The sequence below is a fragment of the Arthrobacter sp. NPDC056886 genome, assembly GCF_042788715.1.
Taxonomy (GTDB): domain Bacteria; phylum Actinomycetota; class Actinomycetes; order Actinomycetales; family Micrococcaceae; genus Arthrobacter.
Window position 1 is genome coordinate 112,865 of the sequence record NZ_JBHUBT010000002.1, and the last position, 225,280, is coordinate 338,144.

A 225,280-nucleotide genomic window follows, 5' to 3' on the forward strand; every position below is an offset into this window, starting at 1 on the left:
GGGCATGATGGTGGTCCACGGCGCGCAGGCCGGCGGCTTCTCCCCCATCGCCGTCTATGGCGTGACCGTCAACAGCATCATTGCCAAGACGGAGCTGGACGCTAACCCGATGGCTATCTTCCTGGCCAGTTTCCTCTTCAACCTGGCCATCGCGCTGGTGCTGTTTGTCGTCCTCGGCGGCGGCAAACTGCTGTCCACCCCGGGCGGGCGATTCGTGGAACAGGCCGCCGAAAAGCGCATGTCCGTCAGCGTGGGTGCCCGCGCGGCCGGCGTCACGCTGCAGGGCTCCGGCTCCGACATCTCCGCCGCCGGCGTCTCGGCCAAAGGCACCTCAGGCGGCTCCGGTGCATCCCCGGCGGCCCTTCCAGCCGGGGCAGGCGCACCTCCGGCCGGCGGCGCCCGTGCTTCCATGCCCCAGCTCATCACCATCCTGGGCCTGATCGCCCTGGCCGTCATCTCGCTCGGATTCAAGGTGGACGTCGGCTTCGTTTCAATCACCATCGCAATCGTCCTCGCCCTCGTGTCCCCCGCAGCGCAGAAGGGCGCCGTCAACAAGATCAGCTGGTCCACCGTCCTTCTCATCTGCGGCATGCTCACGTTCGTTGGCGTCCTCGAAGAAGCCGGCACCATCGCCTTCGTGTCCGGCGGAGTGGCGGAACTTGGCATGCCCCTGCTCGCCGCCCTGCTGATCTGCTACATCGGCGCCATCGTGTCGGCCTTCGCGTCCTCCACCGCCATCCTCGCGGCCCTCATCCCACTGGCGGTGCCGTTCCTGGCCACCGGCGAGGTCGGCGCCGTCGGCGTGATCGCGGCCCTGGCCGTGGCCTCCACGATCGTGGACGTGTCCCCGTTCTCCACCAACGGCGCCCTGGTCCTGGCCAACGCGCCAGAGGACGTGGACAAGGACAGGTTCTACAAGCAGATCCTGGCGTACAGCGGCGTCGTCGTCGCCTTCGGGCCGGCCATCGCCTGGCTGGTCATGGTGGTGCCCCGCTGGATGTGACCGCTAAATGTAACCGCTGGAGGTAACCGGCACATCAACCAACCGCGCAGGCACACCGCACACGCCGCGCGCACCCGCAAAGACCGACCAGAGAAGGAACACGCCAATGAGCACCGAACCCACGCCCGACGCCGAAGGCCCCCTGACCGGCTATCTCGTGGTGGACCTGAGCCGTGCCCTGGCCGGCCCGCATGCCGGGATGATGCTGGCTGACCTCGGCGCCCGGGTGATCAAGGTGGAGAACCCCGGCACCGGAGATGACACCCGCGGCTGGGGCCCGCCGTTCGTGGGCCCGGAAGATGATCCGCAGGCCACGTACTTCCTGTCCTGCAACCGCAACAAGGAATCCATTGCCCTGGACTTGAAGAGCGACGACGGGCGGGCCGTGCTGCGTGAACTGCTGGAGCGTGCCGATGTGGTCATCGAGAACTTCCGCCCCGGCGTCCTGGACCGGCTCGGGTTCTCCGCGGCGCAGATGCATGCCCTGAATCCGGCGCTGGTGGTCCTCTCCATCACCGGGTTCGGACACGACGGCCCGGAATCCCGGCGCAGCGGATACGACCAGATCCTCCAGGGCGAGGCCGGGCTGATGTCCCTGACCGGCTCCGCTCCGGACGATCCGCAGCGCGTCGGCGTCCCCATCGCCGACCTCCTCTCCGGAATGTACGGGGCGTTCGGCACCCTCGCGGCGTTGCTGCAGCGTGAGCGCACAGGCCAGGGCCAGATCGTCCGCACGTCACTGCTCGCCGCGCTGATCGGGGTCCACGCCTTCCAGGGCACCAGGGCCTCGGTTGCGGGGGAAACCCCAAAGGCCCAGGGCAACCACCACCCCTCGATTGCCCCCTACGGCCTGTTCCACTGCCAGCAGGGCAGGGTGCAGATCAGTGTGGGAAGCGAGAAGCTCTGGACCACGTTCGCTACGACGTTCGGGATCGACGCCGCGCGGCCGGAGTTCGCCACAAACGCGGACCGCGTGCGCAACCGCGAGAAAGTCATCGAGGAAGTGGAGCGGGTGTTCGCCGATTTCGAGGCGGAGCCGCTGCTCACCAAACTCAACGACGCCGGCATCCCGGCCGGCAAGGTCAGAAGCCTGGACGAAGTCTACGAATGGGAACAGGTCCACTCGCAGGGCCTCGTGATCGACGTCGACCACAAAGTCCTCGGTACCGTGAGCCTGCCGGGCCCGCCGCTGCGATTCTTCAGCGCCGCCGACACCGCAGAAACCACGCTGAAGGCCCACACTGCGCCGCCGTTGCTGGACCAGGACGGGGACCAAATCCGCCGCTGGCTCGGGCTGACAGCCGCCAGCATCGCCACAGAATCCGGCCCGGCACAGGACGGGGACCGGGCATGCTGACCCAGCAGAAGGTCCGGCACCTGGGTGCCACCGAACTCATCGCCGCGGTACTCGATCCCGGGTCCTACCGGAGCTGGGATGCGCCCGTCACGGACCCTGATCCCGGCCCCGAGTACCGGCAGGAGCTGGCCGCTGCCCGGGCCAAGAGCGGCGTGGACGAATCAGTCCTCACCGGCGAAGGCCTGATCCGCGGCCGCCGGGTCGCCGTCATCATCAGCGAGTTCCGGTTCCTCGCCGGCTCCATCGGCCAGGCCGCGGCGGAACGGATCGTCAACGCCGTCGAACGCGCCACCGGCGAAGGCCTGCCCCTCCTCGCCGGACCTGCCTCAGGCGGCACCCGCATGCAGGAAGGAACCATCGCGTTCCTGTCCATGGTCAAGATCAGCGCCGCCGTCCGCACCCACCGGAAGGCCGGGCTGCCCTATCTGGTCTATCTGCGGCATCCCACCACGGGAGGGGTGATGGCCTCGTGGGGATCCCTCGGCCACATCACCGCCGCCGAGCCCGGAGCCCTGCTCGGCTTCCTCGGGCCCCGGGTTTACGAGGCGCTCCACGGCGTGCCGTTTCCGGAGAACGTCCAGAGCGCCGAGAACCTCTTCGACAAGGGGCTGATTGACGCGGTGGTCCCGCCCTGGCAACTGTCCGACGTCGTCGACCGTGCCCTGAGCATCCTGGTCACCGGCCCCCACGCCCCTGTCGCCGCACCCGAGACGCTGTCCGTGGAGCCGTCCGGCGCCGGCGCCTGGGAGTCGATCGGCATCTCCCGCAATTCCCGCCGGCCGGATATGCGGCAGTTGCTGGCGCACGGCGCCCGGGACGTGCTCCCGCTCAACGGCACCGGCCAGGGCGAAAAGGACCCCGGCCTCCAGCTGGCCCTGGCCCGTTTCGGCCAGCAATCCTGCGTGGTCATCGGCCACACGCGGCCCAGGCCGACGCGGCCGACGGGCATGGGACAGACGGAAGTGGCACAGTCGGCGATGGGACCGGCGTCCCTCAGGGAGGCCCGACGCGGCATGCGCCTCGCCGAGGAACTCGGGCTCCCGCTGCTCACCATCATCGACACCGCCGGCGCCGCCCTGTCCCAAGAGGCCGAGGAGGGCGGCCTGGCCGGCGAGATCGCCCGCTCCCTGCACGACCTCATCGGGCTCGACGCGCCCACGGTGTCCGTGCTGCTCGGACAGGGCGCCGGCGGCGGGGCACTGGCCCTCCTTCCCGCAGACCGGACCATCGCGGCCCAGCACGCCTGGCTGTCCCCGCTCCCGCCCGAAGGCGCCAGCGCCATCGTCCACCGGAGCACTGGTTTCGCCCCGGCCATGTCCGAGGCCCAAGGCGTCAACGTCGCATCCCTGCACGCCAACGGACTCGTGGACCACATCGTGGACGAGCGCCCCGACGCGGCCGAGGAGACACAGGCCTTCTGCCGGCGCCTGGGCCGGGCGATCGAATACGAACTCGCCACGCTCGCCTGCACCGGGGTGGACGAACTGCTCCCCCGGCGCCTGGCCAAATACCGCAATTTGGGCAGCATCCTTGCCGCCACTACTGGCGGAAAGCCGTCCGTTTAGAGGCCGCCCCCGGGGTCAGAGCAGGCTCGAGAACTCCGCGTAGCTGAGCGGGGCGTAGCGTCCGTAGGCGGCGATCACCGCAGCCTCAACAGCGTCGACGTCCAGGCCGGGCACGAGGTCGTCGGCCGCGCCCGCCGTCGCCGGATCCCACTCCAGGCCCAGGGCGGCGTAACTGGCCTCCAGGACCGCGCGGATCGGGGCGGAGTCCGCCACCACGATCACGGAGCTGAAGAGCCAGCCGCCGGCGACCACCCGCTGGGCGGTGCCGACAAGCTTGATCCGGCGCTCCGGGAACTCCGGGTCGCTGCCGTGCACGCTGAACTCGCCCGGGCAATACTCCCCGGGGATCTCACCGACGCCGGCATCCACGCCGGCGTCGCGCAGCGCCCCGGCCAGCAGGTCACCAAAGCGCGAAAACCGCCCCTTGGCCCCGGCAATCGCGTCCGTATCGGGCTCCAGATGATCGATGACGAGCGTCCGCTGGTGGTACGCCGCCGCCCGGCCCCCTGCCTTGCGGACCAGCGGCTCGAAGCCAAGCTGTCTGCACGCCGCGGCGGCGGCCTCGAACCCGGGCAGGTGCGTGTCGCGCTGCCCGAAAGCGACCGTGGGAACGGGCCGGTAAAGCCGCAGGGTGGGTCCCAACGCGCCTGTCTTGACCTTCTGGAGGAGCCCGAGCGCGAAGTCGAGGTCGGCGGCGGCACCGAGTGATTCCGGCTGCCGCACCACCGTCAGGGTCCGGGGCCCGGCTGGTGCCTGCGGCATGTTGTTATGCTCCCTTATGGTCATTCTGGAATTCCTCGTCGTCGCCGCCGCGTTCGCCATCATCGACGCCATCTGGCTCAAGACGATGAACCCGTTCTACCGCCGTCAGATTGGTGACCTGATGGCCGACAAGCCCAATCTAGGGTACGCGGTGGTGTTCTACGTGATCTACATTGCCGGGATCGTGTTCTTTGCCCTGCGGCCAGCGCTCGACGGCGGCACCTGGCTCAGCGCCGTCGGCTACGGTGCCGCCCTGGGCGCGTTTGCCTACGCCACGTACGACCTCACCAATGCCGCCACGCTCAAGACGTGGCCTTGGCGGCTGGTTGTTGTCGACATCCTCTGGGGCGCCGCCCTGACGGCACTGGCCACGCTGGCCGGCTGGCTCGTCTTCCACGCCAGCTAGGGACTTCCATACCGCCTGGGGCTTGCAGGGTCAGGATCTGCGGAGCGTCAGGATCTGTTCGGCGCGGCCGAACGGGCCCGTCAGGTCATGCAGCACCGTGGAGGTCAGTCCGATCCCGTCCGTGCCGAACGTTACCTCGTTGTCCAGCCCCAGCCACTCCCCCTCAGGCTGCCGGTACATATGGATTTGCAGGTCGAGGTTGGGGAAGGCATAGCTGCCTTTGCCCGGCGGGACCCGGGCGGCGATTCCATTGGCTGTATCCACCAGGCCGACCAGCCGGGCGAGGTCGCCGCTGTCTGCCTGGTCGGTCAGCGGGTAGTCGGTGCGGAGCCAGACGGTCCCCGAGCCTGCCCGGTGGCCCTCGGCGATCCGCATGTGCAGTGAGGCGATGTAGCCGCCGGGCCAAATGCGTGCGGCGTCGTAGGGTTCGCAGTCCTCTGGTGCGGGGATCCGGGGATCCTCGAAAGCCGCGATGGCGGACGTGTCCGAGGTGATCATCCGCCAGGCCGTGGCGCGGATGGCCGTGCGGCCTCCGGCAACGAGCTCGGCTTGGACCAACTCGATGGTCCGGCCGGGGCGGAGGGTGGAGGTCACCACTTCGAACTCACCGCCCGGGATCAGCCCGAGGATTTCGTAGCTGAGCCGCGCCATGCGCATGTCCTCGCGGGGCTCATGCCTGGCCAGGGCGTCGGCCATGATGCCGGACGCGGGGGCCATGTGCTGCTCGTGTTCGTTCCAGGCACCCTGGGCATGGATCGTGGAGCGGAACCGCCCGTCGCCCAACGTCGCATAGTAGAAATCGCCCTCGGCAAGTTCCGGTTGTGCAGCAGTCAACGTCCGCCCTTTCGCGTAGCTGGTGAGTCCAGAACACACTATCCTTTCGGGCTGGCGGCACCCTGCCACACCACCCCGCCCGCGGCCGTATCGGCCGCCGTGTTTGCGGCTCTGATCCGGACGCGCGCGGCGGTTATTCCCCCTCGATCCGCTCTGACTGGGTAGACTCGGGTCAGGTTTCAACCACTATCCACCGAAGAGGTGCTCCCCCTGCTTAGAGTCATCAGCTACAACCTCCGCAAGCATGCGGCCAGCGGCGAGCTGGTCGATTTGGCCCGCGATTTCGAGATTGATGCTTTGTGCCTCCAGGAGTGCGACACGGACGATCTGCCGGAAACCATCGGGGACCTGCACCTTGCCGACTCCACACGGGGCAACCGGCTGGGCCTGGCGATCTACTACCGCAAGGACCGCTTCACCGCCTACGAGACGCAGACGTTTGCCTTGAAGAAGTCCCTCCACGACCGGGTCCTGGCACCCGCGCATGAGCGGCTGATCGGCACGCGCGTGACCGACAACGAGACCGACCACGGCCTCGTCATCGCTTCGTTCCACGCGGCGCCGTTGACTGCGTCGAACTCCCTGCGCCGGAACCAGATCCATGCCGCCCATGCGGAGCTGCTCAGTATGGGCGGCGGCCTGATGTCGCTGATGGTGGGTGACTTCAACTATCCGTTCTTCACCAAGTCCCTGACAGCGCAGATGAAGGACGCCGGCTACGACCTCACAATGAGTGACCGCCGGACCTACACCCGCTACCGGGTCTTCAAGGGCCACTTCGACTTTGCCACCTCGCAGGGGCTCGAGATCGAAAGCGTGGAAACGCTGCCCCGTGGCGCCTCGGACCACCTTCCCATCCTGATCTCGGCCGAATACGGCCTGGACTCCAACGGCAACGGCAACGGCGCGGCCCCCGCAGCGAGCTAGAGGCCGCTCCTGCCGGTTCGGTTCGGGCCGCTAGGAGCCCGCATTGAAGACGTCGTTGCCGAAGCTGTTCAGACCCGGCGCCCCGGCGTACCCGAGGCGTGGCAGGGAGAACGCGTCTTCGATGCTCGCCAGGAGGCTGAAGTGGTTGTAGGCCCGGTCCGACGTCGTGCCGCCCTCAGTGAACGGCGAGAGGACCAGAGCGCCAATCCTGCCGCCGGCGGTCCCTCCGGGCAGCAGCCCTGACGGCCCAACCGTCTTGCCTTCGGACTCATCGAAGGTGATGACCAGCATCCCGTCCTGCCGGAAGGCCGGTGAGGCCAAGATTGCCGGGACCTGCTGGCTCAGCCAACTGTCGGCGGCCGTTAGTCCGCCCGCGCTGCCATCGACGCAGGGGTTGTCGTGGCCGTCATTGCAAAGATTGGGCGAGATGTAGGACAGGTTCGGCGTGGTGGACACGGACTGGAGGTCGCCGCGGAGTTCGCTAAAGTCCACCACGTTGCTCTGGCACTCCGGCGACGAGGTGATGGCCTGGAAGTACACGAACGGGTTGTGCCGCGTCGCGTACTGGTCGCCCACCTTGGCCCCCTGGCTGCTGTCCTTCCCGCCAAGTTCAGGATGACGGCACGGCGTGCCCATGTCCTCCATGTAGCCCTTCCAGATCTTGCCGGCGGCGCTGAGCTGCCCGGCCACGGTGGGGACCGACGCCGGATAGACGCAGCCGTTGCCCTCCGCCCGGCCCAGCGAGTCGGTCCCCGTCAGCTGGAAGGCGGCGTAGGTGGGGCAGTCGTCGCGTGTCATGGCGTTGGATGCCTGGCCGGAGATCTGGGCCAGGTAGTTCGGGTTCGAATTGTGGGCGATCCCGTAGTACTCGGAAAGCAGGACACCCTCGCTGCGAAGCGTCTGCGACAGATAGGGGGCCTCAGAGCCTGCGCCCCATACCTTGTTGTAGCCCTTGTTCTCGAGATTGATCACGAACACGTGCCCGGGCTTCGACCCCGCCCCCGCGGTGGCCGTGCTCTCAGAAGTAGGAATCGGTCCGCCGCCCGGCGGCGACGGTTCGCACGCCGCAGCCGACACCACCAGGACTGCTGCAACAAGCAGCCGCACGGCGATTCCTCGATGACTCTGCGTGGCATTCCGGCTCATGGATTCCGGCTTTCTGATTGACCGATCAGCGTGGCATTGGCGGCTCCAGCAGTCGCACTCTTTCACACCGCGGTCAACACAACCCGCGAGGACCCTGAATTGTGGCTGGGAGACAGGGGCCGGCGGTACTTTGCACTCCTGAGCGCACTATCGGATTCAATTCCGGACATGGACCTAAGCACCGCCCGGGCGGGTCCGGACCGCCGCGCAGCCCTGACAGCCCGAATCGGCCGTTCCCCGTGATTTGCGAGCCGTTACCGGGCTGTCCGGCGGAGTCCCTCCTCAGGCTTGTCGCTGTGCGACGGCGCCCGCGAGCGAGGCCAGGCCTTTTTCAAAGTCCGCGCCCACCATCTTGTCCATATTCATGAACAGCGCGAAGACCTTGCCGATGCCCTTGTTCTCCCCGGTCATGGTCCAGGTGACCTGGGTGCCGTTGCCTGAGGGCGTGAATGTGAATGACGTGGGGTTGACCGCCTTGAAGGGCTTGGTGAACTCCAGCCGGATCTTGATGTCGCGCGGCTCGGCGGTCTGGACAATCTCCATGGTGCCCGAGCCAGCCTTGCGGTTCCCGCTCCAGGCATACTTGGCGCCGACGCCGGATTCGCTGCCGGAGTAGCTCCGCTCCATGGCGGGATCTACGGCCTCCCAGGGGGACCACTTGGTCCATTCGTGGAAGCTGTTGACCAACGGAAAGATGTCCTGTGCCGGTGCTGGAATGACTGCGCTGCGGGTAACTTCATAGGTTGACATGCCGTAATCCTAGGCGGTGGCCCGGCCCAACGGGACACCTGACCTGCGGATTCATCCCTTCTCGACGCCGCTGGTGCCAGCCACTACGCTCGGAAAATGGGAATCACGCGCAAAGCCCTCGCTGCTCTGGTGGTGCTGCTAGCTGGCCTTCTCGGCGGAGCCTCCGTGGCGCTGGCCGTTACCCCCACCGCCGTCGTGGTTGAAGACCGCGCCGGGGTATTGGACCAAAGAACGCTGCTCCCGGCGGTTCGGTCAACCGACTTTTACGAGCCCACCAAGGTCGCTATCTACACGTACAACGGCACGGCCGCGGACAACCTGAACGCGGAAGTCCTGCGGTTCGCCCGCGCCGAACACCCCGAATGGATCAGCTCCGACGGGCAGAAGTGGGCGGACGGGCTGTTCATCTTCGCCCTCGATCCGGTGGGCCGGCATGTGGGGACGTACATGGGTGAGGACCGGAAGGTCTCGCCCGAACAGCGCGAGGACATCCAGAACGCCTCCAAGGAACTGCTCCGCGATGCGCAGTGGACCGACGGCACCATCGCTGGGATCCGCCGCGGCGCCGAACTCATCAATCAGCCGTGGTACCGTTCCACGGCTTTCCTCGTCACGGCCTGGACGGCAGTGGCCGCCGCGATCTGCGGGGCTGCAGCGTGGCTGATCGTGCGGTGGCGGACCCGGGTATCCAGCCGGAAGGAACTGGCCCGGGGCGACGCAAGCTACGCCAACGTCAGCATGGACCTGCAGGTCACCGAGCTCAACGCCAGCACCATTCCCGAGTCGTCCCGGTACGGAAGCACAGTCCTGGAGAAGCACCGCACATTCGTGAACCGGTACAACACAGCCACCGAACTTTCCAACCAGGTACATGCCTTCAGCGGCCGGGACCTGAGCCGCCGGCCCAACCTCAAACTGGTCCGGAGCTACGCCGACTCCGCGGCCGAACTCGACGCACTGGACGACGTGATCGCCGATACCAATGCCTTGCTCAACCGCGGCTCAGCGTGGCCCGCCGCCTGGGACCGCCAGCTCGAGCCGTTCCGCAGTGACCTGGACGACCTGGAAAACCTGCTCAGCCAGCGCCGCGGCGAGGGAGCCTCGGCGACGGCGGCGGCACTGCGGTCCTTCCGCGATGAAAGCCAGCGTGATGTGGAGCGCTGGTCGGCGGAACTGGCGGACGGCTCAATCACACCCGAGACGGCGTTGGACCGGCTTCGTGACGCCCGGACCCACCTCTCAGAGCTCCTGAAGAACCACGCCGACACCTTGATCGACGCCTATGCCCGCAATGACAAGGAAGCCGGACTCATGCGCCAGGAAATGGACAGTGCGCAGGCGGGGACCAAGGCCAAATACGGCCGCGCGTACGAGCCAAGCATTCTCGGAACGGTGTACCCGTCCTACTACTTCTTCTCGGTCCCGAGCTTCAACAGCGGCTTCACCAGCGGCGTCAGCAGCGTCGGCAGCGCGCGCGGCGGCGGCACTACCACCGGGTACGGGTCCAGCGGCGGCAGCTTCTCCGGGTCCGGGAGTTCGTCGAGTTTCTAGGGCCGAGTTTCCGGCACGGTGTTGCTAGGGCCCGCTCCCGGGCCGTTCGACGACGAAATCACCACCGGGAAACATGATCGTCTCGTGGCCGTCGTCGAACCTGACCAGGTACGGCGGCGCACCATCGGCCCCTCTCACCTCGAGGATCTGGCCGTGCCTGTCGGTGGACTCGACCGTGGTCCCCCGAATGATGATGCGGTCCCCTGCGACTGCTTTCATGGCGATCACCTGTATCTCTATTGACGCCTGTGTGCCCGAAGATCATTATTGCTCTTGACGGCTGGGGGGCGCTATGGCTTTAGGGTTGAGGAGCCGCGCCGTGAATGGAATATCGGCATTTCGCCACACAGGAAAAGCAGTCAGCACCGTTTGCCCAGAAACCGCTTCCGCGGCAGGGCCGCTGCACGGCCCGCCCACTCCCCAGGCCCTCCCCGGCGGCCCACGCTACCGACGACGCCGAAGTCATTTCCCGGGTCCCGGCACCCCTGCGCGGCATGCGGGGTAACGGCCATGATGAGCGCAATCGTGCGCTGGACTCTGCAGTTCAGGCTCTTGGTCCTGGCCGCTGCGGCAGGAATCCTTGCCCTCGGGCTCACCAACCTGCCCACCATGTCCGTGGACGCCTTTCCGGAGTTCGCCCCGCCGCAGGTTGAGATCCAGACTGAAGCCCTGGGACTCTCGGCCGCCGAGGTGGAGCAACTCATCACCTCCCCCATGGAGGCCGACCTGCTGAACGGGGTGGCGTGGGTTGAGGCAATCCGGTCCAAATCCGTGCCCGGCCTTTCGTCGATCCAGATGGTCTTCAAGCCGGGGACAGACCTCTTCCGTGCACGCCAGCTCGTCTCGGAACGGCTCACCCAGGCGCGCGCACTGCCCAATGTTTCGGCGGCTCCAGTGCTCATGCAGCCGCTGTCCTCGACCAGCCGGGTCATGATGGTCCGGCTGACCTCCCAAAAGATGTCCGCCATCGACATGTCCGTCCTGGCCCGCTGGACCATGAAGCCCGGGCTCTTGGCCGTGCCCGGGGTCGCGAACGTGGCCATCTGGGGCCAGCGCGACCAGCAACTGCAGGTCCTGGTGGACCCGGCACGGCTCGAGGCCAAGGGAGTCACCCTTGACGAGGTCATCAAGACGACCGGCAACTCCGTGTGGGTTTCGCCACTGAGCTACTTGGAAGCATCCACACCGGGCACCGGCGGTTTCTTCGAGACGGGCCATCAGCGGATCGGCGTCCAGCATGTCCTGCCGATCACCACCCCGGAAGACCTGGGCCAGGTTCCCCTCCAGGGTCCGGCCGGCAAGCTCCTGCTCAAGGACGTGGCCACGGTGGCAACCGACCACCAGCCCCTGATCGGCGACGCCCTGCTCAGCAACGAAGCCGAGCTATTGCTGGTCATCGAGAAGTTCCCGGAGACCAACACGATGGACGTGACCCGGGGCGTTGACGAGGTCCTCCGCGAGCTCCAACCCGGTTTGCCAGGAGTCACGATCGATACCAGCGTCTATCGGCAGGCCTCCTTTATCGACGAAGAGGTCGGGACGGTCGGCGTCGCTGCGCTGATCGCGTTGCTGCTGATCGTTGCCCTGTTCGGTGCCTTCTTCCGTTCCTGGCGCACGGCCCTGATCAGTCTGATCACGATTCCGGTGTCGCTGACCGCGGCAGCGCTAATGCTCGATCTGCGCGGCACCGGGATGAACACCATGGTCCTGGCCGGCCTGGTGCTTGCTTTGGCAGTCATCGTGGGAGATGTTGCGGAGGACCTGAACGGAATTGCACGGGCACGCAGCGCCGCCGCCAGGGCGCCCGCCGGGGCAGCCGCCGGGGCAGACTCAGCATCCGCCGACGCCGGACCCGGCACCGGCAAGGACCACGCCCCGGTTCAGGGCCCGGAACAGGGCCAGGACCGACGCGACTCGGTGATCCCGGGCGCCCTGCGGGCAGCCCGCACACCCATCCTCTATTCGCTGCTGATCATGGCCCTGGCGCTCACGCCTGCTTTCTTCATTTCCGGCGAGAACGGCGCCCTGTTCGGCCCCCTGGTGCAGAGCTATCTGCTCGCGCTGGTGGTCTCGATGATTGTCGCACTGACGGTCACGGCGGCCCTGGCATTCGTCCTGCCTGGCGGTTCCAAGACGCCGGAACGCCGTTCGCTAGCGCGGCTGCAAGGCGCGTACGGCCGCACGGTAACGCGCCTAACGCAAAAGACGCGGTGGGTATTCGCCGTCGCGGTGGTGGTGGCGGTGGCAGGACTGGCGCTCGCACCCCAGTTGGCCGGGACCCGTCCAGTGGTTCCGGTGCTGGCGGACAAGACCCTGGTGGTGCACTGGAGCGCGATAGCCGGCACCTCGGACCAGGAAATGAGCCGGATCACCGAAGCGGCTGCCGGAGAACTGCGCAAAGTGCAGGGAGTGGCCAACGTCGGAGGACACGTCGGGCGTGCGATCACCTCGGATCAGGTCGGCGACGTCAGCTCAGGCGAGCTGTGGGTGACCGTGGCCCCGGACGCGTCCTACCCCGACACGGCCGCCGCCGTCGACCGGGTGATCGCAGGCTATCCGGGCCTGACCAGCAAAGTCTCCACCTACCCGCAGGAACGCATCGACCAGATCCGGGAAGAAGCGGACAGCGGCTTTGCCGTCCGGGTCTTCGGACTGGACCCGACGATTCTGCGGCAGAAGGCGGCGGAGGTGCAAAAGATACTTGAGCACACGGCCGGCGTGGTCAATCCGCATGTCGATCTGCCCGCCGAACAGCCGATCGCCGAGGTTAAAGTGGACCTGGCCGCGGCCCAAAAGGCCGGCGTCGTCCCCGGTGATGTCCGGCGGGCGGCTGCCGCCCTGCTGCAAGGCATCGAAGTCGGCAACCTCTACGAACAGCAGAAGGTCTTCTCGGTCATTGTGAAGGGGAATGCGGCCACCCACAGCAGCCTTGACAGCGTCCGCAACCTGATTATCGACACACCCAACGGCGAGCACGCCCGCCTCGGCGATGTCGCGCAGGTGACCATGGTCGGGAACGAGTCCGTGATCCTGCACGACGACACCTCACGGCGCATCGACGTCAAGGCCGAGATCCAGGGCCGCCCGCTGGGCGACATCCAGCGGGACATCGACACGGGCCTGCAACAGATGCAGTTCCCGATTTCCTACCATGCCGAGATCCTCACCCAGTACGCCCAGCAACAAAACAATTACCAGTGGCTCTGGCTGCTCGCCGCCGTCGCCGCCGCGGGCATCCTGGTGCTGCTGCAGACGGCGACGGGAAGCTGGCGGCTCGCCGCCCCGCTGTTCCTTGGCCTGATCCTGGCGCTGTCCGGCGGGGTGCTGGCCGCCCAGGCCATAGGGGGCGTCAACTCGTTGGTGGCCCTTGTCGCCTTCGCCGCAGTGCTGGGAATAGCCGTCCGCGGCGCCCTCCTGCTGACAGGCCAGGTCCGGAGCCTGCGGGCAACAGACGCTTCGACGCCCTGGCCTGCGCTGGTGGTCCGCGGAACCAAGGAAAGGCTGGGGCCCGTCCTGATGTCCGCAGTGGTAACGGCCCTGGCGCTCTTGCCGCTGGTCCTCTTGGGTGGCGTCGTCGGAACGGAAATTATCCTGCCGCTTGCCGTGATCATCTGGGGCGGCCTGCTGACAACAACCTTCTTCACCCTGTTTGTTGTGCCCGCAATGCTGCTGCGATTCGAACCGAAGCCAGCACCCAGCGCCCGGCCCGGCCAGGGCACCGCTGCCCCAACTGAAAGCCAGGATGCGCCATGAACTCCCCACAGTCGCCGCGGGGCAACAAGGTGTCCACTTTCATCCTGGCGGTATTCGTAACGGTCTTAACAGCGGTCTCCGCTGCAGGATGCGCGCAGGCGCCGGAGGCCGCACCGTCCGAAGGCGAACCGGCGGAGATCGCCGAAGTCCCCGGCACGGACCTTCACCGGCTCACCCTCACCGAGCACGCCGTCGAACGGGTCGGGATCGAGACGGCAGTGATTGCCGTGGATCCCCAGACCAAAAAGCTCACCGTCCCCTACGGGGCCATACTGTACGACAGCTCGGGCAAGGCGTGGGTCTACGCCAACCCGGAGCCCCGGGTCTACGTGCGCCAATCCATCACGGTCCAGCGCATCAACGGCGACGTTGCGGTCCTGACGGACGGGCCGCCGGCAGGGACCGTGGTGGTCACGACAGGTGCGGAGGAACTTCTCGGCACCGAATTCGATACGGCCGAGTGACATGCGCTGGCTCATCGGGATCAGCCTCCGTTTCAAGACGGTTGTTGTTGCCCTCGCGTGCGCCGTGATGTTGCTCGGTTCCCTGCAGTTGGGTTCCGCATCAGTGGATGTCTTCCCGGAATTCGCCCCGCCACGCGTGGAAATCCAGACCGCGTGCCTCGGGTTGACCGCCCAGGAAGTCGAAGAGCTCGTCAGCGTGCCAATCGAGGCCGCCGTGAGCGGCATGCCGGGCCTGGACGAGATCCGGTCCAAGTCCGTACCCCAGCTGTCCTCGATCGTGCTGCTTTTCCACCAGGGCACCGACCTGCTCAACGCCCGTCAGCTCGTATCGGAACGGATGGCTTCGGTGACCGCGGCGCTGCCCACCTGGGCGGCACCGCCGGTGATGCTCCAGCCGCTGTCCGCGACCAGCCGCGTGATGAAGATCGGCATGACGTCCTCGGAACATTCGCTGATCGAAATGTCCATGCTGTCCTACTGGACCATCCGGGCCCGGCTGCTGCGGGTCCCCGGGGTGGCAAATGTGGCCATCTGGGGCGAGCGGCTCCAGATGCTTCAGGTCCAGGTGGAACCGGACAAGCTCAAGGCCCAGAACGTCTCCCTCAACCAGGTCATGGAAGTCACCGCGGGTGCCCTGGATGCCGGTCTGCTGAAGTACTCGCCCGGGCGGTTTATCGGAACGGGCGGATTCATTGACAGCCCGACCCAGAGAATGGGGATCCGCCACGTCCAGCCGATCCAGACTCCCGCTGATCTGGCCCAGGTGACCATCCGGGAAAAGAACGGTGTGGCCCTGCATCTGGGCGATGTTGCCAAGGTTGTTGAGGACCACCAGCCGCTGATTGGTGATGCGGTGATCAACAACGGGCACGGGCTCATGCTGATCGTCGAAAAGCTGCCGTGGGGCAACACACTGGACGTGACCAAAGGCGTGGAGGAGGCCCTCCACGAGCTGCAGCCGGGCCTGAGCGGCATCAGCTTCGACACGACGATCTTCCGGCCCGCCAGCTTCGTTGAGGAGGCGATCTCCAACCTTAGCGTCGCACTGCTGCTCGGCTGTCTCCTCGTTGTCATGATCCTCGTCGCGTTCCTGTTCCAGTGGCGCACGGCCCTGATCAGCATCGTCGCGATTCCGTTGTCCCTGCTCACCGCCGCACTGGTGCTCTACTTCACATCCAGTGCAATCAACACAATGGTGCTGGCGGGTCTGGTCATCGCCGTGGGAGTGGTGGTGGACGACGCGATCATCGACGTCGAGAACATCATGCGCCGGCTCCGGCAACGGCGCGCCGGAGCCGTTAGCGGCTCTGGCAGTGACGAATCTGCGGCATCGGTGGTTTTGAAGGCCTCTCTGGAGATGCGGAGCCCCATCGTCTACGCGACCCTGATCATTGTGGTCGCCGCCGTACCGATCTTCTTCCTGGACGGGCTGACCGGGGTCTTCTTCCGGCCGCTCGCCGTCTCCTACACCCTGGCTGTCCTTGCCTCCATGCTCGTGGCGCTGACGGTGACGCCGGCCCTTGCCCTGATTTTGCTGGGCAACGCCAAACTCGAAGAACGCGACGCGCCGCTGGTCCGGGTGCTCAAACGCGGCTACCACGCTGCCCTGTCCAAGACCATGAACCGGCCCCGGTTCGGCTACGCAGGCTTTGGCGTGCTGGCAGTGGTGGGCCTGGTCCTCGCTCCCCTGATGGGCTCCTCCCTATTCCCCACGTTCAAGGAACGCGACTTCCTGATGCACTGGATCTCGGAACCGGGAACCTCTGCCGCGGAGGAGTTCAGGATCTCCCAGCGCGGCTGCCAGGAATTTCTCAAAGTCCCCGGCGTGCTGAACTGCGGCACGCACATCGGGCAGGCGTTCGCCGCGGATGAGATCGTTGGTGTCAACGCCGGCGAACACTGGATCAGCATCGACCGCCACGCCGACTACGACAAGACGGTGGCCGCCGTGGAGGAAGTGGTCAACGGCTACCCGGGGCTGCACCGTGACGTCCAGACCTATCTGAAGGAACGGATTGAAGAGGTCATCACCGGCGCCAGCGAGCCCATCCTGGTCCGGGTCTACGGCGACGATCTCAATACGCTCCGGGAACAGGCGCAGCGGGTCAAGGCAATCATGGACTCGATCCAGGGCACCGATGACCCGCATGTCTCCCTGGAAGTGGAAGTCCCCCAGATCGCTGTCACGGTTAACCTGGCCGCTGCCCAGAGGTACGGCCTCAAACCGGGGGACGTCCGGCGCGCGGCTGCAACACTCGTGGCAGGCGAGGAAGTCGGCGACGTCTTCCGGGACGGCCGGGCCTACGACGTGCAGGTGTGGAGCACCCCGGCCACCCGCTCCAGTGTCACCAGCATCGAGGATCTCCCCATCGACACCCCAAGTGGAGCGCGGGTTCGCCTTGCCGACGTCGCCGATGTGAGCCTGCAGGCGACGCCGAACCAGATCGACCGCACTAACGGATCCCGCCGCGTAGAGGTGGGTTCCTTCCTGGCCCAGGGAGCGGAGCTGGGAAAGGTGGTCGGCGAACTGCAGTCGCGCCTGGCCAGCCTGGATCTCCCAACCGGCTACAGCGTTCAGTTGCTCGGCGAATACACCGAACGCGAGGCGGCAACGAACCGCCTGATGATCTACTCATTAGCGGCACTTGTCCTGATCCTCCTGCTGCTGCAGGCGTCCTTCCGGAGCTGGCGGCTGGCAGTCCTGTCGCTGCTCACGCTGCCGGTGGCCCTGGTGGGCGGGGTCATTGCCGCCTACATGACCGGCGGAGTCCTATCCCTGGGGTCCCTTGTTGGCTTCCTCACGGTGATGGGCATCGCTGCCCGCAACGGCATCCTGCTCATCAACCATTGCCAGCATCTGGAAACCTATGAAGGCCAGACCTTCGGCCGCGACCTGGTGCTGCGCGGGGCCGCCGAGCGGCTGTCGCCGATTCTCATGACCACCTTGGCCACCGGGCTGGCCCTGGTGCCCCTGGTTGTCATGGGCAACATCCCCGGCCATGAAATCGAACACCCCATGGCCGTCGTGATTCTGGGCGGCCTGATCACCTCCACCCTGCTCAATCTGTTCATCGTGCCCTCGCTCTACCTTCGGTTCGCCAAATCCAGGAAGGCACGCGACCGGGAACAGGCCGCCGCCGGGCCGGTCACCGTCTGACCGCCGTCAGAACGCCTGACCGCAACAGAGCGCCTGACCGATTCAGAACGCTTGACCGCTTCAGAACAGGGCGGCGGTCACGGTCCGGGTGAGTTGTTGAATGATCCGAGTCCGGGGACCCATGTCCGAATAGTTCAGCCCGCGGGTGTACACAACGAACACGAAGGCCCGGCCGTCCTTGACCAGGACACTGGCATCATGCAGGTTTCCAAACAGAAGCCCGTACTTGTGATAGACCCCGACGCCCGGCGGGACCGCGGGCGGGATCAGTGTCTCGAAGTTGGTGTTCTGCATGTAGGACAAAAGCTGGGCGGTGTTGCGCGGATTAAGCAGCTTCCCCGTGTAGAGCAGCTGGAGGGTCCGGGCCATTTCCGCGGTGGTCAGCAGGTTCACCGTTCGGTCGTACTTGACCCCGATCGAGGCGGCGTAGTCCGTAATGCCCCGCTGACCGACCGCCCCCAGGATCAGCGCCCAGGAATCGTTGTTGCTTTGCTGGACCATCTGGCGGATCTGGGCCCCGGCCGTCGAGGCTCCAAGCCGGGCTGTCAGCGAGGCGCGCCCGGTCTCCACTAGGTGGTAGTACGCGGACGCGGCGAGGATCTTGGCCGTACTGGCGGCGACAAACTTGTCCTGGGCTCCGTAGCTGTGGACCACGCCGTCGGAAAGATCGATCAGCGACACCCCTAGCGCGTAAGCGCTGTTGGCATCGATGATTGCGCTGATCTGGCCGTCCAGTTTGGGGCCGATGGCCCGGACCGGGGCAGCGGGCACGGCGGGGGCTTTAGCTGGCGGGGCAGGTGCGGGAGCTGTCCGGCTGGCGGCGGTGACCGGTGTGGGCGCGACGGCGGTTCCCGTCGAGGGAGCCACAGCGGTCGCCGCAGCCGCCGGCGAATCCGGTATCCCTGCCTGGACACCTGCGTACACACCCCCGGCGGTTACAAGTGCGAGTGCGACGGCGCCCGCGGTCAGATGCTGCGGCCGGACCCATCCCGCACGTCTGGTGGGGGGCCGGGATCCGTCGCCGGCCCGGTGCGCACCGGAGCGGTAGTGGCGCGGCGTCGGCTCAACCATCCAGACCGGCCCCGGGCCGTTGTTCGAAATCATTCGCAGTCATAGTTCTTCCCCCCAAGGTTACTGACCGCGGTGGGGCCACGGGCTCCCAGCATTCTCCCGGCTCCCGGCGCACCGCGCAAGGGCAGGGCCCGCGGGACCGGACCAGTCGGCAACGCAACGACGGGGCGTACTCTGGTGAAAATGCGCGGCGTACTCTGAAAAAGAGGAGCCGCGATGCGAAAAATCATCCTGTTCATGCAGGTGTCCCTCGACGGGTTCTTCGAGGGTCCGGACCGTGACATCAGCTGGCACATGGTCGACGACGAACTGCACCGCTACGTCAACGCGCGGCTCGCCACCATGAGTGCCTTCCTGGAGGGCAGGGTCTCATACGAGCTGATGGAAGGGTTTTGGCCGACGGCGGACCAGGACCCCGCGATCAGCGCCCCGATGGCCGAGTTCGCCCAAATTTGGCGCGACATGCCCAAAGTCGTCTACTCCCGGACGCTGAGGACGGCGGGACCGAACGCCACAGTGGTCCGGGACGTGGTGCCGGAAGAGGTTCTGGCCCTGAAATCCCAGCCGGGCGGGGACATGGCCGTTGGCGGGGCGGATCTCGCCGACACTTTCCGGCGTCTCGGGCTGATCGACGAGTACTGGGTGTACGTCCAGCCTGTACTGATCGGGCGGGGCAGGTCGCTGTTCAAATCTTCGGACAACAAAGCCCAGCTGCGGCTGCTGGAGACGCGAGTCTTTGGCAACGGGGTGGCGCTGCTCCGCTACGCCGCGTAGCCGGCGCCCGGCGCTCCCCTGCGGCACCTCCCGCCGACACGTCCGAGCTACATCCCCGGTGCAGTTCTTAAGCATTTCTTAAACGCCGGGCGGGAGAGTGGGAGGTGGTGCCTTTCCGGGCGCCCGTTGCCCCGAGCCGGAGGATCCCATGACTGGACCCGTCCCTGTTAAACGCGATGCAGGTAGCCGCGATGCAGCCTATAGCGAGGTAGCCCCAAGCCGCGATACAGCACAGCGCCGTCCCGGCACCAACCGCCCGGACGGCGGCCGTCCTGCCGCAGGGCCGCGTCTGTGGGCCCTCCCCCAAGTCCGCCACTGGTTGTTGGTGGGCATCCTGCTCTCGGCTGCCGTCGTGGCACTGGGACTCTCGGCACAGCTGACGCCGGGCTTTAGCGCCGCCGAGTTCGGCGTCGACCAGGACCTCAGCCAGCATCACGCCGCCGCCTTGACCGCCGTCGCGATGGCGCTCAATCTCGTGTTTGGACCGGTGGCGGGTCTCGCTCTGATCGGCGCCGCAGCGCTCTACATCTGGCTCTTCCGGGGCGGACTGGTCAAGGCCCTGGCCTTTGGCCTCGTGGCATCGTCCGGCTGGGTGGCGAGTGAAGTCTTCAAGATCATCGTGGCCCGCCAGCGGCCCAGCCCCGCACTGCTGTTCGATCCCCTGGCTCCGGAAACCGGTTCCAACAGCTTTCCCAGCGGCCACGTGTCGTTTGCGGTGGCACTCGGATTCGCGTTGTATTTCCTGGCCCGCGGAACCCGCTGGGCCAAGGTCACCGCCGTCGGGGCGGCGGCGATGGCGCTCGTCGTGGCCTGGTCGCGGCTGTATATCGGCGTCCACTACCCCACGGATGTCGCGGCGTCGTTCCTGGCCGCGAGCGCAGCGGTGGTCATGGTTGCAGGGTTGTGGAATGTGGCCGCGCCGCGGATCGCCGGCTGGTTTCGTGCCCCGTCCGCCATCCGTTCCCCGGCCCCTGAGAGGAAATGAGAATGCTCGCCCTGGACGTCTATTCCTTACTACCGGCCGCCGACGCCGCGGGTACACCGTCACTGCTGGATCCGGCAAGCCTGCTCGCCGGGCTGGGTCCGGCAGCTTTGGGTGTCATCGCGCTCATGGTCTTCATCGAATCGGGCGTGCTCTTTCCCTTCCTTCCCGGTGACTCGCTGCTGTTCACCGCAGGCCTTCTGCACCAGCAGCTGCAACTGACGCTGCCGGTGCTGATCGGCGTCGTCACTGCTGCTGCCGTCGCCGGGGACCAGGTCGGCTACATGCTGGGACGGAAATTTGGTCGTCGATGGTTCAAGGACGATGCCCGGATCCTGAAGACAGCGCACCTGACCACCACGGAGGACTTCTTCCGCCGCCACGGCGGGGCCGCCGTCGTGCTGGCCCGCTTCGTCCCCATGGTCAGGACGTTCGCCCCGCTTACCGCCGGGATCGCGCGCTATGACTACAAGTCCTTCACCCTCTGGAACATCGCCGGGGCTGCGGCATGGGCCGTCTCCGTAACGATGCTTGGCACCTGGTTGGGACACTTTGACCTCGTCGCCAAGAATATTGACGTCATTGCAGTGGCCATGGTCCTCATCTCCGTGGTGCCGTGGGTGGTGCAGCTCCTCAAGCGCCGCCGCAACAGCCGACGCTCCGACCACCCCACCGCAGGCACTACAGCAGGCGACACGGCCGGGGGAACCGAGGACGGACTGCGGACTGAGGAAATGGCCGCGGAAGAATAGCTGTCATGACTACCGCTGACCGCCCGTCCCTGCTGCTCGTGGAGGACGACGACGTCCTGGGACCGCTCATCGCCGAGCTCCTGGACCCGGATTACCGCGTCCAGTTGGTCACCAACGGCCGTGAGGGCCTCCACCGCGGGCTCACCGGGACCTGGGATGTCATGGTGATCGACCGCGGGCTGCCGGTAATGGACGGCATCGCCCTGATCGCGGCGCTGCGGTCGCAGGGCATTGCCACGCCCATCCTGATCCTGACCGCGCTGGGCGATGCCGACGAAAAGGTCAGGGGCCTGGACGCCGGCGCAAACGATTACGTGACCAAGCCGTTCGACGCCGGCGAACTGGCAGCACGCCTGCGCGCACTGACGCGCACCTTCACTTCTCCGGCCCCGGCACGGGTGATGATCGGGGACTGGGAACTGGATTCGACGCAGCGCACTGTCCGGTCCGTGTACGGGCAGACGGTGTCGCTGACGGCGAAAGAAGGCCAGCTGCTCGCCGCCCTGGCCGCGGAACCCGGCCGCGTCTTCACCCGGGACGAACTCCTCACTGCGTACTTCCACCCCTCGGATCAGCCCGGCGTGATCGATACGTATGTTCACCACCTGCGCCGGAAGATCTCCAAGGCCGTCATCCGCACGGTGCACGGCCTCGGCTACCAGATTGGCGATGCTCATGAGTAACGGCGGAAACGGCGGAAATCCGGACCACTCCATCCTGCGCAAGGCCTCGCTCAAGGTCGCGCTGCGGATCAGCGCCGCGTGCGCGGTCATGGTCATCGGGCTGCTTGCCGCCACGGCGCTTTACCTCCTAAATCAACTGGCCCATCCCGAAATGCCAGGCTCCGCGGCGGCCGGGACGGCCTACGCATACTTGGATTCCAGAGATGTCCTCGAAGCCATGGTCATCGCCGGGGTGGCGGGAATCTTGCTCGCAGGCATCGTCGGGTGGCTCAGTGCGCGCAGCGCCATCCGCCCCCTCGGTGATGCTCTGGCCAGGCAACGGCGCTTCGTCCAGGACGCGAGCCACGAATTGCGCACACCCTTGACCATCCTGGACACCAGGATCCAGCTTGCCCAGCGCAACACCGTGCCCGGCTCCAGGCAAGGCCAAGACCTTGCCAGTATCCGGGAGGACGCAGCAACGCTGACCGGGATTGTCAACGAACTGCTCCTCGCAGCAACCGCGGAAGCCCCGGACCGCTCCGCACCGCCTGCCGACCTTGCCGACGCTGCCGCCAGCGTCGCAGGCAGCCTCCAGCAGGTCGCGGACCAGCGTAAGGTGCGCCTGAATTTCGTGGCCGATGCCCGGCCGCTGGCCCGGATCGAGAAGAATGCACTGAGCCGTGCCGTACTTGCACTGGCGGACAACGCCCTTGCCCACACGCCTGAGGGCGGCCAGGTGTCCATCACGACGTCGATCGAGCAGAGCCGCGCCGTCATCACCGTGGCGGACACGGGGACCGGCATCACCGGCGTCGATCAGGCCCGAATCTTTGATCGCTTCGTGCGGACCGCCAGCACTGACGCTTTACAGGGACAGCGGAGCTTTGGGATCGGCCTGGCCTTGGTGCGGGAGATCGCCGTCGCTGCCGGGGGCACCGTCGAGGTGGCCGCGACGGGTGCCGAGGGCACGGTCATGAAATTCACGCTTCCGCTGGCCGGGCACGGAAACCCCTGAGAACCATATGCACAGAAAAGACCGGCGATCGATTGCCCCCAAGGGAATCGATCGCCGGTCTTTCCGGACTGTCTGGCCCTGGAAGGGGCAGTGCGGCTTAGGCGCGGACGAAGGTCACGCCGCCGGTCGCGGTGAGCCAGGACAGCGGGTGGACCATCGTCTGGTTCTTACCGTTCATGCCGCCACTGACCACCTGGCCGTTGCCGGCGTAGATGCCAACGTGACCGGACTGGACCACCATGTCGCCGGGCTTCGGGGCTGCAACGATGGTTCCGAGGCCAAGGAAGGCCCGGGGACCGATGTCACCGACAGGCTTGCCCGCGGCGCCAAGGGCCTTTTCCACCATGGCGGTGCAGTCCTGGGTGATGCCCACCTGGCTGTACGCGGCCGAGAGCATGATGGCGTTGCGTCCGGCGGCAGCGGGTGCCGCGGCAGGCGCTGCCGGAGCGGACTGCACCTTGATGGTTGCCTTGGGTGCAGCGGCCGGTGCTGCTGCAGGCGCAGCAGCACGGGCAACGGCGGGGGCCGCGGCGGGAGCCGGCGCCGCGGCAACGGGCTTTTCGATCACCGGTGCTGCGACCGTAGCTACCGCCGGGCGGTCAAAGCTGATCTTGACGCTTGAATCGGCGTTGACGGGAGCACTGACCAGTGCGTTGACGTCAACTTTGGACGCCGGAGCGGAGTCGCGCTGCGCAGGTGTTACGGCTGCGTTGGCTGCCATTCCGCTGGTGAGGACCAGGCCGGATGCGGCGGCGAGGACGGCGGCATGGCGCGCAAAAGTATTGATTGAAGACATGAGTGTAGCCTCTCCCAGTGCCTGCGAGGTGAGCTGTCGGATTCGGATGGGAGTCACCCGGCCGCACTCCCGGGCCCGTCGCTGCGGGCACTGTGCGGCTTCACCCCAAGACCTGCGTAATCAGCAGGCCAAATGTGGTTTCCCCGTCTCTGCCGGTAGTTGATGCGAGTTATCCCCGGGCCGCGGCAGAGTTAGGCAATCGGCTGGGGAGCGCCCGTATCGGAGACAACAGGCGCCTATCCACCGTAACGCGAACCGCATGCAAATGTCACATTCAGGTAACGGCGGCCACACTACGGTCCCTCATTGCCCATGGGGCGGCGCCGCATCCGAACGTAGGATGATGCCATCAGCACCACGCCGGAGCGGAGGCCCGAAATGAACAGCCACTGTGTCGCCATCTGCCAGCTGAGTAATCAGCCCCACGCGGATTTCGACGTCAACACCGAGCTGCTGATCCTGGACGGCCGGGACGTTCACGTGACCACGTGGGACGCGGAACCGCGCGACGGCGGCTTCGACGAGCACGTCCTCAATGATCGGGTGGACGCCCTCGGGTACATGGTTGTCAATGACTGGGCCTTCCTGGACGGGAAGGCCTACGCGGTGGTGGAGCGGCGGTCAGGCCCGGTACCGGCCCGCGGCGGCGAGCCGTGACATTCCTCTCCCTGGCGCTGATCGCCGTCGTCGCCCTGGCCGGCCCCCTGCTGGCGCTGCCGGTGCGCTGGCGGTTGCCAGTGGTTCTGGGCGAACTGCTGGCCGGCATCGCGATCGGACGCTCAGGGCTGGGCTTGGTGGACCCTGCGGACCCGACGTTTATTCTGCTGGCCAACATCGGGTTCGCGCTGATGATGTTTGTGGCCGGGACCCACGTTCCCGTGAGGGATCCCCAGATCCGCTCCGCCCTCGGCCACGGCTCTCGCCGGGCTATTGCGGCCGCAGCGGCAGCGGTGGCGGTCGGAACCGGCATCGGCCTGCTCTTCGGGACTGGACATGCTCCCCTCTACGCAGTGCTGCTGGCGTCATCGTCGGCCGCCTTGGTTCTTCCGATCATCGATTCGCTGCGGCTCGGCGGACCCCATGTCATCGCCATGACCGCGCAGGTGGCCATCGCGGACATAGCCTGCATTGTGGCGTTGCCGGTCCTCGTGGACCCGCCGCACGCAGGCCGCGCGGCGCTGGGCGTGCTCACGGTGACCGGCTGCGCGGTGGTGCTCTATTTCGTCCTGCGCTGGCTCGATCGAAGGGGAATCAACGGGCGCATGCACCGACTTTCGGAAAGCCGCAAGTTTGCCCTCGAGCTGCGGATCCAGCTGGTCGTCCTCTTCGCCCTGGCCGCAGTCGCGACGTGGAGCAACGTGTCCGTGATGTTGGCAGGCTTTTCCCTCGGCCTTGTGGTGGCTGCCGTCGGCGAACCGAGGCGGCTGGCCCGGCAACTGTTCGCCCTCAGCGACGGTTTCCTGGGGCCAGTGTTCTTCGTGTGGCTTGGTGCATCACTAACGCTCAAGGACTTGGCGGGGCATCCGGACATGATCGCCCTCGGACTGGCCCTCGGAGCCGGGACCCTGCTGACGCACGCCGGCCTGGCCTTCCTGGGGCTTCCGCTGCCCCTCGGGGTGTTGTCGGCGGCCCAACTCGGCATACCGGTGGCGGCGGCGAGCATCGGCACGCAGCTTCAGGTCCTGATCCCGGGCGAGGCTGCGGCCCTGCTGGTCGGCGCGCTGGTCACCATAGCCGCGAGCGCCGTCGCCGGCTCGCGGGCGGCGAGGACATTCGCGCTGCCCGCAAATGCCGGTGGCAGGTCCGGCGACGCCGGCAGCGCCGTCGGACCGGGAGATCCCGGCGGTCCGGGAGATCCGAAAATCTGAAAGTGCGGACGACGGGAAGCCCGAACGGCCGGCAGCCCGAACCAGGTCCGGGCCGGCGCCACCACCCGGGTCTTCACCCACCAGCGGAGGTGAATTGCAGCTCCGGCCTCCTCGTTGCCATCTCGGCCAAGACCCGGGAAACCGCGTCCCGGACCACAGCGCCGTCGCCGTCGTCGAACGGCCCTTGAGTCTCGCCGAGCACCGCATTGGCGTGACGGACAAATCTGTCCCAGTCCCCCGCACCCGCGCGCAGCGCCTGCAGCGGCGAGAGCAGCGCGGCCCGGCGCAGCCAGGCATCGGGCTCGCGCATCCATCGGTCCAGCACGCTATCAGCCCGCACCCTGGCCAGAACGTCGAGGCCGCCCACCAATGGGCCGACGACGTCGACGGCCAGCGGATCCACGAGGTCCCGCACCTGCGCCTCCCGGATGAAGCCCTCGAGCCGGGTGAGGTCGGAGTTGGTCAGCAGCTTCACATTGGCCTGGAGCAGGACCACCGCGGCCTGCCTGCGCTCGAAAACCGGCACCGTCCCCAGTTTCGAGCCCCACAGTTCAGAACTCAGCGCAGTGATTTCATCGTGTGACAGCCCTGGATAGCGGCGGCCGGCGTCCCGGACCGTCCCGCGCACGGCTCCCATAGAGGTGCCGTAGAACCGGAGGCCCTTGCCGCCTGGCTCCATCTCCAGCCGCGACGCCAGCCCGTCCGCACGGCGCCAGGAACTCTCCCGCTGCAGCGAGAGGTCGATGAATTCGCCAGCATCACTCACCCGTCCATTCTTTCGCGTGGGCGCCAGAAAATGCCGTGAACCCGACCCGAGAGGTTTGCAGGTCAAGGTAACGTTCCGGTAACGTAGGCCACTGGCCGCGAAGGCCTGGCCCGAATGCAGGGCCCCCGGACCGCCCCTTCTCAGGGCCCGGTTGCGCCGTTCGGCGTCTGCTCGCCCGTGCTCTGGCAGCAGGGGCCCGATGTTGCTTCCCGCACTCGCCACCGCCCTGGCAGCGACGGTTGTGTGCGCCCGTTACAAAGCCCGGAGGGGTCCGTTGTTCAAAGAAACACCGTCCAAACACGCACAGCCGACGCCACCACGCCTCAAGACACCACAGCTGCACAAAATAGCGATTGCGTTGAGCTTGGGCGCACTGTCCCTGACCGGGTGCAGCGCAGCTCCCACCGCCGGTGCCGTAGACCCCTCTCCTGCCACCCAGGCCTCGCGTCCTGCCGCGGACTCCACGTCAGCTGCGGCCACCAAGGCCTTGCGTCCTGCGGCGGCTTCCACATCCCCGGCGGCCGCAGCGCCTAAGACGGCGAAGCCGTCGGCCCCCAAACCCGTCGGCGGCACCGCCGCTGCAACGGCGGATCCGGGGGTCGAAGCGGCACCGGCAGCCGCCGTCGCTCCGGCCGTCCCCGCGGCACCGGCGGCCGCCGTCGCACCGGCCGCCGCACAAGCGGCAGTCACTACGGGCTCGACGCCGGCCGCCGCGCCCGGCGCGCCCGTTGCGGCCCAGGCCGCCGTCGCCGCGACCGGCGGCGGCTCGCAAGCCGCCACCGCCCGGGGCTGGGGTGCAGTTGTTGCAGGCGACGAATTCTCCAAGGCCGGCGCCCCCGACCCCACCAAGTGGAGCGTCTTCAAGGGAACCGGACATGCAGGCAAGGGCGTGCGGAGCCCGCAGGCCTGGTCGGTCGCCAATGGCGTGGCCACGGTCAGCGGCAACTCGGCCGGCACCACGGGCGGCATGTCGGCAAAATTCGCACAGCAGAAATACGGCAAATGGGAGACGCGCATGCGGACCAGCGCCCGGGACCCGAAGTACCACCCCGTGCTGATCCTGTGGCCCAACAACAACACCTCCCCCAACTGCGCCGAGATCGACTACGCCGAGGGCAGCACCAACACCACGCAGATCAAATTCTTCCTGCACTACGCCTGCGGCGGCTCGAACTTCCAGACCACTGCGGCCAAGACGATCGACACCACCCAGTGGCACAACTACGCCGTGGAATGGACTCCCACAGGCATCACGGGGTACATCGACGGCGTGAAGATCTTCTCCGACACGAACCGCGCGCACCTGCCGTCCGTGGGCATGCATCAGACGCTGCAGCTGGATTGGTTCCCTAACGGGTCCGCCACCAAGCCTTCGCAGATGCAGGTCGACTGGGTCCGCGTCTACAAGTAAGACCGGCTCAGCACCAGGCAGCCCCGCGCCCCATGAGGGTGCGGGGCTGTCTTGTCGTGGAATGATTTCGCGCCGCCACCGGCGGCGGAACTCAAACCTCCTGAAGTTCCCGGGCCACCACCGCAGAGACGAGCATGGAGCCGGCAGCCGTCACGGCGTCGATGACCGGGACCCCGAGCCGTCGACGGAGCACGTCGGCCATGCCGATGCTGCTCAGGCCCGTGCTGGCCTGGACGATCACGTCGGCGCCGGCATCAACCAGCATGTGGGCCGCGGCGAGGGCGTCGAAGATCCCGGCAGGCATGAGGAACGCGTCGGGCGTTTCGACCCGTCCCTCCCCATCAATGAGCAGCATGCGCTCCCCCAGCGCTTCCGAAATCGGACCCGGTACGTGGGCGCCGAGTCCCAGGACCCCAATCCGACCTCCAAAGGTCAGTGCGGCGGCCGCGGCAGCGGAGCCTGCCCCGATGACCGGGATGTCCACGGCGGCCCGGGCGGCGGCCAGCCCGGGGTCGGACGCGCAGCTGATAATCAGGGCGTCGGCGTCCAGCGCCATTTCCCGGGCCAACTCGACTACCTTGGGTGCCGCGGAATCGAGCGACGCCTGGTTGTAGACGCCGGACGGCTGGTCCGGAATACAGCGGGAGGCGACGGTAAAGCCGAATGCTTCCTGCAGAAGTTTCCCGTGGGCGTGGAGCAGGCGTCGGTCCGACGTCGTCATCACCCGGATCAGTCCAACACGCATGGCGTACTACCTTTCGAACGGATTCCTTGCTGCGAAGCTACACGGCCAGTATTTCCACGTCTTTTCGGGCAGGTGACCAACACAAGTACATGCCGTGGATTCATGCTCCGGCGCCGGCGGCCGTCCCCATTGTGGGGGCCGCGATACCGGAACTTGTGCATCACCTTGGCGAAAACTTCGCTCCAATTAACGTTGGCGGCCCGGCGCCGTTGTATGGTTTGTCACGGTGGCCCGCCTTCGGGTCCGGGTACCATGCCCGGGATGGGGGGAAGGCGGCAGGCCGGTTCCGGACTCAGCCGGGACGATGATCGAAGGAATAGCCATGTCGGTGGAGCCCTCGTCCACTTCAGAACGCCCCGAAGAAGGGGATCCCCATGACCTGGTATCCGGTGCGGAACAAGCCGCATCTGCCGATGCCATCCAGCATCAGGCCAGCAGAATCATTGACGCGGTCCTCGCCGACACCGCTCCGGACCACCGCCGGGCACGGGAGTTGCTCCGCCAGCAGATTGCTGCTCATCCCGGACACCCAGAACGTGCCCTGATGGAACACCTTCTGGCGTTAAAGGCGCTGAGCGGGCCCTATGACGGGACGCCGGACGCTGGCGGCCCGATTCAGCCAGAGTTTGCCTCGGGCGAATAAGCAGCCCCACGCTGGCTGGTAAGTGTTCCAGGCGGCCGCGCCACTCACACGTACTTGCCGAACCACGCGAGCGTATCGTTCCACGCGGCGGTGGCCTGCTCCTGGTTGTAGCGCGGCCCCGTGTCGTTGTGGAAGGCATGGTCAACGCCCGGATAGATCTTGAGCTCGTGCCGAACGTCGGTCTTGTCCAAGGCATCCCGGAGGGCCGGCATGGCTCCGGTGATCCGCTGGTCCTGTTCGGCGTAGACGCCAAAGACAGCCGCCTTGATGGCCGCGAGCTTGTCCAGATCAGGTGCTGGTCCATAAAACGCTGAGGTCGCCAACAGGTCCGGGATCGCCGTCGCCGACTGCCAGGTGATGCCGCCGCCGAAGCAGAAGCCGTTCATGGCGATCCGCCCCTTGTCAACGAATTCCTGGCTGTTCAGGTAGTCGAATCCTGCGGCGAAGTCGGAGACGTGACGCTGGGCCCCGGCCTGAGTCAGCGCTCCCGGGACCGCGTCGGGGTCCATACCCGCGGTACCGCCTTCCCTGCTCAGCAGATCCAGGGCCAGTGCCGCGTACCCGGCCTTGGCGTAACGGCGTGCCACATCCTGGATATGTGGCGTCAGCCCGCGGTTCTCGTGGCAGATCAGCACGGCCGGCCCGGCGGTCCCGTTGTCGGGCCGGGCGAGATAGCCACTGATATCGGTGCCGCCCGCAGCGAACTTCACCGTCGACGTCGTGAGTCCGGCCGCCCCTTCCGGGACGGACAGCGGGCTCTTGGCCCCCGGCACTGCGCCCGCGGACGCGCTCGCGGTTCCCGGCGGGGACGATGTCGGCGTCGGCATGGGGTCCGTGCTGCGGGGAACCTCTTCGGGCGTGCAGCCAACCAAGAGCATCGCTGCCGAGGCCGCAGCCATGCTGCCCATGATGAACGCCACCCGGCGCGTGAACGTCCGCTGGCTCATGGCGCCCGAGCGGTAATCGTCGAAGAATTCCTCAATAAGGTACTTCTCAAACTTGCCAAGCTGGGTCATGGCGGCCTCCTCCAGTGTGCCGATCATCCTCCTCCGAAGTCAGATTTCAGGCAAGGGTCCTGCAAGGTGACCGGCCCGGCGGCGCCAGCTCCGGAAGCAGACCAAACCGCGTCGGCGCGGGCGCAGCCTTCCTCCGGCCGCCTGAAGCCAACCAACTCAGTCCGCTGCGCCCGGTGACTGCTCCTGCCGGCGGCCCGTCAGTGTCTGGACGGCCTCGGAGATACCCACGTCCTGTCGTTCAAGCTCTTCCATGTATAGCGTTCCACTAGTTATGAGGCCGTCCTCCGTCTCGAAGATCGTCACGCCACGCATGTCAAAGGGCTGCCCGTCGCTGCGGGTGCCGGTCCAGGTCCATTCGCTCCACGTGGTGCTACCGTCATCCACGGAGCGGAGCATTTCTGCGCGAAAATCGGGAATGCCAGCGAATATCGCCGCCCAGTTCGCGTGCATCTGCGCCCGTCCTACAAATGCCCTGGCCGGGTGGGCCGGTTGCACGCTGTTGTACGACTCATGAAACAACGCGGCGGCTGCCTCAAGGTCGTGGTCATTGAACGCAGCAAGCAGGCGCTGGATAACTTGGCTCATCAGATCACTCCTCGGCGCGGCGGAGCTTGTGCGCGGTCTCATGCGTCAGCGCGAGGATGAACCTCGATGATGAACCGCAATATTGCCGGAAATCCGCCTGCCTCCATCTTCAGCCCTCGCCGCTCCCGCCCGCTACCAGGCCGTCCAAGCCCCACCAGCGACCAGGCCGACCACGCCCAGCCCGCGGCGAGGCCGATTAAGTCCAGACGCCAATAGGGTCCGGAAGCTCCGGACCCTATTGACGTCGGAAACCGCTATCCAGTGACCTGCCTTGTGCTCGAGCTCCAGGTCAGGCGGCCGCGCTGAAAGTCCGATGCCCGGCCGCCGGAAACCGAGTACTCGTCCCTAGTCGGATAGCCCAGTCGGCTTTTCTCCCAGCCAAGCGATGCCCACCTGGATCGGATCGCGCCGGCGATCCAGTGCGCCCCCGTCTTCGGCGACCAGTAGATCGAGTGCCCAACCGCACCGGAGAAGTGGTTGTACCGCCCCACCCCGTCCGGCGTGGCCATCTCGTCGGTAGTCGGATAGCCCAGTGGTCCGGTTTCCCAGCCCTGGGACCCCCAATCGGTGCGGATCGCACCGCTGATCCAGTGCGCCCCCGTCTTCGGTGACCAGTAGATGGAGTGCCCGACCGTACCCGAGAAATGGTTGAACTTCCCTATCTTGTCCGGCGAGGCCTTCTCGTCGGTGGTCGGATAGCCCAGCGGCCCGGTTTCCCAGCCCAGAGACCCCCACTTGGTCCGGATCGCACCGCTGATCCAGTGCGCCCCCGTCTTCGGCGACCAATAGATCGAGTGCCCAACCACACCCGAGAAATGGTTGTACTTCCCTATCTTGTCCGGCGAGCTCTTCGTGTCGGTGGTCGGATAGCCCAGCGGTCCTGCCTCCCAGCCTAGGGATGCCCATTTAGCGCGGATTTCGCCCTGGATATCGTGCGCCCCGGTGGTCGGGGTCCAATAAATTGAGGACCCACCCGAACCGGAGAAGTGGACGTACCGCCCCACCCCGTCCGGGGTAGCTTTCTCGTCGGTGGTCGGGAAGCCGAGCGCACCGGCGGCACCGCCGGCGGCCTTATAACGGCCGTAGATCCCACCCAGGAGCGCATGCGCCCCGGTCGAGGGAGACCAGCAGATCACACCTCGCACGTAGTCCTGGCACTTCCCGCCCGCCACGTCATACTCCAGGGCCAGCGACCGGCCAAGGTCCGACCTCGGGTCGCCGGCACCAACCTTCCACGCGTAGGCAGCTATCGGGTCGTCCGTGCCCTTCCCTGTGAGCATCGTCTTGAGCGCGCCCTGGCCGTCGTCCGCAGTGATCAGGTAGAAGGTGTCCAGAGTTCCGGCCTGACCCACTTTCGTCGGAGTAAACGTCACGGACTGATAAGCAGACTCACCTGCAGGAATCTTCAACCCCTCGGCGATGGGACTGTCTGTGGAGAAGACCCCCTGGGGCGCCTTCGCCTTTGTGATGGTCATGGGGACGTTGCCGGTGTTCGTGATCTGGAAAGCCCGGGTGACTGAGGTCCCGACGGGGACATCACCAAAGTCCAGCGCGCCCGGCATTTCCAGGTGCGCCGCGCCGGAGACGGCGGTCGCTGCCACCTTTACAGTCACGTTCCCGCGGTCACTGGCGACGACGAGGGCATCGGTCACCGGACCAGCCGACGTGGGACTGAACAAAATGGACACGGCAAGCGACGCGAGTGGCTGGACCGTCCGCCCCACGACCGGCACCGTGGCGGGATCGACGCTGAGCTGTGCGTTAGCCGGCAATGTAACTCCGGTGATCTTGGCGACGGTCGTGCCGGTGTTGACGATATTGACCGTCCCCCGGCTGACCGTTTTTGTTGGGACGTCCGTGAACTGCACCGTCGCCGGCGTCGCGCCCAGTCCGTCCTTGGTACCGACACCGTGGACGCCGAGAAGGTTGGTCTCGCCGTCGGCCGTTTTGACCGTGAGCGTGCCGTCTGCCTGGCCCGCAACCGCCGGCGAGAACGTCACGGGGACCGTCATGCTGCCGCCTTTCGCCAGCGTCCGAGGCAATGTCAGCGTTGATCCAAGACCGAACGGGGCATTGGCTGTGATGGTGTTGACCGTCACCGCCCGCGACGCCGTGATGGTCACGGTTCCCGTGCGAGTAGAGCCCACTGGGGCTGTGCCCAGGTCGGTGTTCGTCGCCCCTACCGCTGACGTTGTCGGGGCGCCGAAGCCTATGACCTGCCCGTCCCTGGTGCCGACGTATACCCGGCCCCGGTCGGTGGCCACCGAGGAGAACTTGGCTCCGGTACCCAAGGGGGCGCTAAACACCTCCTTGAGGTTCCCGGTGCTGTCCGGGAGTGCACGGTAGGCGCGGAGTTCCGCACCGGCCCCCGTACCTCCGCTGACGTAGACCACCCACACCAAGGCCGAGGACCCGTCCGTGCCGGAGGACGTCACCACCGGCGTACCCGAGCTGAATCCGAACGTGCCGGTGGACGTCCCAACGGCGGCGAGGCTGACCCCGCCCGCAGCACTCGGCACGAGCTTGAACGCGCGAAGGTACCCGTTGCTCTCGACGACGTAGACGTATCCACCAGTGCTGGTCCCGAGGAATGCCGGCTTTCCCCACACGCCGTTGTATGGACCGGCTTTGTCCAGGACGGCGTCGGTTCCGCCCGGCCCCTGCGCCATGCCGCCCAGGTTGTCCCGGTCCAGCAGGTACATGGTTCCGTCCTTGCCGATTTGGGCCAGCAGGTGCGGGTGCGCAGCGGTGCCGTAGCCGTCCGGGATTGCAAGGGGAGCACCCGCTCCCAGATCGGCGTCGTTGAGGTTCAGCTTCGCGTTGTTGGCTGGGCTGAAGAAGTCGGTGGGGGCCAGGTTGCCGTCACTGCCGACCCGGAGCCGGACCACCGCCTCTGCCAGAGTGGAGGGCGGTTTTGTTCCCGGACCTGGTTTGGGGGAAATGCCGTTCCCCGTGGTGAGCAGGATCTGACCGGGACCGTCGGACACCAGTCCTCCGCCGGATTGCCAGATACCTCCCTCCGCGTTGGCGTTGCCCGATTCGGTCGCCCACATCGTCGTCTGCCGGCCGGCGGTCGATACGCCGACCACATAGCCGACGAACGGCGCGTAGTCGCAGTGGCTGGCAAATCCCGCATACACGACCCCGTTCAAGAGCAGCAACCCGGGACGCTGCATCGCTGTCATCGGGTTGAACGGGCGGCTGGGGTCATTTGTCGGCGCGCCCTGGATGACGACGGGGAACCCGGGCTTCTCCGCACCGGTCACCACATCCAGGGCGTGCATGTACCAGTGCGGGAGCTTGGCATTTGCGCCGTCATTCGTCTTCGCGAGCAGGTAGACGCTCTTCGTCGCCGGGTCGTAGACGGGAGTGGACGTGACTCCGATATTGGGCGTGAGGTCACCGCAGCCCACCGTCGACGCCGGCCACGCTGGCCCGAGTTTGCGAGTCCACTTTGCAGCGCCCGTGGCGCTGTCCAGCCCGTAGACCGCATTGTTTTCCGTCGCCGCAATGACGGTACTGCCGACTACGAGCGGCTGGGCGTACACCTGCCCATCCACTTTGGCGGAGAATAGCCTGCCGAAGTTCGAGGAGGCGACCGCCGACGGCGAGAGCCCGGGCTCGTCCTTGTCCCAGCCAGACCGCAGTGAATCGTAGGCGATGGTCCCAACGTCCGCGACGGCGGGCCCAGTCAGTGACAGCCCGGCAAGTGCGAGCGATGCTGACAACAGGGACGCCCAGGCACCTCGGGACCACGGGCGTTGCCGGGCCCAAGTTGCGCGGATTGGGGCCGCTCGATGCTTCCGGCGATGCGGCGGCCCTCCCATCCGTCCACCGCGTTGACGGCCACTTAAATGGCCGGACGACACCCAAGTTTCTGTTTGATCACCCATGGTTGAGACCCGTTTCTGACCACTACATTGACTTTATTAACCCAGTACTTCGGAGCCTAAAAGCGGGGGTTTGGCGAGCGCGCGAGTGGTTGCTACTCGACTTCTCGGGAGCGATTCGCGTTTTCTTCCGGCGGCTACTTGGCGGCTACTTGGGCGCACGCAAGTGCCTACTTGCTTCGCCGGAAATGCCGGGCGAAGGCGGCCCCTCGTTCTGGCGCGGAGCGCATCATTTTCAGTCGCGAGGAAGGGCCGCACATGGCAGCTAAGGGAAGTGCGCAACTAGGCGATGCGCTCAGCCAGGGGAAGTGCCAGCCAACGGAAATGTGAGGGTCTGGGGAATGCGCGGGCATGGGGAATTGCCGGGCTGGCAGGGCCGTCCCCCATGGGGTTCAGGCGGGCGTGCGGGAGCGTCTCAGCGTCCCGGCCCGAGTTTTTTGAGCGACGGCGGCGCGCGCCTTTCGCTGGAGGGGTCTCCTCTACCGGTTCATCATTGCGTGCAGGATTGCCGCACCCAGCGGACTGGCCGTGGCCACCACCAAAAAGCCCGCGGCGGGAACGCCAAGCGCCCACGCAACCCGGCGCCGTCGTGCCTGATCAACCAGCCTCCGGAGGGCGGCGAAGTTCGATTTGAGCTCATCCGGTTTGCCTTGGAAAGCGGGCTTTGTGTGCCAGGTCCTGGCATTCACGGCAGCGGCAGTGACGCGTTGGACGTGTTCCGCGTCCAGCACAGGTTTGCGCCGCTGCAGAAAGCCCAGGAGCTGCCGATCGCTCAGCACAATCACCTGCGCTGGCTTCTCCCTGACCGTCAGCCGCTTGGGTTCCACGATCACCACCACCGCCGTGACGTCGACCGCGGCGCCCACTGCGGTGCTGAGCAGTTTCGAGGCCCGGGCGCCCTCGTGCGCGGAGTTGTAGAGGTGGCGGAGTTTCTTTCCTGAGACCATCAGGGTTTGCCCCGCTACCCAAATTGATTGACCCGCATGGTTCTTGGTGTTGAGGGTAAAGACGCCGGCGGGACCGACCAGCACATGATCGATGTCCGCCCAGCCCGAGCCCACGGGGACGGCATGCAGCACCAGCCATTCGGGCCCGAGCTTTGCCAGAACCCTGCCCACGGCGATCTCGCCCAGCGCACCCCGGTACCAGGGCCAGCTGGCGTCGCTCAGCGGACTGGCACCGAACACGCGCCTGAGCAGCGAACGCGGCGGAACGAGCTCCTGGACTGCGAGCAGCTCCTCGATCACGGACTGAGCCGCAAACCGCTCAGTCAACGGCGCCGACGCCGGATATCCGCTCATTGCGGCGACGCTCGTGTGGGACGCATGCGAGGCAGTTTAGGCGCACAAGCCAGGCCCGTTGGGAGGCGGTCGCGGCGCGCCGGAATCTTTGCTTCGTCGCGTTAGGCTCATCCCATGTCGCCCGATCGATACCTGGCCGAGCTCGCCGGCTTCCTGGACCATCTCGGCACGCTCGCCCGGCAGCCGGAGGACCGGCTAGCCCTCACCGTTCCGGCATGCCCTGGCTGGACGCTCGAGCAACTGTTCGGGCATCTCGGTTCGATCGAGCGCTGGGCCGCCGCCGTGGTTCGCGGGGGCGCCTTCGTCAAAGAACCGGCACCGCCGGCCGAGGGCGCCGCGGCCTGGTTCCTCGAGGGGACGGAATCCTTTCTCGAGACCATGACGGCACTTGACCCCGAGAAACCTTGTTGGGACTTCGGGCCGCCGCCGCACACCGCCGGGTTCTGGCTTCGGCGCCAGGCCCACGAACACTCCATCCACCTCAGCGACGCCTGCCAGGCGCTTGGCCAGCAGATCCCCGCCATGGGGGACGACTTCATGCTCGACGGCGTCGACGAGGTCCTGGCGATGTTCGCGCCGCGCCAGCTGCGACTGGGCCGGATGCCCCACCCGGACAAGGCCGTCACCTTCCAGGTGCCCGGGACCGCGGGCTGGACACTGGGCCCGGGTCCGGCCGTGGCATGGATCTCCGCCCCAGCGCGCGACATGTACCTGGGCCTCTGGGGCCGAACCAACCTGGAAGATGTCGCCCTCATTAAAGGTGATGCCGACGCTGCCCTGCGCGTGCTCCGGGGCCCGCTCACACCGTGAGCGACAGATTTCGGGCTTAGGATACGAACACGTCCTGGGAAGCTGCCGGCGCAACTAATGGAGCCCGACGCTTTCGTGACCACACCCCGAAGGGAACCCACCGCAATGTCAGACCACGCCACACCCGGTACCGCAGATCCCGCCCAGCCAGCTCCGAGGTGGGGCATTCTCGGCACAGGGTTCATCGCCGGGCTGCAGACGCCGGACCTGATCGGCAACGGCTCATTGGTCCAGGCCGTGGGCTCCCGAAACCTGGCGTCGGCTAGGGATTTCGCGGCCCGGTTTCAGATCCCCACGTCCCATGGAAGCTACGAGGACCTCGTGGCCGACCCGAAGGTGGATATTGTCTACATTTCGACGCCGCACCCGTTCCACCACGAAAATGCGCTGTTGGCCCTGAACGCCGGCAAACACGTGCTGGTTGAAAAGCCCTTCACCATGAACGCCTGGCAGGCGCGGGAAATTGTGGAGCTCGCCGAGTCGAAGGGACTGATCGCGCTGGAGGCCATGTGGACCCGCTATCTTCCGCACATGGTCCGAATCCGTGAAGTGATTCGATCCGGCGCGCTGGGCGACGTCCGGACAGTAATCGCGGACCACAACCAGAATCTACCCAAGGATCCGACGCACCGCCTCAATGACCCTGCACTGGGCGGCGGGGCGCTCCTGGACCTGGGCATTTACCCCGTGTCCTTCGTCTTCGATGTCTTCGGAGCGCCGGCCAGCATCCGGGCAGCAGCCAGCATGACGAAAACCGGTGTTGACCGGCAGACGGCCATGATTTTCGAGTACGGGGACGGGCAGCAGTCCGTGCTGCACTGCGCCCTGGACACAGCGGGTCCGAACCAGGCCTCGATTATCGGCACCGAAGGCCGAATCGAGATCTCGTCAGTCTGGTACGAGCGCACGGCCTTCACGCGGTACGACGCCGACGGCAACGTCGTCGAGCGCTTCGAAGAGCCCGTCACCGGCCGCGGAATGCAATACCAGGCGCGGGAAATGGAGCGGCTCATTGCGGCGGGCGCCACTGCCAACGACATCCTGCCGCCTCGGCAGAGTGTTCAGGTCATGGAGGCCTTGGACGAGGTCAGGCGCCAGATCGGCCTAACCTACAGCAGCGACAGGAACTAGGACAGGCGCGCCTCACAGCCCAGCCCCCTGAGAGGGATGTCGGGTGCCCGTTCAGCCGCGTCCGATCAACTGGGCCACGCGGTCGAGCTCTTCTTCCAGGTTGTAGAAGTGTACGGCCAGCCGAATCCTACCCTCGCGGACCGACGCCACCACGTTGGCCTGGCGGAACCGCGCCACCACCGCCTCGGTGTCTCTCACGGCGACGGAGACGATGGTCGAGCGGTGCTGCTCGGTGAAAGGCCGGAAGTCGCAGCCCTCCGCCGCCAGGGCGTCCTGCAGGCGAAGCGCGAGCCGGACGTTGCGTTCGAGCAAGGCGCTGATGCCGAACCGGCGGAAGATGCCGAGGGCCGCCCGCTCGGCCAGGGCGGGAAACCACGCCAACGAGGCATCGAGCTTCGAGGCCGTGGGTGAGAGGTCCATGGCCGGTCCGTAGAAGCTCCCGGCAGGGTTGCGGGCGGCCTTCCAGCCCGGGCCGACGGGCTGGAGGCGGTCCAGCAGCCCGCTGCGGACATAGAGGTAGCCCATGCCCCGGGAGCCGAGCAGGAACTTGTGGCTGGCGGCGGCCAGGAAATCCACGCCGTCGCGCACCACGTCCAGCGGCACCGCGCCCGCCGCCTGGCAGGCGTCGACGAAGAACCAGGCGCCGGAGCGGGCAGCGACCCGGCCGAGCGCGGCCAGGTCGGCCCGGTAACCGTTGGCCGAATGAACGGCGCTTACGGCGATCAGGCGCGTGCCGCCGTCGGCGGCCTGCCCAAACGCCTCGGCCGTCACGCCGTCGCCAGCCGGTGCCACGGCGCGGACTTCGTAGCCGCGCTCGCGGAGCAGGAGCCAGGGATAGTAGTTCGAGACGAATTCGTTCTCGGCGACCACCACGTTCTCGCCGTGCTTCGCGGGCGGCAGGTTGGCGGCCACGATCCCGGCGGCTGAGCTCACCGCCGGAACGATTGCGATCTCCCCGGCCGTGGCGCCGACGATCTCCGCGAACATGGAGCGGGCCTCCTCCCCTGCCCGCTCGGCTTCCAGCCAGTCGAACCGGCCGGCAGACCAGCGCTCGACCGCCAGTTCGTAGGCCTCCCGGGCGGGGGCGCAGCCGACATTCATGGTCGCGGTGTTGAGATAGATGGTGTCCTTGAGCCCGGGGAAGAGCTGGCGGATGTCGGCGGCGTGCATGGCTGGAACCGCCTAACCGTGCCCGTGCTCCGGGTTCAGGCCCCTCGCGTAGGCCGCCTGCCCGACGTGCTGGAGGCAATCGGCAATCGTGCTGACCAGCCGTACCCCGAGCGTGACGGGCGGGTCCCAGCGGGTATCGACGATGCGGTCGAGGTCGTCGTCGCCGAGGGTCGTCAGGAATTCCACGGTCTGCCGGTGAACAGCGTCGTAGTACTCGAGCAACAGCTCCGGCGGCGCTTGCACCGCGTCGACCTGTCCGCTCGTGTGGCCGTAGCCGGTGTCCCGCTTGGAAAGGGGCATGTCGAAGCGGGCGGCAAACCCCTGCGAGGTCCAGACCTGGTCAAGGCCGGCGGCCGAAGCCAGTTGCGCGTCCTCGACCCGGCCGAGGTGCCAGATGAGCCAGGCCATCGAGTTCCCAGTGCCCGCGGGGCGTCGGAGCAACGTGGCATCGTCAACCCCTGCCAGGGCGCCGGCCACCGTCTCGTGGATCCGGCCGAAGGCGTCCAGCAGCAGTTCATTGGATTTCATCGAGTCCCCTCGCTGTTCATCATTGGGTGCTGTTCATGATCGGTGAGCCCCATGCTTGCATGGCGGCCGCACCGGCGGATAGGGCCGAGCGTCGCGGCCCCGCCGCGCACGCGAAGTTAGAGCCTGCGGCAACCCGCCGGGCACAGTCCACGGGGTCTTGGCAGCGGCGACCCCCGCGCCTACCCTTACGAACTATGAGCAACTTGTTGCCAGTAGCGCAGCCGGAGCGACCGACAAGCAGTCGCTGGGAACGCCGGGACAAGTTCCATCTCGCGGGCATCACCGGCTTCGTCATCCTGCTCAATGTGGTCGGCTGGAGTGTGCTGACGCTGGCCGTGGCTCCGCAGAACTTCGCCCTGGGCCGCTCCGGTGTGTACGGGGTCGGGCTGGGCGTTACTGCCTTTCTGTTGGGAGTGCGGCACGCGTTCGACGCCGACCACATCGCCGTCATCGACAACACCACCCGCAAGCTGGTCGGCGAGGGAAAGACCGCGCTGGGGGTGGGCTTCTGGTTCTCGCTGGGCCACTCGACCGTCGTGTTCGGCGCGGCACTGCTCCTGGCCCTCGGCGTGAGATCGATGGCCGGCAGCGTGCAGAACGAGGACTCGGCCCTGATACAGACACTCGGGCTGGTGGGAAGCGTCGTCGCTGGAACATTCCTTATCCTGATCGGGCTGGTGAACCTCGTCTCGGTGATTGGCATCGTCCGGGTCTTCCGCGGGATGCGCACCGGCGAACTGAACGAGGCCGAGCTTGAGCATCAGCTCAGCAACCGGGGCTTCCTGGCTCGACTGCTTAGCGGAACAATCCGCCGGATCGCCAAGCCATGGCACGTCTATCCGGTCGGCCTGCTGATGGGTCTGGGATTCGACACCGCGTCCCAGATTGCCTTGCTCCTACTCGCAGCGGGTTCCGCGGCCTTCTCCTTGCCCTGGTACGCCATCCTGGTCCTCCCCGTGCTGTTCGCCGCCGGGATGAGCATCGTCGACACCGCCGACGGCGTGTTCATGTCCAGGGCGTACGGGTGGGCATTCCTCAAGCCGGTCCGCAAGGTGTTCTACAACCTCACAGTCACGGTGCTCTCGGTGGTAGTGGCCCTGGTGATCGGCGTCATCGTGCTGCTCGGGCTCGTGGCAGACAAGCTGGGAATCGATTCAGGGCCGGCGGCCACCATCGGCTCGCTGGAGCTGGAAAACGTCGGGTACATCATCGTCGGCCTCTTCGTGGTCATCTGGCTGATCGCGCTCGCCGTCTGGAAATTTGGCCGGATCGAGCAGCGCTGGAGCCAATCCGGCACCGGCTGAGGCCCCTGCGGCGCAGGGCGGCCAGCGCGGTGTGATGAATCTCTCAGTACGTGATGGGTGCCGGTGGAGTTCCCGATTCGCCGGGCACTTCCGGACCCGGCGGCTGCTTCCGAGGCGATCTTCCCGGATCGGATGAATTATCTTGGCGCAAGAGCATGTTTCTAGAGTGGAAATTCGGATTTTGTGCCGCCAGCGCCTTGTTGGCAAAATTTAAGGCATGGGTGCGGACGAAAGTCCGTACCCAATTTTGCGGAGCGCTTCCGTGACGATTCCAGCCACCACAGGGAGCAACATCCATGATTTCCGTCAGCCAGGTCTCGAAGAGCTACGGCTCCGGGCCGACTGCGGTCCGGGCCCTCGACGACGTCACGCTGTCCGTCGCCCGCGGCGAGATCTTCGGCGTCGTTGGCCAGAGCGGCGCCGGTAAGAGCACGCTGATCCGCACCATCAATTCCCTGGAGCTCCCGGATTCTGGGAGCGTCAAGGTCGATGGCCGCGAGATGACCACACTGTCCGGCGCAGCCCTGCGAGAAGCGCGCCACAACATTGGCATGATCTTCCAACATTTCAACCTGCTCAGCAGCAGGACCGTGCAGGCAAATGTGGAACTGTCGTTGGAGATCACTGGCGCCGGGCGCGCAGCCAGGCGCACCCGGGCTCTCGAGATCCTCGAACTCGTTGGCCTCCACGGCAAGGCCTCCGCCTACCCCGCACAGTTGTCCGGCGGACAGAAACAGCGCGTCGGCATTGCCCGTGCGCTGGCCTCCAACCCCTCAGTTCTGCTCAGCGACGAGGCAACCTCAGCACTGGATCCGGAGACCACCCGGCAGATTCTTGATCTCATTCGGAAACTGAGCAAGGACCTTGGGCTGACAGTGCTGCTCATCACGCACGAAATGGATGTCGTGAAGCGAATTTGCGACTCCGCCGCCGTCATGAGCGGGGGGCGGATCCTTGAGCAGGGGCCCGTGGAACAGCTGCTGACGACAGAAAAATCCCTGTTGGGCCGGGCACTGTTCCCCATGGGAGACATCCCGGAGACGCCCAGCGCCATCGTTGACATCACCTTCAGCGGAATCAGAACCGACCGGCCCGTGATCGCCCAACTGGCGCGCAAGCATGGCATCGACGTCGGAATCCTGGGTGCTGCAGTTGAAACCGTCCGCGGGCTCCAGACAGGCCGCACCCGGCTGGAGCTGCCCGGTGATGAACGGACCGTGGCCGCCGCCGTGGCCGATCTCCGTTCCCAAGGACTCTTCGTGGAGGTAGTGAAGTGATCGACCGCAACGACCCGTACTTTTGGTCGGACCTGCTGGACACGATCCTCAAGGGCGCGGGTGAGACGTTTTACACCGTGGGCCTGAGCCTGCTGTTCACGATTATTTTCGGCTTGGCCGCCGGCGTCCTGCTTGTGACCACCGAATCCGGCGGCCTGCTCGCGAAGCTCTTCGGCAGCCGGGCGCTCGGGTTCACTGTCAACCGCGTGCTCGACGTCGTGGTGAACATTGGGAGGTCCGTCCCCTTCATCATCCTCATGATCCTGCTCATTCCGTTTACCCGCCTGCTGGTTGGATCCTTTATCGGACCGACCGCGGCGATTGTCCCGTTGACCATCGCCGGCATTCCCTTTTTCGCCCGGCTGGTGGAGATCGGCATCCGCGAAGTGCCTGTGGGACTCGTCGAAGCCGCCCAGTCGCTGGGCGCCAGCCGGTGGACCATCCTGACCAAGGTCATGGTTGCCGAGGCAGTCCCGGCCCTGGCGCTCGGACTGTCCACCACGGTGGTCGGGCTCATCGGCTACTCGGCCATGGTGGGCGCAGTGGGCGGCGGCGGCCTCGGGGATGTCGCGTTCCGCTACGGCTACCAGCGTTACAGCCCGGAATACATGTTCGGAGTTGTCATCCTTCTGGTCCTGCTGGTGCAGGTCTTCCAGTCGCTGGGCAACTTCGCGGCGCGGCGCCTGTCCCACCGGTAGCCACCGCCCGCACCGCCCCCAGCCACAACCGCAACGCCCCGCCCCAAAACCCCATCCCATTCTGCGAAAGAGTTCCAATGTTCCGTGCACAAATCCTGAAGGCCGCCGCCACCGGCGCGGCCGCCATCCTCGCCCTCTCCGCCTGCGGCGCGAGTTCCGCCAGCCAAAACGGGGCAGCCGAGACGATCAAGGTCGGTGCCCTCGCCGTGCCCGCCGGCGACATGCTGAAGCAAGTCCAGCGGGAGCTCGCCCCCAAACAGGGCCTCACCGTGGAGTACAAGGAATTCAGCGACTACAACACGCCCAACGCGGCCGTGAGCGACGGCGACATCGACGCCAACCTGTTCCAGAACACCACCTTCATGGAGACGTACAACAAGGCTTCCGGCAAGAGCCTGGTCAGCGTGGGCAAGGTGTACCTGCCGCCGATGGCCCTGTACTCCAATGAGGTGGCCAACCTTGCGTCCCTTCCCGACGGCGCCTCGGTGGCCATCCCCAACGACCCCACCAACGAGGCCCGCGCCCTGAAGCTGCTGGCGTCCAAGGGACTGATCGACGTCAGTGAAAACCCGATCACGCTCAAGGACATCAAGGCCAACCCGAAGAAACTCCAGTTCACGGAGATCGAAAACGCCAGCCTGCCGCAGGCCCTCAATGACAAGGACGCGGCAATCGTGACACTGGCATTTGCCCTTCCCGCCGGCCTGAGCGCCGACAAGCAGCTGCTGGTCGAGGGCAAGGACAGCGCCTACTACAACGTTCTGGCCGTGAAGGCCGAGATGAAGGATGACCCGCGGGTGCAGAAGCTGTACAAGATCCTGACCTCGCAGGACATGAAGGATTTCATCCAGACCAAGTTCAAGGGCCTGGTGATCCCGGCCAGCTGACCCCTTGGTGCTTCCCCGGCGCCTCACCCGGACCATCCGGTTCGGGTGAGGCGCCGGCCCGCGAGGCGGCCGTATGGTCATGGCATGGGACTATTACGGCACCGGCGTGACGAACCCGCAGCTCAGCGGTTTCAGATGCGCGAGAAGCTGCTGTCGATTGGCGACGACTTCTGGATCGAAGACGACCAGGGCAGACGCGCCTACAAGGTCAATGGCAAGGCGGCCCGCATCCGGGACACGTTCGTCCTTGAGGACGCCTCGGGAAACCAGGTGGCGCACATCCAGGAGCGCAAACTCTCGATCCGGGACAAGGTCTCCGTCGAGCGCGGCGACGACACTGCCGCGACGATCCACAAGGCGCTGGTCGGGCTCCGCGACCGCTTCGCGATCGACGTGAAGGACGGCGCCGACATGAAGGCGCATGGCAACATCGTCGACCACGAATACGAGATTGAGCGCGACGGCCACACAGTCGCCACGATCTCCAAGAAGTGGTTCCGCGTGCGTGAGTCCTACGGCGTCGAAGTGGCGGAAGGCGAGGACGTCCCGCTCATCCTGGCGATCACCGTCGCCATCGACTCCTTAACGTAGCCTGTTCAGCGAACATGGCGCCGAGGAACCGACCCCGCTCCCTTTTAGCCCCTACCCTTTGGAGGCTATTCGGGTTCTTGACAGCAAGCGCCGTCTGCGGCGTGCTGGCCGCCAGCCTCTTGGTGCCCACCGTGGCCGCGACCGGCGTCGCCGTCAGCGATTCGATCAAATTGTTCAACGGCCTGCCATCGGAACTGACCGTTGATCCGCCGTCGGAATCGACCAGGGTGCTCAGCGCCGACGGGAAAACGATCGCCACCTTCTTCGCGGAAAACCGCGTAAAGGTCAGGCTCGACCAGATGTCCCCCTACGTCAAGGACGCTATCGTCGCGATCGAGGACCGCCGCTTCTACGAGCACGCCGGCATCGACCCCCAGGGGATTGTCCGGGCGCTGGTGTCCAACCTGACCAGCGGCGGAAGGCAGGGCGCTTCCACACTGACCCAGCAGTACGTCACCAACGTGCTCAATGAATCCCTCGTCTCCGCGGACAGGGGCGATCAGATTGTCCTCAACGGGCAAAAGAGCATGGCCGACAAGATTCGCGAGATGAAGCTCGCCGTCGAACTGGAGAAGAGGTTCACCAAGGACCAGATCCTTGAGGGGTACTTGAACATCGTGTTCTTCGCCCGGGATGCCTACGGCATTGAAGCCGCGGCCCGCTACTTCTTCAACACCACGGCCAAGGACCTCACGCTGCCGCAAGCTGCCCTGCTGGCCGGCCTCGTGAACAGCCCCAGCTTCTACAATCCTGCACTTCATCCGGAAAACGCCGTCCAGCGACGCAACCAGGTGCTCGGCAGAATGCTCAGCGACGGCGCTATCTCGAAGGCGCAGCATGATGCCGCCGTCCCCGCCCCGGTGGACCTTAAGATCACCCCCGGGATGCAGGGATGCGCCGGCGCCGAAATGGCACCGTACTTCTGCGACTACGTTTCCCACCTCATCCTCAACAACCCGGCCTACGGCGCAGATGTTTCCGAGCGCGAGAGGAAACTGTTCCGCGGCGGCCTGACCATCAGAACCACCCTGGACAGCCGGCTCCAATTGGCCGCGCAGGCGCAGGTCAATGCCACAGCCGGTGCCAACCCGGACAAATGGGGGGCCGCGCTGGTCTCGATCGCACCGGGAACCGGCAAGATCCTGGCCATGGCTCAAAACACCGTCTTTCTTCCGGCGCCCGGAAAATTCGATACCCAGCTGAACTTCAACGTCGATTCCAAGGACGCGAACGGCAACGACCTCAACGGTGCCGGCGGGTTCCAGCCAGGGTCCACCATGAAACCGTTCACCTTCGCCGAATGGCTCAACGAGGGCAAACCCCTGACCGCCATGGTGGACGCCTCCCGGCGGACCTATCCGCTGGGCTTCCCCTGGAAGTCCAGCTGTGGAAAGGTCCTCGGCGCCTACAGCACGGCGCAGAGAGCCCTCGGCGCCGCGGATGACCTGCAGAACAACGACCCCGGATACTACCGCCGCATGCCCGTGGACTACGGGCTGTATAACTCCATCAACACGGCAACTTTCGCCGAGGCCGCCCAGCTGGACTTCTGCGGCATCCAGAAGATGGTGGACGCCGCAGGGATCCACAGCGGCGTGGACAACGCCCCGGTGAACATGCACCAGCTGGGCAACCTGCTCGGTGCCATCGGCGTGGCGCCGCTCCATCTGGCCAACGCGTTTGCCACCTTCGCCAACGACGGCAAATACTGCTCACCCATTGCGATCACGGCAGTAACAGACGCAGCAGGACGGAAGCTGCCGGCCCAGACCATCGCCTGCCATGGTGCGATCAAGCCCGAGGTCGCCCGCGGTGTGAACTCCGTGCTGCAGGACGTGCTCAAGCACGGGTCCGGCGTGTACATCAAACCCAAAGTCCAGGACCGGTTTCCGACCGCGGCCAAGACGGGCACCTCCAATACCAACGGCGCCACCTGGGTGGCCGGCTACACCTCCGGCCTCGCCACCGCATCCTTCTTCGGCGACACCCTCCACGGCCAGAAGCGGCCCGGCCAGAACATCACCGTCAACGGCAAGTTCTACAAGGCCATTGACGGATACATGCTCGCCGGCCCGCAGTGGGCCAACTACATGCTGCAGGCCGCCGGATACTACCCCGCTGCCGCCTTCCCGAAGCCGCCGGAGTCCATGACCCGGAAGCAGTCCACGCCCCGTACCCCATGCTTCCCCCGGTTTCATCGGGCTCGGTGTCGTTGACCTTGGCCCGGGGTGCTGTGGCTCCCAATCGGTCTTCTACGCCATCGGGCTATACCATCGGGCCCGGAGCCTCTATCCTCTTGCCATGAGAGACGGGGGCAAATTCCGGCGAGGGGATTCGCGACACCGCACGCGAGTGGCTCGTGACTACCGATAGCGCCCAGCCGCAGGACAACTACGACGCTTTCCTGTCGCGGCTGGACGCCGCTACAACCAGCCTGAGCACCCGGGCCGGTTCGCTGGACAAGGCGATGGCAGCGGTCTCATTGCTGTTGGGGCCCTATGAATCCGCGGTCCGGAAATGGGAACGACGGCGGCATTACGTCAGTGAACAACTCGCCGCGCACTCCGGGTCCCCGCAGTCCTACACCGCTTTGTGCGAGCTCCACGTCGTGGCAGGAAAGATGGAATCGATGCTGCGCGGCCGTGTCGAGCGCGTCACCGAAAAGCTGGCCGTCATGCAAGGCCGGCGCGAGGCCATCGACAAGGCACTGCTGGAGCTTGAGCTTGGCAAAATCAAACTGTCGTCGTCCCGGATGCTCTCACAGGACCGCCAAGAGTTGAGCAGCATCTTTTCCGAACTCGCCGGCACCACCGTAGCCACGGGAGCCATTCCCGATACGGGGCTGCTCACCGATCTCAAGGAAGCACGCGAGGCAATCATCCTGGCCGAAGCGCTCATGGAAGTGAAGGGGTACTAATTATGGAAATTTCACGGCGCGATCAGCCCCGCAAGGACACCGTCGCCCTTGTCCGCTGGTCAAAGAAACCTGGCGAAAACCCCGTACTGAAGTTCATCCTGTCCAGCATTTTCGGATTGATCCTGTGCCTGTTCCTGATGATCTTCCTGCCCTTTCTCAGGAGTTTCGGCGCCATGGTTTTGTTTACCTTCCTCTTCGCCGCGCTCCTCACGGTGCGTACGGTCTCGGCCCAGAGGCGCTTCATGAAGGGGCTGACCAAGAGGGTGAATGACACCCTCGCCGAGGTCACGAGCAGCCGTGGCGACCAACTGTCGGTCAAGCAATTCCGGCACATGACCAAGAGCGGCGAGCATCTTCCGCTCCTTGTCGGCGGCTTGCCCGGATTGAACCTGCATGTGGCTCGGGCTTCAACGCTGGAGCGGAATGCGCCGGAGAAATGGGTGGCGGTCTTCACGGTGGTCCCTCCGGAGAACGGCACCGCCAGCTTCGACCGCTTGGTGGCAGCGGCCGTCAATGCCGGCCACGGCACCAACGCCGCCTAGTTAGTCGGCCGCCCCGCTGATCAGATCCAGCACGCGGTGCAGCGCCGGGTTACGGGCTTCCCGCCTCCAGATGGCATGCAGTTCGACCGGATCGGTCTCGAAACCACCCAGTTCAATGTATTCCACGCCCTCGATGCCGAGGGCCATTGAGGATTGTGGGACCAGGGCTATCCCTCGCCCGGCCGCAACCAGGAAGATCATGGTCAAAATCTGGCTGACCGTGTGGACAAACGTGGGGTGGGATGAGACCAGGCTGATCACCAGGTCATAGAAGTAGCGCGCCTGGGTGGGCGAATGCATGATCAGGTCTTCGCCGTGCAGGTCCTCGACGCTCACGAGCCGGTCCAGGCGGGTGAAACGGTGCCCCACAGGGACCGCCACCATGATCGGCTCCCGGTAGAGCAGTCGCGAATCGAAAAGATCCTCATCAAAGGGCGGGCGGGCAAGCCCGAGGTCAATTTCGCCGTTGATCAAGGCGGCAGTCTGATCCTTGGTCACCATCTCCCGCAAGTCGATATCGACGTCCGGAAGCGCCCCCGAGATTTCATTGAGCAGGGCCCCGAGCAGCCCGAACGTCGATGCCGCCGTAAAGCCGATACGGACGAAGCCGGCCGAGCCCTGAGAAATCCTCCTGGCCATGCTTGGCGCAGCTTCGGCGAGCTCCAGCAGCTTGACCGCATCCGTGAGGAAAGCCGAGCCGGCTGCAGTCAGCGCGACGCCCCGATTGTCACGCTCGAACAGCTGCACGCCGATTGACTTTTCGAGCTTTTGAATCTGCCGGCTCAGGGGTGGCTGGGTCATGTTGAGCCGCACGGCAGCGCGGCCAAAGTGGAGTTCCTCAGCGACGGCGACGAAGCCACGTAGTTGGTCCAGGGAATACATAATGCCGAAACAGTATCACGCTATGCCTTAATCGTCTTGGACACGCATCAATAGCCACCTCTAATGTTCAGGGGTAGCCGCCGACGTGACGGAACTCACCGAGACCGGCTTCCGTCCTCGCAGCGAACATTCAAAGGAGAATCTTCATGATCAAGTCCACCTTCAGCCGACGCTCTGTACTCGGCGCGGGAACCGGCCTCGCACTCGCCCTGGCCCTGACCGCCTGTGGCGGCAACGTCGCAAGCAACAGCGCGCCGTCAGATGGCAGCAAGTTCCCGTCTGGTCCGGTCACATTGACCATCGGGGCGGCCCCCGGAGGCAGCACGGACCTGATCGGCCGTGCCTTGGCCGAGAACGCCAGCTCGGGTCTGGGCGCACCGATCCCGGTGGTCAACAAGCCGGGCGCCAACGGCGCACTCGCCACCAAGGAAGTCGGCGGCGCCAAGGCGGATGGCCAGACCCTCGTCATCCTGAATGCCTCTCTCTTCGCCATCACCCCGCTGGCCGTGTCGGCCGATGAGGCTGTCAAGATCGAGGACTACGAGGTCATCACCGGGATTTCCCAGGACGACTACGTTCTGGTCACAAATGCCAGCTCCGGGATGAAGACGATGGAGCAGCTCACCAAGGCGGGCAAGAAGTTCAACTTTGCCACCACCGGCGTCGGGACGGGTAGCCAGCTCGCCCAGGCCCTGCTGTTCAAGCAGGCCGGAATCGAGGGCACCGATGTGCCGTTCGACGGCGGCGCTCCCGCCATGACTGCTCTCTTGGGCAACCAGGTCGATGTGGCGACCATCCAGCTGGCCGAAGCGATGCCGCAGATCAAGGCGGGCAAGCTCAACCCGGTGGTTGTCTTCTCGAAGGAACGGAACCAGTACCTGGCCGACACTCCGACGGCCATCGAAGCGGGCTACGACGTTCCGGTTTCGCAGTTCAGGGCCGTCGCGGCGCCGAAGGGCACCCCGGAGCCGGTGCTCGAGAAACTGCGGGCAGCCTTCAAGACCGCCTTCGCCTCCGAGGCATACAAGGCGTTCAACAAGCAGAACCTGTTCACAGCAGCGGAAAACGACGGAGCGCAGGTCGCCAAGGACTGGGCAGCGGATGCGGCGAAGTTCAAGGAACTTGCACAGAAGTACGACGTGAACCTGGGCGGCGGGAAGTGACGTCAAGCTCCCAGCAGGAGGCTCCCCTGGGCACCTCCACCCCGCACGCAGCATCCGGCACCGGGTACCCAGCAACGGAAGCCGATCCTGTCGAGCCGCTGACGGCCGAACAACTGGCCGCTGAATGGGACGAGGAACGCCCCCCGCCTGCCGGGCCCCTCGCCAATGTGGCGGCCGGTGTGGTGACGGCTTTGCTCGGCGCTGCCGGCGTAGCACTGTCGCTGTCCATGGGCGTCGGCACCCCGGAACGGCCGGAAGCGGGCATGTGGCCCCTCATCATCAGCCTGGTGATGGCGGTTCTGTCCGTGGCACTGCTGCTGTTCGGGCGCAAGACCCTGGATGCCGAGGCGTTTTCTTCTTCCAGCTGGCAGGTTGCTGCCGGTGTGGGGACCCTGATCGGGTTCGTCCTCGTCATCGGCCTGACCGGTTTTGAGATCCCCACGCTGCTCCTCACGTTCTTCTGGCTCAGGTTCCTTGGCAAGGAGACGTGGCGGATGTCGACCCTCCTGAGCGCAATCGTCACCGCCGCCTTCTACCTGATCTTCGTCGTGGCACTCAGCGTGCCCATCCCCCACCTTTTCTAGGGAAAATTATGGACATTTTCGGACCAGTCCTCAACGGATTCGGCGTCGTGCTGGAACCCACGAACCTGCTGTATTGCCTCATCGGCGTCGTCATCGGGATGCTCATCGGCGTTCTCCCTGGCCTCGGCCCGGCGGCCACCATCGCCATCCTCCTGCCCTTGACCTACGGCGTCGAACCCGTGACTGCGATCATCATGCTGTCCGGCATCTTTTACGGCGCACAGTATGGCGGCACCATCACTTCGGTCCTGCTCAGGCTGCCAGGCGAAGCGTCCTCTGTGGTCACCGTGTTTGACGGCTACGCGCTTGCCCGACAGGGCCGGGCGGGCACGGCGCTCGGGATAGCGGCCATCGGGTCCTTCTTCGGCGGCACCGTATCAATCATCGGATTGACGCTCCTGGCACCGATCGTCGCCGGCTTCGCCCTCAGCTTCGGGCCGCCGGAGTACACCGCCCTTGCCATGCTGGGCATCCTGCTGGTCGCCACGGTCAGCAACGGCAGCAAAATCAAATCGATCATCGCCGCTTCCCTCGGGCTGCTGCTGGCCACTGTGGGCCGGGACGGCTTCACAGGGGAATCGCGGTTCACCTTCGGCAGCCTCTCGCTCTCGGACGGCCTGGACTTCGTGCCGATCGCCATGGGCATCTTCGGGCTCGGCGAAATCCTGTACAACCTGGAGGAACGCCACAACAAGGTGCAGGCACCCGCCAAAGTGGCCAACGTTTGGCCCTCGCGAAAGGACCTCAAGGAATCGTCGGGAGCCATCGGCCGGGGCTCGCTGCTGGGATTCTTCCTGGGAATCCTGCCCGGCGGCGGTGCCACCATCGCCTCCCTGGCGGCCTACGCCATGGAGAAGAAACGCGCCAAGAACCCCGAGCGGTTCGGACGCGGGGCAGTGGAGGGGGTCGCGGCACCGGAAAGTGCAAACAACGCCGCGGCTACATCGTCCTTCATCCCACTCCTGACCCTGGGCATTCCCGCCAACGCCACCATGGCGATCATCTTTGGTGCGCTGCTGATCCAGGGCGTCACCCCCGGACCGCAGCTCGTGGCGGACAATCCGGAGCTGTTCTGGGGCGTCGTCAACTCGATGTACATCGGAAACATCCTGCTGCTGATCATGAGCATTCCGCTGGTCGGCGTCTTCGTGAAAATCCTCCGGATCCGGGCCGCAATCCTGGCACCGATCACGGTGCTCATCACCCTGATCGGTGTCTACACGATCAACAACAGCATTTTCGATATCTGGCTGGTCATCGCCTTCGGCGTCCTCGGCTACCTCATGAAGAAGTTCGGCTTTGAGCCGGGCCCGCTGGTGCTGGCCTTTGTTCTCGGATCCTTGCTCGAAGAGAACCTGCGGCGCTCCCTGCTCCTGTTCGGCGGCGATCCGGCAGGCTTCGTCACCCGCCCCATCTCGGGTGTTCTCCTGCTCCTGTTCCTGCTGGTGGTACTTCTGCCCCTGCTGCAGAAGGCAGTTAAGAAAGCACGGGCCAACCGGTCACAAACCACGGCACCGCACACGGAAAAGGAAAAGGAAACGGTATGACTATTCTGATCGGCTACGTGCCCACCCCGGAAGGCGAGGCAGCCCTCGATACGGGAATCGCCGAAGGCAAGCTGCGGAGCGAAAGCATCGTCATCCTCAATTCGCCGCGCAAGGGCGCGCCGGTAGACGCCACCCTCGCCTCCGCTGACCAGGTTGCCGCACTGCTGAAGCGGGCCCACGATGCCGGGGTAGCGGCGTCGATCCGTCAACCGGGCCACACAGACGACTTGACTGATGAGTTCATCGACATCGCCGACGAGATCGATGCTTCCCTGATCGTCATCGGACTCCGCCGGAGGTCGCAGGTGGGGAAGTTCATCCTCGGGAGCCACTCCCAGCGGATCCTCCTGCAGGCCGACCGGCCGGTGCTGGCCGTGAAAGCCGGCGAAAAGTCCTAAACCCCACCTCAGTCCCCCGTCCAGCAGCCCACGCCGGGCCCCGGACCACTAGGCCAGGAGTATCAGAGCCGTGAACCACCCAGTCAGCCCCGCCGGACCCCACCGGATCAAGGACATCACCATCACTCCGGTGGCATTCAAGGATCCTCCCCTTCTCAACGCAGTCGGCGTGCATGAGCCGTTTGCGCTGAGAGCCATCGTGGAAGTCACCACCGACACCGGAGTCTCGGGCCTCGGCGAAACCTACGGGGACGCCCCGCACCTGGAACGCCTGCGGCTGGCCGCGGGGGCCCTGGCCGGGGCGGACGTCTTCAACATCAACGACATGCGGCGCCGGGTCATCACGGCCTTGAGCGCCGATACCACGGTGGGCGGGCACGGGATGTCCGGCATGGTCACCGGCTCCAGCACGCCGGACCGGGTGCTTTCCCCGTTCGACGTGGCATCGCTGGACATCCAGGGAAAGATCCTCGGGCGTCCCGTGAGCGACCTGCTGGGCGGCGCGGTGCGCGCCGAAGTCCCCTTCAGCGGCTACCTTTTCTACAAATGGGCCGGGCACCCCGGCCATGAGGAAGATTCCTGGGGAGCGGCGCTGGATCCGGAAGGCATCGTCCGGCAGGCCCGCCGGATGGTGGACGACTACGGCTTCACAGCCCTCAAGCTCAAGGCGGGCGTATTTCCGCCGGAGGAAGAAGTGGCCGCCATCAAGGCGCTCCGGGACGCGTTCCCGGACCTCCCGCTGCGGATCGACCCTAATGCCGCCTGGACCGTCGAGACCTCCATCCGTGTGGGCAAGGACCTCGACGGGGTGCTCGAGTATCTTGAAGACCCCACACCGGGTCTCGACGGCATGGCTGAAGTGCGCCGCAACGTGTCCATGCCGCTCGCGACGAACATGTGTGTGGTCAGTTTTGGCGACGTGCCGGGGTCTGTCGACGTCGGGGCCGTGGATGTGATCCTTTCTGACCATCACTTCTGGGGCGGCCTCCGGCGCTCCCAGGCCCTGGCGGGCATCACGGAGACCTTCGGTTTGGGGCTGTCCATGCACTCCAACTCGCACCTGGGCATCAGCCTGGCCGCCATGGTCCACCTCGCGGCGGCCACCCCCAACCTTGACTATGCGTGCGACACGCACTGGCCGTGGAAGGAACCCGACGAGGACGTCATCGTGCCGGGACCCCTGGTGTTCCGCAACGGGGCCGTCGGTGTTCCCACCGCGCCGGGGCTCGGCGTCGAGCTGGACCGCGATGCCCTGGCACGGCTCCATGAGCAGTACCTGCAGTCCGGCATGCTCAACCGTGACGACACCGGCTACATGCAGAGCCTTCATCCCGGCTACGAACTGGAATCCCCGCGATGGTGAATGACCGCATTACTTCAGTCAAGGTTTCCCTGGTGATCCTGCCCCTGCAGAAGCCGGCCAGTGACGCCAAGGTGCTGACCGGGAAGCAGAAGCCGCTCGCCGAGGTGGCGTTCCTGTTCGCGGAGATTACGTCCGAGGAGGGCCACGAAGGCGTCGGCTACAGCTACGCCCTGCGGGCGGGCGCGCCGGCGCTGTATGCACACGCCCGGGAACTCGCTCCCGAACTGATCGGCGAGAACCCCAACGACATCCAAAGAATCTGGAGCAAGCTGGCTTGGTTGGGCCAGTCCGTGGGCCGCAGCGGGGTCACCGCGCAGGCTGTCGCCGCCTTCGATGTTGCCCTGTGGGATCTGAAGGCAAAGCGTGCGCGGCTTCCCCTGGCGCAACTCCTTGGCGCGCACCGGGACTCCGTTCCCTGTTACAACACCTCGGGCGGCTACCTTTCGACGCCCATCGATGAGTTGGTCACCAACGCCCAGGTGTCCCTCGCCGCCGGCATCGGTGGAATCAAGATCAAGGTCGGCCAGCCGGACCGGCGGCTGGACCTCAGCCGCGTTGCTGCCGTCCGGTCGGCGCTTGGAGAAGACGTCCCGCTGATGGTCGACGCCAACCAGCAGTGGAACCGCACCACGGCAATCCGCATGGGGCTCGCCCTTGAGGAACACGGACTGACCTGGATCGAGGAGCCCCTGGATGCCTACGATGCCGACGGCCACGCTGAACTCGCCCGCCAGCTCGCAACGCCCATAGCTACCGGCGAAATGCTCACGAGTACCTCTGACCACTACGAACTCATCCGGCGGGCCGCCGTGGACATCATCCAGCCCGACGCTCCACGGGTCGGAGGCATTACGCCGTTCCTGAAGATCATGGCCCTGGGAGAACAGGCGAAAATGGCCATGGCGCCGCATTTTGCCATGGAAATCCATATTCACCTGTCGGCCGCCTATGAGCTGGACGCCTGGGTGGAGCATTTCGACTGGCTGGAGCCGCTCTTCGACGAGCGGCTGGAGATCCGCGCCGGACACATGCATGTGCCTTCGCGCCCCGGCCTGGGGTTCAGCATCAGCGACCAGGCGCGGCGGTGGACGGTCACGACGGACACGTTTACGGAGACCCGCCGGCTGACCCCGCAGCACAGCAATGCATAAAGGGTATCAACCCATACACAAATAGGCTTAGACAGACATAGATCCACTGCCTAGGCTGAAAAGGAACCAACACCACCCGCCATCACGGCGCTCACCCGGAGGACCACATCGTGGCAAAGTACACACCCCAGGAACTGGCGAACGTCCTCAAGGACGGCCTGCTCTCTTTCCCCGTCACCTCGTTCGATGCCCAGCTGCAGTTCGATGAGGAAAACTACCGCAAGCACCTGGCCTGGCAGGCCAGCTTCCCGGTGGCCGGACTCTTCGCGGCAGGCGGAACCGGAGAAGGCTTTTCGCTGACCCCGGCCGAATCCGAGCGCGTGGTCCGTGCCGCCGTCGAGGAAGTCGGCGGCGTGGTCCCGGTCCTCGCCTCCGCCGGCGGATCGACCGCCCAGGCCGTCGAGAACGCCCGCGCCGCGGAAGCCGCCGGCGCCGAAGGCATCCTGCTGCTCCCGCCCTACCTGACCGAAGCGGACCAGGGTGGCCTGATCGAACACGTCAGCGCCATCTGCCGGTCCACCTCCCTCGGCGTCATCATCTACAACCGTGCGAACGCGATCTACAAGGACACCACCGTCGCCACGCTGGCCGAGCGCCACGAGAACCTGATCGGCTTCAAGGACGGCGTGGGCGACCTCGAGCACGATGCCCGCGTGTACGCCAAGCTCGGCGACCGCCTGTTCTACCTCGGCGGCCTCCCGACGGCGGAGACCTTCGCCCTCCCGCTGCTGCAGCTGGGCATGAGCACCTACTCCAGCGCCATGTACAACTTCGTGCCCCAGTTTGCCCTGGACTTCTACCAGGACGTCCGCAACCAGGACCGGATCGCCGTCAACAAGAAGCTCAACGACTTCGTGATCCCGTACCTGGACATCCGCGACCGGGTGAAGGGCTACTCCGTCTCGATCGTCAAGGGCGGTCTCGACGCGATCGGCCGCTCCGCCGGCGGAGTCCGTCCGCCGCTGCAGAACCTGGCGCCCCGGGACCTCGCAGACCTCAAGTCCCTCATCGCCACCGTTTCCTAGGAGGACGCACCGTGACACTCACCGGACGCTCACTCATCGCAGGCCAGGCCGTCGCCGGGGACGGCAAGAGGGCCCACGCCTTCAATCCCGCCACCAACGACCAGCTCGAGCCCGGCTATACGCTGCTCACCGAGGAGCAGCTGAAGGACGCCACCGCAGCGGCCGCGGCGGCCTACCCCTCCTTCAGCACGCTCGACCCGGAGACCCACGCCCGGTTCCTCGAGGCCATTGCCGTGAACATCGAGGCGATCGGTGAGGAACTCGTCATGCGCGCGGGCCAGGAGACCGGGCTGCCGGCCGCAAGGCTCCAGGGCGAGCGTGCCCGCACCACCGGCCAGCTCCGGCTCTTCGCCGGCGTCGTCCGCCAGGGCGACTTCCGCGGCGTCCGGATCGACCCGGCGCTGCCGGAGCGCGCTCCCCTGCCGCGCGCCGACATCCGCCAGCGCCAGATCCCCCTGGGCCCGGTGGCCGTCTTCGGTGCCAGCAACTTCCCGCTGGCGTTCTCGACGGCGGGCGGCGACACCGCCTCTGCCCTCGCCGCCGGCTGCCCCGTGGTCTTCAAGGCCCACAACGCCCACCCGGGAACGGGCGAACTCGTGGGACAGGCCATCGCCAAGGCGGTCAAGGACCTGGGCCTACACCCCGGCGTGTTCTCCCTGATCTACGGCCCCGGCGCCAGCATTGGCCAGGCCCTTGTGGCGGACCCCGCCATCAAGGCCGTGGGCTTCACCGGCTCGCAGTCCGCCGGCATCGCCCTGATGCGCACCGCCGCCGCCCGGCCGGAACCCATTCCGGTCTACGCGGAAATGTCCTCGCTCAACCCGGTCTTTGTCTTCCCCGGCGCCATCGCCGGCAACGCCGAAGAAATCAGCGCCCTGGCGCAGCAGTACGTCACCGCCGTCACCGGCAGCTCCGGCCAGCTGTGCACCTCCCCCGGCCTGCTGTTCGCCCCGGCCGGTGAGGCAGGCGACAAACTGGCTGCCGCCGTCGGCCGGGCCGTGTCCTCCTGCGCCGGGCAGACCATGCTAACCGCGGGCATCGCCGGGTCCTGGAACGCCGGGGCCGAGGCCCTGGGCTCCGCCGGGAACGTCAGCGTCGTCGGGCAGGGCGCCGAAGGGGCAACGAAGAACGCCCCTGCCCCGGCCATTTTCGGCACTTCCGTCGCCGAGTTCGTGTCCAACCCCGTGCTGCACCAGGAAATCTTCGGCGCCGCCAGCCTGGTGATCCGCTACTCCACCACTGAGGAACTCGTGGACGCCGCCAACCGGCTCGAAGGCCAGCTCACGGCCTCCCTGCAGCTGACCGAGTCGGACTACCGGGCGGCCGCACCGCTCATCCCGGTACTGGAACAGAAGGTCGGCCGGATTATTGTCAACGGCTGGCCCACCGGCGTCGAAGTGGGCCACGCCATGGTGCACGGCGGCCCGTTTCCCGCCACATCAGACACCCGGACCACCTCCGTGGGCACGTTGGCCATCAACCGCTTCCTGCGGCCCGTCGCCTACCAGAACCTGCCCCAGGAGCTGCTCCCGGCGCCGCTGCAGGACCCCAACCCCTGGCGGCTGAACCGCCGGATCGACGGCGTCGTCGAGGCCGCCGCAGCAGAAGAGGCAGCAACAGAGAAAGTGGAGGCCAACGCGTGAGCACGCAGCCCACCATCGCCCACGTTGAAGTGGTCCCGGTCGCCGGGCACGACAGCATGCTGATGAACCTCAGCGGCGCGCACGGCCCATTCTTTACCCGCAACATTGTGATCATCACCGATTCCGACGGCCGCACCGGCCTCGGCGAGGTGCCGGGTGGGGAGAAGATCCGCGCCACCATCGAGGAGGCCGGCGCCTTCCTGGCCGGCCAGCCGGTGGCCCGCTACCGCTCCCTGCTGCGGGACGTCACGGCGAAGTTTGCCGACCGCGACGCCGGCGGCCGCGGCCTGCAGACGTTTGACCTGCGCACCACCGTCCATGCGGTCACCGCCGTCGAATCCGCCCTCCTTGACCTGCACGGACAGTTCCTCGGAGTTCCTGTAGCGGAATTGCTCGGCGACGGCCAGCAGCGCAGCTCGGTGCCCATGCTCGGCTATCTGTTCTTCATCGGCGACCCCGGGCGGACGGATTTGCCGTACCTGGTGGAGGACGCGCCCGCGGACCGGTGGGAAAAGCTCCGCCGGCAGGAAGCCATGACGCCCGAGGCCGTGGTGGCCCTGGCCGAAGCTGCCCAGGAACGGTACGGCTTCAGCGACTTCAAGCTCAAGGGCGGCGTGCTCTCCGGCGACGCCGAGGTGGATGTGGTGACCGCCCTGGCCAAGCGCTTCCCGGAGGCCCGGATCACCCTTGATCCCAACGGCGCCTGGCTCCTGGAGGAGGCCGTCCGCCTGGGCAAACGCATGCAGGGCGTGGTGGCGTACGCCGAAGACCCCTGCGGCGCGGAAGGCCGCTTCTCCGGACGCGAGGTCATGGCCGAGTTCCGCCGTGCCACCGGGCTGAAGACCGCCACGAACATGATCGCCACGGACTGGCGCGAAATGTCCCACGCGATCCGTAGCAACGCCGTCGACATTCCCTTGGCGGACCCGCATTTCTGGACCATGCACGGATCCGTCCGGGTGGCGCAGATGTGCGCCGAATTCGGCCTGACCTGGGGATCGCACTCGAACAACCACTTCGACATCTCGCTCGCCATGTTCACCCACACCGGGGCGGCGGCCCCGGGCGAGATCACAGCGCTGGATACGCACTGGATCTGGCAGGACGGCCAGGGGCTCACCAAGGACCCGCTGCAGATCAAGGACGGGGCGATCAAGGTTCCGGACGCTCCCGGCCTCGGCATCGAGCTGGACCGCGACGCCCTGGACAAGGCACACCAGCTGTATCTGGAACATGGCCTGGACGCCCGCGATGACAGCATCGGCATGCAGTACTACGTCGACGGCTGGTCCTTTGACCCCAAGCGGCCCTGCCTCGTTCGGTAGAAAGCAACCATTCCTTTACACGGCCGGGCCTCCTCCACAGCACGAGGCCCGGCCGTGCAGAGCCACGCATAAACAGATCACAAGAAGGACCAAACCTTGGGCGGCGTTCTCACCGGCATACTGATTGTCGGCTCCGTCATCGCCGTCGGATATCTCGCGGCCCGGTTCCGGGTCCTCGGACCGGAGGTCCAGGGTGCCCTGACCCGCACCGCCTTTTACGTCACCAACCCGGCACTGCTGTTCACGGTGGTGGCCGGAAGCGATATTCGGGCCGCGCTGGGAACTGATGCCCCGCTGGCACTGCTCTCCGCAGCGGCAGTGGGGCTGCTCTATTCCCTGCTGAGTTTCCTGTTCTTCCGCAGGCCGGTGGCGGAGACAGCCGTCGGGGCGATGGCCAGCAGCTACGGTAATGCCAACAACATCGGGATCCCCGTCTCCCTCTACGCGGTGGGAACGGCCCAGCACGTGGCTCCCGTTCTGCTGGCGCAGATCCTGGTCCTGGCACCGATCTATTTGACCGTGCTGGGCCTCGCGTCGGGATCAAAGATCCCTTGGCAGAAACTTCTGTTCCAGCCGTTCGCCAACCCCATGATCATCGCATCCGGCCTGGGCGCAGCCGTCGCCCTGACCGGGTGGACCCTGCCAGAACTGCTGCTGAAACCGATCGACATGCTCGCCGGCGGCGCCGTCCCCATGGTGCTGCTGGCCTTCGGGCTGTCCCTGGCCGGCAAAGCGCCGCTGCAAAAGGGCGACGGGCGCACGGAATCGCTGGTCGCCACCTTCCTGAAGATCGCCGGCATGCCCGTGATCGTCTGGGCCCTGGGCCGCTTCGTCTTCGGTCTGGAGGGGCAGCATCTGCTGGCCATCGTGATCATGGGCGCGCTGCCCACAGCCCAGAATGTCTTCCTCTTCGCCTCCCCGTACCGCCGCGGTGTGATCGTGGCCCGGGACGTCATCCTGTGCACCACTCTGCTCTGTTCGGGCTCCTTGCTGGTCATCGCCTGGCTGCTGGGCTGATTGTGGCGAACCAGGATGCAGCACTTGTTATACAAGTAAGTAACTTGTAGCCTAAGTTGAGCGGGGCGGAGTTGCCCCGCAGGAACTTCAGGGAGAACCATGACCAGCGTTGATCTCATCCGCCACGTAAAACTGTCCACGGCCAGGCTTCCGCTCGCCGTTCCGATCAGCGACGCGAAAGTGTTCACCGGACGCCAGAAGCCGATGACCGAGGTTGTGTTCCTTTTCGCCGAAATCACCACCGAACAAGGACACAGCGGAATCGGCTTCAGCTACTCCAAGCGCGCCGGCGGGCCGGCCCAGTACTCGCACGCCAAAGAGGTTGCCGAGGGCATCATCGGTGAGGACCCTAACGACATCGGCAAGCTCTACACCAAGCTGCTGTGGGCCGGGGCCTCCGTCGGACGCTCCGGCGTGGCCACCCAGGCGTTGGCCGCAATCGACATCGCGCTCTATGACCTGAAAGCCAAGCGGGCCGGTCTGCCGCTGGCCAAGTTCCTGGGCTCCTACCGCGACTCCGTCCAGACCTACAACACCTCCGGCGGCTTCCTGAACGCCTCCCTGGATGAGGTCAAGGCCCGCGCCACCCTCCTCCTGGACGAAGGCATCGGCGGCATCAAGATCAAGGTCGGCCTTCCGGACACCGCCGAGGACTTGCGCCGCGTGGCCGGCATCCGCGAGCACATCGGCTGGGACGTTCCCCTGATGGTGGACGCCAACCAGCAGTGGGACCGCGCCACCGCCCTGCGGATGGGCCGCCGGCTGGAGGAATTCAACCTCGTCTGGATCGAGGAACCGCTCGACGCCTACGACTTCGAAGGCCATGCGGAGCTCGCCCGCGCCCTGGACACGCCCATCGCCACCGGCGAGATGCTGGCCTCGGTCGCGGAGCACAAGGGACTGATCAACGCCAACGGCTGTGACATCATCCAGCCCGACGCGCCGCGCGTCGGGGGCATTACCCAGTTCCTGCGCCTCGCCGCCTTGGCCGACGAGCGCGGACTCGGCCTCGCCCCGCACTTCGCCATGGAAATCCACCTCCACCTCGCCGCCGCCTACCCGCGCGAACCGTGGGTGGAGCACTTCGACTGGCTCGATCCGCTGTTCAACGAGCGCCTCGAAACCAAGAACGGCCGCATGCTGGTCCCGGACCGCCCCGGGCTCGGCATCTCCCTCAGCGAGCAGGCGCGCGCCTGGACAACAGAGTCCGTGGAAGTCGGCAAGTAACCTTGAAGCCATGAGCCGAAACCTGACTGCGGACCTCGCCAGCGATCTTCGCCGCCGCATCGTCGACGGCGTCATTGCGCCGGGCGCGAAGCTGCCCAGCGAGAATACCCTGATCAGCGAATTCGGCGTCAGCCGCACAGTGGTCCGCTCGGCCCTGACCAGGCTGCAGGCGGAGGGACTGGTGGAAACCGAACGTGGGCGGGGCAGCTTTGCGCTGACCCCGCCACCGGACGGCCCGCAGCAGTCCGCCGGGAGCCGCCCCGTGGCCACCCTGGAGGACCGCCTGTGGCAGCTGGAATTCCGCATCGCGGTGGAGTCCGAGGCCGCCGCCCTCGCCGCCAGGAATCACACAGACCGGCAGCTGGCCGCCGTGCGGAAGGCATTTGAAGACTTCACGGACAGCGCGGCGCACCCGGCACACGCCATGAAAGCTGACTACGAGTTCCACCGGGCCATTGCCGCGGCCTCGGGCAACCCCTTTTACTCCGACTGCCTTGGATCCCTGGGGCAGACCATGATCGCGATGCCCCGCGCCCGGCTGGTGGGCGGCGGAGAGCACGATGCCCGCGAGCACTTCGATCAGGTGGTGCAGGAGCACGAATCAATCGTCGCCGCCATCGCGGAGGGCGACGGACCCTCGTCGTCCGCGGCAATGCGGAGTCATTTGGCGAACTCTCGACGCCGGCTCCGCGCCGCTGCACCGGGCAACGCCTGAGGTCAGGGCGCCGGGAACGGGATTGATTCCCTGAAGGTATCTCGTAATGCAAATAATGTGTTGGACGGGCATTACCGCCGCCACATAAAGTGAAGCATCGCTGTGGCGAGGGCCACAATCAACCCCCTTGCCCCGGCCGACCAGCTTCGCCAATTAAAGGAAAATCTCCATGCAGTCTGTAGACAACGCTGTCACGGACGTGGCCTTTGCCACGAAAAAGTTCTTCAAGCGGGTACTGCCCATCATGCTCGTCATGTTGGTGTGCAACCAGCTCAACCGGTCCAACATCGGCTACGCCCAGGAGCATCTGCAGGCGGATGTCGGGATCGGCGCTGCTGCCTACGGATTCGGGGCCGGGCTGTTCTTCGTCGCCTACGCGATCTTCGAACTGCCCAGCAACGTGATGATGGAGAAGTACGGCGCCAAGGTCTGGCTGGCCCGGATCATGGTCAGCTGGGGCATCGTCTCCTTTCTGATGGTGTTCGTGCAGAACGAGACCATGTTCTACGCCCTGCGGTTCCTCCTCGGCGCCGCGGAAGCAGGATTCTTCCCCGCCGTCATCTTCTACTTCGCCCGCTGGGTGCCCGCCGGGCAGCGGGGCAAGGCAACGGCGATCTTCATCGCCGGGTCCTCGGTCGCCGCCGCGCTCTCCGGCCCGATCGCCGGAATGCTGCTCAGCCTCCACGACGTCCTGGGGCTCCGCGGCTGGCAGTGGCTCTTCGGCTTCGAAGGACTGCTCTCCGTGGTGGTCGGCATCGCCGTGTTCTTCGTCCTTGACGCCAAAATCCAGGATGCCAAATGGCTGACGGAGGGCGAAAAGCTTGCTCTTACCGCGGCGATCGCGGACGAGGACGCCCAGCACGCCACCTCAGGCGGGAATCCCAGCGGAAAGATCAACCGCTGGAAAATGCTCCTGAACCCGCAGATTCTCCTGCTCTGCGGCATCTACTTCTCCGTGCAGCTCTCCATCTACGCCAACACTTTCTGGCTGCCCAGCATCGTCAAGCAGATCCCCGGGACCACGGACCTGAGCGTCGGCTTCCTCTCCGCCATCCCCTGGGTCTGCGCCGTGGTCGCCATGTACTTCGCCGCCAAGTGGCAGGACAAAGCCAAATCCAAGCGGCCCCTGCTCGTGGCTGCGCTCCTGGTCGCCGCCGTCGGCACCCTCGCAGCCGCCGTCGCCACCCCCGTGCTGGCCCTCGTGTTCCTGGCCATCGCCGCCATGGGATTCAAGAGCGCGTCACCGCTGTTCTGGACCATCCCCCAGTCGGGCCTGCACCCCGTCATCCTGGCGCCGGCCATCGCCATCATCAACTCGCTGGGCAACCTCGGTGGCTTCGTGGCCCCGTTTGGATTCGGCATCATCAAGGAACAGACCGGCAGCGTCATACCGGGGCTCTTCGCCCTCGCCGCGGCATCAACAATCGCCGCAGCGCTGGTCTACTTCCTCAAGGAGCGCAAGACCGAAACCAAGGTGCCTGTGGCTACGCCCGAGGAGGCTTCGCCCTACGCCGTAGCCGCCAAATAGTTCCGGACGCAGATAGTTCCGGACGCGAAAAAAGGAAGGCAGGCGCCCTAAGGGCGCCTGCCTTTCGTCGCCCCATGCCGCCTTCAGTCTCTCTTGCGTGCTTCCAGCAGGTGCCGGTCGAGTTTTTCTTCAGCTTCGCGGCGCCGCTGACCGACAATGCGAAGCTGCTGAGTGATCGGACTTGCGTAGCCATCAACGTCGCGGTGATGCGTGCCCTTCAGACGCTCGGGGCCGGAGGGCAAGGTGACCCGCGGTTCAATATTTTCGCCCATATCGGGATGATCCCACAGTGCTCGCCGGCTGAAAAGGACTGCTTTCCCCGACAATTAATCCGTGCAGACCACTGCAGTTTCACCCCAGGCGCGTTCCCCGATGAAGGTCCGTGTCAAGGGCGTGGGCGCTGGCCAACCTGGCCAGCAGGCTGCCCAGTTGCTCAGACTGTTCGCTGGTGAGCGGGGCCAAGAGCTCGGCTTCGTGCCGTTCGGCGATCCCTCGCAGTCTGCCCAGCACCTTCGTGCCCTCGTCCGTCAACCGAAGCTCGTAATTCCGCCGGTCGGTGCTGCTGCGGACGCGGGCCACCAAGCCTCGCGCTTCCAGCGAATCGATGAGTGGCACAACGCGGCTCGGCACCGCTCCCAGGCGGTCGGCCAGGGACCGCTGGCTCAGCCCGGGCGTGCGGCCCAGCAGGCGGAGAACGCCGGCGTCGCTCGGGGTCAGCCCGAGCTCGCGTGTACGCTCTGCGAATCGAGCCGATGCCAGCGCCCCAAGCTGGGACAGCAGGAAAGCGGTTCGCTTCGACCGCGACAGGTCCGGTGAGTCCATGCCCCAATATTACGCCATTGACAGAATCATTCAACAGGTGAATCATTTTAGTTGTGACGTAATTATCGGAAAGGAGCGATCATGACTGACCTATCCGCCCACCACACCTTTCCAAGGACACGATCCGGAGGCCCCAATCCGGGCGTCCTGGCGGCAGTGAGCCTGGGACTCACGGTTGGCGGCCTGCTTAGCAGCGCGATCCTCACTGGCGGCCAGACGTTTGTCTCACCGTTCTCTACCGCCGACCAGGTCGCGGTCTATTTCCACGGGAACCCCGATGCCGTGCGGCTCGCCAGCTTGTTCCAATTCGGCTCAGCGGTGCCGCTGGGTATCTTCGCGGCCACCGTTTACGCCCGGCAGCTCCGGCTCGGCGTCCGCGTCCCCGGGCCCGCGATCGGATTCTTCGGCGGCATCACGGCTTCGGTCTTCCTTATGCTCTCGGCCGCCGTGGGCTGGGTCTTGAGCCGTCCGGAAATCACCACCGACGGAACGCTGACCCACGCGCTGGCGTTTCTCGCGTTCATCACCGGCGGCGTGGCTTACGTCGTTGGTCTCGGGCTCCTCGTCGCCGGGATCGCCGTCCCGGCCCTCATCCTGCGCTTCGTGCCGCGCTGGCTGGCCTGGGCCGGCCTTGTCATCGCCGCCTTGGCCGAGCTGAGCTTCCTGTCCATGGTGATCGAACCGCTCCAGTTCCTGCTGCCCATCGGGCGGTTCGGCGGCCTCCTCTGGCTTGTCGCGGTCGGATTCCTGTTGCCACGGAGCCGGGCCGCTGCGAATCGACAGGAGACCTAAGCGGCCGCCTGACCCATGGCTTGGCGTTCTGTAGTTCAGAAAAGCGCTATGCCCGTAAGTTCGGCGAGTTTGTCGGTGAGCCTGTCCTGGAAGGCCGTGTTGGCCACCTCCGGGGCAGGCTTCTGCGGCCGGCGGTGGTACCAGTAGTTGCCGGAGACCAGGGCGGCATGGTCGTTGCTGACGGCGAGCCAGCTCTGGGTGTCGTGGCCCATGGCGAGGTCGTCGGGAGCGCCGGGGCCACCCATCTTGGTGGGGACCCATCCTGGATCAACGGCATTGCTGAGCACGGTAGGCCAGTGCCGGGCGATGGAGGCGGAAAGCGCGGTCACGTGCAGCTTGCTCTCGGAGTAGGCGGCGCCGGCATTCCAGTGCCGTTCGGTCCAATCGATGTCCTGGAGACTGCCGCTGGCCGCGTGGTGCATGCCGCTGCTGACGTAGATCAGGCGGCCGGGCCGTTCGATCAGTGCAGTGAGCAGGTAAGGGGCGAGAACATTGACGGCCAGAGTGCGGGAATGTCCCTCCGAGGTCGAGACGCGGCCCGGCGAGAGGTAGACGCCGGCGTTATGGATAATGGCGTCCATCCGGCCATGCGCATTGACCTGTCCGGCAAGGTCCAGGGTTTCGGCGGCGCTGCTGAGGTCCCCAAGGACGACGCCGGCCGCTTGCGGACCGAGGTCATCGACGGCGGCCGCGCGCGCCCGGCTGCGGGCGTGCAGCAGGACCTCGTGGCCGTCGTTCAACAGCGTCCGGGCCGTGGCGAGGCCGAGTCCGTCAGTCGAGCCGGTAATGAAAATGCGAGCCATGGGGTTGGTCCCCTTCGTGGTCTGGGTGCGTCCCGGCCACTTTAAGCCCTTGGCTCCAGAAACGGATCACCGCACGGCGGAATCGTCACGCGCCATGTGATTCGTTGCGCCTAGCTTTTCGTTGCGCTTACGTTGCATCCCCGGACAAGCCGCCGACCCCGGCCCGATCCGGGAGGCCATAGTGCACCCGCTCAGTGGGACGATGATGCAAGAGGGGGCGGGTTGCAGGCCGGGGCCCGGACGGCCGCCCAGCGCCTGGCCTCGAGGGCTGCGCGGGCGTTTCGGCTTCCGCCGCTTGCCCATGGACGAGTGTCAGATCGGGCCGGCGGCCCCGGGAAGGTTCCTCCCGCAGAGCGATCAGGTGTGCCGCCAGCGCAACCTCAGGCCTGTCCGGGTTGGCCTGCAGCAGGCGATAAAGCTGGTCCCTTTCACGGACCTGGCCCGGCGCGGAATCGGACAGTACCGCGGCGATGATCTCGGCGGCCTGCAGGCGTATCCCCCGCACCCTGCTGTCCCCCGGTTCCCTCTTCCACGGATCCGCGGGCGGATTCTCCAGTGGGTGGTTCGGACGGGACGACAACTCAGTGGACTCAATGGACATTTGCCTAATCCTTTGTTTCCCGTTCCGGGAGGGCCCGGAACCGGCCACGATCCCTAAAGCCCTTGATACAACCGTGGCGCAATTGGGGCGGAAGACCGTGAAGCAACCTTACAACGGTAAAGACCGGTCTGTCTTGAATCGTGCGCGAATCCTTACCAAACCTTGCCGCTGCCCTCAGCGCGGCTGCTGGTGATTTCCTTCAGCCACGTGATTGCGGCGGTCCTCGAGGTGAAGAACTCGTGCGGGTATTTGGTCTCCCGGCTGGTGGCGGAAGCGATGACCCTGTCGACTGCACTGGATCCGAGGACCGCGATGGCCACCACGCCCGTGCTTTGTGCGAACTGGTATCGGGCCGCGGCGCTGAACACGACGTCGGTCATCTCAGAGAGCATGGGCATCGGGGTCCCGCCGCTGATGCGTTCCACAGCAAGCATGGCATCCTTGGCGTCGACGGCGTCGACAAGAGAACCGGGGCGCCAGACACTTTCGAGGATCCCTGCGTCAACGCTGAGAGCGTTCTTCCCGTCAGCGGCGTCGATTCGTCCCGGTATCATTTGGTTGATCCTAGGCCTGAACTGCGGCGATGACCTGCGCCACACTCATGGCGTGGCCCGCCAACGCCGTCCGGCGTCGATTCTGGCCACGGCTGCGGAACAACCGCGGGTTGCTGTACGTTGCAGTGAGCCTAGTCAACCCTCGAGAAATGAGAACACGCCACGTGGCAACCGACTACGACGAAGTCCGCTCAGACGTCAAGGAAACGCAGGAAAACTCCCTGGAAGCACTGCAGTCCGCCAACGCACCGGACGCCCGCAGCGTCGTCCAGGAACTCGACGAGGCCGACGGGCTGGACGGGGCCGGAGTCCCCGGCGGCGAGTTCATCGCCGAAGAGCTGACTGTTCAGGTCATCCCGCAGGCCACCGACGAATTCACCTGCTACTCCTGCTTCCTGGTCCGGCACCGCTCCCAGATCGCCCGGCAGACTGGCGCCGAGGTCTACTGCAAGGACTGCGAAGGCTGAACCTAGCGGCCTCCAAGGCAGGTTGTGGTCTCACTCGAATCGGGTGGCCGCGATAGTGGTGTTGGACCGGACGAGTCCGAAGGTTACTGTCACTGCGGCGAGTGCGAGCAGAAGACTGAAGGACAATGCGGTGTAGTACTCCGTGCTGGGCCAAGTGATAGATCTGCCGCCGCCGAATGACGAGATCATGAGCCAGGCGACGAGGAACCCGAGCCCGACGGACAGCAGCAGAACTGCCAGGAGCGGGACAGCGGCCTCCTGGACGATGACCTTGCGCAGGACGGACACGGGCATTCCCATCAGCCGCATCAGGCCGAGCACACGTTTGCGGTCCAGGACAGCGGCCGCAGTGGACACAGCCAGGGAGATTCCCGCGACTACTACGGCCACGAACACGCCTATGTAGGCAAGTGAGGCCAAGCCTTGGATCAATCGCGCGTTGCTCATGGTTGCGAGATCCGCAGGGGACGTTCCAGGCGTGGCAGTCACGCCGGATGCGTTCAGGGCCGTGCGTGCCCGGTCAATGGCGGCGGCCGTCCCGTCGGTCCTGACCACCATCACGACCGGGACCAGGGCATCCAAGCTTTCAACAGATGCGGCCGCGAGTGAGACCGGCGTGGAGGTCCAGGCATTCAGGAACGACGCGTCGAAGGACACTATCTTTTCCGACCCTGGATTCGCGAAGCCGAGCGATGGCGCGTCGGTAGCCGCAATGTAGATGTCCATGGTGTCCCCCTGTCCGAGCGGGGTCTTGGCGTAGCCGATGGTGGTGTCGCGAATTCCGGCAAGTTCCTTGGTGCTGCGGGCGACGGCGGCAACCTGGCCGGGGGTATAGGCCGGCGCCACTAACGCGTAGACGCTGGTGGGAAGGAGCAGTCCGGGTCGCGCCTCGGGTGTCTCCACCGTTCCTATGGCGCTGATGCCTCCGGCGAAAACGGAGACCATGAACACCGCTATGACCAGCCCGGAGACCGAGCGGAAGGTTGCGACGGGGGTGCTGCGGATTCGGCTGGCGGCGATGACCGTTGAGGCGCGGCGGGCGCTGTGCAACCCAATGGTGCTGGCCATGCGTGTCAGCCATGGACCAATGGTCACAATGCCGACCGAGGTCAGTGCGAATCCGCCGATCAGCAGCGGAGAAGTCCACGGGTTCCCATCGGTATCGATCTTGGTCAGTAGGGTTCCCGTGGCCATGCAGGCCAGTCCGACCAGCAATGGCACGGCCCGCCACACGGTGGGGGTTTTCTCGGGCATGGTCCGCGTGACTCCGAGCGGGCCAATCCCGGTCTTGGCCGTGCGCCTGGCGGCGACCAGCGAGCAGGCCGCCACCACGAGCACGACTGCGGTCACTGCGAAACCCGCGCCAAAGGTGAAATCGGCCAGGAACACCCTGGTGCCGTTGACGGGGACCTGGGCTGCGGCCGGCCTGAATGCGATCGCCATGACGACGCCGAGAAAGGCGCCGGCCAGGCTCGGTATGGCCGTCTCCACGGCTGCCATGCCCGCGACCAACTGGGGCGAAGCACCGATCAGGCGCAGGGTGGAAAAGCGTTCCCGGCGCTGGGCAGCGCCCAGCCCGGTCGCGATGCTGACCAGCAGCAGCACCGGGAAGAGCACCGCGATTCCGCCGACCAGCAGGGCCGTGCGGTACAGGCTTGCGCTCTCCCCGTAGGGATTGGCGGTGAACTCCGTGACGAGCATTGCCACCGGACCCTGGCGGAGCCGGGCCTCGGTGGCGCCGCTGATGACCACCAGGGCATCGGGCCCCGGCAGCGCGGAGTCGTCAATGACGCCCGCGAACGTTCCGTACCGGTCCCCCAGTTCCTCAGCCGGAGTCGTTTCGATCAGCCGCTGCAGGGCGGGCGAGGCGTAGTACTGTCCAGGGACCGGCGGCGCGCCGATGCCTGGAATTTTCACCGTGGCTCCGGGGAGCGCCGCGATGGCGCGGTGGCTGATGAGCTGGTCGCGGAAGACGTCCTGGAGCGATCCCAGCAGAATCGTTTCCGGTGTCAGCGGTATCGGTTCCAGAGGTCCGTTCCCGGGCTGCCCGGCGGCTGCGGATCCATCGGCTGTCTGCGGCACATAGACTGAGGTTTGACCCATCTCCCGCAGCCAGGCACCCCGCGCGTCGCGTTGGGCCAGACCGTTCGCTGCACTCCACAGCAGCAGCACCAGGCACACGCCGATTGCCACGCCGCCACCGATGCCGGCCATCCGCCCCCACGAGGACCGACTGCCAAGCAGCGCCATTTGCAGGACAGCCGGATTCATGCCGGAACCCGGTAGCCAGCAGAGATGGTCCCGTCACGCACGATCACTTCTCGGTCGGCATATGCGGCGGTCCGGGCGTCGTGAGTAATCATCACCACAGTCGTGCCCGCTTCCCGGACCAGGTCAAGCATCAGTGTCAGGACGTTCTCGGCCGCCAGGGAATCCAGGGAACCGGTGGGTTCATCGGCGAACAACACCGCAGGCGAGGTCACCAGGGCCCGGGCGATGGCCGCACGCTGGGCCTGGCCTCCTGAGAGCTCCCCCGGGAGCTTGGTGGTGAATCCGTCCAAACCCAGTCGTTCAAGCAATTCCTCGGAACGCTGGCGCGCCTCAGCCCGTTTGGTACCGCCAAGAAGCAAGGGAAGGCTCACGTTGTCCAGCGCCGTCAGTTCGGGCAACAGCTGGCCAAACTGGAAAACGAAGCTGAAGTCGGTCAGCCGCAGCCGGGACCGCTCAGCTTCACGCAGCCCGCTGATGTTGACGGGGTCAAGGCCTCGGGACGCATAGGCCACGGTGCCGCGGATCGGGGCAAGAATTCCGGCCAAGCAGTGCAGCAGGGTGGACTTGCCCGATCCCGACGGCCCCATCACGGCGAGCACTTCGCCGGCGTGGACGTCGACGTCGATACCGCGCAGCGCTTCGGTCTGCCCGAACGCGTGGTGGACGCCGCGGGCACTGAGGATGGGTGTAGTGGTGTCGATCAGGCTCATGAGCTCTGGAGTTCCTTCTTGAGTTGGGTCAGGCGGGCGCTGGTCAGCTCGATCCAGCGCAGGTCTGCCTCGATGTGGAAGAGTCCGTGGTCGCACATCAGCACCTGCAGCAGACCGGCGTCGCGCTTGAGGCGGGTCAGCTCGCGCATCCGGGCCATGTGCTCCGCGCGCTGCGCATCCAGCAACCGGTCGGCGTCGTCGTCGAGCAGCAAGGCGATCACGGTCTTGGCGAACAGCTCGCTCTGCAGGGTCTCGGAGGGCACATCGGGCGTGAAGAGCCACTGCCGCACTTTATCCCTCCCGGCATGGGTGATCTCATACTTCTTGCGGTCCGGACCGCCGCCGCTCTCCTCTCCCAACGCCACGATCAGGTCGTCGCGGAACATCCGGGCCAGCGTGGAATACACCTGCCCGAAGGCCAAGGGTTTCTGGACGCCGAAATAGCGGTCATAGGAATGCTTCAGGTCATAGCCATAGCTGGGCTCCCGGCCCAGCAACCCCAGAAGGGCAAGCGTGTTGTTCACACCTCATCTATACACTCAGTACCTAGCGGGAGTCCAGTTCCTCCACAAAGCGGCCGGCCGTGTCGCAATCTGCTGTTCACCAGCCCGCACCCTGGGTTCATCGCCGGGACGTAGCGTCGCGAGTGCTTGTTAGATCCAACCTTGTCTAGATCCAACCTTGCTTAGATCCAACCTTGTTCAGATCCAACCTTGTTCAGACCAAACCCTGAAAGGCTCCCCGAATGAGCACTGCTCGCACCCGAGGCATCCTCACCGCCGCCGCAGCAATCGTCCTGGCCGCATCCGCAATCAGCGCCACCGCGGCTGCCCAGGCCGCCGGTGACAACGCCGCTGCCGGCAACCACGGTGACAGGAACACGGCGCTGGCCCACGCCTTCAACGGCGTTGACCGGAACACGCACTGGCAGCAGACATCCAAGGTGAAGCTCAACTTCCCCACGTTCCACACCGAGGGAATCGCCTACAGCCAGGACCACATCTTCCTCTCGGCCGTTCAGATCATCGAACCGACCGTGAAGTTCCCGACGCCGCAGAACGGGTTCGACCGCACGCCCGGCAAGGGGGTCGGCCACCTGTTTGTCATGGACAAGGGCGGCAACCTGCAAAAGGACATCGTCCTGGGCGAGGGCGACATGTACCACCCGGGCGGCATCGACTTCGACGGCACCAACGTCTGGATCCCGGTGGCCCAGTACCGGCCCGACAGCAGCGCCATCATCTACCGCGTGGACGCGAACACCCTCGAAGTGCACAAGCAATTCGAGGTGAAGGACCACTTCGGCGGCATCGTGATGGACAAGCAGACCGGCCACCTGGTCGGCAACACCTGGGGTTCACGCCGCTTCGCGGAATGGGACCTGCAGGGCAAGCAGCTCTCGACCTGGGAGAACCCGAACTACTTCATCGACTATCAGGATTGCCAGTACGTGCCCAGCTCCAGGATGCTCTGCAGCGGGATCACCAACCTCCCGCAGACCGCGGCGGCCGGCGGCGCGGGTACCACCTACGAACTCGGCGGCATGGCGATGATCGACCTCAAGTCCCGCAACGTGATCCGCGACGTCCCGTTCCAGCAGTGGTCCACCGCAGGGCACGTGGCCACGCGCAACCCGTTCAAGATGACGGCCGACGGCGGACACCTCACCATGAAAGTGGCGCCCGACAACGGCGAGGAAGGCAACGGCACCGAAATCCTCACCTACGAGGCCACCGTCACCCCGGCGAAGTAGCGCAGGCCGGCGCGGGCGCCCGGGTCACTCCCCCAACGAGGGGCGGACGTCGCGCGATATCGACTCGAGCAGCCGCACGTTGAAGTCCACGCCAAGCTGATTGGGGACGGTGACCAGCAACGTGTCCGCCGCGGCCACGGCCGCGTCACGGGAGAGTTCCTCAATCAGGCCGTCGGGTTCACCGATGTAGCTGCGCCCGAACCGGGCCAGCCCGCCGTCGAGGTAGCCCACCTGGTCCCGGGCATCGGCCTGCGCGCGCAGCCCGAAGTACCGCCGTGATTCGTCATCGATCAGCGGGATAATGCTGCGCGATACGGACACCCGGGGCGTGCGCAGGTGGCCGGCCGCCGCCCAGGCCTCCCGGAATCCGGCGATCTGCCCGGCCTGCAGCTCATCGAAAGGGACCCCGGTGTCCTCCGTCAGCAGGGTCGAAGACATGAGGTTCATGCCCTGCGGTCCCGCCCACCGGGCGCTGGCTCGGTTTCCGGCACCCCACCAGATCCGCTCAGGGAGCGTCGGGGACAGGGGCTGTATTGGGACCGGCCCGCTGTGCCCGCTGACCTGCGGATTGCCCCTGGCCATGCCTGCCCCGGCGATGGCGGCCCGGAAGTGCTCCGTGTGCCGGCGGGCCATGTCGGCGCCGGACTCGCCCTCCGCCGGGTGGTGCCCGAAGGCTTCGTAGCCGGCAAGGACGGTCTCGGGGGAACCCCTGCTGACTCCGAGCTGCAAGCGGCCGCCGCTGATGAGGTCGACGGCGGCGGCCTCCTCTGCCATGTAGAGCGGGTTCTCGTACCGCATGTCGATGACTCCGGTGCCCATCTCGATCCGAGAGGTCCGTGCGGCAATCGCGGCGAGGAGCGGGAATGGCGAGGCCTGCTGCTCGGCAAAGTGATGGACCCGGAAGAACGCTCCATCGACGCCGGCTTCCTCCGCGGCCACGGCCAGCTCAATCGCCTGCAGGAGCGAGTCCTGGGCGGAACGCACGCGCGAACCCGGGACGTCGCCCCAGTGGCCGAAGGACAGAAAACCAATCCGTTTCATAAGTTTTCACACCTTCTCATGTGAAGTCGGACTTTCGGAAGCGAGGTGAGTGGCCCGAGGAGAGCTTCGGCTCACGACCTGCTCGATCGACAGTCTCTGCCCTTAGCGTCGGTGCTCTCAGCCATGCTGGTCCTGTGCTGACCCTTCCAATCACAAACGCCCGCGCAACCGACGCCGTTCCCAGGGGCCGGATCGGCTACGACCTCTCCGCAGAGCGGCTGTTGCTTCACACGATTCAGACCCAGGACGCGGTGGATGCCCTGCTGTCCGGCGGCGTGCTGGTGCCGGACTCTTCGCTCGCCGAGCCCTTGTACGCGGACGCCTACGCCTGGATGCTCCAATAGATGGCTACGAAGCTCTCCACCATAGGTGACGGGGCACTCTGGTTCTGGGCCAAGATTAGGCGCCAAGACCTGGTGGATCTCTGCAGGCAGTCTGCGGGAGAAGTTCTCTTGACCTGCATGGTGCCCCGGGACCGGGCGATGCTCTCGCACTTTGGAGACTGGCATTCGGTCCTGAACGAGAGTCCGCTCGCCCCGGAAATTCCCGGCGAAAGTGATGAAGAATTGGAGGCGCGTCTGAATCGTATGTTCGATGATTTCGAGGACCGGCTCAGGGCGGCAGGAGCACGAGATCTCGGCCGCCCCCATTGGCCGGAGGATCTGAGGGCCGAAGTCGAACAGGGTTGGGAGAGCATCCTGGAACCGGGCAATTACGGCCGTTTCGGATCCTGGCAGGCCACCAAGCACGAGCTGCGCGCCGACGATGTGGTGGGAGCAGTGAGGCTCGAACGCTGAGCAGTCGCTTAGAAGCAAAGCGTGCAGCCCAGCATGGCGGCGGGCCTGGTGAGCCGCGGGCTAGCCGTAAACGCGAACCCAGTCGACCTGCATCTGGCTTGGTAGGGTGGCGGTCCCGTCCGGGAACCAGTCCAGCTGGATTGTTTGGTGCATCCCGACCGTGGGCTGGTGCGCCGGGTCTGTGTCGGTGAACCATTGCACGCCGTCGATGTAGCCGGTGATTCCGGACGGGGTCCACTGGACCGCGTAATTGTGCCATTGAGTGGTATCGATCGGCTGCGCTGTCTGGGTCTGGAAGTTCGAGCCGCCGCACGCGTAGTGCAGGAAGAACTTAATCCTGGACGTGTCGGAAGTTCCTTCGGCGAAATCAATCTCAGCACAGTTGGGGGACGTGTTGTTGTTCGGCCAGAGGATCAGGACAGGGTGGTATTTCGGATCCCGGGCACTGGTTTTCATGCGGACTTCCCAGCGTCCGTATTGCTGCTGGGCAAACTTGGCTGACATGCCGCCAGTAGTGCCCGCCGAGTTGCCGCTGACGGTAACCACGTTGCCGTTTACAGACCACGCGTTCGGGCTCCGGATGCCGTTGCCTGCATGACCCGGACTGTTGTAGACGCCCCACTTCAACGGATTCGGCGCGCCCGTGTAGGAAAACTCGTCGCCGGTAATCACCGGACCCCACCCGAAGACGACGGCGGCCTGAGTCCCGTCGGGCGACGGGGCCGTGTTCACCGTGATCGTGCGGGAGGGCGTGACCGCGTCGGGGCTGACCCCGTTGGCCGCGGCGACCGTGAACGTCGCCGGCCCGGCCGTCGTCGGGGTCCCGGACAGGACCCCGGAGGTGGCGTTCAGGCTCAGCCCGGCCGGCAGGGCACCGGAGGCCACCCTGAAGGTTGGCCTCGGGTTTCCGGTTGCGGCGAAGGTGTAGGTGTAGGCGGTACCGACCGTGGCCGCCGCCGGAGGCGAGGACGCCGTGAACACCGGCGCCGCCGGGGCCGGCCGAATCTCGATCAAAGACATATTCCACCTGTCCGTAGTGGGAGCGGTGTCATTGATTCTGACGGTGGACGGCGCCGTCACTGTGCCGGGCACAGTTTGGCGTTGCGTCCAGAACGTGCCGCCGCTGCCGGCAAGGTACTCATCGACCTTGGTTTGACTGCTTCCCACGGTGCGTGCTGTGGACGCGCTCCAGTCATTTCCCACACCCCAGACCCAGGAGCCGGTGCGCGTGGTGCTAAGCGAAGCGGTGGGCGCACCCGCGGGCCCGCTGGCACCCCCGACCGCTCCATCGGTGGCCGTGTCCGCGCCCGTGAAGGTGGCGACCGTTATGGAACCCCGGTATGAACCGTTGTGCGTCGCGGTCACCCTTGCGTTCGTGAGGATGCCACTGGACACCGCCTGCCAGATTTCTGCGGTCCCGAACTGAAAGTTGGTCCGCTTCCGCAGGCGCCAGGTGAGCCCGCCACCGGTGACTGCGGTGAACTGCTGGGCACCGGTTTCGGCACGTCCATCAGTGGCCACAAACGCAACCAGGAGTTCCTTGGTTTGGCTGGTTGTAAAGGCTGGCGAAACGACGGTGCGGGAAAGCGTGGTCTGGTGCGCACTGACCACTTTGTCCGTCGCCACTCCCCCAGCTGCCTTGGCGGGCAGGGGCACCAAACTGAGGCACACAATTGTGGCGATAAGGACTAGGCGTGGAAATATCGGTCGCCGCATGAATTCCTCACAAAGTCATCATTGAAGTGAAATAAGCCGTCACCACCATGGCAGCGACGGCTCTGCGCCGAGGGATCTGAGGGCGGCGGCCATTCGTCGTGAACATCCGGGACAAAAGCCCTGACTGCGGCGTGAATGAGCGGTGCCGCCGAATTCATCCGGCCGGATTCACCGGCCCGGGAGACCCCATCGTAACGAGTCCCGAGCCGCGACAACCCCGGTGGCGGCTACCCGTTAAAGAACGGTTCATACTCGTTAAAGCCTTAGCTTTACTCGCAGTCGGCGTCGGGAACCGTTCGTTTCACCGGGTGATTCGTGACGAGACGCCGGAGCATAGGGGCAGGGGGCTCCGATCTCACGGGTGCGCCTGCGTCGGCAAAGTGAGGATCTCAGCTCCGTCGTCGGTGATAGCGATCGTGTGCTCACTATGGGCTGTCCGGCAGCCGGTCGCACTTCGGAGTGTCCACCCGTCGGCGTCGGTGATGAGGTCAGCGGTGTCGGCCATGACCCAGGGCTCCAATGCGAGCAGCAGCCCGGGGCGCAGTTTGTATCCACGGCCCGGCCGTCCGGTGTTCGCAATGTGCGGGTCCTGGTGCATCGTCGATCCGATGCCATGACCGCCGAACTCGGTATTGATCGGGTACCCTGCCTCGCTGAGGACCGTGCCGATGGCATGGGAGATGTCGCCGATGCGAGCCCCGGGTCCGGCCGCGGCTATCCCTGCGGTCAATGCACGCTCGGTCGCGCTGATCATTGCGACGCTCTCCGGGGGCTTGGAGCCGCCCACGATAAAGCTGATGGCGGAGTCTGCAGCCACTCCTCCTTTGGAGACGGCGAGGTCGAGGGTCAGCAGGTCGCCGTCGGCAAGCGAGTAGTTGTGGGGCAGTCCGTGGAGCACGGCGTCGTTGACGGCCGTGCAGATGTAGTGTCCGAACCGCCCGCGTCCGAAGGATGGCTCGTAGTCGACGTAACAGGACAGCGCTCCAGCCTCGACAATCATGGTCCGGGCCCACCGGTCAATGTCCAGGAGGTTCGTGCCGACCTTGCTACGGACCTTCAGCGTCTGCAGGATGTCAGCGACGAGGGTGCCGGTCTCTTTTGCTCGGGCCAATTCGGTGGGGTTCAGGATCTCGATCATGCGGCGCCTTTCTCACGTTCCAATAACTATCCCGGCCATATTATCCCGGTACTATAATCGGAGCCATGGTTAGATTGCCACTCACCCCCGCAGAGGTCGAGCGCGGACAGCGCCTCGGTGCCCTCTTGCGTCGCGCCCGGGCAGAGCGTTCGATGCTCGAAATCGCGCTGGATGCGCGCGTCTCACCGGAAACCCTCCGGAAGATCGAGACGGGCCGCGTAGCGACTCCCGCCTTCCCGACCATCGCTGCGATCGCCGACGTCCTCGGGCTCTCCCTCGATGATGTGTGGGCAGAGATCACCCAGCCCAAGTATGGCGTTGAACCGGGCAGTTCTGATCACAACGCACGTGAGCGGTTGGCCTCGTAAAGCTTCGGCGGCGGTAAGGCTCAATCCCGCATGTCGCAGCCCAGCGGCAGCTGCATGGGCGACTACTCGAGGTCACCCGGCGGCATGTCCGAATTGCCGCTACTCGCCTCTAGGCGTTCGCCGGGATTCAGGCCCGTGGAGTCAATAAGCTCTAGCAGCCTCCGCACCGCCGGATTGGCGGTTTGCTCATTCCATGCGAGTTCCAGGTCCACACGGTTGAGCTCGCGGATTCCATGGCTGCTGCTGATCTCGTGGAACTCCACACCCGGGGGCGACGACGCCATAGCCGAGGCCGGCACCAGCGTCACGCCCAGGCCGGCTTGAACAAAGGCCAGGAGGGCCGGGACCTGGCTCGCGTACTGAGTGATGTTCGCGTGGGCACCTGCGCTGGCAAAAAGCCGCAGGACGAGGTCATGAAAGTAGCGCGCTTCCTTGGTTGAATACATCAGCAGCGGCAATCGATCCAGGCAGGCCAGCGGAAGCGGCGCATCCATATTCGGCAGGTTGCCCAGAATGTCACTGCCGGAGGGGATCGCAATGACGAGACGGTCCGTCATGATGGGCCTTGAAACGATGCCCGGCCGGGCCACAATCGGCCGGAGCAGCCCGATGTCCACGCTGCCCTTCACCAGCCCGTCCATCTGATCCGTGGAGACCAGTTCGCGCAAGACAAACGAGACTCCCGGCATGATGTCGGCGGCACGCCTCAGCAGCTGGGGTAACGCGCTCTGACCCGCGATGGCGGTGTACGCGACGGTTATCGCGCCGGCGTCGCCGGATGAGACCCGGCGGACATCCAAATCGGTCTTGATGCACATGTCCAGTATTTGCCGTGCCCTGGGCAGCAGCATCAAGCCGGCCGCCGTCAGCTCAACCCTTCTGCTGGTGCGGCCAAACAGCTGGGTACCCAGCTGTTTCTCAAGCATCTGGATCTGCCGACTCAACGGTGGTTGTGTCATGTTCAGCCGTGCTGCGGCCGCACCGAAGTGCAGTTCCTCGGCAACAGCGACAAATGATTCAAGCTGCGGCAGGGAGAACATCAATACCTTTCATGGATGCATGAGTGCTCATTATGGCTTGGACTTGGATCGTTTGCACCCATTATGTTCAGTTCAGCAGCAGATGCGGAAACCGGCAGCCATTGCAGAGTGTCATCGGCCGGTCCCCCTGACCCACGCCTAAGGAGCACACCGGAGTGAAGCAGGAAAGCCAGCACGCAGAGCACCTCCACCAAGTACGGATCACCGGCGTCACGATCACGCCGGTGGCGTTCAAGGACCCGCCGCTGCTGAACACCGTCGGCGTCCACGAGCCCTTTGCGCTCCGGGCGATAGTGGAAGTCCATACCGACGCCGGCGTCAGTGGACTGGGTGAGACATACGGTGATGCCGGCCATTTGGCCCGTCTTCACCTCGCGGCCGAGGCCGTTTCCGGCACCGACGTGTTCAACATCAACGAACTCCGCAGCTGCGTTGCGGCCGCCCTGCAAAAGGACACGATCCGGGGTGGCCACGGAATGAGCGGAATGGTTACCGGGTCAAGCACCACGGACCGCGTCCTCTCGCCGTTTGACGTTGCTGCCCTGGATATCCAAGGGAAGCTCCTTGGCCGCCCCGTGAGCGATCTGCTGGGCGGAGCGGTCCGCAGCGCCGTCCCTTTCAGCGGGTACCTGTTTTACAAGTGGGCCGGGCATCCCGGCCAAGCAGACGATGCTTGGGGCGCAGCCTTGGATCCCGTCGGGATTGTCAGCCAGGCGCGGAAAATGGTGGAAGAGTATGGTTTCTCAGCCCTCAAGCTGAAAGCAGGCGTATTCCCTCCGGAGGAGGAAGTCGCCGCGATCAAGGCCCTCCGTGCGGAGTTTCCGGCCATGCCGCTGCGGATAGATCCCAACGGCGCATGGACGATTGAAACCTCCATCCGCGTCGGCAAGGAACTGGACGGCATTTTGGAGTATCTGGAGGACCCCACGCCGGGCATCGAAGGAATGGCCGCAGTCCGCCGCGAGGTCGGCATGCCGCTGGCCACGAACATGTGCGTCGTCAGCTTCGCTGACATTGCGCCGGCAGTGACCGCCGGGGCCGTTGATGTGATCCTCTCTGATCATCATTTTTGGGGAGGCCTCCGCCGCTCGCAGTCGCTGGCAGACATCACCGAAACCTTCGGCCTGGGGCTCTCGATGCACTCGAACTCCCATCTGGGGATCAGCCTTGCCGCAACGGTCCACCTCGCCGCGGCGACGCCGAAACTCGACTATGCGTGCGACACCCACTGGCCGTGGAAGGACCCGGAAGAGGACGTCGTCGCGGCGGGCACGTTCTTGCTTGAGAACGGAGCCGTCAGCGTCCCCGCCGGACCCGGGCTGGGGATCGAACTGGACCGCGACGCCTTGGAACGCCTCCACCGCCAGTACCTGGAGTGCGGGCTCAGGAGCCGGGATGACACGGGCTACATGCAGCGGCTGCACCCTTCCTACGAGCTGCAGAGCCCTCGCTGGTGAGTGTTTTGGAGCCTTCACAAAAGGGCCTGTCGATCGTGGTCACCGATCCCATCATCAGCCGCTTTGAGGATCAGTTAAGGCACGACGGCGGCGCTCACCACTGGACCATGGCGGCGGCTTGGTCTCCTGAACGCCAGCTTGAAGCACTGGCCACTGCCGACGTCGTGGTCTGTTCCTCGCTGGGTCCCGAGCAGGTGGCCGCCGCGAGCAGACTGAAGCTGGTCCACGTCACCGGCGCCGGGTATGACAAGATCTTCGTTCCGGGCCTGCTGCCGGCAACCTTCGTTGCCAACACGTTCCATCACGCGCGGCCCATTGCGGAACACATCCTGATGGTCACGCTGATGCTGTCCCGCAATGTCATCGCCGCCGACCGCGCGGTGCGTGAAGGCCGATGGCGGACCATTGCCACTGACCCCGAGGTGCCATTCCATCCGACCCTGAGCGGAATGACGATGGGACTCGTCGGGATGGGCTCCATCGGAGCGGAAACGGCCCGCATGGCCGGCCTGCTGGGCATGGATGTTCGCGCCGTCCGCAAGAACCCGGCCGCCGGCGCCCCGGACGGGGTCACTCTGACTTGGATCGGCGGCAACCACCAGCTTCCGGAGCTGCTGGCAGCGTCCGACGTCGTAGTTGTCACCGCGCCCCTGGACTCGTCGACACGAGGGATGATCGGGGCGGCGGAGTTCGCGGCCATGAGGCCGTCCGCGCTCCTGATAAACGTTGCTCGGGGTCCCGTGGTGGACCAGCAGGCGCTGTTCGATGCCCTCCAGTCCCGGCGTATCGCGGGAGCCGGTATTGATGTGTGGTGGGGATCCCCCGCCGACGGCGTGCTGCCGCCCGCCGAACTGCCGTTCGGATCGCTGGACAATACCGTCCTCACGCCGCACCACTCCGGGCACGCGCGGATCACGTTCGAACGCCGGGCGGCGGACATCGCGGCAAATATTGGCCGGCTGGCGGACGGACGGGAACTGATCAACCTCGTACCGAGGGTTTGGGGCAGGTAAGTCACCCGGCCGCAGGGACTCCGTGCGGCAGCCGCAGAGGTCAGGGCTGCATGGCAGCCAGGGCGAGTTGTCCCATCAACAGCAGGCTCCCCAGCGCGGACGAGCCCAGCGCCAGCATCCTCAGCCGGGCGGTGTTCAGGAAGCGGTTCACGAACCGGGAGGCCACGTACCCTCCAAGCACCGCCGGCACCAGCCACAGCGCGAGCGTCAATATTTGGCCCGTCACGGCGCCTGCGACCCCCAGCGCCATCAGGGAAATTGCCGAGCCCACCATAAAGAACGCGCTCATCGTGCCCCGCAGCCGTGATCCCTGGTGGCCCTGCCAGACCAGGGCCATGGGTGGGCCGCCGATGGACGTGGCAGTGCCCATGATGCCCGAGGCGGCACCGGCCGCGATCAGGTTTACCCGGACCGGCTCCGGCGCCCACCCCCGGATTGCCAGGACCAGGCCGGTGACCACCACGATGACCACCACCCAGGCCAGGCCCTCCTTGGACAGAAGGGCCACCAGCCATGCCCCCAGGAAGCTTCCGGGGACCCGGCCCACCAGAGCCCAGCCCGTGCCGCGGAGATCGAGGTGCTGCCGTTCACGGACGGTCACGAGGACTGTCACAAGGAGTGCCAGGAGAATGAGCGTGGCCGGCAGCAGGGCCGGATCCACCATGGCCACCACCGGCGCGCCAAGCATCCCCATGCCGAAACCTGTTGAGGCCTGCAGGCAGGCGGCGAGGAAAACCACGCCGGCAATGAGCGCATACTCCGAGGCCGTCACCCGGCGGCGGTTGCGGTGGCGCCTGTGAGACCTTTGACGGTTTCAAGTGGAAAGTGGCATTCGGTCAGGCGCAGCCCTCCATCGGGGCTGGCCGTCACCCGCGGCTCGGGCGCCACCTCGGCGCAGACGTCCTGCGCTTTCCAGCACCTGGTGCGGAAACGGCAGCCCGACGGCGGATCCAGCGGCGAGGGCAGCTCGCCCTGGAGGACGATTCGGTCCCGCTTCGCCCCGGTGACGTCGAGCTTCGGCGAGGCGGACATCAATGCCGCCGTGTAGGGGTGCCGTGGATGGTCGAAAACTTCCTCCGTGGCGCCGGTCTCGATGATCCTGCCCAGGTACATCACGGCGACCCGGTCGGCCACATGCCGGACAACGGTCAGATCATGGGAGATGAAAATATAGGAGACTCCGAGGTCCTGCTGGAGGTCATTGAGCAGGTTGAGGATTTGCGCCTGGACGGACAGGTCCAGCGCTGAAACCGGCTCATCGAGGATGATGACGTCGGGGTTCAGAGCCAGGGCACGGGCAATGCCGAGCCGTTGCCGCTGGCCGCCGGAGAACTCCTGCGGTGATTTGCGCGCGTCCGATGGGCGCAGCCCGACCATGTGCAGCAGCTCCCGCACGCGGGCTTCACGCTCCCGCGAGGACGGGTAAAGGCTCCGGTGGGTCGCCCAGGGCTCGGAGACAATGTCGCCGGCGTTCATCCGCGCGTTCAGCGAGGCAAACGGATCCTGGAACACCATTTGGACCCGGCGCCGCCAGCTCAGCAACTCCTTTCCGCGGAGCCCGAACGGGTTCGTACCTTCAAAGGTCACCGTCCCTTCGTCCGGTGTCTCCAGCATCATGAGGGTCCGGGCCAGGGTGGATTTTCCGCAGCCCGATTCCCCCACCAAGCCCAGGGTTTCGCCTCGCCCGACCGTGAGGTTAATGCCATCCAGGGCCTTGAGGCGGGTGTTGCCGCGGGCGCTTTTGGCGACGTGGAAGGTTTTGCGCAAGCCATCAACCTGCAAAAGCGGCTCAGACATTGTTTATCTCCTTGCTGAAGTGGCAGGCCGCAACCCGGCCGGGCCTGGACAGCGGGGCGCCAGCGTAAGTGTCGGCGTCGTCCTGCAGGTCGACGGGGCTTTCGTTCAAGGGGCGATCGGTCACGGGCCGCAGCTGCGGGCGCTCGGACCGGCAGATGTCCTGCACCAACGGGCAGCGTGACTGGTACACGCAGCCCGCGGGAATGTCATGAAGCTCCGGAGGGCTCCCGGCGATGGACTTTAGGTGGGCGCCGCGGCCAACATGGACGGGCATCGACTCGAGTAGCCCCTTGGTGTAGGGGTGCCGTGGATCGCTGAAGACCTCGGACACCGGCCCGCTCTCCACCACGTTGCCCGCGTACATCACCGCCACCGAGTCGGCCTCCTCGGCAACAACCGCCAGATCGTGGGTAATCAGCACCACGGCCATCTGGCCCTCTTCCCGGAGCTTGCGCAGCAGCTGCATGATCTGGGCCTGGACCGTGACGTCCAGGGCAGTGGTGGGTTCGTCTGCTATCAGCAGGCGCGGGTTCAGGGCCACAGCCATGGCGATAAGGATGCGCTGGCGCATGCCGCCGGAGAACTGGTGCGGATACGAATTCACCCGGGACTCGGGCTCGGGAATCCCCACCCGCTCCATCAACTCAATTGCCTGGACCTTGGCTTCCTTGGCACTCAGTCCACGATGGATCCGGAAAGCCTCACCGAGCTGTGTTCCCACGGTGTAGACAGGGTTGAGGGCGGTCAGCGCGTCCTGGAAGACAATGCCGAGCTCGGGACCGGCAAATTTCAGTCGTTCCTTGGGTGTCAGGGCCGCCAGGTCTGTTCCGTTGAGGGCCACTTCCCCGCCGGCGAGGTCGCAGACGGGGTCCATGATTCCGGCGAGCGCCTTGGCCGTCATGGATTTCCCGCACCCGGATTCTCCGAGCAGTGCGAGGGTTTCCCCCGCACGGGCCTCGAAACTTACGTCATTGACGGCCCGGACGGTTCCGCGATGCGTGCGGATGTCCACGGCCAGGCCTCTGACACTAAGAACAACTTCATGCGCCCGGGACTGGCCGGGGAGCATGCTTTGGGCAGCAGTTTTCACGGCTTTGCCTCCTTGACTGGGATGCGGGCAATCAGCCGCTTGCGGGGAAGTGCGAGGCGCCAGCGCTGGGCGGGGTCTGTGGCGATTCGGAGCCAGGCCGCCAGGACGTTCGCGGCGATGGTGGTGACCACAATCGCGACGCCGGGAAAGATGGAAAGCCACCAGGCGGTCTGCAGGTACTGTCTGCCCTGCGAGACCATGAGCCCCCAGCTAACGTCCGGCGGCTGGATGCCAATGCCAAGGAAGCTCAGGGAAGACTCGGCCAGCATCACATAGCAGAATTCGAGCGTGGCCAGCGTCAGGAGCGTCGGCAGGACCACGGGGATGACATGGCGCCCAATGATGGCGTTTGGCCTGGCCCCAAAGGTCCGGGCCGCGTCCACAAACGTACGGCTTTGAAGCTCCGCAGACTCGGCTCGTGCCGTGCGCAGGTAGATCGGGATCCGCGTCAGTGCGAGGATCAGCACGATGTTCCCGGCGCTGGGGCTGAACACGTAAAGCACCACGACGGCGAGCAGCAGGGACGGGAAGCTCATGATGACGTCGGCAATCCGCATCGACACGTTTTCACGCCAACCCCGGTGGTATCCGGCCCAGACACCCCACAGCGAGCCAACCACGAGGGCCACAGCCACCGCCGGTACCGCGACCGAGAACGTGGTGCGGCTGGCCACCACGAGGCGGGCGAGCATGCTTCTTCCCAGGGAGTCGCTGCCCAGAACGTATTCCCAGCCGTAGACCAGCGAAAACGGCGCCTTGTTGGCGAAGAGGAGGTTCTGCTTGGTGGCCAGGTCGCCCATCAAGGCAGGGCCGATCACGGCTGTCAGGCCGATGAGGACCAAAAGCAGGGCGGACACCGTGGCGAAGCGGTCCTTCAGCAGGAGCCGGAACAGGATGGGGTTCCCATCCTGGTTTCCGTTCCCCTTCCCGGCTTTCACCTTCCCGGGGGGCCGTTGCCCGGTCCCCGGCAGCTGATCCTGCGCGGCCGGCTCAGTCAATGAACTCGTCATGGTTTACTCCTAAGCTCTCGCCGTCACGGGCCGGACGCGTGCATCCAGCAACGCGTAGCCCATGTCGATCAGGATGTTCAACGCGAAGATGGCCACGGCGGTCAGCAGCACGGCTGCCTGCAGGACAGCGAAGTCGCGTTGCAGGATGGAATCGATCATGAGCTTGCCGATCCCGGGCCACCCGAAGATGGTTTCCACCACCACTGCTCCGTTGACCAAGCCCACTGTCAGGTCGCCAGCCACGGTCAAAGCCGGAGCCGCGGCGTTGCGCAGTGCGTGATGGGTAACCACCCGCAGTTCGCCTGCGCCGCGGCTTCGGGCCAGCTTGATGTAGGGCTCGGACAGCGCGGAGACCATGGAACCCCGGACGATCTGGACCAGGACCCCGAACGGCCGGAGCAGGAGGGTGGCGATGGGCAGAACCCAGGCGCCGGCCCCCGACACACCGGATGTCGGGAGCCAGCCCAGGGTGATGGCGAATACCCAGATGCCGACGATTGCGAGCCAGAAGTCGGGTATCGAGGCAGCGGCCATGGAGACAAAACTTGAGATGCGGTCGGCGACGCCGTTCGGCTTCAGCGCCGCCCAGCAACCCACCACCAGCGCCAGAAGGACAGCCAGCACCATAGTGGTGGCCGCCAACTGCAAGGTGGCCGGGAAAGCACGCAGCGCCATGGCGGCGGCATCTTGGCCCGTCCTGAGCGATTGCCCGAAGTCGAGCCTCAGCACTCCGCCGAAGTAGTCCGCCATCTGCACCAACAGCGGCTGGTCAAGGCCGTTGCGTGCAGTGAACTCGTCCCGCATCTGTTGCGTGGCGTTCAGCGGAAGGTACAGGGCGGCCGGGTTGCCGGTCATCCTGGCGAGCGCGAAAACACCGACGATTACCACCACCAGCGGAAGCGCGCTGGAAACGATCCGCTTTCTCAAGTAGATCAGCATGGGCTGTCCTCTTTCCTTGACGTCCGGACTAGCTCGCCGGGGTCATTTCCGAGACGCGGAGTTCGTCACCGCTGGACGAGTTGGGCGTGTAGTTCACAGATTTTGACTTGCCCAAAATGCCGGTCTGGTGCGAGATGTGCGCGAACTGGACCACTTTGTCGTTCTGGTACGCAAAGATCTCTTCGAATGCCTTTTGGCGTGCGTCCCCCGACGCCGCGTCGGCGGCCTTGATCTTTCCATCAAATTCCGGAGTGCCGAAGTAGCTCTGCGCACCCGTGGAGAGCATGTACTGGTCAACGGTGAAGGCGGCGTCACCGGCCTGGTTGCCGTGCTGGACCAGCACCGCGACGGCGCCCTCGTCGTCGGCGAACGGGCGGACCTGGTAGGTCAGCTGCTGGCTGGTTTCAAGCATTTTCAGCTTCACGTTCAGGCCGGCCTGGCTCAACTGCTCCTGCAGGACCTGCGCAAGTTCGGTGACCTTCGGGAACTGTGCGTTACGGACCACGAGGGAGATCTGAGCCGAGGTGTCCACGCCATCGGCTTTCGCTGCGGCCACCAGCGCCTTGGCCTTGTCCAGGTCGAACGGCCAGGGCTCAAGGGCCGAGTTGTGTCCCACCACGCCCTCGGGCACCAGCTGCGCCGCCACCTTGTGCTTTCCCTGGTACAGGGAACCCACGATTCCTTCCTTGTCGATGGCAAAGTTCACGGCCTGTCGGACACGGATGTCGGTCAGGGGCGCTTGGGTGGCTTCCAGCCGGAGCGCCACGGTTTCGTTGTTGGGGTAGTCGACGGCCAGGTCTCCGACGTTGTCATCCGGGCTGAGGCCCAGAGCCACGTCAGCTTCGCCGCTGGTGACCATGGCGGCCCGCACTGAGCTCTCCGAGCGCCACTGGTATTCGGCTTTGGCGTACGCGGGCTTCTTGCCCCAGTACCCGTCCCAGCTGCTGAGCGTAATCTTCTGGCCCGCGTCCCACTTTTCGATCTTGTACGGCCCGGTCCCAACGGGCTCCCGGACCTTCGCGGTGGTGCTCGTCGTCGTCGGCACTATTTCCAGGAACGAAAGGCGGAGCGGCAGAATCGGGTCAGGCTTGGGCGAGGTCACCGTCAGCGTCGTAGCGTCCACGGCCTTGACCTTCAAGTCGGCATCACCAAAAACGTAGCCCTCGACGTTGCAGCCCAGCTTGGAGTTGACGGCCCGGTCGATCGTGAACGCGGCAGCTTCAGCATTGAAGGGCGTGCCGTCCTGGAATTTCACGCCCTCCCGAAGCTTGAACGTCCATTCGGTGTCAGAGGTGGCTTTCCACTCCGTTGCCAGCAGTGGCTCCAGCGCGCCCGTGGTGGGATTTCGCTCAATCAACGGTTCTGTGACGTTCGAGCGCACCACCACGCCGGTGGAGGTGAGGTTGGATTCGCAGGCCTCCAGTGTCGGGGGCTCCTGCGCCAGCACCACCCGGAGATTGCCGCCCGCCGTAGCCGGGCCGGAAGCAGAGTTCGCAACCGAGCACCCGCTCAGCAGGAGCAGAGCGCCAGCGGCGAGGGCCGGCCATTTCAAGACCGCGGCCTGGGAAAGTACACGAGAAGAAGACGTCATTGGATTCCTCGGAATTCGGGGGTGGGCGGCCTCAGGCCATCAATGCAGGTCGACTTTGCGGGCTGAGGTCCGGGGTCGAACTCAAAGTAGTGGCGGCGGAAGAGGCCGACAATAGACGGCGGACCTGCACCTGTTTGCGTCGGGAGCCAATGGACTCAACATTCGCCCTGTGACGAGCGCCACGGGGACGCGTGATCCGCGTCATTGCTGGGAAGAGTCTGCATCAATGCACGCGGCGCATTGATCGATGCAACTTCCAAGTTGGACGCGTATTGATTGCGAAACCTAGGGTGCAGGTATGAACAACGTAGCTGTCCTTCAGGTAGGACCCTTGATGCCCTCTGTACAGGACGCCGTGGTTCTTGACTACGGCGCCGTCCGGCTTCCGGATGACCCGGCAGAGCGAGCGGAATTCCTGCAACGTCGAGGTGGCGACTTCGATGTAGCCGTCACCTCGGGCAAGGTCGGCGTGGGCCCGGAACTGATGCGCGCGCTCCCGGCCCTGCGGGCCGTCGTGAACTTCGGGGTGGGCTACGACGCCACCGACATCAGCCAAGCCAGGGAACGGGGCATCGCCGTCAGCAACACCCCGGAGGTCCTCAACGACTGCGTGGCCGACACCGCCTTGGCGTTGTACTTGGATGTGTTGCGGCGGATCAGCGCGGCGGACAGGTACGTTCGCGCCGGCCAGTGGGCCACTGCGGGGAACTTTCCCCTGGCCACGAAGGCCAGCGGCAAACGTGTCGGCATCCTCGGATTGGGTCGCATCGGCAAGGTGATAGCCCGCAGGCTTGAAGGCTTCGATTGCACCGTCAGCTATCACAACCGTCGGCCGGTGGCGGAGGTGCCGTACGAGTACTGCACATCACCGGTGGATCTGGCCCGGCAGTCCGATGTCCTGATCATCGCGGCGGCGGGCGGGCCCGATTCAGTCAAGCTGGTCGGCCAGGAAGTGATTGAAGCACTCGGCCCTTCCGGCTACCTCATCAACGTGGCGCGGGGTTCCGTCGTGGACGAAGAGGCTCTGGTGGCGGCGCTTCTGACCGGTCAGCTTGCCGGTGCGGGACTCGACGTCTTCGGCGACGAACCCAAGGTGCCCCACGACCTGCTGGCCCTGGACAACGTCGTCCTTCTCCCCCACTTGGGCAGCGGAACACATGAGACCCGGGCAGCGATGGCCGAGCTGACACTGGCGAACCTGTTGCAGTATGTGACCACCGGGAAGCTGGTGACGCCGGTATGTTGAGCGCCCGGCCGGACGCGCCGCTTGCGTCACCAAATTATGGTCGTCGCCACATCCAGAGGAAGCCCCTACGAAGCTGGGAGGACGGGCAATGAGCGTAGCGGTTGGGTACCTCTCAACGAAGGAGGGCATTGCGGCACTCCACGCGGCCATCGCGGAAGCAGCACGCCGGCGGACCAGCCTGGACATACTGTGGCCCGCGGCCGGCGCCCAGAGCGATATCTCCCCGGCTGAGGCATCAGCGGCCCTGGCCCTGGCTTCCGTGGACGGCGTATCAGCGCGAATCCGGCCATCAGGTAACGACGACGATCCCGCCGACGTCCTCATCGACGCTTCGTTCGAGGACGACGTCGAACTCGTCGTCATCGGCGTCCGGCGTCGTTCCCCGGTGGGCAAACTGTTCCTGGGCAGCACAGCCCAGAGGGTCATCCTCGAAGCGGGCTGCCCCGTTACTGCCGTGAAGCCCCCGGTGGGGTCGCGCTCTTAACCTCTTGACGAGCCCGCCGACGCCTGACCCGAGACCCTAGGCAGGCACCCCCTTCCGGTGCGCCGACCACCTTCAGCTGGTCCTCCGGCAGGGAGTGTTGCCATGTCCCGCCACTTTCGCTGAGAAGCCGCACACCACCAGGGCAATACACGCGACCACCGCACTCACGGTTTGCGGAGACTTCGTGGCCTGACCTGCTGCTAAAGGTTTTCGCAAGGTAGGGAACTTACGGTGGGGGGCCGCCGCATCACTAGATTGCCTAATCGGCTTCTGATTGGGGCAAGAACCAAACCGCAAGGAGCTCAAATGAAGCACAGGCTGATTCCCACGTTACTCGTCGCCGGACTGGTTGCAACGGCGACTGCCGCTCCCGTGGCAGCTGCCAACGGAACGCCACCCGGCGACGCCAGCGGCAGCGGCACGCTGACAAACTACTGTAACTTCGGCGTCGGATTCACGCTGACCGGAAAGTCGAAGCTGATCACAAAGCCTAACGGGGAAAGAATCATCACTTCCCCAGGCCAGCGCATTACGCTCACCGCCAACGGCAAGACACTCAGCTATGTCATCACGGGCACACGCTTCGAACGTGACGTGCGGGTTAATGGCGAAACCATCACCGAGGTGAAAGTGACAGGACGCAACATCCTGACCAATCCGATCGGTATATCCGAGCGGCCTGGACTATTTCTTGTAGTGGGCAACTTCAATTACGCTCTCGACGCCGCCGGCGAAGAGGTGCGGGTGTTCAACGCCAACGGTCCGGGCAAAGTAACGGATGTCTGCCGGGCACTCACGTAACTGCGCCATCTCCACGCAGCATCTGACTGCTCTTAATAGAATGCAACGTGACGGTCCATCGTGAACGGTGGGCCGTCACGTTTTTTCAGGGATCCGAGAACGATCCAGTTGGAAGAACTTCCAACACTTATTGAGCCGAATCCCCGGGGCGCTTTTCCGCAGAATTACTTTATGGCGGCACGCTCAATGGAAGGTCACCAATCCGTTGCCCCAAGAGCCTCCGGCCACCCGTCATCCCTCCGAAACGTCACGATTCAGGTCACCCGCCCGCCGCCCGTAAACCCTGTCCGTCACACACGCGCAGGGACTACGATTTTGCCTGGTGACCAAGCACCGAGACCAGGTGGGGGCAGACGCAGAGTGAGGAAAACGCTGTGACCGGAGGGACGAGGCTGGGCGGACCGCACTGGCGGCGAGTGGTGGCAGCACTCGCCAACAACGACGCGCGGACCGCCTACGCGCAGATCGTGCTGGGCGCCAAGCTCCCCGACGTGGTTGCTGAGCTGAATGACCAACGACGCAACCGGGCCATCACTGCCCTGCTTGAGTCAGGGCTCGTTGAACGGAATGCTGCCGACGAGCTGGAGGCACCTGAGGCGATCTTCCGCGACCTGCTCACGCAGCAACCCCGGCGACAGGCGCAGACCGGGTTGGCTCGCTTCATGCGCCTGGGCAGGATCGACAGGTATCCAGCCAACATGACGGAACGGCGGGAGCTTCTGGCCTGGATTGCCAGCGAAGCCATCGAGCCGGGCGAACACCTAACGGAAAAGCAGGTAAATGAACGGCTCCTCAGTTATAGCGATGACGTCGTGATGCTGCGCCGCTACATGATCGACTTCGGGCTATTGGATCGAACGCCCTCCGGCTCCTCGTACTCGCGGCACGACGAAACCTAGGCTTGGAACTCGTTCTCAAAGCGTCAAAACCTGTCCGAGCGCCAACCGAGCGCAGTCGGGGCGCGCTCGTTTGCGGTGCCACCGCGAGTACAGATGTCAGCGCCAGTCGTCGATGACGTAGGCGTCGGGGTGGCTGTAGCCGGGCTCGTTGGGCCGGTGCATGGTCACGCCCTGCAGCCCGGTACGGAAACCGCGGGCAACCATGCGCTGATAGGCATCCTGGCGGCCTAGGTTCATCCCGGCGTCGAGCCGACCCAGCCCGCGCTCGGCGGCCAGTTGCTCGCAGGCATCGAGTAGTCGTTCGAATCTGTCACCGGCCTGCCGGCCGGGGCGTACGGCGCCGAACTTGACGAAGCACACATCCGCGCCGGCCTCCGAGCCCGGTCCGCATTGACACACGGCCAGCCCGTCGAGTCCCGCCTCGCCCGGCAGCAGCACGGTGTCTCCGAGACCCTGCGCGTGCGTGGCCACTATCTCGCGTTCCAGGTCCAGACCCGCGTACACGGCGTCGGTCAGTGCCTGACAGGCGCTGAGGTAGTCGGGCCGCTCTGCGGCGGACAGTTCGGCATACATCACCCGGCCGGGCACCGCGCCACGGGCCTCGACCTGCTTGTGCATGACCGCGGTCAGGAATCGGGGCCAGAAACCGTACCGGCGGTAAAGTTCGATGTGTTTAGGGCTGTGCGAGAAGGTGAACAGGCCAACGTGGCTATTTCCCCAGGCCTCGAAGCAGCCCATGATCGGTTCCATCAGGCTTTTGCCGACGCCGTGATCCCACAGGTCTGGACGCACGGTCAGCGGTCCGAAGAACCCGACGCTGCCCCAGTTGGCGGCGAAGTTTGATCCTGCGAGGTCGCCGTCGACCGTCGCGGCGAAAGCGGCGTGCGGATCGGCGGCAAAGCGAGTGCGGACGTAGTCGGCGGTCCCGAACGGATCGGGGATCCCGAGGAAGGTCCCGAATGCCACCCTGCAGATCTCGTCAGCGCGATCGAGGTCCGTCTCCCGCAGCGGGCGAACCGATACCGGGGCCCCGACACTCGTTCGCCCGGTTTCCTGTGCAGTCATGAGCCTCTCCCTCCACCAATAAGCCAATTCCCTGATTCTGCGTTGGCAGCCGAACCCTTGAGCTGACGGAAGCTATGCCTCAGTGGCCTGATACTGCCTTGCCCGTTCGTCGAGAACGGCGGTGGCCATGGCCAGGCGCCCGGGAATCGGAACCAATGCCTCGCGGAGCCAGAGCGCGTCCGTGTAGGCGTGGAACCGGTCTGGATTGACATGCAGTTCCTCGACTACGGCCAACACCTGGCTGTGAGCCGTAAGGTAACGTGCCGACGACATGCGGTTCCGTCGCCAGTGCTGCTCCAGGCGCATGTCCATATTGGCCAGATCGAGGGCGGCCTCTGCTTGGGCTCCTTCGTCAAAATCCAGCAACCCCAGCGGAGACCGGTCGTCGGCTGTGATGATTTGCTTGCCGTGCAGGTCTCCGTGGGACCACACAAGCGGATCCGGGGCCGACCGCAGCAAATTCGTCGTCACATCCTCTGCCGCGGCCCGCAAGGCGCTGCCTTGAGTCGACATTTCCGGCACTTTTTCGAAGTGACGCAGCCAGCGGTTCACGCATCGCCACAAATCCGCTGCTTCCACCTCTGCCGAGCGGAGCGGCAGGCTGTTCAGAACGCTGCGTGCGGCGCTGCTGTGCGGGGCGTTCAGCTGAGCGACCCACGAGCGCGACCATTTCTCCCATGCCCACGCGAACGATTCTTCGCTGGCCGTGGAGTCGTTCTCGCCCAGGTCGTTCAGGGTCGGCCCTAGGACTGTGCTGAAAACGATGACATCCTCCGAGCTGCGAAGGATCTTAGGCGTAGTGAAGGTACCGGCGGCGGCCAGCAGAATGTCCACGTGTGCGCAGCGTGCGGCGGATGCGATGGCCTGCCCTGGCCGGAAGATCTTGATGTGACGATCCTCCGCCCGGACCACCGCCCGCCTGTGGGGCCGATACACAATGAGTTCACCTTGCTCCGCTTCGGCCCGCAAGGCGGGCAGTTTAGGATCGTCCAGCGGCACGAGTTCAAATCGCCCCTGACGCAGATAGGCTCCACGGAGGGCACGGCTCCGGCCCTCGCTCAGGACCTCCAGCACATAGTTTCCTGGTCTCCAATCGAACCAAGCCCGGCGGACGCGCCAGGTTGTGCCCGTAGCTTCGTCTGCGTATTGCGGGCCGGGCAGGTACCAACTCATGGGATCAGCTCCTGCGGTGGAAGTGCCACTTCAGATTGTGTGACCAGCATGAACGAGGACCATGAGGTCCAGATGAAGGTCGCATTAAGGAACCCTCATGCATGGACCACCGGCGTCGGCTGTGGGATGAACGTCGGCCCGATAGAGTCAGCGCAAAGCAGCCACCCTGCCTAGGCGTGCGCGTTCCAGACAGAAATACAGATATGGGACGCACCCTCTGTGCCGTCTCCCTAACAATCATTTCATCGAGCCCATGCTTGCGAGGAGCTGACGGCGCAGTTCTGGGGCCACAGCAACGTCTCCACCTGGGAGCCGGGTCAGCCCTGGAAGCACGTCCGCACCGACGGCTCCGGCATCGCGGACGTCATTGGCCGAGTTGTGGAAAGTGAACGGCCCACTCGCCTCGCGATCACGTTCGAGGACCCGGCCGGGGCGACCGCGCCAGCTTCGCTGGTGACCTTCACCATCGAGGAATACAAGGACATCGTGAAGCTTTCAATCGTGCACGAAAACATTCCCACCGCCGAAGATGCGGAGGCCGCTGCCCTCGGCTGGGCTGCTGTCGGTTCCAACCTCAAATCGCTGCTCGAGACGGGCAAGGTCCTGCCCCAGGCGCCCTGGGACATGCACGCCCAAGTGCGCGACACCCAGATGCGCGCCAGGGACTAGACGACATCCAGCAGGTTGGTTACATCGGCCGATGATTGGTGTTGCCCGAGGCCGCCGTGGCGCCGCCACATCCCGCAGATCGACCCGAAACCCGGGGGCTGTCAGCACAGCCGTAGGCTACTTTGGAGACCGGACACTAGTGACCTGGCCTCGTGCCCCGAAAGGAGGACTGAGTGGACAGTGATGCCGGTACGTGGTTCCTGAGTCGAGCCGAGCGGGGGAATCTGGGCACCGACGTGCACGCGGGCGGCGCCGGATCGCCGTCGTGGTCGGAGGGCAATCTGGTGCGTCCCCTGATTCATGGAGCGACCTACTTCGCCCGGCTGCGCGAGGAGCTGACGGCTCTGCAGGCGGGAGACCGCGTGTGGTTCACCGACTGGCGTGGCGACGCCGACGAGCGGCTGCTGGCGGCCGGACCGTCGATCGGCGACGTGCTAGCGGAGTTGGCCCGTGCGGGAGTGGAAGTGCGCGGCCTTATCTGGAGATCCCACGGAGAGCGCGTATCGGCCCCGATGAGCGGCCGATCCAACGAGCTCCTAGGTCGTGAAATAAACGAGGCTGGCGGAGAGGTCCTGCTGGATCAGCGTGTACGCCTGTTCGGTTCCCATCACCAAAAGATGTTCATCATCCGACGTCGTGACAATCCGTCGCGGGACGTCGCATTCGTTGGCGGAATCGACCTTTCCCACAGCCGTCGGGACGACGGCGACCACGCGGGAGACCCGCAGGCGGTCACCATGGATTCCCGGTACGGGAAACGACCCCCCTGGCACGACGCCGCCCTCGAACTGCGTGGACCCGTGGTGGCAGATCTGCTGGCAGTGTTCGCTGAACGGTGGAACGACCCCCATCCCCTGGACCGACGCACCCCCTACCGGATGCTGCTGCAACGTCTGGCCCGCATGCCCCGGCATCCCGAACCGCTCCCTGCCACTGCGCCGCCGCCACCACCGGCGGGTCCTCATGCGGTGCAGCTGCTGCGCACCTACGGTGTGAAACATCCCCCGTTCCCGTTCGCACGTGGAGGGGAACGCAGCATTGCCCGCGCCTACGCGAAGGCCTTCGCCCGCGCCCGCTCGCTGATCTACGTCGAGGATCAGTACCTGTGGTCGACAGAGGTCGCAGGCGGAATCGCGGAGGCCCTCGAACGGAATCCCACATTGAAGGTGATTGCCGTTGTGCCGCGTTACCCCGACTCTGATGGGCCTCTCGCAGGGCCGCCAAGCCGGCTCGGGCAACTGCGTGCCATCGGAATGCTGCACCGGGTCGCGCCCGACAGGGTCGGCGTGTTTGACCTGGAAAACCGCTGGGGAACGCCGATCTACGTCCACGCCAAAATCTGCATCATCGACGACACCTGGTTTACCTGCGGCTCAGACAACTTCAACCGCCGGTCCTGGACCACCGACAGCGAGCTCACCTGCGCCGTGTTCGACACGACTGCCGACAACCGGGACGCGCGCGCCACAGACAACGGCTACGACACTTCCCGGCCGTTGGCCCACCGGCTCCGGCTCCAACTCTGGGCCGAACACCTGGGCCTGGACCAGAACGATCCCCAGCTGCACGACCCGGAGGCCGGGCTCGAGCTTTGGAACACGACGGCGGACGCTCTCGACCGCTGGCATGACACTGGCCGCCGCTCCCCCCGACCCGCCGGACACGTGCGCCGCCACACCCCAGAGCCGGTGTCGCCCCGCCAACGTCTCTGGGCAGATCCAATGAGCCGCCTGCTTGTGGACCCGGACGGCCGCCCTCGCCGGCTGCGCCGTACCACCCGGTTCTAGTCAGCAAGTGTGGTGCAAGGGCCGCGAGGATCTCATGCATAAGAGTGCTCCCCGGAAGTCAGAACTGAATTCACAGTCCAAACTTTCGGGGAGCAGTTCAGGGCGCGGGCCGGGCCCGTCGGCGTTTGGCAGCGCGTTACTTTCTGGCGATGAAGTAGGCGTTGAACGGATCCGATTCGATCTCCCTGGACTCCACGTCCGCGAAGCCGGCGTCGGCGAGCATCGATAGCGCGAGCTGTTTGCCCCAGACGGTGCCCAGCCCGTCGCCGTCGAGCCCGAGCGAAACGCTCATGCAGTGGAAGGTCGAGATCGCGTACAGGTAGCTGCCCCAAGGGAGCTCAATGTTCTCCTCCACCTTGCTGGATGCCTTGATGTCCACCATCAGGAAGATCCCGTTCGGCCGCAGCGCGCGGTGGACATTGCGCAGGACCGCCGCCGGATGCGCCTGGTCGTGGATGGCGTCGAAAGCCGTCACCGCGTCGAAGCGGGCCTCGACGTCCAGGCCGGCCACGTCGGCAACCTCGAAGCTGCAGTTCGTCAGCCCCAACCGTTCCGCCTCGCCGCGGGCGGCACGAATGGCGCCCTCGGAGAAGTCGTAGCCGGTGAACTTGCTGGCGGGAAAAGCCTGGGCCATGAGGTTGATCGCGTGGCCGCTGCCGCAGCCGACGTCGGCGACGTCGATCCCAGCCTTCAGCCGTTCAGGCAGATCGGGTACCAACGGCAGGATCACGTCCAGTAGTGCCGCGTCGTGTACCGCCGCGCTGGTCTCGGCCATGTTCCGGTGGAAGTGGGGGTAGTCCCCGTAGGACAGCCCGCTGCCATGCCGGAAACGCTCGATGATCTTCTGTTCCACTTCGCCCATCATGGAAATGTGCTGCATCAGAATGGCCAGGTTGTCCGGGCCCGCGGCGCTGGTTAGGACGGCGGCATGCTCGCGGGGCAGCCAATACGTCCCGGTCGCCGGGTCGTAGTCGACCACGCAGGCCGCGGTCATTCCGCCCAGCCATTCGCGGACATAGCGCTCGTTGAGGTCGCTGGCGTCGGCTATCTGCTCGCTGGTGGCGGCAGGCAAGCCTGCCAGCGTCTCGAATAGGCCGGTCTGGTGCCCAACGCTGGTCAGCAGGGCGATCGCGGCATCGTTCAGGATGCCCACGAAGCGTCCCGCAAAAGCCTCAGAGGCCTCGGCGTCGAACTCCGCCAGTGAGGTTTCTTGGTCGATGGTCATTGTTGTTCCTCCCTTTGCTACAGGCGTCTGTGCCTGTAATCCAGGCGTCTGTGCCTGATTGATTCCAGCGTAGGAATTTCCAGGTGCGGCCAGCATCGGGCGAATGATGCGTTCTGTCCGGAGCCCATGGGGCAAATCATGCAGATGTCGGTCCGGCAGGTACTGCCCGACGTCGGCCGGCACGCAGCGGGAACTAGCGGCGCGGCTGCAGACCGTGTTCGTGAGCCCAGGCTGCGGCGGCCGTGCGTGAGGAGACGCCGATCTTGGCAAAGATGTTCGCCAGGTGCCTGCCAACCGTCTTTTGGCTGATGAACAATGCCTCGGCGGTTTGCTTGTTGCTGGCTCCCGCGGCCGTGAATGCCAGCACGTCCGCCTCGCGCTCGGTCAGCCCGCCGGGAAGTGGGCCGCCGTCGAGCCGTCGGACATCCGGCAGGGCGCCGAGTTCGCGATAGATCGCCAGCGCGGTCGCGGAATCCGCGCCGGCGACGCTGGACTGTCCCAGCCTGCGGTGCGCCTGGGCCAGAAGTTCGTAGACTCTGGCTGTTTCGTAGCGGGCGTGCAGGCTCCGGTACTCGTGGACGACGCCCTGCAGGACGGGCAACGCCTCGGCGTGCTGCGACTGTGCGATCAGCATGGCAGCCCGGGCCTGCCCGGCCCAGGCGCGGAAGCCGGCGGTGGCGAACACCGCTGCGGTTTCCTCCAGCCGGACGCAGAGCCGCTCGGCCTCATCGATGTGCCCGAGAGCCAGGGCGATTTCGACGCCGGACACCAGCAGCCGTGCACCTGCCAGCCGGTCCCGCCCGGCCAAGGCGGCACAGAGGCCCGCCCACGCCGCCTCGTTCTTCCCGGCGGCATGCTGGAGCAGCGATTCGCCCGGCTGCGGTTCGGTCCCCAACTCCCGTGCCCGGGCGTACGCTTTCTCAGCGCCGCTGCCGTCCCCGCGAAGCCGGCGTATTTCGCCCAGCTGGTAGTAGGCCTCGCCCGCCACCCAGTTGTTCCGGCCCACGAGCTCCGCCCCACTCTGCTCGATCGCATGTTCCGCCGCGTCCCAGCCACCTTCGGTGCTCAGCAGCTGCAGCCGGTGGATGCGGCAGATGCCGGCATACACCACGTCTCCCACGAACTGCTCGCCCCACTGCTCGGTGGCGTCAGTCCAGGCACGCATCCGGTGCAGGTCGGCCAGCTCGTGGCACGCGTGGATCACCGTGCAGTAGATTTCTCCTGCCCATTCCGGCGGCACCCGCCCGGCGAGTACCGGAAGCATTGCCTCGTCCAGCTGGGCAAAGCCGGATGCGGTGCTGCCGCTGCGCAGGTCTGCCAGGCCGGCGAGCACCAACCCGAAGGATGTGAGTGCGGGGACGCGCAGGCTCCGGCCCATGTGCTGCAACTTGGCCGCTGTCTCCCTGGCCGGGCCCAAGTCCGTGAGACTAAGCGCGAGGCTGGCATCCAGGTAGAGCAGATAGCCGTGCTCCGGACCTTCCGGAAGACCCTGCAGTAGCCCCCGGGCACGGCTCACCCAACCGGAAGCGATGACCACATCTCCGCGGATGAACCACAGCAGCCCCAGGTGCAGGGCCTTCATGGCCGCATCTGGTGCATCGCCGTCGTCCTGGAAGCGGTGGTAGACGTCCTCCGAAATCTCTAGCGATTCCTTGACCTGTCCGAGCCACCACGCGGCTCTCCCCAGGAGACTCAAGTCCCCCGTCTCCAGTTCGGACAATGCCCGGGCCTGGCTGAGCTGCCGGTAAGCGGCATGCCAATCGCCGCGGGCGTACGCCGTCCGCGCCGAGGCCAGCAACCCGTCAAACTTGTCCATCCCAGACATCACTTCAACGGTAGCGCCGCGGATAGCAGCCGGTCGAGCCGCTCGCGACGGCAGGTCCGGTCGACCCCCCGGGCGTCGGTGCCATGGAACCCTCGGCCCTCCTCTTGCCTGTGAGAAGCGTCTCAAATAAATACGGCCGCAGTCGGGAACCTGCCGCAGACAGGTAAAGTTATCTATTCGTAACATTCCCCTGACTGAAATGCGTGTGAATATGCCTGCAGACTCCGCTAGCGACGGCAAGCCCAAACAGCTCCTCGGACTCAGTGGCACCCAGACTATTGGCTCGGCTTTGGCCGCTGTGACCTCTGCCTTGGTGGGGTCCTTTCTTGGCGTTGCCGGGACGCTTATTGGCGCCGCACTCGGCTCTATCGTTGCCACGGTGGGCGCCGCTCTCTATGCCCGAACACTCAGTTCGGCCGCCACCGTAGCAATGAAAAAGATCCCCCAGCGACGCATGATCGGACTCCCCGCGGACGACGGCGGCATGCTCGCCGCCAGCGCGCCGGCCGGGAGCGACGAACCTCGAGCCAAACGTGTGTGGAGGAAGCTCACCCCCAAGACCTGGATCAAGGTTGGGGCGGTCAGTGCTGCCGCATTCGTCATCGCGATGGTCGGTGTCACCGCGCTCGAATTCGGAACCAATCGGCCCATCTCCAGCCTTGTCTCGTCGACGTCGGGCATCGACGGCGGTGCGACCGGGCCCACGACGACGCTGGGCAAAGCATTGACCGGCAATGCGACTGTCCCGGACAAGACAGACGAATCGGCTGAGAACCCAGAGGAAGTGCCTGGGAAAGTCGAGGGAGGCGGCAACGAAGAAGGCGGCCTGACCACAGACGGCAGCCCCAGTGGCGGGGACAGCGGCTCGGCCGGAACTGCAGAGCCGGGCGCCGACGAATCAAGCGACACCACGCCGGCGGACCTCGCCCCCGGAACCGAACCGACCCCGGAGCCTGCCCCCGAGACCGCACAGCCTTCGGAGCCCGGGGTGCCCTCGGATTCGGGATCGGCCGAGCCGCTCGCACCGTGACGGCGAAGGCACGGATGCAGGCCCGATAGGAAGCCGGCCTTATTCGGCACTGTTCCCGACGTTTTCGGAGATCACATCGCCGCACTCAAAGCTCTCCGCGATGAAATCGCGGCCAAGCCCAAACTGGTTGCGGCCTCGCCCTAGCGGGATTCGACCTCGGAGAATAGTCCCGTGAAGGTGCCCCCGGCCTTAGCGAGCGCTTCGAAAAACGCGCCTGCTGAAGCTGTTCCCACAGCCTGTGAGGCCGAGTCGTAGTCTTCGAAGTAGAGGTCCAGTGTGCGATACGCAGGAGTCGCTGTGCCGTCTTCCTTGGGCCACACTTTGGCGGACTCGAACCGGACAAGCCCGTCCAGCGCTGCGACGCGGTCAAGAATAGTGGGCATTTCCTGTTCGAAGAGTTCCGGAGCGGACGGGTTATCGATGATCAGTGTGATTTTCGTTTGCATGGCTTCGTCCTTACTCATTGTGGGTGAAGCACTCACGGATGTGAGGTGTGAAGCGGAAACCTGCGGGCACTTTTCACATTAGGAGTCCGCACACACGACGTCCATGGCCCAACGATCATCACTCCATCTCTACGCGCACATCCAAAAACGTAAACGACAACCACGCGCAGTCCGACCAGTTGGAGTTGTACCGCGGCCGAGCCTACAGACTCGGCCTTGGCATCGGCCTCATAGAACACGACCACGCGGCGACGTTGAAGGCGACCGCCAGAAGATCAGTTGGGCCCTCAAGAAAGCCCACGGCTAGGGCGCTGAGGCAATTGCGGGGCTGTCCCTTCCAACTGGCCTCGGGCCAATCCTCGCGATTGCCGCGGATGAAGTCCGCAGCATTTCCGGCCGGGATCTGCGCCGACCACCTCGCGTTCCGCAACCTTGGTCCAGCTCCCGAACGACGCTAGGCTGAAGCGCTACGTCGGCTTAGGGCCTCCGGAAGGAACCGGGAAACATCGCTACATCTTTGCGGTCCTCGCCCTCGCCGCCGAGAAGATCGAGATTGACCCAGAGGCGACGCCCGCCCTGCTGATGTTCAACCTGTTAAACGGCACCCTTGGACGCGCCCTCCTCGAGGGCTGGTACGAGAGTTAGGCCTCCTTCGGCACCACTCTCGACTGAACTCCGCTTGCCGCACCGCGCTTCCTCCCGTGGCTAAGGACGCATCACGGAGCATGGCCCAGAGAATGTCTTGGCGGCGCGGGGCCAGGAAGGGCCTGGCCTGGATGCGCGTCTCATCTTCACCGTGAGAGCAAACGCGGCGTTCTGATCTACGCTCCTCGTCAAACAAGCAGGGTGACAGATTCGGAGTTTGTGGCCAGCATTCATGAGGTCGCTGGCCGCGGCGATCAGTCGTGCGACGGAGTGCCGGGCTTCTCCTGTGAAAATCCTGCGTATAACCAGGTGAGGCCGGCCCAGCCAGCAACGGGACAGCCGGGCTTCCCGGCTCCTGAAGTTGCCCGTACCGGTGGGATACATGGGCGGGATCGACGACATCGGGCGCTGCGTGCTACACCTCGAGTAGGCTCCGTTCGTCAAGAGAGAGTTCCTCCACGTCGACGGCGGTCAGAGAGCGCCGGAAAATGACCGGATTCGAGAAAGCAACAGAGTAACCATGACCGTTACGACCGAACAGGATGCTGCACTCATCCGGGTGCTCGACAGCTGGGCCGACGCCGTGCGGCGCCACGAGCCCAAGCGCGTCGCCGCGTACTTCACCGAGGATGCGATCTTCCAAGGCTTCGACAGGACGCCGGTCGTTGGCCGAGCCGGAGTCGCCGCCTATTACGACAAGCAGCCCATGGGGCTCACCCCGACGTACACGGTGCTGGAGACGCGCGCGTTCTCGGACGACACGTTCCTCGCGTTCGTCGACGTGGACTTCACGCCGCCGAACGCCACGGTGATTCCGCTGCATCTGACCGTGGCGCTGGTGCGCTCGGAGGGCGAGTGGCTCATCCGGCACTATCACGTGTCGAAGATCGAGGCGTAGGGTTCACGCCATCAGAGACGGGAGGAAACGCGATGGAATTCCTGGTCGACATGAGGACGACGGTCCCGGAGGGCACGTCGGACGAGGCAGTCGCCGACATGCGGAGCAGAGAGGCGGCCAATTCGCGCAACCTCGCCGCTCAGGGACACCTTCTGCGGCTGTGGCGCCCTCCCGTCGCCGAGGGCGAATGGCGCACCTGGGGTCTCTTCCAGGCGCGTGACGCCGACGAACTGGAGCAGGTGCTCGCGTCGATGCCGCTCCGGGTGTGGCGGCACGACAGTGTGACGCCGCTGTCGCCACATCCGAACGATCCTGGCGCATAGTTGCTCGAGACTGGGCCGATACTGGCGGCCGCTCTGGCGTCGGGCCCCCGCATCGGCAGTACGGTGGTGTGCCGTCGCGCACCCGTCGACGGCTTGTGGGCGATTCGAGCGTCCGGACGCCCGAAAACCGACTTTCCAGCCCATTGGCTCCCGTAATAACGTCGACTTCGGCACGGCGGATGCCCCCTCTCCAGGTTTCGAAGCGATCCGTCAAAACAGAAGAAGCACAGAGTCATGAGCGCCATCGACTAGGCAGTGAGTGCCAATGCCACCATCGCCAATGACTACAATCCGAGCCATAGAGGGCCTCCGGCACCCGCTGTTCACATCATGACCAAGTCGGCACTGACGGGTGCGACCTTCGACGTCGATGCCGGCGAGCAAGTCCTTGGGAAGGAATGAGGAAGCAGGGTCGGCCCACGACACTTCCCTACGGCGACGCTGATCAGTTGCCGTCGAAGACAGCCTCTGGGCTCCACTCCGATGCCGGCTGAGAGTGAAGCCGCCAGTAGGCTTCGGCGATCAGTTCAGGCGCGAACGCGGTTCCATCCGCGATGTCTCCGGCGATGGTGACCCCGGTGACGTGCACGTTCTGCCGGGCCAGCTCGTAATGCAACAAATGGGTCACCGCGCGCAGGGCGGTCTTTCCGATCGAGAGGGTCGCATGCTCGGGCTGCGGGTCGTGGCTGAGCCAGCTGCCCGTCGTCAGGAACGTGCCGGTGCGAGCCTGTGCCATCGCCGGCGTGAGAACCTGCGCAGCAGTGATGGCGCCGAGCACGTCGACGTTGTACGCGGCCATCAGATACGTGGCGTCCGCGGCCAGGACACTGTCTCTTGCTATCAGGGCAGCGTCGTAGACCACTATTCCTGGGGCGTCGATCTGTGCGATGGCTTGCATCCGTAGACGGAACGACTCCTGGTCGGCAGCGTCGGCGAGCATGGCGTCGACGTTGGCGCCGGAAGCGCGCAACTCGTCGGCGAGAGCGGCAAGGGACTCCTCATGGCGCGCTACGAGCGTGATTCGGAACCCTTCTCTGGCATAGCGACGGGCCACAGCGCCCCCCAGGCCCGGTCCGGCTCCGATGATCAGGACGTGCTTCGGGTCGATTGGGGCCGTATTACTCGTCCCTCCGGTCGGAATCATGCCCTTTCGATCTGCCGGCCCGGCATCGGCTCTGCGATTGCTATCCGCCATGCGGGGGCGCCAAAGGTGTCGGCGAAGTACTGCGTCTCATGCACTACCTTCTCTTGAGCGAATTGCATGACGGACACCGAGTATGTCGGCACGCTGTCATACGTGATGATGCACTCGCTCACCCACAGATCGCCGCTTCCGACGATCCACAGTACCGTGAAATGCCTCTCGGCAGGGTGTCCACCACGTTGCGCCGCAATTGTCGTTCGACCTCGAAAGCGTTCACCCGACTGGGGGTAGTCGAGGATCGCGTCGTCGGAATAGATAGCCTGTTCGGCTTCGCTATCCCCGCTCTCCGATGTGCGCCAGTGTGCCTCGAGTGCCGCCCTGGTCGGATCCATCACGTTGTCCTTTCCGTGCGTGATGACCGTCGGTTCAGGTCGCCGCCCGGCGGTCTGCTTGTGGTCCAGTTTGAGTGCTGGCAGTTCCTCTCGCAATCCACTTTCGCGCCGACCAGGTCGCTCTAAAAGGTCGCGTGCGCGGCCAATGCGGCCGGGTGCGCATGCCAAGAGTGCTTTGGGGTCGCGAGGGACGCACGCGCGTTCAAAACTCTCGGTGTGAGTGCGACGCAGATCTGTGACCTGTCCCAGTCGTGTGTCTATCTGCCGACGTACGCACGGTGCGTCGAAGGCGACTTGGGAGGCGATGACGCCAAGCAGCATGACGACTTCCCGGTGCGCGGTCGCGACCCGCTCTCGCGGCGCCGTTGCCCCTTTGCGCAGCTGCGGGGCCAAGCTCGGCCGGGCGCGTCTAACCCGCGATGTCATGTCGCTGCCCGTTTTCTTGCAGTAGCTGTGAATCCTGTTGCCCCCTGCGTCTGGAGAAAGAAATTTCTAAAGGTCCCTTCCCGTGACCGGTTCATCCCGCCGACGTAGAATCGTGCTGGACAAGGAGCGCCGGGCGGCGCAGCGCCACGGCCAATCCAAGGAGGACCCTATGCGCCATGCAACGACCAGCCCTGAGGCTGCCGCCGCCGCACAGACCCTGTTCCGGGTCGCCCTCGGAGGCGTGCTCATCGCTCACGGATCCCAAAAACTCTTCGGGTGGTTCGGCGGAGGAGGCATCGAAGGCACCAGCAAGGGCATGCACGCCATGGGCTTCCGCCCAGCAAAACCCAGCGCCATCCTCGCAGGCGTGGGTGAAGCAGGAGCCGGTGTTGCCCTGGCTCTGGGACTGGCCACTCCGGCCGCCGGCGCCGCCGCTGCCACCACCATGGGAGTCGCGGCCAGCGTCCATGCCCCTAACGGCTTCTTCGCCACAGAGGGCGGCCTTGAGTACCCCGCGGTGCTGGGCCTGGCGGCAGCATCCTTCACCATCGGAGGGCCCGGACCCTTCTCCCTGGACTCGCTCACCGGTCATGTCCTGGACCGGCCCTGGATGCGGGCGGCTGCCTTAGCCGTGATACCGGCAGCCATCGGGATCCAGATCTACCGCCGGCGTAAAGCCCTGGCCAACGACACGGTGGCACCGGATTCCGGATCCCCGGTGGAAGAAGGCTAAGCCCATCCCGACACGCCCTGGCCACCCATGCATTGGCCAACCAAGCCACTAATTCAGCAGTCTTCTAGGGGGAATCTGCCACGCAGGGTCAGCGCCAGCCGAGCTGCGGCGCCACGTACTTCAGGATCGACTCGATGACGTGGGCGTTGTAGTCGACACCGAGCTGGTTCGGGACCGTGAGCAGTAGGGTGTCTGCCGTGGCGATCGCCTCGTCCTCCGCCAGCTTCGCGGCCAGCTCCTCCGGGGCACCCGCGTAAGACCGGCCAAAGACCGCGCGCGTTTTCTCGTCGATATTGCCCACCTGGTCGGAGCTGTGGCGGTCGCGGCCGAAGTATTGCCAGTCGCGCTCGTCCGTCAGTGCGAAGATGCTGCGGCTGACCGAGACGCGCGGCTCCCGCTCGTGCCCCGCCTCCTTCCAGGCCTGCCGGTAGAGCTCGATCTGCTCTGCCTGCTGGACATGGAACGGCTTGCCGCTCTCGTCATCCTTGAGCGTAGAGCTCTGCAAATTCATGCCAAGCTTCGCCGCCCAGATAGCCGTGGCGTTCGAGCCGGAACCCCACCAGATGCGCTCACGCAGGCCCTCCGAGTACGGCTCCACGCGCAGCAGGCCCGGAGGGTTCGGGAACATCGGTCGGGGGCTCGGCGCCGCGAAGCCCTCGCCAGTGAGCACCTCGAGCAGACGCTCGGTATGCCTGCGGCCCATGTCGGCGTCCGACTCGCCCTCGGCGGGCGCGAAGCCGAAGTGACGCCACCCGTCAATGACCTGCTCGGGTGAACCCCTACTGATGCCCAGCTGCAGCCGGCCGCCCGAGATCAGGTCGGCCGCGCCGGCGTCCTCCGCCATGTAGAGCGGGTTCTCGTAGCGCATGTCGATCACGCCGGTACCGATCTCGATGCGGCTTGTCCGTGCCCCGATCGCAGCGAGCAGCGGGAATGGGGAGGCGTATTGCTGCGCGAAGTGGTGGACGCGGAAGTAGGCGCCGTCCGCCCCCAGCTCCTCGGCCGCGACCGCGAGGTCGATCGCCTGCAACAGCGCGTCCGACGCGTTGCGCGTGCCGGACTCCGGGTGGTCGGTCCAATGGCCGAAGGACAGGAATCCGATGTTTTTCACACCACAAACCAACATGGTGGCGGCGGTTCTTATTCCCGCGGGGCCTCAGCCTCGGCCCCTTCCCGCGGCACGGGCAATCGATCGTCAATAAGAACCATGAATTTCCGGCGAAACTTAAGCCAGACCCCGAATTGAGCATGCCAAAGATGCGTGGCTGTGAGGGCGCGCCCAGCCGCAGTTAGGTGAGGTCGGTTGCCTGTCCGAGCCACGCCAGCTCCGGGACTCCAACTTGCTGCAGGAACGATCGGGACCCTGGCCTGGGGGCGGAGTTCGGCGCTTACTAAGCGGCGACCAAGACCCCGTGGAACGCATCCGCCGTAGGAGCCAGTCCCGGCAAACTCACCCCGACGCCGGGCGCCGCCGAACCGCAACGGAACAGTCTGAATATCCCGGTTCACCGCCTTGAGCCGGCCCACCGGCCACTACTGAGGACAGTCAACCCCGTGCCCGGGCACGGATGGGTATGACGGCCCCGCCGAAGGCCCCTGCTAAATATCCTGAACCCAGCCCGGCCGCTCGGTGTCGGACCTGGCGCCGATCAGCGGACCAGGCCCGCGACGAGATTGATCGCCGTGGCCAGCACGATGGCTCCCAGCACATAGGAAAGCAGGGCCTGACGCAGCGCGGCATACCGGATGGCGTCCGTGGTCAGGTCGGTGTCGGACACCTGAAATGTCATGCCAATGGTGAAGGACAGGTACGCGAAGTCCGCGTACCTGGGCGGATTCTTCTTGTTGAAGTCCACACCGTCCTTAGCCAGGTAATAAAGAGTGGCATAGCGGAGTGTGAAAAGGGTATGGACCAGGAACCAGGAGAGGGCGACGCCGCCCAGGGCAACGCCAATGATGAGCGCTTTCGTTCCCCCCTCCGCAGGACCTGCCTCCAGCAGGATGAGTGCAACGCCGCAGAAGCTGCCCATCGTGGCCGCGAGGACGAGAATGTCGGAGGCGAACCGGCCGGGATCCTCCCGGAGCGCGTGGGCAGAGGTCTCCGACGCATCAAGGCGCCCGATCACGGACCAGACCCAGACTAGGTAGATCAGCGACGCGGCCGCCCACCCGAGGGCCGGGGCATAGGCCCAGGAGCCCAGAAATCCCACCGCAACGGCCGCGGCCAACCCGCCGGCTGCCATCACCGCCAGCCGAACCCGAGTGCTATTAACCGGGGAACTGTACCTACGAGTACTCACGACCTGCGCATCTCCGAATTGAACAGCTGAACCCGGGCCGCAGCCGGCGCCGCCTTCGCCGAGCGGCGTCCGGGCTGGAGGGGCGGCGCACAGGCGCTTCCAAAGATGAGCGTCAGGCAGCCCTCAGACACCCTGTAAGCCTTCCCATGCCTCCATCATCGGGCACTCCAGCCCGCAGCGCTTGGAAAACGCCTGTTAGCGGGTCGATCTGCGGCAACGGGAGTGTCCGTTTAACGGTGGATCCACAGTTGGCATTTAGTTGATTCTTCCCTCGAAGGTGATGGCGAAGGCATTCCGTGCCGGCTTCCACCGTGTGGCCCATCGTGCCCTGCCCTTGCCCGTCGAGTCCAGTACCCGGGCCGCCAGATACAGGCACTTCAGAGCCGCTTACTCGGTGGGGAAATGACCACTGGCCCTGACCGCTCGCCGGTAGCGGGCGTTCACGGACTCGAGACAGCGAGGTGCCCACAACGGGGTTATGGACCCGATCGATCCAGATCTGGCGCTGGACTTCATCAGGGCCGCGGAGAGCGGGTGCCTATCCGCGTGGCCACCCCGGATGGAAGGCCGGGCTCGAGCCTGCCAGCGCTGGCGGCCCGGGCTAGCGTTGACGTGGTCACAGGAACACGGGGATTCACGCGCTATGGTCGGCTCGGGCCGGGGCCTGAGGTCTTCTACCAGGCGGCCCCATCCCTGGGATGGATCGACGGTCTGCCGATCAGGTAGCCCTGTCCGGCCGCCATGTCGATCCCTGCCACGGCGGCGAGCTCCCCGGGCGTTTCGATGCCTTCGACAACAAGTTACGCATCGATCTGGCGGGCGAATTCGACCAGGATGATTTGGCTCTCCGCGGTCCTGCTGATCTGTATCGCAGTGGCATCTCTCTGAACAACCCGCACCTCAGCTACTTCGCGCCCTAAGCGCTCGGGCTGAGACGCTACCTGCAGGTTGGAGCCACGTGGTCCGACGTGGACGACAACACCAGAGATCCCCTAGTAGCTCGGGCTCACAGCAACCCAATCGATCAGGCAATGTCAGAGGGACGGCTACGCGAACAGGGGCCCTTCCACTGATGGAGCGACGTTTGTGGCTGCCGCGGGGCGTGGTCAGCCGACGTGGATGCGTGGTCTGCGGGCCGGGTCGGGTTCGTGCTTCCGCAGGATCTCGCGCACCACGGGCGGCGTGTCGCCGCGGCCCAGGAGGAGGTAGCGCATCAGGTGGGCCAAAGGGCTCCCTTCCGACCACTCGAAATAGGCGTGCGGAATGACCCCTGTGGTGTCCCGTAGTGCCAGGAGGATGGCGGCGATGGCGTTGGGCGCTGCCGGGCTTTCGGCGCGCAATATCCGGAAACCGTTCACTTCGACCCCTTTGACGTCGAGCGCGCCGCCGAAGTTGGACGGATCGATGATGTCGATCTCGACAAAGATGATGTCCGCGGTTCCGGGGACTGCGTTCTGGCCGCGCTGGTCCTGTTCCTTCTCCGCGTATTCCTGAACGTCCCCGGCCTGGCGCCGGTTGGCGATCAGGTCCAGCGCGCCGTCGTAGTCCAGAGAGTCCGCGATGAAGCGACGGGCATTGTCGTCGAACCGGATCACGTCGGCCCGGAGCTCGGTCGTCCGTGCGACGCGGGAGACCAAAGAAATAGCCACAATGCCGAGGATGAAAAAGATGGAGATGGTGAGTCCGTCCGGCTTTTCAATGATGTTGGCGACTAACGCGTAGAGCAGGATCAGGCAGAGCAAGGCGAAGGCCAAGGTTGCCCGGCGCTGCCGGCGCCGGTGGGCGGAGATGGTCACGGCAACTGAGCCGGAGACCATCATGGCCAGGACCCCGGTGGCGTAGGCGCCGGCCTGCGCGTTGACGTCGGCGTGGAAGGCAATGGTGATCAGAATGCAGACGGCCGTATAGACGAGCACCACGGGCCGGACTGCCCGGCCCCATTCGGGGGCCATGCCGTAAGAGGGAAGGTAACGCGGAACGATGTTGATCAGCCCTGCCATGGCGGAGGCGCCGGCGAACCAGAGGATCAGGATGCTGCTGACGTCATACACAGTGCCGAAGGTGCTGCCCAGTTGCTCGTGGGCCAGATATGCCAAGGCGCGTCCGTTGGCCTGGCCGCCGGGCCCAAATTCTTGTGCGGGGATCAGCACCGTGGTGACGAAACTGCTGCCAAGCAGGTAAACGCTCATGATGGCCGCCGCTGCCGTCAATAACTTGCGGGTGTTCCGGATCCGGGAGGCGAGCCGTTCCTCAGCGGTCTTGCCTTGGGCCGCGACCAGCGGCATCATGCTGACTCCGGTCTCGAAGCCTGACAGCCCAAGGACGAGCAGCGGAAAGGCAATCAGCGCCGGTCCCAGGACGGCTCCGGGGCCACCCAGTGCGGACAGGTCCCCAGTCCAGGCCGCCAGGGTTGCAGGGTCATTGACCACCCTGATCATTCCGGCACCGATGACGACGGCGTTCAGTAGGAGGAACACGGCCACCAAAGGGATGGCGACGACGACGGCCTCGCTGAAGCCGAGGAGAAACACACCGCCCAGGATCAACAGCAGCACCACGGTGATTGGCACGGCCTGACCGTGCAGAAAATCGGGCAGGTACGGGTTTTCCAGCATGTGCACCGTGGCGTCTGCCGAAGAGAGGGTGATGGTGATGATCCATGAGGTGGCTACGAACCCGAGCAGGATCAGGACGAAGATTTTTCCCCGCCAGAACGGCAAGAGGTGTTCCAGCATCGCCACCGAGCCCTGTCCGTGAGGGCTCTCTTCGGCGACCCTGCGATACATCGGCAGCATACCCAGGAGAGTGAGGGCCACGATCAGCAGTGTGGCGAGCGGTGACAACGCGCCGGCCGCCAAGGCAGCTATCGCCGGAAGGTAGGACAGTGTGGAGAAGTAGTCCACCCCTGTCAGGCACATGACCTTCCACCAGGCCTGGGGGCGGCCGTGGTCCTCATTCGCTTCGGGTCCGACGACGGGCTGGACCCGGTCCTCCAGCAACCACCTCGTCAACCGGCTGCCGGTCCCCGCCTCCGTGACCTGCCTCCTGACCTCCGCCGGGACGGAGTGACGACCTGTACCGCTCATGTGCCTCATCCCCATTCCCCTGCCAGCTCCACGGCACCAACATCCCACAAACGCCCTCTGCAACATAGCTGCCACCTGACGACAAGCATCACCACGGTTCCAGTGCTCTGCATTCGACCACTCTGTTGGCAAGAACTTCGAGATGTGTACATGCTTCTGTCCCCGGGCAGTGCTCCGGTCTGGCGATGGATGAACTAGTGCAAGCCCAGCTCGCATTGAATGTGGAGGATCTTTCCGGGCGTCCCGGGTTCGATGAACAGTTCCTGGGTGTCGGGGTTGGCATTCCGGCCCTCGTCGGGGTCGCGTCGGTCCTGCTCCCCCAACACCCACTTTTCCGTCCCCATGCGGCTGGACAAGCGTCTGGCCGCCGTTACTGCGCTCGGAATGGACGGCACCAAGCTGATCGATCTGGACCGGTCCGGGATCCAGTGGAGACTGGATCCGCGGCTGCGCGCGGACCAGCAGACGGGCGAGATGGTCTACGCCGGCAACGACATCGACCGCGGCCACCTCGTCCGCAGGGCATCAGCAGTATGGGGCGACACCCTCGAGGAAGCCGCCCGGGCCAACGCAGACACGTTCCACTACACAAACGCAGCCCCGCAGGCGGCCAAGTTCAACCAGGGTATGGACCTCTGGCTCGGCCTGGAGTCCTGCCTGCAGGACAACGCAGCCGACAACAGCCGGCGTCTCGTCGTTTTCACGGGCCCGATCTTCGGTGACACCGACCCCGTCTACCGCGGCGTGCAGATTCCGCTGAAGTTCTTCAAAGCTGCCGCCTTCATGCACCACGGCTCCCTCGCCGCCACCGGATACGTCGTGGACCAGACGCCACAGCTGGCGGACCTCCCGGACGTACCCCGGCCTGGAGCACTCGACGAGGCTCCCCCATTGGGTCCGTTCCGAACATTCCAGGTACCCATCAGAGACATCGCGGTACTGACCGGGCTAGACCTGGAACCCGCTCCCCGGCGTTCCAACAGTACGGCGTCCTTGACTCTCAGACGTCCGGCGTCGATTGCTGGCGAGGCTGCGGATGACGTTGAATGTTGCCTATGGTCGACTGGCTTCTACTCTCCAACCTCGGCACCGCTCTCGGCACGACGGTGCTCGCCGTCGCGACGTTCATCTCCACTCGGTCAGCCAACCGGTCGGCGCGGCTGGCCGAGCGCGCACTGCTGAACGGATTGCGCCCCATCCTGCTGCCTTCCAACTGGTCGGATACCCCGCAAAAGGTGCGGTTTATGGAAGGCAAGTGGTTGGTCGTCCAGGGCGGCCACGCCGCCCTCGAGATCGCCGACAACACCGTGTACCTGGTGATGTCAGTGCGCAACGCCGGCACTGGGGTGGCGATCCTGCACGGCTGGCATCTGCCACCGGACGCCAGGGCTCCGCTGGCACCAGTCGAGGAGTTCCACCGGCTGACACGCGACATCTACGTGCCATCCAACGACGCCGGCTTCTGCCAGGTCGCCATCCGGGACCCGGAGTCGGCCGACTACCGTAACGCCACGAAGGGCGCCGCCGGCGACGGCTTCACCGTCGACGTGCTCTATGGAGACGCCGAAGGCTCGCAGCGCGTCGTCTCGCGGTTCTACATCACACCAGGACCCGCGGGCCTTGGCCACGACGAGGACGACACCGGGTGGCTGCTGATGGTCTCGCGCCACTGGAACCTCGATTTGCCGGCGCCGCGCGGCTGACCCCGCGTGGAATCGCCAGGCGCGGGATTTGTCATGGCCGAATCGACCACATCTGAATCGCGGCTCTCGCAAACGACGGATTTTGAGAATAACCGGAATTGAGAATCGCCGAGACGGCGCGGGTAGTGCTTTCCAGTGGCTCCGGGCCCGCGGAAATCCGCCCTTGCGACGAAAATCGCCAACCTAGCGCCGTGGTTCTCACAAATAGTCCTCGAAACTGCACAGTCAAGCTAGGAGTCCGAATCGAGTTATGAGAAGGGCGGACGTTTCGGCAGCCCAGCCCCCATTCCCCTGGGCTTCGTCGGGGGTCTCTGACATTCTTACCGTCGGGATTAGCTGACAGAATGGTGCGCACCATGGTGCTGGATATCAAAAGACAACGAACACGAGGGCTTGGCGGCCGCCGTTGCACTAGACGGGCGGTTGTCCGCATCATCGACAAGTGAAGGAATGCTGGGTAAGGGCATCACCGGCAACTACAAGCCGGACAAGATGATGCCCGACTACTAAGTGGTGCCGGACAGAGAGATCATCGGCTGGCGCGGGCCTGTGAATGCGGCTGGCAAGGCGAGCTGTGGGGGCGCGTCACGTCGCCTGCTGCCCGACTTCAGCAGCCGCCGGGCATACCTGTCCCCCGACGATTTCGCACATGCTTCCAACGAAGTCGAAAACGCCATCCACGACGAATGGAAAACCCATCTCGCACCGCTGGAAGCAGTGGCCGGAGTGAAGGCGGCAGCGCGTGAATACAACCAAGCCGGGCACCGGCTGGACAAGACCGTGAGAATCCGTCAGGGCTGACCCCTTCCGGACTGTCTTCGCTCATCGGAATGCCTGATGCACGGAGGCTCCGCGCGAACACTCGGATGCGTGGCGACCTGGTCCCGCCGATACGGCGGCGCGGTTTGGATTACGTCGCCAGACCATCGATGATGTTGGCGAACTCCATTTCCGCGTGTCGGGTCTGCAGGCCATGGTGCATTGCTGCGTTGATGCGGTGTTGCGTCTCGGCGTTGCGCACCTCCTCGCCGAAGAGATCGGAATCTCGACGGAAGTCGTCGGTCGGAGCGAGGGTGATCGCGTTGATGCGGTCTTTAATCGCGAGGACGCCAGCGGGAGGAAATTGCGCGATCCGCTCGGCGAGGGCCCGAACGAAAGCACCGAGCGCATTAGCAGGCAGGGCTCGATTTATCCAGCCGTAGCGTTCGGCGAGGTCTGCGGAGTAATCCTCGGCGCTTAGCAGGACTTCGAGGGCGCGTGCGCGCCCCATGAGCCGGGCGAGGTACTGGGTTGCGCCGCCGCCGGGGATTTGACCGAACGCCGACTCGAACTGCGCGAAGACGGCGGACTCGAGCGCGGCGAAGCGCATGTCGCACGCCAGCACGAACTCGCTGCCTCCAGAACGCACACGACCCTCGATCTGCGCAATGGTGACGAGGCGACTTGCGCTTAGGTAGCGGAACAGGAGCGCAATTGAAGGGACGCCAGTCAACTTCGCCGCTTCTTCCCGGTACTCCGGGATCCGCGTCAGGTCGACATGTGAGATGAAGTAGTCAGGGTCACCGCTCCTGAACACAAGCACCCTGCAAGCCGCGTCAGCTTCGGCTCGCTGGATTAGCGAAACGAGATCGCGAACCAGCTCCGGACCCAGGAGGTTCATGGGTGGGGCGAGGATCTCGGCGAACAGGACCGCGCCGTCTCTCTGCACGGTGATGGTATCGAAGGTCCAGGCACCCGGTGTCGTGGAGGTAGTCACGCGGGAAAGGTCCGGTGGTTGTACGCGAGGGATGCGTCGATGTCGGCTGCACCATCGGCCGGGTACTCGAACTTTCCGGGCTCCTGCACGTCCTTCAAGTCAAACATGCTCATCTTGACTCCGTAGTGGCTGCAATCCAGCCAATCCGACTCGTAATTGACGAAGATCCTGCCACCATTGCGTCTACTGGGCAAGACCGTGCTTTGACTGCTGCTGGACATCCGCCCCGGTTGTAATCCTGATGGGGCCGCCGTCCTCCTGACCGCCTGGGCATCGGCGGAACTCCGCTCCGCGTCCTCCCTGGTCGACAATGCGCATGATACGACTTCCAGCGTTCCGGCCCCGAACCTCGTTGCGCTGCTCTTCGGCGCCGGACAGTTCGCCGTCTTCGCCTTCCTCCCGCAATTCTTGCAGGCCCCGTTGGCACCGGATACGGCTTCGGCCCCACCGTCACCGAGGCCGGCCTTCTGATCCTCGTGGACAGCCCCGCTGCCGCGGTGGCGTTTCGAAGAGTTCAGCCACCCAGTTCGGCGAGCCAGTTGAGAGCCGAAAGGCTGGGCATGAAGAGGTACTCCCCGCCACGGAGGACGTTGAAGGTCTCCAGGCCGTGTATGCGCCGCCTGACCGGTTCCTTCGGGATCGTAAAGATTCCCTGCTCCTCCTGGAGTCCGATCACGGGATCGCGTTCGTCGCCCAGGCTCATGAAGTTCCCGTTATTTATCCACTCCCTTTGCAGGAACTCGATGGTGTCCATCGCCCGGGCCCCTATGAAGATGAAGTAGATCCCGTGTGGCGTCTCGTCGTCGCGCTCGGTGAGCGCGGCGGCGTCGTATGGTTCCCCGTAGGTCGTGCTGCGCCTGATGATCCGGTGAAGGTTTACGTCGGCGAGCTGCGCCAGAGCTGTGTCGCGGGGGTTCATTCGCCGCATGTGGGCGCCGAACGGAACGCGTCGGCCATGGTTGTCCTCATCGTAGGTGAAGTCATTGTTCCTCTGCGGGTCCTGGCCCAGGCCGGGGTCGTCCTGCTCGGGCGCCAGAGTGAGCGGCGCACCACTGCGCCAGCGGCCCACGAGCTTCGCCGCGAGCAGCTCCCGCTCCTGCTCGGTTCGCCCGTTCGCCTGCAGGAACCGGTTGAACGCTCCGACCCGCGACTGGTACTTTCGCACCCCCACGAACGTGCCGTTCCGGGCCAGCACGTCCGGCTTTGGCATGAGAAGAGGCACCCCGGCCTCGCCGGGATAGCCGAAGATGAACTCGCCGGCCTTGATCGGCCGTCCCTGACCCGGCAGCGGCTCGACTCCGCTGCCTTCAATGGCCGGTTGGCCGATCAGGTCCTTGTAGCCGAGCGGGTTGCGGTCCCCGGGCTGGGCCCCGAAATCCTGGACCTCCAGTACGGCCGTCCCGGACAGTCCCTGATACTGCTGCCGCGCCGTCGCCATGGCGCGGTGCCACTTCTCTCGGTCGTCGCTGAAGATGCTGAGCTGAATGTGGATCCGACCGGTTCCGAACGGTGCATCCCAGTGCTGCGGGTCGTTCGGGCCGGTGTCACCCAACGCGTCTGAGCGCGCGGACATCCCCTGTCGAAACTTCTCTGGAAACGACTCCAGCGAGTCCTCCGGGACACCCAGGGCCACCAGCCCGGGATAGCTGATGGCAACCGCGGTCCAGGCGTTTCCGGCCTGCCACCAGTCGGCGGCGGAGTCGATGTACGGCGCGAGCCGCCGCAAGAGCTTGCGACCGGCGGCCGCGACGGAGACGTGCAGCATGACATGCGTGCCGAAGTACGGCTCGGGCCGGTAGCGCAGCACCGTCGCCTGGATGTCGTCCAGCCCAACGCTGACGGCGCTGCGCCGAGGACCTCCATCGGAGTTGCTTAGCAGTGACATGACCCGTTCCTCAGGTTGAGGTTCTGTGTCTACAAGGCTCCGTCCCGCCCCGGACCCAAACAGCAGGGGCAGAAACGGCTGGTACGTCGTTGACGCTCAGCCGATCTTGTCCAGGAACTCGTCCAGGGCGTTGCCTACGCGCTGCAGGCGCCGGGTCTCCACCACGGTCAGGCCGGGGTTCGCGACATACCAGGCATCAGCCGCGATCTGGTACTTGACGAGGAAGTCCTTGATCGAGGGGTTGCGGATCCCCGGCCAGCCCTCGATGGCCGAAAATACGATGTCCATCAAGTCCGGAATTTTGGTCGCGAAGTCGTTGATGTAGTCGTCCCAGTCGCCGTCATAGGCGGTGGCGAAGAGCAACTTGGTGTCGTTGTCCAGGAAAACAAAGCGCATGTCATGGACGGTGCCGACCTTTTCGGCGCCTTCGAAGTTGCCTTCCAGCATCTCCAGCAGCCCGCGGAGCCGCTTGGCTGCGCCCGGCTCGACCGGAGCGATCATGGTCAGTTCCGAGACTTTCCCCTGGCGCCGGCCGATCCGCCCGGCGCTGTCCACACGCGGTGCCGACGGCCGGGTCTGCATGTCCGGGATCGCGTTCTCCAGCGCCGCCCGCGCGAATTCGGGTGCATCAACGAAGAGTTCCCGCAGTTTCTCAGCCTGCTGCTGGGTCTCGCTGGACTGCTGCGTGGCCATGGCAACCTCCTTTTGTGACCGCCTTCGGATGTCATGGCGCTTGGTCCGGCGCCTGTGTCGGAGTGGAGGATTGAGCCGTGACGGCCACTGATGGCCCAAAGACCTCGGCGAGATTCCCGGACGCAGGCACGAGATCTACGTCACACACCAGGTAAAAGTGTATGACCCGCCGAGCAACCCCAGCAAGGTACAACTGCCGGAATGACACTTCAGTGAGTGAACGCGCAGAACCGACAAATACGACTAACCGGTCTATGCGATCGTCCCCTCGGTAGCCACGTTCCGCGCCGCGATCCGCGCCTGGGCAGAGCACCACCGCTTCGGCACGGTGATCACATCGGGCGTCTGCCTGGGTGATTCCATCATTGGATGCTGAATCCCCGCTCGACGCTGGACTGTTTTTCAGGTTGTTCCCAGCTGAAGGCTGACTCGATAGAGGGCGTGCTGATGTCGGGAACGGCAGAAGCAGCTCTTCGCTGCTTCTGGAACCTAAACTCGCCCCGGGTATAGACTCTGCCGTATCTAGCGCCGGGTGGCGCCTCCAACCTTGGTGTGATCTAGGCGCACGGTTCAACTCATCGAAGACAACAAACGCGTGAGTACGTGCAAGGAGAATCATCATGCCTTACAGCACCGCCCCTGACGGCGCGCAGATATTCTACAAGGACTGGGGAACGGGACAGCCGGTGGTGTTCAGCCATGGGTGGCCGCTCAACGCCGATGCCTGGGACGTCGAGCTCAAACTCGTTGCCGACCATGGCTTCCGCGCGATCGCGCACGACCGGCGCGGACACGGACGCTCGACCCAGACCTGGGACGGCAACGATATGGATACCTACGCCGCCGACCTGGCCGCACTGATCAACAGCCTCGACCTTCACGATGTCATCCTCGTCGGTCACTCCACCGGCGGCGGTGAGGTTGTGCGCTACGCAGCCCGTCACGGCGATGGCCGAGTCGCCAGGATCGTCACCGCCGGCGCTGTCCCGCCGGTGATGGTCAAATCCGAGAGCAACCCCGAAGGCACGCCCGTCGAGGCGTTCGATGAGATCCGTGCCGGGGTTTTGGCCGATCGGTCACAGTTCTACAAGGACCTGTCCGCGGCGTTCTTCGGAACCAACCGGGAAGGTTCGGTAATCTCCCAGGGTCAGCGAGACCAGTTCTGGCGTCTGGGCATGCAAGTGGGACTCAAAGCTGCCTACGACTGTGTCAAGGCGTTCTCCGAGACCGACTTCAGCGACGACCTCCGGGGCATCAAGGTGCCGATGCTCATTGCCCAGGGGGATGACGACCAGATTGTGCCCATAGCGGCCGCAGCGAAGAAGGCTGTACATCTGGTCGGGGATGCCGAGCTGAAGGTCTATCCCGGCGCACCTCACGGGATCGCCGGACCGTACCAGCAGGCGTTCGATAAGGACCTGCTCGACTTCATTGGCAACTGAACCGGTCAGCCGCCGTTTCGAGCCGAAGGAATTCCGGCCTCAGCCGACAGCGGCTCCCGCGCGGCACACAGCGACGAATTCACCACCGCTGCCCGGACGGCTCCGATGACCTTAGTGGCACTCACATGCACATCGACATCCACGGGGTCACGCACGCCTGAGGCGCTTTTAGTGTCCGCTCGTTCGGGGCCTACCGTCCGGCACGCACCGACATCAACTAGCGGCCTTTGGTGGTGCCCCTGCACGGGCCAGCTCGATGAGGTTGTCACTGGACTTCGGAAGAGCCCACGCGGTGGTTGCGACCGTGAGCTCCGCCCCGCATGTTTGGCACCAGGCACCGGAGAGGGACTCGGCTCCACAGGTCGTGCAGATAATGCGCATTAGTTTATCACTCGGCGACTGTGTGTGCCTTTGCGCCCACACGGTGAGCGCATGCAGAACAGGCAGCGCATCGGTCCCGGCGGCAGTGAGGCGGTACTCATTCCGGGGGCGGGTTCCCGCGCTGTAAGGCTCGGCGGTCAGAACCCCCGCCCCGACCAGGCGCCGCAGGCGTTCGCTCAGGACATTGTCGGCGACCCCCAGTTCCTTCTTCATGCCGTCGAATCGGTTGTTGCCTATGAACACCTCCCGCAGGACAAGCAGGGACCACGGATCACCCAGGACGTCCGCGGCCCGGGCGATGGGGCAGTTGTCTTCTGACCAGCTGGTGCGAAGCGGCATCAGGATCCCTTCCAGTGCGGTACTTACTTTCTTGAAGCAAGTTTATTTACTTTCTTAAAGAAAGCTTGTACCGTGATTTTACGTGCCGCCAACGGAACGAAACAACCCCCGATCACCGCGCCGCGATCTCTCCCCCCACTGACGACATCAGCTCCGAGGAGTACGGAATGACAGTTACCGACATCAGAACCGGGCCCGCAACGGCCGGCCCTGGCGCCCCCTCACCGGGCCTACCGTCACCTGCCGACCCTTCGCCCGCCGCCCCGTCGGGCATGCTGCCGTTGAGCCTCTTCGGTATTCCGCTGGGCCTCGCCGGATTGGGCGCCGGATGGTCAGCGGCCCGGGCCACTCTCGGGGCGCCGGCCTGGCCGGAGGAAGTCCTCTACGGCGCGGCCAGCGCCATCTGGCTCATCCTGACCGCCATCTATCTGCTGCGCGGCCTGCGCCGCAAGGGAGCCTTCCGCGCCGATCTCCGGCACCAGATAGCCGGCCCGTTTGCATCCTTCATCCCCCTGGTGGGAATCCTGCTTTCAGCCCACTACAGCGAATACCTTCCCGCGATAGGTCCTTGGGTCTGTGTTGCGTTCATAGCCGCGCTCACCGGCGTGGCCACCCAACTCTTCGCCCACTGGATCACCGGCGGAGTATCAATGCAATCCATTCACCCCGGCTACTTCCTGCCCGTCGTGGCCGGATCCTTCGTCGCCAGCATCGGGTTTTCCAGCATCCACGCCCACGACGCGGCGCTGGCCGCCTTCGGCGTCGGCGCCTTCTTCTGGCTCGTGGTCGGCACTGTCGTCACGGTCCGGCTGATGACCGCAGGCGCTCTTCCCCCGGCGGCCAAGACCGGCCTGTCGGCCTACCTCGCCGCGCCAGCAACCGCAAGCGTCGCCTGGATAGTTTCACACCCGGGACCCATGGGAGCGCTGCAGCTGGGCCTCACCGGAGTGCTGACCATCATGTTGCTCACGCAACTGTTCCTCATCGGTGAGTACCGCAAGCTGGCCTTTAGCCCACTGTTCTGGGTCTTCACCTTCCCCGTCGCCACCACGGCAAACTACGCCGTCCGCTGGTTCGCCGCATCGAACCTTCCCGGCCGGGAAACCTCTGCCTGGATCACTCTCGCTCTGGCGACCGCATTCATCCTGACGATCGCCGCCCGCAGCGTGGTGGCAGCCATCGCAGGCAATAGCGAAAAACGCCGGAACAACGCACCGGCCCTCGTCTAGAACGACCCGCCGCCAGCTTCCGAATCTACTTCTCCCAGGTTGGGCGACTCCTTGCCGGCCTTTGAGGGGGGCCGTCGACTGGGCACGCAGGTACAAATGACTCCTCTGAGTGCTGAAGTACTGAGGGTCCGACGTTCGTGCCGCCGCCTCGTGCACGGATGTGAGATTCCAAGCTACTTGGACCATTCCGCATTGTTGAACCCACTGTTTCCGCCCATATTTTGGACCTACGAAGAAGTCATTGTTCCAACCTAGTTGACCCTTTTGTCGAAGGAGGCCGGTCATCACCCTGGGACGCGCTCCCGATCGCGCCGCCGCCCGTCGCATCCACGTGGCCGCCTTTACACGTGGTCGAGCAGATGATCGCGCGGTGGGGTCCGGCTCGTAGGAGTGCGCCTTTCGTGGGTGATGACAGTGGCGGCCAGGGCGATGGTGAGGCCAATGACGGTCTCGAGGCCGCGCTCAGTCAGGAGGGTGATGATCGGGGCTGGCAGCATGAGATCGCCGAGCAGAAGGGCCATCGGGGTGAAGAAGACCAGGCCGAGGCTGTAGTTGCGCCCGGTCGTCAGTTCGGTGCACGCCTGGAGCGCGGCGATCACGATGATAGCGGCATAGCTGCTGGGGTGGGCGGCGAGGACGAGGGCTGCGACGCCGAGGCCGGCGGCGGTGCCGATCACCCGCTGGGCAGCGCGCGTGAGGCGGGCGTGCAGGTCGGGTGCCGACATGGGGACGGATGCCGTGACGAAGGTCCAGTAGGGGTGGCCGATGCCGCTGGTCGCGACGGCGAGGCCGGCGGCGGCGATACCGAGCAGATAGCGGGCGGCGTGGCGGCCCACCGGGTCGGACGGGCGTAGGCCGCGCCACGACAGCCGGTACCGCACCGGGTCGCCGCCGTCGCGGGCGGTCCGTCCCGGGAGGGCGAGCAGCAGCGCGAAGACGGCCGCGCCAGCCGCAGCGAGGGCGGCTGCGGGCACCGTGCTCAGCGCGATCGGGACCGTGGCCGAGGCTGTGAGGGCGAAGACCGGGTTGAGAGCTCCGGCCGGATGCCATCGGCCCAGCTCGGCTAGCACTACCGCGACGCCGGCCCAGGCGGCCGCGACCGGGACGAGCAGCCAGAGCCGGAACGGGACGGTCGCCACTAAGGCGCCGACGACGACGCCGACCACCAGCACCAGGCCCGCCTGCGCCTGCATGGCTAGGCGTACCCGAGCCGGCTCGTGTCGGCCGTACAGGGCGGTGAAGGCACCGATCGCCGCATACAGCAGCAGGTCGCCGCGACCGGACGCCAAGCAAGCCACCAGCGGCACGAAGATCGCCAGGCTTGCGCGCAGGGCGGTCCAATGGGCGCCGGCATGCGGGCCCAGGTCGAAGACTGCCGCCCGCCAGGACCGCGTGGGGGTGGCCTGCGTCATTTTAACCTTCCAAGGTGGTACAGGAATGAAGTACTTCAACGTTACTACACCTATGAACTACTATTGAGGTTGACCGAGGCGACGGCCACGGGGGCGCGGAGGAGCCGGATGGATCAGGATGCGGACGACCTGCCCGCTCATGGCGACGTCGTGGACCGGATGCAGCGTGAGTGGGCCCGACTGCGCCCGGACCTGAGCTTCACCAGCCTCGGGGTGATCCACCGCGTGCTGCGCGCTTCCCGCCTCATCCTCGAAGCCAGCGACGCCTTCCTCGCCGACTACGGGCTCACCCGTGGCGAGCTGGACGTGCTTTCCGCGCTGCGCCGTACGGGCGAACCTCTGAGCCCAACGGCGCTGGCCCAGACGCTGCTTGCCCCGCGCTCCGCGATCACTATGCGGCTGAACGCCCTCCAGGCTCGGGGACTGCTGAGCCGGACGGCCAACCCGGCCGACGGCCGCTCGTCCCTGCTCGTCCTCACCGACACTGGCGCCGCGCTCGTGGACGAGGTGATTCCCGCCCAGCTCGCCCTCGAAGATGCCCTACTCGCCGAAGCCCCGGCCTGGGCCATCGAGGGCTTGGTCGATCCCCTGCGGGCACTGACCTCCGTGTGGGAGCAAGGACGCGGCCACCAAGCCGGGTCCAGCAAGGACCGGCGGAACGGCGCGCTCGAGCCCTCCGGATGAGCCGCAGCAGCGCGCGCTTCGGGTGAGCATCAGCCGACGCGCTACCGGGTTCCGCGTGGTAGACCACCAACGGCGCTCTGCTCCAACCTGAGGACGAAGAACTACCGCGCGATGTGTCCTGTCGCCTGAGTCCACCCGTGTCTAGTCCGCGGCCGCTGCACCGGTCTGATCGGCGTCCAGACGGCCGAGAACGGCGAACCCAAGCCCTTGCCCGGTTCAACGATCCTCTCGGTGGACCAGCCGTAGGCGTGTCCGCTCATGCCGCATTCCGCGCGCGGCGCCGCGCCGGCGGCGCTCACGCTGCGGCAGCAAGTCCACGGCGGGTGCGCGCCCGTGACAGGTGGCGGAGGGGGTCGCTATGCACGCGACCTGGAGCCAGCCGGTAGCTGAGGTCGTGGTGTTCTCGAACGACTTCGCCAGCCTTCGGGACCGGCCGAGGCGACCGTGGGCGACCTCGACGCGCCAGGCGTGCCGGATGGGACGGAACACCGGCTGCTTGTCGTCCCACCCGACGCGGCGCACCTCGAGCCCGTGGTCCCGGCCCAAGGCACGGGCAGCGGCCGCAGTGACCCCGCGGTCCACCAGGACCAGCTCCAGCCGCCCGGTGACACCTTGGCCCGACAGGTGGTCCAGCATCAGCTCGCTGGCCAGGTTCTGCCACGGGAACCTTGATCGGGGCGTCCCTGGCAGCCAGCTCGCGGACCAGCGGGGACATCATTTTTTTGAATTGATGTCCCGGGACAGATAGGCCACGGTACGGCGCATGACTTCCGCTTCCTGTTCCAGGAGGAGGATGCGCTTGTTGGCCTCCCGCAGCTTCGCGGCATCGGACACGACGCCGGATTTCACGCCGTCTTCTTTGTCTGCGATCTTCATCCAGCGGTGCAGGGCAGCGGGTAAGACACCGAAGTCCTTGGCGATCTGGGTGATGGGCGCCTCACCCTTGCGGGCGACCGCGACGACATCGCGTCAGAACTCTTCGGGAAAGGCTTTGGGCATGATGAACATCCTTCCACCCGCAAGGATCAAATCCTCACAGGCAAAGTGTCAATCAAACCTTCAGCAGTCCCCGGCGTCACGTTTGCCAATTGCCTTGCTTGTTGCTCCACTCTTAGCTTCAACGACCCAGTAGGTGTTGTTCCAGATGGAGAAGGTTATCGGGCCCCTCCCCCAGCCGCGAACCTCGGATCAGCCGCCATAGGTCGCCCACTCCTGCTGGTAGTCCGGGTGGTCGGCGTAGACCATGGCCATGACGGTTAGCAGAGATGGGCCATTGAGTGCCTCGTATTGCCCCCAGTGCTCAATGAGTGACCGCTTCACTACGCACTCAGCCAAGACGCGTTCCGGTCCTACAAGTACGGCCGGAACTGGGCTATCCGGCCAGGGCACGAGGCTTGTATCGGCCCCCTCGTTTGGCGTGGATCGGGACCGTTCCTCCATCGCTTCCCGGGCTGCTGCTTCGTCTTCGCTGATGCGCGCTTCGAGAAACTCGGTGATGTTCATGGGTCCATTCTGCGGTATAGCTGCGGAGCCGGGAGTGGCTGAGGTTACGGAATCAACCGTTTGTGGTTCCTGTTCCTCGTCTCCCGCGCCCCGGGCTCGGCCACGCGTCGGGCAGCGGCGGCCTTCGCCTGCGGGCTGTTTGCCCCGTGCCGCCAACACCGAGAAGTGCCATCCGGCGGAGTGTTCGCGCAAGTTGCCTAGCGGAACGTGTGGCAACTGAAGGCTTCATCGGTCGCGACCGGGAGGTCATCAGGGTCCATTTCGCGTCGGCTACCGTGCCGGCAGAAGAAACAGAACAAGCCCACTTTTGCGGGAAGCGGGCTTGTTCTGAGGGGACCGCTCAGCACGCGATCCGGATGTCAAAGCACCTCTCGGCTACTGGGGACCGGCGTCCAGAACAAGCATCCGGGCGGTCTTGACGGCGCTCACCGCCCAGGTCCAGACTTGCGGCTACCCGCCATCGCATCACCTGTAAGGAATTTCAGTGTCGAGGTCGGTTCCCGGCCGGACTGCCATGATTGGAGCAGGCATGTCAGAACCTTTCGGTCCACAGGCAGGATCAGAGCTGCTGGCACAGACGGAGATGGTGTTCGAACCCAAGGATCTCGACCTCCTCAGTTTTGCGGTGAGCAGAGTCCCCGAGCTTTGCATCGGTGCATGGGCAGCCAAGCGTCGGCGAGAGCTTGGCCTGAAATACCCCTTTGAGGATCCAGACGACCTGATCAAGCTGCTAGCCGGCAAAGACTTCGTGGGCAGCGGGTACCGGATTCGCCCCAAAGATGTCACCCGCTACTTCCCGGCCGTGTTCTTTCCCGTCAGTTCCGACCGAGATCTGATCCGAAAGGTGCGGATCTCCTTAGTCCGGGCGGACTCTGAATACACATTGCTGAAGAGCCAGGAATTTGGGTCGGGCTTCATTTTGAAGGACGGCAAACAATGAGCCGGGCGCCCACCATCTGTGTTCCCGGCGTGTTTACGCAGATATATTTCTCGCTCTCCCTGACGGGCTATTTGGTGGTCCAGATGACAGGACTGGATCAGACAGTCACCTACGACGTCTACGAGTCAGTGCCACCGTTCTACTTCCGAAACACCCTCACCTTCAGTGGCGGAAACGGAAGTGGGGTACCACATTTCTGAAGATCGTCCCCGGAGCCCTGCAGGTGAATCTTTGGGTGATGCCCACTACTCGCTGTGGCATGCTGTGCTCCAGCCTTTAGCCCGGCGGATGCACCCCAATCCACCTAACGGAGAAAGTGTGGGACCTACGATGAGCCAGCAACAGCAAACCGGGCATCAACGCGATCTCAGCAGTCAGCTGAAGGATTTCATCGCCTCCTGGAAGCTGTCCGAATCGGACGACGTGAAGCTTACTCCCGAGGAATTGTCTGACCTGGTGTTTTTCGTCGCGAAGCACGAGGAGCAGCAACCTCGGAGGGACCCGAACGACGAGATGTACTACTACGTCATCAGCCGGTGGTATGTCCCGGAAACGAACAGGTTGTGCGAAAACCGCAACTACCCGAACAAGGATTCCCACAGGTACTGCACTTATTCGAAGGGCAAGGGCGACAAGGACTGGGTAAGGGAGTCGTGTTACTAGCCAACCTGTAAAAGAAGTTGCCTAGCGGAACGTGTGGCAACTGAAGGCTTCCTGCCTCGCAGGAACAAAGCTCACCACTCTGGCCATGTCTGAAACGTCGGCGCAAACTGGGGCTAAAGGTTCTTGGTCTCGCCCTCTATACCAAGCTGGTTTCCTGTCCAGAAAGGAATACTGCGATGTCCGAATCCACTACAAGCCACGACCATCCAGTCGGGTTCATACACGGCCCGTGGCCCCATTCCAGCTCGTGGGATCCCTGCAACTTGTTCAAGAGTTCACCAACCACCGTCGACACCCCTAAAGCTGAGAGGAGCCCGCTGCTCCTGACCTCCGGATCCGAAAACCACACCGCGCCGAAGGTAGTCGTCGAGCAACCGGTGAACCTGTATGCAGGCGATTCCAAATCCGTCACCGAGTACCACGAGTTTGAGGGTCGGGGGCACTCCCTGACCATCGACGAGGATTGGGACGACGTCGCCAACGTCACCTTGCAGTGGCTGAGCAGCAAGGGATTCTAAACTCCATGGAACTCGGATTGCAGGGCAAAGTAGCCGTCGTTACAGGCGCCAGTAAAGGAATAGGCCTGGCCATTGTGCGGGCCCTCCTGGCCGAAGGTGCCACCGTCATTGCCGGCGCAAGATCCACCTCCCCGGAGTTGGGGGACCTTTCGGGGAACGGACAGCTCAAGTTCGTCCCAGTTGACTTATCGGAGCCGAACGCCGGCCAAGCACTCGTCGATGCGGCCGGGACAAAGGTCGACATACTGGTGAACAATGTCGGCGCCGCCAAAACCCGAATTGGTGGCTTCCTGGAGATCTCCGATGATGACTGGGCCGCTTCCTTGAACCTGAACTTCCTGGCGGCCGTGCGTGTCACCAGGGCTGTCCTTCCGAAAATGCTGCAGGCGGGCGGGGGCACCATTGTCAACGTGGCTTCCGTCAATGCATTCCTGCCAGATCCTGCCGTCATGGACTACGGCGCAGCGAAAGCGGCCCTGTGGAACTTCGCCAAATCACTCTCGAAGGAATACGGACGCCAAGGCATTCGGGTAAATTGCGTCAGCCCCGGGCCCGTCGAGACAGACTTGTGGCTCGCCAGCGGCGGCGTGGCCGACACCGTGTCCCGGGCAACTGGCCGCACCCCCGCCGATGTTGCCTCCGCAGCCGCTGCCAACGCGGCAACGGGACGGTTCAGCCACCCATCCGAAATTGCCGACGTCGTGCTGTTCCTTGCCAGCAACAAGGCGGCCAATGCCACAGGATCAAACTTCACCATCGACGGCGGCCTGATCACCACGCTGTGAAGACCTACCGTCCGCAGACTTCCACCCGAAGCCCCGGCGGCGCACCAGACGGCATATCGAATTGCTCGCCGAAACGTCTGCCACCGCCGCGCTGGTCAGAGACCGAAGCGCTGTCAAGCAGCCGTTTCGGCGATCAGCCGAGAGTGAAGATTATGTAAGCCCGGGACTCTGAAGGCCCGTTTTCTGGACACTTGTGGTCCATCGTCGCTTGGCAGGCCACAATTAGCCCGGCGCATCGATGAGTCAGCAGGGAAACGGTTCATCTCAAGACTCGCGCGCGCCTGGCGCCAACGCCGGCCGCATCCCTAACTTTCGGGCCTGGCTCGTTTCAGGGTCTTATTCGATACGCCGGACGAGCATGGCCTCGAACTCAACGAGGTTCCGGGTTCCGCTGCCGCTGTCCAGGATCCAGAACATTCCCATAGACGGCACTGTCTGCAGCACCTTGCCGCGGTGGTAGCGTCGTCCGTCGTGCCAGGCTTCAATTGCATCGCCCATGGTGAGATCCCGTAGATCTCGCACGATGCCGGCTGCTTGTTCTTCCGCCATGACCCCTCCCTCATTCCCCTGCCTCCAGGACCGACCCCACCAATTCAGAGTAGGGGCCGAAGATTGCGCCCACGTTTCCGGGGTGCACCATGATGACGGGGCCAGACGACACCTGGAACCTTGCGATGCGGAGGCCGAGCTTCCGGGAGGATGACGGGCGTGGTCGAGCGCCCGCTCACCTCTCGGCGCCTGAAGGCCAGGGAAAGCCATGATTACGCCACGTTCAAATATGGGCTCACACCGCCTGGCTTACCGGAGCAAAGTAATTCACGAGTGGGCCCCGGGCTGGTAGGTGCCGGCGCTCCATTCCTGTCCTTGGGGGTCGAGTACCCGGCTGCGCCGGGTGCCCCATTCGGTGTCTTCGGGCTCGATCACGGAGGTACCGCCCGCGGCGAGGGCCTTCTGATGAAATGCGTCGACATCTTCGACCAGAAGGTACAGGCCTTGGCCGGTTGATCGGCCGATGAGAGGCGGCCGCTGGTAGGCGGCACCGCTACTTGCCACCATTAGCACCGCCTCCCCCATGCGGACTTCGGCGTGCAGAACCGCCCCCTCGGGCCCGTTTTGCCGGTGAATGACGTCAAATCCCACTGCCTGGAGCCAGACCAGGGCTGTGGGCGCGTCACTGTAGCTGAGATAGGCGAAGAGCTTGACGTCCATGCGGGAATGCTATCCCCGGCGCAGCCGTCCGATACACCCAGCTGCTGGAACAGAACGCGGATGAACCGGCTGCCGGGGCCCGGCAGCAGCCCGTCGATACACGGGCAGCATCGTCAGCATGCGAGGTGTTAGCCCAGCTTCGTCCGCCAATAGCACCGATCGTCAACCTAAGTTGACGTCAGATCCGATATCGACGCTTGCTGGCGGCGGTAACCCTTTACTTCGGCGATGGCCGGCTCCCAGATGTCGAAGGCGGTGCCGATGTCCGCGCCGTCCCGGCTCCCGATCAGGGACCGAACCAGTGCTGGGCTCAGCCTCGGCAGCCGATGCCTGGACCGGGTTGTTCCGGTAAGTGCGGATGCGATCCGTTCAATGCTGGGCCAGTTCGCATCGGCCACCGACAGGGCCACGGCTAACACGGCCGGATCCGTTGACGCCAGCCCTGGATAGTCAGCGGATGGCAGGCTGCCGCTATAACCAGCCTGGTATAAAGTCCAGATCCACTCCGCCGAGCTGCTGATCCGGCCCCGGTTGCTCGCGGCCCTGCAGCGCTTCAACCCGACGGTGCCGGCCCAGTACCTGCAGCAGGCCCTGGCCGAGATCGCCCCGCGCAAGTCCCAGGACGCCGTCGCTGAGAACCACCGCGTCCACAACTACCTGGTGGACGGGTACCGGCTCAGCTACACCGACTCCGACGGCAACGAGGCCAACCCCACCATCCATCTGCTCAGCTCGGACCCGGACCAGAACGACTGGCTCGCCGTCAACCAGGTGACCCTGATGCAGGGCGACTACAAACGCCGTTTCGACGTCGTGCTCTATTGCAACGGCATGCCGGTGAGCGTCATCCAAGTGAAGAAGGCCGGCAGCGCCAGCGCGGACGTCGCCTCCGCGCACGCCCAGCTGCAGACCTACCTGCGGGAGTTCCCCATGGCGTTCCGCTTCTGCGTGTTCACGCTCGCCTCGGACGGGATCCAGGCCAAGTACGGCACACCGTTCACCCCCCTTAACCACTTCTCACCGTGGAACGTGGACGACGACGGCGTGCCCGTCGCGCCCGGGTACGTGGAAAACGGCGAGGCCGTGACCGCGCTGGAGACGGCTCTGCAGGGTCTCCACAACCAGTAGCGGTTCCTGCAGCTCGTCCGCAATTTCACCGTCTTTGATGAAGGTTCGGACGGGCTCAGCAAGCGCATCGCGAAGCCGCACCAATACTTCGCCGGACCAAAGCGGTGGGAAGCACCGTCCAGGCCGTAGAAAGCAACGGCAAGGCCGGCGTCGTCTGGCACACTCAGGGTTCGGGCAAGTCCACGGAAATGGAGCTCTACGCCAACCTCGTGGCGCGCCACCCCAAGCTGAAGAACCCGACCGTTGTGGTCATCACGGACCGCAACGAACTCGACGGCCAGCTGTTCAAGGGCTTCAGCCGGAGCCTTTTGCTCGCGGAGTCCCCCAAGCAGATCAAGACGCGCTCCGAGCTCCGGAACGAACTCAGCAACCGCACCACCGGCGGCATCTACTTCACCACCCTCCAGAAGTTCGGCCGCAGCAAGTCGGAGAAGGACACCGGCGCCGAGCACCCGCTGCTGTCCGACCGGCACAACATCATCGTGGTGGTGGACGAGGCTCACCGCTCGCACTATGACGATCTGGACGGTTACGCCCGGCACCTGCGTGACGCCCTGCCGCACGCCACGCTGATCGCCTTCACCGGAACACCGATCTCCTTCGACGACCGCAACACCCAAGACGTGTTCGGCGAATACATCGACATTTTCGACCTCTCCAGGGCGGTGGAGGACGGCGCCACGGTCCCGGTGTACTTCGAGCCGAGGCTCATCAAGGTGGGGCTGGCTTCGGACGTCACGGAGGAGATCCTGGACCAGGCAGCCGACGAAGCCACGCTGGGGCTGGACGACACCGAGCGGGCAGGCATCGAGGCGAGCGTCGCCGTCGTGAATGCCGTGTACGGAGCGCCGCAGCGGATCGCGGCGCTGGCAGCCGACCTGGTGGCGCACTGGGAGAACCGCAGCGCCCGGATGGGCAAGTTCATCGAGGCGCCGGGCAAGGCGATGATCGTGGGTGGAACGCGGGAAATCTGCGCGAAGCTGTACGCGGCAATTGTGGAGCTGCGGCCGGAGTGGCACTCCGATGACCTGGCTAAGGGCAAGATCAAGGTGGTCTACTCCGGGACCGCGTCCGACGTGCCGCCGGTCTCCGACCACGTGCGCCGCGACTCTGCGAACGCTGTGGTGAAGGAGCGGCTCAAGGACGTGGATGACAAACTGGAATTGGTGATCGTCAAGGACATGATGCTCACCGGCTTCGATGCCCCGCCGCTCCACACCCTGTACCTGGACCGGCCGCTCAAGGGCGCGTTGCTGATGCAGACCCTGGCGCGTGTGAACCGCACTTTCCGCGGCAAAGAGGACGGGCTGCTCGTTGCCTATGCTCCCTTGGCGGAGAACCTGGCCAAGGCACTGAGCGAGTACACGAAGGAAGACCGGGCGAACAAGCCGGTGGGCAAGAACATTGACGAGGCCGTCGGCCTGACCGTTTCGCTGGTGGGCTAACTGAGGGAGCTGGTGGCCGGACACAACTGGAAGACCGTCTTGATGAAGGGCGGCCCGAAGGCGTTTCTGAACGCCGTCACGGGAGCGGTGAGCTACCTTCGCAACCCTGGCACGCCCGGCAACCTGCCAGCCGATGGCGAAGAGTCATTTGCCGCGAAATACCGCAGGCTGTCCAGCCAGCTCTCCCGCGCGTGGGCACTGTGCTCCGGCTCTGAAACTCTCGCTGGGCTGCGCCCGGAGATTCAGGTCCACGAGGAGATCCGCGTTTGGATGGCGAAATACGACGCCGCCGACAGGCAAGCCAGCGGCGAGCCCGTGCCGGAGGAGATTCAGCGACTGCTGGGCAATCTGATCGCATCCGCGACGTCGTCCGGCGAGGTCCTGGACATCTACGAGGCTGCCGGCATGCCAAAGCCGTCGTTGGATGACCTGACGCCGGAGTTCATCGCGAAGGCCCAGCAGGCCCGGAACCCGCAGCTGGCCATCGAGGCACTGCGGAAGCTCATCGCTGACGAGTCAGCGAAGACGACTCGGAACAACGCCATCCGCCAGCGGGCCTTCTCCGAGCGGATCACCGAACTGATGAAGAAATACACCAACCAGCAGCTCACGTCTGCTGAGGTGATTGCCGAGCTGGTGGAGCTTGCCCGCGAGGTCGCTGCAGAGGGCAAACGCGGTGGGCAGTTTACGCCCCCGCTGAATTCGGACGAATTGGCGTTCTACGACGCCGTTGCACAGAACGAGTCGGCCGTCGAATTCCAGGGCGAAGGCGTCCTGGCCGATATAGCCCGGGAGTTGGTGTCCGTGATGCGGCGGGACGTGCGCACGGACTGGACCGTGCGCGACGATGTCCGGGCCAAGCTCAGCTCCTCGAGCAAACGGCTCCTGGTGCGATTCGGATACCCGCCTGACAAGCAGCCCGAGGCCATCAAGCTGGTCATGGAGCAGATGGAATCGATGGCAGCACGATTCGCCGAAGCGCGAGGCTGACGGGCAGGTATAACGCGCAAATTCGTTCTCAAAAGAAAGAAAGATATGTATGAGGGATTTAGAAGTACTGCTGTCGCAAGTCTACGACTCTGAGAGCCGGGAGCACTTTCGCGAGGCCGTGCGTGCGTACCAAGCCGGAGCCTACCGAACCGCCGTTATTACTACATGGACAAGTATCGCCTATGATTTGACAGCCAAAATCAGATTTTTAGGGGAAACGAATTTTCCCGAGGCGTCCACCCTGATCGAACGGCTCGACCAGTCCATTCGCCAAGGTGACAGGCCACATCTGCAGCAGTTTGAATCGACTCTGCTTGAAAAGGTGCGTGATGACTTCGAACTGATTTCAGGCCAAGAGTACAGAGACCTGACCCGCCTTTACGAGGATCGTCATTTGTGTGCGCATCCTGCCTTTGTTGAACCAACCCGCCCGTTCTCGCCCGGGCCGGAGCGTGTCAGGTCTTACTTGGCAATGGCTGTTGATGCAGTTCTCAGTCAGCCACCGGCGCCTGGAAGACAAATAGTCGACAGATTCTCTCAGTTGGTCCTAGGGGTCTCGTGGCCCCAAAAGAACCTTGATGCCTTTCTGAAGGATAATTATTTCGACAGGACGAAGGAGAGCCTTCAACGCAGTGTTGCCCAAATTATCATTAAGGGCTGCATCACCTTCCCGGCCGAAGCGTTGGAGTCGACCCCCAGACGTCATCGGCAAGCCTCCGCGTCCCTGAGGAACTTCGCGCCATCTTTGCACCGCGACACCCTAAGTGATGTTCTCCTCAAGAAGGAACGGGGAAATGGCCTGACCGATGTGGAACTCATTCATGTTCTGGCAGCGTTCGGTCACTACCAAGAGTTTTGGGCGCTAGTGCCCCCAGGGCTCAAGGATCGAGCCTTATCCTTGATCGAGCACGCGGACATGGATCTCTGTGTCGAAGAAGGCCTCTTCTTTATGCCTCTGCCACACGATCCTGAGCTGCATGCCCTGTATACGGCCAGGATCCAAACGTTAGAACAGAGTTCCTTGACCAAGCTGTTGAGCGATCAGCCCGCCCCTCACTTTGTTCCCCGGACTCTTAGCGTTCTGGACTCTTCCGCCTCATTTAGAGACGCAGAAGCCAACATGCGCAATATTCTGTTACTCACCGATTTCTTGAGCGAGAGTGACCTTCGAATAGTTCGCGAAAGCGTCCTGACGAATAGCCAGATAAGCATGGCCGCCTATATGCCGGATCTCCTTCTGAATCTCTTTGAGCAAACAAGGGAACGACTACAAGATTTGGATTCATGGGATGGATTGGTTGGGGAATTGAAGGGCAGAAGAGACGTAGCCGATGACTACTATGCCTACCCGAAGCTTGCCGAGGCTATAGCAAATGCAAGAAATAAATGGTGGTGAAAACGCGTCCGCACATCAAGGATATCGAAACTTGACACATGGGCCGGGTTCATAGCAATGAGCGACTGTGCTGGCCGAGAAAAAACGACCCCGCACGCTCCTGCGTGCGGGGTCGTCGTTCTAGTTGAACAGGTGGAGGGAGGAGGAGGGACTAGAAGTCCCAGTCGTCATCCTCAGTGTTGACAGCCTTGCCAATCACATAAGACGAACCCGAGCCCGAGAAGAAGTCGTGGTTCTCGTCAGCGTTCGGCGACAGGGCCGAGAGGATCGCCGGGTTCACGTCGGTGACGGAGGCCGGGAACATGGCCTCGTAGCCCAGGTTCATGAGGGCCTTGTTGGCGTTGTAGTGGAGGAACTTCTTGACGTCCTCGGCCAGGCCGACGGAGTCGTAGAGGTCGTGCGTGTACTGGACCTCGTTCTCGTACAGCTCGAAGAGCAGCTCGAACGTGTAGTCCTTGATTTCCTGCCGGCGCTCCTCGGAGACCTTCTCCAGACCCTTTTGGAACTTGTAGCCGATGTAGTAGCCATGGACGGCCTCATCGCGGATGATCAGGCGGATAAGGTCGGCCGTGTTCGTCAGCTTGGCCCGTGAGGACCAGTACATCGGCAGGTAGAAGCCCGAGTAGAACAGGAAGCTCTCCAGCAGCGTGGAGGCCACCTTGCGCTTCAGGGGGTCGTCGCCCTGATAGTAGTCCATGACGATCTGCGCCTTCTTCTGAAGGTTCACATTCTCGGTGGACCAGCGGAAGGCCTCGTCGATCTCCTTGGTGGAGGCCAGCGTGGAGAAGATGGAGGAATAGCTCTTGGCGTGCACGGACTCCATGAACGCGATGTTCGTGTAGACAGCCTCTTCGTGCGGGGTGATCGCGTCCGGAATCAGAGAGACGGCGCCGACGGTGCCCTGGATGGTGTCCAGGAGGGTCAGGCCGGTGAACACGCGCATGGTGAGCTGCTGCTCGTCCGGGGTCAGCGTCGCCCACGACTGCACGTCGTTGGACAGCGGGATCTTCTCCGGCAACCAGAAGTTGTTGACCAGGCGGTTCCAGACGTCCACGTCCTTGTCGTCCTGGATGCGGTTCCAGTTAATCGCCTCGACGTGGCTAAGCAGCTTGACCTTCTCGGTCATGTCATCCCCTAAAAGTTGGGTTCTTCGTTAAGTTAAGCGTACGACGGCGGGCGGCTGCCCGCCGTCGTACCTAAGCAGATATCAACCTAAATCAGCTGATCACAACATGCATGAAACGCAACCGTCCACCTCGGTCCCTTCCAGCGCGAGCTGGCGGAGACGGATGTAGTAGATGGTCTTGATGCCCTTCTTCCAGGCGTAGATCTGGGCCTTGTTGATGTCGCGCGTGGTGGCGGTGTCCTTGAAGAACAGCGTCAGGGACAGGCCCTGGTCCACGTGCTGGGTGGCAGCGGCGTAGGTGTCGATGACCTTCTCGTAGCCGATCTCGTACGCGTCCTGGTAGTACTCCAGGTTGTCGTTCGTCAGGTACGGCGCCGGGTAGTACACGCGGCCCAGCTTGCCTTCCTTACGGATCTCGATCTTGGACGCCACCGGGTGGATCGAGGAGGTGGAGTTGTTGATGTAGGAGATCGAGCCGGTGGGCGGCACGGCCTGCAGGTTCTGGTTGTAGATGCCGTGCTCCATGACGGACGCCTTCAGCTCGCGCCAGTCATCCTGCGTGGGGATGTGGATGTTCTTGAAAAGCTCCGCGACCTTCTCGGTCTGCGGGACCCATTCCTGTTCGGTGTACTTATCGAAGAACTCGCCGGAGGCGTACTTGGACTTCTCGAAGCCGCCGAAGGTCTGGCCGGTCTGGATGGACAGCAGGTTGGAGGCCCGGACCGCGTGGTACACCACTGAGTAGAAGTAGATATTGGTGAAGTCCAGGCCCTCTTCGGAGCCGTAGTGGACCCGCTCGCGGGCCAGGTAGCCGTGCAGGTTCATCTGGCCGAGGCCGATGGCGTGGCTCTGGTCGTTGCCGCGGGCGATCGAGGGCACCGAGGTGATGTTGGACATGTCCGAGACGGCCGAGAGGGACCGGATGGCCGTCTCGATGGTCAGGCCGAAGTCCGGCGAGTCCATGGTCTTGGCGATGTTCAGCGACCCCAAGTTGCAGGAGATGTCCTTGCCGGTCTGGTCGTAGGACAGGTCATCGTGGTACGTCGTGGGCTGCGAGACCTGCAGGATCTCCGAGCACAGGTTGGACATGATGATCTTGCCGTCAATCGGGTTTTCCCGGTTCACGGTGTCCTCGAACATGATGTACGGGTAGCCGGACTCGAACTGGATCTCGGCGAGGGTCTGGAAGAACTCGCGCGCCTTGATCTTAGTCTTCTTGATCCGGGAATCGTCCACCATCTCGTAGTACTTCTCGGTGACCGAGACATCGGAGAACGGCATGCCGTAGACCTTTTCGACGTCGTACGGGGAGAACAGGTACATGTCCTCGTCCCGCTTGGCCAGCTCGAAGGTGATGTCCGGGATGACGACGCCGAGCGAGAGGGTCTTGATCCGGATCTTCTCGTCCGCGTTCTCGCGCTTGGTGTCCAGGAAGCGGTAGATGTCCGGGTGGTGAGCGTGCAGGTACACCGCGCCGGCACCCTGGCGGGCACCGAGCTGGTTGGCGTAGGAGAAGCTGTCCTCGAGGAGCTTCATCACGGGGATGACGCCGGAGGACTGGTTTTCGATCTGCTTGATCGGCGCGCCGACCTCGCGGATGTTGGTCAGCGCGAAGGCCACGCCGCCGCCGCGCTTGGAGAGCTGCAGCGCGGAGTTGATGGACCGGCCGATCGATTCCATGTTGTCTTCGATGCGGAGCAGGAAGCAGGAGACCAGCTCGCCGCGCTGCTTCTTGCCGGCGTTCAGGAACGTCGGGGTGGCCGGCTGGAAGCGGCCCTCGATGATCTCATCCACCATCTGCGTGGCGAGCTTCTCGTCGCCGCGGGCAAGGTGCAGGGCCACCATGCAGACCCGGTCCTCGTAGCGCTCCAGGAAGCGCTTTCCGTCGAACGTCTTCAGCGTGTAGGAGGTGTAGAACTTGAACGCGCCGAGGAAGGTCTCGAAGCGGAACTTCTTCTTGTACGCGCGGTTGTAGAGCTCGCGGATGAAGTTCATCGTGTACTGGTCGAGGGTCTCGCGCTCGTAGTACTCGTTCTTGACGAGGTAGTCGAGCTTTTCCTCGAGGTCGTGGAAGAACACGGTGTTGTTGTTCACGTGCTGCAGGAAGTACTGGTGCGCGGCCTCGCGGTCGGCCTCGAACTGGATCTCTCCGTTGGGGCCGTAGAGGTTCAGCATGGCATTGAGCTCGTGGTAGCCCAGGCCCTTGTAGGCGGCCGGCATCTCGTGCTTGTCCTGCTTTTCGACGGCGGCGCCGGTGCCGGTGCCCGCGTGGGTGCCTGCGCCCTCAGTTACTGCTGTGTCTGCGACAGTCGTGTCCAAAACTCTTCCAATCCTTGTTGTACGCGGTTGACGTCTTCCGGCGTCCCCATGAGTTCGAAGCGATATAGGTGCGGGACCTTGCACTTGGCGGCGATGATGTCGCCGGCCATGCAGTAGTTGTCCCCGAAGTTGGTGTTCCCTGCGCCGATCACTCCGCGGATCAGCTTCCGGTTGCCCGGGTCGTTCAAAAACCTAATGACCTGCTTTGGAACAGATCCCTCTCCCCCGGTGCCGCCGTAGGTCGGCAACACCAGCACGTAGGGCTCCCGGGCCACCAGCGGAGCGTCCCTCGGGTAGAGGGGGATCCTGGCGGCGTCGACGCCCAGCTTCGCAATGAAGCGTGCCGTGTTTTCGGAGGTGGAGGAAAAGTAGATGAGGCGGCAGTGTGTTAGCTCGGGAGCCGCTGTGCTGACCGCTTCCCCGCTGTCAGCCGCGGCAGCCACCCGATCATCTGTTGTTACAACCACGGCGGTCACCTCATCTACCGTGAATTCTTGCCTGGTAGCGGCGTCCCTGAGCTTTTAAGGCTATCGGGCGTTTCAGGCCGTTGGGCGTTTCAGGCTACAGCGACGGCGGCGGCCTGCGCCAGTTCTTCGATCTTGTCCGGGCGGAAACCGGACCAGTGATCCTGGTCGGTGACAACAACGGGAGCCTGCATGTAGCCCAGGGACTTCAGGCGCTCAAGGGCGTCCGCATCCTGGGAGATGTCGACGCTCTGGTAGGCGATACCCTTCTTGTCCAGCGCGCGGTAGGTCGCGTTGCACTGAACGCAGGCCGGCTTCGTGTAAACCGTAACGGTCATGGTCCTGTCCCCTTTGTTGAAGTCTTCGGTGGAGCGCTATCCCGGCTCCGGCTGTCCCGCCCTGATGCTCTGCTGGAACTGTATGTCGATACTACATGTAGTGCAAGAGCCTCACGCGGACCCCAAGATGATGTATTACAAGTATGTCATTTAACCCACCTTTAATCCACAGGAGGGGGCCCTCCAAATGTCCGGATTTCAGCCATTTTGGCGGACGAAATCCACACCCTGTGCAGTAGTTACCCACATTAATCACCCCCGCGTGTCGCACCGCAGACGGCGTGTCGCGATCCTCCGCCGGTAGGCGCCTCGGTGGCGCCGGACACTACATCTGGTGTCCGGGCACACGAAAGAGGCGGGCACCGTGGCGCCCGCCTCAAACGGATCGTGATTGTTCTAACACCCCGCGTTCAAATAGCGCCCGGGGTGGCGGCACTCTTCGTTAGAGCGTGGTCGAGCACGATCTGCTGCACGTCCAGGTAGCCCGTTTCAAAACCGGCCCGGGAGTAGCACAGGTAGAACAGCCACATCCGCTGGAAGACGGCGTCGAAGCCCATGGCCCCTACCTCGTCCGCGCGGGCCATGAACCGCTCCTCCCAGAGCCGCAGGGTCTGGGCATAGTGCTCGCCCATGGCGAGGCGTTCGCGCACGCGCAGTCCGGTCTGCTTCTCGGTGATGTCTTCGATGGCGCGGACGGACGGAATGACGCCGCCGGGGAAGATGTATTTGTGCACCCAGGTGTAGCTAGTGCGGGTGGCCATCAGCCGGTCGTGGGCGATGGTGATGGCCTGGATGGCCACCTTGCCGCCGGGGGCAAGAACCCGCTCGATGGTTTGGAAGTACGTGGCCCAGTATTCGAAGCCGACGGCCTCGATCATTTCGACCGAGACGACGGCGTCGTACTCCCCCTCCACGGCGCGGTAGTCCTTGAGCTCGATTGTGACGGCGTCGGCGTAGCCGGCCTCGGCCACGCGCTGGCGGGCCAGTTCCTGCTGTTCGCTGGAGAGGGTGACGGAGTACACCGTGGCGCCGCGGGCGGCGGCGCGCAGGGCCAGCTCGCCCCAGCCGGTGCCGATCTCCAGGACGCGGGTGCCTTCCTTCACGCCGGCTTTGTCCAGCAGGCGGTCGATCTTGGCCTGCTGCGCGGCGGCCAGCCCGTCCCACGGCACGTTCCGCAGGGCATCGCCGCTTTCCGGAAAGAGCGCGCTGGAGTACGTCATGGTGCTGTCCAGGAACGAGGCGAAGAGCTCGTTGGAGAGGTCGTAGTGCCGCGAGATGTTGGAGCGGGTGTTCTTCTCGGTGTTCCGCTCCCTGCGCGGCTGGTGCGGCAGGTAGAGGCCGCGCAGCTTCTGCAGCGGCTCGGGTACAAGCGTGCCGACGCGGGAGGCGAACACCTCCATGACGGCGGTGAGGTCATCGGCGTCCCAGTCGCCGGCCATGAAGGACTCGCCCAGGCCGATCAGGCCGCCGTCGCCGAGCCGGGTGGCGAAGGCTTCCGGCCGGTTGATGGTCATGACGGGGTAGGCGGTGCGGGCGGGAGTCACCTCGCCCCGCGCGTCGTTGCCGGGTGCTCCCTGCCCCAGCCCGGCTTTACCCAGCACGGTGCCGTCCGGGTACCGGACCTCCAGCGGCAGCCTGCGCACGGCCGCCTTGAAGATGGCGTCCGCAGCCCGTCCTGCCACACGGGCCTTGAGGCTCGAGGGCACGGCCGCGATGCTGGGCCAGATGGCGGCGTCGATGGTGACGGGCGGCTGGGGAACGGTGTACGGCACCCTGCTGGCTACGGCCCCGCTATTTACGGCCGTGCCGTTGATGGTGCTGCTGCGCGTGGTGCCCTCTGCCCGTCCCGTACCGGATCCGGTCGCTTCGGTCATTGTCACTGAACTGCCTCCTGTGAAGGGTGGTGTGGTTTCTTGATGATGGGCAGGCGGCGCGCCCACAGCCTGATGCCCTGCCAGCGGATCTGGGCTGCGACACGCAGCGGGGCCAGGGGTACCGCGAGCGCCGCGGACGCGATGTTCCGCAGCGTGGCTTCGCGGCGGACGCCGTCCATGGTGGCGACGAAGGGCTGCTGGCCCTCCCGTTCCAGGACGATCGATACGGCGAGCCGTTCGCCGGGTTCGGGGAGCTTCATGCGGTACTCGCCGTCGACGTCGTTGAACGGCGAGACGTAAAAGGCTTTCGGGACGCTCGCCCGGCCTGCGCCGTCCGTTTCGAGGAGGTAGCAGTGCCGCTCCCCATACGTGTTGTGAACCTCGACGACGACGCAGCGCAGCTCACCGGCGGCGTCATGGCACCAGAACACGCTCAGCGGGTTGAAGACGTGCCCCAGCACCCGGGCACTGGCGAGCATGGTGATGCGTCCGCCGTCGAGCCCGTTGCCCTGCGCGGGCCCGATCCCCTGCGTGGCAAGGTAGCGTTCCACGTTGCCGCGCAGCGTGCCGTCCGGATCGCCGAGGTGGTCCTCCGCCCGGAACCCGGCCAGCGGCCGGAGCAGGCGCGGGAGCTGCGGGAGGTGGTCGACGTCGACATACCAGCTGTAGCTGCGGTAGGTGAAGGCGTTGCGCAGCGGGGTGCGCCGCACGTGCGAGATGACGGTGCGGTAGATCGAGGCCTGGTGTTGGGAGTCCTGCGCACTCATGGCACCTCCGCTGTGGCTGTCTGAACTGTGGCCGGCTGGAGGTCCGGGTCCACGGCCGCGGCGGCGCCATTGACGCTGCCGATGTTTACCGGGAGCTGTTCCCACTCGCGGCCCAGCCGGCCGGCAGCCTTAAGGCCTGACAAGGCGCCGTCCTCGTGGAATCCCCAGCCGTGGTATGCGCCGGCGAACGCCAGGCGCTCGTCGCCGAGCTCGAGGATCCGCTGCTGCGCCTGCAGCGACTCCGGGGTGTACTGCGGGTGCTCGTAGACCATCCGGTCCAGGACCGCGGCGCCGTCGATCAGTTCGGATTCGCCGAGGCTGACGATGTACCGGCCGCCGTCCGCGGGCTCCAGCCGCTGCAGCCGGGTCATGTCGTAACTGACCAGGACCGTGTCCGGCCGGGCGTTGCAGGACGGCAGCCGGTAGTTCCAAGAGGCCTGGGCGTTGGGGCTGGCCGGCAGCACGGCTGGGTCGCGGTGGAAGACGGTCTGGTTCACCGAGTACGGCATGCCGCCCAGGGCGGCCCGCTCGGCGTCCGAGGCACCGGTGAGCATGCGCAGGGCCTGTGCCGGGTGCGTGGCGATGACGACGGCGTCGAAGGTCTCGCGCACAGTCCCGGCACCCAGCGCGGACGTGACGTCCACGCCGTCGTCATGCCGGTGCACCGTGGTGACGGGGCTGGCGAGCCGGATGTCCGGCAGGGTCTCGGCCACCTTGTCGACGTAGCTGCGCGAGCCGCCGGTGACCGTCCGCCACTGCGGCGAGCCCTTGACGCCGAGCAGGCCGTGGTGGCCCAGGAAGGTGAACAGGTAGCGGGCCGGGTACGCCAGAGCGGTGGTGGGGTCACAGGACCAGACCGCGCTGACCACCGGGGTCATGAAGTGCGAGATGAAGTACCTGCTGAATTTCTCCCGGGCCAGGAACTCGCCCAAGGTGAGTTCTGTGCCGGTACCGGCGCCGGCGCCGGCGGACGGTTCGGCCAGCAGGGCGCGGGCGCGGCGGTGGAACCGGGTGACTTCGAGCAGCATCCACAGGTAGCGGCCGCGCAGCAGGGTGGATGGCCGGGCAATGATGCCGCGCCCCTTGGGCCGCGCGCCGGCGTATTCCAGGCCGCAGCCGTCGCAGCGGACGGACATGCTCATTTCCGACTCCTGGGTTTGGACGCCCAACTCGGCGAACAGGCGCAGGAGCGTGGGGTAGGTGCGCTCGTTGTGGACGATAAAGCCGGTGTCCACGCCCAGGGTGGGCCCGTTCTGCTGCGGCACATCGTGGGTGTGGGCGTGGCCGCCGAGCCGGGAGTCCGCCTCGAAGAGGGTTACCCTGTCCTGCCCGTTCAGCACGTACGCGGCGGTCAACCCCGCCACTCCGCTGCCGATGACGGCGACGCGGCGGCCTGCTGGAATCCCTGCTGCTTGTGACACTGGTCTGCTCCCGTTGTTTAGCGCTGTTGATTAGGGCGAGATGCTGTCTAACCCGAAGTCTCTTGTGGGCAATTCGTTGCCGTCAGACGGCCGGATGAGTATGAATTCCGCATTTTTCAGTTCGGCTTTCAGTTCGGCGCCTGTAGCGCCGGCATCCGAAGCCTGGGTGGGGTCCGGGGTGGGCCGGATATGCCACAATGAAGCGGGAATTCCGGTCCCGATTCCGTGGACCGCTACCAGGCGAAGGGCAGCCCTTGATCAACCCCGTCCATCTGCGGACCCTTGTGGAAGTGATCCGGCTGGGATCGTTTGCGGCCGCAGCGGCCCGGCTGGGCTACACGGCCTCGGCCGTCTCCCAGCAGATGTCGGCGCTGGAACGCGACACCGGCGTCACCTTGTTCCAGCGGGCGGCCCGCAGCATCCAGCCGACGGAAGCCGCCGTCGTCATGACCCGGCACGCTGCCAAGGTGCTGACGGACATCGAGACGCTCATGGCAGCCGCCTCCCGGGCGCAGGAGAGCCCCAGCCAGGAGCTGCGGCTGGGCATCTTCCCGAGCCTCGCCACCTATGTGCTCCCGCCGATCCTGCAGAACCCGGCCTGGAAGAAGCTCGGCATCGACCTGCGGGTCTCGGTCGCGGAACCGGCCCAGACCATCCAGGGGCTGCGGACCGGCGGCGAACTCGATGTTGCCCTGGTGTACCAGGTGGGACAGTCCGGCCTCGCCTGGCCGCACACCGTGGACCGGCAGTGGATCGGCGACGACGACTTCCGGGTGGTGCTGCCGGCGGCCTGGGGCATCGGCACGGATTCCAAGGTGGCCGCACCACATCTCTCGGACATGCCCTGGATCATGCACCACCCGGGCACGTCCGACGCCACGGTGATCGAACGCCTCTTCGCGAGCTGCAACCTGCACCCCCGCGTGGTGGCCTACAGCGATGACTTCCACGCCAGCCTGGAGATGGCGGCCGCCGGGCTCGGCGCGGCCCTGGTCCCCGAACTGGCCCTGCGGCACCGGCCGGCCGACGTGGTGGTCCTTGATGTCCCGGAGATCCGGTTGGCCCGGAATGTTTTCGCCCTGCTGCTCAACGAGAAGCGGACCGCCCAGGTCCAGTTGTTCGTGGAACTGCTGGCCGAGACGATGCACCGGCTCGGCACCGCACGACAGGACTGAGCTGAACGGGCTCAGTTTAGGCGCCTGAGCCGGAGGGCCCATAGAGGGTTTCCCTGCCGAGCCCGACCGAGAAGGATGGGGTCCATGAGCAAAAGCTATTCAGCCTCCCGTCCCGTCGCCTCCGACAACCCCGAAGTAATCGCCGCGGCCGTCCGCGCGGCCACCGAGGAACTCCGGGACACCCTGCAGCGCCATGGCATCGAGGTGAGCTTCGATGACATAGCCCTGCTCGGGCACTCGGAGTCCTGGGACGAAGAGGGGACGCGCTGGGTCGAGGTCGAATGGGACGGCGTGGAAGCCGGCTAGGACCTGATCCGCTTTCCGACCGGTGCCACCAGCGCGTCGATGATCCGGTGCCTGGTCCGGGTGTACGGCGGGTAGATGAGTTCCAGTGTGTCCGGCCACAGCGGCTTGTCCAGCGTGGGGCGTTCATGCGAGAAGGTCCGCACCGAATGTTCCCCGTGGTAGGCCCCCATGCCGCTGCCGCCGACCCCGCCGAAGGGAAGCCCGGGGACGGACAGGTGGGCCGCCGGAACGTCGAAACACAATGCCCCGGACGAGGTCCGCTCGGCGAAGGCACGGCGCGTAGCCGGATCCTTGCTGAAGACGTAGAGGGCCAGCGGTTTGGCCCGCCCGTTGACCTCCTCGATAGCCTCGTCGACCCCGTGGACGGGCACCAGCGGGAGGAGCGGTCCGAAGATCTCTTCCGCCATGACGGCGTCGCCGGGCGCCGGGCGCAGCAGGGTGGGTGCAAAGTAGCGGCTGGCGGCGTCGCGCTGTCCGCCGTGCACCACCGTGCTCGCGTCGGCCAGGGCAGCGAGCCGTGCGAAGTGGCGGTCATCGACAATCCGGCCGTAGGACGGGCTCGCCGCCGGGTCCGTCCCGAAGAGCACCGCGACGGCCCTGACCAGCTCGACCTGCAGCGGCTCCAGGACCTCCTCCCGGGCCAGGACGTAATCCGGGGCCACGCACGTCTGCCCGGCGTTCATGAACCGGCCCCAGGCGATCCGCTTGGCAGCCGTGGCCAGATCCGTGGACGCATCCACATAGGCCGGGGATTTGCCGCCGAGCTCCAACGTCACGGGGGTCAGATGCTCGGCCGCAGCGCGCATTACCACCTTGGCCGCGGCCTCTCCCCCGGTGAAGAAGATGTGGTCGAAGCGTTCGGCCAGCAGCGCCCCAGTCTCCGGGATGCCGCCCTCAACCACCTCGACGGCGCCGGCAAGGTACTCGGGCATCCACCGGGCCAGCGCGGCCGAGGTGGCCGGGGCGTGTTCGCTCGGCTTGAGCACCACGGTGTTCCCCGCGGCCAGCGCGCCGGCCAGCGGGCCGAGCAGCAGTTGCAGTGGGTAATTCCACGGCCCCATCACCAGCACCACGCCCAGCGGCGACAGTTCGGTCCATGCACGGGCAGGCTGCACTGCGAGCGGCACCGGCACGCGGCGGGGCCGCAGCCAGCCTTCGAGGTGCCGTTCCAGATGTGCCGCCTCGGCGTCCACAAACCCGATCTCCGCCAGCTGCGCCTCGGTGCGGTGCTTGCCCACGTCCCTGGCGAGGGCCTCGGCGAAGTCCGCCTGCCGCTCCGCCAGCAGGCGCCGCAGCTGGCGGAGCTGCTCCAGCCGCCACGTGAGCGGACGGGTGGTCCCGGCGTCGAACACGGCCCGGGCACGGACGACGGGCGAGGCTACATGCTGCATCCGATCAATGTACAGTCACACGGATGTCCGCCGGTCCAGCACCGGATAAAACCCTTCCAACGCTGGAATGGTCCGCTTTTCAGGACTATGTTGAACATATGAACAAGGTAGCGAGCAAGCACTTCGGCGAGGTCGAGCTCAATCACGGAAGGGACCATAATCTCACCGCCACGCATGAGCTGGCGGGCCAGACCGTGGAGCTTGACCTGAATGTCAACGCGCATGACCACTTCGATGAGGCTGCCATGCATAAAGTTGACTACCGCTTGCGCTTCCTGCCCGAACTCGTGGACCAGGTCCGCGAAATGATCGCCGAGGAACTGGACCAGGAAGGCACCAGCCCGCAGGAGTACCGCCACTTCCACTGCAACGCGATCAAGGACGAACACCTCAAGAAAGTCTTCGGCGTCGAGGACAAGAGCCAGCTGACCGACGAGGTCTTCCTCAAGGCGCTCAAGCTCGGCCACGTGGGCATCTACCCGGGCCAGCCGGAACGCTATTTCGTCCTGGACTTCACGCTGGGCCAGCATTTCACCGACGAGGTCCTGGTCGCCTCCGCGGATGAGGACGGCGTCGTCGACGACGAAATCCTCTGGGAGTCCTGACTCGGGGATCCTGACTCGGGAATTTTGAATTGAGTGCTCCGTAGCCGCCCTTTTGAGCGCTCAAAACGGCGGTTACTCAGCAATCGATGACTAAGAACGTACGACGCCGGCCGGCCACCTTGTGAGGTGACCGGCCGGCGTCGTATGTGGGTAAGGCGGGTTACTTGGCTGCTTGCAGCAGTTCGGTGCGGACCGTCTTGGTGGCCGTGACGAGGTTGCGCAGGGACTCTTCAGTCTCGGCGTAGCCGCGGGTCTTCAGGCCGCAGTCCGGGTTGACCCAGAGCTGGCGGGACGGGACGTGCTTGACCGCGGTGCTCAGCAGCTCGGTGACTTCCTGCTCGCCCGGGACGCGCGGCGAGTGGATGTCGTAGACGCCCGGGCCCACGCCGCGGCCGAAGCCGTGGGACTCGAGGTCGTGCACAACCTCCATGCGGGAGCGGGCGGCCTCGATCGAGGTGACGTCGGCGTCGAGGCCGTCGATCGCGTCGATGATGGCACCGAACTCGGAGTAGCACAGGTGGGTGTGGACCTGGGTGGCGTCCGCGGCGCCGGCGGTGGAGAGCCGGAAGGACTTCACGGACCAGTCCAGGTACGCGGCCTGGTCGGCCTTGCGCAGCGGCAGCAGCTCGCGCAGGGCGGGCTCGTCCACCTGGATGACCTTGATGCCGGCCGCTTCGAGGTCGGCGATCTCGTCCCGGAGGGCCAGGGCCACCTGGTTGGCGGTCTCGCCAAGCGGCTGGTCGTCGCGGACGAAGGACCACGCCAGGATGGTGACCGGGCCGGTGAGCATTCCCTTCATCGGCTTGTTGGTCAGGGACTGCGCGTACTTGGCCCATTCCACCGTGATCGGGGCGCTGCGGGTGACATCGCCCCACAGGATGGACGGGCGGGTGCAGCGCGAGCCGTAGGACTGGACCCAACCGTGCACCGTGACGTCGAAGCCTTCGAGGTTCTCGGCGAAGTACTGGACCATGTCGTTGCGCTCGGGCTCGCCGTGGACCAGAACGTCGAAGCCGAGCTCTTCCTGCAGCTCAACGACGCGCTTGATCTCTTCCTTCATGAGCTGCTCGTACTGCTCCGTGGTGAGGTCGCCGCGGTTGGCGCGGGCCCGGGCGGTGCGGATTTCCGAGGTCTGGGGGAAGGAGCCGATGGTGGTGGTGGGCAGCGGCGGCAGGTGCAGCGCCTTCTCCTGGGCTGCCTCGCGGACGGCGTAGGCAGAGCGGTTGAAGTCGGCGTCGGTCAGGGCGCCGGTGCGGGACCGGACGTCGCCGCGGCGGACGCCCTCGGCCTCGGCGCGGGAGGCGATGACGCGGGTGGCCTCGTCGATGGCGGGCTGGACGGCCGCCTCGTCGGTCAGCAGACCGGCAAGGGTGACAACTTCAACGGCCTTCTGGTCGGCGAAGGCCAGCCAGCTGCGCAGCTGCTCGGACAGCTGGACTTCCTCGTCGACGTCGTGCGGGACGTGTTGGGTGGAAGTGGACGTGCTGATGGCCAGCTTGGCCACCGACTTCTTCAGTCCGGCGATCTTCTTCGCCGAGGCGGCGAGATCGTTGCGCCAGATGTTGTGGCCGTCCACGACGCCGGCGACGAGGGTCTTGTTGCCCAGCGCGGCGAGGGCCGCGGCGGACGGGACCTCGCCCTTGAAGACGTCCAGGTGCAGGGCATCGATGCCGGTGGCGGCGAGCGTGCCGAGCTGGCCGTTGAGCGCGCCGTACGGGGTGGAGACGAACAGCTGCGGGCGCTGCGCCGCGGCGGCGAGGGCCTCGTAGGAGCGGGCGACGGCGGCCTGGATTTCCACGGCCGGGGTGTCCTGGTCCACCACGAGGGCGGGCTCGTCGAGCTGGACCCAGCTGGCGCCGGCGGCGGCGAGCTTCTGAAGCAGTGCGGTGTAGACGGGGAGGATGTCCTCGAGGCGGGACAGCGGGCTGAAGCCGGCCGGGGCGTCATCGGAGGCCTTGCTCAGCAGGAGGAACGTGACCGGACCGACGATGTACGGGCGGGTTTCCACACCGTTGGCGAGGGCGTACTCGAATTCCTCGACGATCCGGTTGGAGGTCAGCGCGAAGTTGGTCTCCGGGCCGATTTCCGGCACGAGGTAGTGGTAGTTGGTGTCGAACCACTTGGTCATTTCCAGCGGCTGCTGTTCCTTGTTGCCGCGGGCCAGGGTGAAGTAGCCGTCGATGTCGAGCTGACCCTCGGCGTTGAGGAGGTTCCCGAAGCGGGCCGGGACGGCGCCGAGGTGGGCGGCGGCGTCGAGCACCTGGTCGTAATAGGAGAAGGTGCCGGGGACGGCGGCGGCTTCGGTCAGGCCCAGGCCCTGGAGGCGCTTGGCGGTGCCGAGCTGGATTTCCTTGGCGGCGGCGTCCAGTGCGGCGGCGTCGATCTTGCCGGCCCAGTAGGCCTCGACGGCCTTCTTGAGCTCGCGGCGGCGGCCGATGCGCGGGTAACCGAGGATCGAGGCGGACGGGAAGGGCGTGATGGGAAGTTCAGTCATGGGAAGTCCTTGAAGTTGTCGTTGACAGATGACGAAGGTGGGGTGCTCAGCTGGCGAGCTGGCCGCTGGCGGCACGCCGGGAGGCGTTGGCGCGGCCGGCGCCGTGCCCGATCCCGCGGTGCGGGCGGGGCAAGGCGAGTTTGTCCAGCACGTCCAGGGCGGCGGCGTGCTCATTGAACGTGTACAGGTGGATGCCGGGGGCCCCGGCGGCCAGGGCTGCGTTGGCGAGATCAACCGTGGCGCTGACGCCGATCCGGGTCCGTTCGGCATCGGTATCGGCGGCCGCGAGGCGTTCGATGAGTTCCGGGGCCGGTTCCACGCCGGTCAGTTCGCCCAGCCGGGCGAGCCGCCGGAGGCTGGTCAGCGGCATGACCCCGGGAATGATCGGGATGGTCACCCCGGCCCGGCGTGCCCGGGTCAGGAGGTCGGCGTACTGCTCGGTGTGGAAGAAGACCTGGGTGATGGCGAAGTCGGCGCCGGAGCGCTGCTTGGCCAGCAGGACCTCGACGTCGTGCGCCTCACTCGGGGATTCCGGGTGCCGGGTCGGGTAGGCGGCGACGCCGACCGCCACCTTGCCGGCGCACAGCAGCGCCGAGCGGCGCTGTTCCACCCGGCGGATGAGCTCGATCAGGTCCTGGGCGTACCGGAGCGATCCCGGCGCCGGGGTGGCGCCGTCCTTGGGCCGGTCACCGCGCAGGGCGAGGATGCCGCGGACGCCGACGTCGAGCAGGTCGCCGATGATCTCCGCCAGTTCCTGCGGGGAGTTACCGACGCAGGTCAGGTGGGCCAGGGGCCGCAGCGTCGTTTCCTGCACGAGCCGGTTGATCAGGTCCAGGGCGGTGCCGTGGTTGGAGCCGTTGGACCCGTAGGTCACGGACACGTAGTCCGGGTCCGTGGCTTCCAGCTCGCCGATGGTGGTCCAGAGGGATTCGGCGGCCGCGGGCGACCGCGGCGGGAACAGCTCGTAGGACAGCGCAACAGGGGCCGCGCCCGCAAGATTGGGATGGGTATCGATAAGGCTTGGTGGTGACATTTGCGTCCTTGGCTGTGAACACTGCCGACAGAAGACCGGTAACCCGGATGACCGGAAACGGAACCGCCGTCAGTGAATTGAGTTTGGGGAACACGGAGGGAACTTCAGCAGGGCGCAGCCGCGACTGGTACGCCTGAAACGAAGTTGTCCGTGAGCAAATGTCAGGCCCACATGGGGGCACCCACACCCTCCTGGACCGCCCGTGTAATTTTCCCAAGGACGGCCTTCAGCGGAGGATCGCTGACACGTTACTGAGGTAACTTGTATAGAACTCTAGGCCCGGTTGCGGGGCCCCTTCAAGTCGGCGTCCGAATTAAGACGCACCTTTACGGCCGTTTGCGGGGCCCGGCAGAATAATGTTCGCCGCCAGGGCCTTTTTCGGCAGGGCCAGGCTGCACTCCCCATCGCCCGCGGTCCGGACTATCCTGTTGCCATGATTCAGCTTCCAGCCAGCTACAAGGAGTACCTCGCCGGCAAGAGCGAGAGCTTCATCAACACGGTCCGGCCCGTCCTCATGCAGTCGGCCGCAGAAAAGTCGCACGGCGTCCGGGTTCTGGTGCTTCCGCATGGCCATCAGGCGCATCTGGACGACACTATCCCCTATGGGACGGTGGTTGAGGACATCGACTGACGCCCGGTCAGCCCGCCAGCGGCGCCTATCCTTCGAGCCCGTCTATCCTTCGAGCCCCGACTATCCCTCGAGGAGGAGGCGCTGGGAGCGCGGGGCCAGCGTGTGTTCCAGCACCAGGCAGGCGGCACCGACGGCGCCGACGTCATCGCCCACTCCCGTGCCCACCACTTCGATGCCGTGGATCTTCCGGGTGGCGCTGTTGGCGTCCACCAGGGCAGGGATTTGCTCCAAGTAAGCCTCTGACAGGCACGTCCAGAACGGGCCCCCGAAGACCACGCGGTCCACGTCCAGGGCGTTGGTGAGCGCCGAGACGGCACGGGCCACGAGCACGGCGGACCGGCGAATGATTTCCTTGGCCTCTTCGTTGCCGGCGTCGGCGATCGCACACAATTCCGCGAAGCGTTCCTGGACCGCCGGCGCGCTCCTGTCCTGGAGCGAACCGTCCAGCACCCCGGCCGCCTCGGCCTGCGCCACGAGCACCTGCGGAATGGCGGAGGACTTCACGCACCCGCGCTGTCCGCAGTCGCAGAGGGCGCCGCCCGGATCCACGATGATGTGCCCGATTTCCCCGGCGTTGCCCGAGGTCCCGCGGACCACTTCGTCGTTGAGGACGATCCCGCAGCCGATCCCGGTCCCCATGTACATGAAAACAAAGCTGCCCTCGCCGCTGGGGCCGCCGGCCCAGGTTTCGGCCACTGCTGCGGCGGTGACGTCCTTGTCCATCAGCGTGGACAGGCCCGTGGCTTCGGCCAGGGCATCCCGTAGCCCCACGTGGTCCCAGCCCGGCAGCAGCGGGGGGTCAACGACGGCGCCCTCGTTGAGGTCGATGGGACCCGGCGAGGCAACCCCCAGCCCGGCGATCCGTTCCGGGTCCACCCCGGAGTCCAGGATGAGCCGCTTGATTTCGTCCGAGATGGTGTCGATGACGGCCCGGGGGCCGGTGCCGGGCGGGGTGCTGATCCGTGAGTGCCTGACGACGGCGCCAAGCAGGTCCAGCACGACGAACGTGAGCACGGCCGGGTCCAGATGGACGCCTACCGCATACATTCCGGCGGGATTGAGCCGGAGCATGGTCCTGGGCTTGCCCGGCCCGGTGCCTTCCTTGCCTGCCTCCACGATCAGGTGCTGGTCCAGCAGGCGGCGTGAAATATTGGAGATGGTCTGCGGCGAGAGTCCGACGATCTGGGCGAGCTCCACCCGGCTCATGCCGCCCGGCGCGCGGCGGATGGCATCCAGGATGACCGTGAGGTTGAAGTCACCCATCTTCGGTAGGTTGGTCCCTCGCCTCGGAGAGGGTTGCCGGAACTCGGTCACTGTTACCTCTAAACGTCTTTGGCCACGCACAGCAGTTGTCAGAATCGTACGTTACGTGCAGGCGTGCGCCCACACCTGCGCTTTTCAGACACTATGTTTCTCCCGCTATGGGCGCCGGGTGCTTGCCGTGACGGTGAACTTCGGATTCCTGCCGACCTCGCGGGTGGGCCCGATCAGGCGTTCGAGCGCCGGCCGGTAGTGCAGATGGCTGTTGAACACAGTCCAGAGTTCCCCGCCCGGGGTGAGCACCCGGCCGGCCGCTTCGATCAGCTTGATCCCCGCGCCCGAATGGACGGCCGCTTCCAGATGGAAGGGCGGGTTGAGCAGGACCAGGGCCGCGCTGGCGTCCGGCAGGGAGCTCATGGCGTCGTCCTGGAGCACCTCGATCCGCCCGTCCAGGCCGTTCGCGCGGGCGGTGGCGAGGGCAGAGTCGACGGCGGCCGCAGACCGGTCGGTGGCGGTGACGCGGGCGTCGGGGTTGGCGCGGGCGTACATCGCCGCGAGGATTCCGGTGCCGCAGCCCAGGTCGACGGCGTGGGTGGCGTGCGGCATCCGGGGCAGGAAGTCCAGCAGGAACCTGGTCCCGATGTCCAGGCCGGTGCCGGCGAAGACGGCGCCGCGTGCGCAGACGGTGAGGCCGAGTTCGTCATTTATCTCCGTGACCGGGTACGGCGGCTCGGCCGGGACCGGCTTGGGGCCCCGGGCCAGCAGCAGCCGTGATTTCTGCCGGGCCAGCTGGGGCTGGACATGGTCGAAGTAGCGCGCCAGCACGGCATTCATGCCCAGGCTCATGTGTTTGACGCGGCCGCCCGCCAGCAGCACGACGTCGGGCGCCGCGTAGCGGGCCACGGCGTCGGCGATTTCCTCAAGTTCGGCCAGGGACCGGGGCAATTGGAGCAAGACCAGGGAGGCGCCCTCCAGCAGGCCGGCGCCCAACGCGTGGTGCTCGAAGCCGGCGTCGACGCCCAAGGCCTCGGCGTTCGCCCGCAGGGCCCGTTCACCGGTGATGAGGTCCTGGTGGACCCGGACGGCGTCCGCCCCGACTGCCCCTGGCCCGAGAGTTAGGGCACCGAGGGTCAGGGCACCATACCGGTCCCCCACCACCGCGAGCCGCGTTCCGGGCGCGAGCATTCCGGCCGCGTGCATCTCAAGGGCCGCTTCCAGTAAGAGTTTGTCCGTGGCGTCCCAGGCCTGCAGGTTGGCGGCCTCGACGTCCGGGAACCTTCTCAGCCGGGCAAAGAGGGATTCGAAGCTGTTGTCCGCCACGCGCGTTAGGCCGCCGTTTCTTCTCGGGCTTGGGTAATGGGCTGGGTGTGGGGCAGGAGTGTCCGCCCTCCCCTAGTGCTGCACTGCTGTGTTTACGTTTTACGTTATACCGGTCCGGGCCAGCAGTTTGACGATTCCCGCCACGGCGGCCCGGCCGGCACGGTTGGCGCCGATGGTGGACGAGGACGGCCCGTAACCCACGAGGTGGACCCGTGGCTCGTCCGCGACCTGGGTGCCGTCCATCGCGATGCCACCGCCGGGTCCGCGCAGGTGCAACGGGGCGAGGTGTTCGAGTTCGGCCCGGAATCCCGTGGCCCACAGGATGACCCCGGCGGCCAGGAAACTGCCGTCTGCCATCCGGACGCCGTCGGGCTCAATCGCGGAGAACATGGGGTGCCGGTCCAGGACGCCGCGCGCTGCGGCGGCGCGCAGGGCCGGGGTCCAGATCAGGCCCGTCACGGAGACCACGCTCTGCGGCGGGAGGCCTTGGCGCACCCGCTCCTCAACGAGGGCGACGGCGTCGTGGCCCGCCTGCCGGTCGAAGGCGGCCTCGCGCCAGAGAGGCACCCGGCGCGTGAACCAGGTGGTGCTGGTGACCTTGGAGATCTCATCGAGCAGCCCGACGGCCGAGATCCCGCCGCCGACCACAATGACATGCTGGCCGCGGAATTCGTCGGCGGAGACGTAGTCGGCGACGTGTAGTTGGCGGCCGCGGAAGCTGGCCTTGCCCGGATAGATGGGCCAGAACGGCCGTGTCCAGGTGCCGGTCGCGTTGATCACGGCGCGGGCAGAAAACCTGCCGCGGGAGGTGGTGATGTTCAACCGTCCGGCGGGATCATCGTCTTCCCGGGTCACCGACTGCACCTTCACCGGCCGTTCGATCGCGAGACCGAGGTCGTGTTCGTACCCGCCGAAATAGCGGGTGAGGAAGCTGGAGCTGGCCTCGGCGGGATCCACGTCGGGCTGCGGGATTCCCGGGAGGTCGCTGATGCCGTTCACAGTGGCCATGAGCAGGCTCTTCCAGCGGTGACGCCAGGCCCCGCCTGGCCCGTCCTCGGCGTCCAGCACGATGTACGTCCCCGCAGGCCGGTCCTCAGCTGCTGCCGGTCCTTTTGCTGCGGCCCCTTCGGCGCCGGCCGCGGCCAAGCCCGCCGGGACAAATCCGCGGCGCTGAAGGTGGTAGGCCGCCGACAGCCCCGCCTGCCCGGCGCCGACCACCACGACGTCGGCCAGGCGTGCCGACTCCACAGTCGCTGTCTCCACAGTCAGGATCCGGCCAGTCAAGATCCGGCCCTGCTCAGATCTTTTTGACGACGCTGGACTTGAGCTGCATGGGGCCCACGCCGTCCACCTTGCAGTCGATGTCGTGGTCGCCAACACCGTTGACCAGGCGGATGCCGCGGACCTTGGTGCCGACCTTGATGACCGTCGAGCTGCCCTTGATTTTGAGGTCCTTGACAACCGTGACCGTGTCGCCGTCGGCGAGGACGTTGCCCACCGCGTCCTTGATGACGGCGGCTGCGCCTGTATCGGCGTCGGCGTCTGCGTCATTCTGCGCGGACGCGGACCATTCGTGCGCGCACTCCGGGCAGACCAGGAGCGCCCCCATTTCATAGGTGTATTCGCTGGAGCATTCGGGGCACGGGGGCAGGCTGTCGTTCACCCGTCCAAGTCTAGTCGCCGCCGTTGCCCGCCGGTCGCCGCCGGCGGGGCGCCCTAGAACGGGTTCAGCAGGCGGTCCACGAACTGCCGCGTGCGTTCTTCCCGCGGGTCCCGCAGCACGGTGTCGGGGTGGCCGCGTTCGACCACCACGCCGCCGTCCATGAAGATGACTTCGTCGGCCACCTGGCGGGCGAACGCGAGCTCGTGAGTGACCACCACCATGGTCCAGCCCTCGTCCGCGAGTTCCTTGATGACAGTCAGGACCTCACCCACGAGTTCCGGGTCCAGCGCCGAGGTGGGCTCGTCGAAGAGCAGCAGCTGCGGGCGCAGGGCGAGGGCACGCACAATGCCGACACGCTGCTGCTGGCCGCCGGAGAGCTCAAAGGGGTAACTGTCCTCCTTGCCGGCCAGGCCGACCCGGGCCAGCAACTCCTTGGCCGCCTGGATCGCCTCAGCCTTGGGCCGCCTCTGCACCTGGACCGGGCCCTCGATCACGTTCTCCAGGACGGTCTTGTGCGGGAAGAGGTTGTAGTGCTGGAACACCATGGCGCTGCGGTCCCGCAAGGCGAGCACCTGCTTCTTCGCCACCGGGTTGGAGAAGTCGACCGTCAGTTGCCCCGCGAACTCAGCGACGCCGGCGTCGGGCATTTCGAGGCCGTTCAGGCACCGGAGGACCGTCGTCTTGCCTGATCCGGACGGCCCGATCAACGTGACCACTTCGCCGCGGCGGACCTCGAGGTCGATGGATTTCAGCACTTCGTGCTGGCCGAACGCCTTGCGCAGGCCGGTGACGGTCAGCAGGGCGGCTTCCGGGACAGCGGCGTCCGGGACCGGAACCCCAAGGGGCGGAGGCTCAAGGGGGTCGGAAGGATGCCGTTCAGGGGGCGGGAGTTCAGTGGGCGACATAGCGGTCCAATCTCTTCTCCAGGGCGGACTGCCCGCTGGCGAGGACGAGGCAGATGATCCAGTAGATCACGGCCGCCTCCAGATATAGCAGCATGAATTCCTGGCTGAAGGCGGCCACCTGCTGCGCCACGCGGAACAGTTCGGTGACGAGGATCAGCGACGCCAGCGAGGTGTCTTTGACCAGGCTGATGAAGGTGTTGGACAGCGGCGGGACCGAGACCCGCGCCGCCTGCGGCAGGATGATCCGCACCAAGGTCTGGTGGCGCGACATCCCGATGGTGTGGCCGGCCTCCCACTGCCCCTTGGGGACGGACAGGATGGCCGCGCGGATGACCTCCGCGGCATACCCGCCGACGTTCAGGGAGAACGCGATGATGGCGCTGGGCCAGGGGCTGATGGTGACTCCGACGGACGGCAGCCCATAGAAGATGACGAACAGCTGGACCAGGAGCGGGGTTCCGCGGATGACAGAGATGTAGGTCCGGGCCACCGCAGAGACCGCGCGATTGCGGCTCAGCCGCATGAGGGCCACCACCAGGGCCAGCAGAAGGCCCAGGCTGAACGAGGCCAGCGCCAAGGGAATAGTGCCGGTGATTGCCCCTATCAGGAGGGGGCCCAGCGATGACCACACGAGTTCCCAGTTGATGCTCATGCCCGGACGCGGCCTTTCTCGGCGGCTTTCACAGGCCTACTTCGAGACGTCGGCGTCGAAGTACTTCTGGGAGATCTTCGTCAGGGTACCGTCGGCCGCCAGCTCACCGAGGGCCTTGTTGATGGCGTCGGTCAGGCTGGTCGATCCCTTGCGCAGGGCGAAGGCGCTCAGCGACTTGTCAGTGGTCTCGGCGGCAATCTTGATGGCGGCGTCGTGGTCGGTCTTCTGGTAGTCCAGGTAGGTCAGCTTGTCGTTGATGGTCGCATCGACCCGGCCCTGCTTCAGCAGCGTGATGGCCTGCGCCCATCCCTCCACGGCCTCGACGTTCGCGCCGCTCTGCTGCGCCAATTTGTACCAGTTGCTGGTCAGGGACTGTGCCGTGGTCTTGCCCTTCAAGCTGTCGAAGGACGTGATGTTGTTGTCGTCAGCCTTGGTGACGATGACGCCGGTGCTCACCGTGTAGGGGGTGGAGAAATCGTACTTGGCCTTGCGTTCGTCCGTGATGGAAACCTGGTTGGCGACGACGTCGAACCGCTTGGCGTCCAGGCCGGCGAAGATGGCGTCGAACTGCGTCTCCTGGAAGGCCGGCTTGACGCCCAGCTTCGCGGCGACGGCGTTGATGATCTCTACGTCGTAGCCGGTCAGCTCACCGCTGCCGTTGGCGTGGAACGTGAACGGCTTGTAGGTGCCTTCCGTGCCGACCTTGAGCACGCCCGCGCTCTTGACGTCGCTCAGGGACGTGTCCGCACCGGCTGCCGGCGCCGAGCTGGCCGGAGTGGTGGACGCGGAGCCGCAGCCTGCCAGGGCGAGTCCTGCTGCAGCAATGAGGCCGATAACGGAAAGTCGTGTGCGCTTCATGATGGTCCTTAGTCGTCGAGCCGGAAATGGCCTTCCAGCTGAGCCGCGTTGCGGCCTGTCTCCTAGCGACGATAGCAAGGTCCAGCTCAGGGTGGAGAGCTTAAATGACAGTTTGTGACGTCCGGCCGTGAGACCGTCTTGACGGAAGCACGTTTTGACGTGCGGCACACGAGCGGAGGGTACGAAAAAGGGAACCACCGTCTGACGGTGATTCCCTTTCTGGTGGAGCTGAGGGGACTCGAACCCCTGACCCCCTGCATGCCATGCAGGTGCGCTACCAGCTGCGCCACAGCCCCGAATTTCCTGGGGACGGATCAACGTCCCGCAAGCAACCTGATTAGCTTAAACCACAATCGCCACTTGCGCCAATCGGCGCGCCGGCCGGTGAATTCGCTCGCCGCACGCATCGTTGACACAGTCCCGCAGTCTGGATCCGGGCAGAAAAAAATCCGCCGGAATCTTTCGATTCCGGCGGATTATCCGGTGGAGCTGAGGGGACTCGAACCCCTGACCCCCTGCATGCCATGCAGGTGCGCTACCAGCTGCGCCACAGCCCCGAATTTTCGCTGCTCCGAGCATGTCTACCGACCTGCAAAGTTCCGGTTCTTTGTCCGGATCTCTCCGAAGCAACTCAAATATCTTAGACCAGCCCTTCGGAAAATTCCAAATCGGGCATATTCGCCCCAATGGGCGTGGCCGCTGCGCGGATTGCTACTCCGTGTCGGTACCGGCGGAAGCCTTGGCGGAGGCGTCGTCGCCCAGCTGCAGATCGACGACGGGGCAGTCCTTCCACAGGCGTTCGAGGGCGTAGAAGATGCGGTCTTCCTCGTGCTGGACGTGGATGACGACGTTGGAGTAGTCCAGCAGGACCCAGCGACCGCCGGAGCGGCCCTCGCGGCGGACGGGCTTCTGGTCAAACTTGGCAAGTTCGTCCTCGATGCCGTCCACGATCGCGTTGACCTGGCGTTCGCTCGGGGCCGAGGCGATCAGGAAGACGTCAGCCAGGGCCAGCCGTTCGCTGACATCCAGGGCCACGATGTCCTCGGCAAGCTTCTCCGAGGCAGCGCGGGCTGCATGGCGGGCGGTAGTGATGGATGAATCGGTTGCAGTCACGGGACTCCTTGTAGTGATGAAAATCTATGGTGATGAAAAATTCTTGAAATGAAAACTGTGGGGCGAACGCTACGGTGAAAAGAGGGCCGAATCGTCGCGGTGCTGGTTCTTAGTCCCGGTGCCGTTTTTTAGTGACGTGGACGGCCGCCGGCCTAGCGGGCCAGCCCGGTGACGATCAGCGTGATGCCGGCGATGAGCGCGACGATCCCCAGGGCCAGGACGCCGAGCTGGAGCATGCGCAGGCGCCGCGCCCGGCCCAGCCCGGCGGTAGCGGCATCCAGGGGTTCCAGTCCGTAGGCCGAATTCGCGGCCACGGGCTCCCCGCCCACCAAGTGCTCGTCATTCTCCCCCACGGAATTCGCCGCGGCGTTTGCCGGCCGTGCCGTTCCGGCCTTGGCGGCTGCCTCTGCCCGGGCCAGGACGCCTGCCCTGCCAGCGGCAGAACCCGTAGCCGGAGCTGCGGGCCGCTGGCGGGACAAGCCCGGCCGACGCAGGCCGGGTTTCCGTGGCGCATCCAGCCGGGGACCCGGGTTGGTGACCACCGGAACATACGACGTGGCAGGGCGCTTCATGACGGGCCGCTCCACGCCGGGAACCTTCTCAAATTCCAAGGGGGTGACCATGGCCAGGTTGTTGGCCGTGGTCGGATCGTTGCGGGGCGCCGCCGGCTGGCTGTTTTGTTCTGCGAGCTTCTGCTTGGCGGCCGCGCGACGGTTCAGCACCGCGGCGCGCTCCGCCAGGGCGATCTGCTCGGCCAGGACGGCAGGATCGACGGCGTCGGGATCCGTGGCCGCGATGTGCTCCATCTTGGCCACTTGGTTCTTAGCCTGCTCCGCAAGGAGCTCGCGGGCGGCCAGAGCCTGCTCCACGGTCATGCCCTCGGGCGTCTTCCCGCCGGGTCCTGCACCGTCCGCTGCGGGAGCCTCGGGCGCCGGGGCGGCTGACGGGGCCGCGCCCTTCGGGGCCGTATCCTTCGGGGCGGCATCCTTCTGAGCCGCGTCTTTTAAGCCGGCGTCCTTCTGAGCCGGGGCAACCATCGGGGTGGCACGGGTCCGCGGCGACACCGGCACGATCGTGTTGGCCTGGGTGGCAGGGGCGGTTTCGGTAGCCAGCTCCAAGAGCCGCAGCTGGCGCCGGGTGGGCGGCCCTCCCCCGGCCAGCTGGCCTTCCTTCTCGGCGAGTTCCTTGATGGTGCGCAGTGCGGCACGGTCCCGGGCCCGGACCTGGGAGGACCGCTCGGCAGCGCCACGCACAGAGTCCACCGGAGCGTCGGGGACCCGACGCCGGCCGGTGATTTCGGCCTCGGTCGGCTCGCCCGGTCCCGGAGTGTCCAGACGTTCATCTCTGGCCTGCCGCAGTTCGCGGCGGCTGCGGATGGGAGGCTGTTCCTGACTCATGGCAAACTCATTCAGTGCTGGCTGGTTGGGTTATCTCGAAGGTGGGATCGTGCTGTGCGGGGGCAACCCCTGAGGCGCCGTTTCCGGTGTTGGCGGCCTCGGCGTGTTCGGTAACAAGGCGAACCGGTTCGGTGCTGCTGTGGTACAGGCCGTACTTGGCGATGTACTGAACCACCCCATCCGGAACGAGATACCAGACAGGGTTGCCTTCGGCCACCCTCGTGCGGCAGTCCGTGGAGGAGATGGCCATGGCCGGGACCTCCAGGAGGCTGACGTCTTTGCGGCCCATGCCGTCCAGGACGTGGCCTGGCCGGGTCACACCCACGAAGTGCGCCAGGGACCAGAGTTCGTCGATGTCTTTCCACGACAAAATCTGGGCCAGGGCGTCCGCGCCGGTAATGAAGAACAGGTCGGCGTCCGGTCGCAGGGTGTGCAGGTCACGGAGCGTGTCGATCGTGTAGGTCGGTCCCGGACGGTCCACGTCCACCCTGCTCACGGTGAAGCGAGGGTTGGAGGCTGTAGCGATGACTGTCATGAGATACCGGTGCTCGGCTTCGCTGACCTTCTTGGCCGACTTCTGCCAAGGCTGGCCGGTGGGCACAAACACGACTTCATCGAGGTCGAACTTAGCCGCGACCTCACTGGCCGCGACAAGGTGTCCGTGATGGATGGGATCGAACGTGCCGCCCATCACACCCAGACGCAGGCGGCGCTGGGCGCCGCGCTGCTTCACGGGGGCGGAAATATTAGTGACCTTGGCCGTGATCGTGCTTGTTCGGGTGCTGGCGGTGCGGATCCGAGTGCTCCTCGACGGCCGCGTGGCGCCTGCCCAGGTTGGAGTAGGACAGCGTGATCAGCAGCAGGATTACCAGAATAAGGAACATGGAGCCGCCAATGACAAACGGCGGTGCAATGAGCGGTGCGAGTTCCTCGTGGCCCGATTCGCCGACGGCGGCGACGAAAGTGGCGATCTGCTGCGACAGCATGTTCTCCCCTAGTGAGTTTAAAATTTGACGACGGCGGAGGTGCCCGCCGTTCCGGTCTTCCGTTCCATGTTACAGCGTTGCTAGCCCCGGATCTGGCCCTCGCCCTGCACGATCCACTTCGTGGTGGTGAGCTCCGTGAGTCCCATGGGGCCGCGGGCATGCAGTTTCTGGGTGGAAATGCCCACCTCGGCGCCGAGGCCGAGCTCGCCGCCGTCGGTGAAGCGGGTGGAGGCGTTCACGATCACGGCGGCCGAATCGACCTCGGCGATGAAGCGTTCGGCATTGGCGAGGTCGTTGGTCAGGATCGCCTCGGTGTGGCCGGTGGTCCACTTCCGGATGTGGCTGACGGCCTCGTCCAGGCTGTCCACCATGGCCACCGCCAAGTCCAGGTCCATATATTCGGTGGCCCAGTCTTCGTCCGTGGCCGGCACGGTCTGGATCGACGCCGGCAGTGCGGCGCGGATGCGCTGGTCCACATGCAGGGTGACCCCGGCTGCCCGCAGTGCCGCGGCGACGGCGGGAAGGACGGTGGACTTGGAGTGCACCAGGAGCGTTTCGACGGTGTTGCAGACGCTGGGCCGCTGGGTTTTGGCGTTCAGGAGGATGTCTACGGCCATTTCCTCGCCGGCGGAGGCATCAACGTAGATGTGGACGTTGCCCTCGCCGGTCTCGATGACCGGTACGGCGGAGTTCGTCACCACGGCCTGGATCAGGTCGCGCCCGCCGCGGGGAATGAGCACGTCCACGCGGCCGCGGGCCCGCATGAGGGCGTTGGCGCCGTCGCGGCCGTACTGGTCCACGGTCTGGACGGCGTCGGCGGGCAGGCCCACCGATTCCAAGGCATCCCTCAGGATGGTGATCAGGGCGGCGTTGGTGGCAGCGGCGGCGGATCCGCCGCGCAGGATGACGGCGTTGCCGCTCTTGAGGGCCAGGCCGGCAATGTCGACCGTGACGTTCGGGCGGGCCTCATAGATCGCGGCCACCACCCCCATGGGCACGTTGATCTGGCGCAGGCGCAGCCCGTTGGGGAGGGTCTGCCCCCGCACCACGTTTCCTACGGGATCGGGCAAGGTGGCGAGGTTTTCGAGGGCCGCGGCGAGGGCCGTGATGCGTGACTCGGTCAGCGTCAAGCGGTCCAGCAGGGCGGCGCTGGTGCCAGCGGCCCGGCCGGCCGCGACGTCCTTGGCGTTGGCGGCCAGGACCTGGTGCTTGTGTTCCACCAGCGCCTTGCCGATGGCGCGCAGACCCCGGTCCTTCCAGGCCCGGTTGGCGTGCGCCATCTTGCGGGCAGCGTGGCGTGAGCGGTCAGCGATCGCGTGGACGGCGGCTTCGATGTCCGTTGCTGTGGCCGGCGTCCCTGCCGGATCCGGCTCACCGGCGTAGCCCTGTGCGGGAACGGGAGTGCCAGTGGTGGCAGTGTCGGTGGGCGCGGTGGCGGAAGTCAGGGCCTCAGTCATGCTTCCAGTTTAGGCGTCGAGTGGACCTAGACCAGCACCAGGTCATCAACATGAACAACTTCGCGGTCATATCCGCGGCCCAGCGCCTCGCCGAGTTCCCGCGTGGAGCGGCCCAGCATTTGGGGCAGCTCGGCGGCGGAATAGTTGACCAGCCCGCGGGCGATCAACGTGTTGTCGACGGACACCATCTCCACGGCGTCGCCGGCTTCGAAGTGGCCCTTCACCTCGGCGATCCCGGCCGGCAGCAGCGAGGTGCGGCGGTCGCGGACGGCCTTGACCGCGCCGTCGTCGAGCACCAGGGTGCCCTGCACGGACGCCAGGTGGGCCAGCCACAGGAGCCGGATCGGCTTGCGCGCGCCATTGACGGAGAACCAGGTGCCCACGTCCTCGCCGGCCAGTGCGGCAGCCGCATTGGGCGTAGACGTGACCAGGGCGTGGATGCCGGACCCGGCGGCCATGCTGGCGGCTTCGACTTTGGTGGCCATGCCGCCCGTGCCCACGCCGGCTTTGCCGGTGCTGCCGATTGAGACGCCGTCGAGATCGTGCGGGCCGGAGACGTGCGCAATCCGTTTGGCGCCGTGCGACGGCGGGCCGTCGTACAGGGAGTCGACGTCGGACAGCAGCAGGAGTGCGTCGGCGCGGACCAAGTGGGCCACCAAGGCCGCGAGCCGGTCGTTGTCGCCAAAGCGGATTTCGTGGGTGGCCACGGTGTCGTTTTCATTGACCACGGGGACGACGCCGAGGTTCATTAGCCGGTTCAGCGCGCGGAACGCGTTGGTGTGCTGGCTGCGGCGCACGAGGTCTTCCGCGGTCAGCAGCACCTGGCTGACGGTGACCCCGTGCGCGCCGAAGGCGTGGGTGTACCGGGCCATCAGCAGGCCCTGGCCCACACTGGCGGCGGCCTGCTGGGTGGCGAGGTCGCGGGGACGCTTCTCGAGTCCAAGCGGGGCGAGGCCAGCGGCGATGGCGCCGGAGGACACCAGGATGATCTCTGTGCCGGCGTTACGCTTGTGCGCCAGGGCGTCGGCGAGGGCGGTCAGGGCCTCTTCGGAGATCCCGCCCTTGATGGACGTCAGCGAGGACGAGCCCACCTTGACGACAATCCGGCGCGCCCCGGACAGCGCGGAGCGGTCCGGGGCGATGAGGGTGTGGGCCTTGAGGGGCTGCGACCGGTGCTCGATGACGGTCTTACTCGTCATCTGTTGCGCCCAGTCCACTCTCCTTGAGCGGCTGCCGCGCACGGCGTCCACTGACGGACTCGGTCCAGATGCCGGCCTTGCGTTCCGCCTCGAGCTCGGCGCGGGCGGCGGCCTTGGCGTCGCGGCGTTCCTGCTGCTCGTCGCGCTTCTGGCCACGCGTCGGGCGGTCGCCGATGTCGGCGAAGCGCACGTCGGTGCCGCGCGGTGAGGCGAGCAGCTCGGCGCCGGCCATCATGGTCGGCTCCCAGTCGAAGACGACGCCGTCGTCCTCGCCGATGACCACCGTGTCGCCCGGCACGGCGCCCTGCTTGAACAGTTCGTTTTCCACGCCGAGCTTGGCCAGGCGGTCGGCGAGGTAGCCGATGGCTTCCTCGTTGGTGAAGTCGGTCTGCTTGACCCAACGCACGGGCTTGTCGCCGAGGACGCGGAAGAGCGGTTCGAGGTTCTTCTCTTCGCGGCGGATGGTGAAGCCGGTCTCGTTGACGGCGCGGGGGCGCAGCACGGGGGCCGCCACCTTCGGCGGGGTCGCGGCGACGGCGTCGCGGGCGGCCTGGACGATTTCGGCCATGGCGAAGCCGAGCTGGCGGAGTCCTTCGTGGCTCGTCGCGGAGATTTCGAAGACCTTGTAGCCGCGGGATTCCAGTTCGGGGCGGACGAACTCGGCCATGTCCTTGCCGTCGGGAAGGTCCACCTTGTTCAGGGCCACCAGGCGGGGGCGGTGGTTCAGCGGAACCACTTCGCCGTCGGATCCGCTGTAGCTCATGTCCACGGCGTACTTCTCCAGCTCGGCCTCGATGATGGCGAGGTCGGAGAGCGGATCGCGGTCGGATTCGAGCGTGCCGCAGTCCAGCACGTGGACCAGGGCGGCGCAGCGCTCGACGTGGCGCAGGAAGTGGTGGCCGAGGCCCTTGCCTTCGCTGGCACCCTCGATCAGGCCGGGGACGTCGGCAATGGTGAAGCGGACTTCACCGGCCTGGACGACGCCCAGGTTCGGGATGAGGGTGGTGAAGGGGTAGTCGGCGATCTTGGGCCGGGCGGCGGACATGGCGGCGATGAGGCTGGATTTGCCCGCGGAGGGGAAGCCGACCAGGGCGATGTCCGCGATGGACTTCAGTTCAAGGACGACGTCGCTGGATTCGCCCTCGATGCCGAGCAGCGCGAAGCCGGGCGCGCGGCGCTTCTGGGAGGACAGGGACGCGTTGCCGAGGCCCCCGATGCCGCCGGCGGCGGCGATGTATTCGTCGCCTTCGGCCACGAGGTCGGCGATGACTTCGCCGGACTTGGACTTCACCACGGTGCCCACGGGCACCGGAAGGATCAGGGTTTCGCCGTTCTTGCCGCCGCGCCAGTCACCCATGCCGGGGCCGCCGTTGGTGGCGTGCCGGTGGGGCGCGTGGTGGTAGTCGAGCAAGGTAGTGGTCTGGGGGTCGACGCGCAGGATGACGTCGCCGCCGTTGCCGCCGTTACCGCCGTCGGGACCACCGAGGGGCTTGAACTTCTCGCGGTGAACGGAGACACAGCCGTGGCCGCCGGTACCGCCGGATACGTGCAGTACTACCCGGTCTACAAAGCTCGCCACGTGGATCTCCTCAGTGCTGTTCCCCGGACCCACAAAGGGGCCCAAGATGATTGTAATGCGGTTAAAACACCGGTGGAGCGGACCTAATGGCCCGCCCCACCGATTTAGAACTTATTGCTACTCTGCAGCTGCAGCAGCCACGATGTTCACAACGCGGCGACCACGGCGGGTGCCGAACTCGACAGCACCGGGGGCCAGGGCGAACAGGGTGTCGTCCCCGCCGCGGCCGACGCCGGCGCCCGGGTGGAAGTGGGTGCCACGCTGGCGAACGATGATCTCGCCTGCGGAAACTACCTGGCCACCGAAGCGCTTGACGCCGAGGTACTGGGCGTTGGAGTCACGACCGTTGCGAGTGGAACTCGCGCCTTTTTTATGTGCCATTTGGAATGCCTGCCTTCAAAAATTCTGGGGAATCTGCTGGAACCTGAACGGTAACGAAGAGTTACTTGATACCGGTGATCTTGACCTTGGTCAATTCCTGACGGTGACCCTGGCGCTTCTTGTAACCGGTCTTGTTCTTGAACTTCTGGATGACGATCTTCGGACCACGAAGGTCTTCGAGGATCTCAGCCGTAACCGTTACCTTGGCCAGGTCCGCAGCAGCAGACGTGACTTTGTCACCGTCCACCAGGAGCAGTGCGGGCAACTCAAAGGTGCTGCCGGCTCCACCGGGGACGCGGTTCAGGGTAACGAAGTCTCCAACGGAAACCTTCTCTTGGCGGCCGCCTGCGCGGACAATCGCGTACACCACTGGGGAACTCACTTCTCTCGACGTTTATTACTAGATTTGCGTGCGGAACCTGGAACCAAATTGTATGGACCGGCTCACGCTGTGCCTCAACGCCGGTGGATTCCCCGGGGGAACCCATGAGCTACCCCCGGAACAAATCCACTTGGAATTCCAAGCAGGCTGTTCACAGGGTCATAACCCAAGTGTTGGCGTAAGCACCGAAGATCTAGAATACGCTAATTTTGCCTTCGGCCGCAAATGAGGCTGGTTCCGGCGGATAGTCCGTGATAGGCGCCACAACGTCTTGCAGCAAAGATCATGTCAATGTTCTTGACCGTGATCTCGACTGTCTAGATGCTGTGCTGCCGCAACGACTTCCGGAACCGTGCCCCACTATCGTAGCCGCTGTGCGGGGCAGGTTGTGTCAGGCGTACAGCCGCGGCGCGTCGAAGAAGGCCACTTCGTAGCCTGACGACTGCCGGAATGCCAGTGCCATGGCCTCCCGTTCGCTCTCGGATGCCCGTCGTGCCGCAGTGTCTGTATACGCGATGGCCTGCCGGGTCGCGGCGGCGAAGTCCTCATCGGCGTACGTCCGCAGCCAGTCGGCGTACGGGTGTGCCACGGGGGCGCCGCCGGCAAGGAACTCCCGGTGCAGGGTGGAACCGACCTCGGCGTAGAGCCAGAAGCACGGCAGGGCTGCCGCCACGAGGACCCCGTAGCTGCCGGACACCGAGGCGGCCAGCAGGTGGTCCACGTAGGACTTCGTCACCGGGCCCAGGGTGGGCGCCGTGGGTCGGGTGCTAAGCCAGGACCGGTGCAGCTCTGACTCGACCTCCAGGCATGTCTGCGCCGAACGGGCCCAGAACAGCTGCTCGGCCTCGGTGGGGGCGATCGCCGCGGTACGGGCCAGGACCCGGGAGTAGCCGTTGAGGTAGATGGCGTCCTGGGCGAGGTAGTAGGCGAACTCGCGCTCGGGCAAAGTCCCGTCGGCCAGTCCACGGACGAAGTCCAGGGCGTAGATGGCGTCAAGATCGTCCGCGGCCCCTGCGCGCAGGGCTGCGGCGAACTCGCCTTCGGCCGGACCGTGGGCGGCGGGGCCGTGCTGGCTGGCCTGGCCGGGCAGGCCGTCTGTGGGGCGCTGCATGTGGTGGAAGTGATGGACCGGGCCGTTGCCGGAGCCGACGTCCAGGACCGCGGCCTCACGGAGCGCACCCAGCAGCCACGGCTTCACCTCCCGCAACGCCGCTTCCCAGTCCCCCAGCCGGGCCTGCACGGTGGCCATGGCCGAGGACAGGGAGCAGCCGGTGCCGTGGCTGTTGCGCGTGGCGATCCGCTCCCCCGGCACCACCACCGTTTCGGTGCCGAGCAGGCCACCGGTGTTGACCAGCGCATCCGGGCAGCCGGCGCCGGCATCGTTCCCGGCATCGCCGTCGACAGATCCGCCGTCGTCGGGCCCGTCCCCTGATTGTCCGCCCTGGAGGTGACCGCCCTTGACCAGCACGGTGGTGCCGGTCAGGGCGGCCAGCCGCTTGCCCTGGGCCAGGGCCTCAGCCCAGTCGGCCGCGGCGGGCTCCCTGAGCAGGATGCCAAGTTCGGCGAGGTTCGGCGTGATGAGGTCCGCCAGCGGCAGGAGTGCCTGCAGGGCGGCCTCGGCCGATTCCTGCAGCAGCCGGTCACCGCTGGTGGCCACCATCACCGGGTCCAGGACCACGACGGCGGGGCGCACCTTTTCCAGCCAGCTGCGGACGGCGTCGATCACCGCCGCGTCGCCGAGCATGCCGATCTTGACGGCGTCGATGCCGATGTCGTCGCTGATGGCGTCCAGCTGGGCGGTGAGGAACGCGGCCGGGGGCACGTGGACGCCGCGCACGCCCTGGGTATTCTGCGCTGTCAGGGCCGTGATGGCGGCCATGCCGTAGCCGCCGTTCGCCGCGATGCTCTTCAGGTCGGCCTGGATCCCGGCCCCGCCGGACGGGTCGGACCCGGCGATGGCCAGCACCCGGGGAATGCGCAGCGGCGTGGCCGGCGACGGGTGGGAGGGCTTGGAGAGCAGAAAGTCGCTGGGCAGAAACTCGGACGGGTTCGGTCTCGCGGACAAGTCAGACATCCCTTCGCCGGTGCTAACCGGACAGGTTCAACGGGTCTGGATCTCAGCCGGCCCGATGCGCGGCACCCCGTGTCAGTGTTCCAGCCTAGCCGTTGCCACCGGGCTGGTCCGTTAACGCAGCAGCGGGCCCGGCCAGTCGAAGTGACCGGTCGGGGAAGCGATCAGTCGCGGAGGACTACAGCTCCGACGCCGGTACGCCGACGCCGAGGATGATCGGCTCGTTGCCGGCCGGGACGGAGGCCGGCCTGGCCGCGGCGGGCGCCTTGGCCTCGTGAACCGATCCGGCCGCTGCCGGCCGTGTCGCCTCGCGGTGCTCCACGGAGGTCTCGTTCGCAGCGCCCTGGGCGCGGCTGGCGCTCCGGTTGCGGCGCCCGCGGCGGCCACGAGTGGTGGTGTCCGCTGCCCCCGAGGCGGGAGCCTCCGCAGCCCGCACGGCTGCGGGTGCCTCGGGTGCTTCGGTGGCCGGGGCCTGCAGCTCGTCCTGCTTGCCAGCCTCGGCGTCGCCCAGGTTGGCAAAAGCCTCGGTCAGCAGGTCCAGGGTCAGGGCCGGTTCCGGCGTGCCCTCGGCGTGCTCGACGAAGGGCAGGGCCACCTGCTCACCGCCAAACGTCAGCACGGTCGCGGGACGTCCGGCTGCCTCTTCCGCGGCAGCGAGCTGTGTGACGGCGTCGACGGCGGCCTGGCGGGCCCCGGCGTCGCTGGCAGCGGCGGCCTCCCCGTCGTGCAGGTGCGCGGCGTGCGCAGCGGCGGCGATGTTCGCCAGCGCGGCACGGGTGGCTTCAGCCTTGGCGTGGCGTTCGGCCTCGGTGGGCTCGGCGTGGACGGCGGCGGGGGCGGCCGGCGCCGTCTCCGGGCCCTGGCCTCCCCTGCCGCGGCGACGGCTCTTGCGCTCCGTACGGGCAGCCGGCTGGGCCTCGGTGCGCGGCACGTAGTGCTCCGCGGCCACCGTGTTGGCGCGGCGGTGTTCCACCGGCTCGTCGTGCGTGACGATGCCGCGGCCCGCGCAGGTCTCGCACTGTTCGCCAAAGACTTCCAGCAGCCCGGTGCCCATCCGCTTGCGGGTCATCTGCACGAGGCCCAGCGAGGTCACCTCGGCCACCTGGTGCTTGGTCCGGTCCCGGCCCAGGCACTCCACCATGCGGCGCAGCACGAGGTCGCGGTTGGATTCGAGCACCATGTCGATGAAGTCGATCACGATGATGCCGCCAATGTCGCGCAGGCGCAGCTGCCGGACCACTTCCTCGGCCGCTTCCAGGTTGTTCTTGGTGACGGTTTCCTCGAGGTTGCCGCCGGAGCCGGTGAACTTGCCGGTGTTGACGTCCACCACGGTCATGGCTTCGGTGCGGTCGATCACGAGGGAGCCGCCGGAGGGCAGGAAGACCTTCCGGTCCAGGGCCTTGTGGATCTGCTCGTCGATGCGCCAGGCAGCGAAGATGTCCGTGTCCTTGGTCCACTTCTCAAGCCGGCCCACGAGGTCCGGTGCCACGTAGGTGACGTAGGCCTCGATGGTGTCCCAGGCTTCCTCGCCGGAGACGATCAGCTTGGAGAAGTCCTCGTTGAAGACGTCGCGGACCACCTTGATGGTGAGGTCAGGTTCGCCGTAGAGCAGCTCGGGGGCGAGGATCTTGGTGGATGTCGACTGGCTCTCGATGCCCTCCCACTGTGCGCGGAGGCGGTTGATGTCGTGCGTCAGCTCTTCCTCGGAGGCGCCCTCGGCCGCGGTGCGGACAATGACGCCCGCGTCCTCGGGCAGGCGGTCCTTGAGGATGCGCTTGAGGCGGTTGCGTTCGACGTCGGGCAGCTTGCGGGAGATGCCGGTCATGGAACCGCCGGGCACGTACACGAGGTAGCGGCCGGGCAGCGAGATCTGGCTGGTGAGGCGGGCGCCCTTGTGGCCGACCGGGTCCTTGGTGACCTGGACCAACACGGAGTCGCCGGACTTCAGCGCGTTCTCGATCCGGCGCTGCTTGCCTTCGAGGTTGACGGACTCCCAGTTCACTTCGCCGGCGTAGAGCACGGCGTTGCGGCCGCGGCCGATGTCCACGAATGCGGCTTCCATGGAGGGCAACACGTTCTGGACCTTGCCCAGGTAGACGTTGCCAATCAGGGAATCCTGCTGGGTCTTGGACACGAAGTGCTCGGCCAGGACGCCGTCTTCGAGGACACCGATCTGGATTCTGTCGTCGCGCTGGCGGACGATCATCTGGCGGTCCACGGACTCGCGGCGGGCCAGGAACTCGGCCTCGGTGATGACGGTGCGGCGGCGGCCGGTATCGCGGGATTCGCGGCGGCGCTGCTTCTTGGCTTCCAGGCGGGTGGAACCCTTGACGGACGTGACGCGGTTGTTGACCGGCGCCTCTGCCATGGCCCGGGGCGCACGGACGCGGGTCACCGTGTTGGGCGGGTCGTCGCCTTCCCCGCCGGTCAGTTCCAGGTCCTGGTCACCGCGGCGACGGCGGCGGCGGCGGCGCGAGGTCACGCCGTCTTCGAGGGTACCTTCGGAGCCTTCGTCGCCTTCTTCCTCAGAGCCTTCGGCAGTGCCTTCGGCCTCGGTGTCGGACTCGGCGGACGTGCGGGTACGCCCGCGACGGCCGCGGCTCCGGCGCCGACGGCGGCTTCCAGCGTCCTCATCCTCGTCACCTTCTTCCTCCTCGGACTCCGCTGCGGCCGCGGCAACGGGGACCGGACGCACCACGGTGCTGAGGTCGGGGGCCTGGAAGATCACGGAAGTGAGGGCACCGGGTTCCATGAACAGCGACGCCGCCGGGCTTTCTTCGGGCCGGGCTTCCGGCTCTTCGGGCTGGGCTTCTTCGATCCGGGCCTGGGCGGGCTGGGCTTCCGCGGGCTGGGCGGCTACGGCTTCCGCCGGTTCGGCTTCTTCGGCCGGGACCGCTACTGCGGGTACGTCGTCGGCTTTCGGAGCTACCTTGGCGCGGCTGGCGCGGCGGCGGACCGGCTTCTCTGCGACTTCCTCTGTGACTGTCTCGGCGGCATTCTCTGCGACTTTCTCGGCCGCCTTCTCTGCGATGGCGGCTTCGTCGGAACCGGGGGCTGCCTCGGGAGCCTCTGCCGCGGCGGACGCGTTGGCTCCGGACTCTGCGGCGAAGGCAGGCAACTGCTCCGGCGCGGCAACAGGCTTGCGGGCACGGGTGCGCCGTGCGGGCGCCTTTGCCGGAGTTTCGGCGGCTTCGGGGGCAGCTGTTTCGGGTACAACGGCTTCTGAGGCGGCTTCGACGCGGGCTGCTTTGCGGCGGCCAGCGACGGGCTCATCCGAGCCGGCTGCGTCCGCCAGGGCCGCGGCTTCAGCCACAGCCTCCGCGGCGGCCGCGCCGTTGACCTTTGCGACGGGCGCCTTCCGGCGGGTCCGGACTGCCCTCTTCGGTGCTACCGGGGCCTCTGCTTCCGCAGTTCCTGCTTCCCCGGCGACTACTAGTTCTTCGTTACCGGCTACAACCTGGTCATTATCCATATGTGGCGACACTCCTGCCCCTGATGCGCCGCCACATTCGGCGCCCGTTGGGGCAAATATGCGTCAACACCCGCAGGCATTGACAGAAGTCAATTGGATACCCTCAGGTTCGCACCGGCAGTGGGGTGCGGCAGCCCTGGAGGGCCGGCGAGATTGTTTTGGAACCCGTTGACCTACATGCCACAACCAGGTGCCGTCCAATGGCATTGCGGGACAGCTGGAATCAGAGGATCCGCAGCTCCCTGCTCATCATTGGCGGTCTTGAAACAAAATCGCCGGACCGGAATCCGGATGTGGATCGGGTTCCAGCCACGATCATTGTCTCACAAGAGCCGCCAAAGCTGGCGTAGGTGGGGTCGGAGCGCCACAGGTGCAGCAGGGCCGGTTCGGCAAGGGCGGCCCGGCAGGGGCTGCTCTGCGGCGCCGCCCAGCCTGCGGCGTTACAATCGGGGCCAGAAGCACACGACTAAAAGGACTCATATTCCATGCCCAGCATCTCCAGCACTGCCGGCGACGCGACCGTACACCACCCGGGTTCCGGCCCGGCTCCCGCGGACCGGTCCCTTCCCACGATGACCCGCGACCGCCCGTTCGCCTGGCTCCTGCTGATCACCGGCGTCATTGGCTGGCTCGCTTCCGGCGCCCTGGTGCTGGAGAAGCTGGAGGTCCTCAAGGACCCCAACCACGTCACGGTCTGCGACGTGAACCCGTGGATCTCCTGCGGCCAGGTCATGCAGACGCCGCAAAGTTCTGTGTTCGGCTTCCCCAACATGTTCATCGGGATCGTGGCCTTCGCCGTGATTATCACTACAGCCATGGGCATCCTGGCGGGCGCGAAATTCGCCCGGTGGTACTGGCTGGGGCTTCAGGCGGGCGTGACGCTGGGCTTCGCGTTCGTGGTCTGGCTCTGGTCCCAGGCCCTGTACGCCATCCACATCCTCTGTCCGTTCTGCATGGTCGTCTGGGCCGTGATGATCCCGTTGTTCGTCTGGGTGAGCGTCCGCAACATCTCCCACGGCGTGATCGCACTGCCCGCCGGTCCCACCAAGGTGATCGGCGACTCCGGCTGGATCATCACGGCACTACTGTACGTCGCCGTGATCGCGACCATCTTCTTCGCCTTCATCCAGGTCTTCATCGGGACCTCCGGCTACTAAGAGATCCCCCAGAACGTAAGGGATCCAGAACGCCGCGAGACGACAGAAAAGGCCAATGTTCGCTTAGAACATTGGCCTTTTCTGTCGTCTCGGTGTCTCTCCGCGGTGAGGACCGCGGTGGCGAAGCTCCCTAGAACCAGATCTTGATCTCGCGCTCGGCGGACTCCACCGAATCCGAGCCGTGGACCAGGTTCTGCTGCACCTTCAGGCCCCAGTCGCGGCCAAAGTCGCCGCGGATGGTGCCGGGCGCCGCCGTCGTCGGGTCCGTGGTGCCGGCGAGGACTCGGAAGCCCTCAATCACGCGGTGGCCCTCGAAGATCGCGGCGACCACCGGGCCGCTGAGCATGAACTCAACCAGCGGCTCATAGAACGGCTTGCCGACGTGCTCCTCGTAGTGCTGCTCCAGCAACTCGCGGCTGGCATCGACCTTCTTGAGCTCGGCCAGGGTGTAGCCCTTGGCTTCGATCCGGCTCAGGATGGCGCCGGACAGGTTGCGGGCGACGCCGTCGGGCTTGATCAGGACGAGGGTGCGCTCAATGCTCACAGCTGCTCCAATGTGTTGGGGTGGGGTTCGGGTCAAGTCTACGGGGTGCGGGCGATGCGCCCGTGGGGCAGGATCAGTGGCAGGTTCAGGCGCCGTTTGTGGGCGCGGGCCCCTGGGGGTGGGCCGCATCCCAGTCAGCCTGCTCGCGCTCCCGCTGCGCGGCTTCCCGGTCAATCCGGATGCCGGTCCGGATCCCGTACCACCACGCCACGGCGAAGAGCGCGCCGACGAGGTACATGGCAGGCTCCACGAGGCCGCCCAGGATCAGGACAAGCTGCAGGATCCAGCCCAGGGCCACTCCCCACGGCTTCGAGAGGACCGCGCAGGTGAACACGTAGACCAGGCACAGGCCGATCCCCACCGAGAAGACCAGTCCCCCAGGATATTCGTTCCGGTGCAGGCCAAAGACGGCCAGGGTCCCGAAGAGCACCACGAAGGCCTCCAGCAACAGGACCGTGGAGGCGAACATGACCTTCGTGGAACGCCGCTTCTTGGGCATGCCCGGGCGCCATTCGCGCTGGGCCTTGGTGAGTTTCGCCATTGCTTACGCGTCCGCCTTTCCGAGCAGGATTCGGGCGTCCGCAACGAGCGTGATGGAGCCGGTCACCAGGACCCCGCCCGCGAGTTCGTCATCGGCCTCTGCGCGTTCCACGGCCCATTCGAGGGCGTCATCGAGCTTCGCGGCGACATGGATGTTCTCCTCACCGAAGCCGAGGTCAATTGCGGTCTCGGCCAGGTCCTCGGCCGGGACGGCGCGGGGCGAGTTGGACTCGGTGAAGCAGTACTCGGTGGCCAGGCCGCCCAGGGATTCCTTGAGCTGGCGCAGGATCTCCTCGGCGTCCTTTTCCCGCAGCACGCCCACTACCACCACCAGCTTGGTGAAGTTGAAGGCCTCGTGGATCGCCTCTGCGGAGACCCGGATGCCTTCCGGGTTGTGGGCCGCGTCCACGATGATGGTCGGCGCCGTGCGGACCACCTCGAGCCGTCCCGGGGAAGTGACCGAGGCAAAGGCCTCCTGCAGGATCTCGGCGTCGATCGCCTTTTCTCCGCCGAAGAACGCTTCCAGCGCGGCAATCGCGACGGCGGCGTTCTCGGCCTGGTGCGCGCCGTGCAGCGGCACCAGCAGGTCCTCATAGCGGCCGGCGATGCCCTGGATGGTGACCATCTGCCCGCCCACCGCGACGGTGCGGGATTCGACGCCGAACTCCACGCCCTCGAAGCGGAACGGCACGCCTACGTCCTTGGCTTTCTCCAGCAGGACCTGGGCCGCGTCGACGGGCTGCGCCGCGCTGATCAGGAAGCCACCGGGCTTGATGATGCCGGCCTTCTCGTAGGCGATGTCCCCGGTGGTGTCGCCCAGCAATTCGGTGTGGTCCAGGGAAATCGGGGTGATCACGGCCACCTGGCCGTCGCCGACGTTCGTGGCGTCGGTGATCCCGCCCAGGCCCACTTCCATGACCGCAACATTGACCGGCTGGTCGGCGAAGACCGCGAACCCCAGGATGGTCAGGCACTCGAAGTAGGTCAGCCGGGGCTGGCCGGCTTCTTCGAGTTCGCTGTCCACGATCTGCAGGTACGGCCGGATCTCGTCCCAGATCCGGACGAAGGTCTCATCCGGCACCGGGGCGCCGTCGATGCTGATCCGTTCGGTGACCTTGGACAGGTGCGGGCTCGTGTACCGGCCGGTGCTCAGGCCGTGGGCGCGCAGTCCTGCCTCGATCATCCGGGCCGTGGACGTCTTGCCGTTGGTGCCGGTGACGTGGATGATCGGGAAGGCCTTGTTCGGCTCACCCAGGATTTCCATGGCACGGTGCAGCGGGGCAAGCCGCGGCTCCATCTTGTTTTCCGGCGCCCGGCCCAACAGCTCGGCGTAGACGCTTTCTACGGAGAATTCGTCCGTCATGGCTTAGGCTCCAACTTTCTTAGCAACACTGACCTGGGGTTCCCTGACGTCGGCCGCCAGGGTTTCCAGCTCGATGGTCAGGGTTTCGGTCTTGACCAGCTCCGCGTTGGCCAGCAGGGCCTCGACGACGTCCGGCTTGGCCGTGACGGAGGTGCTGATCCGGTCGCTGACATTGAGTCCGGCGTCCTTGCGGGCCTGCTGGATGGCCCGGACCATGTCGCGCGCCATGCCCTCGGCCTCCAGTTCGGGGGTGACCTCGGTGTTGAGGACCACGAACCCGCCGCCGGGCAGGACGGCCGCCGCGCGGGATCCCTCACCTTCGGCGGCTTCGGCCACGACGGTTTCCAGGGTGTATTCCTGCGGCTCGAGTTCGAGGCCGCCGGCGGTGACCACCCCGGCGTCGCTGACTGACCAGTCGCCGGACTTGGAGCCCTTGATGGCCTGCTGGACGTTCTTGCCCAGCCGCGGGCCGGCGGCCCGGGCGTTGACCACGAGCTTCTGCTCGATGCCGAACTCCTCCGGGGAGGCGGCCTCGGCGTCGAGCAGGCGGACTGAGCGGAGGTTCAGTTCATCGGCGACGACGGCGGCGAAGCCTCCAAGCGCGTCCGCGCCGGGTGCCACGACCGTGAGTTCCTGCAGCGGCAGGCGCACGCGCAGGTTCGCGGCCTTGCGCAGCGAGGAGCCGGTGGAGCAGATCTGCTGCACGCGGTCCATCGCCTCGACCAGTCCCGGATTGGCCGGGAAGAGTGCGGCGTCCGGCCAGTCGGCCAGGTGCACGGAGCGCCCGCCGGTGAGGCCGCGCCAGATCTCCTCGGAGACCAGCGGCAGCAGGGACGCGGCCACGCGGGTGACGGTTTCCAGCGCGGTGTAGAGCGCGTCGAAGGCGTCGACGCTCTCGTCGAAGAAGCGCTGGCGGCTGCGGCGGACGTACCAGTTGGTGAGCATGTCCAGGTAGCTGCGGAGTTCGTCGCAGGCACCGGAGATGTCGTAGCTGTCCAGCTGGGCGGTCATGTTCCGGACGAGATCGCCGGTGTTGGCCATCAGGTACTGGTCCAGGGTGTCGGCGTAGCCGTCGTAGCGCAGCTTCGCGTCGTAGCCATTGCCGCCGTCCGCGGCGTTCGTGTAGAGCGTGAAGAAGCTGTACACGTTCCACAGCGGCAAGATGACCTGGCGGACGCCGTCGCGGATTCCCTGCTCGGTGACCACGAGGTTGCCGCCGCGCAGGATGGGGCTGGACATGAGGAACCAGCGCATGGCGTCGGAGCCGTCACGGTCCAGGACCTCGGAGACGTCCGGGTAGTTCTGCAGGCTCTTGGACATCTTCTGCCCGTCCGAGCCCAGAACGATGCCGTGGCTGATGACGTTGCGGAAGGCCGGGCGGTCGAACAGCGCCGTGGAGAGGATGTGCAGCATGTAGAACCAGCCGCGGGTCTGGCCGATGTATTCGACGATGAAGTCCGCCGGGTTGTGGGTGTCGAACCATTCCTCGTTCTGGAACGGGTAGTGCACCTGGCCGTAGGGCATGGAACCGGAGTCGAACCAGACGTCCAGGACGTCCTCCACCCGGCGCATGACGGACTGGCCTTCTTCCGGGGTGCGGGGGTCATCCGGGTTCGGGCGCGTGAGCTCATCGATGAACGGCCGGTGCAGGTCCACCTGGCCGTCGTTGTTCAGCGGCAGACGGCCGAAGTCGGCCTCGATCTCGGCCAGGGAGCCGTAGACGTCGGTGCGCGGGTAGTCCGGGTCCGTGGACTGCCAGACCGGGATGGGGCTGCCCCAGTAGCGGTTCCGGCTGATGGACCAGTCGCGGGCGTTGGCGAGCCACTTGCCGAACTGGCCGTCCTTGACGTTGCCCGGAATCCAGTTGATCTCCTGGTTGAGCTCGGACATGCGGTCCTTGAACTTGGTGACCTCGACGTACCAGGAGGACACGGCGCGGTAGATCAGCGGGTTGCGGCAGCGCCAGCAGTGCGGGTAGCTGTGCTCGTAGCTTGCCTGGCGCACCAGCCGGCCCTGGGCGCGGAGCACCTGGGTGATGGGCTTGTTGGCCTCGAACACCTGCAGTCCGGCGATTTCGGCGAGGTCGCCGTGGCCGAAGAGCGGGAGGAACTTTGCGCCTTCGTCGACCGAAAGGACCACCGGGATGCCGGCCTCTTCACAGATTTTCTGGTCGTCTTCGCCGTAGGCGGGGGCCTGGTGGACGATGCCGGTGCCGTCGGTGGTGGTGACGTAGTCGGCCTCCAGGAAGCGCCAGGCGTTCTCGGTGCCGTACTTTTCGGCGTCGTGGAAGTAATCCCAGAGCGGCTCGTAGCTCAGACCGTCCAGCTCGGCGCCGGTGTGGCGGGAGGTGATGGCGGCTTCCGCGGCGGCCACGCCCTCGGCCCCGTCGCCGTAGCCGAGGTCCTTGGCGTATGCGCCGAGGAGGTCAGCGGCGAGCAGGAAGCTGCCCGTGACGGGTGCCTCGGCCGCCGCGGCCTTGATCCCGTGGGGGCCGGCCGGGAGGACCACGTAGGTGATGGCGGGCCCGACGGCGAGCGCCAGGTTGGTGGGCAGCGTCCACGGCGTGGTGGTCCATGCGAGCGCCTGCACGCCGGCGAGCTGCTTGGACAGCTCCGACTCCCCTGCCGTGATGGGGAAGGTGACCGTGACGGTCTGGTCCTGGCGGTTCTTGTAGACGTCGTCGTCCATGCGCAGCTCATGGTTGGACAGCGGCGTCTCGTCCTTCCAGCAGTACGGCAGGACGCGGTAGCCATTGTAGGTCAGGCCCTTTTCGTGCAGCTGCTTGAAGGCCCACAGCACGGACTCCATGTACTCGACGTTGAGCGTCTTGTAGTCGTTCTCGAAGTCCACCCAGCGCGCCTGGCGGGTGACGTAGCTCTTCCACTCGTCGGCGTACTTCATGACCGAGGCACGGCAGGCGTCGTTGAACTTGTCGATGCCCATGGCCTCGATCTGGGTCTTGTCCGTCATGCCCAGCTGCTTCATGGCTTCCAGCTCGGCGGGGAGGCCATGCGTGTCCCAGCCGAAGCGGCGCTCCACCCGGCGCCCGCGCTGGGTCTGGTAGCGGCCCACGAGGTCTTTGGCGTAGCCGGTCAGGAGGTGGCCGTAGTGCGGCAGGCCGTTGGCGAAGGGCGGGCCGTCGTAGAAAACGAATTCGTTGCTGCCGTCTTTGCCGGCATCCCGCTGGTCGATGCTGGCCTGGAAGGTACCGTCCTGGTCCCAGTACTTGAGGATGCGCTCTTCGATCTCCGGGAACTTCACGGAGGCGGACACACCAGAGGTGTTGGAGGCAGCGGTGGTGGAACCGGCGCCTGCGGGTGCGGCGGAGGCCTTGGGGTAGTAAGTCATCTCGACATCCTGGGTTGAGCGGCGAACACATGTATTCATTCAGGATGCGAGGACGGCCCCTGCACTGTCTTTCGACAGCACCGACACCGCGGTACCACCTCACTTACCGCCACCAGTCCGCACCCTTCCGAGAAAGGGTCTGCACCGGCGTCGGCCGCTCGTTACTGCTGTGACGGGCTTACCCGTCCGGTTCTACTGGCCCTGGCACGCCCGGTGGCGACTGAGTCTCCACCGCATGCGGGGTGTTCTTCCGGAAGCTCACCGGTGATGGCCGGGTCAAAGCTGCTAGTTCGATGGTACCGGAGAATTTACGGCGTTTCACAGCGCAGCAAACTCCGCCAACAGGGGCGACGCCGGCGGCCCGACTGCATAGACTTCTGCCATGACAGTCCCCCGGCTGCTTCGGGCCGACCCGTGAAGAGCGGCAGCTCGAGCCGCCGCTGGCACTTGTCCTCCGCCCTCTGCGCCCTGCCCGTGGCGGTGGTGTCCGTATTCCGGGCGGTCCCGGCGCCGTGGCCGGCCCCGGTTGTCCAACTCGTGGCCTTCACACCCTGGCTCGTGCTCCCCGCCGGGGCGGCGCTGGTGCTGGCGCTGCCGGCACGGCGTCCCTGGGCGGCCCTCCCGGCCGGTGCCCTGCTGGCCCTCCAGCTGCTGTGGCTCTTCCCGCCGGACCGGGTGGCGGAGCGATTCCTGGCCCGGCCGGCGGACCCCTCGCAGGGGCAGGAACAGGGCACCGGACAGGACACAGGACAGCGACCGTCGGCCGAACTGAAGGTCATGACCCTCAACGCCTGGAAGGGCCAGGCGGATGCCGCGGAAGTGGTCCGGCTGGTGCGCGAAAACGGCGTCGGACTCCTTGCCGTCCAGGAACTCTCGCCGGCCCTGGAACGACGGCTGGACGCGGAGGGACTGGGCGCGCTGCTTCCGCACCGCATCAGCCGCTCGAGGGACGGCGCGGGCGGCGGAGGCGTGTACTCCTCCCGCCCGCTCGTTCCGTTGGACTCCGTGGACGGTTCCGCCTTCCACATGCCCACCGTGCAGCTGGAGCTCGACGCCGGCGGCCAGCCGGCCTCCCTCACCGTGACCAACGTGCACACCAAGGCTCCGGTGTGGGGCCGGGCCGGACAGTGGCGGAGCGAACTGGCCGCCCTGGGCCGCCTCGCCGCCCGTCCCGGCAACGTGCTCATGCTGGGCGACTTCAACGCCACCCTCGACCACGCCGAGTTCCGCCAGATGCTGGAGGGCTCCGCCGGGGCAGGGACAGGCGGAACCGGATCCGGCGGCCCCCTGGTCGATGCCGGGGCTGCGGCCCTGGCCCGCCTGATTCCGACCTGGCCCATGGCGGGCCCGCCGCTGCCGGGCGTGGTGATCGACCACATCGTGACCAGCCCGCAGGTACCCAGCCGCGGCTATTCCGTGCTGCCGGTGGCGGGTTCGGACCATGCGGCGGTTCTGGCCACGCTGTCCGTGCCGGCGGAGGACTAGCTGCGCGGCAGTTTCATGCCGGACTCGGCCATCACATCCCGGAGCCGGTCCGGGTAGTCCGTGATCAGCCCATCCACTCCAGCACCGATGAGGGCGCGCATGGTGGGCTTGTCATCAACGGTCCACGGAATGACCTGCATGCCTGCCGCGTGGGCACGGCGGACCATGCCGGCGGTGACGTAGGGAACATAGTCCGGATCCGTCACGGCGCCGTTCTGCGGCGTCCCGTGTACCGGTGAGATGGCGTCGAAGCCAAGCCAGGAGGCTGAGGCGACGAGGTCACCGACGAAGTCATCGGCGTCGATTCCGCCCAGCCACGGCGACTTGCCAGGCTGGCCTGCCTGGAGGAAGTCCTTGTTGGTCAGGGCCACGGTGCGGATCTGGGGATCGCGCTGCTGGACCAGGCGCAACGAACCCCAATCGAAGCTCTCAATCGAGACACGGCTCTGCATGTGGGCGGCCCTGATTTCGCGGAGTGCGACGTCGACGAACTGCTCGCGCGGCGCGGTTTCCTCCGGCGCGCCTGCCTCCACCTTGGTTTCGATGTTGAACTTCACCTGGCTGGCGCGGCGAGAGTCCGCCAGCGCGAAGACCTCGGCCAGCGTGGGCATCTTTGCGCCCGGCGAGGCCACCTGGCCCGGGAATTGGGGAAGCGTGAGGCTGCCGCAGTCCAGACTGCGGACCTGCGCGAACGTCAGGTCCTTGACGTACTTGCCGACGTACGGGAATTGGGGGTCGTTCGGCGTGACCGGAGCTGTGTCCAGGCACTTCTGGCCGCTGATCTTGCGGTCGTGGGTGATGACCTCGTGGCCATCCTTGGTGATCTGGAGGTCAAGTTCAAGGGTGGAGACGCCAGTCTCGATCCCCTTGGCGAAGGACGCCAGCGTTGACTCGACGGTCAAGCCGATGCCGCCGCGGTGGGCCTGGAGATCGAAGTGGTTGGCCTGGCCGTTGACTCGGGTGTCGGCCGCGTGGGGCTCGGCCGCGTTTGCCTGGGCTGCGTTTGCCTGGGCTGCGTTTGCCTGGATTGGGGTTGCGAGGAGCAGGGCTGCGCTGAGTACGGCAGCGCCGAGCTTCGTCGGGGTTCGCATGGGAAGGTTCTCCACTCTGGTGGTGTGCAGTTGCACGGGCCACCTTGCCCCGCCGCGGCCAACGCCGGACCAGCGCAGCCTGACCAGCGCGCCTCGCCAGGGTGAACGTCCGGTGTCGCCGCCGGACGTTCACCCGGCTCCCGCGCCCTAAGCTCGCGCCTGGACCCTGAGACGGGATCCGGGCCCTACTGGCTCTTGCGGATCAGCTTGTAGTTGGCCGCCTGCGCTACCGGTCGGATCACGATCTGGTCCAGGTTGATGTGGTGCGGCGCCACGACGGCGTAGCGGACCACATCGGCGACGTCGGCGGCGGTCAGCGGCTTCTCGACACCCTGGTAGACCTTGGCCGCCGCGTCCTGGTCACCCAGGCGGTTCAGGGCGAACTCCTCGGTCTGCACCAGGCCGGGGGCTACCTCGATCACGCGGAGGTTGTGCTCGGCCTCTTCGAGCCGCAGGGCGCCGGTCAGTGCGTGCTGGGCGAACTTGGCCGCGTTGTAGCCGCCGCCGCCCTCGTAGGCCGAGAGCCCGGCGGTGGAGGTCAGGTTCAGCACGGTGCCCTCGCCGCCGGCACGCAGCATGGGCAGGAACGCGCGGATCAGCTTCATGCTGCCCAGCACGTTGACCTGGAACATCCATTCCCAGTCCTCGGTCTTGGCCCCGGCAACCTTGTCAGCGCCGCGGGCGCCGCCGGCGATGTTGATCAGCGTGTCGATGCCGCCGGCCTGGGTCACTTCGTCGAGCAGCCGGGTCACATCGGCGTCGTCGGTCACGTCGGCGGGAAGGGCGACGGCGCCGGTTTCGGCGGCGAGCGCTTCGAGCCGGTCGGCGCGGCGGGCGACGGCGAACACGGTCCAGCCTTCTTTGCGCAGCGCACGCACCGTGGCCTCGCCGATGCCGGTGCTGGCGCCGGTGACTACTGCTGCTTTGGCTGTTTTTGATTCTGCCGCTGTATTTGCAGTTCCTGCGTTGTGGATTCCCTCAGTCATGGCACCACCCTAACGGCAAGGCCGGGGACTCCGCGCCGGGCGCCCGCTGGATGAACGCGCGTGAATCAGCCCTCCAGGAACTCCTTCAGCACCCGTGCGTGGTTGGTCTCCGGGTCCTTGGCGCCGAACAGCAGCGTCACTTTCCCGTGCTCCGCCGCGAGGCCGTACAGCGTCTGCACGGCGGGGTTGGTTTCGAGCTCGGCTTCGTAGGCCGCCCGGAAGTCCGCGAACCGTTCCTGCATGTGCCCGAATTCCTTGCGCAGCGGCGCGGACGGCGCCACTTCCTTGAGCCAAAGCTCCAGCTGGGCCCGTTCCTTGCTGACTCCCCGCGGCCAGAGACGGTCCACCAGGACCCGGCAGCCGTCGTCGTCGGACGGGTCATCGTAGATGCGCTTGATCGCGAACATCCCGGCCGAACTTCCCTGAGAATTCTCCATCTGCGCATGCTACTTCACGTTACTTCCGCTGCTTCTGCACCCGCTTAACCCGCCCCGTTTATAAGGGCATGGCAGTTAGTGGAAGAATTGAGCCCATGGCTGAAGACACGCAGGGTACAGACACGCCCACCACCGCCCCCATCAACGTTCCGGACAAGCCCGCGCTGGAGGGGCTGGAAGAAGCGCTCACGCAGCGCTGGCTTGACGAAGGGACCTACAGGTTCAACCCGGACACCACCCGGGAGCAGGTCTACTCGATCGACACTCCCCCGCCCACGGCGTCGGGGTCCCTCCACGTCGGGCACATGTTCTCCTACACGCAGACCGACGTCCTGGCGCGCTACCAGCGCATGACCGGCAAGAACGTCTTCTACCCGATGGGCTGGGACGACAACGGCCTGCCCACCGAGCGCCGCGTGCAGAACTACTACGGCGTGCGCTGCGACCCCACCACCACATACGACGCCGGCTACCGCCCCCCGGCAGAGCCCGCCAAGAACCAGCGCGACTTCGACGTCATCTCCCGCCGGAACTTCATCGAGCTGTGCGAAGAGCTCGCGGTCGAGGACGAGAAGGTCTTCGAGCACCTCTTCCGGACCCTGGGCCTGTCCGTGGACTGGGACCTGACCTACCGGACCATCGATGACAAGTCCCGCGCCATCTCGCAGCGCGCCTTCCTGGCCAACCTGGCCGCCGGCGACGCCTACATGGCCGAGGCGCCCACCCTGTGGGATGTCACGTTCCGCACCGCGGTAGCCCAGGCCGAGCTTGAGGACCGCGAAGTCGCGGGCGCCTACTACCGCTACCCGTTCTTCACCGAGGACGGCGAGAAGATTTACATCGAGACCACCCGCCCCGAGCTGCTGGCCGCCTGCGCCGCGCTCGTGGCGAACCCCGACGACGAGCGCTACAAGCCGCTGTTCGGCAAGAAGGTCACCTCTCCCCTGTTCGGTGTCGAGGTAGAGGTCAGGGCCCACCCGCTGGCCAAGGCGGACAAGGGCTCCGGCGCCGCCATGGTCTGCACCTTCGGCGACCTCACCGACGTCACCTGGTGGCGCGAACTGCAGCTGCCCACCCGCGCGATCGTGGGCCGCGACGGCCGCATCCTGGGCGAGACCCCGGAGTGGATCACCACCGAGGAAGGCCGCGCCAACTTCGCGGCCATCGCCGGCAAGACCGTGTTCAGCGCCAAGGAAGGCGTGGTGGAGCTCCTGGCCGCCGCGGACCTGCTCGACGGCGAGCCCAAGAAGATCATGCACCCGGTGAACTTCTTCGAGAAGGGCGACAAGCCCCTCGAGGTGGTCACCTCGCGCCAGTGGTACATCCGCAACGGCGGCCGCGACGAGGACCGCCGCGAACGCCTGATCGGCCGCGGCAACGAGATCGAGTTCCACCCCGCCTTCATGCGCTCCCGCTATGAGAACTGGATCTCGGGGCTCAACGGCGACTGGCTCGTGTCCCGCCAGCGCTTCTTCGGCGTCCCGGTGCCGGTCTGGTACCCCCTCGATGCCGACGGCAATCCCGAATACGATGCGCCGATCGTCCCGTCCGACGCCCAGCTCCCCGTGGACCCCGCGGCGGATGCCGCCCCCGGCTACGAGGAAGCCCAGCGCGATGTGCCGGGCGGCTTCACCGGCGACGCCGACGTCCTCGACACCTGGGCCACGTCCTCGCTGACCCCGCAGATCGTGGGCGGCTGGAGCACGGATGAGGCGCTCTTCGCCAAGGTCTACCCGTTCGACGTCCGCCCGCAGGGGCATGACATCATCCGGACCTGGCTCTTCTCCTCCGCCGTCCGCGCGGACGCGCTGCAGAAGACCGCCCCGTGGAAGCACGCGGCCATCTCCGGCTGGATCCTGGACCCGGACCGGAAGAAGATGTCCAAGTCCAAGGGCAACGTCATTGTGCCCACGGATGTCCTCGAGGAGTACGGCTCGGACGCGGTGCGCTACTGGGCGGCCTCGGCCAAACTCGGCGCGGACACCGCCTACGAGATCGCGCAGATGAAGATCGGCCGCCGCCTGGCCATCAAACTGCTCAACGCCTCCAAGTTTGTCCTGAACCTGGGCGCCACCGAGGACTCGGTGGTTTCCGGCGACCTGTCCGTGCTGAGCAACCCGCTGGACCGGGCCGTCCTGGCCCAGCTCGCCGACGTCGTCCAGCAGGCCACCAAGGCGTTCGAGGGCTACGACTACGCCCGGGCCCTGCAGATCACCGAGAGCTTCTTCTGGAACTTCACGGACGACTATGTCGAGCTCATCAAGGACCGCGCCTATGGTGCGGCCGGCGAGGAGCAGCAGGCGTCCGTGCTGGCCGCCCTCGCGACCAGCCTGGACACCCTCCTGCGGCTGTTCGCGCCGTTCCTGCCGTTCGCCACGGAGGAGGTCTGGAGCTGGTGGCGCACCGGTTCCGTGCACCGCGCCCAGTGGCCGTCCGCCATCGCGGTCGACGGCGACACGACCCTCCTGGCCACGGTCGGCACCGCGCTCAGCGGCATCCGCAAGGCCAAGTCCGAGGCGAAGGTCAAGCAGCGCACCGAGGTGCTGTCCGCGACGATCACGGCCTCGGAATCCCTCACGACGCAGCTGAAGGCCGGCCTCGCCGACCTCAAGGCCGCCGCCAACGCGCGTGAACTGGCGCTTGTGGCCGGCGAGGGCGAACTGACCGTGAGCGACGTCGTCCTGGCTCCGGCCGAGCCGGCCGCCCAGGCGTAACGCCTGCGGCCACTCCGGGAACTGATTTCCGGCAACTGAGGGCGCCGTGCCAGGGAAACCTGGCACGGCGCCCTCGTGCGTTGGCCGGGTCAGTGCCGGGCCGCGCGGTCCTCGGCCTGGCTGATGGCCCAGGCCGCGTTGACGAGGCCAATGTGGCTGAACGCCTGCGGGAAGTTGCCCAGCAGCTCGCCGCTGTCCGGGGCGACCTCCTCGGCCATCAGGCCCAGGTCCGTGGCGAACGCGGCCGCCCGCTCGAAGACGGCCCGGGCGCGTTCGGTGCGTCCGGCCAGGGCAAGGGCGTGCGCCAGCCAGAAAGTGCACAGCAGGAACGTACCCTCCTCCCCCGCCATGCCGTCGTCGGCCAGGTAGCGGTACACGAGGCCGCGAGAATCCGTGAGCCGTTCCTCGATCGCCTCAATCGTCGCGATCATGCAGGGATCGTCCGGCGGCAGGAATCCCACGATGGCGAGCATCAGGGCCGACGCATCGAGGTCCTCGGAGCCGTAGGCCTGGGTGTAGGCGTTCGCCGTCCCGCTCCACCCCTCGGTGCGGATGGACGCCGCCATCGCGTCCCGCGCTTCGGTCCAATGCGGGACCTTTTCGGTTGACTGCAGCATCGCGGCCAGGGAGATGGCGCGGTCCACGGCCACCCAGCACATCAGCTTGGAATGCAGGTAGTGGCGCGGTTCGCCGCGGACTTCCCAGATGCCCTGATCGGCGGACCGCCAACGCGCGGCGGCCGTGTCCGCGGCGTCGGCGAGGAACTTCCGTGCCTCCGGTGCCAGCTCCGCGAGATACTCCGGCAAGGTCGCGGCGGCGTCGAGGAGCTCGCCGTAGACGTCCAGCTGGCGCTGGTTCCAGGCCCCGTTGCCCACCCGGACCGGGGCGCTGGCACGCCAGCCCGGCAGGTGGTCGAGCTCGCGTTCGGGCAGTTCCCTTTCCCCGCCGATGCCGAACATGATCTGCAGTTCCTCGCCGGCGGCCAGCTGGCTGGCTGCCGCGGTGGCCAGGAACTGAAAGAACTTCCCGGCCTCATCCGGGCACGCCGCCACCCAGAGAGCCTGCAAGGTCATGCTGGCGTCCCGGATCCAGCTGTAGCGGTAGTCCCAGTTGCGCGTGCCGCCGGCCACCTCCGGCAGCGACGTGGTGGGGGCGGCCACGATCGCGCCGCTTGGGAAGTAGCTCAACGCCTGCAGGATCCTTCCGCTGCCGGCCACGAGCTCCTGCCACGGGCCGCGATAGTTCTGGTGTATCGCGGACCAGCTGGTCCAGCCATGCACGGTGTCCTCCAGCCTGTGGGCGATCTCCGTCGGGCTCCAGAACACGGGGGCGCCGCTCCCTCCGGCCCCAGGGTCTCCGGCGCCAGAGTGGAGGGCAAAGCCCGCAACGTCCCCGGCGCGAAGGGTGAGCCGTGCGTGCACAGAGTCGGTACCAGCGCCGGCTCCGGTTTCCGTGCCGGTGTCGGTGCTCAGCCGGAACGATGCCGGCGTCGAAACCGACAGGACCACATCGCCGGCGCGAACCAGCAGGCCGCCGTCGGCGCCACGGAGCAGGGGCCAGCTGACAAGGGGCCTGGCGAGGCCGTAGTCGGGCCGGACACTGAGGATGAAGTCGACGTCGACGGTGCCCTGCGTGCAGGACACCTGGCGCAAGAGGGTGCCCGGGGAGTCTGCACCGAGCTCGTGGCCGCGCCGCCCCTCCCCAAGGGCGAGGGCATCCGTGACCGTCACACGCCCCTCGGCGGTGGTGTGGGTGGTTTCCAGCACCATCGTGGGTCCGAGGTAGCGCCGGGTCGAGGAGTGGGAGGCTGCGGGCCGGATCGACCAGAATCCCGCCTCCGGGCCGAGTAGCCGGCCGAACACCGACGGGCTGTCGAAGCGCGGGAAGCAGAGCCAGTCCACGGAGCCGGCCGTACTGACCAGCGCGCCGGAGCAGCAGTCGGACAGGAGGGCGTAGTCCGCAATGGGTTCACTGCCCTGGACACTATTCATTGGCACACTCTGACCAGTTTTTGGGCAAAGGGGAAGCCCCATCAGCGTTAGCCGTTGGTGGGGCTTCGACTTTTCGATTGTCACGTGACGTCTTAGACAATCTGGCAGGATCCTTAGACTTTCAGGTCTTCCTACCTCGTCACTGGTAGCCATCATCTGACTTTGCCGAAGGCTGCGTCGGATGAGTGTCACTGAATCTTTGGTTCCTGCGTCCCTCTTCTTTCGAAGTGGGTAAGTTCTATTGTTGTCCCCCGGTTTGGCATGCACAAGAGCCCCTGAAGAACTACATCGGAGTAGTTCTACCGGGGCCCTGGTGGGCCGGGCAAGGTGCCCGGCCCGGTGATTCGAGGCCTAGTTGAAGACCGGGCTTTCGGTCCGGCTGCGCTTGATCTCGAAGAAGTAGGGGAAGGATGCCAGGGTCACCGTGGCGTCCCAGATCTGTCCGGCTTCCTCGCCGCGCGGGATGCGGGTCAGGACCGGGCCGAAGAAGGCTGTGCCGTTGAAGGCGACGACGGGTGTGCCCACGTCCTGGCCGACCAGGGAGATGCCTGCCTCGTGGCTGGTGCGGAGCTGCGCATCAAATTCGTCGCTCTGGCCGGCGGCTGCAAGCTCGGCCGGCAGTCCCGCCTCTGCCAGGGACTTGGCGATGACCTCGTCGATATCCTTGTTGCCTTCGTTGTGGATCTTGGTGCCCATGGAGTCGTAGAGCGGCTTGATGTACTGCGCACCGTGCTGTTCGGCGGCGGCAGTGATGACGCGGACCGGAGCCCACGCCTTCTTCATGAACTCCCGGTACTGCTCGGGCAGCTCCTCGCGGCCCTCATTGAGCACGGCGAGGCTCATCACATGCCACTCGGTCTTGATGTCGCGGACTGCTTCCACTTCGCCGATCCAGCGGGAGGTGACCCAGGCGAACGGGCACATCGGGTCGAACCAGAAGTCGGCTTTGTTGGTCATGGTTTCAGGCACAGGTGTTCTCCTTAAGGAAGTCTGCGGGAAGCGCGCTGCGGTGGATCACAGACACGGCACGCTAAAGATGACAGCGACCGTTACGGCTGATTTATTCCGAACGAGCTTCGTTCGAGTGAAGCAGGCGGTCAGGCGGACTTGCGGCGCTTGACGTCGTGGGCGATCATCGTGGGCGCTGCCTTCTTGGTCACGACCTCTTCCGTGATCACGACGCTCGCGACGTCGTCGCGGCTGGGGAGGTCGAACATCACCGGCAGGAGAACTTCCTCCATGATCGCGCGGAGCCCTCGGGCGCCGGTGCCCCGCTCCAGGGCCTGGTCGGCAATGGTGTTCAGGGCCTCGTCCTCGAAGATGAGCTCGACGCCGTCGAGCTGGAACATCTTCTGGTACTGCTTGACGAGGGCGTTCTTCGGCGTCGACAGGATCTGGATGAGCGCGGCGCGGTCCAGGTTCGAGACGGTGGTGATGACGGGCAGCCGGCCGATGAATTCCGGAATCAGCCCGAATTTGAGGAGGTCTTCCGGCATGACCTCGCCATAGGAATCCGTGGTGTTCTTGACCTCGTTGAGCGGGGCGCCGAAGCCGATGCCCTTGCGTCCGGAACGCGAACCGATGATGTCCTCGAGCCCGGCGAAAGCGCCGGCCACGATAAACAGCACGTTGGTGGTGTCGATCTGGATGAATTCCTGGTGCGGGTGCTTGCGTCCGCCCTGCGGCGGGACCGAGGCCACAGTGCCTTCGAGAATCTTCAGGAGTGCCTGCTGCACACCCTCGCCGGAGACATCCCGGGTGATGGACGGGTTTTCGCTCTTGCGTGAGATCTTGTCGATCTCATCGATGTAGATGATGCCCTGCTCGGCCTTCTTGACGTCGTAGTCGGCGGCCTGGATGAGCTTGAGGAGGATGTTCTCAACGTCCTCGCCGACGTAGCCGGCCTCCGTCAGTGCCGTAGCGTCAGCCACGGCGAACGGAACGTTGAGTCGGCGGGCCAAGGTTTGGGCCAGATAGGTCTTGCCGCAGCCGGTGGGGCCGATCAGCAGGATGTTGGACTTGGCGATCTCGACGTCGTCGTGATGCACACCGTCGGCGAGGCTGCCGCTCTTGGGCGCGTGGCCGGCCTGGATCCGCTTGTAGTGGTTGTACACCGCGACGGCGAGCGACCGCTTGGCCGGTTCCTGGCCAATCACGTACTCCTGCAGGAAGTCAAAGATCTCGCGGGGCTTGGGCAGCTCGAAACTGCCCAGGTCAGCTACTTCCGCGAGTTCCTCTTCGATGATCTCGTTGCAGAGTTCGATGCACTCGTCGCAGATGTAGACGCCGGGCCCGGCAATGAGCTTGCGGACCTGCTTCTGGCTCTTTCCGCAGAAAGAACACTTCAGCAGATCAGTGCTCTCGCCAATCCGAGCCATGTGTGAACCCCTTTAGTAGCTTGCTGCTGCCTGTGACATGTTCCACTCTAGGTCACTTTGTGCCCGTTGGGTGGAAAGCGGACGCCGGTGCGGCCAAGTAAAAGTGCCGCACCGGCGCGTCGCGAATTGCTGATTAGCGCGCGATTGCCTGGGGCTTGATCTTGCGGGAATCGAGGACCTGGTCAATGAGGCCGTACTGCATGGCCTCCGCGGCTGTGAGGATCTTGTCCCGCTCGATGTCGTTGTTGACCTGTTCCGGGGTACGGCCGGAGTGCTTGGCCAGCGTGTCCTCGAGCCAGGACCGCATGCGCATGACCTCGGCGGCCTGGATCTCCAGGTCTGAGGCCTGCCCGCCCTGCCCGCCGGACAGTGAGGGCTGGTGGATCAGGACGCGGGCGTTCGGCAGCGCGAGGCGCTTGCCCGGCGTGCCGGCCGCGAGCAGCACGGCGGCGGCGCTGGCCGCCTGGCCGAGGCAGACGGTCTGGATCTCCGGCCGGATGTACGTCATGGTGTCGTAGATCGCGGTCATGGCGGTGAAGGAGCCGCCCGGGGAGTTGATGTAGAGCGTGATGTCACGGTCCGGGTCGGTGGACTCGAGCACCAGCAGCTGGGCCATGACGTCGTCCGCCGAGGCGTCGTCAACCTGGACGCCGAGGAAGATGATGCGGTCCTCGAACAGCTTGGTGTACGGGTCCTGGCGCTTGAAGCCGTAGGGGGTGCGCTCTTCGAACTGGGGCAGCACGTAACGGCTGCTCGGCAGATTACCGGCAGTCGAACCGAAGTTGTAGTTCATGTTCATTGCTCCTGAATTCATTGCTTTCTACCTGCCGGTCAGTTCTCGGTGGCCGTGGCAGCGCCGCCGCTGTTGCCGGAGCCGTTGGCGTTGGTTCCGCCGCCGCCGGCCACGGACCCGGCGTGAGCCGCGATCTTGTCGAAGAAGCCGTACTCGAGGGCTTCCGAGGCCGTGAACCATTTGTCGCGGTCGTTGTCCTTGAGGATGGTGTCCACACTCTGGCCGGTCTGGTCAGCGGTGAGTTCGGCCATGACCTTCTTCATGTGCAGGATCAGTTCGGCCTGGATCTTAATGTCCGACGCCGTGCCGCCGATGCCGCCGGAGGGCTGGTGCATGAGGATGCGGGCGTTGGGGGTGGCGTAGCGCTTGCCCTTGGTGCCGGAGGAGAGCAGGAACTGGCCCATGGACGCGGCGAGGCCGGTGGCAACCGTGACAACATCGTTCGGGATGAACTGCATGGTGTCGTAGATGGCCATGCCGGCGGTGACGGAGCCGCCGGGTGAGTTGATGTAAAGGTAGATGTCCCTCTCAGGATTCTCCGCCGAGAGCAGCAGCAGCTGGGAGCAGATCGCGTTGGCGTTATCGTCGCGGACCTCGGAGCCGAGCCAGATGATGCGCTCTTTCAGCAGGCGGTTGTAAATGTAGTTATCCTGGGCTGCCGGATCGACAGTAGCCATCCGGGGTGCCCCTGCTTGCTGTGACATATGTACTTACCTCTCGCTGGCGACGGTGACGCCACTGGACGACATCACTGAACTTTCCTACAGCGACACTAACCGTTTTCACGCCCGCTTTGTTCGCTGGCGCGGGGCTGTTCGCTGACGGCGCACGATTGCCGGCACCGCGCAAGCGGGGTCCCTGATGCGCGGCCTTCGCGGCTTTCATCCGACCGCGGCAACAGGGCCCACCCGGCAGTCGCGGGCTTAAAACGAACGGCCCCCGGATCGGTGATCCGGGGGCCGCATGCGCTAATGCTAGAACTTCACTGCTGCGGGGTCATCGCTGGGCGTGGCCTCGGTGGCTGTGTCTTCTGCGGTGGCTTCCTCAACGGCCTCGGCTGCCGGGGTTGCCTCGTCGCCGGGGCGGACAAAGTCGCTCAGGTCAACCTTGTTGCCCTCGGAGTCGGTAACCTCGGCCTGGCCCAGGACGACGGCCAGTGCCTTGCGGCGACGGACCTCGGAAACCATCATGGGAACCTGGCCGCTCTGATCGATGATCTGGGCGAACTGGTTCGGGTCCATGCCGTACTGGCTGGCGGTGGTGACGATGTAGTCGATCAGCTCGTTCTGGCTGACGTTGACTTCTTCCTTCTCGGCAATTGCGTCAAGGATGACCTCGTTCTGGAAGGCGCGCTCGGTGTTGGCTTTGACCTCGGCGCGGTGCTCCTCGGTGTCGTGCTCGCCTTCACCGTGGGCGTTTTCGGCGTTGAAGTGCTGCTCAAGCTGCTCTTCGACGATCGATGCCGGGACGGGAACCTCGACGAGCTCAACGAGCTTGTCCAGGACCTTGTCGCGGGCCTCGACGCCCTGCTCAACAACCTTGGACTCGGCGGCCTGCTTGGCGAGGTCCTCACGGAGTTCGGCCAGGGTGTCGAATTCGCTGGCGAGCTGGGCGAAGTCGTCGTCGGCGGTGGGGAGCTCGCGCTCCTTGACGGCCTTGACGGTGACCTTGACCTGAGCGGCTTCGCCGGCGTGCTCGCCACCGACCAGGGTGGTGTCGAAGATGGCGTCTTCGTCGGCGCTGAGGCCGGTGACGGCCTCGTCGAGGCCTTCGAGCATGGTGCCGGCGCCGACCTGGTAGGACAGGCCGGAAGCGGAGTCAACGTCGGCGCCGTCGATCGAGGCTGCGATGTCGATCGTCAGGAAGTCGCCATCGGCGGCCGGACGGTCGACGGACTTCAGTGTGCCGAAGCGGCCGCGGAGCTCGTCCAGGGCCTTGTCGACGTCGGCGTCCGAAGACTCGGCGGCGGCCACCTCAACCTTGATGCCGGCGTAGTCGGGCAGTTCGATCTCGGGGCGGATGTCAACCTCGGCGTGGAACTTGAGTTCGCCGTCTGTGGCGGACGGGTCCGGCACCTCGGTGATCTCGACCTCGGGACGGCTCAGGGGGCGGATGCCGGTTTCCTGCACCGCGGCCTGGTACCAGCCGTTGAGGCCTTCGTTGATGGCCGTCTCCAGGACGTAGCCGCGGCCAACGCGCTGGTCAATGAGCTTGGAGGGGACCTTGCCCTTGCGGAAACCGGGGACCTGGATCTGCGAAGCAACAGTCTTGTATGCCTCTGCGATGCTGGGCTTCAATTCCTCAAAGGGGACCTCAACATTGAGCTTGACCCGCGTGGGGGTGAGGTTCTCGACAGCGCTCTTCACAGTCTAAGTACTCCTGGTGTGGGGGGTATGGGGTTCTGCATTGCCACGTGCTGGCAGTGCTTGCAGAGTCGGGGTGACAGGATTTGAACCTGCGACTTCCTGCTCCCAAAGCAGGCGCTCTAGCCAAGCTGAGCTACACCCCGTAAGTGCACAGAACAGTCTACGGTCATACTGTGCCGATTTGCACATTTGACACCGGGGCCCTGAATTGGGTTTAGTTGTATCCGGCTTGAACAGCCGACCGGAAAGTTTTGCTGGAGTTCCAGCAAGTTCCCGGGGACGTAGCTTAATGGTAAAGCCTCAGTCTTCCAAACTGATTACGCGGGTTCGATTCCCGTCGTCCCCTCGGAAATATGACGAAAAAAGCCCCTCTGCGGAGGGGCTTTTTTCGTGTCTGCTTCATTTCTTGGTTGATTGCAGCTTTCATGCCTGCCGGCAAAGACGCCCGATCAGGCCTGTTGGCACCGGGGGCACCAGTACAGTTTCCGCGCAGCCAACTCCGTGAGCGCCACGGGCGTGCCGCAGTCACGGCAGTCCAGCCCGTGCCGCCGGTAGACGAAGTGCGCGTGGTCCGGATCCGGCAGCACCAGGCCGGACGCGCCAGAGCCGGTCCCGTTCCAGTACCGCGGCGGCGTCGTAATAATCCGGCCGTCCCGCACGCCGTCGGACATCATCGCCGCCGTGTCGTCCCAGAGCCGGCGGGCCGCGCCCGGTGACAGTTCGGCGCCGGGCAGCCAGGGGTTGAGGCGCTGTCGGAACAGGAGTTCGGCCCGGTAGACGTTCCCGACGCCGGCAATCACCTTTTGGTCCATGAGCAGGCCCGCCAGCGGGGTGCGTTTGGCCGCCACTGTAGCGGCGAATGCGTCCCGGTCACCGCGCCCGTTGCGCAGCGGGTCCGGGCCGAGCCGCGCCAGCACGGCCGCCGCCTCCGCCTCCGTGATCGCCTCGCATGTGGTCGCGCCGCGCAGATCCGCCCAGCCATGCCCGCTCACCAGCCGGACGCGGACGGCACCCACCGGTTCCGGCGGCCCTGCGTACGCAGCCACGACGTCGGCCGTTTCAGCCGCGCCGCCGTCGTCGTAGACCTCCCGCTCCCCCACCTTCCGGGGCGCGCCGATGCTGGAGGCGCCGCGGAAGCTGGCGTCGCCGCCGAAATCCCAGGCGCCGTAGAGGCCCAGGTGGACATGCAGGAGAAGCCCGTGCTCGAACTCGAGGAAGAGGTGCTTCCCGTGCGCGGTCGCGGAGGCCATGACGTGGCCGTCCAGCAGGGCGGCGCCCGGGGCGAACCGTCCCTGCGGGCTGGAGACCGTCAGCCTCTCCCCCGCGAAAACGTCACCGAACTGGCGCGCCAGCCGGTGGACGGAATGCCCTTCCGGCACTAGTCGACGACCTCGCCGGTGCGCTCGTACGTGGCGATCTTGCCGATCCGGCGGACGTGGCGCTCGTCGTTGCTGAACGGCTCCGTCAGGAAGGCCTCGATGATGTCTGTGGCCTCATCAACGCTGTGCTGGCGGCCGCCGACGGCGACGACGTTGGCGTCGTTGTGTTCCCGGGCGAGCTGCGCCGTGGACAGGTTCCAGGCCAGCGCGGCGCGGACGCCCTTGACCTTGTTGGCGGCGATCTGCTCGCCGTTGCCCGATCCGCCGAGGACGATGCCCAGGGCGTGCGTTCCGGCTTCCTGGTCCGCGACCACCGCGAGGGCGGCGTTGATGCAGAACGACGGGTAGTCATCCAGGGCGTCGTAGACCTTGGGTCCGTGGTCCACCACCTCGTACCCCTTGGCGCTGAGGTGGCTGACAAGGTGGGCGCTGAGCTCCATGCCGGCGTGGTCGGTGGCAATGTGCACGCGGGGGAAGTCAGAAATGGTCACGGCTGTTCCGTTCAGTTGCGGCGCCAGACGGCGCCCGGGGGCGGTTGGGGGTCTGGTCCAAGCGTACTAGGCCGGGTCTTCCGGGACGGTGCTCCAGCTGGCCGGAGGCCTCACCGGACCGTCGTGTTACACAGATTTTTACCCGGGCGGGCTACACGGCTTTTACCCGGGCCGGCTACACGGCGGGGGTCCCGCCGTTCCGCCGGGCCCGGTCCGCCACTCGGGACAGCGTTTGGGCAATGTTGTCCGCCGCCGTGGCGCTTCCGCCGCTCACGGCCAGCCGGCGCCCGTCCGAGCGGTCGATGACCACCGCGGGTCCGCTGCTGACCAGCATCGCCGTGGTGTTGCCGTGGCTCCGGTATCCCCACCCTCCATAGTCGGCCGCGGTGACGTCCCTGGGTGTGGCGGCGTCGATGGCCGCGGCCGGGACATCCATGACGCGGACGAATCCTGCTGCGAAGACGTGCAGGCCGCTGCGGTCGACCCGGATCCGGGCCACGAGGAACGCCGCCGCCACCAGGGCCGCGGCCACCAGCAGGACAGACAGCCACGGCACGGCAATGGTGAGGAGGGCGGCAGGCAGCAGCGTCGCGATGCCGAGCATGACGAAGATGGAGCTGCGGGCATGGACCCAGAGGCTGACCCGGTCCCTGGCCAGTTCCGGATCCTGTTCGCGTTCGAGGGCCTGGCGCATGCCGAGGTCGTCATCGACAGACCAGCGTTCGTCTGCCTTGAAGACCATGCCCATGACGAAGCCCAGGGCGAGGGCTGCACCGCTTCCCAGGGCAAGGACCGAGGCGTCCACGTGGGAGCCCCGCGCGTCGGGCAATCCCAGCTGGCCCACGAGGGCGGCGGCGAGGACGGTGGTGACGAAGAGGCTCATGGCAAACCCGGCGCCCATCATGATCCGGCGCATCATCACAGGCCGGGACAGCGGCACGGCCTGCAGCAGCACGGCCCAGCCGATCACCACGATCAGCGCGGCGCTGGCGCCCACGAAGGCGACGAACGGCGCGAAGTCCGCGGCGCCGGCGTCGGTCCAGCGGACGGCCAGCGGCTCGGGCAGATCCGGGCGCAGCAGAAGCGCGCACACCACGAATCCGGCCGCCAGCATCATGGGGAACCCGATGGCAAAACGCATGGCCCTGACATCGACCGAGTCCCGAAGCTTTCCCATACTCCAACGCTACCCCGGCCGCGCCTGCCGCGACGGGAGGTATCGGCGCAGGCCAAGGGCCGACCAGGTGCCCCAGCACGGATTCCGGGACGCGACAGTCAAGGCCTCGTTCAGGGACATTGTGACCGGGGTAACTTGCCACGGGCCGCTGACGTGAAAGAATAATTTCACAGTATCGCCGGCGGCTTCGGCCGGCCGGCAGTATCCATCTTCTTCTGGAGGCCCCTTTGCCCGGTATGAACCTGACCCGCGCCGAAGCCCGCGAGCGCGCCGCCCTGATCGACGTCGACTCCTACGACGTCAGCCTTGACCTGACGCGCGGCGAGAAAGTGTTCGGCTCCACCACCGCCGTGAAGTTCAGGGCCAAGCCGGGGTCTTCGACCTTCATCGACGCCGTGACCCACGCCGTGCACAGCGTGACCCTCAACGGCCGCGAACTGGACCCGGCCGAGGTCTCCGACGGCGTCCGGATCCAGCTCCCGGACCTGGCGGCCGAGAACCACCTGCTGGTGGTGGCCGACGCGCCCTACATGAACACCGGCGAAGGCCTGCACCGCTTCGTGGATCCGGTGGACAACGAGGTCTACCTGTACACCCAGTTCGAGGTCCCGGACTCGCGGCGCATGTTCGCCGTCTTCGAACAGCCCGACCTCAAAGCCAGCTTCACGTTCACCGTCACCGCCCCCTCGCACTGGGACCTCGTCTCCAACTCCCCCACCCCGGTACCCGTGGAGACCATCCCCGGCGAGGACGGGGGCGCCCGCTCCGTCTGGGAGTTCACGCCCACTCCGCGGCTCTCCTCCTATGTCACCGCCCTGATCGCCGGGCCGTACCAGTCGGTCCGCAGCGAGGTCACCTCAGCGGAGGGCCGCGTCACTCCCCTGGGCATCTTCGCCCGCAAATCGCTCATGCAGTACCTCGATGCCGAAAACATCTTCGCGCTCACCCGGCAGGGCTTCGAATTCTTCGAGGCCCAGTTCGGCTGCCCGTACCCGTTCGAGAAGTACGACCAGCTCTTCGTGCCGGAGTTCAACGCCGGTGCCATGGAAAACGCCGGTGCGGTCACCATCTTGGAAGGCTACGTCTTCCGCGGCAAGGTCACCGATGCCCAGGTGGAACGCCGGGCCATCACCGTCCTGCACGAGCTCGCGCACATGTGGTTCGGTGACCTCGTGACGATGCGCTGGTGGAACGACCTCTGGCTTAACGAGTCCTTCGCCGAATACATGTCCCACCTCGCCGCCGTGGAGAACACCGAGTTCGACCACGCCTGGACCACATTCGCCTCCGTGGAAAAGTCCTGGGCCTACCGGCAGGACCAGCTGCCCACCACCCACCCGATTTTCGCCGAGATCAACGACCTCCAGGACGTCGAGGTGAACTTCGACGGCATCACGTACGCCAAGGGCGCCTCGGTGCTGCGCCAGCTCGTCGCCTGGGTGGGCCCGGAGGAATTCATGTCCGGGGTACGCGAGTACTTCAGCAAGCACGCCTGGCAGAATACCGAGCTCAGCGACCTCATGGCCGAACTCGAGAAGGCCAGCGGCCGCGACCTCGAAAAGTGGGGGCAGCTCTGGCTGGAGACGGCCGGCGTCAACACCCTGACGCCGGAGATCTCGGCGGAAGCGGACGGCACCATCGGCTCCTTCACCATCGTGCAGTCCGCGGTCGAGAGCGAGCCGACGCTGCGGCCGCACCGCCTCGCCGTCGGCTTCTACAACCTCAACGGCGCCGGCAAGCTGGAGCGCGTGCACCGCGTGGAGCTCGACGTCGACGGCGAGCGCACCGACGTTCCGGCCCTGGCCGGCCTGGCCCAGCCGGACCTGATCCTGCTCAACGACGACGACCTCGCCTATGCCAAGGTCCGGCTGGATCCGAAGTCCCTCGCCACTGCGACGGCCCACCTGAAGGACTTCAGCCAGAGCCTCCCCCGCACCCTCGTCTGGGGCTCGGCCTGGGATGCGGCGCGCGACGGCGAATCCCCGGCCCGCGGGTACGTGGACCTGATCCTGGCCAACATCGCCGAGGAATCCGATTCCTCCGTGATCCTGGTCCAGCTCCGGCAGTTGGCCACCACACTGACCTTCTACGTGGCCGAGGAACACAAGGAGGCCACCGCCGTGGCCGCGACCGATCGGCTTTGGGATCTCGCCTCGGCCGTGCCGGCCGGCTCGGACGCCCAGCTGCAGTTCGTGAAGTCCTACGCCCTGCTGGCCCGCAGCGCCGGGCAGCTGGACACGGTGTCCGGTCTGCTGGACGGCTCCCTCACTCTCGACGGGCTGAGTGTGGACCAGGACCTGCGGTGGGAGCTGCTGGCGTCCCTCGTGGCAGGCGGCCGCGCCGGGCAGGAGCGGATCGACGAGGAACTGGCGCACGACAACACCTCCAACGGCCAGAACGCGGCCGCCCTGGCCAAGGCCGCCATCCCCACTCCGGAAGCCAAGGCCGAAGCCTGGGAATCGATTGTGGTCAAGGGCGATCTCTCCAACGCCCTGCAGGGCTCCGCGGTGGCCGGTTTCACCCGGGTCCTGGACACGTCCCTGCTGAAGCCGTACGCCGAGAAGTACTTCGAGGCCGTCCCGGGCATCATGGCCAACCGCACCCACGCGCTGGCCTCGCAGATCGTCGTCGGGCTCTACCCGGCCCAGCTGACCACGCAGGCAACCGTGGACCGCACCGATGAGTTCCTGGCCTCGCTGCCGGAGGACAGCTCGGCGCTGCGCCGGATGATGCTGGAGAACCGCGACGGCGTGGAACGCTCCCTGCGGGCCCGCCAGGCCGACGTCGGCTAGGAAAGTCACCCCTGCCCCCGGCAATCTTGGAACCCCGGCGCCGCCCCTGTGCGGCGCCGGGGTTCCGCCGTTCTAGGCTGGTGTCATGAGCCTTGATGAACACCGCTACGCACTGACTGTCCGCTGGACCGGGAACCTCGGGGCCGGGACGTCCACGTACCGCGGTTACTCACGCGACCACGACGTCGAGATCCCCGGGCTGCCGGTGTTGCGCGGCTCCGCCGATCCAACCTTCCACGGGGACCGGGAGCGCTACAACCCCGAACAGCTGCTCCTGGCCGCGCTCTCACAGTGCCACATGCTCTCCTTCCTGCACGTGGCCGTAAAGCACGGCGTGGTGGTGACGGCCTATGAGGACCGCGCCGAGGGCCTGATGCGGACCAACCGGGACGGCAGCGGGCAATTCGAATCCGTCACCCTGAAGCCCACGGTGACCGTGGCCGAACCGGCGGCCCCGGATCTCCTGGAGGAGCTCCACGTCGAGGCCAACAAGGTCTGTTTCATCGCCCGCAGCGTCAACTTCCCGGTACTGCACCAGCCCACGGCCGTGGTGGAGGGCCAGCCGGACTGAACACGTTCCGCCGGCAAGGTCTGCGGGTACCGTCAGCCGGGCCCGGCTGAGGCCCCTGCCCTGTACGCGGCCACGATCCGGCGTTCCGTCTCCGGGCTCATCCCGGCTTTGCGTTCGCGCCCGAGCCCGCGGCGGCGTTCGTCCTCCAGCGTGTCCCGCAGGGTGTCCATCCAGGGACGGATGTGGAGTCCGGCCGCCCGGGCAGCGTCATTGCTGCGGGCCGCGAAGCCCTCGTGGCCTGGCGGCAGCCACAGCGGCAGCGAGTCCGGACCGGCCCAGTAGTTCGCGCCGTGGGACGCCAGCCAGTCCCCTGGGGCAACAACCGCCTCCGAGTCGGCGTCGGCGAGCTGACGCGATTCCTCCAGATAGGCGGCGAAGGGGACCGGCTCGCCGACGGCGTTCAGCGCCCCGATTGTGCCGTTTTCGGCGGCGGTGAGGACCCAGGACGCGAGATCGCGGACGTCGATGATCTGGGTGGCGTCGGCGGGGATGTCCGGGACCAGGACGGGATCATCGTCCCGGGCAAAACGGGCCGGCCAGTACCCGTAACGGTCGGAACCGTCCCCCGGTCCGCCGATCAGGCCGGCGCGGCAGAGGTGCACCTTGTCCCCTGCCAGTTCCCGGGTCCAGGACTCGATCGCGGACTTGGCTTCGCCGTAGTTGTCCATGCTCAGTTCGGTGCCGGGAGCCAGCGGCGGGAGCAGCTGGGCGTCTTCGGCGGCGCCGGCCACGGAATGGTCCGCATAGACCGAGCAGCTGGAGACGAAGGTCCAGTGCCGGGCCGAGCCGGTCAGCGACTCGAGGGCCTCCCGCGCCTGGTCAGGGTCCCGCGAAACGTCGACGACGGCGTCCCACCGGCCGTTGCCGGCGGCCCTCTCGTAGGCGGCCTTCCCCTGCGCGCGGTCCTCGCGCAGCCAGGTGGCGCCGTCGGGTGGTGCCGAGGCCGTGCCGCGGGCCAGACAGGTGACGTCGTGGCCGGCGGCGAGGGCCTGCCGGGCTATTTCGGCTGAGAGGAAGGCGGTGCCGCCAAGGACCAGGATGCGCATGGGGCCACGCTACGGCGCTAATGTTGAAGTAGACCAGAGTGTTATGCGCCCGGCGAACGCCGGCCGCCTATCCGGATGCCCGGCCCTGCTGCCTGCATCCGGGGACGAAGCAACAAGGAGTTTTCCCCCACCGATGATCAGCCTGACCACCATCGAACCAATCACCGCTCAAGAAATCGCCGCCGTCAATCTGCCGGGCGCCCTGATAGCCCTGGGGATCGGCGTCGCCGTGTGGCTGCTGGCGTCCTTCGTGATCGCCGGAATCACCAAGCGTGTCGCCGAGGGCAGCACATTCTTCAAGAAGCGGCATTTCCGCTGGGTGTCCCCCGCTCTGCGGGCACTGGACCACGAGCGCCGGGTCCAGCGGGCCCACACCATTGGCGCACTGCTCAATAGTGTTGTGGGCGTGCTGGTGGCCGTCCTCACCATCGTGTACGTGCTCAAATACCTGAACGTGGACATTGCACCGCTGCTGACCAGCGTCGGTATCCTCGGTATCGCCATCGGCTTCGGCGCCCAGCAGCTGATCCGTGACTTCCTGGCCGGCATCTTCATCACACTCGAGGACCAGTACGGGATCGGCGATGTCATCGAAACGTCCGAGGTGGTGGGCACGGTGGAGGCCATGAACCTGCGGATCACGCGCGTCCGCGCGGACGACGGCACTATCTGGTACCTGCGCAACGGCGAAATCCTGCGCGTGGGCAACCGTTCCCAGGGCAATTACATCGCACCGTCTGCCCCGCCGGCCGCAGAGGCCGATTCCACCTCTCAGCAGCAGGCCGGAGAATAGAGCCATGACCATTCCCAGCGCCGGCGAACCCAGCCAGCCCAGGCAACTGCTGCAAAACGATCCGTTCAGCCAGCCCGGCTACACGGACAACTTCTATGACGCGGTGGGTGGCCACGGGACCTTTGTGAAACTCATCGACGTCTTCTACGACGGCGTCGCGACCGATCCGCTGCTGCGCGCCATGTACCCGGAAGAGGACCTCGGCCCGGCCAAGCGGCGCTTCCTGATGTTCCTGGAGCAGTATTGGGGCGGGCCCACGACGTACGGCGAGGAGCGCGGGCACCCGCGGCTGCGGATGCGCCACATGCCGTTCCGGGTGACGCCGGAGGCCAAGGAACGCTGGCTGTTCCACATGCGCGCCGCGGTGGATGCCCTGGAGCTGCCGCCGCTGTACGAGGGAACGCTCTGGGACTATATGGAGCGGGCGGCCCTGTCCATGGTGAACAGCCCGTCCGAGGCCTGAGCGCTGACGATGCCTCGAGCTGAAGCTTCCTAGAGCCCGGTGCCGGTCCGGACCAGCACGTGGCCGCGGGTTCCGCTGAGCCGGAACCAGCGCCCGGCCCGGTAGAGCCGCTGTTCGCCGTCGGCCAGGAAGCCTAAAGTCAGCGCGGCGAACGCGGCGCCGGCCGGCAGTCCGCCGGCGTCGGGCAGTTCCCGGCCCCAGACCGTGGCCCGGGCGTTGTTGACGATCAGTGCCCCCGGCTTGTCCGGGATGATCGCGGCGATCTCCCTGATGCCGGCCTCGGCGGCGGCCCGCAGTTTGCTGTCCTGGACGGTGCCGAGCAATTCCCAGCCAGCCCGCGGCGCCCCGATCCCGGCCCACGACTCGCTGACGGTCACCGGCGGGACGGGAAGTTCGACGTCGTGCTCCCCCGCCCGTGCCAAACGGTCCAGCACAGCGGAGAGCGGCACTGTGACATCAGTCTCCGCCGGCTGCGCCAGCGCCATGGTCCGCAGGCCCAGGATGGTGGGGGTGGATTCGCCCAGGAGCCGGGGCCGCAGCACGCAGACGTAGGCGGCCAGGACCGGACCCGCGGCTTGGAGCCGGATGGCGCCGTCGTCAATGGACTTGGCGCGGGTGGCGAAGGTGCGCAGGTCATCGAGATCGCGGGGATCGGAGAACTGCAGGGGCTGGGTTAGGACATCAGACACACTACCGACTTTACCGGCTGTGCTTCTTTGGAGCGCCGCCGCCTGCCGTCTAGAGTCAGACCATGACTGAAGCCGAAGCCGGACTGCTGGGGCTCCCGACCCAGGACCCCACCTCCTCGCTCATCCAGCTCCTCAACCTCGGCGAGCTCGAGGGCGCGCGGACGGACGAGGACATCTTCATGGGTCCCTCCCAGCAGCAGCCCCGGCAGCGCGTCTTCGGCGGCCAGGTGCTGGCGCAGTCCCTGATCGCCGGCAGCCGCACCGTTGACCCGGACCGCAGCGTGCACTCGATGCACGGCTACTTCCTCCGCCCGGGGGACGCCAACAAGCCGATCACCTTCGGCGTGCAGCGCCTGCGCGACGGCCGGTCCTTCTCGGCCCGCCGCGTCCACGCGTACCAGGAGGGTATGCCCATCCTGTCGATGATCGCGTCCTTCCAGGCCGAGGACGAGGGGATCGAGCACCAGTCCGAGATGCCCGCCGGGATCCCGGACCCCGAATCGCTGCCCAGCACGGCCGATCTGCTGGGCAAGTTCGATCACCCCGTTGCCCGGCACTGGGCCTACGAGCGGCCGTTCGACATCCGCCACGTCGATCCGGCGCTGTATGTCTCGGCCAAGGGGCCCAAGGAGGCACGCAACGCCGTCTGGATGAAGACCTTCGGTCCCATGCCCGACGACGCCGGCCTGCACCGGGCCGCCCTGGCCTACGCCAGCGACTACACCCTGCTGGAATCCATCCTCCGCCGGCACGGGATGAGCTGGATTACGCCGGGGATGTCCGTGGCGAGCCTGGACCACGCGATGTGGTGGCACCGGCCGGTCAGGGTGGACGAATGGCTCCTGTATGTCCAGGAGTCCCCCAGCGCCCAGGGTGCGCGGGGCCTCGCCACCGGCAAGATCTTCAGCCGGGACGGCCGGCATGTGGCGACGGTGGCCCAGGAAGGCATGGTCCGCGTCCCGACCGACTTCCAGAACACAGTGACGGACGCCGTGCAGGCCGCCGTCTAGAAGGGAGTGCTGCAGCACCAGATGCCCACGGCCGAGCGCAGCTAGCCCGCCCGTCCGCCGGCTGGTACGAAGACTCCCAAGGCACACAAAAGCCGGCTCCCCACGCTGAACTGCAGCGCGGGGAGCCGGCTTTTTCGTGGCGTTGTAAGCCTTGCGGGCTTAGTCGCGGGTGAGGCGGCGGTGCGTGACGCGGTGCGGCTTGGCCGCGTCCGGGCCCAGTCGCTCCACCTTGTTCTCCTCGTAGGACTCGAAGTTGCCCTCGAACCAGTACCACTTGGACGGGTTCTCCTCGTCGCCTTCGTAGGCCAGGATGTGGGTGGCCACCCGGTCCAGGAACCAGCGGTCGTGCGAGACCACGACGGCGCAGCCCGGGAATTCAAGCAGGGCGTTTTCGAGGCTGCTGAGGGTTTCGACGTCGAGGTCGTTGGTCGGTTCGTCGAGCAGCAACAGGTTGCCACCCTGTTTGAGGGTCAGCGCCAGGTTGAGCCGGTTGCGCTCACCACCGGAAAGCACCCCGGCCTTCTTCTGCTGGTCCGGGCCTTTGAAGCCGAAGGCGGCCACGTAGGCGCGGGACGGCATTTCGACGTGGCCGACCTGGATGTAGTCGAGGCCGTCGGACACGACTTCCCAGAGGGTCTTGTTCGGGTCAATGCCGCCGCGGCTCTGGTCGGCGTAGGAGATCTTGACGGAATCGCCGATCTTCAATTCGCCGCCGTCGAGCGGTTCCAGGCCCACGATGGTCTTGAAGAGCGTGGACTTGCCGACGCCGTTGGGGCCGATGACGCCGACGATGCCGTTGCGGGGCAGGGTGAAGGACAGGCCGTCGATCAGGGTGCGGTCATCGAAGCCCTTCTGGAGATCCTTGGCCTCCAGCACGAGCCCGCCGAGGCGCGGTCCCGGCGGGATCTGGATTTCTTCGAAGTCGAGCTTGCGGGTACGGTCCGCCTCGGCGGCCATTTCCTCGTAGCGGGCCAGACGGGCCTTGGACTTGGTCTGTCGTCCCTTGGCGTTGGACCGGACCCATTCGAGTTCCTCGGTCAGGCGCTTGGCCTGCTTGGCGTCCTTCTTGCCCTGGACTTCCAGGCGGGCGCGCTTCTTCTCCAAGTACGTGGAGTAGTTGCCCTCGTACGGGTAGAGGTGGCCGCGGTCCACTTCGGCGATCCACTCGGCCACGTGGTCAAGGAAGTAACGGTCGTGGGTCACGGCCAGGACGGCGCCGGAGTAGTTGGAAAGGTGCTGTTCGAGCCACAGCACGCTCTCGGCGTCGAGGTGGTTGGTGGGCTCGTCGAGCAGGAGCAGGTCCGGCTTCTGCAGCAGGAGCTTGCACAATGCGACGCGGCGGCGCTCACCACCGGAGAGCAGGGTGACATCGGCATCGGCGGGCGGGCAGCGCAGTGCGTCCATGGCTTGTTCGAGCTGGGAATCGATATCCCAGGCGTCAGCTGCGTCGATCGCTTCCTGCAGCTGTCCCATCTCCTCGAGGAGGGCATCGTAGTCAGCGTCCGGGCTGGCCATTTCCTCGGAGATCTCGTTGAAGCGCAGGATCTTGCCGTAGATTTCGCCGACGCCTTCCTGGACGTTGCCCAGGACGGTCTTGTCCTCGTTCAGCGGCGGCTCCTGCAGCAGGATGCCCACCGTGTAGCCGGGGCTGAGCCGGGCCTCACCGTTAGAGGGAGTGTCCAGGCCTGCCATGATCTTCAGAATGGTGGACTTACCGGCACCATTCGGGCCGACAACGCCAATCTTGGCCCCCGGGAAGAAGGACATGCTTACGTCATCAAGGATGAGTTTTTCGCCGACAGCCTTACGGGCCTTGGTCATTGTGTAGATAAATTCCGCCATGCCTACAAATCTAGTGGTTCGGCCGGGATAACTCACATTCCGTAAGCCGTGATGCGCCCCTGATGCGTCCGTGGACTGGCCGGTTGCCAGCTCCCGCCGCCGCCCTCGCCTGTGCACTCACCCCTGCCCCTGCTCTCGGCGGCCCCGGTTACACCCGCGGGCGCGCCCGGCCATGGACGGTTCGGTTCAGTGCTGGACGCCCGCGAGGCAGCGGCCCGAGGCCAAGATCGGCAGCACGCTGACAGCGACGCTGCCGTTACGGATCTGGGCAACGATGCAACTGCTGGCGTCGCGCACGCCGGCCTCGACGGCGTCGGCAGCCAGGCCGGTGGGCGTCCGGCCGGCGGTGACTTCCACGTCGCCGGCCGGAATCCCGGCCTTGACCAAAGTCGCGCGGATGCCCGCTGTTTGGGGCTGGCCGCCGCCGCGGACGGCAGTGTTCAAGACCGACTCGACCTTGGATTTCCTGTCGGATCCTGATGTCCCGGCTCCGCCGGCGCAGCCGACGCCGTGGACGCAGCCGACGCCGTGGACGCAGCCGAAGGCGTGCCTTCAGGATGCCCGGCTCCAGGGCCCCCGGCTCCGCTGCCGCCGGCCGGCGTCGCACAAGCGGAGGCATTGGGCAATAACACGAGCAGGGGCAGGAGCACGCGTAGGAGGGGCACCACGGTTGCAGCTCCCGAAACTTCCCTGCCGCCGCGGAGGCGTGTGGCGCCGCCCGCGGCGATAGTAGCCGCCCCCAGTCCCGCAGCGGCGGCCGCCGCGGGTCCTTCGGCGATCCGGGCGTGTTGCATCCGGCCATTCTGCCACGCTGTGGTGCCCCGATCCGGCGTCCTCGGCATGGTTCGCCGCCTCCAGGATTCAGGCTGCGGCCCCTTTCAGTTCGCCGGTTTCCTGGTCCACCTCCTCTTCCTCGCCACTCGCGCCATTGATGAAGGTCGCATGGCGGTCGGCGTCGTCGTCCGCGCCAGCATCACCGTCTGTGTCCCCGGCTGTGTCCCCTGGCTGGGTCTGGGGTCCGGTGGCGTCGCCGTCCCCACTACCGAGTGCACCAGGTGCACCGGAGCCGGCGGCCGCCTGGATTCCCGTTCCGGATGAGCGGATGAAGTTGGCAGTGCCCCACATGAGGTCGTGGCCGACTGATTCCGCATTGATTTCGGCGTCGTGGTAGACCCTGCCGTCCTTTTCCCAGCTGCGCATCTTCAGCCGGCCAACCACGATGACCCGCTGGCCCTTCTTGATGCTGCAGCCGATGTTGCCGGCGAGTTGCCGGTACCCCTGGACAGTGAACCAGTTGGTGTTGCCGTCCACCCAGGTGCTGGAACCGCGGTCGTAGCGGCGCTCGGTGGCGCCGAACCGGAACGACGCCGTGGCCACGCCACCGGGGGTGGTCGCGCTTCTAATCTCCGAGGCGACGAAGCCACGGACCGTAATGTTGTCACTCATTCTCATGTCCTGTCTCGAATTGTCGTGCCCAGCCGGGCAGTTCCAGCTTCCCGCCGCGGGCCGACGCCGGGGAGGGCCCGGCTGTGCCATGTGGAAAACTTCCTGCGGTTGCGATGGCAGCCCTGTTGGGAAGTGGTGCGGGCCGCATGGCCGGCGACCGGCCGAGGTTGACCCCCACCGGCCGTCCGGCACTGTAAACTTTTTGAGGCGTCCCCCGGCAGCGGCCGGTGGGTGCCATCGTGCCCCAGTAGCTCAGGGGATAGAGCAGCGGCCTTCTAATCCGCCGGTCGGGGGTTCGATTCCCTCCTGGGGCACAAAAGAGCGGCTCTGACCTGCGACAACGCAAGGTCAGAGCCGCTGCCTATTTCATCTCTTGTTTCAACCAGAGCGTCAGATCCACTTGTTGTGTTTGAACGTCAGGAACAGGATCCCGCCCATGCCGATCATCAGCGCGAGTGCCATCGGATAGCCGAAGATCCAGTCGAGTTCGGGCATGTCGCGGAAGTTCATGCCGTAGATCGACGCGATCAACGTCGGCGCGAACAGGATGGCAGCCCACGACGAAATTCGCTTGACCTGCTCGTTTTGGGCGAAGCTCGACTCCGTCAGGAGCCGCATTTCGTCGTTCTGCCGCTGGGCAACGAGGGCTGCGTTGACGGCCAGGGCGTTTTGCAGCAGCGCCCGGAAGGCAGACACCCGCTCCCCCAGTCGGATGGCGTGGTCCAGGACGTCGCGGAAATGGTCCTGCAGTTCGGGGTCCGGCACCCCGTCCGGCCCGGTGCCCATAAGGCTCTGCAGGATTCCGGCAAGCGGGGCCGTGGCACGCTGGAACGTGATGACCTGGCGGGAGAGCTCGTAGATCCTGCGCGACACGCCGGGATCGGCGGCGAACAGGTCATCTTCGATTTCATCGATGTCGTTTTCCAGCCCCGCGGCAACCGGCTCGTACTCGTCCACCACCTGGTCCAGAATCGCGTACAAAACCGCATCCGGACCGAGCGCCAGGAACTCCGGCTCGGACTCCATGCGTCGGCGCACCCGGGCCAGATCGGGAGACTCTGCCCGGCGGACGGTCACCACAAAGTCCGGGCCGGCGAACACATGGATCTCGCCGAACTCGACCTTCTCCACTTCGTCCAAATAGCGGGCGGGCCGCAGCACCAGGAACAATGTCTCGCCATAGTGTTCCAGCTTGGCCCGCTGGTGGCCGGCGAGCGCGTCCTCCACCGCCAGGTGGCTGAGGTCGAATTCCTCGGCCACCGAGCGCAGCTCCTCAGGTTCCGGCCGGTAGAGCCCGATCCAGGCCATGCCCTGGCGCTGCCGCAGGAGAAAATAGGTCTCCTCGAGGCCTTCCGGGTCGGCGGTCCGGTGACCGTCCACGTAGACGGCGTTGTCAATAATGGTCACGGCCGCGCCTCCTCTTCAAGGCAATCCCTTGGCTGTGACGTTATACCGTGCCCGGGCCGGTGCCAACAGCCCGTCCTGGCCCACAACGGCCTGCGGGTTTGCCGGGAAGAAGGCCGCCCGACAGCGCTCTCCCGGGCCTGGGCAGACTAAGTTTCCGGCATGGGTGGTCCGCCCGAACCGCGCGCCCAACTGCCCGGACACGCAAAAGCCATCAGCACGCTTAGTATTGAGTTGACCGGCAGACCGCCAGAGAAAGTCTGTGCGCCCTGCCCGCAATCGAAAGGCACGGCCGCTATGACCGAAACACCCCGCAGCTTCGACCCTAACCATCCCGACGAAGTCCGGACCACCCAGTCCCCGGGAGCCGCTGACACCACGTCCGGGACCGGTCCCGGGACCTCCGAGGTCGAAACATCCCGTTCAGGGGTGCCCGCGGCTCGCGCTGAAACTTCCCGTGCAGAGCCACCCGCGGCACCGGCCCCCGCCCCGGAAGCCCGCCAGGTCACCCGCGCGGGAATGGTCTGGGCCGCGGTTGCCTGCGCGCTGGTGGTGCTGATCCTGCTCATCGCCTTCATCCTGCAGAACCAGGAATATGTGCAGGTGAAGTTCTTTGGCCTCGAAGGGTCGGTCCCGCTCGGCATGGCATTGTTTATCGCGGCCGTCGGCGGCGGCGTGCTGGTGGCCATCGCCGGAGCCGCCCGCATCATCCAACTGCGGCTCGCCGCACACCGTGTCCGCCGACAGGCCAGCGGCACGCGCTAGGCCGCCAGGCGCTACCCTCTTTCCATGGGCGAAGCAGAATCCTGGAACCAGGCCGGCATTGCCACCGCCGCGGCGGACTGGCCCGACGTCGAGCGCCTTTTCGGCGTCCGCGGCGAACCCTCACGCTGCTGGTGCCGGTTCTTCGCTTTGACCGGCAGCGAGTGGTCCGCGTCCACGCCTAAGGAGCGCAAAAGCCAGTTGCGGGACAAGTTCGACGCCGGCCAGCCGGCGCCCGGGGTCCTGGCCTTCCGCGACGGGAATGCCGTGGGCTGGTGCGCCGTCGAGCCCCGCGGATGCTATCCGAGGATCCTGCGCTCGAAAGTTCTGACGTCCGCCCCTGACGTGGTCCGGGACCCTGACGGCAACCAGGTGTGGTCGGTCAGTTGTTTCGTCGTCTCGGCCGGCCAGCGCCGGACCGGTGTGGCGGGTGCGCTGCTTGCCGCCGCCGTCGATCACGCCTTCGCCCACGGCGCCACGGTGGTGGAGGGCTATCCAGTCGATCCCGCGCAACGGCCCAAGGCGGGCCCGGCAGACCTCTATCACGGCACGTTGGGGCTCTTTCTGGCGGCTGGTTTCACGGTGGTCAGCGACGCGGTGCCGGGGCGCGCCGTCGTCCGCCTGACATCACTGCCCCCGGCCGGCGCCCACCGTGTGCCCTAAGGCAGCGTCAGGATCACGGGCCCGTCCGCGGTGATGGCCACGGTGTGCTCGCTGTGCGCGGCGCGGCGACCGTTCGCGGAACGGAGGGTCCATTCGTCGTCGTCATGGTAGTAATCGTCCTTGCGGCCGAGAATCAGCATCGGCTCGATCGCGATGACCAGGCCCTCGGTCAGTTTGATGCCACGGCCGGGGCGTCCGTCGTTGGGCACGTGCGGCTCGGCGTGCATGGTCCGGCCGATCCCGTGGCCGCCGTGATCGGCAAGCAGCCCGTACCCTGCCCGGCGCGCCGCCCCGCCGATCGCGTAGGCAAGGTCCCCCATCTTGTTCCCGATCCTTGCCGCGTCGATCCCGCGGGCCAGGGCAGCGTCCGTGGCCTCGATGAGGGCTTGGTCCACCGGGTCCGCGGTCCCCACAATGAAGCTCGCGGCGGCATCGCCGCACCAGCCCTCCAGGAACGCCCCGCAGTCCACGCTCAGCAGGTCCCCGTCCTGCAGCCGGTACTCGTTGGGGATGCCGTGCACGACGGCGTCGTTGACGGACGTGCAGATGACCCCGGGAAACGGCACTGAGGCCCACCGCGGCCGGTAGTTCAGGAACGCCGGCGTGGCGCCGGCGCCGGCGATGGACGCCGCGGCGACGTCGTCCAGTTCCTTGAGCGAGACGCCCACGGCGGCGGCCTCCCGGACCCGCCCCAGCGTGTTGGCGACCACCCGACCCGCCTCGCGCATCAGAGCGATCTCTTCAGGACTCTTGATCATGGACATGGGTTTCCTTCCGACGCGGAGCCGCGGCTTGCTGGGTTCAACTCTAAAGCCCGCCGCGGGATGTCTACAGTGGCCGTATGGTCACCACTGAAGGCACCACTGAACTGATTGACGCGATCCGCGGCCGGCTGCAGGCGGCCGCCGATCCGGGCCGCGCCGCGGGGGCGCAGGCCTACATGAAATCGCAGATGCCCTCCCTGGGCGTGCGGGTTCCCGAGGTCCGCGGAATCGTCAAGGCCGCGGCCGCGGCCCACCCGCCGGGCAGCCTGGCGGATCTGCAGTCCACGGTGCTCGCGCTGTGGCGGAGTGCCAGTTTCCGCGACGAACGCTATGCCGCGATCGAGCTCACGGGGCTCAAACTCGCCGCCGGGGAGCTCAGCATGCTGGCACTCTACGAGGAAATCATCCGCACCGGAGCCTGGTGGGACCTGGTGGACGGAGTGGCGCACCGGCTGGGCGCCCTCTTGCAGGCACACCGGGCAGAACTGACGCCGGTGCTGGGGCGCTGGAGCAGGGACGACGACTTCTGGGTCCGGCGGGCCGCCATCACGGCGCAATTGGGGGCCAAGGCCGCCACTGACACGGCTCTCCTGGCAGCCGTGATCGAGGCCAACCTCCATGATCCGGAGTTCTTCATCCGCAAGGCGATCGGGTGGGCGCTGCGCCAATATGCCAGGACGGATCCGGCCTGGGTGCGGGCGTTCGTGCAGCGGCACTGGGACGACCTCAGTCCGCTCTCCCGCAAGGAGGCGCTCAGAAATCTGGCGGCCTAGCCAGAATCAGCGCTAGATGATCGGCCGCGTGGTGACCGGCTCGTCCGACTTGCTGAACAGCAGCTTGGTCTTCGGGTCCAGGAAGATCAGGTACAGGGCAAACAGCAGGGCGATGATCGCCGCGGCGTTGCGGGCCAGCGCCAGGGCAAGGCCCAGGTCCGCGGTCTGCAGGTACGGGAAGACGTCCAGCTGGTCCGAGATGGCGTACACCATGAAGAAGGACACGATGAAGTAGAGCGCCTTGACCTGCCAGTCATCGCGGATGCCGGTGACGGCAAAGAGCGGGATGAGCCAGACGATGTACCAGGACTGGATCATCGGGGACAGGAGCACGACGGCGGCGAACGCCAGGGTCAGCCGGCGCATCAGGCGGTCGTAGTCACCGCGGAAGATCTGCCAGGCGACGATCCCGACGGCGAGCAGCTTGCCGGCGTCGAACGCCCACTTGGCCAGTCCCCAGCCGTCGAGCCCGAAGGTGTTGGCGATGGACGCCACGATCAGGCCCATCAGGCCAACGGGCGCGTACCAGATCCAGATGCTGCCCGGGGCGGACAGCCCGTTGATCCAGCCGAAGCCGAAGCCATTGACCCGGCTCATGAGATACAGCAGGGCCAGGCTGATGCCGGCCGTGAGGGCCCAGAAGACGAACTTGCGCGGCCAGCTGGCGCCCTTGCCCGCCCAAAGCAGGCCGATGAACGGCAGGAACACCACCGTGATCGGCTTGACGGAGATGGACAGCGTAACCAGCACGATCCCGAGGATGACCCGGCGGGTGGCGCAGTAATAGAGGCCGGCCAGGGCAAGACCGATCATGAGGGAGTCGTTGTGGACGCTGGCGATGAAGTTGGTGAGGAACAGCGGGTTGGCTGCCGTCAGCCACAGGGCCCGGTTCGGGTTCACGCCGTGCAGTTCGGCCAGTTTCGGCACATAGATCACGCACAAGACGACGCCCACCAGTGCGGCCACCCGGAACAGCATGATGCTGCCTTCGGGGTGCACGTTGGTGGCCCAGACCACGAACTGTTCGATCCACAAGAACAGCTGGCCGTACGGGACGGGGGCCTCGGTCCACATCCTGTCGGCGCCCAGCTGGAAGTAGTTGGACAACGCCGAAATGCCGTTTTCATAGGGGTTGAAGCCCTCCACCATGAGCCGACCCTGGCCGATGTAGGCGTAGACGTCGCGGCTGAACAGCGGCACGGAGAACATCAGGGGCAGGCCCCAGGCCGCCGTCGCCTGGAGCGTGGCCTTGCGGGCGCCGGCTCCCCAGACCCGGACCCGCTGGCCGAGCCGCAGCCAGGCGCGGACCAGCAGCATGCCGCCGAAGGCCAGCAGGACGATGGACAGGGCGACGCCCAGGGGCTCGGTGCGCATCCAGATGAACAGCGGTACACGACGAAGCTCGGACGCGGGGGCCAGCCAGCCGACGCCCATCGAACCGATTGTCATGAACAGCGATCCCAGGAACCCGGCAAGGATTGGGGACCGGGGGTTGTCGACGTCGCCTACGGCACCGTCCCCCAGCGGGTTGAGCTCAGCCGGGCTGAGCGCAGACCGGCCGGACGCAGAGGGGCGGGCGGTGGACGTGCGGGACGTACCGGCAGCCGTTTCCCCCGCCGCAGGCACAGGCGCCGTCATGTCAAAATCGTCCAATCTGTTGGGGCCATATTTCCGCCCACAGCCAGCCGCATTGTCCGGCCCGGGGCTCCGCGTTCTCGAAATAAGTTGACGAAATAATTCGACGGCCGCGTATCCGAAATCCTAGCACCGGACGGCCCCGTGGCGTCGGAACGGTTAGGCTGGGCGGGTGCCTATTACTAACGAACGCATCGTCTGGATCGACTGCGAAATGACCGGCCTCGACACCAAGAATGACGCCCTTATCGAGGTGGCAGCCCTGGTGACCGATTCGGAGCTCAACATCCTCGGCGACGGCGTCGACGTCGTGATCAAGCCCGACGACGCCGCGCTGGCCCAGATGAGCGACTTTGTCCGCGACATGCACACCCGGTCCGGCCTCCTTGAAGAACTCCCGCACGGCAAGACCATGGCCGAGGCGCAGACAGCCGTGCTCGACTACATCAAGAAATGGGTGCCGGACCCCAGGAAGGCACCGCTCGGCGGAAACTCCGTGGGCACCGACCGCGTGTTCCTTGTCCGCGACATGCCCGAGGTGGTGGAGCACCTGCACTACCGGGTCATCGATGTGAGCACCATCAAGGAGCTCTCCCGCCGCTGGTTTGCCCGGGCCTACTTCCAGTCCCCCGCCAAGCTGGGCGGACACCGGGCCCTCGGCGACATCAAGGACTCGATCGACGAACTCCGGTATTACCGCGAGGCCGTGTTTGTCCCCGCGCCCGGACCGGACAGTGCCACGGCGCAGCGGATCGCCAAGCGCGTCATGGGCGGCGAAGCAGCCGCGCCCGCCCCGGCGGAGTAGCGGCACACTGGCAGCACGCCGCGGGCAGGCTCACCGCCGCAGGGACCTGGCGCAGGAAAGTAATCTGCGCCACGTTTCGCGGAAATTTTGGTGAAAATCGCAAAAGTGGCAAAAGCATCCCCAAACAACAGGTAAGCTATTTGTCGTTGCCTTTCCAGCCAGCCGGTTCGCCGGAGGGCCTGATACGGCACATGGTGGGCGTAGCTCAGTTGGCAGAGCGCCTGGTTGTGGTCCAGGAGGTCGCGGGTTCAACCCCCGTCGCTCACCCTCATGAAGGACGGCAGTGATTGTCCGACCTTTTCCAAAGGCCGCACCGGATATCCGGTGCGGCCTTTGTTGTCTGTACTGAATTTTTGTCTGTGCTGAGTTTTGTCTGTGCCCGTGTCCGGGTCCGTTTCTGTGCTGGTGCTCGATCGCCGCTGTACGGGCCGGCCGTGGACGGCTCGGAGTGCGGCTCAGTTGTCCCGGGATCTGTCATTGGAAGGAAACGCAGTGAAGCGCACGCTCTTTGAAGAAGACCACGAGATGTTCCGTGAGATGGCCGCCGAGTTCAACGTGCGCGCCATTGCCCCGCACTACGCCCAATGGGACGAAGAGCACATGATGTCCCGGGACCTGTGGTCGGCGGCCGGCGAGCAGGGCCTGCTTGGGCTCGCCGTACCGGAAGAGTTCGGCGGCATGGGAATGTCCGACTACCGCTTCCGCGCAGTGCTCGACGAAGAATTCGCCAAGAGCAACCACCTCGCGGTCGGCCTCGCGTTCCACCTGCACGACGACATGGTCCTCCCCCACCTGCTGGCCTACGGTTCCGATGACCTCAAGGCCCGCTGGCTGCCGGACATGGTCGCCGGCGACAAGGTCACCTCGGTTGCCTGGACCGAACCCGGGGCCGGCTCCGACCTGCGCGGCATCCGCACCAAGGCCGTGCGCGACGGCGACGACTGGCTGATCAGCGGCCAGAAGACGTTTATCGGCAACGGCATCTCCGGCAACGCCTCCCTGGTCCTAGCCCGCACCGACGGCGGCACGGGACGCGGGAACCACGACTCGTTCTCGCTCTTCATGGTGCAGAAGGGCGAGGGCTACAACACCGGCAAGCAGCTGGACAAGATGGGCCTTAAAGCTTCCGACACGGCCGAATTGTTCTTCGACAACGTCCGCGTCCCGCACGCGGACCTCGTGGGCGAGGAAGGCAAGGGCCTGCAGTACGCGGCCGAACAGCTCCCCCAGGGCCGCCTGGCGATCGCCGTGGCCAGCTCCGCCGTCGTGCGCGCCAGCTACGAGGCGACCGTCCGCTACACGAAGGACCGCAACGCGTTCGGCGAGCGGATCATTGACTTCCAGAACAGCCGCTTCGAACTCGCCGACATCCTCACGGAGGTCGAGGTCACCGAAACCTACGTGGACCAGGCCATGCTGGCGTTCAACGCCGGTGAGCTCGACGCGGCCGGCGCCGCCCGCGCCAAACTGTGGGCGTCCGAGCGGGCCAAGTCCGTCACGGACCGGTGCCTGCAGCTCCATGGCGGCTACGGCTACATCATGGAATACCCGGTGGCCCAGGCCTACCTCGCCGCCCGGCTGCTGACGATCTTCGGCGGCACCAACGAAATCATGCGCGACGTCGTCGGCCGCACCATTGCCGGCTGAGCCGCCGCACCCCCACCAGCACCTGAGGAACGTTACTGACATGACCGTCCTGCCCATCACGATCTGGGGCGAGCCCGTGCTGCACCGCCGGGCCGCGGAAGTCGAAGTCTTCGACGACGAGCTCCGCACCCTGATCGCCGACATGTTCGAGACCAACGACGCCGCCAACGGCGTCGGGCTGGCCGCCCCCCAGGTGGGGGTCGGCAAGCGGCTCTTCGTGTACAAGTACGAGAACGACGACGGCGCCCCGCCCACCGGCGTCGTGGTCAATCCTGTCCTGACGCTCTCCAAGATCTCCGGCGCGCTGCCGGACCCCGACGAGGAAGAGGAAGGCTGCCTGTCCTTCCCGGGCGGCCAGTATCCGCTCAAGCGGGCGGAGTGGGCCAGGGTCCAGGGCTTCGACGGTGACGGGAAGCCGGTGGAATTCGAGGCGACCGGCTGGTTCGCCCGGGTCATCCAGCACGAGTACGACCACCTCGATGGCAAGCTCTACGTGAATAGGCTGATCGACCGTTATGCGCGCAAGGCCATGAAGCAGGCCAAGCGCAGCGGCTGGGGCGTTCCCGGCCTGACCTGGATGCCGGGCGTGGACCCGGACCCGTTCGGCCACTGACGCCGGCAGTTCGGCGCGGCCGTACGCGGATGTTCCCCACCTTTGACGCCGATGCGCAGGAAATCGCCGGCGGTTTGGCGGAACGCGCCGGCGGCGCGTCTCAAAGGTGGGGAATTTCAGCGGAATTTCCCCAGTTCCGCAGTGACCCGGCGGGCTGGCTTGCCTAAGTGCGGTCGACGGCGGCCAGGATGGCTGCACCGAGCTCTGCCGGCTTGGTGAACTGCGGCCAGTGACCAGTGGGCAGGTCCACGTAGTCGACGTCGCGGATCCGTGCGAGTTCCGCCACGTAGGGGTGGCCCCCGGCAATCATTTCCTTGAGCATCGAGGACGGGAATTCGCAGGCGATGACGGTGGCCGGAACCTCGAGACGGCGTTCATCCTTGAGCTGCTGCCGGTCCTGGGCCACGCCGCGGGGCTGCGGGATGGCGCGGGCGCGGAACATGGCACGCAGGCTGTCGGTCAAGTCGGTGAGGTCCGCGTCCTCGAAGAGCTCCCAGGGCGGCAGCGGCACGTCGTCGCCGTCGGCCGGGAGTTCGTCGTTGATGACGCCACCGTCGGCGAGCGGACCGCTGTCCACGTAGATTGCCCGGGCCACCCGGTCCGGGCGGGCATCGACGGCGCCATGGATGATGGCTCCGCCGCCGGAGTGGCCCACAAGGACCACGGGCGCATCGAAGGAATCGATCTTCGCCACGACGGCGTCGATATGGGTGCGCAGGCCGATGCCGGCGCGCGGCGCGTCGGCCGACTCCAGGCCCGGCAGCGTCAGCGGGTAGACCTTATGCCCGGCCGCGGCGAGCGGCGGGGATACGTCCTCCCACGAGGAGGCGTCCAACCAGAATCCGGGTACGAGGATGATGTCCATGCCGGTACCCTACCGTCCGAGGACCAGCTCCACCACCTGATAGGGGTCCTCAGCTGGGACGACGTTATGCATGGTGATGCGTCCGCCCTGGCCCTCCCCCGGGTGGATGTGGATCTGCCAGCCCCAGTCCGGGCCGGTCGGCGCCGCGTAGGAGCCGTTGAGCCGGAGGACACCGTCCCCGTCCACGGTCCCGGAGAACTCCATCAGTGCCTTGCCGGTGTGCCAGGAGTCCACCCACACCGCAGTGGCGGGTTCCTCATCGGACGCTCCGCCGGCCACAAGCAACAGGCCCTCCTGCGGGCTCTCGCCGTCCGACCAGGTGTAGGCGAGGCTCGCGAAATACGCCGCGGTCACCTGCACTGTGGCGGTGGCCGCCGAGTTGTTGTAGTCGTCCGTGGGCATGATCCGGGAGCGGTTCTGTCCCTGCCAGGTGCCAAGCAACGGCGTCATGTATCGCACAATGTCCATGCTGCAGTCTACTGAGCAAGTCAATGGAGTCTCGTCAATTGGGTACCGTCAACCCCGCTTCCGAGTCCCTCAGCGGAATTGTCCCTCAGCGGACCCGGCGCGGCACGATCGTCCCTTGCCCGGGGCACGCCGTGAGAATCCGCTTCATCGCCTCCTTCTCCGCGGGCGTGACCCACAGCCGGTAGGCGGCCTTGACGGAAATCTGCCGGGCCACGTAGTGGCAGCGGAACGCCTTGTTGGGCGGCAGCCAGGTGGCGGCGTCGGACGCACTCTTGTCCTGGTTAGCGGGACCGTCGACGGCGATCAGGTTGAGGGGATCGTTGGCCAAGTGTTCGCGCTGTTGCGCGGTGAGCTGCTGGGCGCCTTTTTGCCACGCGTCGCCCAGCGCCACGACGTGGTCGATCTGCACCGCTGCGCTGGTCTCGGCGCCGCGCCGGAACGCGATCGTCCGCCCCGTGTAGGGTTCCTGGAACGTGCCGCCAGCCACCTGGCACCGGGAACCGCGGACAAATTCGGCGGCGGCCAGGTCGCGGCGGAGGATGTCGTTGCGCGTGTCGCAGCCGTTGCGGTCGACGTCGAGCCAGGCCTGGCCGAAGGCGCCCCGGTCATAGTTGTCCTTGGCCGACCGTCCCTTGACCGCGAGGGTGTCGAGCACGCCGGCGGCACTTCCCTCCGGCACGGCCCGGACGGGGTCCACCGCGTTCATCCATCTGCCGGCAAGCACGGGGGCCTCGCGGGGGCCCGTGGTCTGCGGCTCCGCGGCGGCAAACTGACCGGCCGTGAAGAACCAGACCAGGCCGCTGAGGACGGCCAGGCCGGCCGCTGCCAGCAGAATCCACGCCTGGCGAGAACGGCGCCGGGCGCGGCGGAATTCCGTCCAGGTGACGGTCATGAGGGCGGCCGGTGACGGCGTTCTGGCTGCACGCCCTGAGCCTACGCGGGCGCACCGAGACCGTGGAGATTGTCCACAGTGTTGGGGACCGGTGGCGGAAGGCCGGGCGCTACTGTTCCCGCGTTACCCGTTTCAGGTCATCGTTGGCCAGTTCCAGCAGGTTCTGGAGCTGGGTCACCCGGTCATCGTTGACTTCGCCGGCGTCGCGTTTGAGGATCGCGTCGTCCAGCAGCCGCTTCGCTTCCTTCGCGTTGCTGCGTGCGACGTCCAGCGCGTGTTCCAGGGTTGTCTCGTGTTCAACTGCCGGGTTCTGTTCCATGGCTACATTGTGGTTCCCATTCCCGGCCGATTCCAGTGCATCAGCCGGGAATCAGCCGGGAAAAGAGAAACATGTCCCGGAAAGGGACATTGCGCCCGCGGACTAGACCTCTACGGGCAGCCCGGCGGCCTCGAGGATGGAGGCGGCGTCCTTGGCGGGGAAGGACGGCGGGTTGACCCCGGCCATTTCCTCCATGACGCGGACCACCTGGCAGCTGTAGCCGAACTCGTTGTCGTACCAGACGTACAGCACGAGGTTCTTGTCGTTAGAGATCGTGGCCAGGCCGTCGACGATCCCTGCCCGGCGCGAGCCGACGAAGTCCGTGGAGACAACCTCGGGCGAATCGATGTAGTCGATCTGCTTGCGCAGCTCCGAGTGCAGCGACATTTCCCGCAGGTAGTCGTTGACCTCCTCCTTGGTGGTGCCGTTTTCCAGGTTCAGGTTCAGGATGGCCAGCGACACGTCCGGGGTGGGGACGCGGATGGAGCTGCCCGTGAGCTTGCCGAGCAGTTCCGGCAATGCCTTGGCGACGGCCTTGGCGGCGCCGGTCTCGGTGATCACCATGTTCAGCGCGGCAGAGCGTCCACGGCGGTCGCCCTTGTGGAAGTTGTCGATCAGGTTCTGGTCATTGGTGAAGGAGTGGACTGTCTCCACGTGCCCGTGCACCACGCCATAGCGGTCGTTGATCGCCTTGAGCACGGGGGTGATGGCGTTGGTGGTGCAGGAGGCCGCCGAGACGATCGTGTCCGAGTCGGCGATGGTGCCGTGGTTGATGCCGTGCACGATGTTCTTCAGCTCACCCTTGCCCGGGGCGGTGAGGAGAACGCGGGCAACACCCTTGCTCTTCAAGTGCTGGGACAGGCCCTCGGCGTCGCGCCAGCGGCCCGTGTTGTCCACGACGAGGGCGTCGTGGATGCCGTAGGCGGTGTAGTCCACCGTGGAAGGGTTGTCCGAGTAGATGACCTGGATCTGGACGCCGTTGGCTGTGATGGTGTCGTTTTCGAGGTCCACCTTGATGGTGCCTTCGAAGGAGCCATGGACGGAGTCGCGGCGCAGCAGGCTCGCGCGCTTGGCGAGGTCGTTGTCGGACCCGCGGCGGACCACGATGGCGCGCAGGCGCAGGCCGTGGCCGCCGCCTGCCTTTTCGATCAGGAGCCGGGCCAGGAGCCGGCCAATGCGGCCGAAGCCGTAGAGGACGACGTCGGTGCTGGTGCGGTCGTCGCCGCCGCGCTTGCCCACAACCTCGGCGAGTTCCTCGCGGAGGAAGGCATCGAGGCTGGCGCCGTCGCCCTCGGCGCGGTACTTCTCGGTGAGGCGGGCAATATCGATCGCCGCTGCGCCGAGCTCCAGCTTGGTCAGGGCCTCCAGCAGCGGGGCCGTCTCCTCGAGGCGCAGTTCTTCCTTGCTCATCCGGCGGGCGAAGCGGTGGGCCTTGAGGATATTCATGGTGGACTTGTTGATCAGGCTGCGTCCGTGGATGGAGGTCACCACGTTGTTCTCGCGGTACAGCCGGCCGATCACCGGGATCATGGCCTCGGCGAGCGCCTCACGGCCCATCCACGTATCAAGACAAGAATCTGACGTCTGGCTCACAGAACTACCTTCCTAGAATCCACCCCCTACGTCCTCGTAGGGGGAAGTCGGCCGCCGGAGGGTGTCCGGTACCGGGCACCGGCAGGGATTCGGTCCACCCCGGGCGCCTCATCGAGCGCAAAGAAAAAACCGCCGGCTGCGAACGCAGACCCGGCGGCAGAACTTCTACGTTCACCATCAATTCTACGGGCGACCCGGCAGGGTCAGGTGCCCTGCTGCGCGTGAAATGACTCACACACCCACGTGCGCCCCCGTCCAGCCACGGAAAGCGGGGAAGCAAATGAGGCCGGGACGCCGCCTACCGGGCGTCGTCGAGAATCATGTCAACGGCTTTTTCCGCGATCATGATGGTGGGCGCCTGGGTGTTGGCACTGATCAGGCGGGGCATGATCGAGGAGTCCACCACGCGCAATCCCTCAAGCCCATAGACCTTCAGCCGCGGCGAGACGACGGAATCATCGGAGATTCCCATGGCACAGGTGCCGACCGGATGATAGGAGGTCCGTCCGAAGGCGCGCACGAAATTCACGTACTCGTCACGGGTTTTCACCCGTGAGCCGTCGCCGATGTGCTCCGCCTTGATAAACGGTGCCATCGAGGACTGCTCCATGATCTGTCGGCTCTGCTGTACGCCGACGATGGTCATCTCAAGGTCGTACTCGTCGGCGAGGTAGTTCGGATCGATGAGCGGCGGCTTGGTCGGGTCCGAGGACGCCATACGAACGGTTCCCCGGCTGCGGGGCCGCAGGAAGTACGAGTTCAACGTCGCCCCGAATCCCGGCCGCAGGGACGTCACCGTCGCCTCTGCCCGGGCCGCGGGCAGGAAGTGGAACTGCAGGTCCGGGGTCGCATCGTCCGTGTTTGCGTAGCTGAAACCACCGGCCTCGACCAGGTTCGAAGCGAACGGTCCCGTGCGGAAAGCGAGGTACTGGAGCCCGGCAAGGGCCGTTGCCGGGCGGATGCGGTTAAAGCGGTCCAGGCTGTGGCCATACGTAAGTTCGTAGATGATGTCCAGATCACAGTGGTCCTGCAGGTTCTTACCGACGCCGGGCAGGGCGTGGACGGTGTCGATGCCGGCGGCGGCGAGATCCGCGGGGTCGCCGATGCCCGAAAGCTGCAGCAATTTCGGCGACCCAAACGCGCCGCTGGCGATGAGCACTTCACGCCTGGCTGTGTAGGTTCGCGCGACTCCGCGTTCAATCGTCTGGATGCCGACGGCCCGGCCATTCTTGATGATCACCTTGGAAACCGTCACGTTGACCCGGACCGTGAGATTGCGGCGCTTGCGCGCGGGTTTCAGGTAGGCCACGGCCGCGCTGCACCGGCGGCCGTTCTTCGTGGTGGTCTGGTAGAAGCCGACACCGTGCTGTTCGGCGCCATTGAAGTCACTGTTGTAGGGCAGCCCGAACTCCTGCCCCGCCCGCACGAAGGCCGCCGAGAGTTTGTGCGGACGCTTGGGGTCTGAGACTCCGAGCGGCCCCTGGGTTCCATGTAGCGGTCCCGAGAGTCTGCAGTTGGACTCCGAGCGCACGAAATACTCGAGCACCTCGTCGGCGGACCAGCCGTCGCATCCGCACTCCTTGGCCCAACTGTCGTAGTCCTGGGCCACGCCGCGGGTGAAGACCTGGGAGTTGATGGAACCCCCGCCACCGAGCCCGCGGCCTTGGGCGAGCGGGATGCGACGGCCTTTACTGTGCTCCTGCGGGACGCTCCGGTACTGCCATTGGTACGGGCCTCCCTTTAGTCTGGGGAAGCCCGCGGGCACATGGATGAACGGATGGCGGTCGGATCGGCCCGCCTCGAGGAGCAGCACTCGGACTGCTGGGTCTTCACTTAATCTCCCGGCCAGGACGCTGCCGCCCGTGCCGCCCCCGGCGATCACATAGTCGTACTCTGCATCGTCCGGCACTATGACTCCTCAACCATCGCCGAAACCGCTGCCCCAAAGCGTTGAGTGAAGTCTCTAGTTTCGCGGGGGTGATGTCAAGCATCTGGATTTACCTGCAACGGCGCAGGTAGGGGGCACGCGGTCGGCAGGACAGGACTACTTGGAAGTGTGTGTGGATGGGTTGACCGATACGCCGGGTTCTGTGTTCCCGCGCTGTTACCGGCACGGGAGTAGCGGCCATCCATCTACGGACGCCGTTGCCGACGCCCTCCAGCGGCCTACCCGAACACTCGGGCGAGCAGCCCTCAAACGTGTCCTGTCTGGCCTTGCTCCGGGTGGGGTTTACCTAGCCTTCCCGGTCACCCGGGAAGCTGGTGGTCTCTTACACCACCGTTTCACCCTTACCTGCCGTGCGGCCTGTGCAAGCACATGCCGCACGCAGGCGGTCTGTTCTCTGTGGCACTGGCCTGCGGGTTACCCCGAGTGGGCGTTACCCACCACCCTGCTCTGCGGAGCCCGGACGTTCCTCGAGCCACTTGCGTGACGCGCGGCCGCCTGGTCAACCCATCCGCTGTCCAGTCTACGGCCTCCCAGATGGCGGAGATGCATCCGGTGACACGCCCCCGCCGGACCTATTATCGAGGAATGGACCCGTCTGCCCTGACCCGGCGCCGGCTGCTCGAGCTGGCAGGAATCGGCCTTGGCGCGTCCGCCCTCACCGCCTGCACTGACGGCCTAGAGCCTCCCGAGGCGCCTGCGCCCGTACCAACCGGCCCGACCGCGACAGCACTGCCGGCTCCCGCCGCCCCCTTGACGGTCCGGACCAGCTCAGGATCATTCGTCTCGGCTTTCCGCCCCGGCATCGCCAGCCACTGGTCGCTGGCCGCCCCCGAGTTGCCGCCCGGCGGCGCGCAGCCCGAATTGCCCGTGGCTGTCTTCCTCCACGGACTGGGCGGCAGCCACGCCGTCCTGCTCGAGGACCTGGCGGCCCATGAGCCTCTCCAACGGCACCTCGACGCCGGCGGCACGCCCTTCGCGATCGCGGCAGTGGACGGCGGAAACACCTGGTGGCACCCCCGTGCCGACGGCAGCGACACCCAATCGATGCTGGTGAAGGAGTTTGTTCCGTTCCTGGGCAGCCAGGGCTACGACCTTGGCAGGATCGGCCTGTTCGGCATCTCCATGGGCGGCTTCGGTTCTCTCCTGCTCGCCTCGCAGGGCCGACTGCCCGGGGTCCGCGCCGTCTCGGCCATGAGTCCGGCGGTCTGGGACCACTATGACCCACGCCAGGAATCGGCCTTCGACGGCCCGGCCGACTTCGCGGCCCATGACGTGTTCGCGCTCCGGCCCCGGCTCGCGGCGGTGCCCAAGCGGATCGACTGCGGCACCGGGGACGACCTTGCCGCCACGGTCCGTGCCTACCGCGCAGGGCTGCCGGGCGAGGTCGAGGGTGGGTTCCGGCCCGGCGGCCACGACTACGGCTACTGGCGCTCCGTCTTGCCCGAGGTGTTGTCCTTCTTGGGCTACAACCTCGCCTGAACCCGCCGCCGCCGGCCCGCCGGACTGCGGCACCCGCCGCCGGTAAGATCGTACGGTGCTAATTCTGTTGCCGCCCTCCGAGGGCAAGACTCCCGCTGTCGGTGCGGACGCCGCCGACTGGAGCGCTTTAAGCTTTCCCGCCCTCAACAGCTCCCGGGCCAAGGTTCTGGAGGCGCTCGGCTCCGTCAGCGCCCACGAGGACGCCCTGGCACTGCTGGGCGTCGGCGCCTCGCTGAGTGCCGACGTCGAACGCAACACCCGCCTGCACGCGGAACCTGCCGCCCCGGCCCACCAGGTCTATTCCGGGGTGCTCTTCGACGCCCTCGGCTACGACTCCCTGACCCCGGCTCAGCGGAAGAAGGCCGATGCGTCGGTGCTGGTGGTCTCCGCCCTATGGGGCGCCATCCGCTTCGCTGACCGCGTGCCCGCCTACCGGCTGTCGATGGGGATCGCGCTGCCCGACGTCGGACGGCTCGCCTCGTTCTGGAAGCCGCAACTGGGTGAGGCCCTGGCGGCAGCCACCGCGGGTGAGCTGTTAGTGGACTGCCGGTCCAGCACCTACGCCGCGGCCTGGACTCCCCCGCCGGAACAGACAGTGGCCGTGAACGTCTTCACCGAGACCGCCGGCGTGCGCAAGGTGGTCAGCCACTTTGCCAAGCACACCCGCGGCGAGCTGGCCCGGCATTTGCTCAGCCGCAGGGGCAAGGCGCCCCAAACCCCGGCGCAGCTACGGAAGGCCGCGGCGGAGAAATGGGCTGCCGAACTCGTTGAGGGCACGGCCCGGAAGCCGCACACCCTGAACATCATCCTGCCGGGCTAGGAGCCGCTTAGGCCCACTCGGCCGAGCGGACCAGGATACAGCCGGAGTCCGGGCAGAACACGATGTCGTCCTCGGCCGCGGCTTTGATCTCGGCCAGGTCGCCGGGGCTGAGGTGCATGCCGGAGCCTTCCGAGGTGCCGTGGAACAGCCGGGCAGCGCCGACGCCGCGCTTGGCCAGGGTCTTCTCGTAGACGGCGAGCATCCCGGCGTCGAGTCCGGCGGCGAACTCGGCACGCTGCCCGCGCACCACGGTGGCTTCGGCGGCGATCTCGGCCAGCTGCTCGTCCAGTTCGGCACGGATGGAGCCGAAGGAGCCCTGGATGTCGTCCACGATCTGCTGCTGCGCGGCTTGGCGGGCGCGGAGCGAGTCGAGCCGTTCGAGGACTTCGAGCTCGACGTCCTCGAGGTCCGAGCGGCGCTTGTTCAGCGAGACGAGGTCGCGCTGCAGGGCCACCAGGTCCTTGGACAGGCCGGTGCCGCTGTTGAGCCGCGCCTCGTCGCGGTCGATCCGGGACGCAACCTGCTCGACGTCGGCCTCTGAGCGCTTGAGCTCGAGCTCGGCGTCGTGGACGGCCACCTTCGCGGCGCCAAGTTCACCGTTGGCCACGCTGAGGGCGGCTTCCAGGTCGGTGATCCGGGAGTCGCTTTCAAGGCTTCGTCGGCGGTTGGACAAGGACTTGAGCTTGGCATCCAGTCCCTGCAATTCGAGCAACTTCAACTGTTCCGCCGGTGCTGCCTTGGCCACTATTTACCTCCGCTAAATCCAATCCGGCCGAAGCCGGGCACCGTATCGGCGCTCCTAAGACTCTAGCGCCTAGCGTGCTCCTCGGCCTCGCTACGCTCACCCGGGGCCCCTCGCACGCCAGGCTTAGCCCGGAGTCAGAATGAAGTCCCACGGGTCGCTGTTGGTGGTACTGACCCGGATCTCGACGTCGTGGCCCTGGTCGGTGAGCACATTGCCCAGCGCTTCGGCGGCCGCAGGCAGCCACAGCCATTCGCTGGCGAAGTGGGACACGTCGATGAGGTAGGGCCGGTCGTTGACCGCCGCCTCCCGGACTTCCGATGCCGGGTGGTGCCGCAGGTCCGCCGTCACGTAGACGTCCGCGTTGCTTGCCCGCACCTCGCCGAAGAGGGAATCGCCGGCGCCGCCGCAGACAGCCACCCGCCGGATCAGCCCGTCCCGGTCACCCGACACCCGGACGCCGCCGGCCACCGAGGGCAGGATGCCGAACACGCGGGCAGCGAAATCACCCAGTGTCAGGACCTCTTCAAGGTCGCCGACGCGGCCGATGCCTTCCTCCGGGAGCCCGTTCGCCGCGGGGGTCAGCGGGGCCACGTTCTGCAGGCCCAGCGCGTCAGCCAGGACGTCGGAGACGCCCCCGACGGCGGAGTCACCGTTGGTGTGAACGGTCATCAACGCGGTCCCGGACTCGATGAGCCGGTGCACGGCCTTGCCCTTGGCCGTGTTCGCAGCCACGGACGTCACGCCCTTGAGCAGCAGCGGATGGTGCGTGATGAGCAGTTCGGCACCGAAGTCGATGGCTTCCTCGATCACATCGATGGTCGGATCGACTGCGAACATGACCCGGTGCACCTCCGCGCCCGGGTGGCCCGCCACGAGGCCCACCTCGTCCCAGTCCTCGGCCAGCGACTCGGGCCAGAGCTCCTCCACGGCCAGCTGGATCATGCCCAGCGTCGCGGCGCCGGAGGCCTCACCGGTGCCGGTATCGCCGTCGACGGCGGCAGCAGGGCCGTCGGATTCCGCTGAAACATCGGTGTTCACAGGTTCCATACCCCCATTTTTACCCTATCCGCGCGCACGCCGGTCACTCGTAACACTCTCGTAAGGTGGCTGGGGAATCATCGGGGCCCTCGAACCATTGAACAGTGCATGAGAACTTTTGTGCTCGGCGGAGGCTGCTTTTGGTGCCTCGACGCCGTCTACCAGAAAACCAAGGGCGTCAGCTCGGTCGTCTCGGGCTACACCGGCGGCCATGACCACAACCCCGACTACTACTCAGTGTGCTCCGGAACCACAGGGCACGCCGAGGCGGTGGCGGTGACGTTCGACGAGGACATCATTCCCGCCGAGGTCATCCTGGACATGTTCTTCGCCCTGCACGATCCCACCACGCTGAACCGGCAGGGCTACGACGTCGGGACCCAGTACCGGTCCTCGATGTTCTACGAGACCACCGAGGAAAAGATCCTGTTCGAGGAGGCGATCGAACGGAACCAGGCCCTATGGAGGCACCCGATCGTCACCGAGGTCAGCCGGCTGCCGAAGTTCCATGTGGCCGAGGAAATCCACCAGAACTTCTACGCCAAGTACCCCGAGGAGGGCTACTGCAACGTCATCATCAACCCGAAGCTGGCCAAGGCGAGGAAATATTACTCTGCATGGCTTAATGCTTAGCTAGGGCCTGTGACCGCTCGTTAGGCTGACCTCAGTCAACCCTCCTCAAAGACAGGCATACATACATGGCACCGATCTATGACGATGTAACCCAGCTGGTAGGCGGAACTCCGCTGGTCCGGCTGAACCGGCTGACCGAAGGCCTGGACGCCACCGTGGCGGTCAAGCTGGAGTTCTACAACCCGGCAAACAGCGTCAAGGACCGGATCGGCGTCGCCATCATCGATGCCGCCGAGAAGTCCGGTGCCCTCAAGCCCGGCGGCACCATTGTCGAAGGCACGTCCGGCAACACCGGAATCGCCCTGGCCATGGTGGGCGCGGCCCGGGGCTACCGGGTCATCCTGACCATGCCGGAAACCATGTCCACGGAACGCCGGGTCATGCTGCGCGCGTACGGCGCCGAAATTGTCCTGACCCCAGGCTCCGAGGGCATGCGCGGTGCCGTGGAGAAGGCCCAGGAAATCGTGGCCAACACAGAGAACTCCATCTGGGCGCAGCAGTTCGCCAACGAGGCCAACCCGGAGGTCCACCGGCGCACCACGGCCGAGGAAATCTGGGCCGACACCGACGGCAAGGTGGACATCTTCGTCTCCGGCGTCGGCACCGGCGGCACCGTCACCGGCGTCGGCCAGGTCCTGAAGGAACGCCGGCCGGACGTGCAGATTGTCGCCGTCGAGCCGAAGGACTCCGCCATCCTCAACGGCGGCGCCCCGGGCCCGCACAAGATCCAGGGCCTCGGCGCGAACTTCGTCCCCGAAATCCTGGACACCAACGTCTACGACGAGGTCATCGACGCCACGCTGGAAGATTCCGTCCGCGTCGCGCGCGATCTCGGCACCAAGGAAGGCATCCTGGGTGGCATCTCCTCCGGCGCGATCGTCTGGGCTGCCCTGGAACTCGCCAAGCGCCCGGAGAACGCCGGTAAACTCATTGTTGCTGTGGTTTGCGACTTTGGTGAGCGCTACATCTCCACCGTGCTGTACGACGACATCCGCGGCTAAGTCCCTGCCGCTGTCCCACAATTCCCCAGAAAGGTCTTTGTGAGCTTCTTCGCAAGACTGAAGGAAGACCTCGACGCCGCCCGGTCCCACGACCCGGCGGCTCGAGGTTCTTTTGAGAACTTCTTCGCCTATTCCGGCCTGCACGCGATCTGGTTCCACCGCCTGACGCACCGGCTGTGGCAAAACCCTGCCCTGCGGTTCCCGGCGCGGCTCATCTCCCAGCTCGCCCGGTTCCTCACCGGCATCGAGATCCACCCCGGCGCGACCATCGGCCGGCGCTTCTTCATCGACCACGGCATGGGCGTGGTCATCGGTGAGACCGCCGAGATCGGCGAGGACGTCATGATCTACCACGGCGTGACCCTCGGCGGCCGCTCGCTCGCCAAGATCAAACGCCACCCCACCATCGAGGACCGTGTGGTGATCGGCGCTGGGGCCAAGATCCTGGGCCCCATCACCATCGGCCGGGACAGCGCTGTCGGCGCCAACGCCGTGGTGGTCAAGGATGCCCCGGCCGAATCAATCGTCACCGGCGTGCCGGCCACTTGGCGGCACCGCGACGCGCAGCGCGAGACCAAGCCCGCCGTCGACCCGGCCGAATACCTGATCGACTACCACATCTAGGACCCCCTGCTGCCTGCTACCCGGCAGCAGTCCGGCGGCCCGCTCCCGGGGCGGCGTCGGCTTACCCCGGGAAGCGCTTGTAGATGTTCCAGAGGACGGCGTCGAACGCCCGGTCCGGCAGCAGGTGGCGCAGCAAGAGGATCCCCCGGGCGCTGGCACCCACTGGGTACCGCGTCTTGGGCCGCCGCGCGGTCGCCGCGTGCAGGATCGCCTCGGCCGCGAGCTCGGGCCGCGTCGAGGTCGCGGCGTTGCCGGTCGTGGCCAGCGCGGCCGCGACCACCTTGGCCTGGGCTGCGTAGGGGCCGTGCCCGGAGCTGGCCAGCAGCCCCTGCGCCGCAATGTCGCCCCACTCCGACAGCGTCCCGGCGGGCTCGATGATGGCCACGTGAACGCCGTGCGGCTTGAGCTCGAG

General features: G+C 65.9%; 209 protein-coding genes, 6 tRNA genes, 1 other RNA gene, 3 pseudogenes and 2 riboswitches (2 of these 221 cut by a window edge). Of the genes and pseudogenes, 99 read left to right on the plus strand and 120 right to left on the minus strand.

Annotated elements, in window-relative coordinates:
• The 3 genes from ACFRJ8_RS03640 to ACFRJ8_RS03650 all read left to right on the plus strand — a co-directional run.
• Positions 1-1,003 carry the 3' portion of an SLC13 family permease gene (locus ACFRJ8_RS03640; RefSeq protein ID WP_377984785.1) on the plus strand. It extends 410 nt beyond the left edge of the window, so the window shows 1,003 of its 1,413 coding nt (coding positions 411-1,413); its start codon lies beyond the left edge, outside the window; the stop codon is at positions 1,001-1,003.
• 106 nt (positions 1,004-1,109) lie between these two features.
• The gene (locus tag ACFRJ8_RS03645; protein ID WP_377984786.1) at positions 1,110-2,360 is read left to right on the plus strand and encodes a CaiB/BaiF CoA transferase family protein; all 1,251 of its coding nucleotides are present in this window, start codon (positions 1,110-1,112) and stop codon (positions 2,358-2,360) included.
• Positions 2,354-3,925, plus strand: coding sequence for a carboxyl transferase domain-containing protein (locus ACFRJ8_RS03650; protein ID WP_377984787.1), 1,572 nt, complete (start codon positions 2,354-2,356; stop codon positions 3,923-3,925). The genes ACFRJ8_RS03645 and ACFRJ8_RS03650 overlap by 7 nt, the downstream gene beginning before the upstream one ends.
• Before the next feature lie 15 nt (positions 3,926-3,940).
• Here the strand turns inward: ACFRJ8_RS03650 and ACFRJ8_RS03655 are convergent, their stop codons facing one another.
• The gene (locus ACFRJ8_RS03655) at positions 3,941-4,687 is read right to left on the minus strand and encodes a biotin/lipoate A/B protein ligase family protein (protein WP_377984788.1); all 747 of its coding nucleotides are present in this window, start codon (positions 4,685-4,687) and stop codon (positions 3,941-3,943) included.
• Between the two features lie 16 nt (positions 4,688-4,703).
• Between ACFRJ8_RS03655 and ACFRJ8_RS03660 the strand changes: the two genes are divergently transcribed.
• Positions 4,704-5,093, plus strand: coding sequence for a DUF2177 family protein (locus ACFRJ8_RS03660; RefSeq protein WP_377984789.1), 390 nt, complete (start codon positions 4,704-4,706; stop codon positions 5,091-5,093).
• Between the two features lie 30 nt (positions 5,094-5,123).
• Here the strand turns inward: ACFRJ8_RS03660 and ACFRJ8_RS03665 are convergent, their stop codons facing one another.
• The gene (locus ACFRJ8_RS03665) at positions 5,124-5,927 is read right to left on the minus strand and encodes a thioesterase family protein (RefSeq protein ID WP_377984790.1); all 804 of its coding nucleotides are present in this window, start codon (positions 5,925-5,927) and stop codon (positions 5,124-5,126) included.
• A gap of 201 nt (positions 5,928-6,128) precedes the next feature.
• On the opposite strand from ACFRJ8_RS03665, the gene ACFRJ8_RS03670 reads away from it, so the two are divergent.
• Positions 6,129-6,854, plus strand: a complete 726-nt coding sequence (locus tag ACFRJ8_RS03670) for an endonuclease/exonuclease/phosphatase family protein (RefSeq protein ID WP_377984791.1) — start codon at positions 6,129-6,131, stop codon at positions 6,852-6,854.
• A gap of 30 nt (positions 6,855-6,884) precedes the next feature.
• On the opposite strand, the gene ACFRJ8_RS03675 is transcribed toward ACFRJ8_RS03670, so the two are convergent.
• Entirely contained in the window at positions 6,885-7,961 is a 1,077-nt protein-coding gene (locus ACFRJ8_RS03675) for an alkaline phosphatase family protein (RefSeq protein WP_377984792.1), read from the minus strand.
• 321 nt (positions 7,962-8,282) lie between these two features.
• The gene (locus tag ACFRJ8_RS03680; RefSeq protein WP_377984793.1) at positions 8,283-8,750 is read right to left on the minus strand and encodes an SRPBCC family protein; all 468 of its coding nucleotides are present in this window, start codon (positions 8,748-8,750) and stop codon (positions 8,283-8,285) included.
• Between the two features lie 96 nt (positions 8,751-8,846).
• Here ACFRJ8_RS03680 and ACFRJ8_RS03685 point away from each other — a divergent pair, with 96 nt between their 5' ends.
• Positions 8,847-10,301 carry a DUF5129 domain-containing protein gene (locus ACFRJ8_RS03685; protein ID WP_377984794.1) on the plus strand — a complete coding sequence of 485 codons (1,455 nt, stop codon included), beginning with the start codon at positions 8,847-8,849 and terminating at the stop codon, positions 10,299-10,301.
• Positions 10,302-10,325: 24 nt separating this feature from the next.
• On the opposite strand, the gene ACFRJ8_RS03690 is transcribed toward ACFRJ8_RS03685, so the two are convergent.
• Positions 10,326-10,520, minus strand: a complete 195-nt coding sequence (locus ACFRJ8_RS03690) for a DUF1918 domain-containing protein (RefSeq protein WP_377984795.1) — start codon at positions 10,518-10,520, stop codon at positions 10,326-10,328.
• Positions 10,521-10,811: 291 nt separating this feature from the next.
• Here ACFRJ8_RS03690 and ACFRJ8_RS03695 point away from each other — a divergent pair, with 291 nt between their 5' ends.
• The 3 genes from ACFRJ8_RS03695 to ACFRJ8_RS03705 are packed head-to-tail and all read left to right on the plus strand — an operon-like array spanning position 10,812 to position 17,675.
• Positions 10,812-14,054: an efflux RND transporter permease subunit gene (locus ACFRJ8_RS03695; RefSeq protein WP_377984796.1), complete on the plus strand. Its 3,243-nt coding sequence runs from the start codon at positions 10,812-10,814 to the stop codon at positions 14,052-14,054.
• Positions 14,051-14,518 (plus strand): hypothetical protein, encoded by a 468-nt coding sequence (locus tag ACFRJ8_RS03700; RefSeq protein ID WP_377984797.1) that lies wholly within the window; start codon positions 14,051-14,053, stop codon positions 14,516-14,518. The genes ACFRJ8_RS03695 and ACFRJ8_RS03700 overlap by 4 nt, the downstream gene beginning before the upstream one ends.
• Before the next feature lies 1 nt (position 14,519).
• On the plus strand, positions 14,520-17,675 hold the full coding sequence (locus tag ACFRJ8_RS03705; RefSeq protein ID WP_377984799.1) for an efflux RND transporter permease subunit: 3,156 nt from the start codon (positions 14,520-14,522) through the stop codon (positions 17,673-17,675).
• Positions 17,676-17,735: 60 nt separating this feature from the next.
• Here ACFRJ8_RS03705 and ACFRJ8_RS03710 read toward each other — a convergent pair whose 3' ends face one another.
• Positions 17,736-18,779, minus strand: a complete 1,044-nt coding sequence (locus ACFRJ8_RS03710; protein WP_377984800.1) for a serine hydrolase — start codon at positions 18,777-18,779, stop codon at positions 17,736-17,738.
• Between the two features lie 183 nt (positions 18,780-18,962).
• Between ACFRJ8_RS03710 and ACFRJ8_RS03715 the strand changes: the two genes are divergently transcribed.
• The 5 genes from ACFRJ8_RS03715 (at position 18,963) to ACFRJ8_RS03735 (ending at position 22,934) form a co-directional block, all read left to right on the plus strand.
• A complete protein-coding gene (locus ACFRJ8_RS03715; RefSeq protein ID WP_377984801.1) occupies positions 18,963-19,520 on the plus strand; it encodes a dihydrofolate reductase family protein in 558 nt (185 codons plus the stop codon).
• Positions 19,521-19,668: 148 nt separating this feature from the next.
• Entirely contained in the window at positions 19,669-20,505 is an 837-nt protein-coding gene (locus ACFRJ8_RS03720; protein ID WP_377984802.1) for a phosphatase PAP2 family protein, read from the plus strand.
• Positions 20,506-20,507: 2 nt separating this feature from the next.
• Positions 20,508-21,254: a DedA family protein gene (locus ACFRJ8_RS03725; RefSeq protein WP_377984804.1), complete on the plus strand. Its 747-nt coding sequence runs from the start codon at positions 20,508-20,510 to the stop codon at positions 21,252-21,254.
• Positions 21,255-21,259: 5 nt separating this feature from the next.
• On the plus strand, positions 21,260-21,937 hold the full coding sequence (locus ACFRJ8_RS03730; protein ID WP_377984805.1) for a response regulator transcription factor: 678 nt from the start codon (positions 21,260-21,262) through the stop codon (positions 21,935-21,937).
• A complete protein-coding gene (locus tag ACFRJ8_RS03735) occupies positions 21,930-22,934 on the plus strand; it encodes a sensor histidine kinase (RefSeq protein ID WP_377984806.1) in 1,005 nt (334 codons plus the stop codon). The genes ACFRJ8_RS03730 and ACFRJ8_RS03735 overlap by 8 nt, the downstream gene beginning before the upstream one ends.
• A 97-nt stretch (positions 22,935-23,031) precedes the next feature.
• Here the strand turns inward: ACFRJ8_RS03735 and ACFRJ8_RS03740 are convergent, their stop codons facing one another.
• Positions 23,032-23,730: a hypothetical protein gene (locus ACFRJ8_RS03740; RefSeq protein ID WP_377984807.1), complete on the minus strand. Its 699-nt coding sequence runs from the start codon at positions 23,728-23,730 to the stop codon at positions 23,032-23,034.
• A gap of 4 nt (positions 23,731-23,734) precedes the next feature.
• Positions 23,735-23,905, minus strand: a riboswitch (cyclic di-AMP (ydaO/yuaA leader).
• A gap of 203 nt (positions 23,906-24,108) precedes the next feature.
• Between ACFRJ8_RS03740 and ACFRJ8_RS03745 the strand changes: the two genes are divergently transcribed.
• A complete protein-coding gene (locus ACFRJ8_RS03745; protein ID WP_377984808.1) occupies positions 24,109-24,387 on the plus strand; it encodes a hypothetical protein in 279 nt (92 codons plus the stop codon).
• Entirely contained in the window at positions 24,384-25,598 is a 1,215-nt protein-coding gene (locus ACFRJ8_RS03750; protein ID WP_377984809.1) for a cation:proton antiporter, read from the plus strand. Before ACFRJ8_RS03745 ends, ACFRJ8_RS03750 begins: the two co-directional genes overlap by 4 nt.
• Before the next feature lie 73 nt (positions 25,599-25,671).
• Here the strand turns inward: ACFRJ8_RS03750 and ACFRJ8_RS03755 are convergent, their stop codons facing one another.
• The gene (locus tag ACFRJ8_RS03755; protein ID WP_377984810.1) at positions 25,672-26,364 is read right to left on the minus strand and encodes a DNA alkylation repair protein; all 693 of its coding nucleotides are present in this window, start codon (positions 26,362-26,364) and stop codon (positions 25,672-25,674) included.
• Positions 26,365-26,722: 358 nt separating this feature from the next.
• Here ACFRJ8_RS03755 and ACFRJ8_RS03760 point away from each other — a divergent pair, with 358 nt between their 5' ends.
• Positions 26,723-27,775: a glycoside hydrolase family 16 protein gene (locus ACFRJ8_RS03760; protein WP_377984811.1), complete on the plus strand. Its 1,053-nt coding sequence runs from the start codon at positions 26,723-26,725 to the stop codon at positions 27,773-27,775.
• Positions 27,776-27,866: 91 nt separating this feature from the next.
• Here the strand turns inward: ACFRJ8_RS03760 and ACFRJ8_RS03765 are convergent, their stop codons facing one another.
• The gene (locus ACFRJ8_RS03765; protein ID WP_377984813.1) at positions 27,867-28,520 is read right to left on the minus strand and encodes an aspartate/glutamate racemase family protein; all 654 of its coding nucleotides are present in this window, start codon (positions 28,518-28,520) and stop codon (positions 27,867-27,869) included.
• 322 nt (positions 28,521-28,842) lie between these two features.
• Here ACFRJ8_RS03765 and ACFRJ8_RS03770 point away from each other — a divergent pair, with 322 nt between their 5' ends.
• Positions 28,843-29,163, plus strand: coding sequence for a hypothetical protein (locus tag ACFRJ8_RS03770; protein WP_377984814.1), 321 nt, complete (start codon positions 28,843-28,845; stop codon positions 29,161-29,163).
• A 44-nt stretch (positions 29,164-29,207) separates the two neighbouring features.
• On the opposite strand, the gene ACFRJ8_RS03775 is transcribed toward ACFRJ8_RS03770, so the two are convergent.
• From ACFRJ8_RS03775 to ACFRJ8_RS03790, 4 genes are all read right to left on the minus strand, one after another.
• Complete coding sequence (locus ACFRJ8_RS03775) at positions 29,208-30,206, minus strand: dienelactone hydrolase family protein (RefSeq protein ID WP_377984815.1); 999 nt, start codon at positions 30,204-30,206, stop codon at positions 29,208-29,210.
• Between the two features lie 129 nt (positions 30,207-30,335).
• Complete coding sequence (locus ACFRJ8_RS03780) at positions 30,336-30,764, minus strand: nuclear transport factor 2 family protein (RefSeq protein WP_377984816.1); 429 nt, start codon at positions 30,762-30,764, stop codon at positions 30,336-30,338.
• A gap of 254 nt (positions 30,765-31,018) precedes the next feature.
• Complete coding sequence (locus ACFRJ8_RS03785; RefSeq protein WP_377984817.1) at positions 31,019-34,492, minus strand: choice-of-anchor D domain-containing protein; 3,474 nt, start codon at positions 34,490-34,492, stop codon at positions 31,019-31,021.
• A gap of 641 nt (positions 34,493-35,133) precedes the next feature.
• A complete protein-coding gene (locus ACFRJ8_RS03790; RefSeq protein WP_377984818.1) occupies positions 35,134-35,955 on the minus strand; it encodes a nuclease-related domain-containing protein in 822 nt (273 codons plus the stop codon).
• A 114-nt stretch (positions 35,956-36,069) separates the two neighbouring features.
• Here ACFRJ8_RS03790 and ACFRJ8_RS03795 point away from each other — a divergent pair, with 114 nt between their 5' ends.
• Entirely contained in the window at positions 36,070-36,765 is a 696-nt protein-coding gene (locus ACFRJ8_RS03795) for a maleylpyruvate isomerase family mycothiol-dependent enzyme (RefSeq protein WP_377984819.1), read from the plus strand.
• A 105-nt stretch (positions 36,766-36,870) separates the two neighbouring features.
• Positions 36,871-37,896 carry a Gfo/Idh/MocA family protein gene (locus ACFRJ8_RS03800; protein ID WP_377984820.1) on the plus strand — a complete coding sequence of 342 codons (1,026 nt, stop codon included), beginning with the start codon at positions 36,871-36,873 and terminating at the stop codon, positions 37,894-37,896.
• Between the two features lie 51 nt (positions 37,897-37,947).
• Here the strand turns inward: ACFRJ8_RS03800 and ACFRJ8_RS03805 are convergent, their stop codons facing one another.
• Both ACFRJ8_RS03805 and ACFRJ8_RS03810 read right to left on the minus strand, forming a co-directional pair.
• Positions 37,948-39,066, minus strand: coding sequence for an aminotransferase class V-fold PLP-dependent enzyme (locus tag ACFRJ8_RS03805; RefSeq protein WP_377984821.1), 1,119 nt, complete (start codon positions 39,064-39,066; stop codon positions 37,948-37,950).
• A 12-nt stretch (positions 39,067-39,078) separates the two neighbouring features.
• Complete coding sequence (locus tag ACFRJ8_RS03810) at positions 39,079-39,594, minus strand: DUF664 domain-containing protein (protein ID WP_377984822.1); 516 nt, start codon at positions 39,592-39,594, stop codon at positions 39,079-39,081.
• A gap of 194 nt (positions 39,595-39,788) precedes the next feature.
• Between ACFRJ8_RS03810 and ACFRJ8_RS03815 the strand changes: the two genes are divergently transcribed.
• From ACFRJ8_RS03815 to ACFRJ8_RS03850, 8 genes are all read left to right on the plus strand, one after another.
• Entirely contained in the window at positions 39,789-40,898 is a 1,110-nt protein-coding gene (locus ACFRJ8_RS03815) for a HoxN/HupN/NixA family nickel/cobalt transporter (RefSeq protein ID WP_377984823.1), read from the plus strand.
• Positions 40,899-41,194: 296 nt separating this feature from the next.
• The gene (locus tag ACFRJ8_RS03820) at positions 41,195-42,175 is read left to right on the plus strand and encodes a methionine ABC transporter ATP-binding protein (RefSeq protein WP_377984824.1); all 981 of its coding nucleotides are present in this window, start codon (positions 41,195-41,197) and stop codon (positions 42,173-42,175) included.
• The gene (locus ACFRJ8_RS03825) at positions 42,172-42,873 is read left to right on the plus strand and encodes a methionine ABC transporter permease (protein ID WP_377984825.1); all 702 of its coding nucleotides are present in this window, start codon (positions 42,172-42,174) and stop codon (positions 42,871-42,873) included. Before ACFRJ8_RS03820 ends, ACFRJ8_RS03825 begins: the two co-directional genes overlap by 4 nt.
• Before the next feature lie 77 nt (positions 42,874-42,950).
• Positions 42,951-43,760, plus strand: coding sequence for a MetQ/NlpA family ABC transporter substrate-binding protein (locus ACFRJ8_RS03830; RefSeq protein WP_377984826.1), 810 nt, complete (start codon positions 42,951-42,953; stop codon positions 43,758-43,760).
• An 84-nt stretch (positions 43,761-43,844) separates the two neighbouring features.
• A complete protein-coding gene (locus ACFRJ8_RS03835) occupies positions 43,845-44,351 on the plus strand; it encodes an LURP-one-related/scramblase family protein (RefSeq protein ID WP_377984827.1) in 507 nt (168 codons plus the stop codon).
• Between the two features lie 14 nt (positions 44,352-44,365).
• Positions 44,366-46,567, plus strand: a complete 2,202-nt coding sequence (locus ACFRJ8_RS03840; protein WP_377984828.1) for a transglycosylase domain-containing protein — start codon at positions 44,366-44,368, stop codon at positions 46,565-46,567.
• 143 nt (positions 46,568-46,710) lie between these two features.
• Entirely contained in the window at positions 46,711-47,268 is a 558-nt protein-coding gene (locus ACFRJ8_RS03845) for a hypothetical protein (RefSeq protein ID WP_377984829.1), read from the plus strand.
• 2 nt (positions 47,269-47,270) lie between these two features.
• Positions 47,271-47,810: a hypothetical protein gene (locus ACFRJ8_RS03850; protein ID WP_377984830.1), complete on the plus strand. Its 540-nt coding sequence runs from the start codon at positions 47,271-47,273 to the stop codon at positions 47,808-47,810.
• Here ACFRJ8_RS03850 and ACFRJ8_RS03855 read toward each other — a convergent pair whose 3' ends face one another.
• Positions 47,811-48,692 (minus strand): LysR family transcriptional regulator, encoded by an 882-nt coding sequence (locus tag ACFRJ8_RS03855; RefSeq protein WP_377984831.1) that lies wholly within the window; start codon positions 48,690-48,692, stop codon positions 47,811-47,813.
• 146 nt (positions 48,693-48,838) lie between these two features.
• Between ACFRJ8_RS03855 and ACFRJ8_RS03860 the strand changes: the two genes are divergently transcribed.
• The 13 genes from ACFRJ8_RS03860 to ACFRJ8_RS03920 all read left to right on the plus strand — a co-directional run bounded on the left by ACFRJ8_RS03860 (position 48,839) and on the right by ACFRJ8_RS03920 (position 63,378).
• On the plus strand, positions 48,839-49,855 hold the full coding sequence (locus tag ACFRJ8_RS03860; RefSeq protein ID WP_377984832.1) for a tripartite tricarboxylate transporter substrate binding protein: 1,017 nt from the start codon (positions 48,839-48,841) through the stop codon (positions 49,853-49,855).
• Complete coding sequence (locus tag ACFRJ8_RS03865) at positions 49,852-50,439, plus strand: tripartite tricarboxylate transporter TctB family protein (RefSeq protein ID WP_377984833.1); 588 nt, start codon at positions 49,852-49,854, stop codon at positions 50,437-50,439. The genes ACFRJ8_RS03860 and ACFRJ8_RS03865 overlap by 4 nt, the downstream gene beginning before the upstream one ends.
• Positions 50,440-50,447: 8 nt before the next feature.
• On the plus strand, positions 50,448-51,986 hold the full coding sequence (locus ACFRJ8_RS03870; RefSeq protein ID WP_377984834.1) for a tripartite tricarboxylate transporter permease: 1,539 nt from the start codon (positions 50,448-50,450) through the stop codon (positions 51,984-51,986).
• A complete protein-coding gene (locus ACFRJ8_RS03875) occupies positions 51,983-52,384 on the plus strand; it encodes a universal stress protein (protein ID WP_377984835.1) in 402 nt (133 codons plus the stop codon). Before ACFRJ8_RS03870 ends, ACFRJ8_RS03875 begins: the two co-directional genes overlap by 4 nt.
• 70 nt (positions 52,385-52,454) lie before the next feature.
• A complete protein-coding gene (locus ACFRJ8_RS03880) occupies positions 52,455-53,747 on the plus strand; it encodes a glucarate dehydratase family protein (protein WP_377984836.1) in 1,293 nt (430 codons plus the stop codon).
• Positions 53,741-54,898 carry a mandelate racemase/muconate lactonizing enzyme family protein gene (locus ACFRJ8_RS03885; protein ID WP_377984837.1) on the plus strand — a complete coding sequence of 386 codons (1,158 nt, stop codon included), beginning with the start codon at positions 53,741-53,743 and terminating at the stop codon, positions 54,896-54,898. Before ACFRJ8_RS03880 ends, ACFRJ8_RS03885 begins: the two co-directional genes overlap by 7 nt.
• 110 nt (positions 54,899-55,008) lie before the next feature.
• Positions 55,009-55,923, plus strand: a complete 915-nt coding sequence (gene kdgD / locus ACFRJ8_RS03890; RefSeq protein ID WP_377984838.1) for a 5-dehydro-4-deoxyglucarate dehydratase — start codon at positions 55,009-55,011, stop codon at positions 55,921-55,923.
• 11 nt (positions 55,924-55,934) lie between these two features.
• Entirely contained in the window at positions 55,935-57,566 is a 1,632-nt protein-coding gene (locus ACFRJ8_RS03895) for an aldehyde dehydrogenase (NADP(+)) (RefSeq protein WP_377984839.1), read from the plus strand.
• Positions 57,563-58,891, plus strand: coding sequence for an enolase C-terminal domain-like protein (locus tag ACFRJ8_RS03900; protein WP_377984840.1), 1,329 nt, complete (start codon positions 57,563-57,565; stop codon positions 58,889-58,891). Before ACFRJ8_RS03895 ends, ACFRJ8_RS03900 begins: the two co-directional genes overlap by 4 nt.
• A gap of 96 nt (positions 58,892-58,987) precedes the next feature.
• Complete coding sequence (locus ACFRJ8_RS03905) at positions 58,988-59,908, plus strand: AEC family transporter (RefSeq protein ID WP_377984841.1); 921 nt, start codon at positions 58,988-58,990, stop codon at positions 59,906-59,908.
• A gap of 99 nt (positions 59,909-60,007) precedes the next feature.
• The gene (locus ACFRJ8_RS03910) at positions 60,008-61,135 is read left to right on the plus strand and encodes a mandelate racemase/muconate lactonizing enzyme family protein (protein ID WP_377984842.1); all 1,128 of its coding nucleotides are present in this window, start codon (positions 60,008-60,010) and stop codon (positions 61,133-61,135) included.
• Positions 61,136-61,145: 10 nt separating this feature from the next.
• A complete protein-coding gene (locus ACFRJ8_RS03915) occupies positions 61,146-61,850 on the plus strand; it encodes a FadR/GntR family transcriptional regulator (RefSeq protein WP_377984843.1) in 705 nt (234 codons plus the stop codon).
• A gap of 169 nt (positions 61,851-62,019) precedes the next feature.
• Positions 62,020-63,378, plus strand: coding sequence for an MFS transporter (locus tag ACFRJ8_RS03920; RefSeq protein WP_377984844.1), 1,359 nt, complete (start codon positions 62,020-62,022; stop codon positions 63,376-63,378).
• Positions 63,379-63,461: 83 nt separating this feature from the next.
• On the opposite strand, the gene ACFRJ8_RS03925 is transcribed toward ACFRJ8_RS03920, so the two are convergent.
• Positions 63,462-63,650, minus strand: coding sequence for a hypothetical protein (locus ACFRJ8_RS03925; protein ID WP_377984845.1), 189 nt, complete (start codon positions 63,648-63,650; stop codon positions 63,462-63,464).
• Positions 63,651-63,729: 79 nt separating this feature from the next.
• Positions 63,730-64,200 (minus strand): MarR family winged helix-turn-helix transcriptional regulator, encoded by a 471-nt coding sequence (locus ACFRJ8_RS03930; protein WP_377984846.1) that lies wholly within the window; start codon positions 64,198-64,200, stop codon positions 63,730-63,732.
• Between the two features lie 81 nt (positions 64,201-64,281).
• Here ACFRJ8_RS03930 and ACFRJ8_RS03935 point away from each other — a divergent pair, with 81 nt between their 5' ends.
• Positions 64,282-64,992, plus strand: a complete 711-nt coding sequence (locus ACFRJ8_RS03935; protein WP_377984847.1) for a hypothetical protein — start codon at positions 64,282-64,284, stop codon at positions 64,990-64,992.
• A gap of 35 nt (positions 64,993-65,027) precedes the next feature.
• Here the strand turns inward: ACFRJ8_RS03935 and ACFRJ8_RS03940 are convergent, their stop codons facing one another.
• Both ACFRJ8_RS03940 and ACFRJ8_RS03945 read right to left on the minus strand, forming a co-directional pair.
• Positions 65,028-65,795 (minus strand): SDR family NAD(P)-dependent oxidoreductase, encoded by a 768-nt coding sequence (locus ACFRJ8_RS03940; RefSeq protein ID WP_377984848.1) that lies wholly within the window; start codon positions 65,793-65,795, stop codon positions 65,028-65,030.
• Between the two features lie 753 nt (positions 65,796-66,548).
• On the minus strand, positions 66,549-66,950 hold the full coding sequence (locus tag ACFRJ8_RS03945) for an STAS/SEC14 domain-containing protein (protein ID WP_377984849.1): 402 nt from the start codon (positions 66,948-66,950) through the stop codon (positions 66,549-66,551).
• Positions 66,951-67,114: 164 nt separating this feature from the next.
• Here ACFRJ8_RS03945 and ACFRJ8_RS03950 point away from each other — a divergent pair, with 164 nt between their 5' ends.
• Positions 67,115-67,417, plus strand: a complete 303-nt coding sequence (locus ACFRJ8_RS03950) for a DUF4193 domain-containing protein (RefSeq protein ID WP_377985178.1) — start codon at positions 67,115-67,117, stop codon at positions 67,415-67,417.
• Positions 67,418-67,447: 30 nt separating this feature from the next.
• Here the strand turns inward: ACFRJ8_RS03950 and ACFRJ8_RS03955 are convergent, their stop codons facing one another.
• Genes ACFRJ8_RS03955 through ACFRJ8_RS03965 form a run of 3 tightly spaced genes read right to left on the minus strand, consistent with a single transcriptional unit; the run spans position 67,448 to position 70,922 of the window.
• Positions 67,448-69,688 carry an FtsX-like permease family protein gene (locus ACFRJ8_RS03955; RefSeq protein ID WP_377984850.1) on the minus strand — a complete coding sequence of 747 codons (2,241 nt, stop codon included), beginning with the start codon at positions 69,686-69,688 and terminating at the stop codon, positions 67,448-67,450.
• Positions 69,685-70,398 carry an ABC transporter ATP-binding protein gene (locus ACFRJ8_RS03960; protein ID WP_377984851.1) on the minus strand — a complete coding sequence of 238 codons (714 nt, stop codon included), beginning with the start codon at positions 70,396-70,398 and terminating at the stop codon, positions 69,685-69,687. The genes ACFRJ8_RS03955 and ACFRJ8_RS03960 overlap by 4 nt, the downstream gene beginning before the upstream one ends.
• Positions 70,395-70,922: a PadR family transcriptional regulator gene (locus ACFRJ8_RS03965; protein WP_377984852.1), complete on the minus strand. Its 528-nt coding sequence runs from the start codon at positions 70,920-70,922 to the stop codon at positions 70,395-70,397. The genes ACFRJ8_RS03960 and ACFRJ8_RS03965 overlap by 4 nt, the downstream gene beginning before the upstream one ends.
• A 221-nt stretch (positions 70,923-71,143) precedes the next feature.
• Between ACFRJ8_RS03965 and ACFRJ8_RS03970 the strand changes: the two genes are divergently transcribed.
• Positions 71,144-72,151: a DUF6454 family protein gene (locus ACFRJ8_RS03970; protein ID WP_377984853.1), complete on the plus strand. Its 1,008-nt coding sequence runs from the start codon at positions 71,144-71,146 to the stop codon at positions 72,149-72,151.
• A gap of 24 nt (positions 72,152-72,175) precedes the next feature.
• Here ACFRJ8_RS03970 and ACFRJ8_RS03975 read toward each other — a convergent pair whose 3' ends face one another.
• The gene (locus ACFRJ8_RS03975; protein WP_377984854.1) at positions 72,176-73,192 is read right to left on the minus strand and encodes an LLM class flavin-dependent oxidoreductase; all 1,017 of its coding nucleotides are present in this window, start codon (positions 73,190-73,192) and stop codon (positions 72,176-72,178) included.
• 134 nt (positions 73,193-73,326) lie between these two features.
• Between ACFRJ8_RS03975 and ACFRJ8_RS03980 the strand changes: the two genes are divergently transcribed.
• Positions 73,327-73,536, plus strand: a complete 210-nt coding sequence (locus tag ACFRJ8_RS03980) for a hypothetical protein (RefSeq protein WP_377984855.1) — start codon at positions 73,327-73,329, stop codon at positions 73,534-73,536.
• Complete coding sequence (locus ACFRJ8_RS03985; protein ID WP_377984856.1) at positions 73,537-73,989, plus strand: DUF3841 domain-containing protein; 453 nt, start codon at positions 73,537-73,539, stop codon at positions 73,987-73,989. It abuts the gene before it with no gap.
• Positions 73,990-74,049: 60 nt separating this feature from the next.
• Here the strand turns inward: ACFRJ8_RS03985 and ACFRJ8_RS03990 are convergent, their stop codons facing one another.
• Positions 74,050-75,615, minus strand: a complete 1,566-nt coding sequence (locus ACFRJ8_RS03990) for a family 16 glycosylhydrolase (protein ID WP_377984857.1) — start codon at positions 75,613-75,615, stop codon at positions 74,050-74,052.
• A gap of 445 nt (positions 75,616-76,060) precedes the next feature.
• On the minus strand, positions 76,061-76,843 hold the full coding sequence (gene map, locus ACFRJ8_RS03995; protein ID WP_377984858.1) for a type I methionyl aminopeptidase: 783 nt from the start codon (positions 76,841-76,843) through the stop codon (positions 76,061-76,063).
• A 65-nt stretch (positions 76,844-76,908) separates the two neighbouring features.
• On the opposite strand from map (ACFRJ8_RS03995), the gene ACFRJ8_RS04000 reads away from it, so the two are divergent.
• The gene (locus ACFRJ8_RS04000) at positions 76,909-77,211 is read left to right on the plus strand and encodes a helix-turn-helix domain-containing protein (RefSeq protein ID WP_377984859.1); all 303 of its coding nucleotides are present in this window, start codon (positions 76,909-76,911) and stop codon (positions 77,209-77,211) included.
• 62 nt (positions 77,212-77,273) lie between these two features.
• Here ACFRJ8_RS04000 and ACFRJ8_RS04005 read toward each other — a convergent pair whose 3' ends face one another.
• Complete coding sequence (locus tag ACFRJ8_RS04005) at positions 77,274-78,251, minus strand: LysR family transcriptional regulator (protein ID WP_377984860.1); 978 nt, start codon at positions 78,249-78,251, stop codon at positions 77,274-77,276.
• Positions 78,252-78,406: 155 nt separating this feature from the next.
• Between ACFRJ8_RS04005 and ACFRJ8_RS04010 the strand changes: the two genes are divergently transcribed.
• Together ACFRJ8_RS04010 and ACFRJ8_RS04015 are read left to right on the plus strand one after the other, a co-directional pair.
• On the plus strand, positions 78,407-79,708 hold the full coding sequence (locus ACFRJ8_RS04010; protein ID WP_377984861.1) for a glucarate dehydratase family protein: 1,302 nt from the start codon (positions 78,407-78,409) through the stop codon (positions 79,706-79,708).
• A 5-nt stretch (positions 79,709-79,713) separates the two neighbouring features.
• Positions 79,714-80,721 (plus strand): 2-hydroxyacid dehydrogenase, encoded by a 1,008-nt coding sequence (locus ACFRJ8_RS04015; RefSeq protein ID WP_377984862.1) that lies wholly within the window; start codon positions 79,714-79,716, stop codon positions 80,719-80,721.
• A gap of 40 nt (positions 80,722-80,761) precedes the next feature.
• On the opposite strand, the gene ACFRJ8_RS04020 is transcribed toward ACFRJ8_RS04015, so the two are convergent.
• From ACFRJ8_RS04020 to ACFRJ8_RS04045, 6 genes are read right to left on the minus strand one after another with little or no spacing between them, the layout of a single operon-like run.
• On the minus strand, positions 80,762-81,493 hold the full coding sequence (locus tag ACFRJ8_RS04020) for a sulfite exporter TauE/SafE family protein (protein ID WP_377984863.1): 732 nt from the start codon (positions 81,491-81,493) through the stop codon (positions 80,762-80,764).
• A complete protein-coding gene (locus ACFRJ8_RS04025) occupies positions 81,490-82,518 on the minus strand; it encodes an ABC transporter ATP-binding protein (protein ID WP_377984864.1) in 1,029 nt (342 codons plus the stop codon). Before ACFRJ8_RS04025 ends, ACFRJ8_RS04020 begins: the two co-directional genes overlap by 4 nt.
• Positions 82,511-83,587 (minus strand): ABC transporter ATP-binding protein, encoded by a 1,077-nt coding sequence (locus ACFRJ8_RS04030; protein WP_377985179.1) that lies wholly within the window; start codon positions 83,585-83,587, stop codon positions 82,511-82,513. Before ACFRJ8_RS04030 ends, ACFRJ8_RS04025 begins: the two co-directional genes overlap by 8 nt.
• Positions 83,588-83,604: 17 nt before the next feature.
• The gene (locus ACFRJ8_RS04035) at positions 83,605-84,618 is read right to left on the minus strand and encodes an ABC transporter permease (protein WP_377984865.1); all 1,014 of its coding nucleotides are present in this window, start codon (positions 84,616-84,618) and stop codon (positions 83,605-83,607) included.
• 9 nt (positions 84,619-84,627) lie between these two features.
• Positions 84,628-85,557 carry an ABC transporter permease gene (locus ACFRJ8_RS04040; RefSeq protein ID WP_277525711.1) on the minus strand — a complete coding sequence of 310 codons (930 nt, stop codon included), beginning with the start codon at positions 85,555-85,557 and terminating at the stop codon, positions 84,628-84,630.
• A 28-nt stretch (positions 85,558-85,585) separates the two neighbouring features.
• Positions 85,586-87,148, minus strand: coding sequence for an ABC transporter substrate-binding protein (locus ACFRJ8_RS04045; protein ID WP_377984866.1), 1,563 nt, complete (start codon positions 87,146-87,148; stop codon positions 85,586-85,588).
• 334 nt (positions 87,149-87,482) lie between these two features.
• On the opposite strand from ACFRJ8_RS04045, the gene ACFRJ8_RS04050 reads away from it, so the two are divergent.
• The 4 genes from ACFRJ8_RS04050 to ACFRJ8_RS04065 all read left to right on the plus strand — a co-directional run bounded on the left by ACFRJ8_RS04050 (position 87,483) and on the right by ACFRJ8_RS04065 (position 90,578).
• Entirely contained in the window at positions 87,483-88,394 is a 912-nt protein-coding gene (locus ACFRJ8_RS04050) for a 2-hydroxyacid dehydrogenase (RefSeq protein WP_377984867.1), read from the plus strand.
• Between the two features lie 88 nt (positions 88,395-88,482).
• The gene (locus ACFRJ8_RS04055; protein WP_377984868.1) at positions 88,483-88,878 is read left to right on the plus strand and encodes a universal stress protein; all 396 of its coding nucleotides are present in this window, start codon (positions 88,483-88,485) and stop codon (positions 88,876-88,878) included.
• Positions 88,879-89,184: 306 nt separating this feature from the next.
• Positions 89,185-89,679 carry a hypothetical protein gene (locus ACFRJ8_RS04060; RefSeq protein WP_377984870.1) on the plus strand — a complete coding sequence of 165 codons (495 nt, stop codon included), beginning with the start codon at positions 89,185-89,187 and terminating at the stop codon, positions 89,677-89,679.
• 374 nt (positions 89,680-90,053) lie between these two features.
• Complete coding sequence (locus ACFRJ8_RS04065; RefSeq protein WP_377984871.1) at positions 90,054-90,578, plus strand: DUF2087 domain-containing protein; 525 nt, start codon at positions 90,054-90,056, stop codon at positions 90,576-90,578.
• Between the two features lie 96 nt (positions 90,579-90,674).
• Here the strand turns inward: ACFRJ8_RS04065 and ACFRJ8_RS04070 are convergent, their stop codons facing one another.
• Together ACFRJ8_RS04070 and ACFRJ8_RS04075 are read right to left on the minus strand one after the other, a co-directional pair.
• A complete protein-coding gene (locus ACFRJ8_RS04070; protein ID WP_377984872.1) occupies positions 90,675-91,643 on the minus strand; it encodes a GNAT family N-acetyltransferase in 969 nt (322 codons plus the stop codon).
• Between the two features lie 72 nt (positions 91,644-91,715).
• On the minus strand, positions 91,716-92,717 hold the full coding sequence (locus ACFRJ8_RS04075) for a hypothetical protein (RefSeq protein ID WP_377984873.1): 1,002 nt from the start codon (positions 92,715-92,717) through the stop codon (positions 91,716-91,718).
• A 366-nt stretch (positions 92,718-93,083) separates the two neighbouring features.
• On the opposite strand from ACFRJ8_RS04075, the gene ACFRJ8_RS04080 reads away from it, so the two are divergent.
• Positions 93,084-93,485, plus strand: coding sequence for an SRPBCC domain-containing protein (locus ACFRJ8_RS04080; protein ID WP_377985180.1), 402 nt, complete (start codon positions 93,084-93,086; stop codon positions 93,483-93,485).
• 173 nt (positions 93,486-93,658) lie between these two features.
• A complete protein-coding gene (locus ACFRJ8_RS04085; protein WP_377984874.1) occupies positions 93,659-95,272 on the plus strand; it encodes a phospholipase D family protein in 1,614 nt (537 codons plus the stop codon).
• 136 nt (positions 95,273-95,408) lie between these two features.
• Here the strand turns inward: ACFRJ8_RS04085 and ACFRJ8_RS04090 are convergent, their stop codons facing one another.
• Complete coding sequence (locus tag ACFRJ8_RS04090) at positions 95,409-96,497, minus strand: class I SAM-dependent methyltransferase (RefSeq protein ID WP_377984875.1); 1,089 nt, start codon at positions 96,495-96,497, stop codon at positions 95,409-95,411.
• 193 nt (positions 96,498-96,690) lie between these two features.
• On the minus strand, positions 96,691-98,322 hold the full coding sequence (locus ACFRJ8_RS04095; protein ID WP_377984876.1) for a LuxR C-terminal-related transcriptional regulator: 1,632 nt from the start codon (positions 98,320-98,322) through the stop codon (positions 96,691-96,693).
• Between the two features lie 211 nt (positions 98,323-98,533).
• Between ACFRJ8_RS04095 and ACFRJ8_RS04100 the strand changes: the two genes are divergently transcribed.
• Positions 98,534-99,352, plus strand: coding sequence for a hypothetical protein (locus ACFRJ8_RS04100; protein ID WP_377984877.1), 819 nt, complete (start codon positions 98,534-98,536; stop codon positions 99,350-99,352).
• 140 nt (positions 99,353-99,492) lie between these two features.
• Here the strand turns inward: ACFRJ8_RS04100 and ACFRJ8_RS04105 are convergent, their stop codons facing one another.
• Positions 99,493-99,798 (minus strand): EthD family reductase, encoded by a 306-nt coding sequence (locus ACFRJ8_RS04105; RefSeq protein WP_377984878.1) that lies wholly within the window; start codon positions 99,796-99,798, stop codon positions 99,493-99,495.
• Between the two features lie 432 nt (positions 99,799-100,230).
• On the opposite strand from ACFRJ8_RS04105, the gene ACFRJ8_RS04110 reads away from it, so the two are divergent.
• From ACFRJ8_RS04110 to ACFRJ8_RS04120, 3 genes are all read left to right on the plus strand, one after another.
• Positions 100,231-100,443, plus strand: a complete 213-nt coding sequence (locus tag ACFRJ8_RS04110) for a hypothetical protein (RefSeq protein WP_377984879.1) — start codon at positions 100,231-100,233, stop codon at positions 100,441-100,443.
• Positions 100,444-100,963: 520 nt separating this feature from the next.
• On the plus strand, positions 100,964-101,341 hold the full coding sequence (locus tag ACFRJ8_RS04115; protein WP_377984880.1) for a YybH family protein: 378 nt from the start codon (positions 100,964-100,966) through the stop codon (positions 101,339-101,341).
• Positions 101,342-101,373: 32 nt separating this feature from the next.
• Positions 101,374-101,664, plus strand: coding sequence for a muconolactone Delta-isomerase family protein (locus ACFRJ8_RS04120; RefSeq protein ID WP_377984881.1), 291 nt, complete (start codon positions 101,374-101,376; stop codon positions 101,662-101,664).
• A 445-nt stretch (positions 101,665-102,109) separates the two neighbouring features.
• Here the strand turns inward: ACFRJ8_RS04120 and ACFRJ8_RS04125 are convergent, their stop codons facing one another.
• Positions 102,110-102,808 (minus strand): SDR family NAD(P)-dependent oxidoreductase, encoded by a 699-nt coding sequence (locus tag ACFRJ8_RS04125; protein ID WP_377984882.1) that lies wholly within the window; start codon positions 102,806-102,808, stop codon positions 102,110-102,112.
• Complete coding sequence (locus ACFRJ8_RS04130) at positions 102,805-103,521, minus strand: nuclear transport factor 2 family protein (protein WP_377984883.1); 717 nt, start codon at positions 103,519-103,521, stop codon at positions 102,805-102,807. Before ACFRJ8_RS04130 ends, ACFRJ8_RS04125 begins: the two co-directional genes overlap by 4 nt.
• A 187-nt stretch (positions 103,522-103,708) precedes the next feature.
• Here ACFRJ8_RS04130 and ACFRJ8_RS04135 point away from each other — a divergent pair, with 187 nt between their 5' ends.
• A complete protein-coding gene (locus tag ACFRJ8_RS04135; RefSeq protein ID WP_377984884.1) occupies positions 103,709-104,359 on the plus strand; it encodes a DoxX family protein in 651 nt (216 codons plus the stop codon).
• A gap of 88 nt (positions 104,360-104,447) precedes the next feature.
• Here ACFRJ8_RS04135 and ACFRJ8_RS04140 read toward each other — a convergent pair whose 3' ends face one another.
• From ACFRJ8_RS04140 to ACFRJ8_RS04150, 3 genes and pseudogenes are all read right to left on the minus strand, one after another.
• A complete protein-coding gene (locus tag ACFRJ8_RS04140) occupies positions 104,448-105,470 on the minus strand; it encodes an LLM class flavin-dependent oxidoreductase (protein WP_377984885.1) in 1,023 nt (340 codons plus the stop codon).
• Between the two features lie 538 nt (positions 105,471-106,008).
• Positions 106,009-106,602 (minus strand): DUF1345 domain-containing protein, encoded by a 594-nt coding sequence (locus ACFRJ8_RS04145; RefSeq protein WP_377984886.1) that lies wholly within the window; start codon positions 106,600-106,602, stop codon positions 106,009-106,011.
• Positions 106,603-106,914: 312 nt separating this feature from the next.
• Positions 106,915-107,112, minus strand: a pseudogene (locus tag ACFRJ8_RS04150) (transposase); the annotation flags it as partial.
• Positions 107,113-107,357: 245 nt separating this feature from the next.
• Here ACFRJ8_RS04150 and ACFRJ8_RS04155 point away from each other — a divergent pair.
• Positions 107,358-107,579 carry a hypothetical protein gene (locus tag ACFRJ8_RS04155; RefSeq protein WP_377984887.1) on the plus strand — a complete coding sequence of 74 codons (222 nt, stop codon included), beginning with the start codon at positions 107,358-107,360 and terminating at the stop codon, positions 107,577-107,579.
• Positions 107,580-107,765: 186 nt separating this feature from the next.
• Here ACFRJ8_RS04155 and ACFRJ8_RS04160 read toward each other — a convergent pair whose 3' ends face one another.
• On the minus strand, positions 107,766-109,745 hold the full coding sequence (locus ACFRJ8_RS04160) for an amino acid transporter (RefSeq protein ID WP_377984888.1): 1,980 nt from the start codon (positions 109,743-109,745) through the stop codon (positions 107,766-107,768).
• 267 nt (positions 109,746-110,012) lie between these two features.
• Between ACFRJ8_RS04160 and ACFRJ8_RS04165 the strand changes: the two genes are divergently transcribed.
• The 3 genes from ACFRJ8_RS04165 to ACFRJ8_RS04175 all read left to right on the plus strand — a co-directional run bounded on the left by ACFRJ8_RS04165 (position 110,013) and on the right by ACFRJ8_RS04175 (position 112,249).
• A complete protein-coding gene (locus ACFRJ8_RS04165) occupies positions 110,013-110,927 on the plus strand; it encodes a DNA/RNA non-specific endonuclease (protein ID WP_377984889.1) in 915 nt (304 codons plus the stop codon).
• 62 nt (positions 110,928-110,989) lie between these two features.
• The gene (locus tag ACFRJ8_RS04170; RefSeq protein ID WP_377984890.1) at positions 110,990-111,448 is read left to right on the plus strand and encodes a hypothetical protein; all 459 of its coding nucleotides are present in this window, start codon (positions 110,990-110,992) and stop codon (positions 111,446-111,448) included.
• 510 nt (positions 111,449-111,958) lie between these two features.
• Positions 111,959-112,249, plus strand: a complete 291-nt coding sequence (locus ACFRJ8_RS04175; RefSeq protein ID WP_377984891.1) for a hypothetical protein — start codon at positions 111,959-111,961, stop codon at positions 112,247-112,249.
• 109 nt (positions 112,250-112,358) lie between these two features.
• Here the strand turns inward: ACFRJ8_RS04175 and ACFRJ8_RS04180 are convergent, their stop codons facing one another.
• The 3 genes from ACFRJ8_RS04180 to ACFRJ8_RS04190 all read right to left on the minus strand — a co-directional run bounded on the left by ACFRJ8_RS04180 (position 112,359) and on the right by ACFRJ8_RS04190 (position 115,782).
• Complete coding sequence (locus ACFRJ8_RS04180; RefSeq protein ID WP_377984892.1) at positions 112,359-113,204, minus strand: enoyl-CoA hydratase/isomerase family protein; 846 nt, start codon at positions 113,202-113,204, stop codon at positions 112,359-112,361.
• 514 nt (positions 113,205-113,718) lie between these two features.
• Positions 113,719-115,089, minus strand: a complete 1,371-nt coding sequence (locus ACFRJ8_RS04185; protein ID WP_377984893.1) for a Dyp-type peroxidase — start codon at positions 115,087-115,089, stop codon at positions 113,719-113,721.
• 96 nt (positions 115,090-115,185) lie between these two features.
• Positions 115,186-115,782 (minus strand): hypothetical protein, encoded by a 597-nt coding sequence (locus ACFRJ8_RS04190; RefSeq protein WP_377984895.1) that lies wholly within the window; start codon positions 115,780-115,782, stop codon positions 115,186-115,188.
• A 620-nt stretch (positions 115,783-116,402) separates the two neighbouring features.
• Here ACFRJ8_RS04190 and ACFRJ8_RS04195 point away from each other — a divergent pair.
• On the plus strand, positions 116,403-117,224 hold the full coding sequence (locus ACFRJ8_RS04195; RefSeq protein ID WP_377984896.1) for an alpha/beta fold hydrolase: 822 nt from the start codon (positions 116,403-116,405) through the stop codon (positions 117,222-117,224).
• Between the two features lie 213 nt (positions 117,225-117,437).
• Here ACFRJ8_RS04195 and ACFRJ8_RS04200 read toward each other — a convergent pair whose 3' ends face one another.
• Positions 117,438-117,944: a winged helix-turn-helix transcriptional regulator gene (locus ACFRJ8_RS04200; protein ID WP_377984897.1), complete on the minus strand. Its 507-nt coding sequence runs from the start codon at positions 117,942-117,944 to the stop codon at positions 117,438-117,440.
• Between the two features lie 167 nt (positions 117,945-118,111).
• On the opposite strand from ACFRJ8_RS04200, the gene ACFRJ8_RS04205 reads away from it, so the two are divergent.
• Complete coding sequence (locus tag ACFRJ8_RS04205) at positions 118,112-119,173, plus strand: TDT family transporter (protein WP_377984898.1); 1,062 nt, start codon at positions 118,112-118,114, stop codon at positions 119,171-119,173.
• A gap of 341 nt (positions 119,174-119,514) precedes the next feature.
• Here the strand turns inward: ACFRJ8_RS04205 and ACFRJ8_RS04210 are convergent, their stop codons facing one another.
• On the minus strand, positions 119,515-120,585 hold the full coding sequence (locus ACFRJ8_RS04210) for an FUSC family protein (RefSeq protein ID WP_377984899.1): 1,071 nt from the start codon (positions 120,583-120,585) through the stop codon (positions 119,515-119,517).
• 108 nt (positions 120,586-120,693) lie between these two features.
• Between ACFRJ8_RS04210 and ACFRJ8_RS04215 the strand changes: the two genes are divergently transcribed.
• Complete coding sequence (locus ACFRJ8_RS04215) at positions 120,694-121,269, plus strand: MarR family winged helix-turn-helix transcriptional regulator (RefSeq protein ID WP_377984900.1); 576 nt, start codon at positions 120,694-120,696, stop codon at positions 121,267-121,269.
• Between the two features lie 216 nt (positions 121,270-121,485).
• Here ACFRJ8_RS04215 and ACFRJ8_RS04220 read toward each other — a convergent pair whose 3' ends face one another.
• The 3 genes and pseudogenes from ACFRJ8_RS04220 to ACFRJ8_RS04230 all read right to left on the minus strand — a co-directional run bounded on the left by ACFRJ8_RS04220 (position 121,486) and on the right by ACFRJ8_RS04230 (position 122,772).
• Positions 121,486-121,905, minus strand: a complete 420-nt coding sequence (locus ACFRJ8_RS04220) for a hypothetical protein (protein WP_377985196.1) — start codon at positions 121,903-121,905, stop codon at positions 121,486-121,488.
• Between the two features lie 28 nt (positions 121,906-121,933).
• A pseudogene (locus tag ACFRJ8_RS04225) lies at positions 121,934-122,268 on the minus strand (transposase); the annotation flags it as partial.
• Between the two features lie 189 nt (positions 122,269-122,457).
• Positions 122,458-122,772, minus strand: a complete 315-nt coding sequence (locus ACFRJ8_RS04230; RefSeq protein WP_377984901.1) for a DUF6221 family protein — start codon at positions 122,770-122,772, stop codon at positions 122,458-122,460.
• 529 nt (positions 122,773-123,301) lie between these two features.
• Between ACFRJ8_RS04230 and ACFRJ8_RS04235 the strand changes: the two genes are divergently transcribed.
• From ACFRJ8_RS04235 to ACFRJ8_RS04250, 4 genes are all read left to right on the plus strand, one after another.
• Complete coding sequence (locus ACFRJ8_RS04235) at positions 123,302-123,712, plus strand: hypothetical protein (protein ID WP_377984902.1); 411 nt, start codon at positions 123,302-123,304, stop codon at positions 123,710-123,712.
• A gap of 330 nt (positions 123,713-124,042) precedes the next feature.
• A complete protein-coding gene (locus ACFRJ8_RS04240) occupies positions 124,043-124,375 on the plus strand; it encodes a hypothetical protein (RefSeq protein WP_377984903.1) in 333 nt (110 codons plus the stop codon).
• A gap of 263 nt (positions 124,376-124,638) precedes the next feature.
• A complete protein-coding gene (locus ACFRJ8_RS04245; RefSeq protein ID WP_377984904.1) occupies positions 124,639-124,893 on the plus strand; it encodes a hypothetical protein in 255 nt (84 codons plus the stop codon).
• Between the two features lie 5 nt (positions 124,894-124,898).
• Positions 124,899-125,678 (plus strand): SDR family NAD(P)-dependent oxidoreductase, encoded by a 780-nt coding sequence (locus tag ACFRJ8_RS04250; protein ID WP_377984905.1) that lies wholly within the window; start codon positions 124,899-124,901, stop codon positions 125,676-125,678.
• Positions 125,679-126,014: 336 nt separating this feature from the next.
• Here the strand turns inward: ACFRJ8_RS04250 and ACFRJ8_RS04255 are convergent, their stop codons facing one another.
• The 3 genes from ACFRJ8_RS04255 to ACFRJ8_RS04265 all read right to left on the minus strand — a co-directional run bounded on the left by ACFRJ8_RS04255 (position 126,015) and on the right by ACFRJ8_RS04265 (position 127,306).
• On the minus strand, positions 126,015-126,227 hold the full coding sequence (locus ACFRJ8_RS04255) for a hypothetical protein (protein WP_377984907.1): 213 nt from the start codon (positions 126,225-126,227) through the stop codon (positions 126,015-126,017).
• A gap of 267 nt (positions 126,228-126,494) precedes the next feature.
• Complete coding sequence (locus ACFRJ8_RS04260) at positions 126,495-126,887, minus strand: VOC family protein (RefSeq protein WP_377984908.1); 393 nt, start codon at positions 126,885-126,887, stop codon at positions 126,495-126,497.
• Positions 126,888-127,054: 167 nt separating this feature from the next.
• On the minus strand, positions 127,055-127,306 hold the full coding sequence (locus ACFRJ8_RS04265; protein WP_377984909.1) for a hypothetical protein: 252 nt from the start codon (positions 127,304-127,306) through the stop codon (positions 127,055-127,057).
• A 91-nt stretch (positions 127,307-127,397) separates the two neighbouring features.
• Between ACFRJ8_RS04265 and ACFRJ8_RS04270 the strand changes: the two are divergent.
• Both ACFRJ8_RS04270 and ACFRJ8_RS04275 read left to right on the plus strand, forming a co-directional pair.
• Positions 127,398-130,450 (plus strand): annotated as a pseudogene (locus tag ACFRJ8_RS04270) (type I restriction endonuclease subunit R); the annotation flags it as partial.
• 49 nt (positions 130,451-130,499) lie between these two features.
• On the plus strand, positions 130,500-131,846 hold the full coding sequence (locus ACFRJ8_RS04275) for a hypothetical protein (RefSeq protein WP_377984910.1): 1,347 nt from the start codon (positions 130,500-130,502) through the stop codon (positions 131,844-131,846).
• A 151-nt stretch (positions 131,847-131,997) separates the two neighbouring features.
• Here the strand turns inward: ACFRJ8_RS04275 and nrdF are convergent, their stop codons facing one another.
• The 7 genes from nrdF to ACFRJ8_RS04310 form a co-directional block, all read right to left on the minus strand.
• A complete protein-coding gene (gene nrdF / locus ACFRJ8_RS04280; protein ID WP_377984912.1) occupies positions 131,998-132,972 on the minus strand; it encodes a class 1b ribonucleoside-diphosphate reductase subunit beta in 975 nt (324 codons plus the stop codon).
• Positions 132,973-133,071: 99 nt separating this feature from the next.
• Complete coding sequence (nrdE, locus tag ACFRJ8_RS04285) at positions 133,072-135,192, minus strand: class 1b ribonucleoside-diphosphate reductase subunit alpha (RefSeq protein ID WP_377985181.1); 2,121 nt, start codon at positions 135,190-135,192, stop codon at positions 133,072-133,074.
• Between the two features lie 68 nt (positions 135,193-135,260).
• Complete coding sequence (gene nrdI, locus ACFRJ8_RS04290) at positions 135,261-135,734, minus strand: class Ib ribonucleoside-diphosphate reductase assembly flavoprotein NrdI (RefSeq protein ID WP_377985182.1); 474 nt, start codon at positions 135,732-135,734, stop codon at positions 135,261-135,263.
• Positions 135,735-135,847: 113 nt separating this feature from the next.
• Complete coding sequence (gene nrdH / locus ACFRJ8_RS04295) at positions 135,848-136,093, minus strand: glutaredoxin-like protein NrdH (RefSeq protein WP_377984913.1); 246 nt, start codon at positions 136,091-136,093, stop codon at positions 135,848-135,850.
• 410 nt (positions 136,094-136,503) lie between these two features.
• A complete protein-coding gene (locus tag ACFRJ8_RS04300; protein ID WP_377984914.1) occupies positions 136,504-137,973 on the minus strand; it encodes a class I SAM-dependent methyltransferase in 1,470 nt (489 codons plus the stop codon).
• Positions 137,970-138,734, minus strand: a complete 765-nt coding sequence (locus ACFRJ8_RS04305; RefSeq protein WP_377984915.1) for a DUF1365 domain-containing protein — start codon at positions 138,732-138,734, stop codon at positions 137,970-137,972. Before ACFRJ8_RS04305 ends, ACFRJ8_RS04300 begins: the two co-directional genes overlap by 4 nt.
• Positions 138,731-140,155 carry an NAD(P)/FAD-dependent oxidoreductase gene (locus ACFRJ8_RS04310; protein ID WP_377984916.1) on the minus strand — a complete coding sequence of 475 codons (1,425 nt, stop codon included), beginning with the start codon at positions 140,153-140,155 and terminating at the stop codon, positions 138,731-138,733. The genes ACFRJ8_RS04305 and ACFRJ8_RS04310 overlap by 4 nt, the downstream gene beginning before the upstream one ends.
• Before the next feature lie 254 nt (positions 140,156-140,409).
• Between ACFRJ8_RS04310 and ACFRJ8_RS04315 the strand changes: the two genes are divergently transcribed.
• Both ACFRJ8_RS04315 and ACFRJ8_RS04320 read left to right on the plus strand, forming a co-directional pair.
• Positions 140,410-141,330: a LysR family transcriptional regulator gene (locus tag ACFRJ8_RS04315; protein ID WP_377984917.1), complete on the plus strand. Its 921-nt coding sequence runs from the start codon at positions 140,410-140,412 to the stop codon at positions 141,328-141,330.
• 84 nt (positions 141,331-141,414) lie between these two features.
• Positions 141,415-141,636 (plus strand): hypothetical protein, encoded by a 222-nt coding sequence (locus tag ACFRJ8_RS04320; protein ID WP_377984918.1) that lies wholly within the window; start codon positions 141,415-141,417, stop codon positions 141,634-141,636.
• On the opposite strand, the gene ACFRJ8_RS04325 is transcribed toward ACFRJ8_RS04320, so the two are convergent.
• A complete protein-coding gene (locus ACFRJ8_RS04325; protein WP_377984919.1) occupies positions 141,633-143,027 on the minus strand; it encodes an aldehyde dehydrogenase family protein in 1,395 nt (464 codons plus the stop codon). The two genes, ACFRJ8_RS04320 and ACFRJ8_RS04325, sit on opposite strands and share 4 nt — an antisense overlap.
• A gap of 98 nt (positions 143,028-143,125) precedes the next feature.
• On the opposite strand from ACFRJ8_RS04325, the gene ACFRJ8_RS04330 reads away from it, so the two are divergent.
• Positions 143,126-143,632, plus strand: coding sequence for a DUF2004 domain-containing protein (locus ACFRJ8_RS04330; protein WP_377984920.1), 507 nt, complete (start codon positions 143,126-143,128; stop codon positions 143,630-143,632).
• Between the two features lie 160 nt (positions 143,633-143,792).
• Here ACFRJ8_RS04330 and metE read toward each other — a convergent pair whose 3' ends face one another.
• Together metE and ACFRJ8_RS04340 are read right to left on the minus strand one after the other, a co-directional pair.
• On the minus strand, positions 143,793-146,126 hold the full coding sequence (gene metE, locus ACFRJ8_RS04335) for a 5-methyltetrahydropteroyltriglutamate--homocysteine S-methyltransferase (RefSeq protein ID WP_377984921.1): 2,334 nt from the start codon (positions 146,124-146,126) through the stop codon (positions 143,793-143,795).
• 46 nt (positions 146,127-146,172) lie between these two features.
• Complete coding sequence (locus ACFRJ8_RS04340) at positions 146,173-147,159, minus strand: methylenetetrahydrofolate reductase (protein WP_377984922.1); 987 nt, start codon at positions 147,157-147,159, stop codon at positions 146,173-146,175.
• 433 nt (positions 147,160-147,592) lie between these two features.
• Between ACFRJ8_RS04340 and ACFRJ8_RS04345 the strand changes: the two genes are divergently transcribed.
• On the plus strand, positions 147,593-147,790 hold the full coding sequence (locus tag ACFRJ8_RS04345; RefSeq protein WP_377984923.1) for a hypothetical protein: 198 nt from the start codon (positions 147,593-147,595) through the stop codon (positions 147,788-147,790).
• Between the two features lie 60 nt (positions 147,791-147,850).
• On the opposite strand, the gene ACFRJ8_RS04350 is transcribed toward ACFRJ8_RS04345, so the two are convergent.
• The 20 genes from ACFRJ8_RS04350 to ACFRJ8_RS04445 form a co-directional block, all read right to left on the minus strand.
• Positions 147,851-149,053, minus strand: coding sequence for an ROK family transcriptional regulator (locus tag ACFRJ8_RS04350; RefSeq protein WP_377984924.1), 1,203 nt, complete (start codon positions 149,051-149,053; stop codon positions 147,851-147,853).
• A gap of 156 nt (positions 149,054-149,209) precedes the next feature.
• Complete coding sequence (locus ACFRJ8_RS04355; protein ID WP_377984925.1) at positions 149,210-150,370, minus strand: class I SAM-dependent methyltransferase; 1,161 nt, start codon at positions 150,368-150,370, stop codon at positions 149,210-149,212.
• Between the two features lie 99 nt (positions 150,371-150,469).
• A complete protein-coding gene (locus ACFRJ8_RS04360; protein WP_377984927.1) occupies positions 150,470-151,618 on the minus strand; it encodes an NAD(P)-binding domain-containing protein in 1,149 nt (382 codons plus the stop codon).
• A gap of 49 nt (positions 151,619-151,667) precedes the next feature.
• Complete coding sequence (locus tag ACFRJ8_RS04365; RefSeq protein WP_377984928.1) at positions 151,668-152,033, minus strand: zinc ribbon domain-containing protein YjdM; 366 nt, start codon at positions 152,031-152,033, stop codon at positions 151,668-151,670.
• Positions 152,034-152,086: 53 nt separating this feature from the next.
• Complete coding sequence (locus ACFRJ8_RS04370) at positions 152,087-152,938, minus strand: amino acid ABC transporter ATP-binding protein (protein ID WP_377984930.1); 852 nt, start codon at positions 152,936-152,938, stop codon at positions 152,087-152,089.
• Entirely contained in the window at positions 152,925-153,590 is a 666-nt protein-coding gene (locus tag ACFRJ8_RS04375; RefSeq protein ID WP_377984931.1) for an amino acid ABC transporter permease, read from the minus strand. The genes ACFRJ8_RS04370 and ACFRJ8_RS04375 overlap by 14 nt, the downstream gene beginning before the upstream one ends.
• 36 nt (positions 153,591-153,626) lie before the next feature.
• Positions 153,627-154,448, minus strand: a complete 822-nt coding sequence (locus tag ACFRJ8_RS04380; RefSeq protein ID WP_377984932.1) for an amino acid ABC transporter substrate-binding protein — start codon at positions 154,446-154,448, stop codon at positions 153,627-153,629.
• A 220-nt stretch (positions 154,449-154,668) separates the two neighbouring features.
• Positions 154,669-154,744, minus strand: a tRNA-Ala gene (locus ACFRJ8_RS04385).
• A 188-nt stretch (positions 154,745-154,932) separates the two neighbouring features.
• A tRNA-Ala gene (locus ACFRJ8_RS04390) sits at positions 154,933-155,005 on the minus strand.
• A 154-nt stretch (positions 155,006-155,159) separates the two neighbouring features.
• Positions 155,160-155,561 carry a ribosome silencing factor gene (rsfS, locus tag ACFRJ8_RS04395; RefSeq protein ID WP_277525625.1) on the minus strand — a complete coding sequence of 134 codons (402 nt, stop codon included), beginning with the start codon at positions 155,559-155,561 and terminating at the stop codon, positions 155,160-155,162.
• A 152-nt stretch (positions 155,562-155,713) separates the two neighbouring features.
• Positions 155,714-156,958, minus strand: coding sequence for a hypothetical protein (locus tag ACFRJ8_RS04400; protein WP_377984933.1), 1,245 nt, complete (start codon positions 156,956-156,958; stop codon positions 155,714-155,716).
• Positions 156,959-156,965: 7 nt separating this feature from the next.
• Positions 156,966-157,649, minus strand: a complete 684-nt coding sequence (gene nadD / locus ACFRJ8_RS04405; RefSeq protein WP_377985183.1) for a nicotinate-nucleotide adenylyltransferase — start codon at positions 157,647-157,649, stop codon at positions 156,966-156,968.
• 55 nt (positions 157,650-157,704) lie between these two features.
• On the minus strand, positions 157,705-157,944 hold the full coding sequence (locus ACFRJ8_RS04410) for a hypothetical protein (protein WP_377984935.1): 240 nt from the start codon (positions 157,942-157,944) through the stop codon (positions 157,705-157,707).
• A gap of 80 nt (positions 157,945-158,024) precedes the next feature.
• On the minus strand, positions 158,025-159,401 hold the full coding sequence (locus ACFRJ8_RS04415) for a glutamate-5-semialdehyde dehydrogenase (RefSeq protein WP_377984937.1): 1,377 nt from the start codon (positions 159,399-159,401) through the stop codon (positions 158,025-158,027).
• A 26-nt stretch (positions 159,402-159,427) separates the two neighbouring features.
• Positions 159,428-160,600 carry a glutamate 5-kinase gene (gene proB, locus ACFRJ8_RS04420; RefSeq protein WP_377984938.1) on the minus strand — a complete coding sequence of 391 codons (1,173 nt, stop codon included), beginning with the start codon at positions 160,598-160,600 and terminating at the stop codon, positions 159,428-159,430.
• Positions 160,590-162,179 carry a GTPase ObgE gene (obgE, locus tag ACFRJ8_RS04425; RefSeq protein ID WP_377984940.1) on the minus strand — a complete coding sequence of 530 codons (1,590 nt, stop codon included), beginning with the start codon at positions 162,177-162,179 and terminating at the stop codon, positions 160,590-160,592. The genes proB and obgE overlap by 11 nt, the downstream gene beginning before the upstream one ends.
• A 117-nt stretch (positions 162,180-162,296) precedes the next feature.
• Complete coding sequence (gene rpmA, locus ACFRJ8_RS04430) at positions 162,297-162,560, minus strand: 50S ribosomal protein L27 (protein WP_069952019.1); 264 nt, start codon at positions 162,558-162,560, stop codon at positions 162,297-162,299.
• Between the two features lie 61 nt (positions 162,561-162,621).
• The gene (gene rplU / locus ACFRJ8_RS04435) at positions 162,622-162,930 is read right to left on the minus strand and encodes a 50S ribosomal protein L21 (RefSeq protein ID WP_018773353.1); all 309 of its coding nucleotides are present in this window, start codon (positions 162,928-162,930) and stop codon (positions 162,622-162,624) included.
• A gap of 403 nt (positions 162,931-163,333) precedes the next feature.
• A complete protein-coding gene (locus ACFRJ8_RS04440) occupies positions 163,334-165,016 on the minus strand; it encodes a bifunctional hydroxymethylpyrimidine kinase/phosphomethylpyrimidine kinase (RefSeq protein ID WP_377984942.1) in 1,683 nt (560 codons plus the stop codon).
• Positions 164,999-165,096: riboswitch (TPP riboswitch) on the minus strand. Its footprint overlaps the gene before it by 18 nt.
• A 95-nt stretch (positions 165,097-165,191) precedes the next feature.
• Positions 165,192-168,485: an Rne/Rng family ribonuclease gene (locus ACFRJ8_RS04445; protein WP_377984944.1), complete on the minus strand. Its 3,294-nt coding sequence runs from the start codon at positions 168,483-168,485 to the stop codon at positions 165,192-165,194.
• Between the two features lie 485 nt (positions 168,486-168,970).
• Between ACFRJ8_RS04445 and ACFRJ8_RS04450 the strand changes: the two genes are divergently transcribed.
• The gene (locus tag ACFRJ8_RS04450; RefSeq protein ID WP_377984946.1) at positions 168,971-169,642 is read left to right on the plus strand and encodes a vitamin K epoxide reductase family protein; all 672 of its coding nucleotides are present in this window, start codon (positions 168,971-168,973) and stop codon (positions 169,640-169,642) included.
• Between the two features lie 130 nt (positions 169,643-169,772).
• On the opposite strand, the gene ndk is transcribed toward ACFRJ8_RS04450, so the two are convergent.
• From ndk to ileS, 4 genes are all read right to left on the minus strand, one after another.
• On the minus strand, positions 169,773-170,186 hold the full coding sequence (ndk, locus tag ACFRJ8_RS04455) for a nucleoside-diphosphate kinase (RefSeq protein WP_377984948.1): 414 nt from the start codon (positions 170,184-170,186) through the stop codon (positions 169,773-169,775).
• 85 nt (positions 170,187-170,271) lie between these two features.
• On the minus strand, positions 170,272-170,727 hold the full coding sequence (locus ACFRJ8_RS04460; protein WP_377984950.1) for a DUF4233 domain-containing protein: 456 nt from the start codon (positions 170,725-170,727) through the stop codon (positions 170,272-170,274).
• A gap of 3 nt (positions 170,728-170,730) precedes the next feature.
• The gene (locus ACFRJ8_RS04465; RefSeq protein ID WP_377984952.1) at positions 170,731-172,089 is read right to left on the minus strand and encodes a bifunctional folylpolyglutamate synthase/dihydrofolate synthase; all 1,359 of its coding nucleotides are present in this window, start codon (positions 172,087-172,089) and stop codon (positions 170,731-170,733) included.
• A 3-nt stretch (positions 172,090-172,092) separates the two neighbouring features.
• Complete coding sequence (gene ileS / locus ACFRJ8_RS04470) at positions 172,093-175,437, minus strand: isoleucine--tRNA ligase (protein ID WP_377984953.1); 3,345 nt, start codon at positions 175,435-175,437, stop codon at positions 172,093-172,095.
• Positions 175,438-175,851: 414 nt separating this feature from the next.
• Between ileS and ACFRJ8_RS04475 the strand changes: the two genes are divergently transcribed.
• Positions 175,852-176,922, plus strand: a complete 1,071-nt coding sequence (locus ACFRJ8_RS04475; protein WP_377984955.1) for an endonuclease/exonuclease/phosphatase family protein — start codon at positions 175,852-175,854, stop codon at positions 176,920-176,922.
• Here ACFRJ8_RS04475 and ACFRJ8_RS04480 read toward each other — a convergent pair.
• The 3 genes from ACFRJ8_RS04480 to ACFRJ8_RS04490 form a co-directional block, all read right to left on the minus strand.
• Complete coding sequence (locus ACFRJ8_RS04480; RefSeq protein ID WP_377985184.1) at positions 176,919-178,013, minus strand: glycerophosphodiester phosphodiesterase family protein; 1,095 nt, start codon at positions 178,011-178,013, stop codon at positions 176,919-176,921. The genes ACFRJ8_RS04475 and ACFRJ8_RS04480 overlap by 4 nt on opposite strands.
• A 185-nt stretch (positions 178,014-178,198) precedes the next feature.
• Positions 178,199-178,999, minus strand: a complete 801-nt coding sequence (locus tag ACFRJ8_RS04485; protein WP_377984957.1) for an SDR family oxidoreductase — start codon at positions 178,997-178,999, stop codon at positions 178,199-178,201.
• A gap of 65 nt (positions 179,000-179,064) precedes the next feature.
• On the minus strand, positions 179,065-179,436 hold the full coding sequence (locus tag ACFRJ8_RS04490; protein ID WP_377984959.1) for a DUF488 domain-containing protein: 372 nt from the start codon (positions 179,434-179,436) through the stop codon (positions 179,065-179,067).
• Positions 179,437-179,531: 95 nt separating this feature from the next.
• On the opposite strand from ACFRJ8_RS04490, the gene valS reads away from it, so the two are divergent.
• Positions 179,532-182,150, plus strand: a complete 2,619-nt coding sequence (gene valS, locus ACFRJ8_RS04495; protein WP_377984961.1) for a valine--tRNA ligase — start codon at positions 179,532-179,534, stop codon at positions 182,148-182,150.
• Positions 182,151-182,239: 89 nt separating this feature from the next.
• Here valS and ACFRJ8_RS04500 read toward each other — a convergent pair whose 3' ends face one another.
• From ACFRJ8_RS04500 to ACFRJ8_RS04530, 7 genes are all read right to left on the minus strand, one after another.
• Positions 182,240-184,141: a glycoside hydrolase family 15 protein gene (locus ACFRJ8_RS04500; RefSeq protein WP_377984963.1), complete on the minus strand. Its 1,902-nt coding sequence runs from the start codon at positions 184,139-184,141 to the stop codon at positions 182,240-182,242.
• A gap of 351 nt (positions 184,142-184,492) precedes the next feature.
• Complete coding sequence (locus ACFRJ8_RS04505) at positions 184,493-185,098, minus strand: DsbA family protein (RefSeq protein ID WP_377985185.1); 606 nt, start codon at positions 185,096-185,098, stop codon at positions 184,493-184,495.
• 140 nt (positions 185,099-185,238) lie between these two features.
• Positions 185,239-186,519, minus strand: coding sequence for an ATP-dependent Clp protease ATP-binding subunit ClpX (gene clpX, locus ACFRJ8_RS04510; protein ID WP_229993382.1), 1,281 nt, complete (start codon positions 186,517-186,519; stop codon positions 185,239-185,241).
• Between the two features lie 133 nt (positions 186,520-186,652).
• Positions 186,653-187,312, minus strand: coding sequence for an ATP-dependent Clp protease proteolytic subunit (locus ACFRJ8_RS04515; RefSeq protein ID WP_026266422.1), 660 nt, complete (start codon positions 187,310-187,312; stop codon positions 186,653-186,655).
• A gap of 38 nt (positions 187,313-187,350) precedes the next feature.
• Positions 187,351-187,989 (minus strand): ATP-dependent Clp protease proteolytic subunit, encoded by a 639-nt coding sequence (locus ACFRJ8_RS04520; RefSeq protein ID WP_377984964.1) that lies wholly within the window; start codon positions 187,987-187,989, stop codon positions 187,351-187,353.
• Positions 187,990-188,286: 297 nt separating this feature from the next.
• Positions 188,287-189,678: a trigger factor gene (tig, locus tag ACFRJ8_RS04525; RefSeq protein ID WP_377984966.1), complete on the minus strand. Its 1,392-nt coding sequence runs from the start codon at positions 189,676-189,678 to the stop codon at positions 188,287-188,289.
• 68 nt (positions 189,679-189,746) lie between these two features.
• Positions 189,747-189,821, minus strand: a tRNA-Pro gene (locus tag ACFRJ8_RS04530).
• 132 nt (positions 189,822-189,953) lie between these two features.
• Between ACFRJ8_RS04530 and ACFRJ8_RS04535 the strand changes: the two genes are divergently transcribed.
• A tRNA-Gly gene (locus tag ACFRJ8_RS04535) sits at positions 189,954-190,024 on the plus strand.
• Between the two features lie 103 nt (positions 190,025-190,127).
• Here the strand turns inward: ACFRJ8_RS04535 and ACFRJ8_RS04540 are convergent.
• From ACFRJ8_RS04540 to ACFRJ8_RS04550, 3 genes are all read right to left on the minus strand, one after another.
• Positions 190,128-191,057: an Fpg/Nei family DNA glycosylase gene (locus ACFRJ8_RS04540; RefSeq protein WP_377984968.1), complete on the minus strand. Its 930-nt coding sequence runs from the start codon at positions 191,055-191,057 to the stop codon at positions 190,128-190,130.
• Positions 191,057-191,548, minus strand: coding sequence for a ribose-5-phosphate isomerase (locus ACFRJ8_RS04545; protein ID WP_377984969.1), 492 nt, complete (start codon positions 191,546-191,548; stop codon positions 191,057-191,059). The genes ACFRJ8_RS04540 and ACFRJ8_RS04545 overlap by 1 nt, the downstream gene beginning before the upstream one ends.
• Positions 191,549-191,723: 175 nt before the next feature.
• A complete protein-coding gene (locus ACFRJ8_RS04550) occupies positions 191,724-192,725 on the minus strand; it encodes a hypothetical protein (protein ID WP_377984971.1) in 1,002 nt (333 codons plus the stop codon).
• Between the two features lie 236 nt (positions 192,726-192,961).
• Between ACFRJ8_RS04550 and pepN the strand changes: the two genes are divergently transcribed.
• Positions 192,962-195,517 carry an aminopeptidase N gene (gene pepN / locus ACFRJ8_RS04555; RefSeq protein WP_377984973.1) on the plus strand — a complete coding sequence of 852 codons (2,556 nt, stop codon included), beginning with the start codon at positions 192,962-192,964 and terminating at the stop codon, positions 195,515-195,517.
• A gap of 85 nt (positions 195,518-195,602) precedes the next feature.
• On the plus strand, positions 195,603-196,088 hold the full coding sequence (locus tag ACFRJ8_RS04560) for an OsmC family protein (RefSeq protein WP_377984975.1): 486 nt from the start codon (positions 195,603-195,605) through the stop codon (positions 196,086-196,088).
• A 32-nt stretch (positions 196,089-196,120) separates the two neighbouring features.
• Here ACFRJ8_RS04560 and ACFRJ8_RS04565 read toward each other — a convergent pair whose 3' ends face one another.
• Complete coding sequence (locus ACFRJ8_RS04565; RefSeq protein WP_377984977.1) at positions 196,121-197,134, minus strand: NAD-dependent epimerase/dehydratase family protein; 1,014 nt, start codon at positions 197,132-197,134, stop codon at positions 196,121-196,123.
• A gap of 133 nt (positions 197,135-197,267) precedes the next feature.
• Here ACFRJ8_RS04565 and ACFRJ8_RS04570 point away from each other — a divergent pair, with 133 nt between their 5' ends.
• Together ACFRJ8_RS04570 and ACFRJ8_RS04575 are read left to right on the plus strand one after the other, a co-directional pair.
• Positions 197,268-197,927: a mechanosensitive ion channel family protein gene (locus tag ACFRJ8_RS04570; RefSeq protein ID WP_377984978.1), complete on the plus strand. Its 660-nt coding sequence runs from the start codon at positions 197,268-197,270 to the stop codon at positions 197,925-197,927.
• Positions 197,928-197,931: 4 nt separating this feature from the next.
• Positions 197,932-198,390: a globin gene (locus ACFRJ8_RS04575; RefSeq protein WP_377984980.1), complete on the plus strand. Its 459-nt coding sequence runs from the start codon at positions 197,932-197,934 to the stop codon at positions 198,388-198,390.
• Between the two features lie 29 nt (positions 198,391-198,419).
• Here ACFRJ8_RS04575 and ACFRJ8_RS04580 read toward each other — a convergent pair whose 3' ends face one another.
• A complete protein-coding gene (locus ACFRJ8_RS04580; RefSeq protein ID WP_377984982.1) occupies positions 198,420-199,079 on the minus strand; it encodes a hypothetical protein in 660 nt (219 codons plus the stop codon).
• Between the two features lie 62 nt (positions 199,080-199,141).
• Between ACFRJ8_RS04580 and ACFRJ8_RS04585 the strand changes: the two genes are divergently transcribed.
• Positions 199,142-200,089, plus strand: coding sequence for an acyl-CoA thioesterase (locus ACFRJ8_RS04585; protein WP_377984984.1), 948 nt, complete (start codon positions 199,142-199,144; stop codon positions 200,087-200,089).
• A gap of 159 nt (positions 200,090-200,248) precedes the next feature.
• On the opposite strand, the gene ettA is transcribed toward ACFRJ8_RS04585, so the two are convergent.
• The 3 genes from ettA to ACFRJ8_RS04600 form a co-directional block, all read right to left on the minus strand.
• Entirely contained in the window at positions 200,249-201,931 is a 1,683-nt protein-coding gene (ettA, locus tag ACFRJ8_RS04590; RefSeq protein ID WP_277525594.1) for an energy-dependent translational throttle protein EttA, read from the minus strand.
• Between the two features lie 186 nt (positions 201,932-202,117).
• Positions 202,118-202,375: a DUF6993 domain-containing protein gene (locus ACFRJ8_RS04595; protein WP_377984986.1), complete on the minus strand. Its 258-nt coding sequence runs from the start codon at positions 202,373-202,375 to the stop codon at positions 202,118-202,120.
• 417 nt (positions 202,376-202,792) lie between these two features.
• Positions 202,793-203,377, minus strand: a complete 585-nt coding sequence (locus ACFRJ8_RS04600) for a single-stranded DNA-binding protein (RefSeq protein ID WP_377984988.1) — start codon at positions 203,375-203,377, stop codon at positions 202,793-202,795.
• A gap of 241 nt (positions 203,378-203,618) precedes the next feature.
• Here ACFRJ8_RS04600 and ACFRJ8_RS04605 point away from each other — a divergent pair.
• A tRNA-Arg gene (locus tag ACFRJ8_RS04605) sits at positions 203,619-203,691 on the plus strand.
• Positions 203,692-203,767: 76 nt separating this feature from the next.
• Here the strand turns inward: ACFRJ8_RS04605 and ACFRJ8_RS04610 are convergent.
• Positions 203,768-204,784 (minus strand): magnesium and cobalt transport protein CorA, encoded by a 1,017-nt coding sequence (locus tag ACFRJ8_RS04610; RefSeq protein WP_377984990.1) that lies wholly within the window; start codon positions 204,782-204,784, stop codon positions 203,768-203,770.
• Between the two features lie 294 nt (positions 204,785-205,078).
• Here ACFRJ8_RS04610 and ACFRJ8_RS04615 point away from each other — a divergent pair, with 294 nt between their 5' ends.
• Together ACFRJ8_RS04615 and ACFRJ8_RS04620 are read left to right on the plus strand one after the other, a co-directional pair.
• Complete coding sequence (locus ACFRJ8_RS04615; protein ID WP_377984992.1) at positions 205,079-205,546, plus strand: lipopolysaccharide assembly LapA domain-containing protein; 468 nt, start codon at positions 205,079-205,081, stop codon at positions 205,544-205,546.
• Positions 205,547-205,570: 24 nt separating this feature from the next.
• The gene (locus ACFRJ8_RS04620; RefSeq protein WP_377984993.1) at positions 205,571-206,206 is read left to right on the plus strand and encodes a GNAT family N-acetyltransferase; all 636 of its coding nucleotides are present in this window, start codon (positions 205,571-205,573) and stop codon (positions 206,204-206,206) included.
• Here the strand turns inward: ACFRJ8_RS04620 and map (ACFRJ8_RS04625) are convergent.
• Entirely contained in the window at positions 206,203-206,970 is a 768-nt protein-coding gene (gene map / locus ACFRJ8_RS04625; RefSeq protein WP_377984994.1) for a type I methionyl aminopeptidase, read from the minus strand. The genes ACFRJ8_RS04620 and map (ACFRJ8_RS04625) overlap by 4 nt on opposite strands.
• 77 nt (positions 206,971-207,047) lie before the next feature.
• Between map (ACFRJ8_RS04625) and ACFRJ8_RS04630 the strand changes: the two genes are divergently transcribed.
• Positions 207,048-207,743: a DNA alkylation repair protein gene (locus ACFRJ8_RS04630; protein WP_377984995.1), complete on the plus strand. Its 696-nt coding sequence runs from the start codon at positions 207,048-207,050 to the stop codon at positions 207,741-207,743.
• 12 nt (positions 207,744-207,755) lie between these two features.
• Here ACFRJ8_RS04630 and mptB read toward each other — a convergent pair whose 3' ends face one another.
• Positions 207,756-209,381 (minus strand): polyprenol phosphomannose-dependent alpha 1,6 mannosyltransferase MptB, encoded by a 1,626-nt coding sequence (mptB, locus tag ACFRJ8_RS04635; RefSeq protein WP_377984996.1) that lies wholly within the window; start codon positions 209,379-209,381, stop codon positions 207,756-207,758.
• A gap of 169 nt (positions 209,382-209,550) precedes the next feature.
• Between mptB and orn the strand changes: the two genes are divergently transcribed.
• The 4 genes from orn (at position 209,551) to def (ending at position 212,443) form a co-directional block, all read left to right on the plus strand.
• The gene (orn, locus tag ACFRJ8_RS04640) at positions 209,551-210,183 is read left to right on the plus strand and encodes an oligoribonuclease (protein ID WP_277525585.1); all 633 of its coding nucleotides are present in this window, start codon (positions 209,551-209,553) and stop codon (positions 210,181-210,183) included.
• 194 nt (positions 210,184-210,377) lie between these two features.
• Positions 210,378-210,450, plus strand: a tRNA-His gene (locus ACFRJ8_RS04645).
• 225 nt (positions 210,451-210,675) lie between these two features.
• Positions 210,676-211,830: an acyl-CoA dehydrogenase family protein gene (locus tag ACFRJ8_RS04650; protein ID WP_377984997.1), complete on the plus strand. Its 1,155-nt coding sequence runs from the start codon at positions 210,676-210,678 to the stop codon at positions 211,828-211,830.
• Between the two features lie 40 nt (positions 211,831-211,870).
• Positions 211,871-212,443 (plus strand): peptide deformylase, encoded by a 573-nt coding sequence (gene def, locus ACFRJ8_RS04655; protein WP_377984998.1) that lies wholly within the window; start codon positions 211,871-211,873, stop codon positions 212,441-212,443.
• 163 nt (positions 212,444-212,606) lie between these two features.
• Here the strand turns inward: def and ACFRJ8_RS04660 are convergent, their stop codons facing one another.
• The 7 genes from ACFRJ8_RS04660 to rnpB form a co-directional block, all read right to left on the minus strand.
• Positions 212,607-213,308, minus strand: coding sequence for an alpha/beta fold hydrolase (locus ACFRJ8_RS04660; protein ID WP_377984999.1), 702 nt, complete (start codon positions 213,306-213,308; stop codon positions 212,607-212,609).
• Positions 213,309-213,317: 9 nt separating this feature from the next.
• Positions 213,318-213,776, minus strand: coding sequence for a DUF1579 family protein (locus ACFRJ8_RS04665; protein ID WP_377985000.1), 459 nt, complete (start codon positions 213,774-213,776; stop codon positions 213,318-213,320).
• An 85-nt stretch (positions 213,777-213,861) separates the two neighbouring features.
• Positions 213,862-214,668, minus strand: coding sequence for an HNH endonuclease family protein (locus ACFRJ8_RS04670; RefSeq protein WP_377985001.1), 807 nt, complete (start codon positions 214,666-214,668; stop codon positions 213,862-213,864).
• 109 nt (positions 214,669-214,777) lie between these two features.
• The gene (locus ACFRJ8_RS04675) at positions 214,778-214,987 is read right to left on the minus strand and encodes a hypothetical protein (RefSeq protein WP_377985002.1); all 210 of its coding nucleotides are present in this window, start codon (positions 214,985-214,987) and stop codon (positions 214,778-214,780) included.
• A 102-nt stretch (positions 214,988-215,089) separates the two neighbouring features.
• Positions 215,090-216,580 carry a glyceraldehyde-3-phosphate dehydrogenase gene (locus ACFRJ8_RS04680; RefSeq protein WP_377985003.1) on the minus strand — a complete coding sequence of 497 codons (1,491 nt, stop codon included), beginning with the start codon at positions 216,578-216,580 and terminating at the stop codon, positions 215,090-215,092.
• A 298-nt stretch (positions 216,581-216,878) separates the two neighbouring features.
• Positions 216,879-218,489, minus strand: a complete 1,611-nt coding sequence (locus ACFRJ8_RS04685; protein ID WP_377985004.1) for a GMC family oxidoreductase — start codon at positions 218,487-218,489, stop codon at positions 216,879-216,881.
• A 152-nt stretch (positions 218,490-218,641) separates the two neighbouring features.
• An RNA gene (gene rnpB, locus ACFRJ8_RS04690) (RNase P RNA component class A) lies at positions 218,642-219,035 on the minus strand.
• Positions 219,036-219,113: 78 nt separating this feature from the next.
• Between rnpB and ACFRJ8_RS04695 the strand changes: the two genes are divergently transcribed.
• Positions 219,114-220,007, plus strand: a complete 894-nt coding sequence (locus tag ACFRJ8_RS04695) for an alpha/beta hydrolase (RefSeq protein WP_377985005.1) — start codon at positions 219,114-219,116, stop codon at positions 220,005-220,007.
• A 55-nt stretch (positions 220,008-220,062) separates the two neighbouring features.
• Complete coding sequence (locus ACFRJ8_RS04700) at positions 220,063-220,827, plus strand: YaaA family protein (protein WP_377985006.1); 765 nt, start codon at positions 220,063-220,065, stop codon at positions 220,825-220,827.
• A gap of 7 nt (positions 220,828-220,834) precedes the next feature.
• On the opposite strand, the gene ACFRJ8_RS04705 is transcribed toward ACFRJ8_RS04700, so the two are convergent.
• Together ACFRJ8_RS04705 and ACFRJ8_RS04710 are read right to left on the minus strand one after the other, a co-directional pair.
• Positions 220,835-221,572 carry a zinc ribbon domain-containing protein gene (locus ACFRJ8_RS04705; protein ID WP_377985007.1) on the minus strand — a complete coding sequence of 246 codons (738 nt, stop codon included), beginning with the start codon at positions 221,570-221,572 and terminating at the stop codon, positions 220,835-220,837.
• Positions 221,573-221,695: 123 nt separating this feature from the next.
• Entirely contained in the window at positions 221,696-222,619 is a 924-nt protein-coding gene (locus tag ACFRJ8_RS04710; protein WP_377985008.1) for a Nif3-like dinuclear metal center hexameric protein, read from the minus strand.
• Positions 222,620-222,718: 99 nt separating this feature from the next.
• On the opposite strand from ACFRJ8_RS04710, the gene msrA reads away from it, so the two are divergent.
• The 3 genes from msrA (at position 222,719) to epsC (ending at position 224,868) form a co-directional block, all read left to right on the plus strand.
• The gene (msrA, locus tag ACFRJ8_RS04715) at positions 222,719-223,243 is read left to right on the plus strand and encodes a peptide-methionine (S)-S-oxide reductase MsrA (protein ID WP_377985009.1); all 525 of its coding nucleotides are present in this window, start codon (positions 222,719-222,721) and stop codon (positions 223,241-223,243) included.
• Positions 223,244-223,308: 65 nt separating this feature from the next.
• A complete protein-coding gene (cysK, locus tag ACFRJ8_RS04720) occupies positions 223,309-224,244 on the plus strand; it encodes a cysteine synthase A (protein WP_377985010.1) in 936 nt (311 codons plus the stop codon).
• 39 nt (positions 224,245-224,283) lie between these two features.
• Entirely contained in the window at positions 224,284-224,868 is a 585-nt protein-coding gene (gene epsC / locus ACFRJ8_RS04725; protein ID WP_229994476.1) for a serine O-acetyltransferase EpsC, read from the plus strand.
• Between the two features lie 61 nt (positions 224,869-224,929).
• Here epsC and ACFRJ8_RS04730 read toward each other — a convergent pair whose 3' ends face one another.
• A protein-coding gene (locus ACFRJ8_RS04730) for an oxidoreductase (protein ID WP_377985011.1) crosses the window boundary here: on the minus strand, positions 224,930-225,280 show its 3' portion. The gene runs 483 nt beyond the window's last position; only the last 351 of its 834 coding nucleotides appear in the window; its start codon lies off the right edge, out of view; it ends in the stop codon at positions 224,930-224,932.

Bases quoted from the DNA above. Each gene is read 5' to 3' on its own strand.
- ACFRJ8_RS04170 (WP_377984890.1), top strand. From the start codon at position 110,990: ATGGAAGGCAAGTGGTTGGTCGTCCAGGGCGGCCACGCCGCCCTCGAG.
- ACFRJ8_RS03720 (WP_377984802.1), top strand. From the start codon at position 19,669: ATGACTGGACCCGTCCCTGTTAAACGCGATGCAGGTAGCCGCGATGCA.
- ACFRJ8_RS03660 (WP_377984789.1), top strand. From the start codon at position 4,704: ATGGTCATTCTGGAATTCCTCGTCGTCGCCGCCGCGTTCGCCATCATC.
- ACFRJ8_RS04210 (WP_377984899.1), bottom strand. From the start codon at position 120,585: ATGACGCAGGCCACCCCCACGCGGTCCTGGCGGGCGGCAGTCTTCGAC.
- ACFRJ8_RS03725 (WP_377984804.1), top strand. From the start codon at position 20,508: ATGCTCGCCCTGGACGTCTATTCCTTACTACCGGCCGCCGACGCCGCG.
- ACFRJ8_RS04040 (WP_277525711.1), bottom strand. From the start codon at position 85,557: ATGCTGATCTACTTGAGAAAGCGGATCGTTTCCAGCGCGCTTCCGCTG.
- ACFRJ8_RS03925 (WP_377984845.1), bottom strand. From the start codon at position 63,650: ATGGGCGAAAATATTGAACCGCGGGTCACCTTGCCCTCCGGCCCCGAG.
- ACFRJ8_RS04230 (WP_377984901.1), bottom strand. From the start codon at position 122,772: ATGAACATCACCGAGTTTCTCGAAGCGCGCATCAGCGAAGACGAAGCA.
- ACFRJ8_RS03940 (WP_377984848.1), bottom strand. From the start codon at position 65,795: ATGGCTCGCATTTTCATTACCGGCTCGACTGACGGACTCGGCCTCGCC.
- ACFRJ8_RS04145 (WP_377984886.1), bottom strand. From the start codon at position 106,602: ATGGCAGCCGGCGGGTTGGCCGCGGCCGTTGCGGTGGGATTTCTGGGC.
- ACFRJ8_RS04560 (WP_377984975.1), top strand. From the start codon at position 195,603: ATGAGCCTTGATGAACACCGCTACGCACTGACTGTCCGCTGGACCGGG.
- ACFRJ8_RS04480 (WP_377985184.1), bottom strand. From the start codon at position 178,013: ATGCGAACCCCGACGAAGCTCGGCGCTGCCGTACTCAGCGCAGCCCTG.
- ACFRJ8_RS03915 (WP_377984843.1), top strand. From the start codon at position 61,146: ATGAGCCGAAACCTGACTGCGGACCTCGCCAGCGATCTTCGCCGCCGC.
- ACFRJ8_RS04035 (WP_377984865.1), bottom strand. From the start codon at position 84,618: ATGACGAGTTCATTGACTGAGCCGGCCGCGCAGGATCAGCTGCCGGGG.
- ACFRJ8_RS04305 (WP_377984915.1), bottom strand. From the start codon at position 138,734: ATGAGTGCGCAGGACTCCCAACACCAGGCCTCGATCTACCGCACCGTC.
- ACFRJ8_RS04710 (WP_377985008.1), bottom strand. From the start codon at position 222,619: ATGGAACCTGTGAACACCGATGTTTCAGCGGAATCCGACGGCCCTGCT.
- ACFRJ8_RS04620 (WP_377984993.1), top strand. From the start codon at position 205,571: ATGGGCGAAGCAGAATCCTGGAACCAGGCCGGCATTGCCACCGCCGCG.
- ACFRJ8_RS04585 (WP_377984984.1), top strand. From the start codon at position 199,142: ATGACTGAAGCCGAAGCCGGACTGCTGGGGCTCCCGACCCAGGACCCC.
- ACFRJ8_RS03780 (WP_377984816.1), bottom strand. From the start codon at position 30,764: ATGAGCCAAGTTATCCAGCGCCTGCTTGCTGCGTTCAATGACCACGAC.
- ACFRJ8_RS03800 (WP_377984820.1), top strand. From the start codon at position 36,871: ATGTCAGACCACGCCACACCCGGTACCGCAGATCCCGCCCAGCCAGCT.
- ACFRJ8_RS04100 (WP_377984877.1), top strand. From the start codon at position 98,534: ATGCCTGCAGACTCCGCTAGCGACGGCAAGCCCAAACAGCTCCTCGGA.
- ACFRJ8_RS04485 (WP_377984957.1), bottom strand. From the start codon at position 178,999: ATGACTGAGGGAATCCACAACGCAGGAACTGCAAATACAGCGGCAGAA.
- ACFRJ8_RS03960 (WP_377984851.1), bottom strand. From the start codon at position 70,398: ATGAGCCTGATCGACACCACTACACCCATCCTCAGTGCCCGCGGCGTC.
- ACFRJ8_RS03935 (WP_377984847.1), top strand. From the start codon at position 64,282: ATGACTGACCTATCCGCCCACCACACCTTTCCAAGGACACGATCCGGA.
- ACFRJ8_RS03930 (WP_377984846.1), bottom strand. From the start codon at position 64,200: ATGGACTCACCGGACCTGTCGCGGTCGAAGCGAACCGCTTTCCTGCTG.
- ACFRJ8_RS04550 (WP_377984971.1), bottom strand. From the start codon at position 192,725: ATGGGAAAGCTTCGGGACTCGGTCGATGTCAGGGCCATGCGTTTTGCC.
- nadD (WP_377985183.1), bottom strand. From the start codon at position 157,649: ATGGGCGGCACGTTCGATCCCATCCATCACGGACACCTTGTCGCGGCC.
- ileS (WP_377984953.1), bottom strand. From the start codon at position 175,437: ATGACTTACTACCCCAAGGCCTCCGCCGCACCCGCAGGCGCCGGTTCC.
- ACFRJ8_RS04205 (WP_377984898.1), top strand. From the start codon at position 118,112: ATGACAGTTACCGACATCAGAACCGGGCCCGCAACGGCCGGCCCTGGC.
- ACFRJ8_RS04490 (WP_377984959.1), bottom strand. From the start codon at position 179,436: ATGGAGAATTCTCAGGGAAGTTCGGCCGGGATGTTCGCGATCAAGCGC.
- ACFRJ8_RS04095 (WP_377984876.1), bottom strand. From the start codon at position 98,322: ATGTCTGGGATGGACAAGTTTGACGGGTTGCTGGCCTCGGCGCGGACG.
- ACFRJ8_RS04115 (WP_377984880.1), top strand. From the start codon at position 100,964: ATGACCGTTACGACCGAACAGGATGCTGCACTCATCCGGGTGCTCGAC.
- ACFRJ8_RS03875 (WP_377984835.1), top strand. From the start codon at position 51,983: ATGACTATTCTGATCGGCTACGTGCCCACCCCGGAAGGCGAGGCAGCC.
- ACFRJ8_RS03835 (WP_377984827.1), top strand. From the start codon at position 43,845: ATGGGACTATTACGGCACCGGCGTGACGAACCCGCAGCTCAGCGGTTT.
- ACFRJ8_RS04340 (WP_377984922.1), bottom strand. From the start codon at position 147,159: ATGTCACCACCAAGCCTTATCGATACCCATCCCAATCTTGCGGGCGCG.
- ACFRJ8_RS04120 (WP_377984881.1), top strand. From the start codon at position 101,374: ATGGAATTCCTGGTCGACATGAGGACGACGGTCCCGGAGGGCACGTCG.
- ACFRJ8_RS04660 (WP_377984999.1), bottom strand. From the start codon at position 213,308: ATGGACATCATCCTCGTACCCGGATTCTGGTTGGACGCCTCCTCGTGG.
- ACFRJ8_RS04440 (WP_377984942.1), bottom strand. From the start codon at position 165,016: ATGTCTGACTTGTCCGCGAGACCGAACCCGTCCGAGTTTCTGCCCAGC.
- ACFRJ8_RS04570 (WP_377984978.1), top strand. From the start codon at position 197,268: ATGATCAGCCTGACCACCATCGAACCAATCACCGCTCAAGAAATCGCC.
- ACFRJ8_RS04415 (WP_377984937.1), bottom strand. From the start codon at position 159,401: ATGACTGAGGCCCTGACTTCCGCCACCGCGCCCACCGACACTGCCACC.
- ACFRJ8_RS03970 (WP_377984853.1), top strand. From the start codon at position 71,144: ATGAGCACTGCTCGCACCCGAGGCATCCTCACCGCCGCCGCAGCAATC.
- ACFRJ8_RS04000 (WP_377984859.1), top strand. From the start codon at position 76,909: ATGGTTAGATTGCCACTCACCCCCGCAGAGGTCGAGCGCGGACAGCGC.
- ACFRJ8_RS03955 (WP_377984850.1), bottom strand. From the start codon at position 69,688: ATGAATCCGGCTGTCCTGCAAATGGCGCTGCTTGGCAGTCGGTCCTCG.
- ACFRJ8_RS04130 (WP_377984883.1), bottom strand. From the start codon at position 103,521: ATGCTGCTTGGCGTCATCGCCTCCCAAGTCGCCTTCGACGCACCGTGC.
- ACFRJ8_RS04370 (WP_377984930.1), bottom strand. From the start codon at position 152,938: ATGTCGCCCACTGAACTCCCGCCCCCTGAACGGCATCCTTCCGACCCC.
- ACFRJ8_RS04465 (WP_377984952.1), bottom strand. From the start codon at position 172,089: ATGACGGACGAATTCTCCGTAGAAAGCGTCTACGCCGAGCTGTTGGGC.
- ACFRJ8_RS04515 (WP_026266422.1), bottom strand. From the start codon at position 187,312: ATGAACTACAACTTCGGTTCGACTGCCGGTAATCTGCCGAGCAGCCGT.
- ACFRJ8_RS03985 (WP_377984856.1), top strand. From the start codon at position 73,537: ATGGCTACGAAGCTCTCCACCATAGGTGACGGGGCACTCTGGTTCTGG.
- ACFRJ8_RS04445 (WP_377984944.1), bottom strand. From the start codon at position 168,485: ATGGATAATGACCAGGTTGTAGCCGGTAACGAAGAACTAGTAGTCGCC.
- ACFRJ8_RS03920 (WP_377984844.1), top strand. From the start codon at position 62,020: ATGCAGTCTGTAGACAACGCTGTCACGGACGTGGCCTTTGCCACGAAA.
- ACFRJ8_RS04520 (WP_377984964.1), bottom strand. From the start codon at position 187,989: ATGGCTACTGTCGATCCGGCAGCCCAGGATAACTACATTTACAACCGC.
- ACFRJ8_RS04240 (WP_377984903.1), top strand. From the start codon at position 124,043: ATGAGCCAGCAACAGCAAACCGGGCATCAACGCGATCTCAGCAGTCAG.
- ACFRJ8_RS04665 (WP_377985000.1), bottom strand. From the start codon at position 213,776: ATGGACATTGTGCGATACATGACGCCGTTGCTTGGCACCTGGCAGGGA.
- ACFRJ8_RS04185 (WP_377984893.1), bottom strand. From the start codon at position 115,089: ATGTCACTGCTAAGCAACTCCGATGGAGGTCCTCGGCGCAGCGCCGTC.
- ACFRJ8_RS04215 (WP_377984900.1), top strand. From the start codon at position 120,694: ATGGATCAGGATGCGGACGACCTGCCCGCTCATGGCGACGTCGTGGAC.
- ACFRJ8_RS04070 (WP_377984872.1), bottom strand. From the start codon at position 91,643: ATGACTGCACAGGAAACCGGGCGAACGAGTGTCGGGGCCCCGGTATCG.
- ACFRJ8_RS03975 (WP_377984854.1), bottom strand. From the start codon at position 73,192: ATGAAACGGATTGGTTTTCTGTCCTTCGGCCACTGGGGCGACGTCCCG.
- ACFRJ8_RS03945 (WP_377984849.1), bottom strand. From the start codon at position 66,950: ATGATACCGGGACGAATCGACGCCGCTGACGGGAAGAACGCTCTCAGC.
- nrdE (WP_377985181.1), bottom strand. From the start codon at position 135,192: ATGCCGGCCGCCTACAAGGGCCTGGGCTACCACGAGCTCAATGCCATG.
- ACFRJ8_RS04380 (WP_377984932.1), bottom strand. From the start codon at position 154,448: ATGAAGCGCACACGACTTTCCGTTATCGGCCTCATTGCTGCAGCAGGA.
- ACFRJ8_RS03705 (WP_377984799.1), top strand. From the start codon at position 14,520: ATGCGCTGGCTCATCGGGATCAGCCTCCGTTTCAAGACGGTTGTTGTT.
- ACFRJ8_RS03850 (WP_377984830.1), top strand. From the start codon at position 47,271: ATGGAAATTTCACGGCGCGATCAGCCCCGCAAGGACACCGTCGCCCTT.
- ACFRJ8_RS04220 (WP_377985196.1), bottom strand. From the start codon at position 121,905: ATGCTGGACCACCTGTCGGGCCAAGGTGTCACCGGGCGGCTGGAGCTG.
- ACFRJ8_RS03710 (WP_377984800.1), bottom strand. From the start codon at position 18,779: ATGATTTCGAACAACGGCCCGGGGCCGGTCTGGATGGTTGAGCCGACG.
- ACFRJ8_RS04345 (WP_377984923.1), top strand. From the start codon at position 147,593: ATGATTCAGCTTCCAGCCAGCTACAAGGAGTACCTCGCCGGCAAGAGC.
- clpX (WP_229993382.1), bottom strand. From the start codon at position 186,519: ATGGCTCGGATTGGCGAGAGCACTGATCTGCTGAAGTGTTCTTTCTGC.
- ACFRJ8_RS03820 (WP_377984824.1), top strand. From the start codon at position 41,195: ATGATTTCCGTCAGCCAGGTCTCGAAGAGCTACGGCTCCGGGCCGACT.
- ACFRJ8_RS04505 (WP_377985185.1), bottom strand. From the start codon at position 185,098: ATGACCAACAAAGCCGACTTCTGGTTCGACCCGATGTGCCCGTTCGCC.
- def (WP_377984998.1), top strand. From the start codon at position 211,871: ATGACCGTCCTGCCCATCACGATCTGGGGCGAGCCCGTGCTGCACCGC.
- ACFRJ8_RS04045 (WP_377984866.1), bottom strand. From the start codon at position 87,148: ATGACGTCTTCTTCTCGTGTACTTTCCCAGGCCGCGGTCTTGAAATGG.
- nrdH (WP_377984913.1), bottom strand. From the start codon at position 136,093: ATGACCGTTACGGTTTACACGAAGCCGGCCTGCGTTCAGTGCAACGCG.
- ACFRJ8_RS03810 (WP_377984822.1), bottom strand. From the start codon at position 39,594: ATGAAATCCAATGAACTGCTGCTGGACGCCTTCGGCCGGATCCACGAG.
- ACFRJ8_RS04050 (WP_377984867.1), top strand. From the start codon at position 87,483: ATGCCCTCTGTACAGGACGCCGTGGTTCTTGACTACGGCGCCGTCCGG.
- ACFRJ8_RS04675 (WP_377985002.1), bottom strand. From the start codon at position 214,987: ATGGAACAGAACCCGGCAGTTGAACACGAGACAACCCTGGAACACGCG.
- ACFRJ8_RS04275 (WP_377984910.1), top strand. From the start codon at position 130,500: ATGAGGGATTTAGAAGTACTGCTGTCGCAAGTCTACGACTCTGAGAGC.
- ACFRJ8_RS03685 (WP_377984794.1), top strand. From the start codon at position 8,847: ATGGGAATCACGCGCAAAGCCCTCGCTGCTCTGGTGGTGCTGCTAGCT.
- ACFRJ8_RS03910 (WP_377984842.1), top strand. From the start codon at position 60,008: ATGACCAGCGTTGATCTCATCCGCCACGTAAAACTGTCCACGGCCAGG.
- ACFRJ8_RS03645 (WP_377984786.1), top strand. From the start codon at position 1,110: ATGAGCACCGAACCCACGCCCGACGCCGAAGGCCCCCTGACCGGCTAT.
- ACFRJ8_RS04090 (WP_377984875.1), bottom strand. From the start codon at position 96,497: ATGACCATCGACCAAGAAACCTCACTGGCGGAGTTCGACGCCGAGGCC.
- ACFRJ8_RS04460 (WP_377984950.1), bottom strand. From the start codon at position 170,727: ATGGCGAAACTCACCAAGGCCCAGCGCGAATGGCGCCCGGGCATGCCC.
- ACFRJ8_RS03830 (WP_377984826.1), top strand. From the start codon at position 42,951: ATGTTCCGTGCACAAATCCTGAAGGCCGCCGCCACCGGCGCGGCCGCC.
- ACFRJ8_RS03840 (WP_377984828.1), top strand. From the start codon at position 44,366: ATGGCGCCGAGGAACCGACCCCGCTCCCTTTTAGCCCCTACCCTTTGG.
- ACFRJ8_RS03775 (WP_377984815.1), bottom strand. From the start codon at position 30,206: ATGATCGGCACACTGGAGGAGGCCGCCATGACCCAGCTTGGCAAGTTT.
- ACFRJ8_RS04350 (WP_377984924.1), bottom strand. From the start codon at position 149,053: ATGGGTGACTTCAACCTCACGGTCATCCTGGATGCCATCCGCCGCGCG.
- ACFRJ8_RS03885 (WP_377984837.1), top strand. From the start codon at position 53,741: ATGGTGAATGACCGCATTACTTCAGTCAAGGTTTCCCTGGTGATCCTG.
- ACFRJ8_RS04670 (WP_377985001.1), bottom strand. From the start codon at position 214,668: ATGACCGTCACCTGGACGGAATTCCGCCGCGCCCGGCGCCGTTCTCGC.
- ACFRJ8_RS04450 (WP_377984946.1), top strand. From the start codon at position 168,971: ATGCCCAGCATCTCCAGCACTGCCGGCGACGCGACCGTACACCACCCG.
- map (WP_377984994.1), bottom strand. From the start codon at position 206,970: ATGTCCATGATCAAGAGTCCTGAAGAGATCGCTCTGATGCGCGAGGCG.
- ACFRJ8_RS04600 (WP_377984988.1), bottom strand. From the start codon at position 203,377: ATGAGTGACAACATTACGGTCCGTGGCTTCGTCGCCTCGGAGATTAGA.
- proB (WP_377984938.1), bottom strand. From the start codon at position 160,600: ATGACGAGTAAGACCGTCATCGAGCACCGGTCGCAGCCCCTCAAGGCC.
- ACFRJ8_RS04630 (WP_377984995.1), top strand. From the start codon at position 207,048: ATGGTCACCACTGAAGGCACCACTGAACTGATTGACGCGATCCGCGGC.
- ACFRJ8_RS04105 (WP_377984878.1), bottom strand. From the start codon at position 99,798: ATGCAAACGAAAATCACACTGATCATCGATAACCCGTCCGCTCCGGAA.
- ACFRJ8_RS03695 (WP_377984796.1), top strand. From the start codon at position 10,812: ATGATGAGCGCAATCGTGCGCTGGACTCTGCAGTTCAGGCTCTTGGTC.
- nrdF (WP_377984912.1), bottom strand. From the start codon at position 132,972: ATGACCGAGAAGGTCAAGCTGCTTAGCCACGTCGAGGCGATTAACTGG.
- ACFRJ8_RS03770 (WP_377984814.1), top strand. From the start codon at position 28,843: ATGTCGGTGGAGCCCTCGTCCACTTCAGAACGCCCCGAAGAAGGGGAT.
- ACFRJ8_RS03735 (WP_377984806.1), top strand. From the start codon at position 21,930: ATGAGTAACGGCGGAAACGGCGGAAATCCGGACCACTCCATCCTGCGC.
- ACFRJ8_RS04500 (WP_377984963.1), bottom strand. From the start codon at position 184,141: ATGAATAGTGTCCAGGGCAGTGAACCCATTGCGGACTACGCCCTCCTG.
- mptB (WP_377984996.1), bottom strand. From the start codon at position 209,381: ATGACGGCGCCTGTGCCTGCGGCGGGGGAAACGGCTGCCGGTACGTCC.
- ACFRJ8_RS03870 (WP_377984834.1), top strand. From the start codon at position 50,448: ATGGACATTTTCGGACCAGTCCTCAACGGATTCGGCGTCGTGCTGGAA.
- ACFRJ8_RS03680 (WP_377984793.1), bottom strand. From the start codon at position 8,750: ATGTCAACCTATGAAGTTACCCGCAGCGCAGTCATTCCAGCACCGGCA.
- ACFRJ8_RS04400 (WP_377984933.1), bottom strand. From the start codon at position 156,958: ATGAGTCAGGAACAGCCTCCCATCCGCAGCCGCCGCGAACTGCGGCAG.
- ACFRJ8_RS04235 (WP_377984902.1), top strand. From the start codon at position 123,302: ATGTCAGAACCTTTCGGTCCACAGGCAGGATCAGAGCTGCTGGCACAG.
- map (WP_377984858.1), bottom strand. From the start codon at position 76,843: ATGATCGAGATCCTGAACCCCACCGAATTGGCCCGAGCAAAAGAGACC.
- ACFRJ8_RS04255 (WP_377984907.1), bottom strand. From the start codon at position 126,227: ATGGCGGAAGAACAAGCAGCCGGCATCGTGCGAGATCTACGGGATCTC.
- ACFRJ8_RS04565 (WP_377984977.1), bottom strand. From the start codon at position 197,134: ATGCGCATCCTGGTCCTTGGCGGCACCGCCTTCCTCTCAGCCGAAATA.
- ettA (WP_277525594.1), bottom strand. From the start codon at position 201,931: ATGGCGGAATTTATCTACACAATGACCAAGGCCCGTAAGGCTGTCGGC.
- ACFRJ8_RS03815 (WP_377984823.1), top strand. From the start codon at position 39,789: ATGAGCAACTTGTTGCCAGTAGCGCAGCCGGAGCGACCGACAAGCAGT.
- ACFRJ8_RS03655 (WP_377984788.1), bottom strand. From the start codon at position 4,687: ATGCCGCAGGCACCAGCCGGGCCCCGGACCCTGACGGTGGTGCGGCAG.
- ACFRJ8_RS03740 (WP_377984807.1), bottom strand. From the start codon at position 23,730: ATGTCTTCAATCAATACTTTTGCGCGCCATGCCGCCGTCCTCGCCGCC.
- ACFRJ8_RS04695 (WP_377985005.1), top strand. From the start codon at position 219,114: ATGGACCCGTCTGCCCTGACCCGGCGCCGGCTGCTCGAGCTGGCAGGA.
- ACFRJ8_RS03790 (WP_377984818.1), bottom strand. From the start codon at position 35,955: ATGAGCGGATATCCGGCGTCGGCGCCGTTGACTGAGCGGTTTGCGGCT.
- rpmA (WP_069952019.1), bottom strand. From the start codon at position 162,560: ATGGCACATAAAAAAGGCGCGAGTTCCACTCGCAACGGTCGTGACTCC.
- ACFRJ8_RS04250 (WP_377984905.1), top strand. From the start codon at position 124,899: ATGGAACTCGGATTGCAGGGCAAAGTAGCCGTCGTTACAGGCGCCAGT.
- ACFRJ8_RS03715 (WP_377984801.1), top strand. From the start codon at position 18,963: ATGCGAAAAATCATCCTGTTCATGCAGGTGTCCCTCGACGGGTTCTTC.
- ACFRJ8_RS04375 (WP_377984931.1), bottom strand. From the start codon at position 153,590: ATGAGCATCAACTGGGAACTCGTGTGGTCATCGCTGGGCCCCCTCCTG.
- ACFRJ8_RS04260 (WP_377984908.1), bottom strand. From the start codon at position 126,887: ATGGACGTCAAGCTCTTCGCCTATCTCAGCTACAGTGACGCGCCCACA.
- msrA (WP_377985009.1), top strand. From the start codon at position 222,719: ATGAGAACTTTTGTGCTCGGCGGAGGCTGCTTTTGGTGCCTCGACGCC.
- ACFRJ8_RS04060 (WP_377984870.1), top strand. From the start codon at position 89,185: ATGAAGCACAGGCTGATTCCCACGTTACTCGTCGCCGGACTGGTTGCA.
- ACFRJ8_RS04410 (WP_377984935.1), bottom strand. From the start codon at position 157,944: ATGCTGTCGCAGCAGATCGCCACTTTCGTCGCCGCCGTCGGCGAATCG.
- ACFRJ8_RS03805 (WP_377984821.1), bottom strand. From the start codon at position 39,066: ATGCACGCCGCCGACATCCGCCAGCTCTTCCCCGGGCTCAAGGACACC.
- ACFRJ8_RS03650 (WP_377984787.1), top strand. From the start codon at position 2,354: ATGCTGACCCAGCAGAAGGTCCGGCACCTGGGTGCCACCGAACTCATC.
- ACFRJ8_RS04155 (WP_377984887.1), top strand. From the start codon at position 107,358: ATGGATCGACGGTCTGCCGATCAGGTAGCCCTGTCCGGCCGCCATGTC.
- ACFRJ8_RS04005 (WP_377984860.1), bottom strand. From the start codon at position 78,251: ATGTTCTCCCTGCCGCAGCTTGAATCATTTGTCGCTGTTGCCGAGGAA.
- ACFRJ8_RS04190 (WP_377984895.1), bottom strand. From the start codon at position 115,782: ATGGCCACGCAGCAGTCCAGCGAGACCCAGCAGCAGGCTGAGAAACTG.
- ACFRJ8_RS03855 (WP_377984831.1), bottom strand. From the start codon at position 48,692: ATGTATTCCCTGGACCAACTACGTGGCTTCGTCGCCGTCGCTGAGGAA.
- ACFRJ8_RS04025 (WP_377984864.1), bottom strand. From the start codon at position 82,518: ATGTCTGAGCCGCTTTTGCAGGTTGATGGCTTGCGCAAAACCTTCCAC.
- ACFRJ8_RS04195 (WP_377984896.1), top strand. From the start codon at position 116,403: ATGCCTTACAGCACCGCCCCTGACGGCGCGCAGATATTCTACAAGGAC.
- ACFRJ8_RS04575 (WP_377984980.1), top strand. From the start codon at position 197,932: ATGACCATTCCCAGCGCCGGCGAACCCAGCCAGCCCAGGCAACTGCTG.
- ACFRJ8_RS03730 (WP_377984805.1), top strand. From the start codon at position 21,260: ATGACTACCGCTGACCGCCCGTCCCTGCTGCTCGTGGAGGACGACGAC.
- ACFRJ8_RS03860 (WP_377984832.1), top strand. From the start codon at position 48,839: ATGATCAAGTCCACCTTCAGCCGACGCTCTGTACTCGGCGCGGGAACC.
- pepN (WP_377984973.1), top strand. From the start codon at position 192,962: ATGAACCTGACCCGCGCCGAAGCCCGCGAGCGCGCCGCCCTGATCGAC.
- ACFRJ8_RS04125 (WP_377984882.1), bottom strand. From the start codon at position 102,808: ATGATTCCGACCGGAGGGACGAGTAATACGGCCCCAATCGACCCGAAG.
- ACFRJ8_RS04330 (WP_377984920.1), top strand. From the start codon at position 143,126: ATGAACAAGGTAGCGAGCAAGCACTTCGGCGAGGTCGAGCTCAATCAC.
- ACFRJ8_RS03795 (WP_377984819.1), top strand. From the start codon at position 36,070: ATGTCGCCCGATCGATACCTGGCCGAGCTCGCCGGCTTCCTGGACCAT.
- valS (WP_377984961.1), top strand. From the start codon at position 179,532: ATGGCTGAAGACACGCAGGGTACAGACACGCCCACCACCGCCCCCATC.
- ACFRJ8_RS04160 (WP_377984888.1), bottom strand. From the start codon at position 109,745: ATGAGCGGTACAGGTCGTCACTCCGTCCCGGCGGAGGTCAGGAGGCAG.
- ACFRJ8_RS04325 (WP_377984919.1), bottom strand. From the start codon at position 143,027: ATGCAGCATGTAGCCTCGCCCGTCGTCCGTGCCCGGGCCGTGTTCGAC.
- ACFRJ8_RS04320 (WP_377984918.1), top strand. From the start codon at position 141,415: ATGAGCAAAAGCTATTCAGCCTCCCGTCCCGTCGCCTCCGACAACCCC.
- ACFRJ8_RS03745 (WP_377984808.1), top strand. From the start codon at position 24,109: ATGAACAGCCACTGTGTCGCCATCTGCCAGCTGAGTAATCAGCCCCAC.
- ACFRJ8_RS04030 (WP_377985179.1), bottom strand. From the start codon at position 83,587: ATGCTCCCCGGCCAGTCCCGGGCGCATGAAGTTGTTCTTAGTGTCAGA.
- ACFRJ8_RS04200 (WP_377984897.1), bottom strand. From the start codon at position 117,944: ATGCCGCTTCGCACCAGCTGGTCAGAAGACAACTGCCCCATCGCCCGG.
- ACFRJ8_RS04615 (WP_377984992.1), top strand. From the start codon at position 205,079: ATGACCGAAACACCCCGCAGCTTCGACCCTAACCATCCCGACGAAGTC.
- cysK (WP_377985010.1), top strand. From the start codon at position 223,309: ATGGCACCGATCTATGACGATGTAACCCAGCTGGTAGGCGGAACTCCG.
- ACFRJ8_RS03690 (WP_377984795.1), bottom strand. From the start codon at position 10,520: ATGAAAGCAGTCGCAGGGGACCGCATCATCATTCGGGGGACCACGGTC.
- ACFRJ8_RS03765 (WP_377984813.1), bottom strand. From the start codon at position 28,520: ATGCGTGTTGGACTGATCCGGGTGATGACGACGTCGGACCGACGCCTG.
- ACFRJ8_RS04055 (WP_377984868.1), top strand. From the start codon at position 88,483: ATGAGCGTAGCGGTTGGGTACCTCTCAACGAAGGAGGGCATTGCGGCA.
- metE (WP_377984921.1), bottom strand. From the start codon at position 146,126: ATGACTGAACTTCCCATCACGCCCTTCCCGTCCGCCTCGATCCTCGGT.
- ACFRJ8_RS03700 (WP_377984797.1), top strand. From the start codon at position 14,051: ATGAACTCCCCACAGTCGCCGCGGGGCAACAAGGTGTCCACTTTCATC.